The sequence below is a fragment of the Pseudomonas sp. FA117 genome, from assembly GCF_057370475.1.
In genome coordinates this window covers 450,161-677,295 of the sequence record NZ_CM170675.1, presented here as the reverse complement: position 1 = coordinate 677,295, position 227,135 = coordinate 450,161, and the positions used below count along the sequence as shown (strand labels likewise).

The window sequence follows — 227,135 nt, the reverse complement described above, 5'->3', positions numbered from 1 at the left end:
TCTCTCTGCGCAGCGCTGGGCGCAACTGCTGCAGGATGCCCAACGCATCGATGCGCAGATCAAGGGCCAGGCCGAAGGCTCGCCGTGGACCAGCCTGGCGCGCCTGGCGCTGCTGATGGCCGGGCAGCGTCTGGCGCTTCCTTCGCAATAAGCGGCGGTTCGGCGCTCCCACACGGATCTCATCGGCCATTGACACAATCAATTGGCCCCACCCTCCCCTCGGCCCTACAGTGCGTCCCGACCCCACCCCCACGGGAACTCACCATGAGCAAGAAACCGAAAAAGCACGGCCCCAACAAGGCCAAGTCCATCGTCGCCCAACCCCTGTTCCGCTGCCGCCAGGAACGACCGGAAAAGGGCAAGGGCAGCTACCGCCGCGAAGCCTTCCAATCGAGAGATTGGGAGGCTTCTTGCTTTCTGGCCGCCTGAAAAAGCCGCAGTCATGGTATGGTCGGCACCTGAACTGCAAAACTGGATCTGTGCATGTCCTTCAGTCTTTCCCAGCGCTGGCACCCACGCCAGCTGATCGCGGCCTCCAGCTTCATCCTGCTCGTCGCCTGCGCGGAAAAACCCACCGCCGCCGACGCCCTGCCGCTGGCCCCTGCCCAGCCCACGCCCAATGTCACCCTGCCCGGCACCAACACTGATGCCAACGGCGAAATTCAGCCCCTGCAGACCTTCGCCCAATGGCAGGCAGGTTTCCGCCAGCAGGCCCTGCAGGCCGGTATCAGCCCCACGACCTTCGACCGTGCCTTCCTCGGGGTGACCCCGGACATGGACGTGATCAAGGCCGACCGCAGCCAGCCCGAATTCAGTCGCCCGGTGTGGGAGTACCTCGACGGCGCGCTGTCGCCGCTGCGCGTGCGCAACGGCAAGAAACTGCTGGAGCAGAACGCCGAACTGCTCACCCGCATCGAACAGCGCTATGGCGTCGACCGCCAGGTGCTGGTTGCCGTGTGGGGCATGGAGAGCAACTTCGGACAGTTCCAGGGCAACAAGTCGGTGATCCGCTCACTGGCTACGCTGGCCTACGAAGGCCGCCGCCCCACCTTCGCCCAGGACCAGCTGATTGCAGCGCTGCAGATCCTGCAGAACGGTGACATCCAGCCCGACGCGATGCGTGGTTCGTGGGCAGGCGCCATGGGCCAGACCCAGTTCATTCCCACCACCTACAACACCCATGCCGTGGACTTCGACGGCGACGGCCGCCGCGACATCTGGAACAGCACGCCGGATGCGCTGGCGTCCACCGCGCACTATCTGCAGAGCTCGGGCTGGAAGCGCGGTCAACCCTGGGGGTTCGAGGTTCAGGTGCCGGCAGGCTTCGACTACTGGCTGGCCGACGGTGCTCAACGCAAGCCCGTCAGCGAATGGCTGGGCCTGGGCGTGAAGCTGCCGACCGGTACCCAACTGCCCAGCGGCAGCAACCAGCTCAGCGCCTCGCTGCTGCTGCCGGCAGGTGCACGTGGCCCGGCCTTCCTGGTACTGGACAACTTCCGGGCGATCCTGAAGTACAACAACTCGTCATCCTACGCCCTGGCGGTGAGCCTGTTGGGCGATCGTTTCTCGGGCTGGGGCTTCATTGCCGGCGCCTGGCCCAAGGACGACCTGCCGCTGAGCCGCAGCGAGCGCATGGAGTTGCAGAACCTGCTCAACACCAGCGGACATGACGCCGGCAATGCCGACGGCATCATCGGTGCAAACACCCGCAAGGCCATCCGCAATGCCCAGCAGGCGCTGGGCTGGCCGGCGGACGGGTATCCGACGCACAAACTGCTGGACAGCCTGCGCCGGTAGTGAGTAGCGGGGGCGCCATGCGCCCCCTGCCTCAAGCCCTGAACAACGCCTGCTCCAGGCACAATGTCCGGGCATCGCTGTTCAAGCGTACCTGTGCCCCCAACGGCAGACAAAGATTCGGATCGCAGTGCCCACTGCGCCATCCGGCCAGCACCGGCACCTGCAGCGGCGCGAAGATGTCCCGCAGCAGCGGTTCCAGCGCCTTCACCGTAATCCCCGTGAAGTCACCCACCAGCACGCCCCTGACGCCGTCCAGCTTGCCGGTCAGGCGCATCTGGGTCAGCAACCGGTCCACGCGGTACAGCGGCTCGTTGACGTCCTCGATGAACAGGATGCTGTCCTGCAGGTCGATCTGCGCCAGGGTGCCCTGGGTTGCACCAAGCATCGACAGGTTTCCGCCGACCAGCCGGCCCTCGGCCACGCCACCGAGCACAGTGGTCAATTCGAACGCTGGTGGATGCTCGATCAGGTTGCCACGCCCGACCCGACCTTGAAGTTGATCCAGCAACGAACCGACCGTGGGTTCGAGCTTGCCGCCCAGCAGATCGGCATTGAGCATTGCACCATGGAAGGTGACCAGGCCAACGTGACGCTGGATGGCCGTGTGCAGCGCCGTGATGTCGCTGTAGCCGATCAAGGGCTTGGGATGACGGCGGATCAGCTCGAAGTCCAGGCGATCGAGCAGGCGCATGCTGCCGTAGCCGCCGCGCATGCACAGGATGGCGTCGACCTGGGGGTCGGCAAAGGCATCGTGCAGGTCGCGCAGGCGCTGCTCGTCGCTACCGGCCAGGTAGCCTTCGGACTGCAACGCGCCCGGATAGATCCGGCATCGATAACCGCGCGACTCGAACCATTGGCGCGCCTTGTCCACATCCAGCCGTGCAGGACCAGCAGGGGCGACAATCGCGAAGCAGGCGTTGTCGGGCAAGGCCTTGGGTAGAGCGACGGCCGGTGTTTCAGAATGGTTCATCGAGCGATTCCTTGCATGCGAGGCCAGCCACTCTAACGGGTGTCACGCCTGACGCGCACCGGGAGAGTTGCCCCGAAAAAACGAAAATGCCGATGCCACCTCCCGGTGCGCATCGGCATGTCCGACTCAAGCCCGGATCAGAGCTTGATCTTGGCTTCGTGAGCCTGCTGGTCGGCATGGTACGAAGAACGCACCAGGGGACCGGAGGCAACGTTCTTGAAGCCCATCTTGTAGCCTTCCTCGGCGAACCAGGCGAAGGTGTCCGGATGAACGAAACGCTGCACCGGCAAGTGGCTGCGCGATGGCTGCAGGTACTGGCCGAGGGTCAGCATGTCGATGTCATGCTCGCGCATGCGGTGCATCACCTCGATCACTTCCTCGTCGGTCTCGCCCAGGCCGAGCATCAGGCCCGACTTGGTAGGGACGTGCGGCACCAGTTGCTTGAACTTCTGCAGCAAGTCCAGCGACCAGTCGTAGTCCGACCCCGGACGCGCAGCCTTGTACAGGCGCGGGACGGTCTCGAGGTTGTGGTTGAACACATCCGGCGGGGTCTGGGCGGTGATTTCCAGCGCCACATCCATGCGCCCGCGGTAGTCCGGCACCAGGGTCTCCAGTTGCACACCCGGCGACAGCGCGCGGATCTCGCGGATGCAGTCGGCAAAGTGCTGGGCACCACCGTCACGCAGGTCGTCGCGGTCCACCGAAGTGATCACCACGTACTTCAGGCGCAGGTCGGCAATGGCGATGGCCAGGTTCTTCGGCTCGTCCAGGTCCAGCGGCTTTGGCCGACCGTGGCCAACGTCGCAGAACGGGCAGCGACGGGTGCAGATGTCGCCCATGATCATGAAGGTCGCGGTACCGCCGGAGAAGCATTCGCCCAGGTTCGGGCACGACGCCTCCTCGCAGACGCTGTGCAGCTTGTGCTTGCGCAGCAGTTGCTTGATACGGTCGACTTCCGGCGAAACCGGGATGCGCACGCGAATCCAGTCGGGCTTCTTCGGCAGCTCGTCGGTGGGGATGATCTTCACCGGGATGCGCGCGACCTTCTCGGCGCCACGCAGCTTGACCCCGGCTTCCACTTTCCTGGGGGCCGGGCGTGGGGTGACGTCTTGCGTCGCGATCAGGTTCGGCACGGCTTCTTGCACAGTTGTCATATTCAGTCGATTCCGCCCGTGAGGGTCGTCTGCTCAGCATAGTCGAGGTGCCTGACCAGCTGTCCGCGCAGCCTTGTCCTGACCTCGTCGAGTTCGATCGGGCCTGCCAGGTCGCGCAGCTGGGTCATGGCCAGCCCCGCATACCCGCAGGGGTTGATTCGGCGGAATGGCGCAAGGTCCATGTCCACATTCAGAGCAAGGCCGTGAAACGAACGGCCGTTGCGGATTCGAAGGCCAAGTGACGCGATCTTCGCGCCATCGACATAGACGCCGGGGGCGTCGGGCTTGGCCAGCGCCTTCACACCGTAGCTGGCGAGCAGCTCGATGAGCGTGGCCTCGATGCGGCTGACCAGCTCGCGCACGCCAAAGCCCAGGCGACGGACATCCAGCAGCAGGTAGGCGACCAACTGGCCGGGGCCGTGGTAGGTGACCTGCCCGCCGCGGTCGGTCTGCACCACCGGGATATCACCCGGTATCAGCAGGTGCTCGGCCTTGCCGGCCTGGCCCTGGGTGAAGACTGCGGGATGCTCGACCAGCCAGACTTCGTCCTGGCTGTCCGGGCTGCGTTGCTCGGTAAAACGCCGCATGGCTTGCAGCACCGGTTCATAGGGCTGCAGGCCAAGATCGCGAAAACCGAGGGACGCGGGCATCACAGTACCATTTTCACGATGCCGGTGGCACGCAGGGCACTGTTGATGTCGTGCAGCTGGTTCTCGCTCTCGGCGACGATGTGCAGCTGCACCGTGGTGTACTTGCCTTCCTTGCTCTGGCGCTCGGCCAGGGTGGAAAGATCGACCTTGGCGTGCTTGCTCAGGATTTCGATGACCGTGTCCTTGAAGCCGACAACGGTATCGCCGATGACCTTGATCGGGTAATCGGCGCAGGGGAACTCGATTTTGTGCGACTTGACGTCAGCTTCGCTCATGGCGCATACGCCCTCGTAAGGCGTGGCAACGACAATGCCCCCGCGCGCTGGCACGGGGGCATAGCCGGTCACGTATCAGTTGAACAGACCGTAGAAGAACAGGCGGATGCTATCCCACATACGGCGGAAGAAACCACCTTCCTCGACGCCATCCAGGGCGATCAGGTCGGCGCTGTGCACCACTTTCTCGTCCAGTTTGACTTCCACTTTGCCGATCACGTCACCTTTGGCGATCGGAGCGGTCAGTTGCGGGTTCATGGTCATCGAAGCCTGCAGGCGTTTCAATTGGCCTTTAGGCATGGTCATGGTCAGATCGTTGGCCAGACCTGCCTTGACCTGACCGGTGGCGCCCTTCCACACCGGAGCCTGGGTCAGCTCGGTGCCCTTCTGGTAGAAGGTCTGGGTTTCGAAGAAGCGGAAACCGTAGGTCAGCAGCTTCTGGGTCTCGGCGGCACGGGCCTGCTCGCTGTTGGTGCCGAACACCACGGCGATCAGGCGCTGGCCGTCGCGCACGGCCGACGCCACCATGCAGTAGCCGGCTTCCTCGGTGTGGCCGGTCTTCAAGCCGTCGACGGTCTTGTCGCGCCACAGCAGCAGGTTGCGGTTAGGCTGCTTGATGTTGTTCCAGTAGAACTCTTTCTGCGAGTAGATCGCGTAGTGGGCCGGATCTTCGTTGATGATCGCGCGCGCCAGCAGGGCCATGTCGTGAGCCGAGGAGTAGTGCTCCGGGTTCGGCAGGCCGGTCGGGTTCATGAAGTGCGAGTTCGACATGCCCAGATCGCCGGCAGTCTTGTTCATCATGTCGGCGAAGGCGTCTTCGCTGCCGGCGATGTGCTCGGACAGGGCTACCGAGGCGTCGTTGCCCGACTGGATGATGATGCCGTGCAGCAGGTCGCTGACGGTGACCTGGCTGCCGACCTTGATGAACATCCGCGAACCGCCGGTACGCCAGGCGTTCTCGCTGACGGTCACCGGATCGTTCTCGCCGATCTGGCCGCGACGGATGTCGAGGGTGGCGATGTAGGCGGTCATCAGCTTGGTCAGGCTGGCTGGCGGCAGGCGCTCGTCACCGTTGTTCTCGACCAGCACGTTGCCGCTGGACGCATCCATGAGTACATAGGACTTGGCTGCCAGCTGCGGAGGTGCCGGCATCATCTGCTCGGCTGCAAAGGCAGCAGGCACGATCATCAGCAGTACGGGCAGGCAAAGTCGTTTGGCAAGGTTGGTGATGTTCATCCGTCTCTCGTAAATCGCTAATGGTCTGATGTTCCGCGGGGATACCACGGCGTTTCAGTCTGCATGCGGGCTGGCGCTCAGCCCTTGCCCCAAGGGGCAAAACCGCCATTGTACATGGCCGGACCTGGCAATTCATGAACAAACCGACAGGTCGGCGCCGTCTTTTTCGCGGGCAAACCCGCGCTCACCGCGAACTGCAGGGTCAGTCTGCTGTGACCAGCTTGGCCTGCCCAAGGTTCGCCAGGCGAATGCTGTCCTGCGCCTGCTGGATCTCGCCCTGGCTGTTGATCGGCCCGAGGCGTACGCGGTGCAGGGTCTGCTGGTTACGCACGATGGAACTGATGAACACCGGCGCGCTGACCATGGTGCTGAGCTTCGAGCGCAGCAGTTCGGCGGCGTCCGGGTTGGCGAAGGCGCCCACCTGGAGGAAGCTGCCGCCGCTGTTGCCCGGCACGTTGTTGCCCCCAACCTGCACCGGCACCACCGGGGCCGCGTGCTGCTGCGGCGGCGGTGTCCACTGCTCGACGCGTCCGGTGCTGGCCGGGATCGGCTGGGCCTGGGCGACCTGCGGCTCCTTGAGCATCAACGGTGGCTGCTGGCCCTTCTGCGCCCACCACTGCTGCGGATCGATACCCTCGACGCGCACATGCGCCGTGCCGATCTCGGCGTAGCCGAGCTTCTTCGCCGCGGCGTACGACAGGTCGATGATGCGGTCGGAATAGAACGGGCCACGGTCGTTGACGCGCAGGATCACGCTGCGGCCGTTGGCGAGGTTGGTCACCCGCACGTAGGCCGGCAGCGGCAGGGTCTTGTGCGCCGCGCTCATGCCGTAGAGGTCGTAGAGCTCGCCGTTGGCGGTGTTCTGCCCGTGGAACTTGGTGCCGTACCACGACGCGGTGCCCTCGGCGCGGTAGTTGCGCGAGTCCTGCATCGGGTAATACGTCTTGCCCAGCACGGTATAGGGGTTGGCCTTGTAGTTGCCGGTGTGCATGGTCGGGGTGGCGTCGGGGATCTTGTTGACATCCACATCCCACCAGGGGGCACCGTCCTTGTGGGCACGGTTGATGTCAAGGCCGGGCTGCGAGCGCACGGTATTGCCGCCGCCCTGCGAGGTCGGGCGGCTGGAAGAGCAGCTGACCAGCAGCACGCCGATGGCGGCGCAGGTCAGCAGCTTGAAGGTATTGGCTTTGAACAATTCACGCATTACTTGGCGCCCCGTGCCTGGACCAGCTGTTGCGAAAGCTGATGCACCGCCATGGCATACATCACGCTGCGGTTGTAACGCGTGATCGCGTAGAAGTTCTTCAGGCCCATCCAGTATTCCGGGCCGTTGTCGCCTTCGAGCCGGAACGCCGTAACCGGCAGATCATCGCGCAGCGCATCATGACTCGACCAGCCCAGCGCCCGCAACTCCCCGACCGTGCGCACAGGCTCGATACCGGTGGTCAGGCCCTGGTCGACCCGCTCGCCGCTCACCTGGGCGCGGCTGACCACAGGCTGCCCGGCGACCCAGCCGTGACGCTTGAAGTAGCTGGCCACACTGCCGATGGCATCGTCCGGGTTGGTCCAGATATTGATGTGACCGTCGCCGTCGAAGTCGACGGCGTAGTTGCGAAAACTGCTCGGCATGAACTGCGGCAGGCCCATGGCACCGGCATAGGAGCCCTTGAGCGTCAGCGGATCGAGCTGTTCCTCGCGCGCCAGCAGGAGGAATTCGCGCAGTTCCTTGCGGAAGAATTCGGCACGCGGCGGATAGTCGAAGCCCAGCGTCGACAAGGCATCTATGACCCGATAGTTGCCGGTGTTGCGGCCGAAGAAGGTTTCCACGCCGATGATCGCGACGATGTACTGGGCCGGCACGCCATATTCCTGCTCGGCGCGGGCCAGTACCGCCTCGTGCTGGCGCCAGAAGTCCACACCGCGGGCGATGCGCGCGTCGGTGATGAACATCGGGCGGTATTCCTTCCACGGCTTGACCCGCTCGGCCGGGCGCGAAATCGCGTCGAGAATCGCCTGCTTGCGCTGGACCTCGCTGAATACGCTCATCAGTTGCTCGCCGGCGAAACCGTAGTCGCGGGTCATTTCGCCGACGAACTCGGCCACCTTGGGCGAGCCGTCATAATCGCCGGCATGGGCCTGCTGGACAGCGCCGAGCAACCCCATCGCGCCGATCCACGGCATACAACGGGCGGCCCAGCCACGCACTGCTTGCATGAAATTCTTCACCTTTTTCAAACCTGCGCGATCCATTTGCGGTGCGTGTGGATCGACATCAAAACGCCAAACGCTGACAGCAGCGTCACCAACGAAGTTCCGCCATAGCTGATAAAGGGCAGCGGCACGCCCACCACGGGCAGCAGGCCACTTACCATACCGATATTGACGAACACGTAAACGAAGAAGGTCATCGTCAGGCTACCGGCCAGCAGCTTGCCGAACAGGGTCTGCGCCTGCGCGGTGATGACCAGGCCGCGGCCGATCAGCAACAGATAGATGATCAGCAGCAGGCAGATACCCACCAGGCCGAACTCCTCACCCAGCACGGCAATGATGAAGTCGGTGTGGCTTTCGGGCAGGAAGTCCAGGTGCGACTGGGTGCCCAACAGCCAGCCCTTGCCGAACACGCCGCCGGAGCCGATCGCGGCCTTGGACTGGATGATGTTCCAGCCGGTGCCCAGCGGATCGCTCTCCGGGTCGAGGAAGGTCAGGACCCGTTGCTTCTGGTAGTCGTGCATCACGAAGAACCACATCGCCACCGCCACCGGTACCGCTGCCGTCACCACGCTGATGATCCAGCGCCAGCGCAGGCCGCCCATGAACAGCACGAAGGCACCGGAGGCCAGGATCAGCAATGCCGTACCCAGGTCAGGTTGTCGGACGATAAGGATGAACGGCACGCCGATCAACACCAGGCTGATTGCGACGTGTTTCAGATGCGGTGGCAGGGTGCGCTTGGACAGGTACCAGGCGATGGTCGCCGGCATGATGATCTTCATGAACTCCGAGGGCTGGAAGCGGATCACCCCGGGGATGTTGATCCAGCGCGTGGCCCCCATCGCGTTGTGGCCCATGACATCCACCACCACCAGCAACAGCACCCCGGCCACATAGGCCAAGGGTACCCAGCGCGCCATGAAGCGTGGCTCGAGCTGGGCGATGATGAACATCGAGACCAGGCCGATGCCGAAGGAGCTGGCCTGCTTCATCAGCAGGTCCCAGTTCTTGCCGCTGGCCGAATAGAGCACGAACAGGCTGCCGGCGGCGAGCGTCAGCAGGATGAGCAGCAGTGGGCCGTCGACGTGGATGCGCTGCAGGAAGCTGGCGCGCCTGCGCATCACGTCCTCGCTGGAGAGCATGCGATCGAAATTGTTCTTCACGGGGCCGTTTCCTGGGCGACAGTGACAGTGGCGGGGCCAAATTCAGGTTTGAGCCGGCCGTTTTCGTCGAGCAGCCAGGCGTCCATGACCTGCCGCACCACGGGGGCTGCGACGCCGGAGCCGGACTCGCCGTTCTCGACCATCACCGAGACCACGATCTTCGGGTCTTCGGCGGGGGCGAAGGCGACGAACAGCGCGTGGTCGCGATGACGCTCCTGGAGTTTGTTGCGGTCGTACTTCTCGCCCTGCTTGATCGCCACCACCTGCGCGGTACCACTCTTGCCGGCGATGCGGTAGGGCGAACCGAGCGCAGCCTTGCGGGCGGTGCCGCGGGCGCCGTGCATCACCTGTTCCATGCCATGGGTGACACGTGCCCAGTCGTTCTTGTCGCGCAGGACGATATCGTCCATCGGGTTCTCGTCCACCGGCTGCTTGCCTTCGATGGTCTTGGCCAGGTGCGGACGGTTCCACTTGCCCTTGTTGGCGATCAGCGCAGTGGCCTGGGCCAGTTGCAGCGGGGTGGCCTGCATGTAGCCCTGGCCAATGCCCAGGATCAGCGTCTCGCCGGGGAACCAGGCCTGGCGGCGGGTGGCGCGCTTCCACTCACGTGACGGCATTAGCCCAGGCGACTCCTCGAACATGTCGAGCGAGACCTTCTGGCCGACACCGAACTTGTTCATGTAGGCAGACAACCGATCAATGCCCATCTTGTGCGCAAGATCGTAGAAGTACGTATCGTTTGACCGCATGATCGCCACATCCAGGTCGACCCAGCCATCGCCGGTGCGGTTCCAGTTGCGGTACTTGTGGTCATAATTGGGCAGTTGGTAGTAGCCCGGGTCGAACACTCGGCTGCTGGCGGTGACCACACCGCTGTCCAGACCGGCGATGGCCACCGCCGGCTTGATGGTCGAGCCCGGCGGGTACAGGCCACGCAGCACGCGGTTGAACAGCGGCCGGTCGATCGAGTCGCGCAGTTCGGCGTAGGCCTTGAAACTGATACCTGTGACGAACAGGTTGGGGTCGAAGCTCGGCTGGCTGACCATCGCCAGCACCTCGCCCGTGCGCGGATCGAGGGCCACGATGGCGCCGCGACGCCCGGCCAGCGCCGCTTCGGCAGCCTCCTGCAGCTTGATGTCCAGGCTCAGGACAATATCCTTGCCGGGAATCGGGTCGGTGCGCTTGAGCACGCGCAGCACGCGACCGCGGGCGTTGGTCTCGACCTCCTCGTAGCCGACCTGGCCGTGCAGGTCGTCCTCGTAGAAGCGTTCGATACCGGTCTTGCCGATATGGTGGGTGCCGCTGTAGTTCACCGGATCGAGGGACTTGAGCTCTTTTTCGTTGATCCGGCCGACATAACCCACCGAATGAGCGAAATGCGCACCCTGCGGATAGTGACGCACCAGCTGCGCCGCCACCTCCACGCCCGGTAGCCGGAACTGGTTCACCGCCACCCGTGCGATCTGGTCTTCGCTGAGCTCGAACAGGATCGGCACCGGCTCGAACGGCCGGCGCCCCTGCTTCATGCGTTTTTCGAACAGGGCCCGGTCATCGTCGGTCAGCTCCAGTACTTCGATGATGGTATCGAGCACTTCCTGCCACTTGCCCGCGCGCTCGCGGGTCATGGTCAGGCTGAAGCTGGGCCGGTTGTCGGCGACGATCACCCCGTTGCGGTCGAAGACCAGCCCACGGGTCGGCGGAATCGGCTGCACATGCACCCGGTTGTTTTCCGACAGCGTGGAGTGATAGTCGTACTGGATGATCTGCAGGTAGTACAGGCGCGCGATCAGCACGGACACGAGCAGCACGATCGCCACCGCGCCGACCACGACGCGGTTGCGCACCAGGCGGGCGTCTTTCTCGTGGTCCTTGAGGCGGATCTGCTGCGGCATCGGACGGCTTACGAAGTCATTTGTGGTAAGGGTGCCCGGACAACACGGTCCAGGCGCGATAGATCTGCTCGCCGATCAGGATCCGCACCAGCGGGTGCGGCAAGGTCAGCGGCGACAGCGACCAGCGCTGCTCGGCACGGGCGCAGACTTCCGGCGCCAGCCCTTCCGGGCCGCCCACCATCAGGTTGACCGTACGCGCATCCAGGCGCCAGCGGTCCAGTTCGCCCGCCAGCTGCTCGGTGCTCCATGGCTTGCCATGGACTTCGAGCGTGACGATGCGCTCCCCGGGCTGGACCTTGGCCAGCATCGCCTCGCCCTCCTGACGAATCAGGCGGGCCACGTCGGCGTTCTTGCCACGGGTGTTCAGCGAGATTTCCACCAGCTCCAGCGACAGCTCGGCGGGGAGGCGCTTGGCGTACTCGTGCCAGCCTTCCTCGACCCACTTCGGCATGCGCGAGCCGACCGCGATCAGACGCAGACGCACGGCGATTCCTTATTCACGGTCCTTGAGCTTGTCGGTGAAGTAGTCGCTGGCGTTCTCCGGGCTGTGGTGCTTGGCATCGGCAGCACGGCTCTGCTCGGCGCCCAGCCACAGGCGCTCCAGATCGTAGAACTGACGGGCAGCGGCGGTCATCATGTGGACGATGACGTCGTTCAGGTCCAGCAACACCCAGTCGCTGTCGCCCTTGCCTTCTTCGCCCAGCGGCTGCGCGCCCTTGGCCTTGACCGCCTCACGGACCTTTTCCAGCATCGCGTTGATCTGGCGGTTGGAGGTACCGGTGGCAATGATCATGTAGTCGGTGAGGCTGTGCTTGTCGCGCACGTCGATGACCTGGATATCCTGGGCCTTGACGTCTTCCAGCGCGGCCTTGGTCAGTTCGACCAGTTCTTCGCCATTGATTTTCTGCTTGGTCATATAAAACTCGTTCAACTCGTTGAATGAGGCGCCCTGCGGCGCCCTCAGTTGGACGCACGGTACAGACCGTGCGCCTCGATGTAGGCCAGTACTGCGTCCGGCACCAGGAACCGAACCGACTTGCCGCTGGCCAGCAGCTGCCGGATCTGTGTGGCGGACACCGCAAGCGGCGTCTGCCAGACGAACGAAATGTTCCCCGCCGGGCCGGACATGGCGGTGGGATCGCTCTGCGAGCGCGCAGCCAGAAGGTTGCGCAGCTCGTCGGGGGGTTCGACATCGGCATCCGGGCGCTGCAGCACCAGGATGTGACAGTGTTGCAGCAGCTCTTCCCAGCGATGCCAGCCCGGGAGGCCACAGAAGGCGTCCCAGCCCAGCACCAGGTAGAGCTGGTCGTGCGTGTTCAGTTCGCTGCGGATCGACTCCAGGGTGTCGATGGTGTACGACGGCTTGTCGCGCTCCAGCTCCCGGGCATCCACGTTCAAGCCCTCGACCCCATGCACCGCGCTGCGGACCATGGCCAGCCGATCGTCGGCTGCAACCTGCGGCGTGTCACGGTGCGGCGGCCGGGCGTTGGGCAACAGGCGAAGCTCGTCCAACCCCATGAACTCGGCCACTTCCAGCGCGCTGCGCAGGTGACCGATGTGCACCGGGTCGAAGGTGCCGCCGAGGATGCCGATACGCCGGACTGCCGGGGCCTTGCTCAACTCAGCAGGACCCGCGCAGCTGACCGTCGCCGATCACCACGTATTTTTCGCAGGTCAGCCCTTCCAGGCCGACCGGGCCGCGGGCATGCAGCTTGTCGGTGGAAATACCGATCTCCGCACCCAGGCCATATTCGAAGCCATCGGCAAAGCAGGTCGGGGTGTTGAGCATGACCGACGCCGAATCGACCTCGGCCATGAAACGCCGGGCGTTGCCCTGGTGCTCGGTGGCGATCGAGTCGGTATGGTGCGAGCCGTAGTGGTTGATGTGCTCGATGGCCTGGTCCAGGCCATCGACGACACGAATCGACAGGATCGCGTCAAGGTATTCGGTGTGCCAGTCGTCTTCGCTGGCCGGCTTGGCGCCGATGATCGCCCGGGTGCGCTCGCACCCGCGCAGCTCCACGCCTTTTTCCTCGAAGCGACGGGCCATTTCCGGCAGGAACGCCTGGGCCACGCTGGCATCGACCAGCAGCGTCTCCATGGCGCCACAGATACCGTAGCGGTAGGTCTTGGCATTGAAGGCAATGCGCATGGCCTTTTCCAGGTCGGCATGGGCATCGACGAAGAGGTGGCAGATGCCGTCCAGGTGCTTGATCACCGGGACCCGCGCATCGCGGCTGATGCGCTCGATCAGGCCACGACCGCCGCGCGGGACGATGACGTCGACGAACTCGGGCATGCTGATCAGCGCGCCGACGGCCTCGCGATCGGTGGTCTCGACCACCTGCACAACGGCGGCAGGCAGGCCGGCCTCGGCCAGGCCACGCTGGATGCAGGTGGCAATGGCACGGTTGGAGTGAATGGCTTCGGAGCCGCCACGCAGGATGGTGGCGTTACCGGACTTCAGGCACAGGCTGGCGGCATCGATGGTCACGTTCGGACGCGACTCGTAGATGATGCCGATCACCCCGAGCGGCACGCGCATCTTGCCGACCTGAATGCCCGACGGACGGTAGCTCATGTCGCGGATCGCGCCGACCGGATCGGGCAGCGCCGCCACCTGGCGCAGGCCGGTGATCATGCCGTCGATGCGCGCCGGGGTGAGCGCCAGGCGATCCAGCAGTGCTGGCTCCAGGCCATTGGCGCGGCCGGCGGCGAGGTCCTGTTCATTGGCTGCGGTCAGCTCGCCGCGTGCCGCGTCGAGGGCGTCGGCAGCGGCCTGCAGGGCGCGATTCTTCTGCGCGGTGCTGGCACGGCCGATCACCCGCGAGGCCTCTCGGGCGGCGCGACCCAGGCGGGTCATGTAGTCAAGAACGGACTCGGTCATGGGCTCGGTGTCTTGGCAAAGGGGAAATCGGCTGATTATAACTGGCGCGCTCGGGTACGCCCAGCGGCGGGTGGCGGATGGTAGAAGATGGCAGGGAAAATATGTAGGAAAGATGTAACCACCAGTATCGGGATTGACCAGGCAAGGCACCGACCCTTTTGCGGGCAAGCCCGTTGTCACGGGTAGCGGCGTGAATGGACGAGCGCCGGCGACATCCCGGGAAGATCAACCCGGTTACAACCTGGTTCAGCCTCGATTAAGCCTTTCATTGCTATCATCCCCGCCCTCACCACCACGAACCGCCAACATGCCCGTCCCCTGCCCGGCCCGCGCCCTGCCCGACAGCTTCTTCGACCGCGACGCCCAGACCCTCGCCCGCGCATTGCTGGGCAAGGTCATCCGCCATCGCCACGGCGACCTGTGGCTGGCCGCGCGCATCATCGAGACCGAGGCCTACTACCTCACCGACAAGGGCAGCCATGCCTCGCTCGGCTACACCGAGAAGCGCAAGGCGCTGTTTCTCGACGGTGGTCATATCTACATGTACTACGCCCGCGGCGGCGATTCGCTGAACTTCACCGCCCAGGGGCCGGGCAACGCCGTGCTGATCAAGTCGGCCTACCCCTGGGTCGATGCACTTTCCGATGCCAACAGCCTGGCGCAGATGCAGCTCAACAACCCCGACGCCAGCGGCGGCCTGCGCCCGGCGCAGCGCCTGTGCGCCGGCCAGACCCTGCTGTGCCGCGCCCTGGGTCTGAAGGTGCCCGACTGGGACGCGCGCCGCTTCGATCCCGAGGGGCTGTACGTCGAGGATTGCGCCGTCCGTGTGCCGCGCGTGATCCAGACCACCCGCCTGGGCATCCCCCAGGGCCGCGACGAGCACCTGCCGTACCGCTTCGTCGACGCCGAGTTCGCCCGTTTCTGCACCCGGAACCCGCTGCGCCGGGGCCAGGTCGAAGGACGGGATTTCTTCATCCTGGAACAAGGAAACTGACACCATGAGCCAATGGCTCGACAGCCTCACCGGCTGGCTTGGCGCGAACCCGCAGTGGCTTGGCCTGGCCATCTTCCTGATCGCCTGCATCGAATGCCTGGCCATCGCCGGCATCATCGTGCCGGGCACCGTGCTGCTGTTCGCCGTGGCCGTGCTGGCCGGCAGCGGCGCCTTCAGCCTGGGCGAAACGCTGCTGCTGGGCTTTCTCGGCGGCATACTGGGCGATGCGCTGTCGTACACCATCGGCAAGTATTTCCACCAGAACATCCGCCGCCTGCCGCTGCTGCGCCATCATCCGGAATGGATCGGAAGCGCCGAGACCTACTTCCAGCGTTATGGCATCGCCAGCCTGCTGGTGGGCCGATTCATTGGTCCGCTGCGGCCAATGCTGCCGATGGTCGCCGGCATGTTCGACATGCCGCTGCCGCGCTTCATCGCCGTGAGCCTGGTGGCCGGTGCCGGCTGGTCGGTAGCCTACCTGCTGCCCGGCTGGGCCACGGGCGCGGCGATGCGCCTGCCGCTGCCCGAGGGCTTCTGGCTGGACGCCGGGATCATCGCCGGTGGCCTGGCGGTACTGGTGGGCCTGAGTTTCAACAGCAGCATCCGCGACCAGCGCCACGGCACCCGCCTGATCGCAGGCCTGAGCCTGCTGGCGCTGGCAGGCGTGTTCCTCGGCTGGCCCTACCTGCACGAGTTCGACCAGGGGGTCATGACCCTGGTCCAGGAACACCGCAGCAAGGCCCTCGACGGCGCCGTGGTCATCGTCACGCGCCTGGGCGACTTCAAGACCCAGCTCTTCCTCGGCGGCCTGCTGACCGGCCTGTTGCTGCTGGCACGGCAATGGCGCCATGCGCTGTTCGCTGGCGGCGCGCTGATCGGCACGGCCCTGTGCAACGGCTCGCTGAAATGGCTGTTCGCCCGGGCGCGCCCGGAGGTGCTGGCCGATCCGCTGACCAGCTACAGCATGCCCAGTGGGCACAGTTCGGCGTCCTTTGCCTTCTTCCTGGTGCTGGCGGTACTGGCCGGTCGCGGCCAGCCGCCGCGCATGCGCCTGACCTGGGTGTTGCTGGGCGTGCTGCCGGCACTGTCGATCGCCCTGTCGAGGGTGTACCTGGGCGCGCACTGGCCCACCGACATTCTGGCCGGAGCCCTGCTGGCGTGCTGCGTGTGTGCGGTCAGCCTGACCCTGGTGCAGTACCGCGAACCGCTGGTGGCGCTGCCGCAGAAGGTGTGGTGGCTGATCCTGCCGGCGTGCATCGCGCTGCTGGCGTTCTTTGCCATGCACTCGCTGCCCAAGGCGTTGCTGCGCTATCAGTATTGAAGTGAAGGGCCGGATTTACCGGCCCTGTCGCGTGCGCCGCGAAAGCTCAGGCAAACAACTCCCCCTGGATCCGCTCCAGCAGTAACTGGATGGCCTCCAGTCGCTTTGCGGGCGAGTCGATCGCCAGCAGGTCGATCTTGTCCTCGTCCATGAACGGCAGCAGGTACGCCAGCTGGTTGGCCAGCGACTGGCGCCCGTCGACTTCGCGCGGCATGTCCAGGGCCTCGACCATCGGGTGCTCACCCAGCGCGACCAGCAGCGCCAGCAGGTCATCATCCTGCTCGACCAGCGGGCTGTCGCCCGGTTCGGCCAGCCACTGCACCTCGCCGACCATCAACTGGTCCTTGAGCACATCGGTCTGCTCCACACGAAAGCGCCGCACGCCCTCGACACGGATGCCCAGCAGACCGTTGTCCTGCTGCACGAAGTCGCGGATCAGCGCCTCGCAACCGAACGACGCAATGCCCGCCGGTGCGTGGCCGACCTGCTCGCCCTCGAGGATGCACACCACGCCGAAGCCTTCGCCCTGTTTCATGCAGCGGCCGATCATGTCCAGGTAGCGCGCCTCGAAGATCTGCAGGTCGAGCAGACAGCCGGGGAACAGCACGGTATTGAGGGGGAACAGCGGTAACGTCATCTCGACTCCTCAAGCCACCAGACTGACGGCCAGCGGCAGGAACACCGCCGTGGCCACGCCCATCAGGCTCATCGCCAGCGCGGCGAAGGCGCCGCATTCATCACTTTCCTGCAAGGCCACCGAGGTGCCCACCGCATGCGCCGTGATCCCCAGCGACATGCCCCGCGCCTCGGGGCTGAGCACGCCGCAGCGGGTGAGCAGGGCCGGGCCGAAGATCGCACCGATCACCCCGGTGAGCAGCACGAACACCGCCGCCAGCGCCGCCACGCCGCCGATCTGCTCGGCCACCAGCATGGCGATGGGCGAAGTCACCGACTTCGGCGCCATGGTCATCAGGATCATGTGCTCGGCGCCAAACCACCAGCCCAGCGCCAGGCAGGCCAGGGTGGCGAACAGGCCTCCGATTACCAGCGTAGTAAAGATCGGCCAGAACAGTTGGCGGATGCGCCGCAGGTTGAGGTAGAGCGGCACCGCCAGGGCCACGGTGGCCGGTCCGAGCAGGATGTTGAGGATCTCGGTGCTGCGCTTGTATTCGCTGTAGTCGATGCCGCACGCCAGCAGCACGCCGATCACCACCAGCATCGACACCAGCACCGGCTGCAGGAAGATCCAGCGGGTACGCTCGTAGCCTGCCAGCACCAGTTGATAGGCGCCGAGGGTGATGCCGATGCCGAACAGCGGATGGTGGATGACCGCCTCGAGGGCACCCTGCCAGTCGAGGCTCATGGCTGCTCCTCATGCTTGCCCTGGCGGTGGATGAGCTTCTGCATCAGCACACCGACGAACGCCAGGGTCAGCACGCAGGAGATCACCAACGCCCCGACGATGGCCCAGAAATCCGCCGCGATGTCGCGAGCGTAGACCATCACCCCCACCGCAGGCGGGACCAGCAACAGCGGCAGGTAGCGCAGCAGACTGCCAGCCGCTTCGTTGAGTGGCTTGCCGACCTCGCCACGGATCATCAGGAAGCCCAGCAACAGCAGCAGGCCGATGATCGGCCCGGGAAGCATGTGCAGGACCAGGTGATTGAGCGCCGTGCCCACCAGTTGGAACAGCACCAGCCAGGTCAAACCACGCAACAGCATAAGCATCTCCTCGGGGCAACGGGCGTCATTATAAGCACGCGTTTGGCCTGTATAAGGCGATATTCGCCGAAAAGGTAACGACTTGACCGCAACGGTCGGCCGTGTTGATCTTGCACTTTCGTACCAAATGACAACCTGGAGAGTCGCGATGCCCTATGTACCTGTTGCAGAGCTTTCGCAGTACGTTGGAAAGGAACTGGGACGTTCCGAATGGCTGAAGATCGATCAGCAGCGCATCAACCTGTTCGCCGAGGCCACCGGCGATTTCCAGTTCATTCATGTGGACCCGGAAAAAGCCGCCAGGACACCTTTCGGCTCGACCATCGCCCACGGTTTTCTCAGCCTGTCGCTGATTCCCAAGCTGATGGAGGACATCCTCGTCCTGCCTGAAGGCCTGAAGATGGTGGTCAACTACGGCCTGGACAGCGTGCGCTTCATCCAGCCGGTGAAGGTCGACAGCCGCGTACGCCTGAAGGTCGATCTGACCGAAGTGACCGAGAAGAAGCCTGGCCAGTGGCTGCTAAAGGCCACCGCCACCCTGGAGATCGAAGGCCAGGACAAGCCGGCCTACATCGCCGAGCCTCTGTCGCTCTGCTTCGTCTGAGGCAGCGCCGGGGCCGCTCGACGGCCCCGGCCACGACTGTCTCACGCCCCGATTCTGCGGCATACTCGGCGCACCTTTGTGCCCGGATTACGCCATGCGCTCGCTGCTGCCCCTGACCCTGATCCTGCTGCTCGCCGCCTGCGGCGAAGGCGAACCGCTGTCGCCGCCGGACGCGCGCCTGCCCGACGGCGGGCGCTACCGGGGCGAGGTGGTCAATGGCCTGCTGCAGGGCGAAGGCCGCATCGACTACCCCAACGGCAGCTGGTATGCCGGCACGTTCAAGGACGGCCAGTGGCATGGCCAGGGTGAGTGGCATGGCAGCAACGGCGAAGTCTATCGCGGCCAGTTCGCCGCCGGGCTGTTCGAAGGCCTCGGTGAGCTGAGCACCCCGGGCAGCCACTACGCCGGCACGTTCAGGCATGGCCGACGCGACGGCGAAGGTACGCTCAAGCAGCACGACCAGACCTACCGTGGCCAGTTCAAGGACGACCAGTACGAAGGGGCCGGGCAACTCGAACTGGCCGACGGCAGCCGCTACCAGGGGCTGTTCGCCAAGGGCAAGCCCAATGGCGCAGGCGTGCGCAGCGATGCCAGCGGCAACCAGTTCAGCGGTCATTTCATCGACGGCCAGATCGAAGGCCCCGGCACCTACGACAGCGTCGAAGGTGAGCAATACATCGGCGACTTCAAGCAGAACCGCCTCGAAGGCCGCGGCCGATACGAGAACGCCGACGGCGATGTGTGGATCGGCGATTTCAAGGATGGCGCGCTCAGTGGCCAGGGCGAACTGCTGGGCAGTGACGGCAGCCGCTACAAGGGCGGTTTCCAGGACTGGCGCTTTTCCGGCCAGGGCCACCTGCACCTGGCCGACGGCAGCCAGTACATCGGCGCCTTCGAAAACGACGCCTACCAGGGCCATGGCCGACTGATCCAGGCCGACGGTCGCGTCGAGGCCGGCCAATGGATCAACGGCGTACGCGTGCGTGACGACAAGGGCGCGCTGCTGCCCGACCCCTTGGACCTGGCCCTGCTCAACCAGGGCAGGCTGCTCGACGAGACATTGGCCAAGGTGCCGCGCTCGGCCCCACCGATCCAGCTGTACAGCCTGGTAATGGCCGGCGATGGCCAGCAGAGCGTGTTCCTGCGCGAAGCCGACTACGTCAGCGACATGCTCAAGGTGCGCTTCGGTGCCCGCGGCCAGGTGACCCTGGTCAACCACCGCGACCACCTGGCCGACCGGCCGATGGCCACCCGCGAGAACCTCACCCGCGCCGCCCGCACCCTGGCCGAACGCAGCGGCGCAGAGGACATCGTGTTCATCTACCTGACCAGCCACGGCAGCCATGACCACCAACTGGTGCTCGACCAACCGCGCCTGCAGCTCGCCGACCTGTCTGCCGACGAGCTGGCCAGTGCCCTTGCGCCGTTGAAAGACCGCGACAAGGTCATTGTCATCTCCGCCTGCTATTCAGGAGGCTACATTGCTCCGCTCAAGGATGACCGCACCCTGATCATGACCGCCGCACGCCCCGACCGGGTCTCGTTCGGCTGTTCGGAGGAAGCCGATTTCACCTATTTCGGTGACGCCTTGTTCGCCCAGGCGCTGAACCAGACCGACGATCTGAAACAAGCGTTTGAACTGGCGCGCGCCAGCGTTGCCGAACGGGAACGAAGGGAAGGTTTCGAGGCGTCCGAGCCGCAGATCTGGGCACCGCCGCAGGTGCTTGCGCACTGGCAGCGTCTGCGCCGGCAACAGGCCGAGGAAGCCCTGCGAAACAAGGCCCAGCCAGCCGAGCCGGCACAGGCAAAAAAGCCTGGAACCCGCTAAGCTGAGCTGTAACAAGGGAGAGACATCATGTACTTGACGCCTCAGCATGTCCTGCTTGCCGGTGCCACGGGCCTGACGGGTGAACACCTGCTCGATCGCCTGCTCAACGAACCCACCATCAGCCGCGTGCTGGCGCCTACCCGCAGGCCGCTGGCCGAACATCCCCACCTGGAAAACCCGGTGGGTGATCCGGCGGTTTTTCTCCCGCAACTGGCCGGGCGCGTCGATATCGCCTTCTGCTGCCTGGGCACCACGCTCAAGCAGGCAGGCTCCGAAACCGCTTTCCGTGCGGTCGACCTGGACATGGTCGTGGCCTTCAGCAAGCGCGCCCGGGAGATGGGCGCGCGCCATCTGCTGGTGATCAGCGCGCTCGGGGCCGACCCGAAGTCGTCGATCTTCTACAACCGGGTCAAGGGCGAGATGGAACAAGCGCTCAGGGCGCAGGACTGGCCACAGCTGACCATCGTGCGCCCGTCGCTGCTGCTCGGTGAAAGGCTCGAACCGCGCCTGGCCGAGCAGTTGGCCGGGCCATTCGCACGGCTGATTCCGGGCAAGTACCGCGGCATCGAGGCCTGCACCCTGGCTCGGGCACTGTGGCGACTGGCGCTGGAGGAAGAGGACGGAATTCGCGTGGTCGAGTCTGACGAGTTGCGCAAGCTGGGCAAGTAATAGCGATACCTTCAAAGGCCTCTTCGCGGGTAAACCCGCTCTCACAAGGCCCGCACAGGATTCAAAGACGGTGCGGTCCCTGTGGGAGCGGGTTTACCCGCGAAAGGGCCGTTACAGGCCGCCGCGGGCGTTGAACCCCACCCCGGCCGCCGTCAGCAACGACAGCGGCAACAGTACGGTATCCAGCAACATGCTGCCCGGCAGATCCAACCGTGGATATGCCGGCGCATCCGCGCCGAAATGATACCGCGGGCAGCACCCGCCATTGATCACATACAGGTCCAGCCGCGTGCCGGCATACACCACCGGCGCCCCCGGCTGGTTGGCGTCCAGCGTTCGTACTGTCGCGCAGCCACTCAGGCAGCCCAGCAGCAACAAGCCTGCCAGCGCGCGCTTCAATCATCGGCCCCGTAGTGATGTTCACCCCAGCGCGGCAGCATGTCCTGGGGAATGTTCAGCAGATTGAGCACCCGCGCAACGACGAAGTCCACCAGGTCATCGATGGTCTGCGGCTGGTGATAGAAGCCTGGCGCCGCAGGCAGGATCACCGCGCCCATCTGCGACAGCTTGAGCATGTTCTCCAGATGGATGGTGGAGAACGGTGCCTCACGCGGCACCAGGATCAGTTGCCGACGCTCCTTGAGAGTCACGTCCGCAGCGCGCTCGATGAGGTTGTTGCAGGCGCCCGTGGCGATCGCCGACAAGGTACCGGTCGAGCACGGCACCACCACCATCGCAGCAGGCGCACCGGAGCCCGAGGCTACCGGCGACATCCAGTCTTCCTTGCCGTACACGCGGATCTGCCCGGCGGCAGCGCCGGTGTATTCGGTCAGAAACGCCTGCATGGCCTGCGGCTTGGGTGGCAGCACCACGTCGGTTTCGGTGGACATCACCAGCTGTGCGGCCTTGGAAATGAGGAAATGCACCTCCCGATCCTCACGCACCAGGCAATCGAGCAGGCGCAAGCCGTACTGCGCCCCGGAGGCGCCGGTCATCGCCAGGGTGATGCGTTCCGGGCCGCTCACTTCAGCGCCTCGGCCAGCTTGCCGTGCAGCCCGCCGAAGCCGCCGTTGCTCATGATCACCACGTGGGTGCCGGGACGCGCCTGGCCCTTGACCCGCTCGATGATCGCCTCGAGGCTGTCGGCGACCACGCTCGGCACGGTGCACTGCTCGGCCGTGGCCGCCAGGTCCCAGCCGAGGTTGGCTGGCGCGTACCAGATCACCTGGTCGGCGTCGTTGACGCTGTCCGGCAGGCCGTCACGGTGGGCACCGAGCTTCATGGAATTGGAGCGCGGCTCGATCACCGCGATCACCGGCGCCTCGCCGACACGCTTGCGCAGGCCGTCGAGGGTGGTGGCGATGGCGGTCGGGTGGTGGGCGAAGTCGTCGTAGATGGTCACGCCCTGCACCTCGGCGACCTTCTCCATGCGCCGCTTGACGCTCTTGAAGGCACTCAGGCCTTCGATGCCCATGGCCGGCACAACGCCGACATGGCGCGCGGCCGCCAGCGTGGCCAGGGCGTTGGCGACGTTGTGCTGGCCGGTCAGGGCCCAGTCCACCACGCCTTGCGCCTCGCCCTCGAACAGCACCTCGAAGCGCGAGCCATCCGGGCTGAGCAGGCGGGCCTGCCACTGGCCACCTTCGCCGGTGGTTTGCACCGGGGTCCAGCAGCCCATGCCGATGACCCGTTCCAACGCCTGCTCGGTGGTCGGGTGAATGACCAGGCCCTCGCTGGGGATGGTCCGCACGAGGTGGTGGAACTGCCGCTCGATGGATGCCAGATCCGGGAAGATATCCGCGTGATCGAACTCGAGGTTGTTGAGAATCGCAGTGCGTGGGTGGTAGTGCACGAACTTCGAGCGTTTGTCGAAGAAGGCGCTGTCGTATTCGTCGGCCTCGACCACGAAGAACGGCGTGCCGCCCAGGCGCGCCGAAACGGAGAAGTTCTGCGGTACGCCGCCGATCAGGAAGCCCGGGCTCATGCCCGCATGCTCCAGCACCCAGGCCAGCATGCTGCTGGTGGTGGTCTTGCCGTGGGTGCCGGCCACGGCCAGTACCCAGCGCCCCTGCAGCACGTGGTCGGCCAGCCACTGCGGGCCGGAGACATAGGGCAGGCCCTTGTTCAGCACGTATTCCACGGCAGGGTTGCCGCGCGACATGGCGTTGCCGATCACCACCAGGTCGGGAGCCGGTTCCAGCTGGGCCGGATCGTAGCCCTGGGTGAGCTCGATACCCTGAGCCTGGAGCTGGGTGCTCATCGGGGGATAGACGTTGGCGTCGGAGCCGGTGACGCGATGGCCGAGCTCCTTGGCGAGCACCGCCAGCGAGCCCATGAAAGTGCCGCAGATACCGAGAATATGAATGTGCATGATCGACCTCGCAAAACGTCGAGGCAGGGTAGCCCAGGCCGAGGGAAATCGCACCCGCTGTTTCGCTCAGCCGGCCCTGGAGATGCCGTGTTTGCGCAGTTTTCGATACAAGGTATTGCGGCTGATGCCCAGGTGCTCGGCGACGCGGGTCAGGTGCCAGCGGTTTGCCTGCAGCACCCTCAGCAGCGCATCGCGCTCGGCACTTTCCAACGGTGCCGGATCACTTGCCTGTGAGCGGGCTGGCCCCGCGATGGTGTCAGCACACACGACATCGCTGGCCCCGCCTGCGCCATCACGGGACAAGTCGGACCGCCGAACCGCCGCGTCCACAACGGTCTTGGGGAGGTCCGACAGCTCGATACGCGAGCCGTCGCACAACGCCACCAAAGTGCGCAGCACGTTGCGCATCTGCCGCACGTTCCCTGGCCAGGCAAATTCCAGCAACGCCTCGCGCGCCTGGGGTGCAAGCTCGATGGGCTGGCCCTCGGCCTCCTGACTCAGCAGGAAGTCGAGCAACTGCGCCTTGTCGCTGCGTTCGCGCACCGCCGGCAGCGCAACCTCCAGTCCGTTGAGCCGGTAATAGAGGTCTTCGCGGAACGTCCCCTGCTCCACCCGCTCCAGCAAGTCGCGGTGAGTGGCACTGACGATACGCAGGTCCACCGCCTGCGGCTCACCGCCGATCGGCACCACCTGGCGCTCCTCCAGCACCCGCAGCAAGCGGGTCTGCAAGGCCAGCGGCATGTCACCGATCTCATCCAGCAGCAAGGTGCCACCATCGGCCTGCAGCAGCTTGCCGCGCATGCCCTCCTTGCGCGCTCCGGTGAAACTGCCGCCGCGGTAGCCGAACAGTTCGCTCTCGATCAGGCTTTCCGGAATCGACGCACAGTTGATCGCCACGAACGGTTTGCCCCGCCGCTCGCTGGCCTGGTGGACGGCCTGGGCGAAGGCTTCCTTGCCGCAACCGGTCTCACCGCTCAGCAGCACCGGCACGTCGCGCTGGTAGACCCGCAAGGCGCGACGAAAATCCTGTTGCAGCGCCGGGTCGAGCAGGCAGATGCCAGGTTCGGCACGCGTCGCAGCCGAGGGCATCGGCGCGGGCACCGACCACACCGGCTTGTGCGCCTGCCCGCGCAGGCTGGCGAACAGCTGGCGTCCGTCGTGGGTGCGCAGTGGCCAGGCCGCGCTGCCCTGCGCCGTGGCACGGCTGAACAGTTCGTCATGGCTGCAGGCGAAGAAACGCTCCACCGGCTTGCCGAGCACACCGCCACGGATGCTGCCCAGCAGATTGAGGGCACTCTGGTTGACCGCACAGATCCGCCCGTCGCCATCGAAAGCCAGCAGCCCTTCGCTGAACAAGCCGACCGACTCGGCCTGCAGATGAAAGCGCAGCAGCCAGTGCTGCTCGAAATGGCGCAGGAAGTAGCAGCTCTCGATCATCTTGGCCGAGAGGTTGACCAGCGCCATGGTGTGGAACTGGCTCTGGCGTGACACGTCCGGACGCGCCGAGGACACATCGAGCACGGCCAGCAGTTCGCCATGCGGGTCGAACACCGGGCTGGCCGAGCAGGTCAGGCCGGTGTGGCGGCCACGGAAATGTTCATCCTGGTGGATGGTCAGGGCCTGACGCTCGACCAGGCAGGTGCCGATGCCGTTGGTGCCTTCGCGGGCCTCGCTCCAGTCGGCGCCGAGCCACAGCCCGGCGCGCTCGAAGATCCGTCGCTCACTGGGCGCGGTGACACAGTTGAGGATGACCCCGCGGGCATCGGTAAGCAGCACCGCGTGGCCTGAGCCGGACAACTGCTGGTGCAGGCTGTTCATCTCGCCCTCGGCGATCTGCAGCACCTGCTGCAGGCGCTCGCGGCTCTCCAGCAAGTGTCCGTGCTCGAGCACCACCGGAGCCTGGGCCAGCGCAGGATCGAGGTGATAGTCCTCCAGGCAGCGCAGCCAGGAACGCGCGATGGACGGGTCGCTGCCCGGCCCGCTGGTCTGCCCGCGAGCGACCGTGAGCACCTGTTGGGCATGGCGGCTGAAAGCGTTGCTCTGCATTTTTGTTGTTCTCCGCAGATAGAGCGTCCCGTCAGCATCCTCCTCCCGGGAACGCTTTGCAATGCAGGCCGGACCGGCGCGCCAGGACCGTATCGAATACGGCACAAAGTGTCACCTCGCCCGTATCGCCACCGGTACAAGCGCGCATACCCACTGCCTTCAAGGTAATCCAAGCCCTTGATTGCAAAGGGCTGCAAAGCACTGGCCCGACCTTTGCTCTACGCTTTCCAACTCCCCGACAAACACAATAGCCAGGAGACACACCATGCGTTACGCACATCCCGGTACCGAAGGCGCCAAGGTCTCGTTCAAGAGCCGCTACGGCAACTACATCGGCGGCGAGTTCGTAGCTCCGGTCAAAGGGCAATACTTCGAGAACACCTCGCCGGTGAATGGCAAGCTGATCGCCGAATTCCCCCGCTCCACCGCCGAAGACATCGACAAGGCCCTGGATGCCGCCCACGCCGCCGCCGACGCCTGGGGCCGCACCAGCGTGCAGGACCGCTCCAACGTGCTGCTGCGCATCGCCGACCGCATCGAGCAGAACCTCGAAGTGCTGGCCATCACCGAAACCTGGGACAACGGCAAGCCGATCCGCGAGACGCTCAACGCCGACATCCCGCTGGCGGTCGACCATTTCCGCTATTTCGCCGGCTGCATCCGCGCCCAGGAAGGCGGCGCCGCCGAGATCAACGAGAGCACGGTCGCTTATCACATCCACGAACCGTTGGGCGTGGTCGGGCAGATCATCCCGTGGAACTTCCCGCTGCTGATGGCCGCCTGGAAACTGGCCCCGGCGCTGGCCGCCGGCAACTGCGTGGTGCTCAAGCCGGCCGAGCAGACGCCGCTGGGCATCACCGTACTGATGGAACTGATCGGCGACCTGCTACCCAAGGGCGTGCTCAACGTGGTCCAGGGCTACGGGCGTGAAGCCGGCGAAGCGCTGGCCACCAGCAAGCGCATCGCCAAGATCGCCTTCACCGGCTCCACCCCGGTGGGCTCGCACATCATGAAGTGCGCAGCAGAGAACATCATCCCGTCCACCGTGGAGCTGGGCGGCAAGTCGCCGAACGTCTACTTCGAAGACATCATGCAGGCCGAGCCGACCTTCATCGACAAGGCCGCCGAAGGCATGGTCCTGGCCTTCTTCAACCAGGGCGAGGTGTGCACCTGCCCGTCGCGCGCCCTGGTGCAGGAGTCGATCTACCCGCAGTTCATGGAAGTGGTGATGAAGAAGGTGCTGCAGATCAAGCGTGGCGACCCGCTGGACACCGACACCATGGTCGGCGCCCAGGCCTCGCAGCAGCAGTTCGACAAGATCCAGTCCTACCTCAAGATTGCCCAGGAAGAAGGCGCAGAGCTGCTCACCGGCGGCAAGGTGGAGCAACTCGAAGGCGCGCTGGCCACCGGTTACTACATCCAGCCGACCCTGCTCAAGGGCAACAACAAGATGCGCGTGTTCCAGGAGGAAATCTTCGGACCGGTGGTCAGCGTCACCACCTTCAAGGACGAAGCCGAAGCGCTGGCGATCGCCAACGATACCGAGTTTGGCCTGGGTGCCGGCGTCTGGACCCGCGACATCAACCGCGCCTATCGCATGGGCCGCGGCATCAAGGCCGGTCGCGTGTGGACCAACTGCTACCACCTGTACCCGGCGCACGCCGCGTTCGGTGGCTACAAGAAGTCTGGCGTCGGCCGCGAAACCCACAAGATGATGCTCGACCATTACCAGCAGACCAAGAACCTGCTGGTGAGCTACGACATCAATCCGCTGGGCTTCTTCTAAACCGAGGCGCGCACTTCGCAGGCAAGTCGCAGCGGCGAACCGTCGCTGCGACTTGCCTGCGAAGGGTCAAGCCTGCTGCCACAAATTCCAGAGCAACAACCGCTCTGGCCCGCTTTCTGCAGTCCCGATCACCATCGGCCCGGAACCCCTCCCGGCCACCAAAAAGAACAACAGGTGAATCCATGCCAAGCGATCATTCCGCCGGCACGCCGGCAAGTTCCTCCGTAGATTTCGAGAAAGTCGGCTCCGACTATTTCCAGCAACGTGAACTGAAAAAAGGCGCCGCAGGCTGGGTCCTGCTGGTGGGCCTGGGCGTGGCCTACGTGATTTCCGGCGACTACGCCGGCTGGAACTTCGGCCTCGCTCAAGGCGGCTGGGGCGGGATGTTCCTGGCCACCCTGCTGATGGCCACCATGTACCTGTGCATGTGCTTCTCGCTGGCCGAGCTGTCGTCGATGATCCCCACCGCCGGCGGCGGCTATGGCTTCGCCCGCAGCGCGTTCGGGCCTTGGGGCGGTTTTCTCACCGGCACGGCGATCCTCATCGAGTACGCCATCGCCCCCGCCGCCATTGCCGTGTTCATCGGCGCCTACTGCCAGTCGCTGTTCGGCATCGGCGGCTGGATGATCTACCTGGCGTTCTACATCGTCTTCATCGGCATCCACATCTTCGGCGTCGGCGAGGCGCTGAAGCTGATGTTCATCATCACCGCCGTCGCCGCGATTGCACTGGCAGTGTTCCTGATCGGCATGGTGCCCCATTTCGATGCAGCCAACCTGTTCGACATCGCCAAGACCGACGCCGTCGGCGCCAGCAGCTTCCTGCCATTCGGCTATGTCGGCATCTGGGCGGCAATCCCCTATGCGATCTGGTTCTTCCTTGCCGTCGAGGGCGTGCCGCTGGCCGCCGAAGAAACCAAGAACCCCAAGCGCGACCTGCCCCGCGGCCTGATCGGCGCGATGCTGGTGCTGCTGGCCTTCGCCCTGCTGATTCTGGTGGTCGGCCCTGGCGGTGCCGGTTCCGAAGCACTCAAGGCTTCGGGCAATCCACTGGTGGAGGCGCTGTCCAAGGCCTACGGCGGCTCGACCTGGATGGGCGGCTTCGTCAACCTGGTGGGGCTGGCCGGGCTGATCGCCAGTTTCTTCTCGATCATCTACGCCTATTCGCGGCAGATCTTCGCCCTTTCGCGCGCGGGCTACCTGCCACGCAAGCTCTCGCAGACCAACAAGAGCAAGGCACCGGTGCTGGCCCTGGTGATCCCCGGCATCATCGGTTTCGCCCTGTCGCTGACCGGCCAGGGCGACCTGCTGATCCTGGTCGCGGTGTTCGGTGCAACCCTGTCCTACGTGCTGATGATGGCCGCGCACATCACCCTGCGCATCCGCCGGCCGAAGATGGAGCGCCCGTACCGCACCCCCGGCGGCATCTTCACCTCGGGTGTGGCCCTGGTGCTGGCGTGCATCGCCGTGGTCGCCGGGTTCCTGGTCGATCCGCGCGTGGTGATTGGCGCTGCCGTGATCTATGCGGTATTAATTGCCTACTTTGCTTTCTACAGCCGCCACCACCTGGTGGCCGGGACACCGGAAGAGGAATTCGCCGCGATCCAGAAGGCCGAAGAGGCCTTGCACTGATCGCCGACTTACGCCGCAGGCCAGCCCTGCGGCGCTCTGGAGATTCTGTATGGCAAGTTTCGTACACACGGTAGGCAACCTGGTCTACCGCTTCGACAGCCTCAAGGAAGTCATGGCCAAGGCCAGCCCGGCACGTTCGGGCGACTTCCTGGCCGGTGTCGCCGCCGCCAACGACGGCGAACGGGTCGCCGCGCAGATGGCCCTGGCCAACATCCCGCTCAGCCACTTTCTCAGCGAAGCGCTGATCCCCTACGAACAGGACGAGATCACCCGGCTGATCATCGACAGCCACGACGCCGCCGCCTTCGCCCCGGTCAGCCACCTCACCGTCGGTGGCCTGCGCGACTGGCTGCTCAGCGAAGTGGCCGACGAGTCCAGCCTGCGCGCCCTGGCCCCCGGCCTGACGCCGGAAATGGCCGCCGCCGTGTCGAAGATCATGCGCGTCCAGGACCTGGTGCTGGTGGCGCAGAAGATTCGCGTGGTCACCGCGTTTCGCGGCACCATGGGCCTGCGCGGGCGGCTGTCGACCCGCTTGCAGCCCAACCACCCTACCGACGAGCCGGCCGGCATCGCCGCCAGCATCCTCGACGGCCTGCTATACGGCAACGGCGACGCCATGATCGGCATCAACCCGGCCACCGACAGCATCGCCTCGATCTGCGCCCTGCTGGAAATGCTCGACGCGATCATCCAGCGCTACGACATCCCCACCCAGGCCTGCGTGCTGACCCACGTCACCACCTCGATCGAGGCGATCAACCGGGGCGTGCCGCTGGACCTGGTGTTCCAGTCCATCGCCGGCACCGAGGCTGCCAATGCCGGCTTCGGCATCAACCTCAACGTGTTGCAGGAAGGCTACGAGGCCGGGCTGTCGCTCAAGCGCGGCACCCTGGGGCAGAACCTCATGTACTTCGAGACCGGCCAGGGCAGCGCGCTGTCGGCCAACGCCCACCACGGCGTCGACCAGCAGACCTGCGAGACCCGCGCCTACGCCGTGGCCCGGCATTTCAAGCCATTTCTGGTCAACACCGTGGTCGGTTTCATCGGCCCGGAATACCTCTACAACGGCAAGCAGATCATCCGCGCCGGGCTCGAGGACCACTTCTGCGGCAAGCTGCTCGGAGTGCCGATGGGCTGCGACATCTGCTACACCAACCACGCCGAAGCCGACCAGGACGACATGGACACCCTGTTGACCCTGCTCGGCGTGGCCGGGATCAACTTCATCATGGGCATCCCCGGCTCCGACGACATCATGCTCAACTACCAGACGACCTCGTTCCACGACGCGCTCTACGCCCGCCAGACCCTGGGCCTGAAACCCGGGCCGGAATTCGAAGCCTGGCTCGAGCGCACCGGCATCTTCACCCAGGCCGACGGTCGGGTACGCTTCGGCGACAATCTGCCTGCGGCCTTCCGCCACGCGCTGGCGCAGCTTGCATAGGGATGACCATGGACCGACATACACCCACCCACGACAACCCCTGGCTGGCCCTGCGCAACCTGACGCCCGCGCGCATCGCCCTGGGCCGCACCGGAACCAGCCTGCCGACCGGCGCGCAACTGGACTTCCAGTTCGCCCACGCCCAGGCCCGCGATGCGGTGCACCTGCCCTTCGACCATGCCGGGCTGCGCCAGCAACTGAGCGACCGCGGCCGCGACAGCCTGCTGCTGCACAGTGCCGCCGCCGACCGTCACCAGTACCTGCAGCGTCCCGACCTGGGCCGTCGCCTCAGCGACGACTCGGCGCAGACCCTGCGCGAGCACGCCCAGGCCAACCCGGGCGGCGTCGACCTGGCCATCGTGGTGGCCGACGGCCTCTCGGCCCTGGCCGTGCATCGCCACACCTTGCCGCTGCTGAGTCGCTTCGAGGAGCAGGCAGCCGCCGATGGCTGGAGCAGCGCCCCGGTGATCCTGGTGGAACAGGGCCGGGTCGCGGTGGCCGACGAGGTCGGCGAGCTGCTCGGTGCGCGCATGACGGTGATGCTGATCGGCGAACGCCCCGGCCTCAGCTCGCCCGACAGCCTGGGCCTGTACTTCACCTATGCGCCCAAGGTCGGCCTGACCGATGCCTACCGCAACTGCATCTCCAACGTCCGCCTGGAAGGCCTGAGCTACGGCATGGCCGCGCATCGCCTGCTGTACCTGATGCGCGAGGCCTGTCGCCGGCAGCTGTCGGGGGTGAACCTGAAGGACGAGGCCGAGGTCCACAGCATCGACAGCGAAAACTCCTCCACTAAATGCGGAAATTTCCTGCTCGGTAAAGGGTAAGAAACATGTAACCCAGGGCGGATTGCGCTTCTAGGCTGCATTGGGGCAGCATGCCGGTACGAGGCAGCTTGCACATCCCCGTTCCCAAATGGACTCTGAGGCCTGCTCATGCGCATCATCAAGGCAACCCTGGAACACCTCGACCTGCTCACCCCGCTGTTCGTCACCTATCGCGAGTTCTACGGGCAACTGCCCTACCCGGACACCTCGCGGACCTTCCTCGAGAAGCGTCTGAAACGGGGTGAATCGGTGATCTACCTGGCCCTGCCGGATGACGACAACAGCAAGCTGCTGGGGTTCTGCCAGCTCTACCCGAGCTTCTCGTCGCTGTCGCTCAAGCGCGTGTGGATCCTCAACGACATCTTTGTTGCCGAGGATTCGCGGCGCATGCTCGTGGCCGACCACCTGATGCGTGAAGCGAAGAAGATGGCCAAGGAAACCAACGCCATCCGCATGCGTGTGTCGACCAGCAGCGACAACGACGCAGCAAGGAAGACCTACGAGTCCATCGGCTTTCGCAAGGATACCGAGTTCGAGAACTACGTCCTGCCGATCAGCCAGGATTGAGGCCAGGCCCCTGACCCGGTCACTACTGCAGGCGCGGGCTTGCCCGCGCCCGGTAACCCGCCGCTACAAACTCTCCGGGCATATTCGCGACTTCGCCGTATAATGCCCCATTCGTCATGTGTGAAACGTCACTCCTCCACCGGTGAACATGCCCACGCAAAATGACGCCGTCCGTCATCGCGCGCCCGTGGAAGCGGGTCAAGACAACAGGTGCTGTACATGGAATTCAACCCGCTGGACCTCATCCTGCATCTCGATGCCTACCTCGACCTGCTGGTGACCAACTATGGTCCCTGGATCTACGCCATCCTGTTCGCAGTGATCTTCTGCGAGACCGGCCTGGTGGTCATGCCCTTCCTGCCGGGCGATTCGCTGCTGTTCATCGCCGGCGCCGTGGCCGCAGGCGGTGGCATGGACCCGGTACTGCTCGCCGGCCTGCTGATGATCGCGGCGATCCTGGGCGACAGCACCAACTACGTGATCGGACGAACGGCCGGGGAACGCCTGTTCCGCAACCCGAACTCGAAGATCTTCCGCCGCGACTACCTCCAGCGCACCCACGAATTCTACGAGCGCCACGGCGGCAAGACGGTCACCCTGGCGCGCTTCCTGCCGATCCTGCGCACCTTCGCCCCGTTCGTCGCCGGCATCGCCCACATGCACTACCCGCGCTTCCTCGGTTTCAGCGTCGCCGGCACCCTGCTGTGGGTCGGTGGCCTGGTCACCCTCGGCTACTTCTTCGGCAACGTGCCGTTCATCAAGCAGCACCTGTCGCTGATGGTCGTGGCCATCATCGTCCTGTCGCTGGTGCCGATGATCCTCGGCCTGCTGCGTGGCCGCCTGAGCCGTACCGCCAAGGCCCACTGACCGTCCATGTGGTCGTTCAGCGCCTGGCGGCGCAAGCGCACCCTGGCGCGCTACCAGGTCGAGCCACAGTTGTGGCAGGCGGTTCGTGAACGCCTGCCGCTGCTCGACGGCATCAGCGACGAGGAAGACCGCTGGCTGCGCGAGGCCAGCGTGCTGTTCCTGTACCACAAGCACCTGACCACCCTGCCCGGCGTCGAGCTCGATGACGCCCAGCGCCTGTTCCTCGCCGCCCAGGCCCAGTTGCCGCTGCTGCACCTGGGCGAGCTGAATTGGTACCAGGGCTTTCACGAAATCATCCTCTACCCCGACGACTTCAAGAGCCCGCAGCGTCACCGCGATGCCAGCGGCGTGGAGCACGTGTGGGATGCCGAGCACAGCGGCGAAGCCTGGCAACAGGGCCCGGTGATCATGGCCTGGGCCGGCGTGGAAGCCAGCGGTGGCTGGGAAGCCTACAACCTGGTGATCCACGAACTGGCGCACAAGCTCGACATGCTCAACGGCGACGCCAACGGCCTGCCGCCGCTGCACCCCGGCATGGACGTCAGCGCCTGGGCCCTGGCCATGCAGCAGGCCTACGACGACCTCAACCGCCAGCTCGACGCCAACCCCGACCTGGAAACGGCCATCGATCCCTACGCTGCGGAAAATCCGGCCGAGTTCTTCGCCGTGACCAGCGAGTACTTCTTCAGCGCCCCGGACCTGCTGCACGACAGTTATCCACAGGTGTACCGACAACTGTCGCTGTTCTACCGCCAGGACCCGCTCGCCCGCCTGATCCGCCTGCAGGCCGAGCACCCGCAGTACCGCGACAGCCCCGCCTGATCTGCCCGCACATCAGGCCGACCGTGGCATGCAGTGGCGGAATGTGCCTATAATCGCCGCCACTTTTTTGGTCAATCACGGGGGCAACGCCCAATGAGCTACAGCAAGATTCCTGCGGGCAAAGACCTGCCGAACGACATCTACGTCGCCATCGAGATCCCGGCCAACCACGCGCCGATCAAATACGAGATCGACAAGGACAGCGACACCCTGTTCGTCGACCGTTTCATGGCCACCCCGATGTTCTACCCGGCCAACTACGGCTTCATCCCCAACACCCTGGCCGACGACGGTGATCCGCTCGACGTGCTGGTCGTGACCCCTTACCCGGTCGCGCCAGGCTCGGTGATCCGTGCCCGCCCGGTCGGCGTGCTGAACATGACCGACGATGGCGGCGGCGACGCCAAGGTCATCGCCGTACCGCACGACAAGCTGTCGCAGCTGTACGTCGACGTGAAAGAGTACACCGACCTGCCGGCCCTGCTGATCCAGCAGATCGAGCACTTCTTCGCCAACTACAAGGATCTGGAGAAGGGCAAGTGGGTCAAGATCGAAGGCTGGGAAGGCGCTGACGCCGCCCGCGCCGCGATCACCAAGTCGGTTGCCGCCTACAAGGGCTGATCACCGGTTCGTGACGAAGAAGCCTGGCCGCGTGCCGGGCTTTTTTGTGCCTGATGACGCGAACACTCCCTTTCCTGCAAGAGCTTCATTTGACTCACCGGCAAAAAACGAAGATTCCCACATCAGCTCACAAACCAAGCCTACGAGAACACGCGATCCCCACCTACGTCATAAACACACTGTTTATTTCTAAGGATCACGCCACCCTCTAGACTCGCCGCCATGAACAACTCCGGCGACCGTCTCAAGACCCTTCTGCAGGAATGCGGCTTGTCCCCTTCGGACTTCGCTGCCCAACGCAATGTCACCCCGCAGCATGTGAACAACTGGTTCAAGCGCGGGATTCCCCTTGCCCGTCTGGATGAAATCGCCGACCTGTTCTGTGTCCATCGCCGCTGGCTGCGCCATGGCGAAGGCTCCAAGCACCCGAACCCGATCCTGCGCCCCGGCGTGCCACAGCCCGAACCCTCTTCGCCCAGCCACGGCGGCAGGCAGATCTGCATCGATTTCCACCGCCTGGTCGACGGCCAACTCGTGCCCGACCCGGAGCGCCACCTGCTGGTCTCCGCCCAGGCCATGGAGACCTTGCGCATCCGCCCGCAAGACGCGCTCTGCCTGGACATGCCGTCATCCAACATGGCCCCGCTGATTCCCATCGGCGCTGCCCTGGCCATCGACAGCAGCCTGACCCGAGTGGTCGACGGCCAGACCTACGCCCTGCTGCACGAGGGACGGTTGCGGGTGCACAGCCTCAGCCTCGGACAGAACGACACGCTGTGCCTGCACAGCCACGACCGGCGCAACTACGCCGTCGAACGCTATACCCCGGCGCAACGTCATGCCCAGGGCATGCAGGTGCTCGGCTGGGTGTTCTGGTGGTCGTGGTTCAGCCGCCAGCGTCCTGCCTGACACACCCGGTGCCATTTTTCGCTGGGCATCCCCGGCGAGCCCGAGTATGCTACGCGGCACGTTTTGCTCACGGTCGGCACGAGCCGCATTCCAGAGCACCTGACGACGCCCCACACGGCCGTTTGTCATCTTTTTCAGGCCTTGATGGCCAACCTGTTAAGGCGGTTGCGGCTTACCAAAAATTAGCCAAGACCGTCCCCGAGAGCCGGCCACAAGCCGGCTTTTTAATGCCCGTGATTTCCTCTATCGAGTCCCTGTCAACGCCGTGCACCGCTGGGCATGACTGCGCCAGCCTCGCTGTCGTTGCAGACTCGAGGCCAGCCATGAAATGTTCAGCCTAGAAGCGCGTCACCATCCCCACGCGCCATGTGCGTCCAGGTGCAGGCATGAAGCTCTGGGCCAGAGGGTCGAGGTAATAGCGGTCAGTCAGGTTCTGCACCGACAGGTTCAGTTCGGTGTGCTCGAGCAGCTTGTAGCGGGCGAACAGGTCGAACAACGCCACCGAGCGGTAGTCGATCTGCGGGGTGGTGGCGCCGGTCTGCCAGGGTTTGTCGACCTGTGCGGTCGGGCCGGAGGTGTAGGTCATGCGCCCACCCACGGTCAACGCCTCGTCGAAGAAGCGCAAGCCGCTGACCAGGTTGGCCGAGAAGCGCGGCGGGTTCTGCGTGTTGGTGTACGAGCCCATGTAGCTGCCCGAGGTGCAGTCCGGGGTGTCCTGGGTGCGCTGGTAGGTATTGGCGGTGTTGCGCAGCGTGCTGGCGAACGCCGCGTCGCAGGTTTCGGTCTTCAGATAGTAGGTGGCCGAAAGGTCGGCGAACACCCGCCCGGCGTCGTAGTGTGACTGCAACTCCAACCCTCGGGTGCTGAAACTGTCGGTATTGCTGAAGGTCATCTGCCCCCACAGGCCTGGGCTGGGGTCGTAGTAGCGGGTGATGTAGTGCTTTATCTGGTTGTCGAAGTACGCCAGCTTGATCGACGCCTCGTCACCCTCGCGCAACAGGTTGTCGCGCAGGGCGCTGACACCGAACTCCCAACTGCGTGAACGCTCGGGCTTGAGGTGCTTGCCTGGGGTCACCTGCTGGGTGCCCTGGCTGGTCTCGAACAGTGACGGCAGGCGCAGCCCCTGGGTGTAGGACGCGTAAACGAAGGTGTCAGGCAGAAACTCGAAGTTGATGCCGAACGCCGGCGAGAAACCACCGCCGCGGCTTTTTCCCTGGGGGGTGTAGTCGTAACCTGTGACCACATCGCTGGTGCTTTCCGGGTGCACCGTCACCTTGGTCGCGCCAGCCTCGTTGAAGGGTACGCCGTTGAACGGCTCGTTGCTGTCGGCGAAGACGATGCCGTTGTTCAGGCGCGGATCGGTAGCGTCGGTGTATTGCCCGTTCTGGTCCGGGAACCAGGTCATGTTGCCCCAGTTGCCCGGGCTGCTGGCGTTGATCCAGCGCAGCTTGCGCTCTTCGCGCCGGGCCTCGGCGAGCACCGTGTGGTCCTTGGTCTGGTAGTGCGCATAGCGCCCACCGCCCCACAGCGTCAGTTGCTCGATGGGGCGGTACTCCAGTTTGCCGTTGAAACTGAACTCCTGACGCGAGGCATCCCGCAGCATGCGGTTGGCGTCAATGTCGTGCTGGGTGGTCAGCACACCTTTCTGGGGTTGCAGGTCTTCGAGCTGGAAGGCGCCCCCCAGGTCAAGCTTGAGGTCGCCATAGGCCGTGGTGAAATGCGACACGTTGTTCAGGTCACCACCGATGCGCCGGTTGTCCTGGCGGCTCCAGGCGCGGTCGGTGCGAAACAGCTGCGACTTGGGCGCCATCCAGGCAGCGGTCAGGGTGCTGGTTTCGCTGTCGGTCAGCCACAGGCTGCTGGTCAGGTCCACCAGCGGATTGTCTTCGGGCCGGTAGTGATAGCGGGCGGTGTAGGCGTCGAGCCGCACGTCGCTTGTGGGGTACTGGTAGATACCGGCAGTACCGTAGCGGAAGATATCCGACGGCATGATCTCGCCCATGTGCCCATCGAAGCGGCGATAGCCCAGGTCCAGGGTGTGCGCGTCGGCCAGGCGCCAGGTGGTCTTGAACAGGTAGGAGTCGGTTTGCGACGAGGAGTTGAGCACCTCTTCACCGGCGTTGTAGGTACTGGCCACGCTGCGTTGCTCTCGACCCCGGAGGTCGTACGAGCGATAGCGCTCCTGACCCTTCTTGCCGGAGAAATAGTTGCCCTGGTTGCGGTGCGCATAGGCGGCCACCAGGTCGAATCGTTCGTTGCTGTAGGCGAAGGCTGCGCTACCAGACTCGGCCTGCGAGCCGAACAGCCCCGCGCGGCTGTCGCCGGGCACCGTACTCAGGTCCTGATCCTTGGAATGACGGCTGCGATGGGCCGGTTCGACACCGTTGTTCCACAGGTTGCCGGTCAGGCGCACACCCACGCTGTTGCCATCCACCAGGATGTCGTCGACGCCCAGGGTCTTCATCTCCACCGAGCCGCCGATCGCCCCGCTGCGGGTGCTGGGGCCCTTGTTCACGGTCACGCTGCCGAGCAGGTCGGGGTCGATGTAGCTGCGCTGCTGGGTACCGCCATAGCCACGGTAGACGTCCACCGCCTGCTCGGAGCCGTCGACCCGCACGGCGACCCGGCTCTGACCCTGGATACCACGGATGTTCACGTCCAGCGCCCCGCCGTTGCGGCTGTCACCGACCTGGACCCCGGCCACACCCTTGAGCATGTCACCTACCGAGACCGTGGCGAAGCGGTCGAGATCCGCGCGGGTCAGGTGCACGGTGGAGCGTGGCGCTCGATAAGTGTCACGCTGCGGATCGTCCAGCGCGGCGGCATCGACCACCGTGGCCGACAGTTCGGTCGCGCTGGAAACCTTGCCCTGCGGAGCAAGGATGTAGGCGCCGCGCGTGCTCGGCAACAACTGCAGCCCAGTGTTCGCCAGGAGCCGGCGTGCTGCCTCGAGTACCGTGTAGCGCCCTTTGAGCGCGGGCACGCTGCGCCCACGGGTCAACTCGGAATCGTAGGATAGCAGCAGCCCGGATTGATGGGCGAACAGCCCCAGCGAGGTGCCCAGCCCGCCCTTGGCGATGTCGTAATCGCGCAGCGTGGCGTCATCCAGCCGGGTGACCGCAGCCGGCGCCGCACTGGCCGCCTGGGCCGGGTCGACGACACTGGCCAGCAGGCAGCCGAGCAGCGTGCAACGCACGGCCAGGTACAAAGGCGACAAATGCGGCAAGGGGCGCAAAACTGAGGAAAACCGATGGGCTGCGGACATGCTTCTCTCGCTCGTAGGGTTGGCGCCCGCCGCTCACGGCAGGCTGTCATTGCCTCTGTCGCTCGAGATCGAAAAAGGTATATGCAATCGATTCGTATTTTCACATCAACTTGTGCTCCGCGCAAAACCAGTGATAATGGTTTGCATTTGCAGCCTTGCATTGCCGACCCACCTCCCATGACCATCCTTGACACACCCCAACACTGCGCCGTGACCACGTTGTACATCGAGAACCACACCTGGCTGCGCAACTGGCTGGCCTATCGCCTGCGCTCGTGGGGGCACGGCGTGGCCGACGACTTGGCCCATGACATCTTCCTGCGTGTGCTGGTCAACCGCGAAACCATTCAGCCCGAGACCATCCGCCAACCTCGGGCGTACCTCACGCGCATCGCCAATTGCGTGCTGGTCAGCTGGCGCCGTCGTCATTCACTGGAGCGGGCCTGGCTCGAAGGGTTGGCAACGCTTCCGGTCGCCGCCCACCCGTCACCGGAACTGCACAGCGTCATCCTCGAAACCCTGCACGAGATCGACGCCGTGCTCGACACCCTGCGCCCTCGGGTGCGCCAGGCATTTCTGATGGCGTCCCTGGACGGCATGAAGCAGAAAGACATCGCCCAGGCCCTGAACATTGCTCTGCCCACGGTGAAGAAATACATCCAGCAGGGTTACATCGCCTGCCTGAGCCAGATGCCCGATGAGTGACCAACCCATTACCCAGGCGGTGCTGGCCCAGGCTGCCGCGTGGTTGTTGGTGCTGCAGGAAGGCCCACTGACTCCGGCCCAACAGGCCGAGCTCGAGCGCTGGCGCCGCAGCGACCCACAGCACGAGCGCGCCTGGAAACGCGCGCAGCGTCTGCTGGTACGCCTTGGCAGCCTGCCACCCACCCTCGCCAGACAAACCCTGCAGCGCCCGGCTGGCAAAAGCCGCCGCGCGGTGCTGCGTGGCCTGGCGCTGTTGCTCACGGCTGCGCCATTGGGCTGGTGGCTGTCGCGGCGCGGCACATACCAAGCCGCCTACCAGACCGCCGTGGGTGAGCGTCACGACGTGGTGCTGGCCGATGGCAGCCAGATTTCGCTCAACAGCGCCACCCGGCTGGTACTGCGTTTCGATGCCGGGCAACGCCTCTTGCATCTGGAACAGGGCGAGGTCTACATCGTCACCGCGTCAGACCCACGCCCCTTCAGGGTTCGCACCGAACAGGGACTCATGCAGGCGTTGGGCACCCGCTTCAGTGTGCGCCAACTGCCGCAGGAAACCCTGCTGGCAGTCTACGAAGGCGCCGTGCAGGTGCACGATGCGTCATCGACCATCGTTCATGCCAGGCAGCAAGTCCGCTTCAGCCAGACATCGACCAGCCCGCAGGAGCCGGTCAGCGATGGCCAGTTGGCCTGGCGCGATGGACTGCTGCTGGCCCGGGACATGCCGCTGTGGCAATGGATTCAGGAAATGCGGCGCTACACCGAGCAGGCCCTGGCTTGCGATCCATCGTTGGCCGCCTTGCCGGTTTCCGGCACCTATCCGCTGGATGACCTGGAGCTGGCATTGGCGATGCTGACGCAGACCTACGGGGTGCAGGTGCGCCGCGAAGGCAACCAGGTGTTCATCAGGCCCTGAACGGCGCACGGCACCAGGCTTGCCCGAAAAAAGAACACCGCGCACCAGACTACTGGGCCAGCACGTGGGCAATCCGCTCCAACCCCCAATCCAGTTCTTCCCGGGTGATGCACAGCGGCGGCGCTATACGCAGCACGGTCTCGTGGGTTTCCTTGGCCAGCACGCCCAGCGCCATCAGCGCCTCGCAGTACGACCGCGCCGGGCGATCCAGCTCGATCCCTACCCACAGCCCACGGCCACGGATATCCCGTACGAATGGCACCGCCATTTCGCGCAGGCGCTGTTGCAGGTAGGCGCCAAGCTCGGCACTGTTCTGCGCCAGCTGTTCGTCCTGCAGCACGCGCAGCGCCTCCAGGCCCACCGCCGCCGCCAGCGGGTTGCCGCCGAAGGTCGAGCCATGGCTGCCGGCATCGAACAGGTCCATCAGCGCGTGGTCGGCGATGAACGCCGAGACCGGCAGGATCCCGCCGCCCAGTGCCTTGCCGACGATCAGGCCATCCGGGCGGATGCCCTCGTGCTCGAAGGCGAAGGTCTTGCCGGTACGCCCCAGCCCGGACTGGATCTCGTCGAGAATCAGCAGGGTGTTGCTGGCGTCGCACAGCTCGCGCAACTGACGCAGGAAGCCCTGGGGTGGTACGCGAATGCCCGCCTCGCCCTGGATCGGCTCGATCAGCACGGCGCAGGTATCCGGGCCGATCGCTGCACGGAAGCTGTCGATATCGCCGAAGGTCGCGGTGTCGAAACCGTCGCTGAACGGGCCGAAGCCATCCTTGTACTGCGCCTCGGTGGAGAAGCCGACGATGGTGCTGGTGCGGCCATGGAAGTTGTCGGTGGCGGTGACGATACGTGCCTTGTCGCGGGCGATGCCCTTGACCCGATAACCCCAGCGGCGCGCGGCCTTGATCGCGGTCTCCACCGCCTCGGCGCCACTGTTCATCGGTAGCGCCGCCTCGAAGCCGGCGATCTCGCACAGGGCTTCGAGGAAGTGGCCAAGGGTTTCAGAGTGGAAGGCCCGCGATACCACGCTGACCTTCTGCAACTGGGCGATGGCGGCGGCGACGATGCGCGGATGGGCATGGCCATGGCTGACCGCCGAGTAGGCCGACATCATGTCCAGGTAGCGCTTGCCGTCGCAGTCCTCGACCCAGACACCCCGGGCACGGCTGATGGCCACCGGCAGCGGCGAGTAGTTGTTGGCGCCGTAGCGCTGTTCACGGTCGATGATACGGGTGATGTTCATGAAAACTCCTGATCAGGCGCTGAGCAGCTTGCCGGTGCGAATGGGGGTGGTGCCGGTGACGCGCCCCAGCGGATCGCCAGGACGCACGAAGCGCACGTCGCGGCGCATGTACAACACGCCGGCGGTGGCGCTGCGGACCGTGGTCACCTCGCCACTGAGCGGATCGACCAGGTCGAACATCGGCTCGCCCGGCTGCACCTGTGCGCCCAGCGCAACGCGGTGCACCAGCACGCCACCGACCGGGGCGATGAACTGTTCGCTGCCGGCCAGCGGGGTGCCCGGCCACCGCAGTTCCGGCAGCGCTGCAGGCTCGCCGCTGATGAAGCCGGCATGGCCAAGGTAGTCGATGATCGCGCCGGCATCCTGCTGCGCCAGGGCGCTGTCGACATCGCGCTGACCACGGTGCTCGACGGTCACGCAGGCATTGCCCAGCGGTATCGGGTAGGCGCCTTGCAGGCGCTCGCGCAGACGCCACCAGATCAGGCTCAGCGCCTCGTCGAACGACAGCGCCTGGGAGTCCACCGACAGCAGCGAAGCCTGCGAACCGATGTAGCGCGCCAGCGGCTCGACCTGCTCCCAGCTCCACTCGGAGGTGTACAGGTGCATCACCGCTTCACGCGAGCAGTGCAGGTCCAGGACCAGGTCGGCATCGTGTGCCAGCAGCATCAGCCGACGCTGCAGCGAAGCCATCTCATCGCGTGGGGCGATCGCCTCCAGGCTTTGCTGCCAGGCGGTGCGCACGGCCTTGAGGTTGTGCTGGGAATCGTCGGTGAGTTCCCCCTCCACCCGCTGCAGGATCGCCTCGAGCGGGAAGGGAAAATCACGGTTGTAGTTGCGCCCGCTGGCCAGTTCGAAACGTCCGCTCGGCGCGCCCATGACGAACTGGGCGAGCCCTGCCGGGTTGGCCACCGGCACCAGGACGATCTGTGCCGTCAGCCGGCCAGCTGCCTCCAGCGCCAGCAGGCGCTGGCGCAGGTCGGTGGCGACCAGCATCGCCGGGGTTTCGTCGGCGTGCAGGCAGGCCTGGATGTACACCTTGCGTGTGTAGAGGTCCGGCCCATAGTGCTCGCTGACGATCTCGCGTTGGGTGCCGTGCGTGGCAGTGAGCAGTGGATGTGCGATTCGTTTCATACAGTATTCCATGGCCGCGGGCGGCGTCGTTCATGAAGCAGAAGGCAGGCCACCTCCCGCGGGAAACCCGGCGCTACCAGAGCGCCCAGGTGTAGCCCACGATGAAGCGGTTCTCGTTGATGTCGTTGGCATAGCTGGAGTTGAGCTGGGCGTTGCGCCAGCGAAAGGACAAGCCCTTGACCAGGCCGGACTGCACCACGTAGCCGATGTCCAGGTCGCGCTCCCACTCACGGCCCTGTTCGCCGACCAGCTTGGTGGTCTCGATACCCCAGCCCTGGGCGTAGCGCATGCCGAAGGTCAGGCCCGGCACGCCGAGGGCGGCGAAGTCGTACTCGTAGCGGGCATGCCAGGCACGCTCGTTGGTCTGCGAGAAGTTGACCAGTTGGTACTCGGTGAACAGGTAGGTGTTGGCACCGTCGACATACGGGAACGGGGTGTCGCCGTACTGCTTCTGGTAGCCCACGCCGAAGTTGTGGCCGGCCCATTCGTAGCTGAAGCGGGTGCTCAGGGCGCGGTTGTCGACCTTGCCGGCCAGGCCTGCGCCGTCCTTGTCGGCATCCCAGTAGCGCAGTTCGCTGCGCACGGTGCCGGGGCCGAACCTGAATGCATGCTTGAGGCCGAAGAAGTGCTGCTGGTAAAGGCGCTCGAGCTCGCCGTAGTAGTAGCTCAGCTGCAGGTCCGGCAGCAGGTTGTAGTCACCGCCTGCGTAGCGGAACTGGTTGCTGGTGGCCGCCTTGTAGGCGCCGTTCTGCGCGGTCATGCTCATGGTTTCGCGGTCGGTCGACTCGCGGTCGCGCATGCGGTCGAACTGGCCCAGGCCCAGGGTCAGGTTGGAGATGTCCTTGGAGCTGACGGTCGCGCCCTGGAAGGTCTGCGGGAACAGGCGGCTGGTGTTGGGCTGCAGTACCGGCAGCTTGGGTACCTGCTCGCCGACACGCAGCTCGGTCTTGCTGATGCGCACCTTGCCGGCCACACCCAGCTTGGAGTACTCGTCGGCGGCGCGCCCGTCGCTGCCCTTGGGCAGCAGGCCGGTGCCGGAACGGTCGGGGCTGGAGTCGAGCTTCACGCCCAGCATGCCGGTGACATCCAGGCCGAAGCCGACGGTGCCCGGGGTGTAGCCGGAAATGAAGTTGAAGGTGAAGCCCTGCGCCCATTCATCACGCTTGGACTGCTTGGCCGCTTCGCGGTAGTCGCGGTTGAAGTAGTAGTTCTTGGTATCCAGGCTGGCGCTGGAGTCCTTGAAGAAGTCGGCCATGGCCGCCCCCGGAAGGACCGTGACGACGCTCGCGCCCATCAGGATTTTCTTGAAATCTCGGTTCATGTCTGTGCTCCCCACCTTCTAGCTTTTTTTCGTTGTTGGATGTTTTGAAGGCATGACTTCCCCCTGGGCGCTCAACCAGGGGTTGGCGCCATTCGAGGAAGGTGAATCAAGGTCTGTGGATCAGCTCGTCGCGGGCGTCTGGCGCAGCCTGAAACCGCCGCCTTCGAGCTTCTCCAACGGGCACGACGCTGCCAGCAATTGCCGGGTGTAGGCATGCTGAGGGCGATCGAAGATCTCGTCGCGCGGCCCGATTTCCACCACATCGCCCTGGCACATCACCGCGACCCGGTGAGCGATGCGCTCCACCGCTGCCAGGTCGTGGGAGATGAACAGGCAGGCGAATCCGTACTGCTTCTGCAGGCGCTCGAACAGCTCGAGGATCTGCTTCTGCACGGTCATGTCCAACGCCGAGATCGGCTCGTCGGCCACTACCAGGCTGGGCCTGCGCACCAGCGCCCGGCCGATCGCCACGCGCTGGCGCTGGCCGCCGGACAGCTCGTGCGGCAAGCGGTCGATCAGGCGCTCCGGCAGGTTGATGTCGTTCAGCGTCGCCAGCACCCGTGCGCGGCGCTGGGCGGCGCTCATGTCCGGCACGTGGCGCAGCGGCTCGGCGAGAATCTGGCCGATGCTCATGCGCGGGTTCAGCGAGGAGAACGGGTCCTGGAAGATCATCTGGCATTGCAGACGATGGCTGCGGTTCGCCGCCTGGGCGATATCGTGGCCCTGGAAACGAATCTCGCCAGCGCTGGGCTTGACCAGCCCGACGATAGCCCGGCCCAGAGTCGTCTTGCCCGAGCCACTGCCGCCCACCAGCGCCAGGGTCTCGCCCGGTGCGATGTGCAGGTTGGCGCCATGCACCACGCGCCGCGCCTCGCTCTTGCGCCACATCCGACGCGGACCGGGATAGGCGATCTGCACGCCATCGATCTGCAGCAGCGGCGCGTTGGCCTGCGGCAGCGGCGGCAGCTCGCCACGGCTGGGCAACGCTTCGAGCAACTGGCGGGTGTACTCGGCGCGGGGGTTGAGCAGCACCTGGTCGATAGGCCCCTGCTCCACCTCCTTGCCGTTGCGCATCACCACCACCTTGTGCGCATAACGCGCCACCAGCGACAGGTCGTGGCTGATGAACAGCACGGCGGTGCCCTGCTTGGCGGTGAGTTCGAGCATCAGCTTGAGCACGTCCAGCTGGGCCAGGCAGTCGAGCGCCGTGGTCGGCTCGTCGGCAATCAGCAGCGCCGGGCGCAGCAGCATGACCGAGGCCAGCATGATGCGCTGGCGCATGCCGCCAGAGAACTCGTGCGGGTAGGCCTGCAGGCAGCGCTCGGCATCGCGGATGCCGATGTCGCCGAGCATCTGCAGACACTTCTGGCGGATGGTCTGCTCGTCGAACTCGGTGTGCAGGCGCATGCCTTCGGCCATCTGCTCACCGATGCGCAGTGCCGGGTTGAGCGACACCATGGGCTCCTGGAACACCATGCCGATCTTCGCCCCGCGAATCTCGCGCAACGCTTCCGGGCTCAGGCTGCCCAGGTCCTGGCCCTGGAAGCGGATGCTGCCACCGCACACACGCATCGGCGGCGGCAACAGGCCGATGGCGGCACGCGCGGCCATGGTCTTGCCGCTGCCCGACTCGCCCACCAGCGCCACGATCTGGCCCGGCGCGATGTCGAACGCAAGATCATCGACCACCACCGGGCCATCGACACCGGCGCGGATCTTCAGGCCCTCGACGGCCAGCAAGGGTTGGGTCAGGCTCATTGCAGCGTCCTCATGCGCGGATCGAGGCGGTCGCGCAGGGCGTCGCCGGCAAGGTTGAAGGCCAACAGCGAAAGGGCGATGCACATGCCGGGGAACAACCCCAGCCAGCCCGCGGAGGCGATGAACGGACGGCTGGCGGCGAGCATGTTGCCCCAGGTCGCAGCAGGTGGCGGCACGCCCAGGCCGAGGAAGCTCAGCGAGCTTTCGGCGAGGATGGTCCAGCCGAACATGCTGGTGGCGATCACGCACACCGGGGCCACGCAGTTGGGTGCGACATGGCGCAGCATGGTGTACAGCTCGGAGTTGCCGATCACCCGCGAGGCCTCGACGAACTCACGTTCGCGCAGCGACAGCACGCTGCTGCGCACCACCCGCACCACCGAGGGCGTGTAGGCGATGCTCAGGGCCAGGATGATGCCGTACTGGCTCGGGCCGATGATCGCCATCAGCGCCAGCGCCATGAGGATCCCCGGGAAGGCCAGCAGGGTGTCGTTGATCATCATCAGCACCCGGTCGACGTTGCCGCGCAGGTAGCCGGCGAGCAAACCGAGAATGGTGCCGCAGGTCACCGCGACGATCACCGTCAGCAGGCTCACCCACAGGCTGGTGTGCGCGCCGACCATCAAGCGGCTGAGCACATCGCGGCCGTATTCGTCGGTGCCCAGCCAGTGCGCGGCCGACGGCGGCTGCAGGCGTGTCAGCAGGTCGAGGCGCACCGGGTCGTGGGGCGTCCACACCAGGCCGAGCAAGGCCACCAGGGTCAGGATCGCCAGCAGGGTCAGGCCGACCAGCGCATTCAGTTGCAGTGGCCGACGGCGACGGATGCGCGGTGCCGGCAGCGAGGACATGTCCACGGGGGACAGGGTCGGAGTCTGAGGCTTGCTCATAGCTTCACCCTTGGATCGAACAGTGGGTACAGCAGGTCAACCAGCAGGTTGACCAGTACGAAGATGAAAGTGACCAGCAACAGGCAGCCCTGCAGCACCGGGTAGTCGCGACCGAAGATCGCATCGACCATCAGGCGCCCGATGCCAGGCAAGGTGAACACTGTTTCCAGCACCGCGATACCGCCCAGCAGGTTGCCCAGGATCAGCCCGATCAGGGTCATGGTCGGGGCGAAGGCGTTGCGCAGGGCGTGCTTCCACAGCACGGCGCTTTCCGACAGGCCCTTGGCCCGCGCATGGGTGATGTACTCCAGGCGCAGCACTTCGATGGCGTTGGCCCGGGCCATCCGGGTGATCGCACCGATCTCCACCAGGGTCAGGGTCGCCACCGGCAGGATCATGTAGCGCATCGACTGCCAGGCGTCCTGGTCGAAACTCACGTAGCCCACGATCGGCAACCAGCCCAGCTTGATACCGAAGCCATAGAGCAGCAGCAGGCCCAGCCAGAACGACGGGATCGACAGCAGCAGCGTGGCCACCGCCACCACCGACAGGTCGAGCGAGCCGTTCTGTTTCCAGGCCGCCAGCATGCCGGCAGGCACCGCGATCAGGCTGGCCAGCAACACCGCGATCAGCACGATGCTGGAGCTGACGCCGAAGCGTTCGAGCATCATCGGCAGCACCGCTTCGCGGGTGGTGATGGAGTGGCCAAGGTCGCCGCTGAGCACCGCCTTGAACCAGATCACGAATTGCACGGCCATCGGCTGGTCGAGCCCCAGGGCCTGGCGTGTGCTCGCCAGGCTCTGTTCGTCGGCCATGTCACCGAGCATCAGCAGCGCCGGGTCGCCCGGGATCAGCCGAATGATGGTGAACACCGCCACCGCGATCAGCAGCAGGGTCGGGATCGCCATGCCCAGCCGCTGAAGGATGTACCGGAACATGTCAGCTCTTCCCCTGTTTATCGAGGCTGATCATCCACAGGCGCGGCTTGGACACCGGCCATGGGCGCTGGCCCTGGACGTACTCGCGGGTCACGGTGATGGCATTGCCGTTGTACAGCGGGATCAGCGGCAGGTCGCGGAGCATGTCCTGGTGCAGCTCATCGAACAGCGCCTGGCGCTTGGCCGGCTCGCCTTCGCGGCGGGCTTCAGCGATCAGCTCACGGGCCTTGGCATCATCCCAGACCTTGCGCGGCTCCTTGCTCTTGTCGCCGGTGGCCGCGTCGTAGTTCAGCGCCGGGTCCAGGCGCTCGGAATAGGTGGAAACCATCACTTGGTAGTTACCGCTCTGGTAGCGCTCGAGCTGGGTGCCCCATTCCATGGTCTGCAGCTGGATGTTCAGGCCGACCTGGCTGGCCATGGCCTGCACATAGACGGCGATGTCGAACATGTTCGGGTAGCGCTTGTTGGTAATCAGCTGGATCGGCTGGCCTTTGTAGCCGGCCTCCTTGAGCAGCCGTTTGCTTTCTTCGGGCGAGTAGCCCCAGCTCTTGTCCTGGGCAGCGGTGTGGTAACGGCTGCCCAATGCGACCATCGACGGATTGGGCTTGGAACGGCCTTCGGTCAGCGCGGTGACGATGGTGCTTGTGTCCAGGGCATGGGCCAGGGCCTGGCGCATGCGCACGTCGGAGAACAGCGGGTCCTTGGTCTGGAACAGCACGGCACTGGTCGACATGGTGGTACTCGCCGAGATGCGCACGCCAGGCAGCGCTTCGAGCTCCTTGGCCTCCAGGGCGCTGACGTCGTTGAGCATGTCGACATTGCGCGACAGCAGCGCAGCCTTGGCGGCGGCCGGATCCGGGATGATGGTCATGTGCACGCGGTCGAGGGTGGTCGACTTGTTGCCGGTATAGCCATCGGCGGCCTCGTCACGCGCCTTGTAGTCGGCGAAGCGGTCCAGGTCGACGTATTGACCCGGCTTCCAGGTCGCCAGCTTGAACGGGCCAGTGCCGATCGGCGTTGTCCATTCACCATTGACCACCGAATCCGGGTGCATGATGCCGCTGCCACCGCATTCGGGCAGCGCCATGCTGGCCAGGAACAGGGCATTGGGCTGGTCGAGGGTGAAGACCACGGTCTGCGCGTCCGGGGCCTTGATATCGACGATCTTCGCGCCGCTGTGGCCGTCGAACGACGCGGTGCAGCGCCACTGGGTGGCCGGGTCCATGTAGCGCTGCCAGGTCCACAGCACTTCCTTGGAGGTCAGCGGCTTGCCGTTGTGGAAGGTGACGCCGTCGCGGAGCTTGAAGGTGTAGGTAAGGCCGTCATCGGAAGTGACGACTTCCTTGGCCAGCAGCGGGCCGACGCTGGCGTCTTCGCGGAAGGCAACCAGGCCTTCGAACAGGTGCAACACCACCGCATCAGAGTTGGTGTCGCGGTTGACGCCTGGCTGGGTGCTGCGGATGTCGGCGTTGAGCGCGACGTTCAAGGTACTCTGTGCCTGGGCGTTGGCACAGATCGAGGCCATCAGGCCCGTCATCAGAATCAGAGTCTTGTTCAAGTTATTCCCCTCGGGCTCGAGATCCAATGCAGTCGGCGGCAGAGTCGTGAAAGGTTGCGCCCCGATCCGGGAACTCGTTGTTGTTGTTATGACCGAGGCCTGTGGCGACGTACGCCAGAGGCCCGGTAGCGATGCCTGGCCCATCCTGTCTCAGGCAGCGCCGCTGCGTAAGCACACAAATTCCGATCATGAGCGGCATAGCCAATCACGCTGATTGCAGGCTTGGCCTACGCCCCTGCCAAAATCCTTCGATAAAGGCCATGCTGTGCTGGTCGTAATGGGCTATAGGGCCACACAGACATGATCCAATAAAGCTATCGGGATCAGCAAAAGCGCACTGACGGCAGATTCGATCGCTCTCTAACATGGCCGCATCAGATACGGCCCCACGCACCTTGGCGGAGTTCGAACAACAATGACCCTGACCCACCTGCGCGCCTTCTGCTCCGTGGTCGACATGGGCAGCTTCCGGGCTGCGGCCCGCGCCCTGAACATCGCGCAAAGCACCCTCACCCAGTCGGTCCAGGCGCTTGAGCGCGAACTCGGCGGCCCGTTGCTGCACCGCACCAACCAGGGCATCAGGCTCAGCGACTCCGGCCAGCGCTTCATCGCCCACGCCCGCGCCATCCTGATGGACTGTGACCGCGCCGTGGCCGATGTCCGGGCGTTGGTCGAACCCCAGGGCCATGTAGCCCTGGGCGTCACCTCCGAACCGCTGGCCGAACTGCTGGTGCCGGTGTTCGAAAGCTTCACCTCGCAGCACCCGCAGACCCGCCTCGAAGTGACCAGCGGCTCGACCAAGATCCTGATCGAGAAACTGCGCGAAGGCCGCCTGGACTTCGCCCTCTGCGCCCTGCCCGCGCATGTCGATGAAATCGACCTGTCCATCCAGCGCCTGCACGCGTCCCGCGCCGGGGTGATCGCACGCAAGGATCACCCGCTGCGTGATGCCCGCTCGGTGCGCGAACTGACCCAATGCAAGTGGATCAGCGTGCGTCGCGACGGCCTGGTCGGCGGCACCGAAGGCCGCCTGATCGAGCTGTTCCGCGCTCACGGGCTGGGCATGCCGAAGATCGGCATCACCACCGAATCGCTGCTCGAGACCCTGCACATCGTCGCCGAGACCGACTACCTGACCATCGAGCCGGCGATCATCCCGTCGCTGAAACTGTTCTCCTCTTCACTGGTGAGAATTCCCATCGAGGAGCGCCTGAGCCACCGCGACGTCGCCCTGATCACCCGCAAGAACGCGACGCTGACCAGCGTGGCCCAGGTCTTCATCGGCATGCTGGTGTCGTACAGCCGATTGGTCCACCCGCGCACCGCCGACTGAACAACGCCCCGCATCATGAGGAATCACCATGCCCCAGCCAATCACCGCCGATCAGCTTGCCGCCCATGACCTGCCCCGTGGGCTGCCCTCCAGCGTCGGCATCGACGGCTTCGAGGTCGCCGCCTTTCTCGAGGCGGTGCAGCAGGCCGGGCTCGAACTGCACGGGGTGATGCTCGAGCGTGACGGTGTGCTGGTGGTGGATGCCTGGCGCTGGCCCTACGACTCGCTGACTCCACGGGTGACCCACTCGATCACCAAGAGCTTCACCGCCTGCGCCATCGGCCTGGCCATCGACGAGCGGCTGCTGCGCCTGGACGACCCCTTGGCGAAGTTCTTCCCGCAGGCGGCAGGTGCCACCGACCCGCGCGCGGCGCAGATCACCGTCGAGCACCTGCTGACCATGCGCACCGGCCACGGCGGCAACACCTCCGGCTCGATCTGGCGTGGTATCGACGGCAGTTGGGTCGAGGAGTTCTTCCGCATCCCGCTGACCAGCGCCCCGGGCACCGACTTCGTCTACACCAGCGCCGCCAGCTACATGCTCTCGGCGGTGCTGACCCAGGTCGCTGGCATCACCCTGCATGACTACCTCAAGCCGCGCCTGCTCGAGCCACTGGGTTTCGAGGCGCAGCACTGGGACATCAGCCCTGAAGGTATCAGCCCTGGCGGCAACGGCCTGACGGCACGCCCTGTGGATGTCCTCAAGCTGGCCATGCTGCACCGCGACGGCGGGCGCTGGAACGGCGAACAGGTTCTGCCACAGGCTTGGGTGGAGGCCGCAACGCGCGCCCAAGGTGGCGAGGGTAGCCGCTACGGCTATCACTGGTGGACCGACCGTCCGGCGAACGGCTACAGCGCCGTGGGCGTGTTTGCACAGATGGCCGCTGTGATCCCCGGCGAGCGCGCCACACTGGCAGTGTTCGGCGCGATGGAGAAGTCGGCGCAGGTGACGCCTTTCATCGACCGTCACCTGGGCGCAGCGCTGCGCGGCGAGAAGGCTGGGGCGGCGGGTGACGAACGGCTACGCGAGGTGCTCCAGCGTTTCGCCCAGGAGCAGCCGCTGCGCTCGCTCGCACGTCCGACCCAGCCATTGCCTGCGCGGATGAGCTTTGCCCTCGAGGCCAACCCGTATGGCATCGAAACGCTGAATCTGTTGCAGGCGGGCGAGCGGTTGGTCATGGAGTGGGTAGACGCGACGGGCAGCGAGCGCATCGAAGCCGGGATCGATCATTGGGTGGCAGGCACCAGCTCGTTGCCGGGCGCGCAACTGCATCACGGTTACGCCTTGCGTGATGCGCCGGTGGTGGCGACGGCGCACTGGGTGGCGGCGGATCGGTTAGAACTGGAATGGGTGTACCCGCGCTCGGCCTTCCGCGATCGGGTGTGTTTGAGCTTTGCAGGCGAACGGGTTTGCCTGGAACGCAGCGTGAACATCAACAGCGGCATCCGCGCCTGGGAGCCGCTGCATGGAATGAGCACCCACAACCCGACCCGACACGCGTAGCAGCAACTGTCTTGCTCAAAATCTAAAGACCAGCCCAATCCCTGTAGGAGCGGGCTTGCCCGCGAACACGGGCGGAGCCCGTGCCAGGCAGCGCGGTGTCTTTTTCGCGGGTACCCTCCCCCTGCAGATGCTGCACAAGCCTCGAAATCACAGACTCAACCGTACTGCGCCTGAAATCGCCCGACCGTCTCCAGCAGACAGCCATCCAGCACTCCCGTATCACTGCGCTCACCACGCGCCACCTCGACCGCGTCGGCCCGCGCCAGCTCGGCCTCGATGAACCGGTGTAGCACGTCGTCCCGCGGCCCGTGCTGCGCCTCGCCCGCCCTGCGCTTGCGCGCAAGCAACTGATCGATCGCCTGGCGCACCTGCGCCTCATCGACGGTACGCTCGAGCAGTGCCGTGAACGCAGTCGCAGGCATACCAAGGCCCTGGTCGATCCAGCGCACCGCCAGCAACGGGCGGATCACATAGAGGTATTTCTTCAGCCGCACCGTGTCACCCAGCAAATAGCCGCGCAGGTTCTTGCGGGCCATCGACAGGTAGTGATGGCGCACTGCACGCGGCGAATAGAACGCATGAGCCAGCGCGCCCAGTCGCTCACGGGCCTGCTCGTCGGCCCGGTACACCAACGGCGAGCCCAGCCACTCGAGCAGGCTCGGATTGGCACCTCGCAGCAACCGCAACGCCTTGCGCAACTCCCAGCCACTGACGTCCAGCTCATCGCTCAGGGGCCGCTCGATCACATCGCGTGGTTCTTCCACGCGCAGGTACCACTCGGCACGCTGCACATAGACGAAACGCACGTCGTAGTCGCTGTCCGGCGACGCGAAGCCCCAGGCGCGGCTGCCGGACTCGCAGGCGTACAACACCGTCACGTCATGCTCGCGCTCGATGCGCTGCAGTTCTTCGAGCACCCGCACGCGCATGGCGTCGGGCAGTGGATGTGGGTCGTCCTGGTACATATCTTCACTCCTTCTCAGGGCGCCCCTGGCGCCTGCTTCAACCTTTCACACACACCACCTGGCGCAGGGTGTGCACAACCTCGACCAACTCGCGCTGGGCATGCATGACCGCATCGATATCCTTGTAGGCCATCGGAATCTCGTCGATCACACTCTTGTCCTTGCGACACTCCACATGGGCCGTGGCGCGCTGCTGGTCTTCGACGGTGAACAGGTTCTTGGCCTTGGTTTGCGTCATGCCTGGGGCCTGGAGGCCGAGAACGAGCCGGTGCTGGCCGGACGCGAGCTGGACCTGTTCGACCGGGTGCAGTTGCAGGCCGTGATCGACGTTTGCCGCTGCACGGCGAGCCTGTCCGAGGCTGGGCGCCAATTGTTCGCTGTGTCGCGCCAGGAAAAGGCCAACCCCAACGACGCCGATCGCCTGCGCAAGTACCTGGCGCGGTTCGGGCTGGATTGGCAGCAGGTGAAGGGTCAGGGGTGACCGTTGAGCTGATCGAGTACGAGGTTCAAGCGTGCACGGAACGCATCGAAGCTGGGCATCGTGATACGCAGGGGGTCGATATCGCCATTCTCAATGGCTTCGACCAATTCCTGAGCGCTGCTCCTGCCATTACGTGCCGCATCCAGCATCGGCTTGAGCGGCGCAGGCGCGTCATCGTTTCCAGGGGCGCTCTCCAACTGTGCGCAATGCTCGTACTGAGGGTCCCTGCACGCGCAGAGCAGCCACGCTTCGGACTTTGGCTGCGGAATCATCGGCACCCCCAGCGATGAGCCACCGGACTCGAACCCATTCAGCATTGACTGCCATTTGGCGCGCCACGCCCTCATCGATACGGTGTCGCTGTCTCGGAAGAGGACCGGAATCACCGCCCTATCCTCCTGCGCCTGACGCTCGGCAGATAGGATGGCTAGACGCTGCGCATTCTCGTAAAAGAAATTCGTTTCCTGCTCTTTGCGCTTTCCAGGCGCCCGGAACTTGCGACCTGAGTGTTTTTCCTTCGCGGCCACGAGCGCTTGCTCAGAAATGAACTCGATCATTTCATACAGCAGTGCGGAGTAGTCAAATCGGTGTTCGAACAGGCGGTCTATGACATGCGTCATCGGCCCCGGCCTGAATACCCAACCCTGCTCGCCTGGCACGTCCACACCAATATCCGAAGGCCCCTCTCCACTGACGAGCAGTAGCATCATTGCTCTCCCTGAGCCAGCGCCTTGGTCAATGCAACAAGATTGGTATCGACGAATACCTCGCCCGGCCCCATGACCCTCAATTTATCGGACATCGCCGGTATGCCGAAGAATGCAATAGCCCGGGTCCGCCCATCCTGCATCTTGTAGATCAGTTGCACCCCTTCACGTGCAACTTCATCCTCGAGGTAGTTCAATACCATCGGGCTGTGCGTCGTCACCATCACCTGCTGAGGGGTGTTCACAAGATGATCGAGCAAAAATTCGATCACTTCAGGGTTGATGCCATTTTCAACTTCATCAAACAGCATGAACTGGTGATCGGACAAGGTTTCAGCAAGGATCGCCATCAGGCGCAACATGCCATCGTTCATATGCCGGGCTTCGGTACTGAAACGATGATCGGCATAGCGCTCCTGGATGCTTAGCGACTTCCAGCCTGCGCGCAAGGCCGACAGGTCGATGGCCTGGATCTGCGGATAAGGGCCACTCAACAGCTCACGCAATTGACGCCGACGGCTCTCCGGTAAAGCATGAAGGAACGATGAGAGCTTTTCACCGGCAAAGCCCAATCCGCCATCAGCCTCACGGGATTTACGACGCAGATGCTGGGGCGACAAGGCATCCAGCGAAGTTATCGTTGCAATAAAACGCTTGAATGCGACCAATCGTTTGCTGACGCTTTCTTCCTTGAGCTGGGAAAGCAGCGAACCTTGATACTCGAAAGCGATGTCACCCGACAGCCACTCCCCACCACCATCACGCTCCACCATGATCCGACCATCATCGACCTTCATCATGATGTTGCCGTCGACCTCTATGCTCTCCTGAGTACAGCGCAACAATGTGCGGTTGAAACTACAACGCCATACCAACGTCTGGTTCTGTAGTATGCATTCCAGTTCAAACGTGATGTTACTCGCCTTGCTGAGCTTGGACTTCAGGTCCGTCGCTTTCCACTCTCGGCTCTTCAACCAGCCCGTGAGATCGCCGCGCATCTGTTGCGACAAAAAATCCATCGCCTGAAGGATTGTCGACTTGCCGGCACCGTTCAACCCGATCAGACAGGTGAACTTGGTCAGTGACATCGAAAAACCGACCAGCGACTTGAAGTTGTCGATGGACATGCGCTTGAGTTGAATCACTCCTGCACTTGTTGTTTTCAACGGGTCACGCTCAGTCATGTCTAGTGTCTTCCCAGGCCCTGCAAATTCGCATGCCAAACGATAAACCTTTTTGGCTCAGGCGTCCCGCCTTCACTGGCTTTGGCTGCTTAACCGCGCGCCCAAGCTGTAGGACATTTCCCAATTTGAATCCAAATGCTTCGAGGCAAGCAGGCTTGGGAAGTATCCTACGCGCCTTGCCGAAGCTTCTCTGTTGTCGGGAAATCACCTCAGGAATAACGTCCCTGGGTCGCAATGTTTGCGGCCGGGTGTGAGAACCCGTTGATGAGTAAAAGAGCATGTCTTTATGGCAGCCGCGCGCGGGCAGACTTCGGTCTGGCCGAGTTTTCTTTGCTCCCTCGGTTTCTCACCCCGCGCGCGGCCGCCACCCAAAATCCTTGAGAAAGATGTGGCGGCTCCCTTGCACCAAGGAGTAAAGCCATGAAAAAGATCGTCCCCGACCCACCTCTCCTGACTGCCGGCCTGGAAACTTTCAATGAATCCGGCAACCCGCCTGTGGACATGTTCCGTATCCTGCCCGGTATCCCCGCCGAACACGCCTACAACGAAGTGATGAACCTGCTCGCCTGCATCCGCCACCTGCTGCACGAAGGGCTGATGGAGCAGGACGCCCGACTGCTGACCGCCGCCGACTACCTGAGCGCCTTTGCCAAAGCGCTGATGACGGATGTCGAGCGCGGCAGGCTGCACTGATCTGTAGGGGCGGCGGTTCGGCGCTCCGACTTGCTCGCGAAAAAGACACCGCGCTGTCTGGCACGGACTATGCCCGTGTTCGCGGGCAAGCCCGCTCCTACAAGGCTTGCCAGCGAATGGTCGGTTTGCGGTATGCTCCCCCGGTCTTCAGGGCGGGGTGAAAGTCCCCACCGGCGGTAAATCGAAAGATGAGCCCGCGAGCGCCCCGGCCATGCCGGGGGTCAGCAGATCTGGTGAGACTCCAGAGCCGACGGTCATAGTCCGGATGAAAGAAGGCGCAAGCGCGGGGCCATCGGGCGCCCTTGCGCGCGCATTTGTTCGCCCCGAGACGTTCATCGATCATTCACGAGGAGCGTTTCATGTCCACCTTGCACCACTCGAAATTCCCCAACGTCACCGCCGCCATCGCCGCCTTCCAGGCCGGGCGCCCCGTGCTGCTGCTCGACGACGACGACCGCGAGGACGAAGCCGATATCGTCGCCGCCGCCGAAAACCTGTCGCTGCAGACCATGGCCATGATGATTCGCGATTGCAGCGGCATCGTCTGCCTGTGCCTGGACGAAGCCACGGTCGACGCCCTGCAGCTCGCACCCATGGTGCAGAACAACCAGGCCCGCCATGGCACCGGCTTCACCGTCACCATCGAGGCGGCCGAGGGCGTGAGCACCGGTGTGTCGGCCCAGGACCGGATCACCACCATCGAGGCCGCACTGCGCTCGACCGCCGAGCAGCGTCATATCGTCAGCCCTGGTCATGTGTTCCCGTTGCGTGCGCGTGATGGCGGCGTACTGACCCGTCGCGGCCATACCGAAGGCTCGGTGGACCTGGCTCGCCTGGCCGGGCTGCGGCCAGCCGCGGTGCTGTGCGAGCTGATGAACCCCGACGGCAGCATGGCCCGAGGCGAACAGGTGGCGGTGTATGCGCGCCAATACAACCTGCCGGTGGTGACCATCGAGGAACTGGCGCGCTATCGCGAAGCGATGCTGGAGCTTGAAGCACAACCCGCCTGACCTGCAGCGCCGCTCCTTGCAGGCGCGGCGCTGTATCTGCAGGGGCTGCGCTCAGCGCAGCCCCAACTGCCCCTTCAGATAGGCGTACAACATCGCCGCACTCTTGCGATAGCCGTCGGCCGTCAGGTGCACCAGGTCCGGTCGCCCCAGGCCGCTGGCCTGCCAGGCAGCAATCGAGCACGGACCGCCCATTGCTCCCTGCCAATCCCAGAACAGCGCCTTGTGCTTCTGCGCCACCTCGCGCTGGATACGGATCACGCTCGCCAGCGGCTGGGGCTGGCGCGCTGCGCAACTGGCAGCCTTGCGCTGCTTGATCGAGTCGGGTGGCCCGACCAGCAGGATCGCCGCCTTGGGCATGTCCTGACGCAGTCGGGTCAAGGTGGCGTCCAACTGCGACTGGTACAGGGCCAGGTCGAGCTTGTCATCGAAGGCTTCGTTGGTGCCGTAGGCCAGGATCACCAGGTCCGGCCGCAACGCCTTGAGCGTGCCTTGCCAGCCCGCCTGCCACTTGTCGACCACCTCCAACCGCGCGCCGTTGATACCCAGCGATGAATAGGTGACCCCGGCGTTTTTCTGGCCCTGGATATACCAACCGCCCAGCGCCACGCCCTGGGCGCCTTCGACGCTCAGTTGCAACGGCAGGCCGAGATTGATGAAGGCCGGGCTGAAGCGCCATTCACCATTGCTGGCCGGTAGCATGCGGCGCTGGCTGCCGTTGGCCACCAGCGTGCTGCTGCGCGCTGCCTGGTACAGGGCCGAGATCCGGTAGCGTTGTTCGTCAGGGTCGCGGGCCTGGATCTTCACGCCTGGGCGATCGACCACCGGCAGCGACAGGTAGCCGCCCAACGGAAACTGGCTGCTCTGCTGGTTGCGCGCCGACACCAGCTCCCACTGACGGCGCTCGCTGCTGACGATCACCCGGTCGTTGCGGATCCCCGGCACGGGCGAAGCCGGCACCAGGCCAATGCCACCGTCGCCATAGCGGGCTTGCAGCAGCTTGCGCAGCTCACCGCTGAACAGGTCGGCAGCGGTGTGCGAATCACCCAGCTGGACGATGGAAACGGGCGCACGGCCGGCGTTGCGGAACTTGCCGGCGAGCAGCGCCAGGTTGCCATCGTCACGCACACTGGCGACAGCGGCGGGCTTGGCGGCAGGCTGGGGTGGCGCGCTGGCGCCGGTGCTGCACGCGGGCAAGGCGCTGACCAGCAGCGCCACGCCCAGCAGGTGATGCCATAGGCGCATCTCAGTGTCCTGTTGCAGTCAGGACCGGAAAGCTGATCAGTGACAGTACCTGCGCGGCGATCATCTTCTGGCCCGTGATGGTGAAATGAATGCCGTCGTCGACCCGGACCTTGACCCGCTTGCCCTCCGGCGTCTGCACCGTATACGAGAACTGCTCGTCGGGATAGCCGAGAATCGGGTTGGCCGAGACGTAATGCTGGCCGAACTGCGTGGTGCGCTCCTGGTAAAGGCCGCTGAGGTAATTCATGGCAGTCGACAGGCGCGACTTCTCCATGTTCGGCGGACCGACCCAGATCACCTGGACATTGTGCTCACGCGCCTGCTCGAGGATCGCGTCGATGCGCTCGCGATAGGCCACCTCCCACTCCGGCGACTTGAAGCGCAGGAATGGCTTGCCCTTGCCCTGGGGCATGTCCCACGGGTCGTTGGGGCCGAGAAACACCACCATCAGGCGGATCTTCGGCTCGCTGGCAAGCGTGTCGGCCACGGTCTTCGGCCAGTTGAAGAAGCCCGGATAGGCAAGCCCGGTGCTCTGCCGGCTGAGGTTGATGGTGTGGATCTGGTAGCGCTTGCGCAGGCTGTTGGCCAGGTGCGGGGCAACGCCCTGCATCAGCGAGTCGCCGACCAGGAACACTTCATCACCTGCGGCCAGCGACGCCAGCCCCTCCGGCGCCGTGATGGGCGCGACCGGCTGTTCTGCGGCAACCGGCACCACTGTCGGAGCCATTGCTGGCACATGCTGCGGCGCAGCCGTGTGGGTTGCAGCTGCGCTTATCGGTGCCGGTCTGACCGAGTGCGCCTGCAGATCGATACTCACCACCGGCATGGGCGGCGGCAGCTCGACCACCGGCGGTGCATCGACCACCGCGACCGGCCTGCTCAGGCTGTCGAGAAAACTGTCGCGGCCCTGTTCCAGCGCGGTGGTCAAGCCCGCCCCCAGGCGCCAGGCCGGCAACTGCCCCAGTACCGGCAACTCGCAGCTGCGATGGTATTTCTGCTGGCAATACAGGCTGATCGAGTCCTGGTTCAGCCAGAACAACAGGCCCATGGCTACCAGCATGGCGTACAGCGTGCGCGCCGCGCCCATCTGCACCTGGAACAGCTGGCGGATATCAGAAGCTGGCATAGATGAACCCCGGCACACCTGATTGCGACGCGAAGATCACCAGCGACACGAAGACCGCCAGTGGCAGCGGATACACCTGCCACGGCAGGCGCTGGCTGGCGGCGAAGCCCTGGCGCAGGCTCGCCAGCCACTGTGGATACGTGGCGACGTACAGCACGCAGCCCAGTAGCAATACACCAGTGGCCGAGTCGAGACCGGCCAGGCTGACCTGGGCGATACCGCCAAGCATTTCCCAGGCGCTGTCCAGGGTCGGGCTGCGGAAGAAGATCCAGGCGAAGGCCACGTAATGGAAGGTCAGCAGGCGGGCCAGCAGGTCCGCACCCGGCAGGCGCGCAAAGCCCGGGCACAGTTGCTCGAACAGCTTGTACAGGGCCAGCCCCACACCGTGCAGCGCGCCCCAGATGATGAAGTTGAGGCTAGCGCCGTGCCACAGGCCCGAGATCAACATGGCCAGCAGCATGTTCAGGTTGCCGCGCCACACGCCTTTGCGGTTACCGCCCAGGGGGATGTAGATGTAGTCACGGATGAAGCGCGACAGGCTGATGTGCCAGCGCCCCCAGAACTCCTTGAGGTTGCGCGAAGCGTAGGGGGCGTTGAAGTTGTCCGGCAGGCGGAAACCCAGCAGCAGGGCGATGCCGGTGACCAGGTTGGTGTAGCCGCTGAAGTTGAAGTAGATCAGGAAGCTGTAGCCATAGACGCTCAGCAGCACCTGCTCGGGCGTGAAACTGCCAGGGGTGTCGAACACAGGATCCACCCACTCGCTGCCCAGCCAGCCGCTGAGCAGGAACAGCTTGACCACCGCCAGGGCGATCAGCCCCAGTGCCCGCTGCGGCTCCAGCACCTCGCGCATGGCCTGCACACGGATCTGCGGCAGCAGGTGCGCGGCGCGATTGACCGGCCCGGCGATCAGGCTGGGGAAGAATGCCAGGTAAAGCGCGAGGTCCAGTGGCGCAGCAGAGTCCATCTCGCCGCGGTTGATCGACACCAGGTAGCTCACCGAGTGGAAGGCGTAGAACGACAGGCCGATCGGCACCAGCAGCTCGAGCACCGGCAACGATACGTCGAGCCCGGCAGCGGCGAAGGCGCCCTGCACACCGCCTGCGAAGAACTCCTGGTACTTGAACAGGTAGAAGCAGCCCAGCACCAACGCCAGTGACAGCACGGCGTTGAACCATCGCCCGGGCTGGCGCGCGGCCAGAAGCCCGAGCAGGTAGACCATCGCGCTGTAGCCGAGCAGGACGTACAGCGACGCGAGGCCGAAACTCGCCACCAGCCCGTAACTGGCCGCCAGCAGCAGCAGGTTCTGCAGGCGTACGCTCCAGCACAAGCTCCAGTACACCAGGAACAAGAGCGTGAAGCACAGGCCGAATTCGATCGAAAGGAAGCTCACAACGTAGTCCGTTACGTGACGTCGAGGGGGGTAGCGCCCGAAGCCTTGCAGACGCGCAAGCCAGAGCGGGCGGGATTATGGCAGAGGCTAAATGGGGTCACAATCGGACTACGTCTCAGATTGCAATAAGAACCTTCCTACGCAAATGCAACAAGATGCGACAGAAACAGATCCCGGGCGCGGGCGGCCCATTTGCTCACCCCGCCCCGCTCTGCTAGTGTCGCGCCGTTAAAATCGCCACCGAGACAGTCGCCATGGCCCGCAAGAAAACCTCCATCGATTTCGAACAATCCCTCGCCGACCTGCAAGCCCTGGTCGAGCGCCTGGAGACCGGCGAGCTGTCGCTGGAAGAGTCGCTGGCAGCGTTCGAGCAGGGCATCGCCCTGACCCGCGACTGCCAGGGCGCCCTGGCCCAGGCCGAACAGAAGGTGCAGATCCTGCTGGAGCGCGACGGCGAACTGGCCGCCGAGCCCTTCGACGCGGAACCGCAGGAATGATCGCCACCTACCAGGCCGCTTGCCAGGCGCGTGTCGACGCCGCCCTCGAACCGCTGTTCGTGGCCCCCTCCAGGGAGCTCGAACGTCTCTACGCGGCGATGCGCTACAGCGTGATGAACGGCGGCAAACGCGTGCGCCCCCTGCTCGCCTACGCCGCCTGCGAAGCCTTCGGCGTTGCGCCCGAGCAGGCCAACGGTGCGGCTTGCGCGGTGGAGCTGATCCACGCCTACTCGCTGGTGCATGACGACCTGCCGGCCATGGACGACGACGATCTGCGCCGCGGCCAGCCGACCACTCACAAGGCGTTCGACGAAGCCTGCGCGATTCTGGCCGGCGACGGCCTGCAGAGCCTGGCTTTCAGCGCCCTGCTCGATGCCCGCCTGAGCCCGCAGCCCGACGCCATCCGCCTGGCCATGGTCCAGGCCCTGGCCAAGGCTGCAGGCCCGGCCGGCATGGTTGGCGGCCAGGCCATCGACCTTGGCTCGGTCGGGGTCAAGCTCGACCAGCAGGCCCTGGAGTACATGCACCGGCACAAGACCGGCGCACTGATCGAGGCCAGCGTGCGCCTCGGCGCCCTGGCCAGCGGCCAGGCCAGCCCCACTCGACTGGATGCGTTGCAGACCTATGCACAGGCCGTCGGCCTGGCGTTCCAGGTGCAGGACGACATCCTCGACGTCGAAAGCGATACCGCCACCCTGGGCAAGCGCCAGGGTGCAGACATCGCCCGTGACAAACCCACCTACCCCGCCCTGCTCGGCCTGGATGCCGCCAAGGCCTACGCGATCGAACTGCGCGACCAGGCGCTGGTCGCATTGGAAGGGTTCGGTGAAAACGCCGAGCCGCTGCGCACCCTGGCGCGCTATATCGTCGAGCGCCGCCATTAAGCGTTGATGCCAATCCCCTGTGGGAGCGGGTTTACCCGCGAATGCGATGCCGGGCCTGCCGCCGTCTTCGCGGGTAAACCCGCTCCCACAGGGTCCGCGTAACCCGTGGTCCAATGTGCACTTGTCCCACAATGGGGTAAACTGCCGCGTCTTCAAACCTATAACGACTCGCCTGATGCCCACGACGTTTCAAGAGATCCCCCGCGAACGCCCGGTCACGCCTCTGCTGGACCGCGCCGACACGCCTGCCGGCCTGCGCCGGCTGGCCGAAGCCGACCTGGAGAGCCTGGCCGACGAACTGCGCCAGGAGCTGCTCTACACCGTGGGCCAGACTGGCGGGCATTTCGGTGCGGGCCTGGGCGTCATCGAGCTGACGATCGCCCTGCACTACGTCTTCGACACCCCCGATGACCGCCTGGTCTGGGACGTCGGCCACCAGGCCTACCCGCACAAGATCCTCACCGGTCGTCGCCAGCGCATGCTCAGCCTGCGCCAGAAAGACGGCATCGCCGCCTTCCCGCGCCGCAGCGAGAGCGAGTACGACACCTTCGGCGTCGGCCACTCCAGCACCTCGATCAGTGCCGCCCTGGGCATGGCCATCGCCGCCCGGCTGCAGAACGACCCGCGCAAGTCCATCGCCGTGATCGGCGATGGCGCACTGACTGCCGGCATGGCCTTCGAGGCGCTGAACCACGCCCAGGAAGTCGATGCCGACATGCTGGTCATCCTCAACGACAACGACATGTCGATTTCGCGCAACGTCGGCGGGCTGTCCAACTACCTGGCCAAGATCCTCTCCAGCCGCACCTACGCGAGCATGCGCGAAGGCAGCAAGAAAGTGCTGTCGCGCCTGCCCGGCGCCTGGGAAATCGCCCGCCGCACCGAAGAGTACGCCAAGGGCATGCTGGTGCCCGGCACCCTGTTCGAAGAGCTGGGCTGGAACTACATCGGCCCGATCGACGGCCACGACCTGCCCACCATGATCGCCACCCTGCGCAACATGCGCGATCTCAAGGGCCCGCAGTTCCTGCACGTGGTGACCAAGAAAGGCAAGGGCTTCGCCCCCGCCGAGGTGGACCCGATCGGCTACCACGCCATCACCAAGCTCGAACCCGCCGACAAGCCCGCCGCGCCGAAAAAGCCCAGCGGCCCGAAGTACTCCGCGGTGTTCGGCCAGTGGCTGTGCGACATGGCCGCTGCCGACAACCGCCTGGTGGGCATCACCCCGGCGATGAAGGAAGGCTCCGACCTGGTGGCCTTCAGCGAACGCTTCCCGGAGCGCTACTTCGACGTGGCGATCGCCGAGCAGCACGCCGTCACCTTCGCCGCCGGCATGGCCTGCGAAGGTGCCAAGCCGGTGGTGGCGATCTATTCGACCTTCCTGCAGCGCGCCTACGACCAGCTGATCCACGACGTGGCGGTGCAGGACCTGGACGTGCTGTTCGCCATCGACCGCGCCGGCCTGGTCGGTGAAGACGGCCCGACCCACGCGGGCAGCTTCGACCTGTCGTACCTGCGCTGCATCCCCGGCATGCTGGTGATGACCCCGAGCGACGAGAACGAGCTGCGCAAGATGCTCAGCACCGGGCACCTGTACAAAGGCCCGGCCGCCGTACGCTACCCGCGCGGTACCGGCCCCAACGCGCCGATCGATGGCGACCTGGAGCCGCTGGAAATCGGCAAGGGCGTGATTCGTCGCCAGGGTTCGAAAGTGGCGCTGCTGGTGTTTGGCGTGCAGCTCGCCGAAGCGCTGCAGGTGGCCGAGCAGATCGATGCCACCGTGGTCGACATGCGCTTCGTCAAGCCACTGGATGAAGCCCTGGTACTGGAACTGGCCGGCAGCCACGAGCTGCTGGTGACTGTCGAAGAGAACGCCATCATGGGCGGTGCCGGTGCTGCGGTCAGCGAATTCCTGGCGCGCGAGGCAGTGGTCAAGCCACTGCTGCACCTGGGCTTGCCGGATCTCTACGTCGAGCACGCCAAGCCTGCTCAGATGCTGGCCGAGTGCGGACTGGACGCTGCCGGCATCGAAGCTTCGGTCAGGGCTCGAATGGCCAAGCTCGGCCTCTAGCGCCCTTTCGCGGGCACGTCGGCGCGACAGTTCGGCGCCCCGACTTGCCCGCGAATGCTATGGTAATGCCGATGAGAATCCTGACCTTCGCACCACTGCTCTGCCTCCCCCTCCCGCTGCTGGCCGCCGAACGCGACGACGCCCTCAAGCTCGCCGACACCCTGATCAGCGCCAACCGCCAGGTCGAATCACGCACGGCCACCAGCGCCGCCAACACCGTGTTCACCCGCGCCGACATCGACCGCCTGCAACCGAGCAGCGTCACCGACCTGCTGAGCCGCGTACCCGGCGTGCAGGTCGCGCCGACCGGCGGCCGTGGCAGCCTGCCGGGCATCTTCATCCGAGGCACCAAGACCGCCCAGAGCCTGGTGCTGGTGGACGGCGTGCGCACCGCCAACGCCACCTCCGGCGACAGTGGCCTGCAGTTTCTCGACGTCGACCAGATCGAGCGCGTCGAAGTGCTTCGCGGCTCGCGCTCGGCGGTGTACGGCAGCGACGCCATCGGCGGGGTGATCCAGGTCTTCACCCGTCGTGCCAGTGGTCCCGGCCTGCAACCACGCCTGCGTCTGGCCGCCGGCAGCAACCAGACCTTCCAGCGCAGCCTCGGCCTGTCCGGTGGCGACGGGCAGACCCGCTTCAACCTCGGTGGCAGCCTCGACGAAACCGCAGGTATCGACTCGACCGGGCCGTCCTTCGAAAGCGATGGCGATCACGACGCCTACCGCAACAAGTCCTTCAACCTGAGCCTGAGCCACACCTTCGGCGAGCGCTTCGAGGCCGGGGTGAACCTGCTCGACAGCCGTGGTCGCAGCGAGTACGACAACCCCTTCGGTCGATTCGACCCGGTCAGCTTCGAGAGTTTCGGCCAGAAGCCCTATACCGACTTCACCGTCAGCAGCCTCGGCACTTACCTGGATGCCCAGCTCAGCGAGCGCTGGCATTCGCGCCTGGAGCTCGGCCACAGCGAGAACCGCGACCGTAAACGCGACAAACTCAGCGACGATGGAAGCGTTTTCAACACCTATCGCGACCAAGTGACCTGGCAGAACGACCTCGCCCTCGATGCGGCCAACAGTCTGTTGCTGGGCGCCGACTGGTACCAGGACCGGGTTCATGGCAGCACCGATTTCAGCGAGGACAGCCGCTACAACCGTGCGGCCTTCATCCAGCATCGCTACAGCGGCGAACGCTTCTCCACCGAACTGGGCATGCGCCGCGACCAGAACCAGCAGTTCGGCGGCCAGACCACCTGGAGCGCCAGCCTGACCCTGCCGCTGAACACCGACAACGACCTGCTGCTGTCATACAGCGAAGGCTTCCGCGCGCCGACCTTCAACGACCTGTACTACCCGCAATACAGCAATCCCGACCTCGATCCTGAGCGCTCCAGGAGCTACGAGCTGCAATGGCGCAGCCAGCTGAGCAGCAGCAGCCGTCTGGAAACCTCGCTGTACCGTACCGACCTGCGCGACGCGATCATCTTCGGCGAAGGTTCGATTCCACGAAATGTCGCCTCGGCACGGATCAACGGCATGGAAATGTCGCTGACCCAGGACTGGGGGCCATGGCGCAGCCAACTCGGTCTCGCACTGATCGATCCGCGCGACCGCGACAGTGGCCACACTCTGGCTCGCCGCGCTCGTCACACCCTGAGCCTGGACCTGGACCGGCAGTTCGACCGTTTCAGCGTGGGCGCCAGCTGGCAGGCGGTGAGCAGCAGCTTCGACGACGAGGCCAATCGCAACAGGCTTGGCGGCCACGCACTGTTGGGCCTGCGCGGCAGTTGGGCAGCCAGCGCGGCGCTGAAGCTCGAGGCCAGGCTGGATAACCTGCTGGACAAGGGTTACAGCCGGGCACTCTACAGCTACGAGGGCAACGACCACGGCTACCGCGAGGAAGGTCGCACCTGGCTGCTGAGCCTTACCTGGACGCCGGAGCTTTAGCCTCAAGCAGGGCACACAGGCGCGCCGTAGCCTCGATCATCTGTCCGCTGGGGCGTTCCAGGCCCTTGTCGGGGACCACCAGCAGACGCCCGCCTGCGACAGCGCTAAGCTTTGGCCAGGCCCTCCAGCTGCCCAACTGCGCAGCGTCCCCGGCCAGTATCACCTCGGGATCGCGCGCCAGCACCGACTCGACGCTCACCTGTGGCGCGGGCTGCACCAGGTCGGCAAAGACATTGCGCGCACCGCAGGCAGCCAGCGCGTCGCTCACCACCTGACGGCCACCCAAGGTATAGAGCGGCTGATCCCACACCTGATAGAACACCTTGAGCGGCTGATCGCGGTGATAACGCTCGCGCAGGTGCGCCAGGCGCCTGCGCAAGCCGTCTGCGTAGCGCTGCCCCTGCTCGGCGCGCCCCAGGCGCACGGCGATGGCCTGGATCTGCTCGATCAACTGGTCAAGGTCGTGGGGTTCGCTGCTGAAGGTGGCGATGCCCAGTTGCCGCAGCTGATCGCGCTGGGCTGGGGGAACGCTGCCGGGCCAGAGCAGCAACAGGTCGGGCTTGAGCGCCAGCAGGCGCTCCATGTCCAGTTGCCCATAGCGCCCGACCGATGGCAGGTGCTCGAGACGCTGCGGGCGCTCGCCGCTCTCGAGCAGGCCCACCAGCAGGTCTTCAGCCTCAAGCTCCAGGACGATCTCGGTCATCGAAGGCCCGAGGCTGACCACACGCGGGCCGGCCTCGGCCAGCGTGGCAACCATCAGCAACAGGCCCAGCCACAAGGCACGGCTCAAGGCATACGCCTCACCGGGCCTGACGTCATGCCTGCGGGACTTCGCCCTGGTGGCGGTTGCCCATCATGTGACCGAGCTTGTCGGCCTTGGTCGCCAGATACAGGCGGTTGTGCGGGTTGTGGCCGGTATGCAGCGGCACGCGCTCGGCAACCACGATATTCATGTCGGTCAGCGCCTTGACCTTGCGCGGGTTGTTGGTCATCAGGCGCAGCGACTTGACGCCCAGGTGCTCGAGCATCGGCAGGCACATGGCGTAGTCCCGCTGGTCGGCGGCAAAGCCCAGGCGCTCGTTGGCCTCGACGGTATCGGCACCGCCGTCCTGCAGTTCATAGGCGCGGATCTTGTTCAACAGGCCGATGCCACGACCCTCCTGGCGCAGGTACAGCAGCACGCCACGGCCTTCGCGAGCGATGGCCTGCAGCGCGGCCTCCAGTTGCGAGCCGCAGTCGCAACGCTGGCTGAACAGCGCATCGCCGGTCAGGCATTCGGAGTGCAGACGCCCCAGCACCGGCTCGCCATCGGCAATATCACCCAGGCTGAGCACCACATGCTCGCGGCCGGTGGCTTCGTCGAGAAAGCCATGCATGGTGAATGTCGCAAAAGGCGTGGGGAGTTTGGAGGCGGCAACAAAGACGACGGGCACGTTGTGCTCCTGATAAGTAGGAAATTTCAATGGGCTAGATTGTATCAGCAGCCCGACAGCCATGGGCACGCGGAATATCGAGGCTTAAGATCGAAAGGTTCGATGCTTAGGCCCGCCAGATGCCCCTGCAGGAGCACGATATGTCGGCGATCAATGCGGCTGGCTGTCGGAAGCGAACGGGTACGGCTGCTTCCAGTGCTCGAAGATCGCCCTCAGCTCGCCACTGCGCACCAGCTTTGCCATGCGCTGGTCGAACAGGTCGCGCAGCGCCTTGCCCTGCTCACTGCGGGTGAAGGCCAGGTACAGCGGCAGTTCGGCGATGTGGGTACGGCGGAAATCCTGCGGCTTGCTGGCCTGGTGCAGCACGTAGTCCACTTCCGTTTCGGCATCGATGTAGAAATCCACCCGATCATGCTCGAGCATCGGCAGGATGCCCTCGCGGCGCTGGATCTCGCGGTACTCACGCACGTTGGGCAGGTAACCGTCGTAGCCATAGCCACGCACCCAGGCCAGGCGATACTCGCCGACGCTGTTCAGCGTTGGCACCGGTTTGCTCGCCAGGCCCAGGGCGTAGATATGATCCAGATCGAAGTGCCAGCGCGGGTAGAGGTTGTCGTCGTTCTCGTTCTTGTAAGAACCGACCCAGGCATCGGCCTCGCCCCGCTTGACCAGCCCGACCGCCCGGCTGTAGGGCGCGCTCTGCGTCACCACCTTCACGCCGGCCGGCTCGAACACCTTGCGCAGCACATCCCAGGCGACCCCGGTGCCGTCGGCGTTGGTGTAGTCGATCCACTCTTCACTGACCAGCCGCACCTGCCTGGGCAGGTCGGTGGCCCCGGCACCCCAGGGCAGGAAAGTCAGCATCAGCGCCAGCAGCGCAGTCCGTATGGCCATCGACCCGCTCCCTGTATCAGGCAAACGCCCAAACCAGCACTTGCATGCCCAGCCAGGCAAACACGCCTGCCAGGATATCGTCGAGCATGATGCCGACACCGCCATGCACGTGGCGATCGATCCAGCGGATCGGCCAGGGCTTGAGGATGTCGAAGAAGCGGAACATCAGGAACCCTGCCAGCAGCCACTGCCAACCTTCGGGCACCAGCCAGAGGGTGATCCACATGCCGACCATCTCGTCCCAGACGATGCCTTCATGATCGTGCACGCGCAAGTCGTTCGCCACCTTGCCGCACAGCCAGAAGCCAAACAGCATGGTGATGCCCAGCAGCAGCCAGTAGCCCCAGTCCGGCAGCATCTGCCACAGCGGAATGAACGGCAGCGCCACCAGCGAGCCCCAGGTGCCCGGGGCCTTGGGCAGGGTGCCGGAGCCGAAGCCGAAGGCGATGAAGTGCCACGGATTGCGCCAGACCGAAGGCGGAACGAACTCCGCAGGCACCTGATTGGGGTGGTCGGTCACGGTGTCTCCCTGAAATGTTGATAGCCCCGTTGCGTCGGGGTGATGTCATGGCCCTGGCGGTCCCGCAGGATGACGCCCTGTCCGTCGAGGACGCGGCCGATGACATGGACATGAATGAAGCCCGGCAGCTGCAATGCCTCAAGCTGCGCGGACGGAATCGTGAAGGCCAGCACGTAGTCGTCGCCGCCGGTCAGCGCCGCATGCTCGGCGGCGTCGCGCCCGAGAAAAGCCTCCAGCTCGGTAGATACCGGAACCTGGTGCCGGTTCACTTCGAGGGCGACACCCGAGGCCCGGGCGATATGGCCGCAGTCGGCAAGCAGGCCATCGGAGATGTCCAGCGCCGCCGTGGCCCGACCGCGCAGCAACTGGCCCAGTGTCAGTTGCGGCATCGGCGACCAGTAATGGGCGAGCAGCGCCTGGGCCTGCTCGACCGGCGCCTGGCGCTCGCCCAGCACCAGCGGCAGAGCGCCCGCCGCGTTGCCCAGGTTGCCACCGACACACAGCAGGTCGCCCGGCCTGGCACCATCGCGACGCAGGGCCTGCCCGGCCGGAACCCGGCCAAACACGGTGACGGTGATGCTCAGAGGGCCACGGGTGGTGTCGCCGCCGATCAGGCTCATGCGGCAACGGTGCGCCATGCGCCCGAGGCCTTCGGCATAGGCTTGCAGCCAGTCGGCGCTGAACTCGGGCAAGGTCAGCGCCAGGGTGAAGCCGATGGCGCTCGCGCCCATGGCGGCCAGGTCGCTCGCGGCCACGGCCAGCGAGCGCTGGCCGAGCAGCCCGGGATCGCAATCCAGCGGGAAGTGTACGCCAGCGACCAGCGTATCGGTGGACACCGCCAACTGCTCGCCAGCCGGCAGCGCCAGCAGGGCGCAATCGTCGCCGATCCCCAGGGCCACACCCTCGCCACCCTGCGCACAGGGCGCGGCGGCAAAGAAGTGGCGGATCAGCTCGAACTCACCCATGACTGGTCAGCGCCGCGATCAGCGCTTGTTGGCCTTGACTTCGGCTTCGCGCAGGGCGGGCGCGAGCTTGTCGAGCACACCGTTGACGAACTTGTGGCCATCAGTGGCGCCGAAGACCTTGGCCAGTTCCACGCCTTCGTTGATCACCACGCGGTACGGAACGTCGACGCGCTTGATGAACTCCCAGGTGGACAGGCGCAGCACGGCCAGCTCGACCGGATCGAGTTCGTCCAGGGCCAGGTCCATGCAAGGCTTGAGCGCGCCGTCGATTTCGCCCTTGATCGCCGGAACGCCATGGAGGATTTCGCGGAAATAGGCACCGTCGACATCGGAGAAATCGTTATCGACCCGGAATTGAGCCTCGATCTCGTTCAGCGAATGCTGCGCCATGTGCCACTGGTAGAGCGCTTGCGTGGCGAGCTTGCGGGCTTCGCGGCGCTTGGCGCTCTTGGAGGGCTTGCCGGCATCCGCAGGTTTTGGATCGCGCGGGTTGAAACGATCGCTGTCGTCGCTAATCACTTGGCCTCCAACTGCGCCAGCAGGCTGACCATTTCCAAGGCGGACAGGGCAGCTTCGGCACCTTTGTTACCGGCCTTGGTGCCGGAACGCTCGATGGCTTGCTCGATGGAGTCGACGGTCAGCACGCCGAACGATACCGGAACGCCGAACTCCATGGACACCTGGGCCAGGCCCTTGGTGCATTCACCCGCGACGTATTCGAAGTGCGGGGTACCGCCACGAATCACTGCACCCAGGGCGATGATTGCGCTGTAGGCGCCTTGCTGGGCGACTTTCTGCGCGACCAGCGGGATCTCGAAGGCACCCGGGGCACGGATGATGGTGATGTCGCTTTCGCTGACGCCATGGCGAACCAGGGCATCGACTGCACCGCTCACCAGGCTTTCGACGACGAAGCTGTTGAAGCGGCCAACCACCAAAGCATAGCGACCTTTGGGGGCGATGAAGGTACCTTCGATGGTCTTCAGGGTCATTCCGGTATTCTCATATTAAAGAGCGAGGCCGCACCGGGCGGCCTTCGGGAGGGTTCGGACACGAGCGCCAGGACAATGCTGGCGCACCTGTGTCACTCGGAGGGCACGTATTCTACAACTTCCAGATCGAATCCGGATATCGCGTTGAACTTCATCGGCGAGCTCATCAGGCGCATCTTGCGCACACCGAGGTCGCGCAGGATCTGCGAACCGGCACCGACGGTGCTGTAGGTGCTCGGCACCTTGGCCTGCACATCGCCCGCGCTTTCGCGGATGTGCGCCAGCAGCACGTCGCCGTCCAGCGGGTGGCCCAGCAGCAGCACCACGCCGCTGCCGGCCTCGGCCACCGCGTTCATGGCCGCGCGCAGGCTCCAGCGGCCCGGCTGCTTGACCATCAGCAGGTCGCGCAGCGGGTCCATGTTGTGCACCCGCACGAGCGTCGGCTCTTCGGCGCAGATCTTGCCCAGCGTCAGCGCCATATGCACGTCGCCTTCCACCGAATCGCGGTAGGTGACCAGGTTGAACTGGCCCAGCTCGCTGTCCAGCGGCTGCTCGGAGACGCGCTGCACGGTGCGCTCGTGGATCATGCGGTAGTGGATCAGGTCGGCGATGGTGCCGATCTTGAGATTGTGCTCGGCAGCGAACACTTCCAGCTCGGCGCGGCGCGACATGGTGCCGTCGTCGTTCATCACTTCGCAGATGACCCCGCTCGGCTCGAAACCGGCCATGCGCGCCAGGTCGCAGGCGGCTTCGGTGTGGCCGGCACGGGCCAGGGTGCCGCCTGGCTGGGCCATCAGCGGGAAGATGTGGCCAGGGCTGACGATGTCTTCGGCCTTGGCGTCCTTCGCTGCGGCAGCCTGCACGGTGCGGGCGCGGTCGGCGGCGGAGATGCCGGTGGTGACGCCTTCGGCGGCCTCGATCGACACCGTGAACTTGGTGCCGAAGCCCGAACCGTTGCGCGGCGCCATCAGCGGCAGCTTGAGCGTTTCGCAGCGCTCGCGGGTCATCGGCATGCAGATCAGGCCACGGGCATGCTTGGCCATGAAGTTGATGTGCTCGGGCAGGCAGCACTCGGCTGCCATGATGATATCGCCTTCGTTCTCGCGGTCTTCGTCATCCATGAGGATGACCATTTTGCCCTGGCGGATGTCTTCGACCAGTTCTTCGATGCTGTTGAGCGCCACGCGGCACCCCCTTCTCAATCAGGATTTCAAGAAGCCGTTGGCGGCCAGGAAGCTTTCGGTGATGCCACTGCCTTTGCTCGGCTCGGCGGCCTTGTCGCCCAGCAGCAGACGCTCCAGGTAACGGGCCAGCAGGTCGACCTCAAGGTTGACCCGACGACCTGCACGGTAGTCGGCCATGATGGTTTCGGACAGGGTGTGCGGGACGATGGTCAGCTCGAATTCGGCGCCATCGACCTCGTTGACCGTCAGGCTGGTGCCGTCGACGGTGATCGAGCCCTTGTGGGCGATGTACTTGGCCAGCTCTTTCGGGGCGCGCACGCGGAACTGGATGGCGCGGGCGTTATCGCTGCGCGAGACGATCTCGCCGACGCCGTCGACGTGGCCGCTGACCAGGTGACCACCCAGGCGGGTGGTGGGGGTCAGGGCCTTTTCCAGGTTGACCCGACTGCCGCTCTTGAGCTCGACCATGGCGGTGCGCTTGAGGGTCTCGACGCTGACGTCGGCCCAGAAACCGTCGCCGGGGAGCTCCACGGCGGTCAGGCACACGCCGTTGACCGCGATGCTGTCGCCGAGCTTGACGTCGCCCAGGTCGAGCTTGCCGGTCTCGACGTAGACGCGCACGTCACCGCCCTTGGGGGTCATGCTGCGGATGGTGCCGATGGATTCGATGATGCCGGTGAACATGCTGTTCTCCTCAGGTACGGGCTGCGCGAGGCTAGCCCGGCATTATACGCCGGGCGCGGGCAAGGGGATGGCAGTGACTCGCCAGTCATCGCCCACGGCGCGCATTTCGATGATCTTCAGTCGTGGCGCCTGGTCCATGGTCTCCAGCGGCCAGTCCAGCAACGGACGGGCCCGGGAGCCGAGGAAGGTACCGGCGACGAACAGCTGGTACTCGTCGATCAGGCCCTGGCGTGCGAGCGCACCGACCAGCCCGGCGCCGGCTTCGACCAGCACTTCGCTGGCACCGCGCTCGGCCAGCAGGCGCAGCAGCGCGGGCAAGTCCACCTGGCCATCGCTGCCGGGCAGCACCAGCAGTTCGTGGCCGGCGGCGGCGTAGCGCGGGTCTGGCGCGGCGGCGGTGACCACCAGCGCCGGGCCGGCCTGGAAGAACGGCGCGTCCAGCGGCAGGCGCAGGCGGCCATCGACCAGCACGCGCAGCGGCGAGCGCGACAGGGCCAGAGCGGTGGTCTGCTCGTCCAGGCCAAGCTCGGCGGCGCGCACGGTCATGCGGGCGTTGTCGGCCAGCACGCTCTGCGCGCTGGTCAGGATCACGCTGGAACGGGCACGCAGGCGTTGAACCGCCGAGCGTGCGGCAGGGCCGGTGATCCACTGGCTCTCGCCGCTGGCCATGGCGGTGCGGCCGTCCAGGCTCATCGCCAGCTTGGCGCGAACGAACGGCAGCCCATGTTCCATGCGCTTGAGAAAGCCCGGATTGAGCGCACGGCCTTCGGCTTCGAGGACACCACTGGTGACCTCGATGCCCGCCTCGGCCAGCCTGCGCAGGCCACGCCCGGCCACTTGCGGGTTGGGGTCCTGCACTGCCACCACGACCCGCGCCACGCCAGCCTTGACCAGCGCCTCGGCGCACGGCGGCGTGCGGCCATGATGGCTGCACGGCTCGAGGGTGACATAGGCGCAGGCGCCGCGAGCGCGTTCACCGGCCTCGCGCAGGGCGTGCACTTCGGCATGCGGCTCGCCGGCACGCACGTGCCAGCCCTCGCCGACCACTTCGCCGTCGCGAACGATCACGCAGCCTACGCGTGGGTTGGGGTGGGTGCTGTACAGGCCGTTGCGGGCCAGTTGCAGGGCCCGGGCCATGTAGTGGGCGTCAAGGATCGCGGTCTGGCTGGACATGCTTACTCTTTGGCTGGCTCGCGGGCCAGGCGGTCGATTTCTTCACGGAATTCGTCGAGGTCCTGGAAGCGCCGGTACACCGAGGCGAAACGGATGTAGGCCACTTCGTCGAGCTTGCGCAGCTCGGACATCACCAGCTCACCGACCACCAGCGACTTCACTTCGCGCTCGCCGGTGGCGCGCAGGCGGCTCTTGATATGCGCCAGCGCCGCTTCCAGGCGCTCGACGCTGACCGGACGCTTCTCCAGCGCCCGCTGCATGCCGGCGCGCAGTTTGTCTTCGTCGAAGGGCTGGCGCGTGCCGTCCTGCTTGATCAGCCGGGGCAGGACCAGTTCGGCGGTCTCGAAGGTGGTGAAACGCTCGCCGCAGGCAACGCATTCGCGGCGGCGGCGGACCTGTTCGCCCTCGGCGACCAGTCGCGAATCGATGACCTTGGTGTCGTTGGCACCGCAAAAGGGACAGTGCATGGTGGCAGGCAACAAAAAAAGGGAGGGCCATGGTAGCGCATCCCACTGGCAAGACAAGCCAAAGGGGTTACCATCCAGAGAAATCTGCCCGTGAAGGATTACCCCACATGCACCACAGAGCCCTCGTCGTCCTGTGCCTGGCCGGCCTGCTCGCCGCCTGCGGCAGTGACCGGCCGAAGACCGAACAGCCCGCGCCAGCCCCGGCGCCCAAGGTGGTCAGGAAGATCGACGAGCCAGGCCCGCTGCCGGCCTACCAGCGCGAACTGAGCGGCACCCTGCTGGAAATCCCCGCTGGCGCCGAGGTCGAGCTGGCCCTGCTGGTGATCGACGAACGTGGCCGCCCGCAGCGCCTGCTGGCCAGCAGCGACCTGACCGGTACCGGCCAGGCCCTGCCCTACCACCTGCGCTTCAACCCCGAGGCCTTCCCGGCCGGCGCGCGCGTAGAGCTGCGTGGCCGTGCCAGCCGCTCCGGCCAGCTGATCATGCACCTGCCGCCGCAGCGCATCGTCCAGGCCCAGACCCAGGCCACCGGCCCGCTGCGTTTCGAGAAGGCGCCATAACGTGACCCCGCTGCACCTGCAACAGGCCCTCAGCGGCCTGATCGGCGAAGCGCGGCTGGTCGTCAGCGAACTACCGGGCTGCGACCTCACACTGTGGCTGATCGACGCCGGGAACATGGACCGCGCCTTCAGCCCCGACGAGACCCGACGCATCCTCGACGAGCCACCCTACTGGAGCTTCTGCTGGGCCAGCGGGCTGGCCATGGCCCGCTACCTGGCCCAGCACCCCGAGTGGGTACGCGGCAAGCGCGTGCTGGACTTCGGCGCCGGCTCCGGGATAGCCGGCATCGCCGCAGCCCGTGCCGGTGCACGCGAGGTGGTCGCCTGCGACCTCGATCCGCTGGCCCTGGAGGCCTGCCGCGCCAACGCTGCGCTCAACGGCGTGACGCTGGGCTACAGCGAGGATTTTTTCGCCGAAGCCGACCGCTTCGACCTGATCCTGGTCGCCGACGTGCTGTACGACCGCGCCAACCTGCCGCTGCTCGACGCCTTCCTGAGTCGTGGCCGCCAGGCACTGGTCGCCGACTCGCGGGTGCGCGACTTCAGCCACCCGCTCTATCGCCCGCTCGGCGTACTCGACGCCCTGACCCTGCCAGACCTGGCCGAGCCGCACGAATTCCGCCGGGTCAGCCTGTACCACGCCAGCCGCGAGCCTTTATAGTGGTGTCATTCCGAATTTGCGAAAGCTGCGAGAGTTGCGATGAGCCAAGCTTCCTCTAACACCGCCACGCCCTACATCTTCGATGCCACCGATGCGAATTTTCAGCAACTGGTGATCGAGAACTCCTTCCACAAGCCCGTGCTGGTGGACTTCTGGGCCGAATGGTGCGCGCCCTGCAAGGCGCTGATGCCCCTGCTGGCCAAGATCGCCGAGGGCTACCAGGGCGAACTGCTGCTGGCCAAGATCAACTGCGATGTCGAGCAACAGGTGGTGGCCCAGTTCGGCATCCGCAGCCTGCCGACCGTAGTGCTGTTCAAGGATGGCCAGCCGGTCGACGGCTTTGCCGGTGCCCAGCCGGAGTCGGCCATCCGCGCCATGCTCGAGCCTCACGTGCAGATGCCTGCGGCACCGACCGCCTCGCCGCTGGAGCAAGCCAAGGCGCTGTTCGCCGAGAGCCGTTTCAGCGAAGCCGAAGCCCAGCTGCAGGCGCTGCTCGGTGAAGACAACAGCAATGCCGAGGCACTGATCTACTACGGCCGCTGCCTGGCCGAACGCGGCGACCTCGATGGCGCGCAGCAGGTACTGGACGCGGTCAAGAGCGACGAGCACAAGGCGGCGCTGGCCGGCGCCAAGGCCCAGCTGACCTTCCTGCGCCAGGCCGCCAGCCTGCCGGAAGCCGCCGAGCTCAAGAGCCGCCTGGCGCAGAACCCGCAGGATGACGAATCTGCCTACCAGCTGTGCATCCAGCAACTGGCGCGCCAGCAGTACGAAGCCGCGCTGGACGGGCTGCTGAAGCTGTTCCAGCGCAACCGTGCCTACGACAACGGCTTGCCGCAGAAGGCCATGCTGCAGGTGTTCGACCTGCTCGGCGGCGACCATCCGCTGGTGGGCGTGTACCGCCGTCGGTTGTCTTCGGCGATGTTCTAGGCCCCAGGCTGCCGCCACCTCCTACAGGAGGTGGCATCCAGCCATACACCGACTTCGGCAACTACCCTACCCAGCGATACACCGGTGCATCCGCCCCGCTTTCCACCTTCACTTCACTGCTGTGGCGCAACCGCACCAGCAGCCGCTTGCCTGCCGCGACACTGCCGGCCAATCCTTCCAGGCGCTCCAGCAATTCCGGCCCGCTGAGCTGTCCGGCCTGACGCAACACCTCGCGCGCTGCCGACCACTGGCCATCGTCCTGCCGCGCAGGCGCTGGCGCACTCGCCTGCTCGACCACAGCCGGCGCCTCTTCGAGCCTGCGCCCGAGCTGGGCCCACTCCGCCGGCTCCAGCTCGATGGTCAGGTCCACCGGCCAATCGCCGATCTGTCCTCGGATTCTCACGCTGCCTTCCTTCAATCGCGAATCAATAGCCTTCATGCTCCCACGACATGAAACCTGCGCCAAGCGTCTGGCATCCACGAGAAAAGTTGTTATAACATTACCAAATCTTTCCCGCCCGCCTTCGGAGTCGTCCATGCGCCGCCTGCTCCTCGCCCTGCCCTTCGCCCTGCTGCCCCTGGCTGTCGCCCAGGCCCATGATGACCATGACCATGCCCACGGCACCCTGCCTGCCCATGAGCACGGCGTCGCGCGCCTGAACGTCGGCCTGGACGGCAACACCCTGGAGCTGGCCCTGGAAAGCCCGGCCATGAACCTGGTCGGCTTCGAGCACATGCCCGGCAGCGATGCCGACAAGGCCAAGGTCGAGGCGGTGCGCAAGCAGCTGGAACAACCGCTCAAGCTGTTCGGCCTGGCCAGCGCGGCTGGCTGCAAGGAAGACCAGCAGGATCTGGAAAGCCCGCTGTTCGGCGACGATCCCGCCGCCAAGGATGACGATGGCGACGACGACCATGACCACAAGGGGCATGAACACCAGCACAGCGAAATCCACGCGCACTACCAGCTGACCTGCGCGACCCCGGCCAAGCTGACCCAGATCGACCTGTCGCCGCTGTACAAGGCTTACCCGCAAACCCAGAAGATCAACGTGCAACTGGTCGGCCCGAACGGCCAGAAGGGCTTCGAAAGCACTCCGGCCAAGGCCGTGGTCGCATTCTGAATGAGCCAGCCGCTGATCGAGCTGCATGACCTGGTGTTTGCCTGGCCGGGTCAGCCGCCATTGCTGAACATCCCGCAGTTACGCCTCGAGGCCGGTGAGGCGCTGTTCCTCAAAGGCCCAAGCGGCAGCGGCAAGACCACCCTGCTCGGCCTGCTGGGCGGGGTCAACCTGCCCGGCCAGGGCCAGGTGCGCCTGCTCGGGCAGAACCTGGCCGAGCTCGGCCAGGGTGCCCGCGACCGCTTCCGTGTCGACCACACCGGGTACATCTTCCAGCAGTTCAACCTGCTGCCGTTTCTCTCGGTGCAGGAGAACGTCGAGTTGCCCTGCCGCTTCTCGCGCAGCCGCGCCGAGCGCGCCGCGCAGCGTCACGGCAGCATCCACCAGGCCGCCGCGCAGTTGCTCACCCACCTGGGCCTGGGCGATTCCGAACTGTTGGCCCGGCGCGCCGATACCCTGTCGATCGGCCAGCAGCAACGGGTCGCCGCGGCACGCGCGCTGATCGGCCAGCCCGAACTGGTGATCGCCGACGAGCCGACCTCCGCGCTCGATGCCGACACCCGCGAAGTGTTCATCCGCCTGCTGTTCGACGAATGCCGCGCCGCAGGCTCCAGCCTGCTGTTCGTCAGCCATGACCAGAGCCTGGCGCCCCTGTTCGACCGCGACCTGTCGCTGGCCGAACTCAACCGCGCCGCCAAGCCCCGGGAGGCCTGATGTACCTGCTCCGTCTAGCCCTGGCCAGCCTGGCCAACCGCCGTTTCACCGCGTTTCTCACCGCCTTCGCCATCGCCCTGTCGGTGTGCCTGCTGCTGGCCGTGGAACGCGTGCGCACCGAAGCCCGCGCCAGCTTCGCCAACACCATCAGCGGTACCGACCTGATCGTCGGGGCGCGCTCGGGTTCGGTGAACCTGCTGCTGTACTCGGTGTTTCGTATCGGCAACGCCACCAACAACATCCGCTGGGACAGCTTCGAGCACTACGCCAAGGACCCGCGGGTCAAGTGGGCGATCCCGATCTCACTGGGCGACTCGCACCGCGGCTACCGGGTGATGGGCACCAACAGCGACTATTTCACCCATTACCAGTACGGCCGCCAGCAGCACCTGCAACTGAGCCAGGGCCGTCAGTTCGCCAGCGATCCGTTCGAGGTGGTGCTCGGCGCCGAGGTGGCCGAGGCGCTGCACTACAAGCTCGGCGACACCCTGGTGCTGGCCCACGGCATCGCCACCATCAGCCTGGTCAAGCACGACGACAAACCCTTCACCGTGGTCGGCATCCTGCAGCGCACCGGCACCCCGGTGGACCGCACCCTGCACATCAGCCTGGCAGGAATGGAGGCCATCCATGTCGACTGGCAGAACGGCGTGCCGGCCCGCGGCGCCGGGCGCATCAGCGCCGACCAGGCGCGCACCATGGACCTGCGCCCGACAGCCATCACCGCGTTCATGCTGGGCCTGAACAGCAAGATCGCCACCTTCAGCGTGCAGCGCGAGATCAACGAGTTCCGCAGCGAGCCGCTGCTGGCGATCCTGCCGGGCGTGGCCCTGCAAGAGCTGTGGGGGATGATGGGGATCGCCGAGCAGGCGTTGTTCGTGGTGTCGCTGTTCGTGGTGCTGACCGGTCTGATCGGCATGCTCACGGCGATTCTCACCAGCCTCAACGAACGGCGACGCGAGATGGCTATCCTGCGCTCGGTGGGCGCACGACCCTGGCATATCGCCGGGCTGCTGGTGCTCGAGGCGCTGGCCCTGGCGCTCAGCGGTATAGTTGCCGGGCTGGGATTGCTCTACGGGGGGATCGCTCTGGCCCAGGACGCGGTACAGTCCAGCTATGGGCTGTTCCTGCCCCTGGCCTGGCCAAGCCCGCACGAATGGACCCTGCTGGCGATCATCCTCGGCGCAGCCCTGCTGATGGGCAGCGTGCCGGCCTGGCGTGCCTACCGGCAGTCGTTGGCCGATGGCCTGTCGATTCACCTCTGAGAGCTTGTCATGTCGATCCCTGTGGGAGCGGGCTTGCCCGCGAAGAAAGCACTGCAGATCCTCCTGCTGTTGCTGCTGGTGCTGATCATTCCCGCCTGGGCGGACGAGCCGCGCGAGCTGGACTGGCCGGCACTGATCCCCGAGGGCGCTCCGGTCATCCCGCCACAGCTCACGCCGCTGCACGATCTGTCGCAGATGGGCAGTTCCCTGGGTGACGCGCTGGCGGCCGAGTCGGCCCCGGCTGCTCGCCAGCAGGCACCCGATGCGCCGGTGGTCAAGGCGCTGGACGGTCAGCAGGTCAAGCTGCCCGGCTATATCGTGCCGCTGGAGGTCAGCGAGGAAGGTCGCACCACCGAGTTTCTCCTGGTGCCCTACTACGGCGCCTGCATCCACGTGCCGCCACCGCCGTCCAACCAGATCGTGCACATCTTCAGCGAGATGGGCGTGCGCGTCGAAGACCTCTACCAGCCCTACTGGATCGAAGGGCGGATGCAGGTCAAGAACACCAGCAGCGAGCTGGCCGATGCCGGTTACCAGATGGAAGCCGAGAAAATCTACGCGTATGAGCTGAAATGAGCACTGTGTCACCCGCGTGAAGCCCGCTTCGTTGAGCTGAGTCAAACAATGCGTTTGGACGGCTCCTTACCATTGGACTACTCGATTACTCACGTCCTTTGGGAGCTTCCATGAACAAGACATTGCTCGGTGCCTCGCTCGTCGCGATGGCGCTCGCTGCCCCCGTTGCCCACGCCCACCAGGCAGGCGATTTCATCATGCGTGCCGGCGCCATCACCACCGCCCCGAACGAGCGCAGCGGCGACCTCAAGCTCGACGGTGCCAAGGTTTCCGGGACCAAGGCCACCCTCGACAGCGACACCCAGCTGGGCCTGACCTTCGCCTACATGCTCACCGACCACATCGGCATCGAGCTGCTCGCCGCCACCCCGTTCAAGCACACCGTGGGCGTCAAGGGCCTGGGCGGAGGCCTGGACGGCAAGCTGGCCGACATCAAGCAACTGCCACCGACCCTGTCGCTGCAGTACTACCCGATGGAAGCGTCGTCGAAGTTCCAGCCCTATGCCGGTATCGGCATCAACTACACGCTGTTCTTCGATGAAGACCTCAGCAGCGCCCGCAAGCAGCAGGGCTTCAGCAACATGAAGGTGCAGGACTCCATCGGCCTGGCCGGGCAGTTGGGCATGGACTACATGCTGACCGACAACCTGCTGGTCAATGCCGCGGTCTGGTACGTCGATATCGACACCAAGGCCACCATCGACGGCCCGAGCGCGCTGGGCGTGGGCAAGACCAAGGTCAACCTCGAAGTCGACCCATGGGTCTACATGGTGGGCATCGGCTACAAGTTCTGACACGTCTCTCCCTCAGGCACCGCCGCACCCACAAGTGCGGCAGGTCTGTGGCAGTGGGTCAGTCCTGTTGCTGCAGCCACCACCAATACCCCCACGCCAACGCGCTGACTCCAGCCCCCAACCCACACACCGCACCCCACCCCCATTCGCCGTAGACCCAGCTCGCCGTCACCGCCCCCGCCCCACTACCCACCGAATAGCAGCACATGTACGCGCCAATCAGACGACTGGCCATCTCTGCTCGCCCCGCCAGCAGCAGGCTCTGGTTAGTCACATGCACCGCCTGCACGGCCAGGTCCAGCATCACCACACCGGCCACCAGCGCCAGCAGCGACTGCCCGACGAACAGGCTCGGCAACCACGAGAGTGTCAGCAGCCCCAGCGCCAGCCCCGTGGTGCGCTGCCCCAGGCCGCGATCGGCCAGGCGCCCGGCACGCGATGCGGCAAGGGCTCCGGCGACACCGGCCAGGCCGAACAGGCCAATCTGGGTGTGGGTCAACTGCAGCTCACTCAACGGCAGTACCATGCTGCTCCACAGCACGCTGAACGCGGCAAAGATCAGCAACGCGAACACACCCCGCTGGCGCAACAGCCGGTCATCACGCAGCAGCAGCGCCATCGAGCGCAGCAACGCCAGGTAACGTTGACGCTGCCCTAAGGGCCGTGCAGCGGGCATACGCCAGCCGAGCAGCACAACCATCAGCAGCGCCAACCCGGCAGCAGCGAAATAAACCCCTCGCCAGCCCGCCAGATCAGCCACGACCCCCGCCACCAGCCGCGCCAGCAAAATGCCCAGCACGATGCCGCTGGTAACCGTCCCCACTACCTGGCCCTGCTGCACCGGTGTCGCCAGGGTGGCCGCCTGGGCGACCATCAACTGCACCACCACGGCCATCAGCCCGACCATGCCCATGGCCACCAACAGCGCCGCCCAATGCTGGGCCAGGCCGACCGCGACCAGCGCCAATGCCGATAGCAGCAACTGCGTGAGGATCAAGCGCTTGCGGTCGAGCAGGTCGCCCAACGGCACGATCAGCAGCAATCCCAGTGCATAGCCTGCCTGGGTTGCGCCGACCACCCAGCCGACCTGACGATCCGGCACGCCCATGCTCCGGGCCATGGACTCCAGCAGCGGCTGGGCGCAGTACACCGTGGCCACCGCCAGTGCGCAGGCTGTGGCCAGCAGCAGGGTCAGGCCGCGGGTGAGCTGGAACGACGATACATCGTGGGCAGATGACATGCAGGCTCCTGACAATCTGGTTTCAAAATAAAACCACAGTCTGGATTTCTAGCAAATCTGGTTTTAATCTGCAACCAAACTGACTCACCCGGAATGATCGATGCTCGACGAAAACAACCGCCAATGCCCCGTGGCACGGGCACTCGAAGTGCTCGGCGACCGCTGGGCGCTGATGATCCTGCGCGATGCATTCGATGGGCTACGTCGTTTCAGCGAGTTCCAGAAGAACCTCGGGCTGGCGAAGAACATCCTCGCCACGCGACTGAAGCTGCTGGTGGAAACAGGGCTCATGGCGCTGCAGCCGGCGTCGGATGGCAGTGCGTACAAGGAGTATGTGCTGACAGAGAAGGGCCGCTCGGTGTTTCCGATCGTGGTGGGCCTGCGCCAATGGGGGGAGCGGTTTCAGTTCGCGGCGGGCGAGCCGCGTTCGGTGCTGCTGGACAACGCCAAGGGCGAGCCTGTGGCGAAACTGGAAGTGCGGGCGCGGGACGGGCGGTTGCTGGGGCCGGAGGATTGTCGGCGGGTTTGAAGGCTTCTTTGCCTGCCAGGGCTCTTTCGCGGGTACGCCACTGCCTTTGACGTCAGTGGCGTACCCGTGGGGCCTGCGCGCTCGTCAGCCTTTACCCAACAACCGCGCCAAACCCTCAGCCATCGGCGTCGCCTGAGGAAACGCAAAACGCGCCATCAGCCGCTGGTTGTCCGCCCGTGAGTGACGGATGTCACCCGAGCGCGCCGGTCCGTAGCTGATCGCCGGCAGGCTGCCGACCACCTGCTTCAATGCCCCGAGCAACTGATTCAACGATGTGGCCTGGTTCAGGCCGATGTTCACCGCGCCCTCTTCCACCTGCGGCTGCTCCAGCGCCTGCACCATCACTTGCACCAGATCGCCGACATAAAGGAAGTCGCGGGTCTGTTCGCCATCGCCGAACACGGTGATCGGCAGGCCTTTGGTCGCGCGTTCGCAGAAGATGCTGATCACCCCCGAGTACGGCGAGGAAGGATCCTGGCGCGGCCCGAAGATGTTGAAGAAACGGAACACCACCGGCTCCAGGCCATGCTGGCGGCGGTAGAAGTCCAGGTACTGCTCGCCGGCCAGTTTGTCCACGGCGTAGGGCGTCAAGGGCGCCTTGGGCGTGTCTTCGGTGATCGACTGACCCTCGCCGTTGTTGCCGTACACCGCCGCGCTCGAGGCGAACAGCACCCGGCGTATGCCGTTGACGCGCATCGCCTCGCAGACGTTCAGGGTGCCGATGAAGTTGCTCTGGTGGGTCTTTACCGGATCGTCCACCGAGGCCTGCACCGACGCCACCGCTGCCAGGTGCACCACTGCGGCGCAGCCTTCGGCGGCGCGACTGACCAGCGCGGCATCGGCGACATCGCCTTCGATCAGTTGCAGGCGCGGGTGGTCGACCTGCAGGTTGCTGCGCTTGCCGGTGGACAGGTCATCGAGAATGCGCACCGCATAGCCCTGGGCCAGCAGTGCATCGCACAGGTGCGAGCCGATGAAACCAGCGCCGCCGGTAATAAGGATGGGGGCATCAGCCATGACGATAGAACCGGTCCAGTAGGGGTGGCAAGCCCGCGCGCCAGGCGCGGGGCTTGATACCGAAAGTGTGAAGGATCTTCTTGCAGGCCAGCACCGCGTGCTGCGGTTCCTCGCTGGCATCCGGCCGGGCGGCATGGGCCTGCGCGGTCGGGGCCTGCACGGCCAGCTTGTGCCATTGCGCCGCCTCGGCAAGGATAGCCTGCCCAAGCGCCAGCGGCGTGGTCGCCTCGTTGCCGGCGTAGTGGTAGGTGCCCCACAGTGGCGCCTCGCAGTCCAGCTGCTTGAGCACCGAAAGGATTACCCTGGCGGCATCGTCCACCGGCGTCGGATTGCCACGCCGGTCATCGGCCAGCAGCAGCTCCTGGGGTTGCTCGGCGCGGGTCAGGAAGCGCCCGAGCGCGCCATCGGGGCTTTCATCCAGCACCCAGCCGAAGCGCAGCAGCACATGCTGCGGGCAAGCCGCCCGCACGCTCTGCTCGATACGCCAGAGTGCCTGGCCTCGCAGCCCCAGGGGCACCGGTTCGTCCTTCTCGCTGTAGGACGTGGCCCGGGAGCCATCGAACACCCGGTAGCTCGATGGCTGGACCAAGGTGATCTCGTGGTGCTGACACAATTCGGCCAGGCGCTCGACGGCGCGCTCCTGCAGGGCCAGGCGCTGTTCGCTGACCGACTCGGCCTGGAACCAGTCGAAGTAGTAGGCCAGGTTGACCAGGGCATCGGGGCGGTGATCGTCGAGCAGCTGGGTGAGGCTGGCCGGATCCCAGCCATCTTCCGGCGGGCGCGGAGCCAGGAACGCGATGTCTTCCTCGGCCCCCAGACGAATCAGCGCTTGCCCGAGGGCATTGCCACCACCCAACAGCATCAGGCGCATACGCATAGAGTCAGCAGGTCCGCTCAGATCGATTAAGGAAAGAAGCCATTTTGCGGTTTCCGCCTGGGGAAGTCCAACCCTTGGGGCTTCACCGACTTTGTGTAAGAAATTTCCAATAGGCATGGAAGATTTCTCTGTCACTCACATAACACCGGTCCGGCACCACGACAGACGAAAAACCTGAACTAATAGCAGGGGCCGGGGCGTGGCAGCCCCGTGTAAGCGCCGATCACCAGGGGAACCACCATGGCGCAACTGCCTCGATCTTCACAATGCTTCACGGCTGTGAAATTTTCCGCCCCCTCTTTTGCGCCCCTGGAAACTGCCCGATACTGCGCGGCAGTTGGCCACTACGGACTGTATTCACCGCAGTCAGGCCAACCCATTCCAGCTGTCGGCCGGCACGGAACGCCAACACAACAATAACAAGGAAGGTTTCCCATGCAGGATTCCGAAGTCGCGTACCTGGAATTTACCCAGGGCCAGGCCCTGGCGCTGTGCACCGCCAGCCAATCACTCGCCGAACTGGGCGGCCCGGAGGTCTTCGGGGCCGCTGGCAAGGCACGGTCGAGCGCCCAGGCGCTGGCCGAGTCGCTCGATAGCGCGCAACAGGCAACAGTGCGCCGATTCGCCGAAGGCAGCCTGTCGGCGCTGATGTATCGCGGCATGACCTGCCCCGACGACGACCCTGTCCCCGAATACCTGCCGGACCTGCAAGGCCTGGAGCAGGATGCCCGCTGCCTCTACCTGGCGTCGCGCAACCAGATCCTGCTGGAGCTGGTGCGCTACCGTGCGTTCGCTTTCGACATCGACAACGAAGGCAAGCAGGTGCGACTGGTCGGCAACTTCAAGGGCGGCGGCAGCCAGATGCGCCCGGAGGAAACCCGCGACACCCGGGTGGAGCTCAGCTCGCACGCCGGCCTGCGCCTGGGCCCGCATACCGAGGCGCCCTACAATTGCTCGGTGATCGCCCGCGACGACCACTCCCCGGCCCCATCGGCGCTGGTGCTCAGCGCGCGCTGGAACCCGGCGAACGAGCCGACCCACGTCATTCCCATGCGCGAGGTCATCGAAGGCCTGGGCAGCCTGCATGCCCTGGCGCTGACCTCTGCCTCGTTCGACTTCACCCGCAGCGACTGCTTCGTCGCTGGCAGTGGCGAACCGGAACAGGCCACCGCCATGCTGCAGTTCGATGCCAACGGCGGCTTCTCCCTGCGCTACAACTCTTACCGCTTCTCCCTCAACGACCAGGCCAGCGACCTGGCGGCGCAGGCGTTCGACGCCTTCCAGCAGCGTGTCGCCCAGGTGCAGCCGCTGCCCTTCGTGCTGCAGCCGGACACCGCCCTGGTGATCAACAACAACCGCGCCCTGCACGGCCGCGACATCGTGCGCGACAACCGCCGCCTGCTGGTGCGGCTGTTCGGCTACTCGCCTTTCGCCCAGCCGCGGGTGATCACCCAGGATCCGCTGCTGGTACGCGGCTGACTAAAAGGAACGTGCTGCAATGATGGAAATCGATGTCTCCCTGCTGCTGACCCTGGCGTCGGTAGCGCTGATGGCCGGCTTTTTCGACGCCATCGCCGGTGGCGGCGGGCTGATCACCCTGCCGGTGCTGTTCGTCGCCGGCATCGATCCGTTGGCGGCGATCGCCACCAACAAGTTCCAGGCGGCTTCGGCGACGGTGTCGGCCACCGTTGCCTTCGCCCGCAAGGGCATGATCGACTGGCGGCGTGGCTTGCCCATGGCCGCCATGGCCTTCACCGGCGGCGCCCTCGGTGCGTTGTCGGTGAGCCTGGTGCCCAAGGCGTTTCTGCAGGCCTGCGTCCCGGTGCTGCTGATCCTGGTGGCGGCGTACTTCGCCTTCAGCCCCAAGCCCGACGAGCACGAGCGCAAGGCAAAGATCTCCAATGCCGTGTTCTGCCTGACTGCCGCTCCGCTGATCGGTTTCTATGACGGCGTGTTCGGCCCCGGCGTGGGCTCGTTCTTCATGCTCGCCTGCGTGATCCTGCTCGGCCAGCACCTGCTGCGCGCAGTGTGCAACAGCAAGCTGCTCAACGCCGCGTGCAACCTGGGCGCCCTCTCGGTATTCTCGCTGAGCGGGGCGATCATCTGGCCCCTGGCCCTGGCGATGGCCTGTGCCGCGTTCATCGGTGCGCAACTTGGCGCGCGCTGCGCGGTACGCTTCGGACCCAGGCTGATCAAGCCGTTGCTGGTCTGCGTGTGCTGCATCATGGCCCTCAAGCTGCTGCTTGGCGCAGGCAACCCGCTCGGTGAATGGTTGCAACATCAGTTCCTCTAGGAGCGCCATGGATTTCGCGAGCACCTCCGAGCAACGCGGCAGCTGGCAATACAACGAACCCGCGCCGGGCACCGAAGGCTTCATCGTTGAAGCCTTCGACGGTTATCAACAGCAGGCACGCCTGCTGTTGCCCGACAGCGAGCAGGCACCGCCACTGTTCGTGGTTGGCGGTGCGCGCTCGGACTTCACCCGCCTCAATCCGTTGCTCTATCGCCTGCAACGCCAGGGCATCGGCTCGTTGACCGGCAACCTGTCCGGCCACAGCAAGGCGAGCGAGCCCGGCGCCAGCGCACCGACACTGGCGATCAACCTACAGGAAGCCCAGCGCTTCCACCAGCATATTGCCGATCGCTGCCGTACCCTGGTCGGCCACAGTCTGGGCGGCGCCATCGCGTTGAAGCTGGCCGCACGGCTGCCCGCCATCGACAAGCTGGTGCTGATCTGCCCGGCGGTCTACCCCGATGCCGCGCATGAGGCGCCGTTCGGCCCCGCCTTCACTGCAGCGATCCGCAAGCCCTATGCCTTTCTCGATTGCGACAGCTACGCCTTCCTGCGCCAGTTCCAGGGCCGAGTGCTGCTGATGATCGGCGAATACGACGGGCTCAACTCGCAGGTTCATGGGCAAGGCCCCGGTACCTCGGCCGGCACCCGACTGTTGCGCGGCGTGCAGCGCTACAGCCCGATTCCCGAGGAAGTCACCCACGCCCTGCTGCGCTCGGTACCGGCGCCGCACGTGGAGTGCCTTCTGCTGACCGACTGCGACCATGGCATCGCCGCGCACCTGCGAGATGCACCGCAGATTGCCGACCAGGTGGCTGATACGGTGGCGGCGTTCATTCTCGACCAGGGGTGACAGGTTCGAAATCGCGGCGTGCCTTTCGCGGGCAAGTTGCAGCGCTGCAGAGCCGAAATCCCTACTCGATCTCGAACAGGCCGTTGCTGATCGCCCCGGCGCCGAGCCGGTCGCGGATGTCGTCGTCGATGCGCGGGTCGTCCGGGCGATAGAGCTTCACCTGGCGATAGGCATTGATGCGGTTGATCTCCTCGCCGAGGAATTCCCACACTACCCGGGTGCACGCAGGGTTACGCCGGTCGCCGCTGGAAACCCCGGTCTTGAGACCGTTGAGCCGGGTGATGCGGCTCTTGAAGCTGGGGATGAGCACGGTCTGGCTCATCTCGTTGAGGGTCAGCGACTCGTAGTCGATCAGGAATACCCGATCCTGCAGCTGGAAGGCTGCCCCCAGGTAACGACAACGCACCTCGGCATGCTGGCTGCCGGCGCTGCTGCGTTCCTGGCGCTCCTGGCGCTCGAACAGGAAGCTGCCGCGTTCCTCCCACAGGTGCACCAGCGACACCAGGATGGCGCCGGGCACCGACATGCAGTTGGAATACTCGAAGTAGTAGCCGCAATAGCGCGACAGATTGCCGGCGTGGGCGTGCAACGGCTTGAACAGCTCGCTGACCGGATCGCTCTGCGCTCCCGGCTGCTCCGACGGATTGCGTGCGCCGATCAGGCGGGCGAACTGCTCCGGCGGCAGGTTCAACTCGTAATCTTCCACGCCGAAGAAGTCGCCGATGCGCTTGAGGTTGTAGGTCGTCGGCTGGCTCTGGCCGCTCAGGTATTTGTTGAATTGCGCACGATTGATCGACAGCTGTCGGCAAACCTCCGAAATAGAGCGGTAGTGGCTGCAGGCAAGCTTGAGGTTGGCGGCTAGAAAATCGGCCATGAACGGTGTTCCAGATGATGCGAGTGCCGCAATTCTAGCATCAAGTCGCACCAAAACAGAGCAACCCGCGAAATTGTAACCACAGGTGTCATGACCAACCATGCGCGCCAACGATAGCGCGCGTCCGTCGCAGCGCTGGTCACTCCACACGAAGAATAAGAATCGAGGTCATTTTCCAATGCTCGAAGCACTTAACGATTTCCTTTCAGGAAAACTGCTCATCGTCCTGATCGTCGGGCTCGGTAGCTACTTCACCATTCGGTCGCGGTTCGTCCAGTTCCGTCACTTCGCCCACATGTTCGGCGTGTTCAAGGAGTCCCTGCGCGGCCAGGCTGGCCAGCTGAGCTCGTTCCAGGCCCTGATGCTGAGCCTCGCCGGCCGCGTCGGCGCAGGTAACATCGCCGGTGTCGGCATCGCCGTGACCCTGGGCGGCCCGGGCGCGGTGTTCTGGATGTGGGTCACCGCACTGGTGGGCATGTCCAGCAGCTTCTTCGAATGTACCCTCGCCCAGGTGTACAAGCGCGCCGACGGCGACGGCCTGTACCGCGGCGGCCCGGCCTACTACATCCTGCACGGCCTGAAGCTCAGGAGCATGGCCATCGTGTTCTCGGTCCTGCTGCTGGTCACCTACGGCTTCGCCTTCATCGGCCTGCAGTCGTACACCGTGACCCACTCGCTGCAGAACGCCTTCGCCTTCGATCCGCGCCAGACCGGCATCGTCCTGGCCGTGCTGCTGGCCATAACCTTCATCGGCGGCATCAAGCGCATCGCCGCGGTGTCGGACCTGCTGGTTCCGATCAAGACCCTGGCCTACATCGGCGTGACCCTGTACGTGATCGGCACCCAGATCGAACACGTGCCCGCCATGCTGGAAACCATCTTCAAGAGCGCCTTCGGCCTCGACCCGGCCTTCGGCGGCCTGCTCGGCAGCGCCATCGTCATGGGCGTGAAGCGTGGCGTGTTCGCCAACGAAGCGGGCCTGGGCAGTGCGCCGAACGTCGCGGCCGTGGCTGCGGTGAAACACCCGGGCGCCCAAGGCGTGGTCCAGGCCTTCAGCGTGTTCCTCGACACCTTCGTGATCTGCACCTGCACCGCGCTGCTGATCCTGCTGTCGGGCTTCTACACCCCAGGCTTCGAAGGCGACGGCATCGTCCTGACGCAGAACTCGCTGGCCGCCGTGGTCGGTGACTGGGGCCGTATCTTCGTCAGCGTCGCGCTGTCGCTGTTCGTCTTCACCTGCATCCTCTACAACTACTACCTGGGCGAGAACAGCCTGCAGTTCCTGAGCCGCAACCGTGCCGTGCTGATGGCCTTCCGTGGCCTGGTGCTGGCGCTGGTGGTGTGGGGTTCGATGCAGGACCTGTCGACCGTGTTCGCCTTCGCCGACATCACCATGACCTGCCTGGCCTTCGTCAACCTGGTGGCCCTGGCCCTGCTGTTCAAGGTCGGCCTGCGGGTGATGCGCGACTACGACGCCCAGCGCCGTGCCGGCATCAAGCAGCCGGTATTCGACTCCAGCAAGTTCACCGACCTGGACCTGGATCGCGCCGCCTGGCCAGCCAATCCTCAGGCTGAAACAGCCGCTGACAAAGCTGCCGGCGAACTTCAGCACCAGCGCTGATACCCTGCCCTGTCCAGCCGCCCCGTTCGCGGGCGGCTGGCTTTCCTTCGCTACTCGCTTCGGAATCCTTCCATGGGTGCAGTCAAGAATCTCCTCGTTCTCTACACAGGTGGCACCATCGGCATGCTGCAGACCCCTGCCGGTCTGGCACCGGCCGGCGGCTTCGATGCACGCATGCGTGAACACCTGGCCCAGCGCAGCGATGCGCCGCAACTGCAATGGACCCTGCGCGAACTCAACCCGCTGATCGACAGCGCCAACATGCAGCAGGCCAACTGGCTGGCGATGCGCGATGCCATCGTCGAGGCGGTCGAACATGACGGCCACGATGGCGTGCTGGTGCTGCATGGCACCGACACCCTGGCCTACAGCGCCGCCACCTTGTCGTTCCTGCTGCTGGGCCTGCAGGTTCCGGTCCTGCTGACCGGCTCGATGCTGCCGGCCGGCGCACCGGACAGCGACGCCTGGGACAACCTGATCGGCGCCCTGCGCCATTTCGAGACAGGCCTGGGCAACGGCGTGCAACTGTACTTCCACGGCCAGTTGCTGCACGGCTGCCGCGCCTCGAAGCTGCGCAGCGAAGCCTTCGATGCCTTCACCGTGATGGAACGCCACCGCGAAGGCGAACACGCTGCGCAGATCCCGGCCAACCTGGATTACCGCCAGGTGCGCCAACCGGTGAAGCTGGCGGTGCTGCCGGTGTTCCCGGGGCTGTGCGCCGACTACCTGAGCGGGCTGCTCGACGCCGGCGTCCAGGGGTTGTTGCTGGAGTGCTACGGCAGTGGCACCGGCCCGTCCGACGACCAGGCGCTGCTCGATGCGCTGCACGCTGCGCGTCAGCGCGGGGTGATGATCGTCGCGATCAGCCAGTGCCCAGAAGGTGCGGTGGTATTCGACACCTACGCCGCTGGCAGCAAGCTGCGCGATACCGGGCTGGTCAGTGGCGGCGGCATGACCCGTGAAGCGGCGCTGGGCAAGATGTTCGCGCTGCTGGGGGCTGGGTTGGATGTGGAGGCCGCAGAGCGGTGGTTCGCATTGGACCTGTGTGGGGAGCGGGCTTAGGTTTCAGCCTGTCATGGCCTCTTCGCGGGCAAGCCCGCGAATGGGCCTGGCGAAAATGGCGGAAGGCAGCGGGAGTCGAACCTGCCCGGGAACGGCTGCCGTCCCCAACCGGGTTTGAAGCCCGGCCGCGCCACCGGGCGCGATTGCCTTCCTTGAACTCAGGGCCTGGCCTGCTGCCGGGCCAGCGCGCTGTCGGCGCGGATGTGACGTTGTTCGGCAACCCTGCGGGTGAGGCCGAGCCGATCGAAGTACTCGAGGATCTGCACGCTGCGCTTGCGACCGATGCCCAACATATCGCGAAACGCTGCCACCTGCACTACTGGCGTGTCCTGTGCCTGGCCCAGCAGCAGTTCGGCCATGCGCACAATCGTCTCCTGCGGATAGAACAAGTCCCGCACCACCTGGTGCAACACCCCCAGTCTTGCCAGCTTGCGCATCAACAGGCGAACCTGCGCTTCCTCCACCTGCTCGGCTGCGGCCAGGGTCCTGACCCAGGGCGGATCGAAAGCGCCCTTCAGCAGATGCGGTTGCAGGCGCGCCCAGAGCGCGGTGTCGGCCTCGCTCAGCTGCACCTTGTGATCCGGCAGATGCAACCACGGGCCGCTGCTGGCGATGGCGCCGTCGCCCAGCAGCTCGTCCAGCAGGCTGACGAACGCCGGGCGCTCAAGCGGCAAGGCACAGAAGCGGCGCAGGCGGTCGCGGTCAGGGCCGAGCTGGTCGGGCTCCTGCTCATGGAAACGCGCCAGTTGCTCGAGCACGTCCTGCCTGAGCGCCTGCCATTGCTCACGGTCGAACAGCAACGGCCCCTGGCGAGTAGCGATCACCTGCACCGCATCGGGCAGCTGCCAGCTGTCGCGCAGGCGGTTGAACTGCCGCTCCAGGCGCTGCGGATCGAGACCGCTGGTTGCCGTGGCCAGCAAGGCCGGCAGCGCCTGTTCCAGATCATCGGCATCGCGCAGCACCTGCAACTGGCGCAGACGCGCCTCGCTGCGGCGCTGTCTGCTGGGCGCGAAGGGGTCGAGTACCCGGCCACCGCCCAGGGTGCGCTGGGCGCGTTGGTCGCGCAGCACCAGGCGATCGCCATGCACGGCCTGCAACGGTGCGTTGAGCAGCAACTGGGCGAACATGCGCTGGCCTGGTTTCAACGACTCGCCTTCCAGCAAAGCCACGCGCGCCGTCACGTCCTGGGTGCCGAGATGTACATGCACCGCGCTGAAATGCTCGAAGGTGCGCGTTTCGCCCGGCAACAACGACAACTCGATATCGACGCGCGAACTGGGCGCATGCAGCCACTCGGGCACCAACCAGTCGCCACGGTGCACCAGCTCCACGGCCAGGCGCTCGGCGCTGATGTTCAGCGCCACCCGCTGCCCGGCCTCGGCCACCAGTGCAGCCTGGTTCTGCGCATGCAGGCCGCGCACCCGCACCGGTTTGCCAGCCTTGCCCAGCAACAAGGTGTCGCCCGCGCTCACCTGCCCGGCCAGCGCCGTGCCCGTCACCACCACGCCGGCACCGGAAACCGCGAAGGCGCGATCGATGGCCAGGCGAAAGCCGCCCTGGCTCGTGCGCCGCTGTACCTGCGTGCGGGCCTCGACCAACGCCTGGCGCAGTGCCTCGACGCCTTCCCCGGTCACGCTGGACAGCGCAAACTGCCGGGCGCCTGCATAGCGCCCTGGCGCCAGCAGCGCATCGACCTCACGCTGGACCTCCAGCCTGCGCGCCATCTCGACCCGGTCGCACTTGCTGATCGCCACCAGCGCCTGGGGAATGCCCAGCAGTTCGATGATCGCCAGGTGCTCGCGGGTCTGCGGCATTACCCCGTCGTCAGCGGCCACCACCAGCAGCACCAGGTCGATGCCATGGGCGCCAGCGAGCATGTTGTGGATAAAACGCTCGTGACCGGGCACGTCGATGAAACCGGTCAGCGGCTCGCCTTCTGCCAGCGCCGCATAGCGATAGCCGAGGTCGATGGTCATGCCGCGGGCGCGCTCTTCCTGGCGCTGGTCGCCGGCCTGGCCGGTGAGGGCCAGGAGCAGCGCGGTCTTGCCGTGATCGATATGCCCGGCGGTGCCGACGATCACTGCACCGGCCCCAGCTGCAGGGCCGGCAATTGCGCCAGCCACTGGGTTTCATCGTCCAGCTGGCGCAGGTCGAGCCACAGGGCGTCGTCGTCGATGCGCCCGAGCACCGGCACCGGCAGTTCGCGCAGCGCGCGCTCCAGCACTCTCAGACTGCGACCACGCAGCTTCTTCGACACCTGTGGCCGCAGGCACAGCGCCGCACTGGGCAGTCGCGCAACCGGCTGGCTGCCGCTGCCGATCATGCCCAATGCGGGCTCGACCGTGACCCTCCACTGCTCGCCCAGTCGCGCAGCCAGTTCCGGCGCCAGGCGCTGCGCCTGGGCGGCGATCTCGTCCTGCGGTCGGGTCAGCAGGCGCAGGCTGGGCAGGCGCTCGGCCAGGCGATCGGGGTCGCGGTACAGTGCCAGCACCGCCTCGAGCGCGGCCAGGGTGATCTTGTCGACCCGCAACGCACGCTTGAGCGGATTCTTCTTGATCCTGGCGATCAGCTCCTTGCGCCCGACGATGATCCCCGCCTGCGGGCCGCCGAGCAGCTTGTCGCCACTGAAGGTGACGATATCGGCGCCGTCGGCCAGCGCCTGGCGTACCGTGGGTTCGGCGGGCAGGCCCCAGCGCGTCAGGTCGAGCAGGCTGCCGCTGCCCAGGTCTTCGAGCAGCGGCAGATCATGCTGGTGGGCGATGCGCGCAAGCTCGGCGGTCGGCACCTGGGTGGTAAAACCCTGGATGCTGTAGTTGCTGCAATGCACGCGCATCAACAGGCCGGTGCGCGGGTTGATCGCCGCCTCGTAGTCGCGGGCATGGGTGCGGTTGGTGGTGCCGATCTCGTGCAGCCGCACGCCGGCGCGGGCCATGATGTCGGGGATGCGGAAGGCGCCGCCGATCTCGATCAGCTCGCCCCGGGAAATGATGCCTTCCTTGCGCGCGCCCAGGCTGTTGAGCGCCAGCAGCACCGCGGCGGCATTGTTGTTGACCACGGTGACCGCCTCGGCGCCGGTCAGCTCGCGGATCAGGCCTTCGATCAGGTCATCGCGGTCGCCGCGCTTGCCGGTGGCCAGGTCGAATTCGAGGTTGAGCGGGTAGCGTGCGGCGGTCTGCATCGCCTGCACCGCCTCTTCCGGCAGCAGGGCGCGGCCGAGGTTGGTGTGCAGCACCGTGCCAGTGAGGTTGAACACCCTTCGTACCTGGCTGCGCTGCTGGATCGCCAGGCGCTCGCCGGCGCGACCAAGCAGGATTTCAGCAGCCAGCTCGACCGCGCTCAGCTGGCCGAGACGGGCCGGTTCGCGCAGATCGTCGAGCAGCTGGCGCAGGCTGGCCAGGGTGGCGTCGCGACCATGCCGGTCGAGCAAGGGCTGGCAGGCGGGATGGCGCAGCAGGGTGTCGATGGAGGGCAGGCGTGGAGCTTGATTGGCGAGGCTTGACGACATGCGGTACTACCTTGGTTGATCCGGTGTCTGTAATGGCCCCTTCGCGGGCAAGCCCGCTCCTACAAGGACCGCGCCGCCTTTACAGGCGATGGGCAACCTGTAGGTGCGGCGGTTCGCCGCTGCGACCTGCCCGCGAAAAGGGCGACTCGGTCCGAGAGTGTAGACCCTCACCCGCCCCCCGGCGCCAGCATCAGGTTCGGCGCCAGCCGATGAAAGCCCTCCTCGTCCAACCGGATATCCAGTGCCAGGCTGGCCAGGTCATCGGCCAGCGCCTCGCCCATCGCGTCATTTTCCAGGTAGCAGTGCTTGAGATAGGTGTTGCAACCAGGGCAGCACTCCGCCCGCAGCGGCGCCTTGCCCGGTGCATGGCGATCATCTTCCAGGCTGGTGTAGCGCAAGTCCCTGCTCGACTCGCAGTACACGCACTTGACCCGCACCACATGCCACTCGCAGGCGCACAGCGAGCAGGCCAGGTAACGCAGCCCGTTGTGCTTGCCACGGTTGCGCACCAGGCCCGCCATCGCCGGCGAGCCGCAGCACGGGCACTGTGCAAGGCTGCTGCCGGGCTTGAGCTCGTCGCTGGGCAAGGCCCGGCGCCAGCTGGCCCAGGCGGCCTGCAAGGCGGCGCCGATGAAAGGCACCAACGCGGCGGGCACGGCATCGTACTGGCCGCTAAGCAGGGCGATGCCCCAGCCTTTGCGCTGGGTCTCGTCACTGCCGCGCAACACGCGCAGTGCCTCTGCCAGCGCGCCCTCGTTCTCCCCTCCGACGCGCTCCAGCAGCGCCTGCAGCCACACCAGCCAAGGCCCTTCGCGGACCAGGCTGTCGGCCGCCAGCGGCGGCAGGCCATGGCTGATGCACAGGCGTTGGCGCTGCTCGGCGACCGGTACCTCTGAGGGGGGGTTGTCGAGCAGGTGCTGCTGCACCCGGCACAGGCGCGCGATCAGCCTCAGGTAGTCGCCAAGGGCGTGGCCCTGGGCAAGCTGCTCCAGTCGCGCCGCGCGCAGTTCGAACAGGTTGGCGGCGGGCAAATGGAGAAACGGCGGCATCACGGCCGACGCTTCGATCTGCCCGGGTTCGAGAATCGTGCTCAAGCGCTCATCCTTCTTTGCGTCCAGGGTTGTGTGGCGTCTTGTCGCCGGTCACCTCGCGATACCACAGCTCATGATGCTTGCGTGCCCAGGCGCGGCTGACCCAGCCATGCAGCATGGCGCCGACCGAGCCTTTGATCCAGATCCCGGCGTAGATGTGCACGATGATGCTCAGCACCAGCACGAACGCCGCCAGGGCGTGCAACAAGGTGGCCAGGCGGATCGCACCGATGTCGAAATACTGGCTGAACCAGGCGCGCCAGATCACCACGCCACTGACCAGCAGGATCAGCATGCATACGAGCAAGGTCCAGAACAACAGCTTCTGCCCGGCGTTGTACTTGCCGATCGGCGGTACGCCCTCCTCCTCGTTGCGCATCACCCGGTCGACACGCCGCAGCCACAGGCGGTCATTGGCGGTGATGAAGTTGGCGCGCCAGAAGCGGATCACCAGCCCCAGGAAGAACACGAACATCGCCACCCCGAGGAAGGGGTGCAGGATGCGTGTCCAGGGCCCGCCGCCGAACAGGTGGCTGAGCCAGAACAGCGCCGGATGGAACAGCGCCAGCCCCGACAGCCCGGCCATGAAGAACAGGATCGCGACAATCCAGTGGTTGGTCCGCTCGTTGGCGTTGTAGCGCAGGATAGGCTTTTTGTCGTTCATGGCCGCTGCTCCCCTTGCCCGCCGGGCTTGCCCGGGTCATAGACATGCACAGCCGGATCCACCTGGTGCACGCTGCTGTCTGCCGGGGCGGGATGCTCGTCTTCCTCGACCCGCTGCGGCCCGACCCGCACGTAGTGGAAGAACCCGGCCAGTACCGCTGCGCCCATGGCCAGCAGCGCCAGCGGTTTGCTGATGCCTTTCCACAGCCCGACCAACGGGCTGATCACCGGCTGGTCCGGCAGGCCTGCATAGAGCCTGGGCGTGTCGGCATGGTGCAGCACGTACATCACGTGGGTGCCACCCACGCCGTCCGGGTCGTACAGGCCAGCGTTCTCGTAGCCGCGCGACTTGAGGTCGACGATGCGCTCGTCGGCATGCACCTTCATCTCGTCCTTGCTGCCGAAGACGATCGCCCCGGTCGGGCAGGTCTTCACGCAGGCCGGCTCCAGGCCCACGGCCACGCGGTCGGAACACAGGCTGCACTTGTAGGCCTTGTGGTCCTTCTGCGAGATCCGCGGGATGTTGAACGGGCAGCCGGTGATGCAGTAGCCGCAGCCGATGCAGTGGTCCTGGTTGAAGTCGACGATGCCGTTGGCATGCTTGATGATCGCACCAGGGCTGGGGCAGGCCTTGAGGCAGCCAGGGTCGGCGCAATGCATGCAGCCGTCCTTGCGGATCAGCCACTCCAGGTTGCCGTCGTCGCGCTCGTGCTCGGTGAAGCGCATCAGGGTCCAGGTTTCGGCGGTGAGGTCCTGCGGGTTGTCGTAGGTGCCGTGATTGTGGCCGACCTCGTCACGCAGTTCGTTCCACTCCGAGCACGCCACCTGGCAGGCCTTGCAGCCGATGCACTTGGTCGTGTCGATCAGCTTGGCGACCTGCTCCTGCTGGCGTACCGAAGGCGGTACGGTCGTGGTGGCCGAGCGGGCGATGATATCTTGCTGGGCCATCAGATTTTCTCCACGTTGACGAGGAACGACTTGGACTCCGGCGTCTGGGTGTTGCCATCACCGAGGAACGGCACCAGGGTGTTGGTCAGGTAGCCATGCCGGGTCGAACCGGTGAAGCCCCAGTGCAGCGGGATGCCGATCTGGTGCACGGTCTGGTTGTTGACCTGCAGCGGACGGATCCGCTTGGTCACCACCGCCACCGCCTCGATGTGCCCGCGCTTGCTCGACACCCGCACCCGGTCCCCCGCCTTGATGCCCTTCTCGCCGGCCAGCACTTCGCCGATCTCGACGAACTGCTCGGGCTGGATGATCGCGTTCAGGCGGCAGTGCTTGCTCCAGAAGTGGAAGTGCTCGGTCAGCCGGTAGGTGGTCGCCGCGTAGGGGAATTCCTCGTGCTTGCCGAGGGTGTCCCACACCGAATCGAAGATCCGGCCAGCCGGGTTGCTGGTGGCCTTCTTGTTGTTCGGGTGCAGCGGGTTGATGCCGATGGGCGTCTCGAACGGCTCGTAGTGCTCGGGGAACGGGCCTTCGGCCATCTTGTCGATGGCGAAGAAGCGCGCCACGCCCTCGGGGTTCATGATGAACGGGTTCATCCCCGCTTCCGGCGGCGAATCGACCTTGAAGTCCGGCACGTCGGTGCCGGCCCAGGCCTTGCCGTTCCACCACACCAGGCGTTTCTTGTGCGGATCCCACGGGTTGCCCTGCGGGTCGCTGGAGGCGCGGTTGTAGAGGATGCGGCGGTTGGCCGGCCAGGCCCAGGCCCAGTTCTGCACCTGATGCATGCCGTAGGGGTCGCTGTTGTCGCGCCGGGCCATCTGGTTGCCCTGCTCGGTCCAGCAACCGGCGAAGATCCAGCAGCCGGACGCGGTGCTGCCGTCGTCCTTGAGCTGGCCGAAGCCCGACAGTTGCTGGCCACCCTTGAGCGCCATGCCCGTCGCGTCGGTCATGTCGCTCACCGCCCAGCCGTTCATCTCCTTGGCGAGCTCTTCAGGAGAAGGCTCATCCGGAATCCTGTACGGCCAGCTGATGTTGAGCATCGGATCGGGGTAGGCGCCACCTTCGGCCTGGTAGCGCTGGCGCAGGCGCAGGAACAGCTCGCTCATGATCTGCACGTCGGTACGCGTCTCGCCCGGGCCGTCGGCCCCCTTCCAGTGCCACTGCAGCCAACGGCTGCTGTTGACCAGCGAGCCGTCTTCCTCGGCAAAGCAGGTGGTGGGCAGGCGGATCACTTCGGTCTGGATACTGGCCGTATCCACATCGTTGTACGGGCCGGCATTGCGCCAGAACTCGGATGTCTCGGTGGCCAGCGGGTCCATGATCACCAGCCACTTGAGCTTGCCCAACGCCGCAGTGACGCGGTTCTTGTCCGGCAGCGCGGCGATCGGGTTGAAACCCTGGCACATGTAGCCGTTGACCTTGCCCTGCCCCATCATCTCGAACATGCGCAGCACGTCGTAGGCGCCCACATCGAGCTTGGGCAGCCAGTCGTAGCCCCAGTTGTTCTCGGCGGTGGCGTTGGCGCCGTACCAGGCCTTCATCAGGCTGACGTGGAACTTGCCGTAGTTCTGCCAGTAGGAGAGCTGGCCCGGGCGCAGCGGCTTGGAGGCCCGCTTGTCGATGAACGTGGCGTAGTCCTGCTCGGCGTCACCGGCCAGCGTCAGATAGCCGGGCAGCGAATTGGACAGCAGCCCCAGGTCGGTCAGGCCCTGGATGTTGGAGTGCCCGCGCAGGGCGTTGACCCCGCCACCAGGCATGCCGACGTTGCCCAGCAGCAGCTGGACCATGGCCGCACTGCGGATGATCTGCGCACCGATCGAATGCTGGGTCCAGCCCAGGGCGTAGAGGATCGTCATGGTCTTGCCCGGGACCGAGCAGGTGGCGATCTCTTTCCAGACCTTCATCATCTGGTCCTGGGGCATGCCGCAGGTCATGCTGGCGATTTCCGGCGTGTAGCGGCTGTAGTGCTGCTTCATCAGCTGGAATACGCAGCGCGGGTGCTGCAGCGTCGGGTCGACCTTGGCGAAGCCGTCCTCGCCCAGCTCGTAGCCCCAGCCGGACTTGTCGGCATAGATCCGCTTGGCCGCGTCGTAGCCACTGAACAGGCCGTCTTCGAAGCCGTAGTTCTCTTTGACGATGAACGACACGTCGGTGTAGTTGCGCACGTATTCGTGCTGGATCTGGTCGGTGCTCAGCAGGTAGTTGATCAGCCCGCCCATGAAGGCGATGTCGCTGCCGGTACGGATCGGTGCGTAGTAGTCGGCCACCGAGGCGGTCCGGGTGAAGCGCGGATCGACCACGATCAGGCGTGCCTTGTTGTGCGCCTTGGCCTCGGTCACCCATTTGAATCCGCAGGGGTGGGCCTCGGCTGCGTTGCCGCCCATGACCAGCACCAGGTTTGCGTTGGCGATGTCAGACCAGTGATTGGTCATCGCGCCACGGCCGTACGTCGGGGCAAGACTTGCCACCGTCGGGCCGTGTCAGACACGCGCCTGGTTGTCGAACCCCAGCATGCCGAGTGAACGGATGACTTTATGCGTCAGGTAGCCCGCTTCGCTGGACGCTGCCGACGCTGCGAGGAAACCCGTGGTCAGCCAGCGGTTGACCGTCTGGCCCTGGGCGTTCTTCTCGATGAAGTTGGCATCGCGGTCCTGCTTCATCAGCGTGGCGACACGGTCGAGCGCTTCGTCCCAGCTGACCCGCACCCACTCCTGGCTGCCCGGCTTGCGCACCTCGGGGTACTGCAGGCGGCTGGGGCTGTGGATGAAGTCGAGCAACCCGGCGCCCTTGGGGCACAGGGTGCCGCGGTTGACCGGGTGATCGGCGTCGCCTTCGATGTGGATGATGCTCTGCTTGACGTTCTTGCCCGCATCGCCCTGGCTGTACAGGATCAGGCCGCAGCCGACCGAGCAGTAGGGGCAGGTGTTGCGGGTTTCCTTGGTGTGCGCCAGCTTGAAGTGGCGCACCTGCTCGGCGAACGCGGCGGTCGGGGCCATGCCCAACGCCGCGAGGCTCGAGCCTCCAAGGCCGACGGCGGCGACCTTGAAGAATTGCCGACGGTTCAGGTCCATCGTGCACTCCTGATCAGGTTTGGACGCACGGGACGTTGCCGGCGTCTCTCGGATATCACGGGGGCGACGAACAGAGGTCGCCAGCCTTAAGACTAGCCAAGAATCCTGAAAGTGCGATGACAAGGGTCAATGGATGCCGCCAAGGCACCTCGGCCTCCTGTGAGTGCGGGGCGGCAGGCGTGGGGTTGATGCGGCCTTCAGGCCACCGCCGAGGTCGCCACGAAATGCCCCGGTGACACCTCCCGGTACTCCATCCCCCTGGCCTGGTAGCCCACCTCATGAATCCGGCTGGGTACCGCCTCGTTCATCAGGGTGAACGGCTGGCGCTGCACATTCATGTCTGCCGACGGCACCGCACTGAGCAAACGCTGGGTGTAGGCATGCGCGGGGTTCTCGAACACGCTGCGCCTTGGGCCGATCTCGACGATGCGGCCGTGATACATCACCCCCACCCGATGACTGACCCGCTCGACCACGGCCATGTCGTGGGAGATGAACAGGAAGGCGATACCGCGCTCTCTCTGCAAGTCCTGCAACAGGTTGATGACCTGCGCCTGGATCGACACGTCCAGCGCCGACACTGCCTCGTCGGCGATGATCAGCCTGGGCGACAGGGTCAGGGCACGGGCGATGCAGATACGCTGGCGCTGGCCGCCGGAAAACTCGTGGGGGTAGCGCTGCGCATGCGCAGCGTCCAGCCCTACCCGCTCGAGCAGTTCGGCGACCTGGCGGCGTGCGGCCTCACCGCGGGCGATGCCATGCACCAGCAGCGGCTCCATCAGGCTCTGCTCGATGGTCAGGCGCGGATTGAGCGAGGCGTACGGGTCCTGGAAGACCATCTGGACATCCCGGCGCAACGCCTTCAGTTCAGCCTTGGGCAAGCGCGCCACGTCGCGCCCCTCGAACAGGATGTTGCCACCCTGGATCGGCATCAACCCGGCCACGGCGCGGGCACTGGTGGACTTGCCACAGCCCGACTCACCCACCAGCGCCAGGGTCTCGCCGGGGTAGATCCGGAAGTCGATCGATTCCACCGCATGCACCCGCCGCTGCACCTTGCCGAAGATGCCGCCACGCAGGTCGTAGCGGATCGACAGCGCCTCGACGCTGAGGAGCGGCGCGCCCTGGTAGTCCGGGGCGTGCGGGGTTTCGGCAGCAGCTGACGGCGGCGCATCGTCGATCAGGTCGAACCGGGCCGGCAGGTCGCGGCCGCGCATCGAGCCGATCTTCGGCACCGCCGCCAGCAACGCCTGCGTGTAGGGTTCGCGTGGCGCCAGCAACAGCTCCCGGGCAGCGCCATGCTCGACGGTTTCGCCGCGCTTCATGACCATCACCTCGTCGGCCACCTCGGCCACCACGCCCATGTCGTGGGTGATGAAGATCACGCCCATGCGCAGGCTGTCCTGCAGCTCCTTGATGATCCGCAGGATCTGCGCCTGCACCGTGACGTCCAGCGCGGTGGTGGGTTCGTCGGCGATCAGCAGGGTCGGCTCGCACACCAGCGACATGGCGATCATGATCCGCTGACGCATGCCGCCCGACAGCTCGTGGGGGAAGCGCCCCAGCACCTGGCGGGCGTCGGGGATGCGCACCAGATCGAGCATGCGCAGCGCCTGGGCCTCGGCCGTGGCGCGGTTGCAGCGCTTGTGCAGGGTGATGGCCTCGACCAGTTGCGCACCGACCTTGAACACTGGGTTCAACGAGGTCATCGGCTCCTGGAAGATCATCGACATCGCCGAACCGCGCAGGCGACGCAGTTGCGCCTCGGGCGCCGCGACCAGGTCGATCACCGCCCCATCCCCCGTGCGCAGGTGCATCGAGCCGGACACCACGCGCCCACCGGTGCGGCCGATCAGGCCCATCATCGCCATCGAGGTCACCGACTTGCCGGAGCCCGACTCGCCGACGATGGCCAGGGTATGCCCGCGACCGACCTCGAAAGACACGTCGCGCACCACCGGCGCCTCGCCGTCGCTGCCGAAGGCCACGCTCAGGTTCTGTACCCGAGCGACCAGGTTTTCGTTCATCAGGATGCTCTCCTTCAATCGACGATCCGCGCGACGGCGGCGTCCAGCTCGGCGCGGGCGCCGGCCACCTTGCCCAGGTGGGTCGCGACCCACTGGCGGTCCTGCTCCAGCTCCGCTTGGGCGACTGCCAGCAGGCGGCGCACTTCGAGCGGGCCGACGCCGCCGACCGAGATACGTGTCTCGACGAAGGTGCGCGGGTTCAGGGCATCCCGCACCTGGGCATCGGTATAGCCCAGGGGCGCGCCGATGGTTTCCTCGGCGGCCTGGTCCAGTGCCGCGCCCGTGACCTGCTGCGGTATCACCCCCGCTGCCAGGCAGTTGCGCACCAGGCGCGCCACCACATGGTGGACCTGGCGGAAGCTGATGCCACGCTCGCGGACGATGACATCGGCCAGGTTGCTCGCGGTGCACCAGCTGCCGGACAGCAATTCGCTCATGCGCGCCTCGTGCACCTTCAAGGTCTCGAGGATGCCGGCAAACAGGTCGAGCATGCCTTCGGTGACCTCCAGTGCCCGATGGATCAGCGGCAGGTCACGCATGGCCTGGTCGCCCGTGCCTTCGGCACGGAAGGTCGCCAGCGCCGTGCTCAGCCAGGTCACCGATTCGCCCGCGGCCTTCTTGATGGTTTCCAGGCCCGAGGGGTTCTTCTTCTGCGGGAAGATGCTGCTGGTGCCGCAGTAGCTGTCATCGCTCTCGACCGTGGCGAACTCGACGCTCGACCAGATGTGCAGGTCGGTGGCCAGGTCGTTGAGGTCGGCCATGATGAACGACAGCGCGCCGATGGCTTCGGCTGCATACCAGGCTTCGCGGCCGAGCTTGGAGTTTTCCACCAGGCTGTCGAAGCCCAGCAACTCGGTAGTGCGGTTGCGGTCCAGCGGCCACGAGGTGCCCGCCAGGCCGACGGCCCCCAGCGGGTTGCGGTTGACCCGGGCGTAGGCCTGGGCCAGGCGGCTGAAGCTGTCGTGCAGGCGGGTGCTGAAGCTCAGCAGGTAGTGGCCGAACACCCAGGGCTGGGCGTGCTGCATGTGGGTGTAGCCGGGCATGATGGTGTCGGCATGATGCGAGGCCTGCTCGATCAGCGCGGCCTGGAAGTCGTTGATCCGCCCGAGCACCGCCAGGATGCGCTTGCGGTCGTACAGCCTGCGGACCGTGGCGCCCTGGTCGATGCGACTGCGACCGGTGTGCATCTGTCCGGCGTTGTCTTCGCCGATGCGGGCGAACAGGTAGGACTCGACCTGCAGCAGGAAGCTGCCTTTCTTCACGTCGAAGGGGAAATCGGACGCCGACAGTGCGCGGATCCTGCGCAGCTCGGCGAGGATCGACTGCCCGACCGGTCGCTCGAGAATCTGCTGCTCGATCAGCATGACGGTGTGCGCCAGGTCCACTTCGATGAACTCGTGGAACTGCCGGATCTCGGTATCCAGGGCCGGGATGTCATGGTATTTCACCATGCGCTCGGCGGCCGGGGCGCTGAGGCGGGCATCGGTCAGCAGGGTTTCGTGTGCTTGTGCTTTGGACATGGTCGTATCACCGCTCAATTCAGTTGTGCTTGCTTGAAATCGATGGTCCCTTCGTAATCCACGGCGAGACCGGTCATGCCTTTGCGCAGCCCGATGATCTGCTTCTGGTCGAACAGCGGCAGGCTGTTGGGGTCCTTCTCCCAGAGGATCTGCTGGATCTGCCCGTAGAAGGCCATGCGCTTGTGTTCATCCAGCTCGCGGGCAGCGAGCTGCAGCAGGTGGTCGACCTCAGGGTTGCTGTAGCCCGTGAGGTTCTGCGCGTCGCCCGTCACCAGCTTGCGGCGCAGGCGGATGTCGGCATCGGACAGGCCGGTACCGAGCAGCCACATGTTGGCGTCGTTGGAGCCCTTGCCAGTGCCCTTGCCCGGGTCGGGGCGGTAGAGGTTCTTCTGGTAGGTCGCCCACTCCCAGACCTTGAATTCGGTCTTCAGGCCCACGGCGTTGAGGTAGCCCTGCACCACTTCGGCGACCTGGCGGTCCTTGGTATAGCGGCCGGCCGGTGTCCACATCACCACCGTGCCGGGATAGCCACCGGGGTAGACCTGCTCGATCAGCTTGCGCGCCGCCACCGGGTCATGCTCGACCGGCTGGAACACACGCCGTGCCTGGGTTCCCTCGGGAAAAGGGCTGTCCGGCACCTTGCCGTAGCCCAGCAGCACCTTGTTCACCAGCGCATTGCGGTCGATCGCCAGGCTCACGGCCTTGCGCATGCGCACGTCGTCGAACGGCGGCCGGGTGAGGTTCAGCTCGAAGAACACCTGGAAGGTGCTGGGCACCAGCAGCAGGTCGGAGGTATTCAGTGCCTTGAGTTCGATGGCCGCTTCCGGTGACAGGTCGGCGGCGACATCGGTGTTGCGCGTGCGCAGCTCGATCACCCGCGAGGAGTCCTCGCGCACCGGGCGAAACAGGATTTTCGCGGGCTTGGCGGCAACACCGAAGAACTCGGGGTTGCGCACGATCAGCGTGTGGTCGTTGGGGTACCAGCGCTCGAAACGGTAAGGGCCGGTGCCGACAGGATGGTGGCCGTAGGCACGCCCATACTTGCGCACCGCCGCCGGGCTGCTGATCATCGACGACGGCTTGGCCAGCAGCTCGAGCATGGTCGGTGACGGGTTGGCCGTGGTGATGCGCACCTGGTCCGGCGCCAGCACATCGACAGCAACGATGTCGGTGTAGTACGAGCGGTGCGGCGAGCCGAGCTGGCCGTCGCGGATGCGGTCGAGGTTGAACTTCACGGCCTCGGCGTCGAAGGCGCTACCGTCGTGGAACTTCACCCCCTTGCGCAGGGTGAAGGTCCATTGGCGGCCGTCGTCGGAACGGGTCCAGGACTCGGCCAGGTCGGCCACCACCTGTTCGCGGTCATTGCCCTGCCAGGCCACCAGGCCGTTGAACAGGTGGTCGAGCACGTTGTAGGACGGCACGCTGCGCGAGACCGCCGGGTCCAGGGTGTCGATGTCCGAGCCCTGGACGAAGGTCAGGGTATCGAAGTCCTTGGCACCAGCCGTCAGCGGCGCGAGCACCGCGCACCCGAGGATGCCCAGCAGCAGGCTGCGGACGAGCTGTGACTTGAAGCGTGTGCGCTCCATGATCGTTCTCGCTTGATGAGGTTGGGAAAACCCGGTGCAGCCCTGCCGCACCGGCCACTGTCAGGCTTTGCGTGACTTCGGATCGATGTAGTCGCGCAGGGCATCGCCCACGATGTTGAAACTCAGGATGGTCAGCACCAGCGCACAGCCCGGGGCGATCAGCACGTAGGGGTGGGTGGTGAGCAACGGCCGCGACTCGGCGATCATCGCGCCCCACTCCGGGATCGGCGGGGGTGGCCCGAGCCCCAGGAAGCTGAGACCGGAACCGATCAGGATCGCCTCTGCCAGCGACACGGTGGCCTGGATGATCACCAGCGAGCCGATGTTGGGCAGGATGTGCACCCGCAGCAGCCTCAGGTCGCCAACCCCGATGGACTTCGATGCCAGCACGAACTCGCGCCGGGCCAGCGCCATCACCGGCCCGGCGAAGAAGCGCACGTAGATCGGGATGCTGGAGATGGCGATGGCCAGGGTCAGGCTGAGGATGCTGTTGCCTGCCACGGTGATCACCAGGATCGCCACCAGGGTGCGCGGAAAGGCGATCATCGAGTCCATCACCCGCATCACCAACCCGGACAACGGGCCGTTGTAGTAGCCGCAGGCAGCGCCCACCGCGACGCCCACCAGCATGGCAATGCCGACGCTGGCCACGGCAACGATCAGGGTGATCCGAGCGCCCCAGAGCACACGACCGAGCAGGTCGCGCCCCAACTGGTCGGTACCCAGCCAGAACTCGCTGCCCGGGGCGACCAGCGAGTGACCGAGGTTGATGCGGGTGACCGCATCCCAGTCGAACAGCCAGGGGGCGCAGACCGCCGCGGCCACCATCAGCACGATGACAGCGGTCGCGCCCAGTGCGAACCAGCGCTTGCGGGCGACGAGAAAACCGATGAAACCGATGCGCCGAAGTTTGCCAGGCATGGGGCGCACCTCAGTTGTAGGTGATGCGAGGGTCGAGGAAGCCATAAGCAAGATCCACAATCAGGTTGACGGCAACGACCAGCACGGCGAATACCAGGACGGTTCCTTGAACCACATAGATATCGCGGGCCATGATCGCATCGATGAGGAAGCGCCCCATGCCGGGCCAGGCAAATACAGTTTCGACAATTACTGCACCACCGAGCAAACGCCCGAAGTCCATGCCAAAGACAGTCACCAATGGAATGGCGGCATTGGAAAGTGCATGTTTGAGCACAACTTTATAATGCGCCACACCTTTGGCGTAGGCGGTTCTTATATAGTCTTCCTTCAATACATCCATCATCGTCGAGCGCGCCAACCGGGAGAACGTCGCCACATAAGGCAAGCCCAGTGTGATGGCCGGTAGAATCAGATGCTGCAAGCCGCCACGCCCGGTGGGTGGCAACCAGCCGAGGCTGGCGGAAAACACCGACATCAGGATCAGCCCGAGCAGGAAGCCCGGCATCGAGATGCCCAGCACCGCCAGCGTGGTCAACGAGCTGTCGAGCACGCCTCGCGGGCGCAGCGCCGCGATGATGCCCAGCGGCACACCGATGATGACCGCCAGCAGCATCCCGGCGGCGGTCAGTTCGAGGGTCGCGGGCAAGGTCCTGGCGATGCCTTCGAGCACCGGCGTGAAGGTCTGGAAGGATTCGCCCAGATCGCCCGTGGCCACTTTCCTTATATAGATCAGGTATTGCGAAACCAGCGGTTTGTCCAAACCATGGATCTGGCGGATCTGTGCGACGTCCGCTTCGGTTGCATCCGGTCCTGCCGCCAGCCTGGCGGGATCGCCAGGAATGAAGTGCAAGACAAGAAAGACAACTATGGACACACCCAATAACATGGGCAGCAGGAACAATACCCTGCGGATTGCATAGTTGAGCACGATCAGCCCCTATTGTTTTAATTAACGGCAATCATCTTCAGGTGTTGTCGCAGTGTTAAGCTGCGAACACTTGGATAAATAATCGCATGTCATGAAAACATCGCAATACGGCAACGGGTTGGACGCACATAAGGAAATGTTATGCTGCCCGCCAACGCCTGCGAGCAGCCCCTTGCCGAGACCGAAGATGAAGCTCAATCCGCGCCAGCTCGAAGCCTTTCGTACCGTCATGCTCACCGGCAGCATGACCATCGCCGCCGAAAGCCTGCGGGTCTCGCAGCCGGCAGTCAGCCGGCTGATCCGCGACCTGGAGATCGCCCTGTCGCTGCGCCTGTTCCGCCGCGAGGGCAACCGCCTGATCGCCAGCGCCGAAGCACAGTTCCTGTATGCCGAGGTCGACAAGTTCTATCAGGGTATCGAGCGCATCGAGCGCGTCGCCGAAGACCTGATGACCCTGCGCGCCGGCACCCTGCGCATCGGTTCGATGAGTGCCCTGGGGCTGACCGTGGTGGCCGAAGGCGCCCGCCGCTTCGTGCAAGACCGCCCCGGTGTGCGCACCTCGCTGGATGTGCGCAACTCCATGAGCGTGCTCGAGCTGACCTCGGCCAACCAGCTGGACATCGGCTTCGTGCAGGTGCCGGCAGGCGACTACCCGGGCCTGCAGCTGATCCACATGCCCAAGGTCGATGCCGTCTGCGTGATGCGCAGCGACGATCCGCTGGCACAGCAGCAGGTCATCAGCCTCGACGACTTGCAGGGGCGGCGGCTGATCTCCCTCAACCCCAACAATCCGCTGCAGCGACGCCTGGACGCGGCACTGGAATCACGCGGCGTGACCGGTATGAGTTCGGTGGACACCACCTCGGCGCATTTTGCCTGCAACATGGTCTCGGGGGGCTTCGGCGTGACAGTGTGCGACCCGTTCACCGCCTCGTATTCGAAGTATCCGGGGATCACCTACCGCAAGATCGAACAGTCGATCCCCTTCGAGGTATCGATGGTGTTTCCGGGGCACCAGCAGCGTTCGAAGCTGGCCTCGGATTTCATGGCCATCATGGAGAAGATCTTCAAGGCGCCGGTATGACGCAGGAAACCGGCTGACGAAAAAGCCCCGGGTTTTCCGTAATGCTGTTCACTTAAGCGGAACAGCCTTACGGTCCACCGGATACCGGGTTTTGGAAATCTTCACCGTCCTTGGCCGCCCTGGCCTTGGGCGGTGATCCAGAAACATCCCCGCGACACCTCCCCGCATCTCAGCCAACCTTCTACCTGTAGCCGATACCGGATTGGCCGCAGCCATGACGATCAACTGCACGGCGATGTACTGGCAGGCCGGCTTGAAACGTATGTCAGAAGGCGTTCGGCCAAAGGCTACAGCCGCTTGGCTAGCCTCCCGACGGATGATGTTGTAAGCCAGCAAGAGTCCCCAGACCTCCTGATAGATCAGCTCGATTTTCTTGCTGCGCAGCGTCACGGCATTCTGTTGCATGGAGCTTTTGATGTCCCGGAAACCTAGCTCGATCTCCCAGCGCTCCAGGTACAGCTCGGCTACCGCGTCTGCGCTGTAACGGTCGGCAGGCAATGAGGTGAGCAGCGATCTGACGTGCCCCTGGCTTTCATAAGTGACTTCACGCACTTCCCAGTGCGTGGGCAAATCCGGGTTTCGTTTGCGAGCCTGGGGGGAGACCTTCATGCGAACACGCCGGTCGTGCTCGCCATAACGCTCAACTTCTTCCATGACCAGATTCTTGCGAGCCGGCGTCAACCAGTGACGATTTATACCCCCTTCAGCGACGCTCAATAGCAGGTCGGCACCCCAAAAGCCCTTATCGAATAACGTGATCGAGTCATCTGGAATCTGCCCGAGGAAGCTTTCGGCCAGGCGCATTTCGCTGCCCCGGTAAGGACTGAGCTGGGCGTCGAGGATCACATGGGAGCGCACATTCATCAGCGCAACGAGGCGCAGCATCGGGAACGGTGTCTGGCGCTCGGTGCCGGTGTTGCCTGAGCCAAAATGCTCTCGCAACTCAGGTGAGTCAGGCGTTCGCATCAATGCGCCGTCCACCGCGAACACTTGTAGGCCACCCCAGTCATCACCTTCGTATCGCTCGCAGCCCCACTGCTTGGCAGTCTGGCGGAACAGCGACTCGACTGGGTCGGCACCCAGCCGTTTACGCGCCTCAGTCACGCCGCTGCGCGCTAACAACTGATCAGAAGCCAATCCTTGGGCACAGATATTCAGGCGTCTGGCCACCTCGTGCACAGGTTCATCACGGAACAAGGCCATGCCCAGCACCAACCAAAGCACCTGATCGCTCGGCAAGCGGCGCCTCCGGATGGTGGCTTGTGTCGAAAGATTAAGCGCACTGGCAACCCACTCAACAGGGATGTTCTGGGTAAAAGTGCTGAGGTCAGAGAAGTTGAAGAGATCGCCGAGGTCGAGCAACTGCTGCTGAATGGGCATAAAAAATCCGATACCAGAGGGCTGGTATCGGATTTTCTAGAAACCCCGGCTTGGACTCAAATGCTTAAGTGAACAGCATTACGGGTTTTCCGGGGCTTTTTCGTCAGCGGCGTGCCTCACCCACGCATGACCCGCCAGGCCGGCACGTCATCGCTGGGCTTGTAGGTCAGCTCGCTCTTGTCGGTCTTCTCCACGCCGATCGCCTTGAGCCAGGTGTCCAGGTCACCGGTGCTTATCTTGCCGTCACGCCGGTCGTTCTTGGCCAGGTTGTCGAGCTGGTCGAAGAAGCCCTGGTTGTCGAGCAGGAAACGCGCAGCCTGCTTCTCGGCGTCGCTGCCATCGCCGTCGGCGATCTTCTCCAGGTCCTTGCGGCTGACGATATCGTCCTTGCCGTTCCAGTCATCCCAGCGCTCACGGATAGTGTCGATGATGTCCTTGTGCTCATCGAAGAAGCCACGGCCATAGCCATCTTCGTGGGCGCCGACGATCTTCAGCCAGGTGTTGAGGTCGTCGGTGCTGACCTTGCCGTCCTGCCCGCCCTTGCCCCACTGGGTATCGAGCTGGTCGAAGAAGCCCTCGTTGTCCAGCAGGAAGCGCGCCGCGGCTTTTTCCTGCTCGCTGCCGCCGCCCTCGGCGATCTTCTTCAGATCCTTCCTGCTGACGATATCGTCCTTGCCGTTCCAGGCATCCCAGTACTCGCGGATGTCGTGGATCACCTCGCGGTTGTCCTGGTAGAACGCCTTGTCGTAGGTGTTCAGGTGCTTGTCGTCATCCAGGCGGTTGACCGACGACCCGCCCTCCTGCGGGGTTTCGCGGAAGTGATCCCACTCGTCCTTCTGGTAATCGAAGATACTCTGCCCGTCCGGCGCATCACGGCCGTCGTACTCGTAGAAGCTGTAACGGGCATATTCGAGCTTGTCGCCCCAGTCGTCCTGGGTCAGGCCGATATCGGCGAGGTCCTTGAACCACTGGCCTTCCTTGTCGGTTGCCTTCTGGCGCTTCTCATGATCGACGAAGATACCGATGATGCCGGTGATCAGGCCAAGCCCCGCCGTCACCAGGAACAGCGGCCCGGTCACCCCTGCCAGGGCACCGATGTTGGCGACCAGGCCGACCGTGCCGATCACCCCCGCGCCGAACCCTGCGGCGCCGCTGACCACCTGCAGCGCGCCGTTGGCCTTGCCCAGGGCGCTGCCGCTCTTGATCGCGTCCTTGATCGCCAGGCCGCCGACGACAATGTCGGCGATGCTCAGCAGGTCCGGGGCCACACCCAGCACCTTGGTCAGCGAGCCGCCGATCTTCGCCGCCACGCCCGGCTTGACCGGCGGCTTGTCTGGCGTGGTGAGCGCATCCTGGACAGTACGGGTATCGATCACGCTGGCCGTCGACGGGCTGTTGCGGATGGACTCGTTGATCGGATCGAGCGCTTCATCGATGACATCGGCCGGTGGCGGCGTGCGGTTGTCCAGCTCGTACATCTCGTTGATGGCCTCGCGATCCAGCTCGAAGGTATCCGGATCCGGCAGCTCCCCGCTGCCGACCGAGGCGCCGCTGCCACGGTAGTTCTCGGGGTCGTTCCAGATCTGGTCGAAGGACTGGCGGCTCGGCGGCGTGAGGTTGCGCGCCTCGAAATGCTCGACGATCCCCTCGTAGACAGAGCTGGCGATGTCCGAAGAGCTGATCGACGGCGTACGATGAGCCGAATCCTGGACGCGCTCGGTGAACTCGAACACCGAGTCGTCATCCGGGAGATCGCCCAGCCCATTGGCTGCGCGTCGCTCGCTGATGCTGTCCCTGATGATCTCGTCGGTCAGTTCCAGCCCCTGGTCCTGCGCCAGCTGCGACAGGGTCTGGTAGCGCGAGTAATCCGACGGCGGCGTTCCGCCTGCACGGGTGACGATGTCATCGAGCAACTCGCGGCTGCCGTTCTCCTCCAGCGAGCCCAGCCCCGAGCCTTCCCCGGACAGCCGGATCTCGTCCAGCACGTCGCCACCGCCGCTGTTGTGCAGCGAGCCCAGTTCGATAAGGCTGCCGACCCTGTCCGCGGCAGGCTCCGGCACTCCGGAAATACCTTTGTCGTGCAGGGCTTTCTCGATTTTCTTGCCGAGCGCGCTTTCCTTGCCCCAGATTTCCGGCAGGGTCTTGGTCAGCCCCAGCAACTTGGCAGTGTCGGTGCCGGTCATCAGGTCGAAGACCTTGGTCTTCTCGAACTGCGCGCCGGCCCCGAGGAAGCCGATGAAGTCGCGGGCGATGGCCAGACGCTCCAGCGGCTCGTCTGCCAGCTGGCCGTTCTTCGCCGACAGCGCATAGATGGCGCCGCCCAATGAGCCGAACGCCGAAACGCTGCCCAACACGCCGTACTTGTTGAGCGTGCCCACCGCCTTGGTGAAATCGTTGCTGCTGACATCCAGTGGCTTGTACTTGCCGGTGAGCTCCTCGTTGAACGCTTCCTGGGTGATCTCCCCACTGTTCAGGCGCTCGGTGAGCTTGTTGAAGTCCTCGAGCTTGGTCTTGTCGTTGAGCAGTTCATTGTAGAACTTCTCGATACTGTCTGCGACCCGACGCGGAATGTCGGCCGACTTGAGGATCGTCTTGACCAGCGCGCCGAAGTCCTTGTAGGCCAGCTCCTTGTATTCATCGGGAATCGCTCCCGGATCACCGAGCAAGGTGTCGATCTCGGCGACGATGCTGTTCTGCTGCAACTGGGCCTCGGCCTTGCGTGCCCGCTCGGGGTCGAGCATTTCGAGACTGGAGCTGAGGCCGGCGACTTCCGCCTTGGCTTCGGACTCCATGCCGTTCTGCTTCAGTTCGGCCAGGTACTTGACGTATTCCGGGCTGGTCAGAGTGTCGTAGAGCTGATCGGCGAGTTTCTCCTTGTCTTCGCCGCCGACCTTCTTGATCGCCTCATCGAGCTCGGCCTGGTACTCCTTGCCGATCTTGTCTTTCTCGCCGTCGCCATGGGTGAACAGCTCGTTGAGCAGCTTGTCCACCGAGTTGCCGTCGAGGATGTCCTGCATGTCTTCCTTGCTCAACGTCTCGCCGTCGCCGAACCTGCGCCAGGTGGCGCCTCCTTGCGGCTCTTCGATGTAAGGGGTGACACTGTGGCCACCCTCCATGGTCGCCTTGGCCTCGATCGCCTTGACCAGCTTGTAGACATCGCTGTCCTTGTCCACCTTGCCGTCATCGACCAGCTTCTTGTACTTGTCGAGCAGGTTCTTGGTGGCCAGCTCGACCACCGACATCGACTCTTTGTCGTCCTTGTCGGCCTTTTCGCCGGTCTTCTTGTTCAACAGGTCAAGGCTGTCCAGATCGGGCAGATCGTATTTGTCGCGAATCTCCTGAATCGAGCCCTGGCTCTTGTTGTAGTCGCTGCGCTTGGACGCCACGCGATCGTACATTTCCTTGTTCTCGAATTCGGACACCACGTACTTCTTGCCGTCCTTGGTCTCGAACTGGATCACCCCGTTGTCGAACTCGTCCGGCCAGCCGAAGGTGGAAATGTCGTGGTCGGCGACGTAGGTATCGGCGCCAGCGACCTCGCGGCCGGCGTCGACCCGCGCCTCGAGGGTGTAGCGCGACAGCGCCATCTGTTGCAGCGAGCTGAACAACTCCGGGGTCAGGGCCTTGGAAACCGTCACGGTTTCGCCATCCTGGATGGTGTAGGTGACCACCTCGGCCTTTTCCAGATCGCCTTTCCAGGCGAACTGCTTGTAATCGCCCCACTTCTTCAGCTCGGTATTGCGATCGGCGATGGCGTGATCGTCCTTCATCGCCTCGGCCACCTGGGCCTTCTGCCCAGGCGATTTGTTCAGGTTGTAGAGGTTGACCAGAAACTTGTACAACTCTGGATTGACCGAGCGCTCGACCACCACCCCCTTGCCATCCAGCTCATAACGGATCTTGCCGTCCAGGGCCGGCTCGACCTCGGTCCTGTCGACCGGAGGCCACTGCTCGTTGTCGGTGGCGGTGCGGTCTTCGCTGGATTTCGCATTCACCTTGGCATTGAGTACCACGCCATCGAAGCGCTTGCCGTCGGTTTCGGATCTTTCGCTGGTGCTGGGATTCAGTGGTTTCACGTTCACGGTGCGGTCCTCGCGTGGCGGTAGCGTTTGGCCAACCCCTTCGCAGATGCCATGACAGTGCGCATGCCTGATCGGGGCTACCCATGGTTCGCCCATGCCGCGTGAAATGCTGTGAAACGCTGGGAATCGATGTGAACGGTTGGGAAACTGAAGCATTTCCCGTCTAGCATGACCGGCGCCGCAGACCATGCCCCTGCTGTCCTACCGCTCCTGTCGAACCCCAATGAAAAGACCCGACGAGCCAGAGACTCATCGGGTTTTGCCGACACCTTGCCGGGTCGAATCAGAACGGTTTGGTAGGCAGGTACTTGCCATCCAGGGTGATCACCGCGCGGTGGCCACCTTCCGGGTCTTCGACTTTCTTGATGTCCAGCTTGAAGTTGATGGCGCTGATGATGCCATCCCCGAACTTCTCGTGGACCAGGGCCTTGAGGGTGGTGCCGTAGACCGACATCATTTCGTAGAAGCGGTAGATGGTCGGGTCGCTGGGGATGCCTTCGAAGAAGCTGCCGCGGATCGGCATCGATTGCAGCAGTGCAACCTGATCAGCGTCGAGGTCGAGCTTCTCGCCCACCACTTTCGCGGCGCTGGCCGGCAGTGGATGCTGGCCGAGCAGGGCCGCGGTGACGAAGGCTTCGGACAGGCCGGTGCCGTCGACGATTTCGGCGAAGGACAGATCCTTGCGGGCCTTGGCCAGAATGATGGTTTCGGTCAGTTCCTGGCGAGCGGTACGGGTGGCTTGGGTCTGGATCATGGTCAAACTCCTCGGTAGGTAAGGTGCAGGTGTCAGGCAACGTGCCTGGCCTGGTGGGAAACGGCGTGGACTTGCGGGTTTTCGGCGAGCGACACAAAGCGCCCGGCACTGCCGTCAAAGGCGTCGATCCTTCCGCTTGCGATGTCATAGACCCAGCCGTGCAGGGTCACGCGCCCCTCCTCCAGCGCCAGGCGAACGGAGGGGTGGGTCTGGATGTTGGCCAGTTGCGCGATGACGTTTTCGCGCACCATGGAAGCGACCTTGCTCGGCTGGTCGAGGTGCTGACGGGCTTCGTTGACCACCTTGGCCGAGTCGGCGTAGCGCAACCAGCCGGCGACCGCTGGCATGTGATCGAGGCACTTGCAGGTCGCGATGGCAGTCATCGCGCCGCAGTCCGAGTGGCCACAGATCACGATGTCTGCAACCTTGAGCCCGGCCACCGCATATTCGACGGAGGCCGAAACACCGCCCGGCTCCGGGCCGTACGACGGCACGATGTTGCCGGCGTTGCGGATGACGAACAGGTCGCCCGGCTCGCGCTGGGTCACCAACTCCGGCACCAACCGGCTGTCGGAGCAGGAGATGAACAGTGCCTTCGGGCTCTGCTGGCTGGCCAGGTCCTTGAACAGTTCGACCCGCTCGGGAAAGGCGCTTTGCTGGAACTTCAGAAAACCGTCGATGATCGCTTTCATGGCTGCTGTCTCAATGGCGCTGGGTGTGAGACAGAGATTAGGAAATACACAACATAAGGTAAAAGTCTGATTTATTATGTAGTGGATCAGATAATCTTATGGATTGAATCATGCTCGCTCGGCACATCCAGTATTTCCTTGCGGTCGCGCAACATCTGAGCTTCACCAAGGCCGCCGCGGCGCTGCACGTCTCCCAGCCAGCCCTTTCCCAGCAGGTAAGGCAGCTGGAGGAAAGCCTGGGGGTGCAGTTGTTCGATCGCTCAGGACGCTCAACACGTTTGACGGACGCAGGAGAGGTCTACCTGCTCCATGCACGACGTGCCGATCAGCAATTGCGGGACGCCAGACGCGCCATTCACGACGTAGGCGATCTCAGCCGCGGCTCACTGCGCATAGCGGTGACGCCGACCTTCACGACCTACCTGGTAGGGCCGCTGATCGAGGCATTCCACAGCCGCTATCCAGGCATCACCTTCAACCTGAAGGAGATCTCCCAGGAGCGCATAGAGGCGTTGCTGTTGGCAGGAGAGTTGGACGTGGGGATCGCGTTCGATGAAACAGGCTCCCCCGACATCGAGGTCGTCCCGTTGCTGAACGAAACCCTGGCCTTGGTGGTGAACCGCCGACACCGGCTGGCCGAGGCGCGGTCCATCGCATCGCAGGACCTGAGTCGCGAGTCTCTGGTCCTGCTCAGCACCGAGTTTGCCACCCGCGAGCAGATAGACCGCTACTGCCGCAGGCTGGGCATTCGACCTCAGGTGCAGATGGAAGCCAATGCCCTCGGCGCAGTGATCGAAATCGTTCGCCGGACAACCCTGTCGACCTTGCTGCCCGCCAAGATTGCATTGGCCCATGACGATCTGCTGGCACTCACCCTGGAGCCTGAACGCCTGCAGCGAACCGCCGTGCTCATGCGACGAAAGGACGCTTACTCGAGCGCAGCGGTGCAAGCGTTCATCGAACTGGCGAAAGAGATATCCACAGGGCTTGAAGCCTGAAGCGGCACACGACGCAGTGCTGCATGCCCACGACGTGATGCCCGCCAATGGCGGGCATATTCCGTTCATCGAAGCGGAACCTGAGCCAACTGGAAACCTGATCCTTCGTGCTCAAAGGATCAGGTCGAGTTTGGCTTACAGGCCCAGCTCAGTCAGGCCTGGGTGATCATCCGGGCGGCGACCCAGTGGCCAGTGGAACTTGCGCTCGCTTTCCTTGATGGGCATGTCGTTGATGCAGGCAAAGCGGCGCTGCATCAGGCCATCGGCTTCGAACTCCCAGTTTTCATTACCGTAGGAACGGAACCAGTTACCCGAATCGTCGTGCCACTCGTAGGCATAACGCACGGCAATGCGGTTGTCGGTAAAGGCCCAGAGTTCTTTGATCAGACGATAGTCCAGCTCTTTCTTCCATTTGCGGGTGAGAAAGTCCTGGGCTTCCTGGCGATTGGTCGCGAACTCGGCGCGGTTACGCCATTGGGTGTTCAGTGTATAAGCGAGTGCAATCTTTTCAGGCTCGCGGGTGTTCCAGCCATCTTCGGCGAGTCGAACTTTTTCAATCGCCGATTCGCGAGTGAACGGAGGAAGTGGCGGGCGAACTTGTGCGTTGGACATGGGGGTGCCTCCAATCTGTTGGATAACTCGGTTGAGTGAGTGTTTCTACAACGTCAAGCGTTTACGCGGTGCACGTTTTCAAGCAGTAAGCGAGCCACGGCCTTGGCGCTGTCCAGGGCTGAGTGATCACCCATGACACGGGCCACGGTAATCGTGCCCTCGATCAAGACGAACACCTGCCTGGCCAAGGTCGACGGGTCTTCGATATCCAGCTGACGGGTCAACTCCAGGGTGTAGTCGAGCAGCTTTTGCTTGTGCAGCTTTGCGATCTGCCGAACAGGATCTTCGGCATCGCCCACTTCGCCTGCAGTATTGATGAAGGCGCATCCCCGAAAGCCGTCGGACTCGAACCAGACTTTGAGAACATCGAAAATGCCGACAATACAGTCTTGTGGAGAACCCGCCTTGTTACATTCACTTTTGAACCACGCCATCCAGCGAACATCACGTGCGTTCAATACTGCGGCGGTAACATCATCCTTGTTCGCAAAGTAGCGATAAATACTCTTGCGGGCGACGCCAGAAGTCTTTACCAACAGGTCCATGCCGGTGGCATGGATACCGTTTTCGTAAATGAGCTTTTCGGCAGTCGCGAGGATTTTTTCGCGTGTATCGGTCATTGGCTTTTCCATGTAGGCAGAGTAGAACGATCGTTCTCCCCGGTCAAGCTGACTTTGCTTTTTTTATTTGCCGAGTGATCGGTGGTTGCCAGCACACGGCGTACGGGCCTGTCTCGAGCCCAGGCAAAGTCCATAAAAAAACCCGACGAGTCGAAGACTCATCGGGTTTTTTACTTGCCGCTCGAGCGGATGCGATCAGAACGGAATATCGTCATCGAAGCTGTCGAAATCGGCAGCCGGCTGCGGGGCCTGCTGCTGTGGCGCCGGACGTTGTTGCGCCTGCTGTGGGCGCGGTGCCTGCTGGCGAGGCGCCTGGTTGTACTGCTGCTGACCGCCGCCCTGGTTGCCACCCTGGTTGTAGTTGCCGCCACCCTGGTTGTACTGATCACCGCCCTGGTTCTGCGGACGGCCGCCCAGCAGCTGCATGGTGCCCTGCATGTCGACGATGATCTCGGTGGTGTAGCGCTTGATGCCGTCCTTTTCCCACTCGCGGGTCTGCAGCTTGCCCTCGATGTAGCACTGCGAACCCTTGCGCAGGTATTCGCCGGCGATCTCGGCGACCTTGCCGAACAGCGAGACACGGTGCCACTCGGTGCGCTCGACCTTCTGCCCCGACTGCTTGTCGGTCCACTGCTCGCTGGTGGCCAGGCTCAGGTTGGTCACGGCGTTACCGTTGGGCAGGTAGCGGACTTCGGGATCCTGGCCGCAAGTACCAACCAGAATGACTTTGTTAACCCCACGGGCCATAACGTTCTCCTAGGCTTCGCACGCCGACGGGGCTGGGTTCACCAGACGCTCGAGGGTCGCGCGGTCCAAAATTTTCGTATCCAGTTTGATATAGATGGCGGCTTCTTCTGCCACCACCACGGCGTCGGTCACACCCGGCACAGCCAACAGGCGCTCGGTCAATCCGGCTTCCCGAACCGCCTCCGGTGTCAGCGGCATGCGCAGGCTGGTGACGTACGGCGGTTCGTTCATGCCCAGGGCAGATACCAGCCAGATACCACACAGTACAGCACATCCCAGGAACACCATGCCCAGGCCACCGTGCTGGTACAACCAGCCACCGATGATTCCTCCCAGCGCGGCACCCAGGAACTGGCTCGTGGAGTAGACCCCCATGGCCGTTCCCTTGCCGCCAGCGGGCGACACCTTGCTCACCAGCGAAGGCAGGGATGCCTCCAGCAGGTTGAAGGCAGTAAAGAATATCACGGTGCCGGTCACCAGTCCGCGCAAGTTGTCAGCCCATTGCCAGAAGAACACCTCGATCAGCAGCAGCACAGTGACCGCACCAACCAACACGCGTTTCATCTTGCGCTTCTTTTCGCCGTAGATGATGAACGGCACCATTGCAAAAAATGAGACGAGCAGCGCGGTCAGGTAGACCCACCAGTGCTCCTCCTTCGGCAAGCCGCCCCGCTCGACGAAGGCCAGCGGCAAGGCCACGAAGCTGGCCATGAGGATCGCATGGAGGATGAAGATGCTCAGGTCCAGGCGCAGGAGGTCCGGATTGCGCAGGGTCGGGCCGAGCGCCTGGCGTGCGACACCGGACTCGCGGTGCTGCAGGGCACTGTGCGCGCTGGGCACGACGAACGCGATGAGGCCGATGCCGACCACGGCAAGTCCTGCGGTGGCGAGGAACAATCCTGACAAACCAAAGGCGCTTGTCAGCAGCGGCCCTATGACCATGGCCACCGCGAACGACAGGCCGATGCTCATGCCGATCATGGCCATGGCCTTGGTCCGGTGCTGCTCGCGAGTGAGGTCGGAGAGCAAGGCCATGACCGCTGCGGAAATCGCCCCGGCGCCCTGCAGGATACGTCCTGCGATCACGCCCCAGATCGAGTCGGCCTGGGCGGCCAGCAGGCTGCCCAGGGCGAAGATCACCAGGCCCAGGTAGATCACCGGCCGGCGACCGATGCGATCGGAGATCACCCCGAACGGGATCTGCAGCACCGCCTGCGTCAGGCCGTAGGCACCGATGGCCAGGCCGATCAGCGCGGGCGTGGCCCCTGCCAGGTCCATGCCATAGGTGGCCAGCACGGGCAGGACCATGAACATGCCCAGCATACGAAAGGCAAAGACCAGGGCAAGGCCGCCAGCGGCGCGGGTTTCGCTGCCACTCATGCGCTCGTTGTGGGTGTCGTGCATGGATAAACCTCGTGTGAACCGGCGGCGATTCTATCAGTCCGACGGCTAGACGGCATATACGCGACGCTTTGCCGCGTGGTGGCAGCGCGCCGTATACTTCCTTGTTTATGCCCGCCAAGCGAGGCCGTAGTGGACAAGATCCTGATCCGTGGGGCACGTACCCACAACCTGAAGAACATCGACCTGACCCTGCCCCGGGACAAACTGATCGTGATCACCGGTCTGTCCGGTTCCGGCAAGTCGTCCCTGGCCTTCGACACCCTGTACGCCGAAGGTCAGCGTCGCTACGTCGAGTCGCTGTCGGCCTATGCCCGGCAGTTCCTGTCGATGATGGAAAAACCTGACGTCGACACCATCGAAGGCCTGTCGCCGGCCATCTCCATCGAGCAAAAATCGACTTCGCACAACCCGCGCTCGACGGTTGGCACCATCACCGAGATCTACGACTACCTGCGCCTGCTCTACGCTCGCGTCGGCACCCCGCGCTGCCCGGACCACGACATTCCGCTGGAGGCGCAGACGGTCAGCCAGATGGTCGACCTGGTGCTCGAGCAGCCCGAGGGCAGCAAGCTCATGCTGCTGGCACCGGTGGTACGCGAGCGCAAGGGCGAGCACCTGGCGGTGTTCGACGAACTGCGCGCCCAGGGCTTCGTCCGCGCACGCGTCAACGGCAAGCTGTACGAGCTCGACGAGCTGCCCAAGCTCGACAAGCAGAAGAAGCACAGCATCGACGTGGTGGTCGACCGCTTCAAGGTGCGCAACGACCTGCAGCAGCGTCTGGCCGAGTCCTTCGAGACCGCCCTCAAGCTGGCCGACGGTATCGCCCTGGTGGCACAGATGGACGACGAAAGCGCCGAGGACATGATCTTCTCCGCCCGTTTCGCCTGCCCGATCTGCGGCCACGCGATCAGTGAGCTGGAACCGAAGCTGTTCTCCTTCAACAACCCGGCCGGGGCCTGCCCGACCTGCGATGGCCTGGGAGTGAAGCAGTTCTTCGACACCAAGCGCCTGGTCAACAACGAGCTGACCCTGGCCGAGGGCGCGATCCGCGGCTGGGACCGGCGCAACGTCTATTACTTCCAGATGCTCGGCTCACTGGCCGCGCACTACGGCTTCAGCCTGGACGAGCCGTTCGGGCAGCTCTCGGCGGAGCACCAGAAGGTGGTCCTGCAGGGCAGCGGCAAGCAGAGCGTCGACTTCAAGTACCTCAACGACCGTGGTGACATCGTCAAGCGTTCGCACCCCTTCGAGGGGATCGTGCCGAACCTGGAGCGTCGCTACCGCGAGACCGAGTCGGCGACCGTGCGCGAAGAGCTGGCCAAGTTCCTCGGCACCCAGCCGTGCCCGGACTGCCGCGGCACCCGCCTGCGTCGCGAGGCGCGCCATGTATGGGTCGGCGAGAAGACTCTGCCGGCGGTCACCAACCTGCCGATCGGCGATGCCAGCGAATACTTCGCGGCCCTCACCCTGACCGGCCGGCGCGGCGAGATCGCGGCAAAGATCCTCAAGGAGATCTGCGAGCGCCTGCAGTTCCTGGTCAACGTCGGCCTGGACTACCTCACCCTCGACCGCAGTGCCGAGACCCTGTCGGGCGGCGAAGCGCAGCGCATCCGCCTGGCCAGCCAGATCGGCGCCGGCCTGGTCGGGGTCATGTACATCCTCGACGAACCCTCGATCGGCCTGCACCAGCGCGACAACGACCGCCTGCTGGCCACCCTCAACCACCTGCGCGACCTGGGCAACACGGTGATCGTGGTCGAGCACGACGAGGACGCCATTCGCCTGGCCGACTATGTCGTCGACATCGGTCCGGGTGCCGGTGTGCATGGCGGGCAGATCGTGGCCGAGGGCTCGCCCCAGGAAGTCATGGCCCATCCCGATTCGGTGACCGGCATGTACCTGTCCGGGCGCAAGAAGATCGTCGTGCCGGCCAAGCGTACGCCTCGCAACAAGAAGCTCTCGCTCAAGCTCAAGGGCGCACGCGGCAACAACCTGCAGAACGTCGACCTGGAAGTGCCGATCGGCCTGCTGACCTGCGTCACCGGTGTCTCCGGCTCGGGCAAGTCGACGCTGATCAACAACACCCTGTTCCCCCTCGCCGCCACCGCACTCAACGGCGCCAGCAGCCTGGAAGCGGCAGCGCACACCAGCATGGACGGCCTGCAGCACCTGGACAAGGTGGTCGATATCGACCAGAGCCCGATCGGCCGTACACCGCGCTCCAACCCGGCCACCTACACCGGGATCTTCACGCCGATTCGCGAACTGTTCGCTGGCGTGCCGGAGTCGCGCTCGCGCGGCTATGGCCCGGGGCGGTTCTCGTTCAACGTCAAGGGCGGGCGCTGCGAAGCGTGCCAGGGCGATGGCCTGATCAAGGTGGAAATGCACTTCCTGCCGGATATCTACGTGCCGTGCGATGTGTGCAAGAGCAAGCGCTACAACCGCGAGACGCTGGAGATCAAGTACAAGGGCAAGAACATCCACGAGGTCCTGGAAATGACCATCGAGGACGCCCGTGAGTTCTTCGATGCCGTGCCGGCGCTGGCGCGCAAGCTGCAGACGCTGATGGATGTGGGGCTTTCCTACATCAAGCTGGGGCAGTCGGCGACCACGCTGTCCGGCGGTGAAGCGCAGCGGGTGAAGCTGTCGCGCGAGCTGTCCAAGCGCGATACCGGCAAGACCCTGTACATCCTCGATGAGCCGACCACCGGCCTGCACTTCGCGGATATCCAGCAATTGCTCGACGTGCTGCATCGCCTGCGCGACCACGGCAACACCGTGGTGGTGATCGAGCACAACCTGGATGTGATCAAGACCGCCGACTGGCTGGTGGACCTGGGGCCGGAAGGTGGCTCCAAGGGCGGCCAGATCATTGCCAGCGGCACGCCGGAGGAACTGGCCAAGATGAAGCAGTCGTACACCGGGCATTACCTGAAACCGCTGCTGGAGCGGGATCGGGCGTAAAAACGATGGGGGCGCAAAAAGCGCCCCCATTTTTTTACATCTGCGACTGCAGGTAGTTCTCCAGGCCGATGGCCTTGATCAACCCTTGCTGCTTCTCCAGCCAGTAGGTGTGATCCTCTTCGGTGTCGGCCAGCTGGGCACGCAGGATGTCACGGCTGATGTAATCCTTGTGCTGCTCGCACAGCTCGATGCCTTTGCACAAGGCCGCACGAACCTTGTACTCGAGCTTGAGATCGGCCTCGATCATTTCCGGCACGGTGCTGCCGACTTCCAGATCGTCGGCTCGCATGTCAGGGGTGCCTTCGAGCATCAGGATGCGGCGCATCAGCGCATCGGCGTGCTGGGTCTCTTCTTCCATCTCGTGGTTGATGCGTTCGTAGAGCTTGGACAGGCCCCAGTCTTCGTACATACGCGAGTGGATGAAATACTGGTCGCGCGCGGCCAGTTCGCCCTTCAGCAACGTGACGAGATAATTGATTACGTCCGGGTGACCTTGCATCGCCCTGATTCTCCCTGAGTGAAAGCTTGATAGGGAGATAGTGTGAACCATGATTTCTTCACGGTCACTGAAAAATGCGCAATTTATGGGAAAAAAGCGGGTAAACCGTAGTGATTTTCATTGAAAAACCGCCCAAATGCGGGCGGTTCTTCTTATCACTTCGACTTAGGCGAGATTGATGCCCAAGGCCTTGGCAATCCCCTCACCGTAAGCGGGATCAGCCTTGAAGAAGTGCTGCAACTGACGCTGCACCACATCGTCGCTGACGCCTTTCAGGGTGCCGGCAATGTTGTTGATCAACAGGGCCTGCTGGTCGGCGTTCATCAGGCGGAACAGCGCACCGGCGTGGCTGTAGTAGTCGTTGTCCTCGCGGTGGTCGTAACGATCCGCGACACCCTCGAGTGCCAGTGCAGGCTCGGCGTGACGAGGCGACTGCTTGGGCGCATCGGCATAGCTGTTCGGTTCGTAGTTTGGTGCACTGCCGTAGCTGCCCATGGTCATTGCACCGTCGCGCTGGTAGCTGTGTACCGGGCTGCGTGGCGCGTTCACCGGCAGGTGCTGGTGGTTGGTACCGATACGGTAGCGGTGAGCATCGGCGTAGGCGAACACACGCCCCTGCAGCATGCGATCCGGCGACAGACCGACACCCGGCACCATGTTGCTTGGCCCGAACGCTGCCTGCTCGACCTCAGCGAAGTAGTTGAGCGGGTTGCGGTTCAGTTCCAGCACGCCAACTTCGATCAGCGGGTAGTCCTTCTGCGACCAGGTCTTGGTGACGTCGAAGGGGTTCTCGGCACGGTTGGCCGCTTCTTCTTCGCTCATCACCTGGATGCAGACCGTCCAGCGTGGGTAATCGCCGCGCTCGATGGCTTCGAACAGGTCACGCTGGGCGTAGTCCGGATCGGTACCGGCGATACGCGCTGCATCGGCCGGAGCCAGGTTCTTGATGCCTTGCTGGGTCTTGAAGTGCCACTTGACCCAGGTGCGTTTGCCATCAGCACTAAGCAGGCTGTAGGTATGGCTGCCGAAGCCGTGCATGTGGCGGTAGCCGTCCGGAATGCCACGGTCGGAGAACAGGATGGTGACCTGGTGCAGCGCCTCGGGCGAGTGCGACCAGAAATCCCACATCATCTGGGCGTTCTTCAGGTTGCTCTGCGGATGACGCTTCTGGGTATGGATGAAATCCGGGAATTTCAGCGGGTCGCGAATGAAGAACACCGGCGTGTTGTTGCCGACGATGTCCCAGTTGCCTTCCTCGGTGTAGAACTTCACGGCGAAACCGCGCGGGTCACGCTCGGTGTCGGCCGAACCACGCTCACCACCCACAGTGGAGAAACGCAGGAAGGTTTCAGTCTGCTTGCCGATGGTTTCGAACAGGCGGGCACTGGTGTACTGGGTGATGTCATGGGTGACGGTGAAGGTACCGTAGGCACCCGAACCCTTGGCGTGAACGCGACGCTCCGGGATGTTTTCGCGATTGAAGTGGGCCAGCTTCTCGAGGAGGTGGAAGTCGTCGAGCAACAGCGGGCCGCGCGGGCCTGCCGAACGCGAGTTCTGGTTGTCGGCTACGGGTGCTCCGCTGGCGGTGGTGAGAATCTTGCTCATGGGCTCTCCTTATCGGTCTCGAAATGCCGGCTAATCGGCTTGAGAGCAAGTATGGCTGCACAACATGACAAGATCTAATTTATAGATATGCTTATAACGATAGATTTATTCAATTCATACGAGCACAAAAAACCGGGCACTAGGCCCGGTCTTCTGTAGCAGACAGAACGTCTTACTCGGCAGCTTCTACAGCACCACCGACCGGACGATCAACCAGCTCGACGTACGCCATAGGCGCGTTGTCGCCAGCGCGGAAACCGCACTTCAGGATGCGCAGGTAGCCGCCCTGACGAGTGGCGTAACGCTTGCCCAGGTCGTTGAACAGTTTGCCAACTGCGGACTTCGAACGGGTACGGTCGAAGGCCAGACGACGGTTGGCAACGCTGTCTTCCTTGGCCAGGGTGATCAGCGGCTCGGCAACGCGGCGCAGTTCCTTGGCTTTCGGCAGGGTGGTTTTGATCAGCTCGTGCTCGATCAGCGACACTGCCATGTTCTGGAACATGGCCTTGCGGTGAGAGCTGGTACGGCTCAGGTGACGTCCACTTTTACGATGACGCATGATTCATTCCTTACCAAACACTACGTTCGGTGATTACGACGATCAGGCAGTCGCCTTGTCGTCTTTCTTAAGACTTGCAGGCGGCCAGTTGTCGAGGCGCATGCCGAGAGACAGACCACGGGAGGCCAGGACGTCCTTGATTTCAGTCAGGGACTTCTTGCCCAGGTTAGGAGTCTTCAACAGCTCTACTTCGGTACGCTGAATCAGGTCGCCGATGTAGTAGATGTTCTCCGCCTTGAGGCAGTTGGCCGAACGTACAGTCAGTTCCAGGTCGTCAACCGGGCGCAGCAGGATCGGATCGATCTCGTCTTCCTGCTCGACCACGACCGGCTCGCTGTCACCTTTGAGGTCGACGAACGCGGCCAGCTGCTGTTGCAGGATGGTCGCGGCCCGACGGATAGCCTCTTCAGCGTCCAGGGTGCCGTTGGTTTCCAGATCGATGACCAGCTTGTCCAGGTTGGTACGCTGCTCAACACGGGCGTTCTCGACCACATAGGCGATACGACGCACCGGGCTGAACGAAGCGTCCAGCTGAAGACGGCCAATGCTGCGGCTTTCGTCCTCGTCGGTCTGACGGGAGTCGGCCGGCTCGTAACCGCGACCACGAGCTACGGTGAGCTTCATGTTCAGGGCGCCGTTGGACGCCAGGTTCGCGATTACGTGATCGGGGTTGACGATCTCGACATCGTGATCCAGCTGAATATCGGCAGCGGTGACCACCCCCGAACCCTTTTTCGACAAGGTCAGCGTAACTTCGTCACGACCGTGCAGCTTGATCGCCAGGCCTTTGAGGTTCAACAGGATTTCAATGACGTCTTCCTGTACACCTTCGATCGCGGAGTACTCATGGAGTACGCCATCGATCTCGGCCTCGACTACTGCACAGCCAGGCATGGAGGACAACAGGATGCGGCGCAGCGCGTTGCCCAGGGTATGGCCGAAACCACGCTCGAGAGGCTCGAGAGTGATCTTGGCGCGGGTTGGACTGACTACCTGCACGTCGATGTGACGGGGAGTCAGGAACTCATTTACCGAAATCTGCATGGATGCACCTATTTTCTAGCCCTTACTTGGAGTAGAGCTCGACAATCAGGTTTTCGTTGATGTCGGCGGACAGATCGCTGCGAGCAGGAACGTTCTTGAAAACGCCCGACTTTTTAGCGGAATCAACGTCTACCCACTCAACGCGGCCACGCTGGGCGCACAGTTCAAGGGCTTGAACAATGCGCAGCTGGTTCAGCGACTTCTCACGAACCGCGACCACGTCACCCGGACGAACTTGGTAGGATGGAATGTTTACGGTCTTGCCGTTGACGCTGATCGCTTTGTGCGAAACCAGCTGACGGGACTCGGAACGAGTCGAACCGAAGCCCATACGGTAAACGACGTTGTCCAGGCGGCATTCCAGCAGTTGCAGCAGGTTCTCACCAGTAGCGCCTTTTTTCGAGGCTGCGACTTGGTAGTAACCGCGGAACTGGCGCTCCAGGACACCGTAGATACGGCGGACTTTCTGTTTCTCGCGCAGCTGGGTACCGTAGTCGGACTGACGGCCACGGCGCTGGCCGTGGATACCTGGGGCTGCTTCGATGTTGCACTTCGATTCCAGAGCGCGAACGCCGCTCTTCAGGAACAGGTCAGTGCCTTCACGGCGAGACAGTTTGCATTTTGGACCAATGTAACGTGCCATTTATCTGTCTCCTGATTACACGCGACGCTTCTTCGGCGGACGGCACCCGTTATGCGGGATTGGCGTCACGTCGGTGATGCTGGCGATCTTGTAGCCGCAGCTGTTCAGTGCACGAACGGCGGACTCACGACCTGGACCTGGACCCTTGACGTTGACGTCGAGGTTCTTCAGACCGTATTCCAGCGCAGCTTGACCAGCACGCTCAGCAGCGATCTGGGCTGCGAACGGGGTGGATTTGCGCGAACCACGGAAACCCGAACCACCGGAGGTCGCCCAGGACAAAGCGTTGCCCTGACGGTCGGTGATGGTCACGATGGTGTTGTTGAAAGACGCATGGATGTGGGCGATGCCATCAACCACTGTCTTTTTGACTTTTTTACGAGGACGAGCAGCAGGTTTTGCCATGTCTATATTCCTGGGCGATTACTTGCGGATCGGCTTACGCGGGCCCTTACGGGTGCGTGCGTTGGTCTTGGTGCGCTGACCGCGAACCGGCAGACCTTTACGATGACGCAGGCCGCGGTAGCAACCCAGGTCCATCAAGCGCTTGATCTTCATGTTGATGTCACGACGCAGGTCACCTTCGGTGGTGAACTTCGCAACTTCGCCACGCAGGGTTTCGATTTGCTCGTCGCTCAGATCCTTGATCTTAGCGGCTGGATTTACACCAGCGTCTGCACAGATTTTCTGTGCAGTTGTGCGACCGACACCATAGATGTAGGTCAGCGAGATAACAGTATGCTTGTTATCTGGAATGTTGACGCCTGCAATACGGGCCATTCAGTGGGACTCCAATTGACAGCTACCTACGCCCCGGAAGCCAAGAAATAGGGCGCGAGATAATATCGCTGTAGAAACGAATAATCAACCCAGCAGCACACTAGCTGCTGGGTTTGAAGCGCAGATCACACTCAGCCTTGGCGCTGCTTGTGACGCGGTTCCGCGCTGCAGATCACGCGCACGATACCTTCGCGACGAATGATCTTGCAGTTGCGGCACAGCTTTTTCACCGATGCACGAACTTTCATTACCGACTCCTCGAACCTTAGGGGTCTATCAGCGCAGCAGACCGCTGCCACCGTAGCCTTTCAGGTTGGCTTTCTTCATCAGGGATTCGTACTGGTGCGAAACGAGGTGCGATTGTACTTGGGACATGAAGTCCATCACAACCACTACCACAATCAGCAACGAGGTCCCGCCAAGGTAGAACGGCACGTTTGCTGCCACCACCAGGAACTGGGGCAGAAGGCAGACGGCCATCATGTAAAGAGCACCGAACATGGTCAAACGGGTCAGAACGCCATCAATGTAGCGCGCCGACTGCTCACCAGGACGGATACCCGGAATAAAGGCACCGGACTTCTTCAGGTTTTCCGCTACGTCTTTCGGGTTGAACATCAACGCTGTGTAGAAGAAGCAGAAGAAGATGATCCCTGCACTAAACAGCAGAATGTTCAACGGCTGACCAGGAGCGATCGACTGCGAGATGTCCTGCAGCCAGCCCATACCTTCGGACTGACCGAACCAGGCACCCAGCGAAGCCGGGAACAGCAAGATGCTGCTCGCGAAAATGGCAGGAATGACGCCCGCCATGTTCACTTTCAGCGGCAGGTGGCTGGTCTGCGCAGCGAAGACCTTGCGGCCCTGCTGACGCTTGGCGTAGTGAACGGCGATACGACGCTGACCACGCTCGATGAACACCACGAAGCCGATAATCGCTACTGCAAGCAAACCGATAGCGACCAGGGCGAAGATGTTGATATCGCCTGTGCGCGCAGACTCGAAAGACTGCCCGATTGCTCTCGGAAGACCGGCAACGATACCTGCGAAGATCAACATCGAGATACCGTTGCCCACACCGCGCTCGGTGATCTGCTCGCCGAGCCACATCATGAACATTGCGCCGGCCACGAAGGTGGAGACGGCAACGACATGGAAGCCCAGACCTGCAGAAAACGCCACGCCCTGGTTGGCCAGGCCAATGGACATGCCAATGGCTTGAACCAGCGCCAGGATAACGGTGCCGTAGCGGGTGTACTGGCTGATCTTGCGACGGCCAGATTCACCTTCCTTCTTCAACTGCTCCAGCTGTGGGCTGACCGCGGTCATGAGCTGCATGATGATCGATGCCGAGATGTACGGCATGATCCCCAGTGCAAAGATGCTCATGCGCTCCAGCGCACCGCCGGAAAACATGTTGAACAAGCTAAGAATGGTCCCCTCATTCTGCCGGAACAGATCCGCGAGACGGTCCGGGTTAATGCCTGGTACCGGGATGTGCGCGCCAATCCGATAGACGATGATCGCCATGAACAGAAAGCGCAGACGAGCCCAGAGTTCCGACATCCCGCCCTTACCGAGCGAAGAGAGAGCACCTTGCTTAGCCATTTATTCCTCGAACTTGCCGCCAGCTGCTTCGATAGCCGCACGTGCACCTTTGGTGACGGCGATACCCTTGAGGGTGACTGCGCGAGTGACTTCGCCCGACAGCATGATTTTCACGCGCTGTACGTGCTGGCCGACCACGTTGGCGTCCTTGAGGGACTGAACGGTGATCAGATCGCCTTCCACCTTGGCCAGCTCGGACAGACGCACTTCTGCGCGGTCCATGGCTTTCAGGGAAACGAAGCCGAATTTCGGCAGACGACGATGCAGCGGCTGTTGACCGCCTTCGAAGCCCGGAGCGATGGTGCCACCGGAACGGGAGGTCTGACCTTTGTGGCCGCGGCCACCGGTCTTGCCCAAACCGCTACCGATACCACGACCCGGACGATGCTTCTCGCGACGGGAACCCGGCGCTGGACTCAGATCATTGAGTTTCATCGATTAACCCTCGACGCGCAGCATGTAGTAAGCCTTGTTGATCATCCCGCGATTCTCGGGAGTATCCTGGACTTCTACGGTGTGACCGATGCGACGCAGACCCAGGCCTTTAACGCACAGCTTGTGGTTAGGCAGGCGGCCGGCGGTGCTCTTGATCAGCGTTACTTTTACGGTTGCCATGATCAGAAGATCTCCTCAACGCTCTTGCCGCGCTTGGCAGCAATGGACTCAGGAGATTGCATGGCTTTCAGACCCTTGAAGGTGGCGTAGACCACGTTCACTGGGTTGGTCGAACCGTAGCACTTGGCCAGAACGTTCTGGACACCAGCAACTTCCAGGACAGCACGCATTGCGCCGCCGGCGATGATACCGGTACCTTCCGAAGCAGGCTGCATGTAAACCTTCGAGGCGCCGTGGGCAGCCTTGGTGGCGTACTGCAGGGTGGTGCCCTTCAGGTCAACCTGGATCATGTTGCGACGGGCAGCTTCCATGGCTTTCTGGATCGCGGCAGGTACTTCGCGCGATTTGCCACGGCCGAAGCCGACGCGACCTTTGCCATCACCTACCACGGTCAGCGCGGTGAAGGTGAAGATACGGCCGCCTTTAACGGTTTTAGCAACGCGGTTAACTTGAACCAGCTTCTCGATGTAGCCTTCGTCGCGCTTTTGATCGTTATTTGCCATAACTTAGAACTCCAGTCCGCCTTCACGAGCAGCATCGGCCAGCGCCTTGACGCGACCATGGTACTTGAAGCCGGAACGGTCAAAGGCAACTTGAGATACACCGGCGGCTTTCGCGCGCTCAGCTACCAGCTTGCCAACCTTAGTGGCCGCGTCGATGTTGCCGGTGGCGCCATCACGCAGTTCTTTGTCCAAGGTCGAGGCGCTTGCCAGAACCTTGCTGCCGTCGGCCGAAATGACCTGGGCATAGATGTGCTGCGAGGAGCGGAACACGCACAGACGCACGGCTTCGAGCTCGTGCATTTTCAGGCGTGCTTTGCGAGCGCGACGCAGTCGAATAACTTTTTTGTCGGTCATTTGCTAGGCCCTACTTCTTCTTGGCTTCTTTACGACGGACTACTTCGTCCGCGTAACGCACACCCTTGCCTTTGTAAGGCTCTGGCGGACGGAAATCGCGGATTTCAGCGGCCACCTGACCCACCAGCTGCTTGTCGATACCCTTGATCAGGATGTCGGTCTGGCTTGGGGTTTCAGCGGTGATACCGGCTGGCAGTTCGTAGTCCACTGGGTGCGAGAAGCCCAGAGCCAGGTTCAGGACGGTGCCCTTGGCCTGTGCCTTGTAACCAACACCGACCAGCTGGAGCTTGCGCTCGAAGCCTTGGCTTACGCCCTGGACCATGTTGTTCACCAGAGCACGGGTGGTACCGGCCATGGCGCGAGCTTGCTGGTCACCGTTGCGAGCGACGAAGCGCAGCTCGCCGGACTCTTCGGTAACTTCAACAGACGAGTGAACGTTCAGTTCGAGAGTGCCCTTGGCACCCTTCACCGAAAGCTGCTGGCCGGCGAATTTGACTTCGACACCGGATGGCAGCTTAACGGGGTTCTTAGCGACGCGAGACATGCCTATCTCCCCTTAGAACACTGTGCACAGAACTTCGCCACCGACACCGGCAGCGCGCGCAGCGCGATCAGTCATCACACCTTTGTTGGTGGAGACGATAGACACGCCCAGACCGCCACGTACTTTCGGCAGATCGGAGACGGACTTGTACTGGCGCAGGCCTGGACGGCTGGAGCGCTTCAGTTCCTCGATGACCGGACGGCCTTCGAAGTACTTCAGTTCGATCGACAGGGAAGGCTTGGCTTCGCCACTGACCTGGTAGCCAGCGATGTAACCTTCGTCCTTCAGAACTTTGGCAACCGCGACCTTCAGCGTGGAGGAAGGCATGCTTACGACGGACTTTTCAGCCATCTGGGCATTACGGATGCGAGTTAGCATGTCCGCTAACGGGTCCTGCATACTCATGGGCTAGATGCTCCTGATACAAGAATTATTAGCCTTGCGGCTATCACAACCACCCGATCGCACAGGGCAAAAACCCAGGCTCAGGTGAGCCGGTCATTCTAGACATAAGACAGAAACGAAACAAGCCCCACGAGGGGGCTTGTTTCGTTGCAATGTCACCGGCGGTCGGAAGATCTCTCCCCTCCCGCCGGTGTCACGCCAACAGCGATTACCAGCTGGCCTTGACCAGACCTGGTACGTCGCCGCGCATTGCAGCCTGGCGCAGCATGTTACGGCCCAGGCCGAACTTACGGTATACACCGTGAGGACGACCGGTCAGGCGGCAACGGTTGCGCAGACGTGCAGCGCTGGCATCGCGAGGCTGCTTCTGCAGTGCGACAACGGCAGCGAAACGCTCTTCAGGAGAGGCGTTCAGGTTGACGATGGTCGCTTTCAGCTCGGCACGCTTTTTGGCGTACTTGGCTACCGTGAGCTGACGCTTCAGCTCGCGGTTTTTCATGCTCTTCTTGGCCATTTTCCTACTCCAATCAGTTGCGGAACGGGAACTTGAATGCACGCAGCAGAGCGCGGCCTTCGTCGTCCGAACGAGCAGTGGTGGTCAGGGTGATGTCCAAACCGCGCAGAGCATCGATCTTGTCGTAGTCGATTTCCGGGAAGATGATCTGCTCTTTCACGCCCATGCTGTAGTTGCCACGGCCATCGAAGGACTTGGCATTCAGGCCGCGGAAGTCGCGAACCCGAGGCAGGGAGATCGCCAGCAGGCGGTCCAGGAATTCGTACATCTTGTCGCTACGCAGGGTCACCTTGACGCCGATCGGCCAGCCCTCACGGACTTTGAAGCCCGCGATGGATTTACGAGCGAAAGTCACGACCGGCTTTTGACCGGTGATCTTTTCCAGGTCGGCAACTGCGTGCTCGATGACTTTCTTGTCGCCGATCGCTTCGCCCAGACCCATGTTCAGGGTGATCTTGGTAACGCGCGGAACTTCCATCACGTTCGACAGCTTAAGTTCTTCCTTAAGCTTGGGAGCGATTTCGTTCCGGTAAATCTCTTTCAGTCGTGCCATGGTCTTCTACCTAGCAGTGTTCAAGCATCAACCGCTTTTTGGGTCGACTTGAAGACACGAATTTTCTTACCGTCTTCTACTTTGAAACCAACGCGGTCAGCCTTGTTGGTTTCGCCATTGAAGATGGCAACGTTGGAAGCGTGCAGAGGCGCTTCTTTCTCGACGATACCGCCCTGAACGCCTGCCATCGGGTTCGGCTTGGTATGACGCTTGACCAGGTTCACACCACCGATGACCAGACGGTCGTCAGCGAGAACCTTCAGCACCTTACCGCGCTTGCCCTTGTCTTTGCCGGCGATCACGATGATCTCGTCGTCACGACGAATCTTTTGCATGTCGGATCTCCTTACAGCACTTCAGGGGCGAGCGAGACGATCTTCATGAACTTCTCGTTACGAAGCTCACGGGTCACTGGCCCGAAGATGCGGGTACCGATCGGCTCTTGCTTGTTGTTCAGCAGAACAGCAGCGTTGCCGTCGAAACGAATGATGGAACCGTCGGCGCGACGTACACCGTGACGGGTACGGACGACTACAGCGGTCATCACCTGGCCTTTCTTGACCTTACCGCGAGGAATTGCTTCCTTGACGGTAACTTTGATGATGTCACCGATGCCGGCGTAACGGCGGTGGGAACCGCCGAGCACCTTGATGCACATGACGCGACGAGCGCCGCTGTTATCGGCCACATCGAGCATGGATTGAGTCTGAATCATAAAATTTCTCCGACCCCTAGCCCTTAGACTTCAACAGCGCGTTCGAGGACTTCAACCAGTGCCCAGGACTTGGTCTTGGCCAGCGGACGAGTTTCGGTGATCGAAACCTTGTCGCCGATCTTGCACTGGTTGGTTTCGTCGTGCGCGTGCAGCTTAGTCGAACGCTTAACGTATTTACCGTAGATCGGGTGCTTTACGCGACGCTCGATCAGAACGGTGATGGTCTTGTCCATTTTGTCGCTGACGACACGGCCAGTCAGCGTACGGACGGTTTTTTCAGCTTCAGCCATGATCACTTACCTGCCTGCTGGTTGAGCACAGTTTTCACGCGAGCGATGTCACGCTTAACTTGCGAGAGCAGGTGCGACTGCCCCAACTGGCCAGTTGCTTTCTGCATACGCAGATTGAACTGGTCGCGCAGCAAGCCGAGCAGTTGCTCATTCAGTTGCTGTGCCGATTTTTCACGAAGTTCATTCGCTTTCATCACATCACCGTCCGCTTAACAAAGGAGGTGGCGAGAGGCAGCTTCGCAGCGGCCAGGGCGAAAGCTTCGCGCGCCAGCTCTTCAGAAACACCCTCGATCTCGTACAGGACTTTGCCTGGCTGGATCTGGGCAACCCAGTACTCCACGGAACCCTTACCTTTACCCATACGAACCTCGAGAGGCTTCTTGGTAACCGGCTTGTCCGGGAATACACGGATCCAGATCTTGCCGCCACGTTTTACGTGACGGGTCAGGGCACGACGTGCCGACTCGATCTGGCGGGCGGTGAGACGACCGCGAGCGACAGCTTTCAGAGCGAACTCGCCGAAGCTGACCTTGCTACCGCGCAGTGCCAGACCACGGTTGTGGCCGGTCATCTGCTTGCGGAATTTTGTACGCTTTGGTTGCAACATTTGGCGTACCCCTTACTTAGCAGCTTTTTTACGAGGCGCTGGTGCTTGCGGCTTCAGCTCTTCCTGGCGACCACCAATCACTTCGCCTTTGAAGATCCAAACCTTGACACCGATCACACCATAGGTGGTGTGAGCTTCGTAGGTGTTGTAGTCGATATCGGCACGCAGGGTGTGCAGAGGCACACGACCTTCGCGATACCACTCGGTACGGGCGATCTCGGCACCGCCGAGACGACCGCTCACCTGGATCTTGATGCCCTTGGCACCAATACGCATGGCGTTCTGTACGGCGCGCTTCATGGCGCGACGGAACATAACGCGGCGCTCCAGCTGCTGGGCAACGCTTTGCGCAACCAGCATGGCGTCGAGTTCCGGCTTGCGGATCTCTTCGATGTTGATGTGCACAGGCACACCCATCTGCTTGGTCAGGTCCTGACGCAGCTTCTCTACATCCTCACCCTTCTTGCCGATAACGATACCGGGACGAGCGGTGTGGATGGTGATGCGTGCAGTTTGAGCCGGACGATGAATATCGATACGGCTTACGGACGCGCTTTTTAGTTTGTCTTGGAGGTACTCACGCGTTTTCAGATCCTTCAACAGGTAATCTGCGTAAGTAGCACCGTCTGCGTACCAGACGGAGGTGTGCTCCTTGACGATTCCCAGGCGAATGCCAGTGGGATGTACTTTCTGACCCATCTGATCGACTCCGTTACTTGTCCGCAACCTTGACAGTGATATGGCAAGACCGCTTGACGATGCGATCAGCGCGGCCTTTGGCACGCGGCATGATGCGCTTCAGCGAACGCCCTTCGTTGACGAAAACGGTGGAGACCTTCAGGTCATCAACGTCTGCGCCTTCGTTGTGTTCGGCGTTGGCAACGGCCGACTCGAGGACTTTCTTCATGATTTCAGCGGCTTTTTTGCTGCTGAAGGCCAACAGGTTGAGCGCTTCGCCCACCTTCTTCCCGCGGATCTGGTCGGCGACCAAGCGGGCTTTCTGGGCGGAGATTCGAGCGCCCGACAACTTAGCGGCTACTTCCATTTCCTTACCCCTTAACGCTTGGCTTTCTTGTCAGCCACGTGCCCGCGATAGGTGCGGGTACCGGCGAACTCGCCCAGTTTGTGGCCGACCATGTCTTCGTTCACGAGAACTGGGACGTGTTGGCGACCGTTGTGTACCGCGATGGTCAGACCGACCATTTGTGGCAGGATCATCGAACGGCGCGACCAGGTTTTCACCGGCTTGCGATCGTTCTTCTCCACCGCCACTTCGATCTTCTTCAGCAGGTGAAGATCGATAAAAGGACCTTTTTTCAGAGAACGTGGCACTGTCGTATCCCTCTAGTTACTTGCGACGACGGACGATCATGTTGTCGGTACGCTTATTACCGCGGGTCTTCGCACCCTTGGTCGGGAAGCCCCATGGCGATACCGGATGACGACCACCGGAGGTACGACCTTCACCACCACCATGCGGGTGGTCAACCGGGTTCATGGCAACACCACGAACGGTTGGGCGAACGCCGCGCCAGCGTTTGGCACCAGCTTTACCCAGCGAACGCAGGCTGTGCTCGGAGTTCGAGACTTCACCCAGGGTCGCACGGCATTCAGCCAGTACTTTGCGCATCTCACCGGAGCGCAGACGCAGAGTCACGTAGGCACCTTCACGAGCGATCAGCTGAGCCGAAGCACCAGCGGAACGAGCGATCTGTGCACCTTTACCCGGCTTCAGTTCGATGCCGTGTACGGTGCTACCTACCGGGATGTTGCGCAGTTGCAGGGAGTTACCGGCCTTGATTGGGGCCAGGGCACCTGCGATCAGCTGGTCGCCAGCGCTCACGCCTTTAGGGGCGATGATGTAGCGACGCTCGCCGTCTGCGTAGCACAGCAGCGCGATGTGAGCAGTACGGTTCGGGTCGTATTCGACGCGTTCGACAGTGGCTGGGATGCCATCTTTGTCGTTGCGACGGAAGTCGACCAGACGGTAGTGCTGCTTATGACCACCACCCACGTGACGCGTGGTGATGCGGCCATTGTTGTTACGACCACCAGACTTCGATTTCTTCTCGAGCAGCGGTGCGTGAGGAGCGCCTTTGTGCAGCTCCTTGTTGACCACCTTGACCACGAAACGGCGGCCAGGGGAAGTCGGTTTGCATTTAACGATTGCCATGATGCACCCCTTCCTTACTCAGCACTGCTGCTGAAATCGAGATCTTGGCCTGGCTGAAGGGAGACGATCGCCTTCTTCCAGTCATTGCGCTTGCCCAGACCACGTGCGGTACGCTTGGTTTTACCCAGAACGTTGACAGTCGACACGTTTTCAACTTTTACGTTGAACAGGCCTTCGACAGCTTTCTTGATTTCCAGCTTGGTTGCATCGGTAGCAACCTTGAATACGAACTGGCCTTTCTTCTCAGCCAGAACGGTAGCCTTCTCGGAAACGTGCGGGCCAAGGAGGACTTTGAATACGCGTTCCTGGTTCATCCCAGCAGCTCCTCGAATTTCTTCACGGCCGAGACAGTGATCAACACTTTCTCGTATGCGATCAGACTGACCGGGTCGGAACCTTGTACGTCACGCACGTCAACGTGCGGCAGGTTACGAGCAGCCAGGTACAGGTTCTGATCAACAGCGTCGGAAACGATCAATACGTCGCTCAGACCCATGCCGTTCAGCTTGTTCAGCAGATCTTTGGTTTTCGGTGCTTCGACAGCGAAGTCCTGAACCACGACCAGACGGTCGCTACGCACCAGCTCGGCGAGGATGGAGCGCAGGGCTGCGCGGTACATCTTCTTGTTGAGCTTCTGCGAGTGATCTTGAGGGCGAGCTGCGAAGGTTACACCACCGCCACGCCAGATCGGACCACGAGTGGTACCAGCACGAGCACGGCCAGTACCCTTCTGACGCCATGGGCGCTTACCGCCACCGGCTACGTCAGAGCGGGTCTTCTGCTGCTTGGTGCCCTGACGGCCGCCGGCCATGTAGGCCACGACTGCTTGGTGAACCAGCGTCTCGTTGAATTCGCCACCGAAAGTCAGTTCGGAAACTTCGATCGCCTGAGCGTCATTTACATTAAGTTGCATGTCAGTTTCCCCTTAACCGCGAGCCTTGACAGCCGGACGTACAACCACGTCGCCGCCAGTAGCGCCAGGTACGGCACCCTTGATCAGCAGCAGGTTGCGTTCAGCGTCTACGCGAACTACTTCCAGGGACTGAACAGTCACGCGCTCGGCGCCCATGTGACCGGACATCTTCTTGCCCTTGAACACACGACCAGGAGTCTGGCACTGGCCGATGGAACCAGGAACACGGTGCGACACGGAGTTACCGTGGGTGTTGTCCTGACCACGGAAGTTCCAGCGCTTGATGGTACCGGCGAAGCCTTTACCTTTGGACTGACCAGTAACGTCAACCAGCTGGCCTGCAGTGAAGAGTTCAGCTTTGATCAGATCGCCAGCCTGGAAATCGCCTTCTTCAAGACGGAACTCCCAGACACCGCGACCAGCGGCAACGTTGGCCTTGGCGAAGTGGCCTGCCTGAGCGGCAGTCACACGCGAAGCACGACGCTCGCCGACAGTGACTTGCACTGCACGGTAGCCATCGGTTTCTTCAGTTTTGAACTGGGTGACGCGATTCGGCTCGATCTCGATGACCGTGACCGGAATGGAGACACCTTCTTCGGTGAAAATGCGGGTCATACCGCACTTGCGACCGATTACACCAATAGTCATGTTGTAAACCTCATGAGTGTACGGGGCTTTCACCCGCTATGGCCGCCCATTTCAGAGCGTTACACGACTCAGACCGAAGTCTTAGCCGAGGCTGATCTGCACTTCCACACCTGCCGCGAGATCAAGCTTCATCAGCGCATCAACGGTTTTATCCGTTGGCTGGACGATGTCCAGAACGCGCTTATGAGTGCGAATCTCGTACTGGTCACGCGCGTCTTTGTTGACATGCGGGGAGACCAGAACGGTGAAACGCTCTTTGCGGGTAGGCAGTGGAATTGGACCACGCACTTGTGCACCAGTACGTTTCGCGGTTTCCACGATTTCCTGGGTGGATTGGTCGATCAGGCGATGGTCGAAAGCCTTCAACCTGATACGGATTTGCTGATTTTGCATTGGATTTCAGACTCCAGGCTGTTCCCAACGGACGCACTACGCCCGCTAAAAGGAGGCGTGATTCTATAGACGCCCCCATTTAGTGTCAACCCAATAAAAAAAACCCCCGCTAAGCGGGGGTTTTTTCAATCGGTCGAGTGATTACTCGATGATTTTGGCTACGACGCCGGCGCCGACGGTACGACCGCCTTCACGGATGGCGAAGCGCAGACCGTCTTCCATTGCGATGGTCTTGATCAGGGTGACAGTCATCTGAATGTTGTCACCTGGCATTACCATCTCAACGCCTTCCGGCAGTTCGCAGTTACCGGTCACGTCAGTGGTACGGAAGTAGAACTGAGGACGGTAGCCCTTGAAGAACGGAGTGTGACGACCGCCTTCTTCCTTCGACAGAACGTAGACTTCTGCGGTGAACTTGGTGTGCGGCTTGACCGAACCTGGCTTGACCAGAACCTGGCCACGCTCAACGTCGTCACGCTTGGTACCACGCAGCAGAACGCCGCAGTTCTCACCAGCACGACCTTCGTCCAGCAGCTTGCGGAACATCTCGACGCCGGTGCAGGTGGTGGTGGTGGTGTCACGCAGACCAACGATTTCCAGCGGATCCTGAACGCGGACGATGCCACGCTCGATACGGCCGGTCACAACGGTACCACGACCCGAGATCGAGAATACGTCTTCGATCGGCATCAGGAACGGCTGGTCGATCGCACGAACTGGCTCAGGGATGTAGGCATCCAGAGTCTCTACCAGCTTCTTGACAGCGGTAGTGCCCATTTCGTTGTCGTCTTTGCCTTCCAGCGCCATACGAGCCGAACCGATGATGATCGGGGTGTCGTCGCCTGGGAAGTCGTAGGTGGACAGCAGGTCGCGAACTTCCATCTCGACCAGTTCCAGCAGCTCAGCGTCGTCTACCAGGTCAGCCTTGTTCAGGAAGACCACGATGTACGGAACGCCTACCTGACGGGACAGCAGGATGTGCTCACGGGTTTGTGGCATCGGACCATCGGCGGCCGAGCAAACCAGGATCGCGCCGTCCATCTGGGCAGCACCGGTGATCATGTTCTTCACGTAGTCAGCGTGACCTGGGCAGTCGACGTGAGCGTAGTGACGAATGTTCGAGTTGTACTCGACGTGAGCGGTGTTGATGGTGATACCGCGCGCTTTTTCTTCCGGAGCCGAGTCGATCTTGTCGAACTCAACGACTGCCGAACCGAATACTTCGGAGCAGACGCGAGTCAGAGCTGCGGTCAGAGTGGTCTTACCGTGGTCAACGTGGCCGATGGTGCCGACGTTAACGTGGGGAAGGGAACGATCAAATTTTTCTTTAGCCACGACAGTGAACCTCTTGCCTAAAGGGGATTAGCCTTGTTTTTTAACGAGTGCTTCGACGATGTTCGACGGAGCTTCGGCGTATTTGGAGAATTCCATGGAGTAGCTTGCGCGACCCTGAGACATGGAACGAACGTCGGTCGCGTAACCGAACATCTCTCCGAGCGGTACCTCAGCAGTGATTACCTTGCCGGACACCGAGTCTTCATTACCCTGGATCATCCCGCGACGACGGCTCAGGTCACCCATCACGTCACCCAGGTAGTCTTCCGGGGTTACAACTTCGACCTTCATGATCGGCTCAAGGACCACGCCACCGCCCTTCTGGGCCAGCTGCTTGGTCGCCATCGAAGCGGCGATCTTGAACGCCATTTCGTTGGAGTCGACGTCGTGGTACGAACCGTCGAATACCGTAGCCTTCAGGCCGAGCAGCGGATAGCCGGCAACAACGCCGTTTTTCATCTGCTCTTCGATACCCTTCTGGATCGGGGCGATGAATTCCTTAGGAATCACACCACCAACGACTTCGTTGGTGAACACCAGACCTTCGGTGATGTTGCCTTTCTCGTCCACGTCCGGCTCCGAGAAACGGATCCAGCAGTGACCGAACTGACCACGACCACCCGACTGACGAACGAACTTGCCTTCGATCTCGACGTTGGATTTGGTGATCTTCTCGCGGTACGAAACCTGCGGCTTGCCGACGTTGCACTCGACGTTGAACTCGCGCTTCATGCGGTCAACGAGGATGTCCAGGTGCAGCTCACCCATACCGGAGATGATGGTCTGGCCGGTTTCTTCGTCGGTCTTGACGCGGAACGACGGGTCTTCCTGGGCCAGCTTGCCCAGAGCGATACCCATCTTCTCCTGGTCAGCCTTGGTTTTCGGCTCTACGGAGAGCGAAATTACCGGCTCAGGGAAGTCCATACGCTCGAGGATGATCGGCTTGTCGGCGTTGCACAGGGTGTCACCGGTGGTGACGTCCTTCATGCCGATCAGAGCAGCGATGTCGCCAGCGCGTACTTCTTTGATCTCTTCACGCTGGTTGGCGTGCATCTGCACCATACGACCAACGCGCTCTTTCTTGCCCTTGACCGAGTTGATGACGGAGTCACCGGAGGTCAGGAAGCCCGAGTAGACGCGGACGAAGGTCAGAGTACCCACGAACGGGTCGGTGGCAATCTTGAACGCCAGGGCCGAGAACGGCTCGTTGTCGTCAGCAGGACGCTCGTCGTATTGCTCTGGAGTGACTTCGTCCTTCGGCACGTCGATCAGATCAGGGTGGATACCCTTGATCGCAGGGATCTCGGTTGGTGCAGGCAGGAAGTCAATAACGGCGTCGAGAACCAGGGGAACGCCCTTGTTCTTGAACGAGGAACCGCAGACAGCAGGAACGATCTCGCTCGCCAGGGTACGGGCGCGCAGACCAGCCTTGATGTCTTCGACGGACAGGTCACCTTCTTCAAGGTACTTGTTCATCAGCTCTTCGTTGGCCTCGGCAGCAGCCTCGACCATGTTGCTGCGCCATTCGTTGGCCAGGTCCACCAGCTCAGCAGGAATCTCTTCCTCGCGATAGGTGGTGCCTTTGTCGTCATCGTTCCAGTAGATGGCCTTCATCTTGATCAGGTCAACCTGACCCTGGAAGTCATCTTCAGCACCGATGGCCAGCTGGACCGGAACCGGGGTGTGACCCAGGCGATTCTTGATCTGGCCGACAACGCGCAGGAAGTTGGCACCAGCACGGTCCATCTTGTTCACGTAGACAACACGTGGAACGCCGTACTTGTTGGCCTGACGCCATACGGTTTCGGACTGAGGCTCAACGCCGGAGGTACCGCAGAACACGACGACCGCGCCGTCGAGTACACGCAGCGAACGCTCTACTTCAATGGTGAAGTCAACGTGGCCGGGGGTATCGATGACGTTTACGCGGTAGTTGTCGTACTGACCACGGGAGCCTTTCCAGAAGGTGGTAACGGCAGCGGAGGTAATGGTGATACCGCGCTCCTGCTCCTGCACCATCCAGTCGGTGGTCGCGGCGCCATCATGCACCTCGCCCATCTTGTGGCTCAGACCTGTGTAGAACAGGATCCGCTCGGTAGTGGTGGTCTTGCCCGCGTCAACGTGGGCACAGATACCAATGTTACGGTAGCGGTTAATTGCTGTAGTACGAGCCATAAAGCCCTCGCAAAATGATTGATGCTTGAATTAGAAGCGGTAGTGCGAGAACGCTTTGTTGGCTTCGGCCATACGGTGCACGTCTTCACGCTTCTTGACTGCAGCACCCTTGCCTTCGGCAGCATCCAGCAGTTCGCCGGCCAGACGCAGGGCCATCGACTTCTCGCCGCGCTTGCGGGCGTAGTCTACGAGCCAGCGCATTGCCAGAGCGTTACGACGGGATGGACGAACTTCAACCGGAACCTGGTAAGTGGCACCGCCGACACGACGGGACTTTACTTCGACCAGCGGAGCGATGGCGTCGAGAGCTTTCTCGAAGATTTCCAGGGGGTCGCTGTTCTTGCGTGCTTTGACGGTATCCAGGGCACCGTAAACGATGCGCTCGGCTACGGCCTTCTTGCCGCTTTCCATCACGTGGTTCATGAACTTGGCGAGGATCTGCGATCCGTACTTCGGATCGTCAAGGATCTCACGTTTTGCTGCTACACGACGTCTTGGCATGATAAGCCCTCAAACGGTCTTCAGGTTAGCCCGGGACGCGGGTCTTCGACCCCTGCCCGACCTTACTCTTATCGACTCAAATAAATGGATGTCTGCAAACGGCCGATTACTTCGGACGCTTGGTACCGTACTTCGAACGACCCTGGTTACGGCCTTTGACGCCCGAAGTATCCAGAGAGCCGCGAACGGTGTGGTAACGAACACCTGGCAAGTCTTTTACACGGCCGCCACGGATCAGGACGACGCTGTGCTCTTGCAGGTTGTGGCCTTCACCACCGATGTACGAGGAAACCTCGAAACCGTTGGTCAGACGCACACGGCATACTTTACGCAGTGCCGAGTTAGGTTTTTTCGGCGTGGTGGTGTACACACGGGTGCACACGCCACGACGCTGCGGGCAGTTCTGCAGCGCAGGAACGTCGGACTTTTCGACCGAACGCTTGCGCGGCTGACGTACCAGCTGGTTGATAGTTGCCATCTACTAGCTCCACTGATTGTCTTGCGACTCTATTGTCTTGCAAGAAAGCCAAAAATTGGCGAGACGGAGCCTCACCAAATTTAAGGGTACAAAAGTCTAAAGAGGATCTTGCACCCAGTCAAGACAAGGCCCCGACCCTTCCTGCCCGGTCATCGGCAACAAATCATGTCACCGAGGCTCGGGAGGAAGGGGCCGGGGCCCCGCCTCGTCTTAGTTGCCGCTGGAGTTCAGCGCTTCGGTCAGTGCGGCTTCCACCTCACTGGCGCTCACACGCAGCGGCTTGTCGGCATCACGGCGACGCTTGCGCTCGCTGTGGTAGGCCAGACCGGTACCGGCCGGGATCAGACGACCCACGACCACGTTCTCTTTCAGGCCGCGCAGGTAATCGCGCTTGCCGGTTACCGCCGCTTCGGTCAGTACGCGGGTGGTTTCCTGGAAGGAAGCCGCGGAGATGAACGACTCGGTCGACAGCGAGGCCTTGGTGATACCCAGCAGGACACGGGTGAACTTGGAGATGAACTTGTCTTCGCCAGCCAGACGCTCGTTCTCTACCAGTACCTGGGTCAGTTCCATCTGGTCGCCCTTGATGAAGCTGGAATCGCCCGACTCGCTGATCTCGACCTTGCGCAGCATCTGACGCAGGATGGTCTCGATGTGCTTGTCGTTGATCTTCACGCCCTGCAGACGGTAAACGTCCTGGATCTCGTTGACGATGTACTTCGCCAGCGCGCTCACACCCAGCAGACGCAGGATGTCGTGCGGATCGCTCGGGCCGTCGGAGATGACTTCGCCGCGGTTGACCTGTTCGCCTTCGAAGACGTTCAGGTGGCGCCACTTCGGAATCAGCTCTTCGTACGGATCGCTGCCGTCGGTTGGAGTGATGACCAGACGACGCTTGCCCTTGGTCTCCTTGCCGAACGCGATGGTGCCGCTGACTTCCGCCAGGATCGACGCTTCCTTCGGACGACGTGCTTCGAACAGGTCGGCAACGCGTGGCAGACCACCGGTGATGTCACGGGTCTTCGACGTTTCTTGCGGGATACGCGCGATAACGTCACCGACGCCGATCTGGGCACCGTCAGCCACACCGACGAGGGCGTTGGCCGGCAGGAAGTACTGTGCCGGTACGTCGGTACCTGGCAGGTACAGGTCCTTGCCGTTGGCATCGACCATCTTGATGGCCGGACGGATTTCCTTGCCAGCGGCAGGGCGATCCTTGACGTCCAGGACTTCAATGTTGGTCAGACCGGTCAGTTCGTCGGTCTGGCGCTTGATGGTGATGTTTTCTTCCATGCCCACGAAGGTCACGGTACCTTTCAGCTCGGTCACGATCGGGTGGGTGTGCGGGTCCCACTTGGCGACGATGGCGCCAGCTTCGACCTTGTCACCTTCCTTGACCGAAATCACCGCACCGTAAGGCAGCTTGTAGCGCTCGCGCTCACGACCGAATTCGTCGGCAATGGCCAGCTCGCCGGAACGCGATACCGCGACCAGGTTGCCATCGGCACGCTCGACCTGCTTCAGGTTGTGCAGACGCACCATGCCGCCATTCTTCACCTGGACGCTGTCGGCAGCCGAGGTACGGCTTGCAGCACCACCGATGTGGAAGGTACGCATGGTCAGCTGGGTACCCGGCTCACCGATCGACTGTGCAGCGATAACGCCGACAGCTTCACCGATGTTCACCTGGTGACCGCGAGCCAGGTCACGACCGTAGCACTTGGCGCAGATGCCGTAGCGGGTTTCGCAGCTGATCGGCGAACGCACGACCACTTCGTCGATGCTGTTCAGCTCGATGAACTCGACCCACTTCTCGTCGACCAGGGTGCCGGCCGGAACGATGACGTCCTCGGTGCCTGGCTTGAACACGTCACGGGCGATGACACGACCCAGTACACGCTCACCCAGCGGCTCTACAACGTCGCCGCCTTCGATGTGCGGGGTCATCAGCAGGCCCTGGTCGGTGCCGCAGTCGATCTCGGTCACGACCAGATCCTGCGCCACGTCTACCAGACGACGGGTCAGGTAACCGGAGTTCGCGGTCTTCAGTGCGGTATCCGCCAGACCTTTACGAGCACCGTGGGTCGAGATGAAGTACTGCAGTACGCTCAGACCTTCACGGAAGTTCGCGGTGATCGGCGTCTCGATGATCGAGCCGTCCGGCTTGGCCATCAGGCCACGCATACCGGCCAGCTGACGGATCTGGGCTGCGGAACCACGCGCACCGGAGTCAGCCATCATGTACATCGAGTTGAAGGACTCTTGCTCGACTTCCTTGCCCTCGCGGTCGATGACCTTCTCTTTCGAGAGGTTGGCCATCATCGCCTTGGACACTTCGTCGTTCGCCTTCGACCACAAGTCGATGACCTTGTTGTACTTCTCGCCCTGGGTAACCAGGCCGGAGGCGTACTGGCTCTCGATTTCCTTCACTTCGTCGGTAGCGGTACCGATGATGCGGGCTTTTTCGTCCGGGATGACGAAGTCGTTCACACCGATCGACACACCGGAAATGGTCGAGTAGGCGAAACCGGTGTACATCAGCTGGTCAGCGAAGATCACGGTCTCTTTCAGACCCACCACGCGATAGCACTGGTTGATCAGCTTGGAGATCGCCTTCTTCTTCATCGGCTGGTTGACCACGTCGTACGGCAGGCCTGCCGGAACAACCTGGAACAGCAGCGCGCGGCCGACGGTGGTGTCGACGATACGGGTGTTCTTGGTGACGCTGCCATCACGGTCTTTCACGGTCTCGTTGATACGGACCTTGATTTTCGCGTGCAAGGCAGCTTCGCCGGCGCGGAATACGCGGTCGACTTCCTGCAGGTCGGCGAATACGCGACCTTCGCCCTTGGCGTTGATGGCTTCGCGGGTCATGTAGTACAGACCCAGTACAACGTCCTGCGAAGGAACGATGATCGGCTCACCGTTGGCTGGCGACAGGATGTTGTTGGTCGACATCATCAGTGCACGTGCTTCGAGCTGGGCTTCCAGGGTCAGCGGCACGTGAACGGCCATCTGGTCACCGTCGAAGTCGGCGTTGTACGCGGCACAGACCAGCGGGTGCAGCTGGATCGCCTTGCCTTCGATCAGCACTGGCTCGAACGCCTGGATACCCAGACGGTGCAGGGTCGGTGCACGGTTCAGCAGCACGGGGTGTTCGCGGATGACTTCGGCGAGAACGTCCCAGACCTCTGGCAGCTCGCGCTCGACCATCTTCTTGGCGGCCTTGATGGTGGTCGCCAGACCACGCATTTCCAGCTTGCCGAAAATGAACGGCTTGAACAGCTCGAGGGCCATCTTCTTCGGCAGACCGCACTGGTGCAGGCGCAGGGTCGGACCTACGGTAATTACCGAACGGCCGGAGTAGTCCACGCGCTTGCCGAGCAAGTTCTGACGGAAACGACCTTGCTTACCTTTGATCATGTCGGCCAGCGACTTCAGCGGACGCTTGTTCGAGCCCGTGATGGCGCGACCGCGACGGCCGTTGTCGAGCAGGGCGTCGACCGCTTCCTGCAGCATGCGCTTTTCGTTGCGCACGATGATGTCCGGCGCCGACAGATCGAGCAGGCGCTTGAGACGGTTGTTACGGTTGATCACCCGACGATAGAGGTCGTTCAGGTCGGAGGTCGCGAAGCGGCCGCCATCCAGCGGAACCAGCGGACGCAGGTCCGGCGGCAGCACTGGCAGGACGGTCAGGACCATCCACTCAGGCAGGTTGCCCGAGCCCTGGAAAGCTTCCATCAGCTTCAGGCGCTTGGACAGCTTCTTGATCTTGGTTTCCGAGTTGGTCTGCGGAATCTCTTCGCGCAGGCGACCGATCTCGTGCTCCAGGTCGATAGCGTGCAGCAGCTCGCGGACAGCCTCGGCACCCATGCGGGCGTCGAAGTCGTCACCGAACTCTTCCAGCGCTTCGAAGTACTGCTCGTCGTTGAGCAGCTGCCCCTTCTCGAGGGTGGTCATGCCCGGATCGATCACCACGTAGCTCTCGAAGTAGAGCACGCGCTCGATGTCACGCAGGGTCATGTCCATCAGCAGGCCGATACGGGACGGCAGCGACTTCAGGAACCAGATGTGGGCAACCGGCGAGGCCAGTTCGATGTGCGCCATGCGCTCACGACGAACCTTGGCCAGGGCAACTTCAACGCCGCACTTCTCGCAGATCACGCCGCGGTGCTTGAGGCGCTTGTACTTGCCGCACAGGCACTCGTAGTCCTTGACTGGGCCAAAGATCTTGGCGCAGAACAGGCCGTCACGCTCAGGCTTGAACGTACGGTAGTTGATGGTTTCCGGTTTCTTGACTTCACCGAACGACCACGAACGGATCATTTCAGGCGACGCCAGACCGATGCGGATGGCGTCGAACTCTTCGACTTGACCCTGGTTTTTCAGCAAATTCAGTAGGTCTTTCAAGGCCTTTCCTCCTGGCGGAGCAGGGAGCGGGCATTACCTGCCCCACTCCCCTTCGCGTCACGTGTTATTCGGTTTCCAGATCGATATCGATACCGAGCGAACGGATCTCTTTGATCAACACGTTGAAGGACTCGGGCATGCCCGGCTCCATACGGTGATCGCCATCCACGATGTTCTTGTACATCTTGGTACGGCCGTTCACGTCGTCCGACTTCACTGTGAGCATTTCTTGCAGGGTGTATGCCGCGCCGTATGCTTCCAGCGCCCACACTTCCATCTCCCCGAAACGCTGACCACCGAACTGCGCCTTACCACCCAGCGGCTGCTGGGTAACCAGGCTGTAGGAACCAGTGGAACGCGCGTGCATCTTGTCGTCCACCAAGTGGTTCAGCTTGAGCATGTACATGTAGCCAACGGTCACAGGACGCTCGAACTTGTTGCCGGTACGGCCATCGAACAGCACCATCTGGCCGCTCTCAGGCAGGTCGGCCAGCTTCAGCATGGCCTTGATCTCGCGCTCCTTGGCACCGTCGAAGACCGGAGTAGCCATCGGCACGCCTTTCTTCAGGTTGTGGGCCAGGGCGAGGATCTCTGCATCGGAGAACTCGTCGAGGTTTTCCTGACGACCACCGATCTCGTTGTAGATCTCGGTCAGGAAGGTACGCAGCTCGGCAGCCTTGCGCTGTTCTTCGATCATGCGGTCGATCTTCTCGCCCAGACCCTTGGCCGCGAGGCCCAGGTGGGTTTCGAGGATCTGACCGACGTTCATACGCGAAGGTACGCCCAGCGGGTTCAGTACGACGTCGACCGGAGTACCGTTGGCGTCGTGCGGCATGTCTTCGACCGGCATGATCACCGAGACGACACCCTTGTTACCGTGACGACCGGCCATCTTGTCACCCGGCTGGATGCGACGGCGGATTGCCAGGTAGACCTTGACGATCTTCAGTACGCCTGGAGCCAGGTCATCGCCCTGCTGCAGCTTGCGCTTCTTGTCTTCGAACTTGTCGTCCAGCAGGCGACGGCGATCGACGATGTACTGCTGAGCCTTTTCCAGCTGCTCGTTCAGTGCATCTTCTGCCATGCGCAGCTTGAACCACTGGCCGTGCTCCAGACCGTTCAGCACGTCGTCAGTGATCACGGTGCCTTTCTTCAGGCCCGCACCACCATCGACCACCTGGCCGTTCAGAGCCGAACGCAGACGCTCGAAGGTCGCGCCTTCGACGATGCGGAACTCTTCGTTCAGGTCCTTGCGGATTTCGTCCAGCTGCATCTTCTCGATGGCCAGGGCGCGGCTGTCGCGCTCGACGCCATCACGGGTGAAGACCTGTACGTCGATGACGGTACCCTTGGTGCCGGTCGGCACGCGCAGGGAGGTGTCTTTGACGTCGCTGGCCTTCTCACCGAAGATCGCACGCAGCAGTTTTTCTTCCGGCGTCAGCTGGGTCTCGCCTTTCGGAGTGACCTTGCCGACCAGGATGTCGCCAGCGCCAACTTCGGCACCCACGTAGACGATACCGGCTTCGTCCAGCTTGTTCAGCGCAGCTTCACCCACGTTCGGGATGTCCGCGGTGATTTCCTCTGGGCCAAGCTTGGTGTCACGAGCCACGCAGGTCAGTTCCTGGATGTGGATCGTGGTGAAGCGATCTTCCTGGACCACGCGCTCGGACAGGCAGATGGAGTCTTCGAAGTTGAAGCCGTTCCACGCCATGAACGCGATGCGCATGTTCTGACCCAGCGCCAGTTCACCCATGTCGGTGGACGGGCCGTCGGCCATGATGTCGCCACGCGCGACCACATCACCCTTGCTCACCAGCGGACGCTGGTTGATGCAGGTGTTCTGGTTCGAACGGGTGTATTTGGTCAGGTTGTAGATATCCACACCTGCTTCACCGGTCTCGACTTCGTCGTCGGCTACACGCACGACGATACGGCTGGCGTCGACCGAGTCGATCACACCACCGCGGCGAGCCACGACGCAGACACCGGAGTCACGGGCGACGTTGCGCTCCATGCCGGTACCTACCAGCGGCTTGTCGGCACGCAGGGTCGGTACAGCCTGACGCTGCATGTTCGAACCCATCAACGCACGGTTGGCGTCGTCGTGCTCGAGGAACGGAATCAGCGAGGCAGCAACGGAAACAACCTGCTTCGGCGAGACATCCATCAGGGTGACGTCTTCCGGCGCCTTGACGGTGAACTCGTTCAGGTGACGGACCGCTACCAGTTCGTCGATCAGGTGTTTCTGCGCGTTCATCGCAGCCGAAGCCTGGGCGATGACGTGATCAGCCTCTTCGATCGCCGACAGGAACACGATGTCGTCGGTAACCACACCCTCTTTCACCACACGGTACGGGCTTTCCAGGAAGCCGTACTGGTTGGTGCGGGCGTAGGCCGCCAGGGAGTTGATCAGACCGATGTTCGGACCTTCCGGCGTTTCGATCGGGCACACGCGGCCGTAGTGGGTCGGGTGTACGTCACGGACTTCGAAGCCTGCGCGCTCACGGGTCAGACCGCCCGGGCCGAGTGCGGAGACACGACGCTTGTGGGTGATCTCGGAGAGCGGGTTGTTCTGGTCCATGAACTGCGAGAGCTGGCTGGAACCGAAGAACTCCTTCACCGCCGCCGCAACCGGCTTGGCGTTGATCAGGTCCTGCGGCATCAGGCCTTCGCTTTCGGCCATCGACAGACGCTCTTTGACCGCACGCTCGACGCGCACCAGGCCAACGCGGAACTGGTTCTCGGCCATCTCGCCGACGCAACGCACCCGACGGTTACCCAGGTGGTCGATGTCGTCGACGATGCCTTTGCCGTTACGGATGTCGACCAGGGTCTTCAGGACATCGACGATGTCTTCCTTGCTCAGCACGCCCGAACCTTCGATCTCGGTACGACCGATACGACGGTTGAACTTCATGCGGCCGACTGCGGACAGGTCGTAGCGCTCGGCACTGAAGAACAGGTTGTTGAACAGGGTCTCGGCGGCATCCTTGGTTGGCGGCTCGCCTGGACGCATCATGCGGTAGATCTCGACCAACGCTTCCAGCTGGTTGCTGGTGGTATCGATCTTCAGCGTGTCGGCGATGAACGGACCGCAGTCGATATCGTTGGTGTACAAGGTCTCGATGCGAACGACCTGGGCCTTGGCGATCTTGACCAGCAGATCGGTGGTCAGCTCGGTGTTGCACTCGGCCAGGATTTCACCGGTTGCCGGGTGCACGATGGCCTTGGCAGTGGTACGGCCAATCATGTACTCGAGCGGAACGTCCAGCTGCTTGACGCCAGCCTTCTCGATCTGGTTGATGTGGCGCGCAGTGATACGGCGGCCTTGCTCGACGATGACCTTGCCGGTCTCGTCGGTGATGTCCATCACGGCAACTTCGCCGCGCAGACGCTGGGCAACCAGTTCCAGGCTCAGCTTCTCACCGGAAACGTGGAACACGTTGGTGGTGTAGAAGGTGTCCAGGATCTCTTCGGTGCTGTAGCCCAAAGCGCGCAGCAGTACCGAGGCCGGCAGCTTGCGGCGACGGTCGATACGGACGAACACGCAGTCCTTCGGATCGAACTCGAAGTCGAGCCAGGAACCGCGGTAAGGGATGATGCGAGCGGAGTACAGCAGCTTGCCGGAGCTGTGGGTCTTGCCACGGTCGTGGTCGAAGAACACACCAGGCGAACGGTGCAGCTGGGAAACGATCACACGCTCGGTACCGTTGATAACGAAGGTACCGTTCTCAGTCATCAGGGGAATTTCACCCATGTAGACTTCTTGCTCTTTGATGTCCTTGATCGCTTTGTTCGACGATTCCTTGTCGAAGATGATCAGGCGCACCTTGACCCGCAGTGGGACCGCGAAGGTCACGCCACGCAGGACACATTCCTTCACATCGAAGGCAGGCTCGCCCAGGCGATAGCCTACGTACTCCAGGGCAGCATTGCCGGAGTAGCTGATGATCGGGAATACCGATTTGAAGGCCGCATGCAGACCGACGTCGCGGAACTGATCCTTGGATGCTCCCGCCTGCAGGAATTCGCGATACGAATCCAGCTGGATGGCCAGGAGGTACGGCACATCCATGACGTCCGGCAACTTGCTAAAGTCCTTGCGGATACGTTTTTTCTCAGTGTATGAGTAAGCCATCAGCGTTCCCCAGCTTGGTCACCTGCTTGTTTGGCTTCTCCCGGCGGGAGCAGCCAGAAAATCGTGCAAACCCCATGGTTTGCGCCACCCACATGGGTGTCTTGCAGCTCGTTATCGGGGCCGACCTGATCGGCCACCAATAACGGAAAAAGGCCGGTGGCACAGGCCACCAGCCATCAGCCCTACGCTTGACGCTCAGGCTGCAGTCGCAAAGTCGAAATTACTTCAGCTCGACTTTAGCGCCAGCTTCTTCCAGCTTCTTCTTGGCGTCTTCAGCGGCTTCTTTCGAAACGCCTTCAGCTACAACCTGAGGAGCGCCATCGACTTTCTCTTTGGCTTCTTTCAGGCCCAGACCGGTCAGTTCGCGAACGGCTTTGATGACGTTCACTTTCTTGTCGCCGGCTTCAACCAGGACAACGTTGAACTCGGTCTGCTCTTCAACAACGGCAGCAGCAGCAGCTGGGCCAGCGGCAACAGCGGCAGCAGCGGTAACGCCGAAGGTTTCTTCCATTGCTTTGATCAGTTCAACAATTTCCAGAACGGTTTTCTGGCCGATTGCTTCGATGATTTGCTCGTTAGTCAGAGACATGACTATGAATTCCTGTATTGGGGGACAGCCTTACACGGCCATCAAATTAAACGTTTGATTTCGAGAGAAGCTACGCCGCCTTAGGCAGCAGCGGCTTCTTTCTGGTCGCGCAGAGCTGCCAGGGTACGAGCCAGCTTGCTGGTTGCACCTTGGATTACGCTCATCAGCTGTGCGATAGCCTCGTCGCGAGTTGGCAGGGTTGCCAGCACGTCGATCTGGTTAGCGGCAAGGAACTTGCCGTCGAACGCAGCTGCCTTGATCTCGAACTTGTCCTGACCCTTGGCGAATTCCTTGAACAGGCGGGCAGCAGCGCCCGGGTGTTCGTTGGAGAACGCGATCAGGGTCGGGCCGGTGAAGGCGTCGTTGAGGACACTGAATTCAGTGTCAGCAACAGCGCGCTTGAGCAGGGTGTTACGTACGACACGTACGTATACGCCAGCTTCACGAGCCTCTTTACGGAGTCCGGTCATTGCGCCTACAGTCACACCACGGGCATCGGCCACGACAGCGGACAGAGCGACTTTGGCAGCCTCGTTGACTTCAGCGACGATGGCCTTCTTGTCTTCGAGTTTAATTGCCACGGGTTTACTCCTGGTTTCTACCGTTTCATCTGGCCGAAGCCGGATGTCGTTTTGGTGTCTGATTCGACGAGCGAATCGGGAGCACCATCTGCGTAGGCTTGTGTTTTAAGACTTGCGTCGCCTACGGTCTTGGATAGCCCCCGCCAGGCAGGGACCCCAATCTTGTTGCAGCCGGTGCGCTCGAAAGACCGCACCGGCTCTGTGTTACACGTTCAGCGAGCTCTGATCGATGATCAGACCTGGGCCCATGGTGGTGCTCAGGGTAACGCGCTTGACGTAGATACCTTTCGAGGAAGCTGGCTTGATACGCTTCAGATCGGCGATCAGGGCTTCAACGTTTTCCTTCAGCTTGTCGGCTTCGAAGCCGATCTTGCCAACGGAGGTGTGGATGATACCGTTCTTGTCGGTACGGTAGCGAACCTGACCAGCCTTGGCGTTCTTCACGGCAGTGGCTACGTCTGGGGTCACGGTACCGACTTTCGGGTTAGGCATCAGGCCGCGAGGACCCAGAACCTGACCCAGCTGACCGACAACGCGCATGGCATCCGGGGATGCGATGACGACGTCATAGTTCAGGTCGCCGCCTTTCATTTCGGCAGCCAGATCGTCCATGCCTACGCGGTCAGCGCCGGCAGCCAGAGCGGCTTCGGCAGCCGGGCCCTGGGTGAAGACGGCAACGCGTACGGTCTTGCCAGTGCCGTGTGGCAGCACGGTAGCGCTACGTACGACCTGGTCGGATTTACGCGGGTCAACACCGAGGTTGACGGCGATGTCGTAGGACTCGACGAACTTGGCAGCAGGCAGCGAGGCCAGCAGGGTTGCCGCTTCTTCGAAGTTGTAGGCCTTGCCTGCTTCGATTTTCTCGGCGATTGCCTTTTGGCGTTTGGTCAGCTTAGCCATTACACACCCTCCACGTTCAGGCCCATGCTGCGGGCAGAGCCAGCGATGGTGCGTACAGCAGCGTCCAGGTCAGCGGCAGTCAGGTCAGCCTGTTTGGCTTTCGCGATGTCTTCCAGCTGAGCACGGGTCACGGTACCGACTTTAACGGTGTTCGGGCGAGCCGAACCGCTGGTCAGGCCAGCAGCTTTCTTCAGCAGAACCGAGGCAGGGGTGCTCTTGGTTTCGAAGGTGAAGCTACGGTCACTGTAGACAGTGATGATCACTGGAGTCGGCAGGCCGGCTTCCTGACCCTGGGTACGGGCGTTGAAGGCCTTGCAGAATTCCATGATGTTCACACCGTGTTGACCCAGTGCTGGACCAACGGGTGGGCTTGGGTTGGCCTGGCCGGCCTTTACTTGCAGCTTGATGTAAGCCTGAATCTTCTTAGCCATGAGCTACTCCAAAATCGGGTTCGAACGCCTGGTGGCTCCCCGGATGACTTGCGTTTTATCCCAGTGACGACAAAACCCCGCAGCACATAGGGCTGCGGGGTATGGGATACGTCGCTCAGTTAGACCTTCTCGACCTGACTGAACTCGAGCTCTACCGGAGTAGAGCGACCGAAAATGAGCACTGCAACCTGCAGACGGCTCTTTTCGTAGTTAACCTCTTCGACACTACCGTTGAAGTCGGCGAATGGACCGTCAATGACGCGAACCACTTCACCCGGCTCGAACAGCGTCTTCGGCTTGGGCTTGTCACTGCCGTCGGCGACGCGACGCAGGATGGCCTCAGCCTCTTTATCGGTGATCGGCGCGGGCTTGTCCGCGGTACCACCAATGAAACCCATGACGCGAGGGGTGTCCTTGACCAAGTGCCAAGTCCCTTCGTTCATTTCCATCTGCACCAGGACATAGCCCGGGAAGAATTTACGCTCACTCTTGCGCTTCTGGCCGTTGCGCATTTCGACGACTTCTTCGGTCGGGACGAGAATCTCGCCAAACCCGTCTTCCATGCCTGCCAGCTTTACGCGCTCGATGAGGGAGCGCATGACATGCTTCTCGTAACCCGAGTAAGCATGCACAACATACCAACGCTTAGCCACGAGACACCCTTAGCCAACAATCAAGGAAACCAACCAGCCGAGCAGGGAATCGATACCCCACAGCAGCAACGACATCACGAGCACCACGGCGACTACGATCAAGGTAGTCTGGGTGGTCTCCTGACGGGTTGGCCACACGACTTTACGGATCTCGGTACGAGCTTCCTTCGCCAGCGCAAAGAACGACTTACCCTTCGCAGTCTGCAGGGCTACGAAGCCTGCGACAGCTGCCAGGGCGAGCAGTGCGAGAACGCGGTACAGGATGGGAGCAGCGGAGTAATACTGGTTACCCACAACGCCCACGACAACCAATGCAACTACAGCCAGCCACTTGAACAGATCAAAACGCGATTCTTGGGCTTCAGTTTTGGGAGTCATCGGGGAGGATCCTGTAAGAAGAAAGCCAATCACACCGAGGTGAATGGCAGGTCAGGAGGGAATCGAACCCCCAACCTACGGTTTTGGAGACCGTCGCTCTGCCAATTGAGCTACTGACCTTTAACGCTGTATCAGGCCGGCCATTATGCCGACCTGATCGAGATAAATCAACTACTTATTCAATAATTTTCGCTACGACGCCGGCGCCGACGGTACGACCGCCTTCACGGATGGCGAAGCGCAGACCGTCTTCCATTGCGATGGTCTTGATCAGGGTGACAGTCATCTGAATGTTGTCACCTGGCATTACCATCTCAACGCCTTCCGGCAGTTCGCAGTTACCGGTCACGTCAGTGGTACGGAAGTAGAACTGAGGACGGTAGCCCTTGAAGAACGGAGTGTGACGACCGCCTTCTTCCTTCGACAGAACGTAGACTTCTGCGGTGAACTTGGTGTGCGGCTTGACCGAACCTGGCTTGACCAGAACCTGGCCACGCTCAACGTCGTCACGCTTGGTACCACGCAGCAGAACGCCGCAGTTCTCACCAGCACGACCTTCGTCCAGCAGCTTGCGGAACATCTCGACGCCGGTGCAGGTGGTGGTGGTGGTGTCACGCAGACCAACGATTTCCAGCGGATCCTGAACGCGGACGATGCCACGCTCGATACGGCCGGTCACAACGGTACCACGACCCGAGATCGAGAATACGTCTTCGATCGGCATCAGGAACGGCTGGTCGATCGCACGAACTGGCTCAGGGATGTAGGCATCCAGAGTCTCTACCAGCTTCTTGACAGCGGTAGTGCCCATTTCGTTGTCGTCTTTGCCTTCCAGCGCCATACGAGCCGAACCGATGATGATCGGGGTGTCGTCGCCTGGGAAGTCGTAGGTGGACAGCAGGTCGCGAACTTCCATCTCGACCAGCTCCAGCAGCTCAGCGTCGTCTACCAGGTCAGCCTTGTTCAGGAAGACCACGATGTACGGAACGCCTACCTGACGGGACAGCAGGATGTGCTCACGGGTTTGCGGCATCGGACCATCGGCGGCCGAGCAAACCAGGATCGCGCCGTCCATCTGGGCAGCACCGGTGATCATGTTCTTCACGTAGTCAGCGTGACCTGGGCAGTCGACGTGAGCGTAGTGACGAATGTTCGAGTTGTACTCGACGTGAGCGGTGTTGATGGTGATACCGCGCGCTTTTTCTTCCGGAGCCGAGTCGATCTTGTCGAACTCAACGACTGCCGAACCGAATACTTCGGAGCAGACGCGAGTCAGAGCTGCGGTCAGAGTGGTCTTACCGTGGTCAACGTGGCCGATAGTGCCGACGTTAACGTGGGGAAGGGAACGATCAAACTTTTCCTTAGCCATCGATACAGTCCTCCGCAGAAGAAATAGTTACTACGCTGATAAAACAAAGGCAGATATTTTCATATCTGCCTTGTCTATATGGAGCTCTTGAGCGGACTTGAACCGCTGACCTCACCCTTACCAAGGGTGTGCTCTACCAACTGAGCTACAAGAGCGAAACTCTTTGTGCAACAACAGCAAACTTGGAGCGGGTAGCGGGAATCGAACCCGCATCATCAGCTTGGAAGGCTGAGGTTCTACCACTAAACTATACCCGCGGAGCTTGCGGCTCTCGCTAAAACTGGTGGAGGGAGAAGGATTCGAACCTTCGAAGCTCTCGCAACGGATTTACAGTCCGTCCCCTTTGGCCGCTCGGGAATCCCTCCGGATGTGGCGGGCATTCTATTTATCTGCCGGCCTGTAGTCAAGCATTTTTTTCAATTAAATCTGAAAGTTAGCTGCTTTGACCCCGCTTCCGGTCCTGCCACCTGAGTGGTGTTCCCTGCGAAGCGGGCGCCATTCTATCAAGCTATTCGCCAGTTGCAATACCCTGGCAGAAAATAATTTTATGTTTTAAGTCTTTGAAATCGTTGGAAAGAGTGGAGAGCACAGACTCATCCAACAAACGCTCGCCATCCGGGCTGACCTTGAGCCAGAGGCCATCGGCGCCAGGCAGCTGCCCCTGTACCGGCTGGGTGGCGATATCGAGACTCAGCAGCCGTTGACGCAACGCAGCGACCTCGTCTTCGCCCGACAGCCCTCCGATGACCAGGCATTCATCACGACGCCTGGCCGGGGTCGTCGCTCCGGTCTCGCGAAGCAGCCGGATCTCCTGCTGGCTTCCCTTGTACAGCGAGAGAGGGGCAACCTCCTTCACCCGCACCGGTGCTTCCTGCTGGTGCCACACGTAATAGACGACATTGAGCACCAGCAACAGCAGAAACAACCAACGCATAGGCACCTCAACTCAATGGGCAGGCCATGGCCAGACCGACGAAGACCAGATCCGGCACAACCCGGGCACCGGGCGCGGCCACCTGGACCAGCGGCGCGTCACCTCCGGTGAGGAACACGCTGAACTCATCACCCCACAGGGCACGCGCCTGATCGATCTGCGTACGGGCAAAGCCCTGCAGCATCAGCACACAGCCACGCTCGACCGCCTCGACCGTCGAGCGCCCGGGCTCGAGACTGCTCAACGCACGCTCCGCCGAGGCATCGTCATAGCGGATACGGCGGGTATGGGTGCGCAGCTGGCTGCGCATCAACGGCATCCCCGGGCATATATAACCGCCCAGATGTTCACCATCTGCCGCCACGAAATCGGCCTTGGCGGCCGTACCGAAATCCATGACAAGGCACGCCCCTCCAGCCAGATGAAATGCACCAAGGGCTGCCAGCCAGCGATCCATGCCAAGGCGCTCATGATCGTCATAGCCATTGCGCACGCCCGCCATTTCAAGGACCGGCCGCGCCACCTGGACATCAACGCAGAACCTCAGCCTTATTGCCTCGCACAGTGCGTCGGTTTCCTCTTCACTGCGCACGCTGACCATCCGCGCACCAGCGAGACGCGCCGCAGCCAGACCACCGATGGCCGAAAGCAGGGCCTGGTCGGAGTCGACGATGCCGCCCCCCACGATGGTGGCGTCCGCGGCATGGATCACCCGCCACTTGATAAAGCTGTTACCGCAATCGAGCTCAAGAATCATCGCGCAACCTCAATCCGAGCTCTCCACCACTGAAGCTCTTCTCCACCCCTTCGACATCCATGCGCAGACCACCCTGCCCGTCCACACCCAGCACAATGCCATCGACTGTCTGAGTGCCGGCAATCAATGAAACCTTACGCCCCTGCCAAAGGTGCGCCTGCTCCCACTCCTCCTGGAACGCTGCGAAGCCGTAGCGACGATGACGCGAAAGCTCATGCTGCAGTTGCTCGTTCAGCTTCGCGACCAGGCGGTTGCGGTCGATCAGAGCACCGGTCTCGCGACGCATCGATGTCCACGCCTGATCGACCTGGTCGTTGCTCTGCATGTTCACATTGATGCCGACACCCAGCACAACGTGGCAGACATCCGCAGGATCGCCGACCAGCTCGAGGAGGATGCCGACAATCTTCTTGTTTCCAGCAAGGACATCATTCGGCCATTTCAGCCCCGCCCCCGTCACACCGAAAGCGTGCAACGTGCGCATCACAGCCAGCCCCACGACCAGGCTCAGCCCTTCGAGCTGGCGCATACCACCCTCCACCCTGAGTACCAGGCTGTAGTAGAGGTTTTCAGCGAAGGGACTGACCCAGTGTCGACCACGGCGGCCACGCCCGGCAGTCTGGCGTTCGGCAAGCACGAGGAAAGGAGCTGCCTGCCCCTGCGCAATCAAGCGCAGGGCTTCGGCATTGGTCGAATCCAGGGTGTCGTGCACCAGCACCGGCCACTGCTCACCCTGGGTGAGCGCCGAAATGGCCGACGTCTCGAGCAGGCTCAGTGGCGTGGCCAGCTGATAGCCACGACCACGCACCTTGTGAATGGCGAGGTTCAACTCGCTTTCCAGGTGCTGCAGCTGCTTCCATACGGCGCTACGGCTTACCCCGAGGGCTTCCCCCAGATCCTGGCCGGAATGAAACCGGCCATCCTTGAGGAGATTCAACAACTTCAGCATGCCAGTCTCGACTTGGAATAAGGCTGGCATGATAGCCACGGGCTGCCGGATTGCATAGGAAAAGGGCAGGCTGGGCCTTGCCTGGTGCATCATGAAGCACGCTTTGCAGCTGTTGCGCGCCCTGCTTGATGTAGGAGTGTGCTGCCTGCGCGATCGGAAAGCAGAAAAGACAAAACCCCTACCTGCTCGCGCAGATAGGGGTTTTGCGAAATGAATCTTGACGATGACCTACTCTCACATGGGGAAACCCCACACTACCATCGGCGATGCATCGTTTCACTGCTGAGTTCGGGATGGGATCAGGTGGTTCCAATGCTCTATGGTCGTCAAGAAATTCGGTTGCCAGTGCGTCCTTTCAGACACGCCAGCCAATTCGGATATGTGATCTTTGTGGGTCGCTTCGAACTTTCGGTTCGTTTCGTCTTCACCACCACAATCTGCAAGGCAGATTGCTTGGGTGTTATATGGTCAAGCCTCACGGGCAATTAGTATTGGTTAGCTCAACGCCTCACAGCGCTTACACACCCAACCTATCAACGTCGTAGTCTTCGACGGCCCTTCAGGGGATTCTAGATCCCAGTGAGATCTCATCTTGAGGCAAGTTTCCCGCTTAGATGCTTTCAGCGGTTATCTCTTCCGAACATAGCTACCCGGCAATGCCACTGGCGTGACAACCGGAACACCAGAGGTTCGTCCACTCCGGTCCTCTCGTACTAGGAGCAGCCCCTCTCAAATCTCAAACGTCCACGGCAGATAGGGACCGAACTGTCTCACGACGTTCTAAACCCAGCTCGCGTACCACTTTAAATGGCGAACAGCCATACCCTTGGGACCGGCTTCAGCCCCAGGATGTGATGAGCCGACATCGAGGTGCCAAACACCGCCGTCGATATGAACTCTTGGGCGGTATCAGCCTGTTATCCCCGGAGTACCTTTTATCCGTTGAGCGATGGCCCTTCCATACAGAACCACCGGATCACTAAGACCTACTTTCGTACCTGCTCGACGTGTCTGTCTCGCAGTCAAGCGCGCTTTTGCCTTTATACTCTACGACCGATTTCCGACCGGTCTGAGCGCACCTTCGTACTCCTCCGTTACTCTTTGGGAGGAGACCGCCCCAGTCAAACTACCCACCATACACTGTCCTCGATCCGGATCACGGACCTGAGTTAGAACCTCAAGGTTGCCAGGGTGGTATTTCAAGGATGGCTCCATGAGAACTGGCGTCCCCACTTCAAAGCCTCCCACCTATCCTACACAAGCAAGCTCAAAGTCCAGTGCAAAGCTATAGTAAAGGTTCACGGGGTCTTTCCGTCTAGCCGCGGATACACTGCATCTTCACAGCGATTTCAATTTCACTGAGTCTCGGGTGGAGACAGCGCCGCCATCGTTACGCCATTCGTGCAGGTCGGAACTTACCCGACAAGGAATTTCGCTACCTTAGGACCGTTATAGTTACGGCCGCCGTTTACCGGGGCTTCGATCAAGAGCTTCGCTTGCGCTAACCCCATCAATTAACCTTCCGGCACCGGGCAGGCGTCACACCCTATACGTCCACTTTCGTGTTTGCAGAGTGCTGTGTTTTTAATAAACAGTCGCAGCGGCCTGGTATCTTCGACCGGCATGAGCTTACGGAGCAAGTCCTTCACCCTCGCCGGCGCACCTTCTCCCGAAGTTACGGTGCCATTTTGCCTAGTTCCTTCACCCGAGTTCTCTCAAGCGCCTTGGTATTCTCTACCTAACCACCTGTGTCGGTTTGGGGTACGGTTCCCAGTTATCTGAAGCTTAGGAGCTTTTCTTGGAAGCATGGTATCAACCACTTCGCGCTCTAAAGAGCACTCGTCATCAGCTCTCGGCCTTGAAATCCCGGATTTGCCTAAGATTTCAGCCTACCACCTTAAACCTGGACAACCAACGCCAGGCTGGCCTAACCTTCTCCGTCCCTCCATCGCAATAACTGGAAGTACAGGAATATTAACCTGTTTTCCATCGACTACGCTTTTCAGCCTCGCCTTAGGGACCGACTAACCCTGCGTCGATTAACGTTGCGCAGGAAACCTTGGTCTTTCGGCGTGCGAGTTTTTCACTCGCATTGTCGTTACTCATGTCAGCATTCGCACTTCTGATACCTCCAGCAAGCTTCTCAACTCACCTTCACAGGCTTACAGAACGCTCCTCTACCGCATCACCAGAGGTGATACCCGTAGCTTCGGTGCATGGTTTGAGCCCCGTTACATCTTCCGCGCAGGCCGACTCGACTAGTGAGCTATTACGCTTTCTTTAAAGGGTGGCTGCTTCTAAGCCAACCTCCTAGCTGTCTAAGCCTTCCCACATCGTTTCCCACTTAACCATGACTTTGGGACCTTAGCTGACGGTCTGGGTTGTTTCCCTTTTCACGACGGACGTTAGCACCCGCCGTGTGTCTCCCATGCTCGGCACTTGCTAGTATTCGGAGTTTGCATCGGTTTGGTAAGTCGGGATGACCCCCTAGCCGAAACAGTGCTCTACCCCCAGCAGTGATACATGAGGCGCTACCTAAATAGCTTTCGAGGAGAACCAGCTATCTCCGAGCTTGATTAGCCTTTCACTCCGATCCACAGGTCATCCGCTAACTTTTCAACGGTAGTCGGTTCGGTCCTCCAGTCAGTGTTACCTAACCTTCAACCTGCCCATGGATAGATCGCCCGGTTTCGGGTCTATACCCAGCGACTAAAGCGCCCTATTAAGACTCGCTTTCGCTACGCCTCCCCTATTCGGTTAAGCTCGCCACTGAATATAAGTCGCTGACCCATTATACAAAAGGTACGCAGTCACCTAACAAAGTAGGCTCCCACTGCTTGTACGCATACGGTTTCAGGTTCTATTTCACTCCCCTCTCCGGGGTTCTTTTCGCCTTTCCCTCACGGTACTGGTTCACTATCGGTCAGTCAGTAGTATTTAGCCTTGGAGGATGGTCCCCCCATGTTCAGACAAAGTTTCTCGTGCTCCGTCCTACTCGATTTCACTGGCAAGAGACTTTCGTGTACGGGGCTATCACCCACTATGGCCGCACTTTCCAGAGCGTTCCACTAATCTCAAACCAGCTTAAGGGCTGGTCCCCGTTCGCTCGCCACTACTAAGGGAATCTCGGTTGATTTCTTTTCCTCAGGGTACTTAGATGTTTCAGTTCCCCTGGTTCGCCTCTTGCACCTATGTATTCAGTACAAGATACTCAGCTTGTGCTGAGTGGGTTCCCCCATTCAGAGATCTCTGGATCACAGTCTGTTTGCCGACTCCCCAAAGCTTATCGCAGGCTACCACGTCTTTCATCGCCTCTGACTGCCAAGGCATCCACCGTATGCGCTTCTTCACTTGACCATATAACCCCAAGCAATCTGGTTATACTGTGAAGACGACATTCGCCGAAAATTCGTGAGAACTCACAAATTTTACCTTAGCCTGAATTCCAGCAGTGAAACTGGTCTTCAGTCTATTTCTATCACATATCCGAATTTTTAAAGAACGATCTGACAAAAGTCAGAAATCAACATTCATGTCCGAATGTTCATTTCTAAGTTCTGAACAGTGCTGCATCTTGAAAGAGTGGTGGAGCCAAGCGGGATCGAACCGCTGACCTCCTGCGTGCAAGGCAGGCGCTCTCCCAGCTGAGCTATGGCCCCGTTTTGTCCTAGGCCGCACCATGTAATGGTAGGTCTGGGCAGATTTGAACTGCCGACCTCACCCTTATCAGGGGTGCGCTCTAACCAACTGAGCTACAGACCTATAACAGGGTCGCGTTACAGCATCGTCTTTTACAATGAATCAAGCAATTCGTGTGGGAGCTCATCAGCAGGCTGATGTCTTCGATTAAGGAGGTGATCCAGCCGCAGGTTCCCCTACGGCTACCTTGTTACGACTTCACCCCAGTCATGAATCACACCGTGGTAACCGTCCTCCCGAAGGTTAGACTAGCTACTTCTGGTGCAACCCACTCCCATGGTGTGACGGGCGGTGTGTACAAGGCCCGGGAACGTATTCACCGCGACATTCTGATTCGCGATTACTAGCGATTCCGACTTCACGCAGTCGAGTTGCAGACTGCGATCCGGACTACGATCGGTTTTGTGAGATTAGCTCCACCTCGCGGCTTGGCAACCCTCTGTACCGACCATTGTAGCACGTGTGTAGCCCAGGCCGTAAGGGCCATGATGACTTGACGTCATCCCCACCTTCCTCCGGTTTGTCACCGGCAGTCTCCTTAGAGTGCCCACCATAACGTGCTGGTAACTAAGGACAAGGGTTGCGCTCGTTACGGGACTTAACCCAACATCTCACGACACGAGCTGACGACAGCCATGCAGCACCTGTGTCAGAGTTCCCGAAGGCACCAATCCATCTCTGGAAAGTTCTCTGCATGTCAAGGCCTGGTAAGGTTCTTCGCGTTGCTTCGAATTAAACCACATGCTCCACCGCTTGTGCGGGCCCCCGTCAATTCATTTGAGTTTTAACCTTGCGGCCGTACTCCCCAGGCGGTCAACTTAATGCGTTAGCTGCGCCACTAAAATCTCAAGGATTCCAACGGCTAGTTGACATCGTTTACGGCGTGGACTACCAGGGTATCTAATCCTGTTTGCTCCCCACGCTTTCGCACCTCAGTGTCAGTATCAGTCCAGGTGGTCGCCTTCGCCACTGGTGTTCCTTCCTATATCTACGCATTTCACCGCTACACAGGAAATTCCACCACCCTCTACCATACTCTAGCTCGCCAGTTTTGGATGCAGTTCCCAGGTTGAGCCCGGGGCTTTCACATCCAACTTAACGAACCACCTACGCGCGCTTTACGCCCAGTAATTCCGATTAACGCTTGCACCCTCTGTATTACCGCGGCTGCTGGCACAGAGTTAGCCGGTGCTTATTCTGTCGGTAACGTCAAAATTGCACGGTATTAACGTACAACCCTTCCTCCCAACTTAAAGTGCTTTACAATCCGAAGACCTTCTTCACACACGCGGCATGGCTGGATCAGGCTTTCGCCCATTGTCCAATATTCCCCACTGCTGCCTCCCGTAGGAGTCTGGACCGTGTCTCAGTTCCAGTGTGACTGATCATCCTCTCAGACCAGTTACGGATCGTCGCCTTGGTGAGCCATTACCTCACCAACTAGCTAATCCGACCTAGGCTCATCTGATAGCGCAAGGCCCGAAGGTCCCCTGCTTTCTCCCGTAGGACGTATGCGGTATTAGCGTTCCTTTCGAAACGTTGTCCCCCACTACCAGGCAGATTCCTAGGCATTACTCACCCGTCCGCCGCTGAATCAAGGAGCAAGCTCCCGTCATCCGCTCGACTTGCATGTGTTAGGCCTGCCGCCAGCGTTCAATCTGAGCCATGATCAAACTCTTCAGTTCAATACTGCTTGGGTTTTTAAGAAACCCTAAACTTGGCTCAGCAATCTCAAATGACTATGTGATTTCTCGCATGGCCACTTGTGATGCTGATAATCTTGGCGACTATCAGTCCGTACTCACAAGCACCCACACGAATTGCTTGATTCGATTTGTTAAAGAGCGTTTGGTCAAGAGCTTTTCGTCTCAACCGAGGCGCGCATTCTACGCTTTCCTCATTCGGTGTCAAGCATTTATTTTGAAGTTTTTCGCGAGAAACTCGTTTAGCTTCAAACACTTGACTCGCTGCGATCTCTCGTAGCGGGAGGCGAATCATACAGCACCAAACGATGCTGTCAACTGCCTTTTTCACCGCTGCCGATCACCAGATCGAAGCCCTTCGCGCTACACCGAACTCGCTTAACTCGTTGATTAACAAGGAGTTTCGCGTTCCGTTTGCTGCGGAAGTGGGGCGCATTATAAGGGGATCCGAGAGGGCGTCAACCTTTTATTTCAAATAATTGAAACATTCCAGGCACAGACCTTATATAGGCCACCAAGTGGCTGCCTCAAACCTTTCTGCGCTCGATCTCAAGAGCGCAGAAAACATCAAGGCAGACACCTGGCAACCCTACCACCAAACCCAACCAGTCCCTTCTCTGCCCCCACAAAGCAAAGCGGGGAGGCCTTCCGGCCTCCCCGCTTCTATATATAGCTACACCCGCAACCAATCACTCGGCCTTCAGCGTAACCCGCCCAAACGACTTCTTCCCTGCCTGGCACACATGGGTAGCACCCAGGGCAAACACGAAGTCCTTGTCGACCACCGCACCATCTACCTTGACCGCACCACTGCCGAGCAGATCCCGCGCCTGCGCCGAGTTCTTCACCAGGCCCGCACGGTTCAGCACCGCAGCGATCGGCAGGTCTTCAGCTGCAGCGACTTCGATCTCCGGCAGATCCTCAGGCAGCTCGCCTTCCTTCATGCGGTTGCCCGCAGCACGGTGGGCATTGGCCGCAGCCTCCTCACCATGGAAGCGGGCAACGATCTCTTCGGCCAGCTTGATCTTGATGTCACGCGGGTTGGCACCCTGCTCGACATCGGCACGGAACTGATCGATCTCATCCATCGAACGGAAGCTCAGCAGCTCGAAGTAACGCCACATCAAGGTGTCAGGAATCGACACCAGCTTGCTGTACATCACCCCGGGCGCTTCCTGGATGCCGACATAATTGCCCAGCGACTTGGACATCTTCTTCACGCCATCGAGACCTTCCAGCAGCGGCATGGTCACGATGTTCTGCGCTTCCTGGCCATAGGCGCGCTGCAGCTCACGCCCCATCAGCAGGTTGAACTTCTGGTCGGTGCCGCCAAGCTCGACGTCCGCCTTGAGCGCGACCGAGTCGTAGCCCTGCACCAGCGGGTAGAGGAACTCGTGAATGGCGATCGGCTGCTGGCTGGTGTAGCGCTTGTCGAAGTCGTCACGCTCGAGCATGCGCGCGACGGTGTACTGGGAGGCCAGGCGAATGAAGTCGGCCGGGCTCAGCTTGTCCATCCAGGTGGAGTTGAACGCGACTTCGGTCTTGGCCGGGTCGAGGATCTTGAACACCTGCTGCTTGTAGGTTTCGGCATTGTCCAGCACCTGCTCGCGGGTCAGCGGCGGACGCGTGGTGCTCTTGCCGCTCGGGTCGCCGATCATGCCGGTGAAGTCGCCGATCAGGAAGATCACCTGGTGACCCAGCTCCTGGAACTGACGCAGCTTGTTGATCAGCACGGTATGGCCCAGGTGCAGGTCGGGAGCCGTCGGGTCGAAGCCGGCCTTGATCCGCAGCGGTTGGCCGCGCTTGAGCTTCTCCACCAGTTCCGACTCGACCAACACCTCTTCCGCACCGCGCTTGATAAGCGCCAGCTGCTCTTCAACCGACTTCATAGACAGACCCGCAAGGCTCAGATTCAAAGGGGACCAACCATACAAGATCGGCCGTCAAATACAAGTTTCGCAACGGAATGTGACCCGGAAGGCGCCTTGCGGCGTCTACGCGCCCTTGCGCGAAACTGGATTTGGTTATATTTTATACAGTTATTTCATCTTCATCATGTCATTCATCTTTTCCACCTTGTTTTTCAGCGTATTCATTCACTTTTTTCATTCACCTTTTCAAAGTCACCTCACCTATGACCAACGACACGCCTAAAGCGCCGCCGCTTTATCCGAAAAGCCATCTGTTGGCCGCCAGCGGCATCGCCGCCCTGCTCAGCCTGGCCCTGCTGGTATTTCCCTCCAGCGATGTAGAAGCGAAGAAGACCACCCTCAGCCTCGAGCTCGACACCCCGGCCGAGCAACTCAAAGACGAATCCCGGGCCGCACCGCTGGTGCAGTCCGACGACAGCAACGGCTCGCCCTTCGCCCAGATCGAAGGGGAGCAGGCAGACACCGAGCAGGCCGCCGAGCAGCAACAGCCCGTCGCCCAGGAAAAACCGCAGGAGAACCACCGCGAGGTGGTGGTTGCCCGCGGCGATACCCTCTCCACCCTGTTCGCCAAGGTCGGGCTGCCCGCCAACGTGGTGCATGACGTACTGGCCAGCGACAAGCAGGCCAAGCAGTTCAGCCAGTTGAAGCACGGCCAGGTGCTGCAGTTCGAACTGGACAAGGACGGCCAACTGGCCAGCCTGCACAGCCAGGTCAGCAACCTGGAAAGCATCCGCCTGAACAAGACCGCCAAGGGCTACGCGTTCGAACGCGAGATCAGCAAGCCCGTGGTGCGCACCGCCTACGCCCATGGCGTGATCAAGAGCTCGCTGTCGGCCTCGGCGCAGCGTGCCGGCCTCTCCCACAGCATGACCATGGATATGGCCCGCGTACTGGGCTACGACATCGACTTCGCCCAGGACATCCGCCCAGGCGATGAATTCGACGTGGTCTACGAGCAGAAGATCATGGACGGCAAGGTGATCGGCACCGGCAACATCCTGTCCGCGCGCTTCACCAACCGCGGCAAGACCTACACCGCCGTGCGCTACACCAACAAGCAGGGCAACACCAGCTACTACACTGCCGACGGCAACAGCCTGCGCAAGGCGTTCATCCGCACGCCGGTCGACTTCGCCCGTATCAGCTCGCGCTTCTCAGCCGGGCGCAAGCACCCGATCCTCAACAAGATCCGCGCCCACAAGGGTGTCGATTACGCGGCCCCGCGCGGTACGCCGATCAAGGCCGCCGGCGATGGTCGCATCGAGCTGGCCGGCCGTCGCGGCGGCTACGGCAACACCGTGATCATCGCCCACGGCAACAGCTACAAGACGCTCTACGGTCACATGCAAGGCTTCGCCAAGGGCATCAAGACCGGCAGCAACGTCAAGCAAGGCCAGATCATCGGTTACATCGGCACCACCGGCCTGTCGACCGGCCCGCACCTGCACTACGAGTTCCAGGTCAACGGTGTGCACGTCGACCCGCTGAGCCAGAAAGTGCCGATGGCCGATCCGATCGCCAAGGCCGAGCGCCAGCGCTTCATGCAGCAGAGCCAGCCCCTGATCGCCCGCATGGATCAGGAAAAAGCTACCCTGCTCGCCGCAAACAAGCGCTGAAATGGCGCTCTACCTGGGGGTGATGTCGGGTACCAGCCTGGATGGCCTGGACATCGCCCTGATCGAACAGCACGAGCAGCCCCGGCTGCTCGCGACCCGCTACCTGCCGATGCCGGGCGAGCTTCGCCAGGAACTGCTGAGCCTCTGCGCCAGCGGCCCCGACGAAATCGCGCGGGCGGCGGTGGCCGAGAATCGCTGGGCCAGCCTCGCCGCAGAAGGCATCCAGCAATTGCTGGCCGAGCAGAAACTCGAGCCTGGCGCCATCCGCGCCATCGGTAGCCATGGCCAGACCATCCGTCATGAACCGGCACGTGGCTTCACCGTACAGATCGGCAACCCGGCGCTGCTCGCCGAGCTGACAGGCATCTGCGTGGTCGGCGACTTCCGTCGTCGCGACGTGGCCGCAGGCGGTCAGGGCGCACCGCTGGTCCCGGCATTTCACGAGGCCTTGTTCGGCCATCTGGGCAAACGCCTGGCGGTGCTCAATGTTGGCGGCTTCAGCAACCTCAGCCTGATTGCCGACGACACGCCTGTGCACGGTTTCGACTGTGGCCCGGGCAACGTGCTGCTGGATGCCTGGATCGAACGCAAGCGCGGCCAGACCTTCGACGCAGACGGTAGCTGGGCCGCCAGCGGCACGGTCCAGGACGACCTGCTGAAGGCACTGCTCGGCGACCCGTTCTTTGCCGGCAGCGGCCCCAAGAGCACCGGCCGCGAGGTGTTCAACCTGGCCTGGCTGGACGCCCACCTGGCCCGGCTGCCGCACTACCGCGACGAAGACGTCCAGGCCACACTGCTGGAACTGACCGCGCGCAGCGTCATCGATGCGCTGCGCAACGCCCAACGCGGTACCGAAGCCCTGATGGTCTGTGGCGGCGGTGCACGCAATGGCGCATTGATGAAGCGCCTCGCCGACTTGTTGCCCGGCGCGACAGTGACCAGCACCCGTGATCCGGACTGGATCGAGGCCATGGCCTTCGCCTGGCTGGCCCACTGCTGCCTCGAAGGCATCCCGGCGAACCGCCCGAGCGTCACTGCGGCCAGAGGGTTGCGAGTGCTGGGCGCCATCTACCCCGCCTGATCGACGGAAACGAAAACGCCGCGCAATTGCGCGGCGTTTTCATTGCATTGCAGCCCGAATCAGATCGAGAACGACGAACCGCACCCGCAGGTGGTGGCAGCGTTGGGGTTCTTGATCACGAAGCGCGAGCCTTCCAGGCCTTCCTGGTAGTCCACCTCGGCACCGGCCAGGTACTGGAAGCTCATCGGGTCGACCACCAGCGACACGCCTTCGCGCTCGACGATGGTGTCGTCCTCGGCCACGTCCTCATCGAAGGTGAAGCCGTACTGGAAACCCGAGCAGCCGCCGCCGGTGACGAACACGCGCAGCTTGAGGCGATCATTGCCTTCCTCGGACACCAGGGTCTTCACCTTGTGCGCAGCCCCTTGGGTAAATTCCAAAGCGGTGGGGGTGAAGGTTTCGACGCTCATGTTGTTTCTCCCGGCGTTAGCCGCCATAAAACTCGATGACGCGCATTATCCGCTTCTCCGAGAAAATTGGTCAACAATTGTGCGGCTTTGGTCGAGACAAACGAAAAGGCCCGCACAGCGCGGGCCTTCTTCAAGCGCGGCGATCAGGGCAACAGGCCCGCGTGGGACAGGCCCATGCGCTCGTCCAGGCCGAACAGGATGTTCAGGTTCTGCACAGCCTGGCCGGATGCGCCCTTGACCAGGTTGTCGATTACCGACAGCACGACCACCAGGTCGCCGCCCTGCGGGCGATGAACAGCAATACGGCAGACGTTTGCACCGCGCACGCTGCGGGTCTCGGGGTGGCTGCCGGCTGGCATCACGTCGACGAACGGTTCATCGGCATAGCGCTTCTCGAACAGCGCCTGCAGGTCGACCGAAGTGTCCACCACGTTGGCGTAGAGGGTGGCGTGAATGCCGCGAATCATCGGCGTCAGGTGCGGCACGAAGGTCAGGCCGATATCCTTGCCGGCGGCCAGGCGCAGGCCTTGGCTGATTTCCGGGAGGTGGCGGTGGCCCTTGACCGCATAGGCCTTCATGCTTTCGCCAGCCTCGCAGAACAGCGAACCCACCGCGGCACCACGGCCAGCGCCGCTGACACCTGACTTGCAGTCGGCGATCAGCCGCGACGGATCGGCAAGGCCCGCCTCGAGCAGCGGCAGGAAACCAAGCTGGGTGGCGGTCGGATAGCAGCCCGGCACCGCGATCAGGCGCGCCTGGCGGATCTTCTCGCGATTGACTTCCGGCAGCCCATAGACCGCATCCTCGAGCAGCTCTGGCGCGCCATGCGGCTGACCGTACCATTTGCCCCATTCGGCGGCATCCTGCAGGCGGAAGTCGGCAGACAGGTCGATGACCTTGGCCCCGGCGGCCAGCAATTCACCCGCCAGGGCATGGGCAACACCATGCGGGGTGGCGAAGAACACCACGTCGCAGGCTCCGAGGGTCTTGCTGTCGGGGACGCTGAACTGCAGGCCGTCATAGTGGCCGCGCAGGTTCGGGTACATGTCGGCCACCGCGACACCCGCTTCGGAGCGCGATGTGATGACCGCCACTTCGGCCTGTGGGTGCTGTGCCAGCAGGCGCAACAGTTCGACACCGGTGTAACCCGTGCCGCCGACGATACCGACCTTGATCATGACGCTTGCCCCTTATCAACGAGACCACTGGAAAGCGCACGATAATAGGGTTACGTGACGCCTGTAACAACTCTTGGGTACCCCTTTGCGGTACCGGACCTCTACTATCTGACGACCGTGAAAATCTGAAGGAAGTCCCCCATGCTCTATCTCTGGATCAAGGCGCTGCATATCGTCAGCGTGGTCTGCTGGTTCGCCGGCCTGTTCTACCTGCCGCGACTGTTCGTCTACCACGCCCAGAGCCAGGACAGCATCAGCCAGGACCGCTTCGTCACCATGGAGCGCAAGCTGTACCGCGGCATCATGAACCCGGCGATGATCGCCACCTACGTGTTCGGCATCTGGATGCTCTACCTCACCCCCGGCTGGCTGAGCCAGGGCTGGCTGCACGCCAAGCTGACCCTGGTGATCCTGCTGACCGGCTACCATCACATCTGCGGCGCGCAACGCAAACGCTTCGCCGCCGGTCAGAACACCCGCAGCCATATGTACTACCGCTGGTTCAACGAAGTCCCTGTATTGATCCTGCTGGCCATCGTCATTCTGGTCGTGGTCAAACCGTTCTGATCCTTCCTGAGCAAAGGAGTCTTGCCATGTCACTGCCTGCCACCCTCGAACGACGCCTGCGACTGCCCGTGGTCGCTGCCCCGATGTTCCTGATTTCCAACCCGCAACTGGTCCTGGCCTGCTGCGGCCAGGGTGTAGTGGGCAGTTTCCCGGCACTGAACCAACGCGACAGCGCTGGCTTCGAGGCCTGGCTGGAGGAGATCGAGGCAGGTCTGGCGCAACTGCAGGCGCCGGCGCCTTATGCCGTGAACCTGATCGTGCACCCGAGCAACCCGCGCCTGCAGGCAGACCTCGCCCTGTGCGTGAAACATCGGGTGCCCATCGTCATCACCAGCCTGGGCGCGGTGAAGGAAGTGGTGGATGCGGTACACAGCTACGGTGGCCTGGTGTTCCACGATGTCACCACCCGGCGTCACGCGGAAAAGGCTGCCGAGGCGGGCGTCGACGGCCTGATCGCCGTAGCGGCGGGCGCAGGCGGTCACGCCGGGACCTGGAGCCCGTTCGCCCTGGTCGCGGAAATCCGCCAGTTCTTCGACAAGACCCTGCTGCTGGCCGGCTGCATCAACCATGGCCACGAAATCCTCGCCGCCCGCCTTATGGGTGCCGACCTCGCCTACATGGGGACGCGCTTCATCGCCACGCACGAGAGCCACGCCCAGGAGGCCTACAAGCAGATGCTGCTCGATGCCCGGGCCGCCGATATCGTCCACACCCCGGCGGTGTCCGGTGTCCCGGCCAGCTTCCTGCGCCAGAGCCTGGAGCAGGCCGGTTACGACATGAGCGCGCTCAAGCACAATCCGGGCGAGACCAAGCTCAAGCCACTGGATGAAGAGGCCAAGGCCTGGAAGACCGTATGGTCTGCCGGCCAGGGCGCGGGCGGTATCCATGACCTGCCGCAGACGGCCGAGCTGATCGAACGACTGCACAAGGAATACCAGGCCGCCCTGGATCGCAGCCGTGAACTGGCGCTCTGAAGCCCCTGCAAAAGACCACAACAGCCCCGGCCAAGCTGTACACTAGGCGCCCTCTTTCGTCCCCAGGAGCCTTGCATGACCCGTTACGCCATGATCACCGGAGCTTCCAGCGGCCTGGGCCTGGCCCTGGCGGAGGCCCTGGCGCGGCGCGGGCGCAACCTGATCCTGGTGGCACGTCACCGTGAAACCCTGGAACCGATCGCCATCGAGTTGACCCAGCGCTTCGGCGTCGAGGTGCTGCTGCGCGCCTGCGACCTCAGCCAGCCCCTTCGCCTGTCCGGCTTCGTGCTGGAACTCGAAGAAGGCGAGCGGCGCATCGATCTGCTGGTCAACTGTGCGGGGCAACGCACCTATGGGCCGTTCCTGGCCCACGAATGGGCCGATGAGCAGGACCTGCTGGAGGTCAACATTCTCGCCCTGACCCGCCTGTGCCACGCCATCGGCAACCTGATGGCGGTGCACGGCGGCGGTCAGATCCTCAACGTCGCCTCGCTGGCCAGCGCTGCACCGGGGCCGTGGATGGCCTGCTACAGCGCCAGCAAGGCCTACGTGCTGAATTTCTCCGAGGCTCTGCGCGAAGAGCTGCGCCGTACCGGGATCAAGGTTTCGGTGCTGTGCCCGGGGCCGGTCCGCTCGGCACAGCGGCGCATACCGCGGCTGGAAGGCGGTTCGCGCTGCCTGAGCGCCGAGGAAGTGGCGCTCTACACCGTGCGCGCACTGGACCGCAACCGCGCGCTGATCATGCCCGGCCGCCGCAACCGCTGGCTGGCCTTCGTCCCGCGCCTGTTGCCGCGCTGGTTGAGCCGCAAGCTGGCCGGTGTGATCCATCGCCGCTATTGCCCCGTCGGCGCCGAATGACCCCTGTCCGAGCGACGCTTCGCTGAGTACACTGCGCTTCGACCCTCACCAAGGAGCAAGTGAAGTGGACGATCTATTCCTCAAGATCATCAACCGGGAAATCCCGGCGGATATCATCTACGAAGACGACCAGATCCTGGCCTTCAAGGATATCGCCCCTGCGGCACCGGTACATTTTCTGGTCATCCCGAAAAAGCACATCCCGACCCTCAACCACCTGACCGAAGAAGACAAGGCCCTGGCTGGCCACATCCTCTTCACCGCCCAGCGCCTGGCCGTGGAGCAGGGCTGCGAGGAAGGTTTCCGCGTAGTCATGAACTGCAACCCCAAGGGCGGCCAGACGGTCTATCACATCCACATGCATGTGCTCGGCCAGCGCCAGATGAACTGGCCACCGGGCTGACCCAAGGCAAGCCCATCGAGCGTGATTGGGTTAAACTGTCGGGCATCACTTTCGCGGAGGTGCCCGATGGCTACCGAACGTCACTATTCGCCGCTCGACCGCTTGCTGCTGCAGGCCGACACCGCCATGCGCACCTTGCTGCCCTTCAGCGGCCAACCTTCCCGCCCCTCGCCCGCCATCATCCAGCCCGATGTCGAGCTCGACGAATCGCAGACCCGCCACATCGCCGGCCTGATGCGCATCAACCACACCGGTGAAGTCTGCGCCCAGGCGCTCTACCAGGGCCAGGCCCTGACCGCCAAGCTGCCCCAGGTGCGCAAGGCCATGGAGCATGCCGCCGAGGAAGAGATCGACCACCTGGCCTGGTGCGAACAGCGCATCCGCCAGCTGGGCAGCCACCCGAGCGTGCTCAACCCGCTGTTCTACGGCATGTCGTTCGGCATCGGCGCGGTCGCCGGCCTGGTCAGCGACAAGGTCAGCCTCGGTTTCGTCGCGGCGACCGAGCATCAGGTGTGCAAGCACCTGGACGAACACCTCGAGCAGATCCCCGAGCAGGACGAAAAGTCCCGCGCCATTCTCGAGCAGATGCGCGTCGATGAAGCGCAGCACGCCGAGTCTGCCCTGGAAGCAGGCGGCTATCGCTTCCCTGCCCCGGTGCGTTTCGGCATGAGTTTGCTGGCCAAGGTGATGACCAAGAGTACCTACCGTATCTAGGACCAACCGATGACCGAGCGCTTCGATGCCAAGGACCTGGCCAGCGCGGTAAGCGCCGGCATCCTCCAGCCAGGACAGGACCGGGCGCTGCTCGAGTTCCTGCGCCAGCAACCGCAGCAGCAGGGCCGGTTCCAGCTGGCCCATGTCGCCTTCTACTTCGGCGCGCTGCTGATCATGGCCGCCATGGGCTGGCTGCTCACCGAAGCCTGGATGCGCATCGGTGACACAGCCCTGCTGGCCGTCGCCCTTCTCTATATCAGCGCGCTCACCCTGTTCGCCCTGTCACTGCAGCGCCGTGGCCAGGCCATCCCGGCCGGTGTCCTGGCCGCAGTGGCGGTGAGCATCGTGCCCCTGGCCGTGTTCGCCATCGAGCGCCTGCTCGGCTGGTGGCCGCTGGATGACGTGCAGTTCGACTACCACCAGTACTACACCTACGTGCAGGGTGGCTGGCTGCTGATGGAAGCGGCAACCGTGCTGGCCGGATTGCTGATGCTGCGCCTGGTGCCCTTCCCCTTCATCGTCATGCCGATTGCCGTGGCCCTGTGGTTCATGTCCATGGACCTGAGCGAATGGTTCTACGGCGAAGTGTTCAGCTGGGAACAGCGAGAGAAGGTGTCGGTGTGGTTCGGCCTGGCGCTGCTGGCCGTGTTCCTGGTCATCGACGGGCGCACCCGCCGCGACTATGCCTATTGGGGTTATCTGGCGGGGCTTGCGGCGTTCTGGGGCGGGTTGACCTCGATGAACAGCGACAGCGAGGTGGGCAAGGCGCTCTACTGCCTGATCAACCTCGGCCTGATGGGCTGTGCAGTGCTGCTGCGCCGTCCGATGTTCATGGTTTTCGGCGCCCTGGGCGTGGCGGCGTACCTGGGGTACCTGTCGTATGACGTATTCGCCGAGTCGTTGCTGTTCCCGGTGGTGGTGACCCTGATCGGGCTGGCGGTGATCGGCCTCGGTCTGGCCTATCAGAAACGTCGCGAACAACTGAGCCAGTCGCTGCGCGCCAGGCTACCGCAATGGCTGCTGAACGCGCTACCCGCCCTGCGCGACTGAGAATCGGGGCCGGCTGGCGGCCCCCCGGCAGTCTCAGCCCAGCTCTACGATTTCGTAGCCATGGGTGATTTCCACGCCCGCACGGTCGAGCATGATCGAGGCCGAGCAGTATTTCTCCGCCGACAGCTCTACCGCACGCTTGACCTGCGCCTCCTTCAGCCCACGGCCCTTGACCACGAAATTCAGGTGAATCCTGGTGAACACTTTCGGGTCTTCGCTGGCGCGCTCGGCTTCGAGGAAGGCTTCGCAGCTTTCCACCGCCTGTCGGGATTTCTTCAGGATGCTGACCACATCGAAGCTGCTGCAGCCGCCCAGGCCGAGCAGCAGCATTTCCATGGGGCGCACGCCCAGGTTGCGACCGCCAGCCTCGGGAGGACCGTCCATGACCACGACATGCCCACTCCCCGACTCACCGAGGAACATGGCCTCACCGGCCCACTGGATGCGTGCCTTCATCTATCCGGACTCCTGATTTCGTAAAAGGCCGTCAGCTTAGACCTTGTAGCGCTGTCGGAAAAGCTCAAGACGTTAGGGTTTCATGCCGATAAATCCGAAGTGTCTGATAAGCTGACGCCAATTCACTGGCGCTTACTGTCAGTTACACCCTACAAAAATATCTCTGCGTCGCTCGAACAGGATTTTCGTGATGGTTGCCTCAGCACTTGCTGCCAAGATCAAGAATATCGACAAGCTGCTGGTACATTGCCAGCGCCGCCGTTATGCCGCCAAGAGCAACATCATCTGCGCCGGCGACCGGGCAGAGACGCTGTCGTTCATCGTCAAGGGTTCGGTGACCATTCTCATCGAGGACGACGAAGGTCACGAGATGATCATCGCCTACCTCAACAACGGCGATTTCTTCGGAGAGCTCGGGCTGTTCGAGCCGGCGGGTCCAGAGCAGCAGCGCAGTGCCTGGGTGCGTGCCAAGACCGAATGCGAAGTGGCCGAGATCAGCTACGACAAATTCCGCGAGCTGGCCCGGCATGACCCGGACATTCTCTACGCCCTCGGCAGCCAGATGGCGCAACGCCTGCGCAACACCACGCGCAAGGTCGGCGACCTGGCCTTCTTCGACGTCACTGGCCGTGTCGCCCGTTGCCTGCTCGACCTGTGCAAGCAGCCGGATGCGATGACCCACCCCGACGGCATGCAGATCAAGATCACTCGTCAGGAGATCGGCCGGATCGTCGGTTGCTCGCGCGAGATGGTCGGCCGCGTACTCAAGGATCTCGAGGAGCGCAGCCTGGTGCAAGTCAAGGGCAAGACCATGGTGGTCTACGGCACCCGCTAGTCCTTGGGCAGTGCCGCGATCACCCCAGCGTAGGCCTGGGACAGGCGCTCGAACCAGGGCGCAGCCGGCGCCACTTCATGCAAAGCGATATGACTGTCGGCGCGGCAGCGCTGCTCCAACCCGCAACATTCATTGAAGCGGTTGACCGCCGCCACCATCGACTCGCGCTCGTTGTCCAGCAACAGCGCGCCATGCACCAGCACCACCGGGCGCTTGCCGCCCAGCCCCTGGCGCCAGCGCTGGGCGGTGCCGACCAGCTTGCGACCATCGAGGTTGACGTTGTAGCGCCCATCGCAGAACGCGCCATCGATCTCACCAACCGAAGCCACGCCGCCCCATTCGCGTAGCACATCGCACAACGGCAGGCACAACCGCTCGTATGCGTTCTCGATACGTCCGTGATCGCCTTCGCTGCGCGGAGCCACGTACACCAGCGCGACGTTCACCGTTGCATGGGATTGCGGCACCGGCTCACCACCGGTTTCACGCAGCAACACCGGCCAGCCGGCAATGGCAAGCTCGGCGCAGGCGGCTTCGAAGTTGTCGAGTCGGCTCATGCGCCGCGGCATGACCAGGGCATGGTCGGTCGGGCGCCAGAAGAGCACGCCGGATTCCCGCTCACCACGGCAGACGGCGGCGAGCAGTTCCTGTTCGGCGTGCAGGCCCTGCTCGACAGTGAGGGCCAGGGGTTGATCGGTCATTGATCCACCTTGCTAGTCAGGCTCACCGGCCACTTCGCGGGCTTGCCTGCGAAGTGGCCGGAACAGTCATACAAAAAAGCCGGCATCAAGCCGGCTTCATGTTTTCGATCAGTCCAGAGGCTGAACAGTCTTCTTCACCTGATCGGGGAAGAACAACCGCTGCAGCTCGAGCCCCGGCTGTTCGGCGCGCATGAAAGCCTCGCCGACCAGGAACGAGTACACCTCGTTGATTTCCATCAGCTCCACATCGGCGCGGTTGAGGATGCCGCTCTCGGTGATCGCCAGACGGTCGCGCGGGATGCGCGGCAGCAGGTCGAGGGTGGTGTCCAGGCTGACTTCGAAGGTGTGCAGGTTACGGTTGTTGACCCCCACCAGCGGTGTGTCGAGGGTTTTCAGCGCACGCTCGAGCTCATCGCCATCGTGCACCTCGACCAGCACGTCGAGGCCGACGTCCTTGGCGGTGGCTGCCAGCTCAGCCATCTTCACGTCGTCCAGTGCCGAGACGATCAGCAGAACGCAGTCGGCACCCAGGGCACGGGCTTCGACGATCTGATAGGGATCGACCATGAAGTCCTTGCGGATCACCGGCAACGACACAGCGGCGCGGGCCTGTTGCAGGTATTCGTCAGCGCCCTGGAAGTAATCCACGTCGGTGAGCACCGACAGGCAGGTGGCGCCACCCTTCTCGTAGCTGACCGCAATTTCCGCAGGCACGAAGTGCTCGCGAATCACGCCCTTGCTCGGCGACGCCTTCTTGATTTCAGCGATGACCGCCGGCTGCTTGCGCCTGGCCTGCTCGATCAGGGCGTTGGCAAAGCCACGCGGGGCATCGGCCGCCTTGGCCAGACGCTCGAGTTCGCCAAGGTTCACGCGCGCACTGCGCTCGGCCACTTCCTGGAACTTGCGGGCGATGATTCTTTCCAGCACCGTCGGTACGCTCATGCTCCGTTCTCCTGCTTGAATACCGCGGTAAAGGCGCCCAGTTCCTGGAGCTTCTCCCAGGCAAGGCCGGTGTGCAATACGTCGTGGGCGAGTTCGACGCCCGATTTCAGGCTCATCGCGTGGTCGGCGGCATACAGCGCTGCGCCTGCGTTGAGCACGATCATTTCGGCAGCCTTCTGACCGTTCTCGGTCTTGCGCCGGCCCAGCGCATCACGGATCAGCGCCAGCGAAGCCTGTGGATCATCCACCGCCAGGCCATGCAGGCTCTGGCTTTTCATGCCGAGGTCTTCGGGCTCGACCCAATACTCGCTGATCTCACCTTTCTTCAGCTCCGCGACGAAGGTCGGCGCAGCCAGGCTGAACTCGTCCAGGCCATCCTTGGAATGCACCACCAGCACATGCTTGCTGCCCAGGCGCTGCAGCACTTCAGCCAGCGGGCGGCACAGGGCCTGGGTGAACACGCCGACCACCTGGTGCTTCACTCCGGCCGGATTCGTAAGCGGGCCGAGCATGTTGAACAGGGTGCGCAGGCCCAGGTCACGACGGGGACCTGCGGCGTGCTTCATTGCGCTGTGGTGGGTCTGGGCGAACATGAAGCCGATGCCCAGGCTGTCGATGCAGCGGGCCACCTGAACCGGCGTCAGGTTCAGGTAGATGCCGGCCGCTTCCAGCAGGTCGGCGCTGCCGCTCTTGCCGGACACCGCACGGTTACCGTGCTTGGCCACCGGGCAACCGGCGGCGGCCAGGACGAAGGCCGAGGCCGTGGAAACGTTGAAGATGTTGGCACCGTCACCGCCCGTGCCGACGATATCGACCACACCGTCGAGGCTTGGCAGTTCGACCTTGTCGGCCAGCTCGCGCATCACCGAGACGGCGCCGACGATCTCGTCGATGCTTTCGCTCTTCATGCGCATGCCCATGAGGAAGGCGCCGATCTGCGCTTCACTGCACTGCCCGGTCATGATCTGGCGCATGACATCGCGCATTTCTTCGGTAGACAGGTCCAGGTGGCCGACGATGCGGCTCAGCGCGCTCTTGATATCCATGATCGATCCTTAACGGCGGCCGCCGGTCTGCTTGAGGAAGTTGGCGAACAGCTCGTGGCCCTGCTCGGTGAGGATGGACTCGGGGTGGAACTGCACCCCTTCGATGTTCAGGGTCTTGTGGCGCAGGCCCATGATCTCGTCGACCGAACCGTCTTCGTGGGCGGTCCAGGCGGTGACTTCCAGGCAGTCCGGCAGGGTTTCGCGCTTGACCACCAGCGAATGGTAGCGGGTGACGGTCAGCGGGTTGTTCAGGCCGGCGAACACGCCCAGGTCACGGTGGAACACCGGGCTGGTCTTGCCGTGCATCACCTGGCGCGCACGCACCACGTCGCCGCCGTAGGCCTGGCCGATGGACTGGTGGCCCAGGCACACGCCGAGGATCGGCAGCTTGCCGGCAAAATGCAGGATGGCCTCGATGGAGACACCGGCTTCGCTCGGCGTGCATGGGCCGGGCGAGACGACGATGCGCTCGGGGTTCAACGCTTCGATCTGGGCGATGGTCATTTCATCGTTGCGAATGACCTTGACCTCGGCACCCAACTCGCCGAGGTACTGGACGACGTTGTAGGTGAAGGAGTCGTAGTTGTCGATCATCAGTAACATCTGGGGCAACCTCTTGAATCTACTGACTTTGCTTTCGAGCCTTCCTGCGCCGGCCGTGAGCGCGCAGATGCCGCGACGGCGATGATGGAACGACAGGAGGGCAAACGGGGGCGGGCCGGACAGGACCGGCAGGAGAAAGAGTCAGGCGCGCCAACGCCAACGGGCGTGAGCCTTGATAACGCGCATCAGGAGTTTGCTGACGATCAACACGGGGTAGTTCTCGCTCATACGTCCCGGCACAGTAGCCTACCGCAGCGACAGGCGCAATACGCCGTAATTACCGGCAAACGAACGGACTTGGAACCCGTTCCCGCTTTTTTGCTAAGGTCTTCTAGCTCGTCCTCATAAAAACAACGAAACGGAACTTCAGACATGCGACAGCCACCCTTCCTGCGCACCACCCTGTGCCTGCTCACCCTCGCCTGCAGCCAGGCGATGGCGGCGCCTTCGCCCTACTCTTCGCTGATCGTGTTCGGCGACAGCCTCAGCGATGCCGGACAGTTTCCCGACCTGACCGGCGGTACAGAGGGTCGGCGCTTCACCAACCGCGATGCCAATGGCAATTTCGCCCCGGTGTCACCGATGATTCTCGGCGGCCGGCTCGGCATCGACCCGGACCAGCTCAACCCATCGACCTCCCTGGGAACTCGTCCGGACGGCAACAACTGGGCAGTCGGCGGCTACCGCACCGACCAGATCCTGAACTCCATCACCGACACTTCCGAGCTGGTCGTACCACCGGGCAACCCGGGAGCCGGAGCAGTACTGCGCGAACGCCCGGGCTACCTGGCCAATGGCATGCGGGCCGACCCGAATGCCCTCTACTACATCACCGGCGGCGGCAACGACTTCCTTCAGGGCCGAGTCAACAGCGCCGCTGATGCCGCCGCCGCAGGCGCGCGCCTCGCCGCCAGTGCCCAGGCCCTGCAACAGGGCGGCGCGCGCTACATCATGGTATGGCTGCTGCCCGACCTGGGGCAGACCCCGAACTTCAGCGGCACCCCGCAGCAAGGCCCGCTGTCGCAGCTCTCGGGGGTGTTCAACCAGTCGCTGCTCAACCAACTGCGCCAGATCGACGCTGAAATCATCCCGCTGAACATCCCCACCCTGCTCGGCGAGGCCCTGCGCAGCCCGGCGGAATTCGGCCTGGCCGCCGACCAGAACCTGGTCGGTACCTGCTACAGCGGCGACGGCTGCGTGCAGAACCCGGTCTACGGCGCCAACGGCAGCAACCCTGACCCGACCCGCCTGCTGTTCAACGACTCGGTGCACCCGACCATTGCCGGCCAGCAACTGATCGCCGACTACGCCTACTCCATCCTCGCCGCGCCCTGGGAGCTGACCTTGCTCCCGGAAATGGCCCACGCCAGCCTGCGCGCCCATCAGGATGAGCTGCGCAACCAGTGGCAGACGCCCTGGCAAGCGGTGGGCCAGTGGCAGGCCTTCGTCGCCACCGGCGCCCAGGACCTGGACTTCGGCAGCCAGCGCAGTTCGGCCAGTGGCGACGGCCGCGGCTACAACCTGACCCTGGGTGGCAGCTACCGGCTCGATGACGCCTGGCGCGTCGGTTTGGCGGCAGGTGTCTACCGGCAGAAACTGGAAGCAGGCCAGCAAGACTCCGACTACAAGCTCGACAGCTACCTGGCCAGCGCCTTCGCCCAGTTCCGCCAGAACCGCTGGTGGGCCGACGCAGCGCTGACCGCTGGTCACCTGGACTACAGCGACCTCAAGCGAAGCTTTGCCCTTGGCGCCAGCGAACGCACCGAGAAGGGCGACACCGACGGCGAGGCCTGGGCGATCAGCGGGCGACTGGGCTACAACCTGGCTGCCGACGAAAGCGCCTGGCAACTGGCACCGTTCATCAGCGCCGACTATGCGCGGGTCAAGATCGATGGCTATGACGAGAAGAGCGGACGCTCGACGGCGCTGGCCTTCGACGATCAGGAGCGCAAGTCGCGGCGCCTGGGCGCGGGCCTGCTGGGCAGTGTGCAGGTGCTGCCGGGCACGCGGTTGTTCGCCGAGGTGGCGCGCGAGCACGAGTTCGAGGACGACCGCCAGGACCTGACCATGCACCTGACCACCCTGCCGGGCAACGACTTCACCCTGGCCGGCTACACGCCGCACAGCAACCTGACCCGAGCGAGCCTGGGCCTCAGTCATGAACTGGTGCCGGGGGTGAACCTGCGAGGGAACTACAACTGGCGCAAGAGCGATGAGTTGACGCAGCAGGGGGTGAGCCTGGCCTTGAGCCTGGACTTCTAGAGGAAATCGCGATGAATCTGTAGGAGCGGGCTTGCCCCGTGATGGGCTGCGCAGCAGCCCCTCACATGCATCCACCAAAAACGGCGCTCACCAGAGCGCCGTTTCTTCTTCCGTCAGCCGCGTGGCGTCTGCTCGGCCAGCGCCACCGCGCGGAACATCGCCCGGCGCTTGTTGATGGTCTCTTCCCACTCCAGTGCCGGCACCGAGTCGGCAACGATGCCGCCACCGGCCTGGACATGCAGTTCGCCGTCCTTGATCACTGCGGTACGGATGGCGATGGCGGTGTCCATGTTGCCGTTCCAGGCAAAGTACCCCACCGCACCACCGTAGACGCCACGCTTGACCGGCTCCAGCTCGTCGATGATCTCCATGGCCCGGATCTTCGGCGCACCCGACAAGGTACCGGCCGGCAGGATCGCGCGCAGGGCGTCCATCGCCGTCAGCCCCTCGGCCAGCTCGCCGGTGACGTTGGAGACGATGTGCATCACGTTCGAATAACGCTCGATCACCATCTTCTCGGTCAGGCGCACGCTGCCGGTGGACGACACGCGCCCCACATCGTTGCGCCCCAGGTCGATCAGCATCAGGTGCTCGGCGATTTCCTTGTCGTCCGACAGCAGGTCGTCTTCCAGCGCCCGGTCGGCTTCCTCGTTGGCGCCGCGCGGGCGGGTACCGGCGATCGGACGCACCGTGACCAGGTTGTCCTCGACCCGCACCAGCACTTCCGGCGAACTGCCGACGACGTGGAAGTCGCCGAAGTTGAAGAAGTACATGTAGGGCGTCGGGTTGAAGCAGCGCAGCGCACGATACAGGTCGATGGGCGCAGCCTTGAAGTCGATGGACATGCGCTGCGACGGCACCACCTGCATGCAGTCGCCAGCGAGGATGTACTCCTTGATCCGGCCGACCGCATTCTCGTAGTCGTCCCGGGTGTAGCTGGAGCGGAATTCGGGCTCGGCGGCCATCGGCCCGCTGAGGTCCAGGCCGCGGCGCGGCGTGATCGGCTGGCGCAGTTTCTCCAGCAAGCCGTCCAGGCGCGCCTTGCCCTGCTCGAAGGCCTGCTCCTCGGACGGGTCGACCAGCACGATCGCATGCATCTTGCCGGCCAGGTTGTCGAACACCACCACTGCGTCGGAGACCATCAGCAGGATATCCGGTACGCCCAGCGGATCCGGATTCGGGCTGGCGCCCAGGCGCTTCTCGACATAACGCACGCAGTCGTAGCCGAAGTACCCGACCAGGCCACCGTTGAAACGCGGCAGGCCAGGAATGTCGGCGACTTTGTAGCGGTCCTTGAACGACTCGACGAAGGCCAGCGGATCCTCGACCTCGTGGCTTTCCACCTCGACGTCATCCTGCAGGATGCTCACCTGATAGCCATGCACACGCATCACCGTGCGCGACGGCAGGCCGATCATCGAGTAGCGCCCCCACTTCTCCCCGCCCTGGACGGACTCGAGCAGATAGGAGTTGGCCTGGTCGGCAAGCTTCAGGTAGATCGACAGCGGCGTGTCGAAGTCGGCCAGGGTTTCGCAGGCCAGGGGAATGCGGTTGTAGCCGGCAGCGGCCAGGCGCAGGAATTCTTCGCGGGTCATGGGTAGCCTCGTGGCAAGCAGCAATGGGGTCGGGCAAGCGGACGGGCCGGCGGGCGCCGGCGAGCGGGAGTCAGGCGCGCCAGCGCCAACGGGCCAGGGCCTTGATGACTTTCATCCAGAATTTGCCGGTAACACTCACAGTGGAGTCTCTGTCTTGGGAGGCTTGAAGGTCCGCCCACGTTATCCCAGTGTCGGTGACTAAGCAACCGGGCAGCAGCAGGCGTAGATCGTCGAGTACCAGGCTGGGCGACTCCTCGTCGATCGGCCGCCCGTGGTTGTAGCCGTAGGTCAGGCCGACGCTCTTGACGCCGGCCGCCCTGGCCGCCTGTACGTCACTGCGCGAGTCGCCGACGAACAGCGATTGCTCGGGCGAAATGCCGGCCATCTTCATGACGAACAGCAGCGCTGCGGGATCGGGCTTTTTCTGTGGCAGAGTGTCGCCGCCGATGATCCAGCGGAAGTAACGGCCGATCTTCATCTGGTCCAGCAGCGGGCCGACGAAGCGCTCGGGCTTGTTGGTGATCAGCGCCATCTCCACGCCCTGCTTGCGCAGCCAACGCAGGGTGTCGCGCACCCCGGGGTAGACCACGGTCAGCTCATGGCTTTGGGCATAGGCTTCCATGAACAGTGCCAGCGCACGCTCGGCCAGTTGCGCATCGACGGCGTCGTGCTCGATGCCGCTGGCCAGGGCGCGGCGCACCAGCACCTCGGCGCCGTTGCCCACCCACTGGCGCACAGCGTCCAGCCCGGCGGGCGGGCGGCCGAGTTCGAGCAGCATGCGGTCCACGGCGGCGGCCAGGTCAGGTACCGAATCGATCAAGGTGCCGTCCAGATCGAACATCACCAGCCTGGGCAGCGTCCCTGGAAACAGCTGCTCGAAGCCACTCATCGGCGGGCCAGGGCCAGTTCGGCGCGCATCTTGGCAATCACTTCCTGGTAGTCCGGGGCGTTGAAGATCGCCGAGCCTGCCACGAAGGTGTCGGCGCCAGCGGCGGCGATTTCGCGGATGTTGCCGACGTTGACGCCGCCATCGATCTCCAGGCGGATATCACGCCCACTGGCATCGATCAGCGCACGGGCCTCGCGCAGCTTGTCGAGGGTACCGGGGATGAACTTCTGCCCGCCGAAGCCCGGGTTGACGCTCATCAGCAGGACCATGTCGACCTTGTCCATCACGTATTTCAGCGCGTCCAGGCTGGTCGCCGGGTTGAACACCAGGCCGGCCTTGCAGCCACCGTCCTTGATCAGTTGCAGCGAACGGTCGATGTGTTGCGAGGCTTCCGGGTGGAAGGTGATGTAGGTGGCGCCGGCCTCGATGAAGTCGCCGATGATGCGGTCGACCGGGCTGACCATCAGGTGCACGTCGATCGGCGCGGTCACGCCGTACTTGCGCAGTGCCGTGCAGACCATCGGGCCGATGGTCAGGTTGGGCACGTAGTGGTTGTCCATGACATCGAAGTGAACGATGTCGGCCCCGGCGGCCAGAACCTTGTCGACGTCCTCGCCCAGGCGGGCGAAATCGGCGGAAAGAATGGAGGGGGCAATAGCGTAGGGCTGCATGGCGCACCTATGTGGTGGAAATCACGGTGGCGCGCATTGTAACCCAGGGAAGTGGATGGGGGCTGATCGGTATCAATCGGTGTCGAACGGTGCACGGAACCAGGGTTGCCTGTACCGCCCTCATCGCGGGGCAAGCCTGCTCCCACAGGTGCCCCGCCGTTCACGAGAGCAGCGTTGTACCTGCAGGATCAGGCCGGCTGCTGGGTCCGCATCTTCTCGCTGCGCCCGCGCAACCATTCCAGGGTCAGCAGCAGGATCACCGAGAAGGCGATCAGCAGCGTGGCCGCCGCCGCGATGGTCGGGCTCAGGTTCTCGCGAATGCCGCTGAACATCTGGCGCGGCAGGGTCGCCTGCTCGGGGCCGGCGAGGAACAGCGTCACCACCACTTCATCGAACGAGGTGGCAAAGGCGAACAGTGCCCCGGAGATCACCCCCGGCGCAATCAGCGGCAGGGTTACCCGACGGAAGGCCAACAGTGGCGAGGCACCGAGGCTGGCCGCAGCGCGCACCAGGTTGTAGTTGAAGCCCTGCAGGGTCGCCGACACGGTGATGATCACGAACGGCACCCCCAGCACCGCATGCACCAGGATCAGCGAAATGAAACTGTTGCCCATGCCCAGCGGCGCAAAGAACAGGTAGCTGGCCACACCGATGATCACCACCGGCACCACCATCGGCGAAATCACCAGCGCCATCACCAGCGACTTGCCGGGGAAGTCGCCGCGGGTCAGGCCGATCGCCGCCAGGGTGCCGAACACCATGGCCAGCACCGTCGCCGCCGGGGCGACGATGATGCTGTTCTTCAGCGCGCGCATCCACTCGGCGGAGCCGAAGAAGTCCTGGTACCACTGCAGCGAAAAGCCCTGCAACGGGTACACCAGGAAGCTGCCGCTGTTGAACGACAGCGGAATGATCACCAGCACTGGCAGCACCAGGAACAGCAGGATCAGGCCGCAGAGAATGCGCAGGCTGTAGAACCAGACCCGCTCCACGGGCGACATGTAAGGGCTCGGCATGACAAGGTTCCTCAGCTCAGGCGCAGGCGGCTGGCACCGACCAGCCAGCTATAGATCAGGTACAGCAGCACGGTCGCCAGCAGCAGCAACCCGCCCAGGGCGGTGGCCATGCCCCAGTTGATGCTGGTGTTGGTGTAGAAGGCGACGAAGTAGCTGACCATCTGGTCGTTCGGGCTGCCGAGCAGCGCCGGGGTGATGTAGTAGCCGATGGCGAGGATGAACACCAGCAGGCAGCCGGCACCGACACCGGCGTAGGTCTGCGGGAAGTACACCCGCCAGAAGCTGGCGAACGGATGGCAGCCCAGCGAGATCGCCGCACGCATGTAGCTCGGCGAGATGCCCTTCATCACGCTGTACAGCGGCAGGATCATGAACGGCAGCAGGATGTGCACCATGGAGATGTAGACACCGGTGCGGTTGAACACCAGCTCCAACGGCTGATCGATGATGCCCGTGGCCATCAGCGCGCTGTTGATCAGCCCGCCCGACTGCAGCAGCACGATCCACGCCGCCACCCGCACCAGGATCGAGGTCCAGAACGGCAGCAGCACCAGGATCATCAGCAGGTTGCTCTGCCGCGTCGGCAGGTTGGCCAGCAGGTAGGCCAGTGGATAGGCCAGCACCAGGCAGATCACGGTGATCACCACACCCATCCACAGGGTACGGGCGAAGATGTCCAGGTAGATGGCCTGGTCGGGAGTGGTCCTGGCGATCTCGCCAAGGTCGTCGATGCGGTGGTCCACCGACGCCAGCAGGTAGAACGAGGTGACGCTGCTGGTGTTGCGCCGGATCGCCTGCCAGTAGGCCGGGTCGCCCCAGCGCTCGTCGAGTTGCTGCAGCGCGTCCTTGTAGGAGGCCGGCTCGTTCTTGAACGGCAAGGCGCGCGCGGTCTTGGCAAGCAGGCTGCGGTAGCCGGCCAGCTCCATGTTCAGGCGCTTGGAGGTATCGCCCAGGGTCTGGTTGCGACGCGACTCGGCCAGGTCTTCGCTCAGGGCCTTGTAGACGTTCTCGCCCGGCAGGCTCTTGCCATCCCACTGGCCGATCATCTCGACGGTACGCGGCAGGCCACCGACCACTTCCGGGTTGCCGACGCTCTTGTACAGCAACGCTGCGATCGGCACCAGGAACACCAGCAGAAGAAACAGCGCCAGCGGCGCGATCAGCGCCTGGGCCTTCCAGCGGTTGACCCGCTCGGCACGCTTGAGGCGCTGCTTGAGACTTGGACCGGCGCCTTCGTTGAGGGGCACTGCAATGGCCATGGCGAACTCCGAAAACCAGGAAAACGGGAAGCGCCGCCGCCCGGGGCGGCGCTCCGACAGCGCGGGTTACTTCTTCGCCGCCCAGGCGTTGAAGCGTTGTTCCAGCTGCTCGCTGTTGTCAGCCCAGAAGGCCACGTCGATCTGCACCTGGTTGGCGATGTTCTCGGGCGTGGTCGGCATATCTTTCTTCACCGCGTCCGACAGCAGGCTCACCGCCTTGGTATTGGCCGGGCCGTAGGCGATGTTCTCGGAGTAGGTCTTCTGCTGTTCGGGCTGCACGCTGTAGGCGATGAATTTCTTCGCCTCTTCCGCGTCCTTGGCGCCTTTCGGGATGGCCCAGGCGTCGAAGTCGTAGATGCCGCCGTTCCACACGACCTTGAGGTTGCTCTCTTTTTGCACTGCAGCAATGCGGCCGTTGTAGGCCGAGCTCATGACCACGTCACCCGAGGCCAGGTACTGCGGCGGCTGGGCGCCGGCCTCCCACCACTGGATGCTCGGCTTGAGCTCGTCGAGTTTCTTGAAGGCGCGGTCCACGCCTTCCTTGGTGCCCAGCACCTGGTACACATCCTTGGGTGCGACACCGTCGGCCATCAGGGCAAACTCGAGGGTGTACTTGGCGCCTTTGCGCAGGCCGCGCTTGCCGGGGAATTTCCTGGTGTCCCAGAAATCGGCCCAGCTGGTGGGGGCGGTCTTGAGCTTGTCGGCGTTGTACGCCAGCACCGTCGACCAGACGAAGAAACCCACGCCGCACGGCTGGATGGCGCCCTTCACGTAGTCCGACTCGTTGCCGAACAGCGCCGGGTCGAGTTCTTCGAACATGCCTTCGTCGCAACCACGGGCCAGTTCCGGCGATTCCACTTCCACCAGGTTCCACGACACGCTGTTGGTGTCGACCATGGCTTTGACCTTGGCCATCTCGCCGTTGTACTCCCCGGCGACGATCTTGCCCTTGCCGGCCTTCTCCCATGGCTCGTAGAACGCCTTGACCTGCGCCGCCTTGTTGGCACCGCCGAAGGACACCACGGTCAGGTCCGCCGCCAGGGCCTGGCCTGCGGTGAACAGCCCCAGGGCCAGGGCGGTCAGTTTCAGCTGCTTGTGCATTATTATTCTCTCCACAGTACAGGGTTGGTGAAGCAGTCCATCAATGGGCCAGGGCAATCGGATCGAGCGCGCGGGCGTGCTCGACCTCCCAGCCAAGCGGTACCACATCGCCCACGGCCAGGGCCGGGTCGAGTTCGGCGATCGGCTGCTTCACGAAGAAGTCGGCCTTGCCGCAGACTTCCAGGCGCACCCGCACGTGGTCGCCCAGGTAGATGAACTCGGCCACGCGGCCGGAGAAGCGGTTGACGCAATGCTCGCTGCGGCCATTGAGGCGCACGCGTTCGGGGCGGATCGACAGGGTCACCGGCTCGCCGGCCTGGCCGACGTTCACCGCCAGCGCCTGGACCTTCTCACCCCGCGCCAGCTGCACCTGGCAGCGCTCGCCGTCGCGCGCCAGCAGGGTGCCGTTGATGCGGTTGTTCTCGCCGATGAAGTTGGCGACGAAGGTGTTGGCGGGTTCTTCGTAGAGGGTGCGCGGGTCGGCGATCTGCTGGATCTCGCCCTGATGGAACACCGCCACGCGGTCGGACATGGTCAGCGCCTCGCCCTGGTCGTGGGTCACGTAGACCACGGTCACGCCCAGACGCTGGTGGATGTGCTTGATCTCCATCTGCATGTGCTCGCGCAGTTGCTTGTCCAGCGCGCCGAGCGGCTCGTCCATCAGCACCAGCTGCGGCTCGAACACCAGTGCCCGCGCCAGCGCCACGCGCTGCTGCTGGCCACCCGAGAGCTGGCCGGGATAGCGCTTGGCGAAGCTGTCGAGCTGGACCATGTTGAGCACGCGCTTGACCCGTTCGCTGATGTCGGTCTTGCTCAGGTTGCGCACGCTCAGGGGAAAGGCCAGGTTCTCGGCCACGGTCATGTGCGGGAACAGCGCGTAATTCTGGAACACCATGCCGATGTCACGCTTGTGCGGCGGCACGTTGTTGATCGAGCGTCCGGCCAGCTGGATCTCGCCGGCGGTGGGCGTCTCGAAGCCGGCCAGCATCATCAGGCTGGTGGTCTTGCCCGAACCGGAAGGACCGAGCAGGGTGAGGAACTCGCCTTTGCGGATGTCGAGGTTGAGGTCCTTGACGATCAGCGATTCGCCGTCGTAGCTCTTCTGCACACCACGGAAGCTGACCAGCGTCTCGTTCGAATTCGCCTCGCTCATGCCCTGCACCTTCTTGTTGGAATGACTGCGTAGGCAACAGGCTAGAAGAACGGCAAAGCTCCGGAAATCGGGGGCGCTGAGAGAATGTCATCATCCGGATGGAAGAGTTGTTGTAGGGATTGCCCTACAAAGATGACGCGATTGGAATACTCCTCACCCCGACACCTCCAACCCTGTGGGAGCGGGCTTGCCCGCGAAGAGGTCCACACAGACACAGTGATCGACAGGCAGGGATCTTTCGCGGGCAAGCCCGCCCTCACAGATGCATGTCGCAATCAGACCAGCTTGTGCTCCATCGCATACTTCACCAGCTCCGCCAGCGAGTTGACCTTGAGCTTCTGCATCAACCGCGCCTTGTGGGTGCTGATGGTCTTGCTCGACAGCGCCAGTTGCTGGGCGATGTCGTTGACGTTGGCACCCTGGGCCAGGCGCTCGAACACCGAAAACTCACGTTCCGACAGCAGCGTGTGCAGCGGCCGGGTCTCGGTCAGGCCCACCTCGAAGACCATACGGTCGGCCAGCGCTGGGTCGATGTAGCGCCCGCCACCGGCGACGCGGCGGATCGCGGTCAGCAGCAGCGCCGGGTCGCTATCCTTGGTCGCATAGCCCGCCGCCCCCGCCTTGAGCGCGCGTGCCGCCATCTGCGCTTCGTCGTGCATCGACAGCACCAGGATGGCCGGCGGGCTGCTCAATGCGCGAATCCGCGGAATCGCTTCCAGGCCGTTGACGCCCGGCATCGAGATATCCAGCAGCACCACCTCGCAGGGCGTATGGCGCAGGGTTTCCAGCAACTGCTCACCGTTGCCGGCCTCGCCTGCTACCTGCATGTCCCTGGCCAGACCAATCAGCTGCTTGATGCCTTCACGGACGATAGTGTGGTCTTCGGCCACCAGCACTCGAATCACGGTGTTTCTCCTAATCCAGGGGGATCGCCACGCTCAGGCTGGTGCCCTCGCCCGGCTCGCTTTCCAGGCTCACGCTGCCGCCCAGCATCAATACGCGCTCACGCATGCCCACCAGACCGAACGAACTGGGTCGTGCCTGTTCAGGGCTGAAACCGGCGCCGTCATCGATCACCGTCATGCGCAGGTGGTCGCCTTCGAGCCTGAGCTCGATCTGCACCGTATGCGCCCGGGCATGCCGCATGACGTTGGTCAGCGCCTCCTGCAGGATACGAAACAGGCCGGTGGCCTTGGCATCGCTCAATGCTGGCAGATGATCCGGCACCTGCACCAGGCAGGGAATCTGCGTACGCGCTTCGAAGCGGCGGGCCTGCCACTCGATCGCCGAGGCGATCCCGGCATCGAGGATCGGCGGGCGCAGCGCAGTCGCCACGTCGCGGACCAGCTGGAACAACTGGGCGATCAGGCGCTTCATGCTGGCGAGCCGCTCGTCCAGCCCGGGGTCGAGCGCGGCATAGGCCAACTCGCACATCGACACCTCCAGCTTGAGTACGGTGAGCATCTGCCCAAGCTCGTCGTGCACTTCGCGGGCGATACGCGCCTTCTCTTCCTCGCGCACGCTCTCCAGGTGCGCCGACAGCTCGCGCAGTTGCTCCTGGGAACGCGCCAGCGCCAGCTCGACCCGCTTGCTCTGGGTGATGTCCCAGACGACACCGTCCCACACCACGCGGCCATCGGCCTGGCGCCGGGCGCTGGCCTTGATGTCGGCCCAGCGCTGCTCGCCCTCGCGAGTGAGGATGCGCCCTTGCCACGACCAGTCCCGGTCGTTGGCCAGGGCCAGGTCCTGGACCCGGTGATAATCGGCGCGGTCGTCGGGATGGACCAGGTTGCGCAGGCCCATGTCGGCATGCTGGATCTCGGCCGGCGCGTAACCGACCAGCGCCTCGCTGCCCTCGCTGACATAGGGGAACTCCGGCTCGCCCTCCGCCGGATCGCGCTCCAGGCGAAACACCAGCCCCGGCACGTTGCCGGCAATACCCTTGAGCCGCGCCTCGCTCTCGCGCAGGGCGGCGAGGGCGCGGCGGCGCTCGGTGACGTCGGTGATGAACACAACCAGGTATTCGGCATCGCGAAAACGCAGGAAGCTCAGCGACAGTTCCACCGGCAGCAGGCTGCCATCGACCCGCCGGCACTGGGTCTCGAATGCCTGTATCTCGCTGTCACCCGCTCGCGCGCGCTTCCACAGCTGCAACCAGCGGTCCATATGCAGGTTGGGTTCGATATCGATCAGTGGCCGCTCGAGCAGTCGGCCTTCGGCAAACCCGAGCATGCGTTCGGCGGCATGGTTGGCGTAGCGCACATGGCTGTCCCAGTGCACCCAGAGGATACCGACGGTGCTCTGGTCGATGGAGAACTGGCTCAGGCGTAGCGCCTCCTCGCGAGCCTGACGCTCCACCAGGCTCTCACGCGCCGCCAGCAAGCCCCGCTCCAGACGGCGCTGTTGACGGCGCTGCATCACCAGCGTGGCCAGGGCACAGAGCAGCAGAAGGCCGAACAGCAGAGCCAGGTTCTGCCAGAAGCCCGCCGACTCGCCCAGGCGCGAATAACGGGGCTGCAACCAGCGCTGGTGGAGCTGTTCCAGCTCCTTGGCCGGCATTGCCTGCAGGCCACGTTCCAGGACATCGGCCAGCAGCGGCCAGTCGCGCCGCGAGCCGATACGCAGCAACTGTGGCAGGCCGATATCCCCCACCACCACCATGTCGCCGAATTCGCTTTCGCGCGACAGACGGCTGAGCTGCGCCTCGTCCAGCACGGCATAGCTCACCTGACCACCCAGCACCCATTGCAACGCCTCGCGTTCGTTGGGCACGCCCTGCAGGTTGAGGTTGGAGTAGTTGCCGCGCAGGTAGTCGGCGAGCATCCCCGGCATGCGCACCGCCACCCGGTCGGCGGCGCCGAGTTGCTCCAGGTCCACCGCTCGCGCTGCGCTGCGCAAGCCCACCACCAGCTGCGGTACGCGCATGTACGGGTCGCTGAACAGCCACAGCCGCAGGCTGGCCGGGGTCTGGGTCAGGCCGGGTGCAAAGTCGATCTCGCCGGCCTGCAGCGCGTGCTCCAGGGCAGCCTGATCCGGGAAGTTGCGCCAGGTCAGGTCCAGGTCGAGCGCGCGTCCCAGCCAGCTCACCAGGTCGACGTTGGCCCCGTACAATTGCTGCAGGCGGCGGTCGAACTGAGCGTAGGGCGCCTGCAGCACCAGCCCGACGCGCAGGCTGCGGTGGCCGTCCAGCCATTGCTGCTGGGCAGGCTCCAGCACCACCGGCGCAACCTGGGCCTGGCCCAGGGCAATCAAGGGCAGCCACAACCAGCCGATAACCCACAGGCAACGCATTCGCTTCATCGATACGCTCGTCTTGGCAATGACGGTCACCTGCGTGGCCGTCGCGGGCAAATACTATTAGGCTGCCGGTATCATTCTGGCCTTGGGTTGATCCATGTTCATACTTTATCGCACGACGCTGGCCATGTTCTGCCTGGCCTCGGCACTACCGCTCGCGGCCCACGCCGCCGACCCCGACAAACCTGCCACGGCGGCCGAAACCGCTGCCGTTCGTGCACCGCTGAACGAGCGCAGCCAGGAAGACGCACAGGCCCTCGAACGCCTGGTACCCAAGGCCGAACAGAAGACCTTGCAGGCCGATGGCGAAAACTTCCTCGCCCTGTGGAAGCCGGCCAACGACAGCAACCCCAAGGGTGCCGTCATCATCGTGCCTGGTGCCGGCGAAACCGCTGACTGGCCCAACGCCGTCGGCCCACTGCGCAGCAAGTTCCCCGATGTCGGCTGGCACAGCCTGAGCATCAGCCTGCCCGACCTGCTCGCCGATGCTCCCCAGGCGCGCGCCGCCGACGCCCCGGCAGCGCAGCCCGCCAAGGACCAGGGCAAGGGCGCCAGCGCTCCGGCCAAGGATACGCCGGACGACGCCAACGCCAACGTCGCCCAGGCCACCGCTGCCGATGCCGACACCGCGCAGGGCACCGATGCGGTACAGGCCGACGAACAGAACGACGAGGCCGACGCCACGCGCATCAATGCCCGCCTCGATGCCGCCGTGGCCTTCGCCCAACAGCAGAACGCCCACAGCATCGTGCTGATCGGGCACGGTAGCGGCGCGTATTGGGCGGCACGCTACGTGAGCGAGAAGCAGCCACCGCAGGTTCAGAAACTGGTGCTGGTCTCGGCGCAGACACCGGCACGCGTCGAGCATGACCTGCAAGCGCTGGTGCCGACACTCAAGGTGTCGACCGCCGACATTTACTTCGTCACCCGCACCCGCGACCAGAACGCAGCCAAGCTGCGCCTGCAGGCCAGCAAGCGTGAGAAGGACAGCCAGTACCGCCAGCTGTCGCTGATTGCCATGCCAGGGGACAAGGCAGCGGAGCAGGAACAGCTGTTCCGCCGGGTCCGCGGATGGTTGATGCCGCAGGAAGCGGAGTAACGGGCAAGTGCGGCAGTGGGTTCTTCGCGGGCAAGCCCGCTCCCACGGCCCACGAACACTCCAGCACCGTACTCAGCCCTGAAACTCAGATCCCACGACGCTTGCGAATCAACGCATAGGCCTGGTGCAGCTCGCGAGTCCGCTCGGTCGCCTCGCGCACCCGGGCCTCGCTCGCACCACTGCCGACCAGCTTGTCAGGGTGATGCCGGCTGACCAGGCGTCGATACGCCTGCTTGATCCGATCGGCCTCGGTGTCAGCCTCGACCCCCAGCAGCCGCAGGGCCGCCGCATAGGTCATCACTCCACCCTCGACCGCCGAGCGGCTCGGCTCGTACTCCAGCGACAGGGCCTGCACCTGCTTGCGACTCATGCCCAGTTGCAGGCCCCAGTCCAGCAGCAGTTCCCGCTCGTGGCGCCCCGCCTTGCCATCGGCCCAGACCATGCGCCAGCACGCCCGCAGCGTACCCTCGGCGCCATGGGGCTGCTGGCCGATGCGGCGCAGGTGCTGCCCCAGACGATCCTTGCCCGCCTTGCCGCGATTGAACGCGGCAATCGCCCGCAGTCGCGCAGGTTCGGCAAGGTCGAGCCGGGTCATTTCCTGGCGCGCCTGTTGAATGTGCCCCTCGGCCACCCGCCCATCGCTCTTGGCCAGACGCCCCAGCAGGACGAACAGCAACTCTTCGTCACGCAACGCCGGACGGCCACCCAGGCGCTCGCGCACATCCTCCCAACCCTGCAGGCGCAGGCGCCGATCCATGGCCTGGCCCAGCAACGCCCCCAGCAAGGCGCCGGGAATGCTGGCCACGGCAAAACCGGCTCCGGCACCGATCACTGTGCTCGGCCACCACATCTCAGGCACTCTCGCCGATCAGGCGCTCGACTTCGGCCAGGCGCTCGAGCGTGCCGACGTCGACCCACTGGCCGCGATAATGCTCGCCACTGACCTGCCCGGCAGCCATCGCCTGTCGCAACAGAGGGGCGAGCTTGAAGGCACCAGGCTGGCAACCCTCGAACAGTTTCGGGTCGAGCACCGACAGGCCGCTGAAGGTCAGGGTGCCCGGGGCATCGTCACCATCGACCACATGCTCGCCATCGAGGCGGAAGTCGCCACGTCCGTGATGGCCGGGATTGTCCACCAGCACCAGGTGGGCGAGCCCCGACAGCGGCTGGCACAGGCGGCTGAGGTCATAATCGGTCCAGACATCGCCGTTGACCAGCAGGAACGGCTTATCGCCCAGCAATGGCAAGGCCTTGAAGATTCCGCCGCCGGTTTCCAGCGGTTCGCCCTCGGGCGAATAGCGGATGCTCAGGCCGAAGCGGCTGCCGTCACCCAGGTGCTCTTCGATCTGCTGGCCGAGCCAGGCGTGATTGATCACCACTTCGGTGACACCTGCCTTCGCCAGGGCCTGCAGGTGATACTCGATCAGCGGCTTGCCCGCCGCCGGCACCAGGGGTTTGGGCGTGTGCAGGGTCAGGGGGCGCATGCGCTCGCCCTTGCCCGCCGCCAGGATCATCGCCTTCATGGTTGCGCTCCGGCCTTGAGCTCGGCGATCAGCTCGGCAAGTTCGGCGAGTTCCGGACGACGACCGATCACTTCATCTATATAGGCGAAGAAGCGCGGCACATCGCCGAGATAACGCGGCTTGCCATCGCGATGACAGATGCGGGCGAAGATCCCGATCACCTTCAGGTGACGCTGTACGCCCATCAGGTCGCTGGCGCGCTGGAAGTCCTCGAACTCAGGCTGCACGGGGATACCTGCGGCGCGCGCCTTGTCCCAGTAGCTGCGCAGCCAGGCGTCGACACGCGACTGCGGCCAGCTGAGGAAGGCATCCTTGAACAGGCAGGTGATGTCGTAGGTGACCGGACCGTAGACCGCATCCTGGAAATCCAGCACGCCCGGGTTTGGGGCACTGTGCATGAGGTTGCGCGGCATGTAGTCGCGGTGCACCAGCACCTTGGGCTGGGCCAGCGCGCTGTCGATCAGCAACTGGCTGATGCGCTGCCAGCGCGCCTGCTGTGCATCGTCGAAGGTCAGTTTCAGCTCACGCCCGACATACCATTCAGGGAACAGCTCCAGCTCGCGGCGCAACAGGGCGACATCGTAGCTGGGCAGCCCGGCATCCATCGGCAGGTGCTGGAACGCCAGCAGCGCAGCGATCGCATCGGCGAACAATGCGTCGGCGTTCTCGCCATCAATGATGTCCAGATATGTCTTGCGACCCAGATCGCTCAGCAACAGGAAGCCGCGCTCAAGGTCCTGGGCGTGGATCACCGGCACATTGACCCCGGCACCGGCCAGCAACTGGTCGATGGCGACGAAAGGCGCGCAGTTCTCCTGCGGCGGTGGTGCGTCCATGATCACGAAGCTGTGCCCGGCGCCCTCCCAGCGGAAGTAGCGGCGAAAGCTCGCATCGCTGCTGGCGGCGGTCAGGCTGCCGGCGGGCACCTCGCCCCAGGCGTTGTCGCGGAAAAGAATCTGAAGCTGTTGTTCGAGCCAGACAGTCAGTTGTTGCAGGCGTACATCGTGGTCGGGCATTACAAGGGTCTCCGACGGCCCTAGCCGTCAAGCGGGTCATGCTTTATTATCCAGCATCTTTTTCAGACCATCGAGAGGCGTGCGGCCCCACACGCGGGCAGATGGCACGCAGGAAGCCCGGACTAATAAGATGGCATTGAAATCCCCCGCGTTTCGTAGAAAGTTTCCGTTGCTGGTCACTGGCGGTCTGCTGGCCCTGCAACCTCTGGCCACATCGTACGTGGTGGCTGCCGAGCAGTTCGACTGCCAAGTGTCCGCCTCCGGTGGTTGGGACTGCAAGCCCAAGACCGCTGCCAGCAGCCTGCCGCCGCGCCCTGTGCACGATGGCGCCGCGCTCAGTGGCGGCACCGAGGCCCAGACCGCCGAGGCGACTGGCAGTGCCGAACCCAAGCCGGTGCTGGTCACCGAGAGCAAGGGCCGTGCGCTGAAATCGCGCAGCGAAGACTACAGCCATCTGGACTGGGTGCCCCGCGAGAAGCTCACCGCCGCGCAACTGGCCGAGACCGGCCCGTATTGCGGCGGCGCGTACATCGAGCCGACCCGCCCGGGCATGAACGACTCCACGCCCAAGGACGAGTCGCCGACCTACCTCAACGCCAAGGTCTCCAAGTACCAGCAGGAGCAGCAGGTCGCGACCCTCGCCGGTAACGTGGTCATGCGCCAGGGCAGCATGCAGGCCGAGGCCGACGAGGCCAACCTCTACCAGACCGAGAACCGTGGCGAGCTCAAGGGCAACGTCAAGATCCGCGACAACGGTACGCTGGTGGTCGGCGACCAGGCCGAGATCCAACTCGACACCGGCGAATCCCGGGTCGACAACGCCGAATACGTGATGCACAAGTCGCATATCCGCGGCTCGGCCCTGTACGCCAAGCGTGCAGAGAACGCCATCATCCGCCTCAAGGACGGTACCTATACCACCTGTGAGCCGGGCAGCAACGCATGGCAGCTCAAGGGCAACAACATCACCCTGAACCCGGCCACCGGCTTCGGTACCGGCACCAACGTCACCCTGCGGGTCAAGGATATTCCGGTGTTCTACACACCGTACATCTACTTCCCGATCGACGACCGTCGCCAGTCCGGCTTCCTGCCGCCTTCGTTCAGCACCAGCAGCGACACCGGCTTCATGCTGGTCACGCCGTACTACTTCAACCTGGCGCCGAACTACGACGCCACCTTGTATCCGCGCTACATGGCCAAGCGCGGCCTGTTGATGGAAGGCGAATTCCGCTACCTCACCAAGTCCAGCGAAGGCCAGTTCGGCGGCGCGTACCTCAACGACGAGGACGACGACCGCAAACTGCAGACGGACTACAAGAAAGAACGCTGGATGGTCAACTGGCAGCACAAGGGCGGCCTGGACGACCGCCTGATGACCGAGGTGGACTACACCGACATCAGCGACCCGTTCTACTTCCAGGACCTGGAATCCGACCAGATCGGCGTGCAGAAGCGTGACTTCATCAACCAGCAGGGTGCGCTGACCTATCGCGGCGACTCCTACACTGCGCGACTGAACGTGCATGCCTTCGAAATGGCGACCATTTCGCAGATCACGCCGTATGATCGCCTGCCGCAGATTACGCTCAGCGGAGTACTGCCATATCATCCTGCCGGCGTTGACTTCTCGTACGAAACCGAGGCTGTGCGCTTTGATCGTGATCTGAAGAATGACTTTGTACGAAACAAAGACGGGTTCCCGGACGACAGCACCGGATTCGCTGGACGTCGCCTGGACGAAAGCGTTACCGGCATCGCTCGTGCCAATGGTACGCGCCTGAATATCGCACCAGCAATGAGCCTGCCGATGGAAGCCAGCTACGGCTACATCACCCCCAAGCTCAAGTATGCCTACACCAGCTATGACCTTGACCTGGACAGCCAGGGCAAGGCCCAGGCAATCGACCAGTCGGCCAACCCGGCCTATGGCAGCTATCACAGCTCCCTGAACCGCGACATCCCGATCTTCAGTGTCGACAGCGGCCTGTATTTCGACCGCAACACTTCGTTGTTCGGAACGAACTACCGCCAGACGCTTGAGCCTCGTTTGTTCTACCTGTACGTCCCGAACAAGGACCAGAAAGACATACCGCTGTTCGACTCCGGCGAAACACTGTTCAGCTACGACTCGCTGTTCCGCGACAACCGCTTCAGCGGTATCGACCGCATCGGCGACGAGAACAAGCTGTCGCTCGGTGTCACCACCCGCTGGATCGAGGAAAACGGCTTCGAGCGCCAACGTTTCAGCATCGGCCAGGCCTACTACTTCGAAGACCGCAAGGTGCAACTGCCGGGTATCGACTACCGTACCCGCGACGACTCAAAGTCGAACGTCTCGCCATACGCCCTGGTGTACCAGTATGCCTTCAACCGCGACTGGCGCTTCAACTCGGACTTCAACTGGGATCCGGACAGCCACAGCACCCGGTCGGGCAGTGCGATGTTCCACTACCAGCCTGAAGACAATCCGAACAAGGTGGTCAACCTCGGTTATCGCTACCGCAACGACACCATCGCTTACGATTCGCTTACCGGCACCTGGAAAGTGGGCGGCGGCGACTACGGCGCACCTGGTTCGCCAAACTTCATCAAGGACTACTACAAGATCCAGCAGCACGACTTCTCGGTCATCTGGCCGCTGGTGCCGCAATGGAGCGTCATCGCTCGCTGGCAGCATGACTACAACCGCAACCGCACCCTCGAAGCGATGGGTGGTTTCGAATACGACAGCTGCTGCTGGAAAGTGCGTCTGATCAACCGCTACTGGCTCGACATCGACGACTTCAGCCAGGCGTTGCCGCAGAACGAAAAAGGCGACCACGGCGTATTCCTGCAGATCGTCCTCAAAGGCCTCGGCGGCGTCGTTGGCAACAAGGTCGAATCGTTCCTGGACCAAGGCATTCAAGGTTACCGTACCCGTGAAGAGCAAGCTTATTGATCGTCTGCGCCCGCTGATGCTGGGCGCTGTAATGCTGAGCGGTGCGGTGCATGCCGCGCCGCAGCCGCTGGACCGCGTGGTGGCCATCGTCGACAACGACGTGGTCATGCAGAGCCAGCTGGACCAACGCGTACACGAAGTGCAGCAGACCATCGCCAAGCGCGGCGGTGGCGTGCCGCCTGCTGGCGCACTGGAGCAGCAGGTACTGGAGCGCCTGATCGTCGAGAACCTGCAACTGCAGATCGGCGAGCGCTCGGGCATCCGCATCACCGACGAAGAACTCAACCAGGCCATCGGCACCATCGCCCAGCGCAATGGCATGTCGCTGGATCAGTTCCGTGCAGCCCTCGCTCACGACGGTCTGTCGTTCGACGACGCTCGTGATCAGGTCAAGCGCGAGATGATCATCAGCCGTGTGCGCCAGCGTCGCGTGGCCGAGCGCATCCAGGTGTCCGAGCAGGAAGTGAAGAACTTCCTCAACTCCGATCTGGGCAAGATGCAGATGTCGGAAGAGTACCGCCTGGCCAACATCCTGATCCCGACCCCGGAAAGCGCCAATTCGGACGCCATCCAGGCTGCGGCACGTCAGGCTGGCGAGGTCTACCAGCAACTGCGCCAGGGCGCCGACTTCGGCCAGCTGGCCATCGCCCGCTCGGCCAGCGAGAACGCCCTGGAAGGCGGCGAGATGGGCTGGCGTAAAGCCGGCCAGCTGCCCCCTGATTTTGCCAAGATGCTCAGCAGCATGGCCATCGGCGACATCACCCAACCGATTCGCATCCCCAACGGCTTCATCATCCTCAAGCTCGAGGAGAAGCGCGGTGGCAGCGAGAGCGTGCTGCGTGACGAAGTCCATGTGCGGCACATCCTGATCAAGCCCAGCGAGATCCGCAGCGACGCGGCCACCGAGCAACTGGCCGAACGCCTGTACGATCGCATCAAGAACGGCGAAGACTTCGCCCAGCTGGCAAAAAGCTTCTCGGAAGACCCGGGCTCGGCACTCAACGGCGGCGACCTGAACTGGGTCGACCCGAACAGCCTGGTCCCCGAGTTCCGCGAGCAGATGGCCAACGCCCAGCAAGGCGAAGTGACCAAGCCATTCAAGACCCAGTACGGCTGGCATGTGCTGGAAGTCCTTGGCCGTCGGGCCACCGACAGCACCGAGCAGGCGCGCGAGCAGCAGGCATTGAACGTGCTGCGCAACCGCAAATACGACGAAGAGCTGCAGACCTGGCTGCGCCAGATCCGCGACGAAGCCTACGTTGAGATCAAGCTGCCTGGCGCCGACCAGGCGACCCAGTGAAGCCCCTGCGCTTCGCCGTCACACCCGGCGAGCCGGCCGGCATAGGTCCCGACCTGTGCCTGCTGCTCGCCGCAGAGCCCCAGCCGCACCCCCTGATCGCCATCACCAGCCGTGACCTGCTCGCCGAGCGGGCCGCGCAGCTGGGGCTGGCGATCAATTTGCTGGTGGTTTCGCCAGATGCGTGGCCGGACCGACCGGCGCCGGCAGGCAGCCTGTACGTGTGGGATACACCGCTGGCGGCGCCTGTAGCCCCTGGCCAGCTCGATGCGCGCAATGCCGCTTTTGTGCTGCAGACCCTGACGCGCGCAGGGCAAGGCTGCCTTGACGGTGACTTCGCCGGCATGATCACCGCCCCGGTGCACAAGGGCGTGATCAACGAGAGCGGTATCGCCTTCTCCGGGCACACCGAGTTCCTCGCCGACCTCACCCGCACTGCCCAGGTGGTGATGATGCTCGCCACCCACGGCCTGCGGGTGGCGCTGGTCACCACCCACCTGCCGCTGCGCGATATCGCCGACGCCATCACCGCCGAGCGCCTGGAACGCGTCACGCGCATCCTGCACAGCGATCTGCGTGACAAGTTCGGCATCGCCCAGCCACGCATCCTGGTCTGCGGCCTCAACCCGCATGCCGGCGAAGGCGGCCATCTTGGCCGCGAAGAAATCGACATCATCGAGCCCGCGCTCGAGCGCCTGCGCGCCGAGGGCATGGACCTGCGCGGTCCGTTGCCGGCCGATACCCTGTTTACCCCCAAATATCTGGAGCACTGCGATGCGGTGCTGGCGATGTACCACGACCAGGGCCTGCCCGTACTCAAGTACAAGGGCTTCGGCGCTGCAGTCAACGTGACGCTGGGCCTGCCGATCATCCGCACCTCGGTCGACCACGGCACTGCCCTGGACCTGGCCGGCAGCGGCAAGGTCGACACCGGCAGCCTGCGCGTCGCCCTGGAAACCGCCTACCAGATGGCCGAGAACCGACCATGAACGAGCACTACCAACACCGGGCGCGCAAGCGCTTCGGCCAGAACTTCCTGCACGACGCCGACATCATCGACCGCATCCTGCGGGCGATCCATGCCAAGGCGGGCGAGCACCTGCTGGAAATCGGCCCGGGCCAGGGCGCCCTGACCGAAGGCCTGCTGGGCAGCGGCGCGCAACTCGACGTGGTCGAGCTGGACAAGGACCTGGTGCCGATCCTCCAGCACAAGTTCGCCGGGCGCGACAACTTCCGCCTGCACCAGGGCGATGCCCTGAAGTTCGACTTCAACACCCTCGGCGTGCCACCGCGCAGCCTCAAGGTGGTCGGCAACCTGCCGTACAACATCTCCACCCCGCTGATCTTCCACCTGCTGGCCCACGCTGGGCTTATTCGCGACATGCACTTCATGCTGCAGAAGGAAGTGGTCGAGCGCATGGCCGCCGGCCCCGGCGGCGGCGACTGGGGGCGGTTGTCGATCATGGTGCAGTACCACTGCCGCGTGGAACACCTGTTCAATGTCGGCCCTGGCGCGTTCAATCCGCCACCGAAAGTGGACTCGGCCATCGTCCGCCTGGTCCCGCACGAGGTCCTGCCACATCCAGCCAAGGACCCGGCCCTGCTCGAGCGCGTGGTCCGCGAAGCCTTCAATCAGCGCCGCAAGACCCTGCGCAACACCCTCAAAGGCCTGCTCGACAGCCAGGCCATCGAAGCCGCCGGCGTCGATGGCAGCCTGCGCCCGGAGCAGCTGGACCTGGCAGCCTTCGTGCGCCTGGCCGACCAGCTGGCGCTGCAGCAAGGCTGATCGCCCCTCGCTAGCAACCCGCGCCCTTGTGGACGCGGGTTTGCCGCGAAGCATCCCACACCGCCGAAAGCTCCCACCGCTGGCCCTCCCCCCCGCCAATGGCCTAGACTGCGACAATCGCGTTAATGCTCCTGTTCGCCCAAGGCCCTCGCATGTCCGACCCCCGCTACCACATCGACGTCAGCGTCGTGACCCGCTTTCTCAAAGAGCAATCCGACCCCGAGAACGATCGCTTCGCCTTCGCCTACACCATCACCGTGGCGAACCACGGCACGCTCAAGGCCAGGTTGATGGCCCGTCACTGGCTGATCACCAACGGCGACGGCGCCGTAGAGGAAGTGCGCGGCGATGGTGTCATCGGCCAGCAGCCGGTCATCAACCCGGGCCAGAGCCACACCTACAGCAGTGGTGCGGTGATCAGCACGCGGGTCGGTACCATGCAGGGCAGCTACCAGATGTTCGCCGAAGACGGCACACGCTTCGACGCCCCGATCGCACCGTTCCGCCTGGCCGTCCCCGGAGCCCTGCACTGATGGCCACCTACGCCGTCGGCGACCTGCAAGGTTGCCTGCAACCGCTCAGATGCCTGCTCGACAAGGTGCGCTTCGACCCTGCGACCGATCGCCTGTGGCTGGTCGGCGACCTGGTCAACCGCGGCCCCGAATCGCTGGAAACCCTGCGTTACCTGTATTCGATCCGCGATTCGCTGGTCTGCGTGCTCGGCAACCACGACCTGCACCTGCTCGCGGCATGGCACAACATCGAGCGCCTGAAGAAGAACGACACCCTGCGCGAAATCGTCGAGGCGCCGGACGCGGACCAGTTGCTCGACTGGCTGCGCCGCCAGAAGCTGCTGCATTACGACGAAGCCCGGGGCATCGCCATGGCCCATGCCGGGATCCCGCCGCAGTGGACACTGGGCAAGGCCCTGGAGCTCGCGGCCGAGGTGGAAGAGGTGCTGCGCGACGACAGCCGCCTGCAACTCTACCTCGATGGCATGTACGGCAACGAACCGAACAAGTGGAGCAAGCACCTGACCGGCGTCGAACGCCTGCGGGTGATCACCAACTACTTCACGCGCATGCGCTTCTGCACCGCCCAGGGCAAGCTCGACCTCAAGAGCAAGGAAGGCCTGGACAGCGCACCCAAGGGCTACAAGCCCTGGTACGCCTACAAGGAGCGCCGCGCGCGCCACGTGAAGATCATCTTCGGTCACTGGGCCGCCCTTGAAGGCAAGGTCGACGAGCCCGGCATCATCGCCCTCGACACCGGCTGCGTGTGGGGCGGCGCCATGACCTTGTACAACCTCGACAGCGGCGAATACCACCGCTGCGAATGCTCCGACGAAGGCACCGTACGCCAGGCGTCGTAGCCGACTAGACTCAACGATCGAATCTGAAGGAAAGCCTACCCATGAGCGAATTCAAGCGCATCCCCCCGGAACAGGCCCTGGCCCTGCGCGCACAAGGTGCGGTGGTGGTCGACATTCGCGACCCTCAGGCCTATGCCGCCGGCCACATCACCGGTGCCCGTCACCTGGACAACCATTCGGTGGCCGATTTCATCCGCAACGCCGACCTCGACGCCCCGACGCTGGTGGTCTGCTATCACGGCAACTCCAGCCAGAGCGCCGCCGCCTACCTGGTCGGCCAGGGCTTCTCGGACGTCTACAGCGTCGATGGCGGCTTCGAACTGTGGCGCGCCACCTACCCGGCCGAAACCGCCCAGGGCAGCGCCGAATAATTTTTTTCATTTATCTTCCAGCCCGCGCAACCTGCGGGCTTGCGCCCCACCTGACGAACGGTCGAAAGCAACTTCTCGACCCTGCGCCCTTGACCTTGCGTATTACCAACTATCCTTAAGCGCAGGCCATCCAAAAAAGGGGAGAGCCGGTACACCGGCGTGCGGGTCATCGGTAGCGTTCCAAGGTGTTCTGGGGGGTAAACAGCAATCGGCGCAAGCCGCTTGCATGCCAGCATCAGCTGACTGATCCGGCGTCGTCTCCACGTATCGAGCGAGGTGACGTCATGAGCATTTTTAGCCACTTCCAACAACGTTTCGAGTCCACCCGCCAGGAAGAACTCACGCTGCAGGAGTACCTCGAGCTGTGCAAAGAGGATCGCAGTGCCTACGCTTCGGCGGCTGAACGGCTGTTGCTGGCCATCGGCGAACCGGAGCTGATCGACACCTCCAACAACTCCAGGCTGTCGCGGATCTTCTCCAACAAGGTGATCCGCCGCTATCCGGCCTTTGCCGACTTCCATGGCATGGAAGAGTGCATCGACCAGATCGTCTCCTACTTCCGCCACGCCGCCCAAGGCCTGGAAGAGAAGAAACAGATCCTCTACCTGCTCGGCCCTGTCGGTGGCGGCAAGTCGTCGCTGGCCGAAAAACTCAAGCAGTTGATGGAAAAGGTGCCCTTCTACGCCATCAAGGGCTCGCCGGTGTTCGAATCGCCCCTGGGGCTGTTCAACGCCGCTGAGGATGGCGCCATTCTCGAAGAAGAATTCGGCATCTCGCGACGCTACCTGAACACCATCATGTCGCCCTGGGCCACCAAGCGCCTGCAGGAGTTCGGCGGCGACATCAGCAAGTTCAAGGTGGTGAAGCTGTACCCCTCGATCCTCACCCAGACCGCCATCGCCAAGACCGAACCGGGCGACGAGAACAACCAGGACATCTCGGCGCTGGTGGGCAAGGTCGATATCCGCAAGCTCGAGGAGTTCCCGCAGAACGACGCCGACGCCTACAGCTACTCGGGCGCGCTGTGCCGGGCCAACCAGGGCCTGATGGAATTCGTCGAGATGTTCAAGGCGCCGATCAAGGTCCTGCACCCCTTGCTTACCGCCACCCAGGAAGGCAACTACAACAGCACCGAAGGCCTGGGGGCGATCCCCTACTCCGGCATCCTGCTGGCCCACTCCAACGAATCGGAATGGCACACCTTCCGCAACAACAAGAACAACGAGGCGTTCATCGACCGGATCTACATCGTCAAGGTGCCGTACTGCCTGCGTGTCAGTGACGAGATCAAGATCTACGACAAGCTGCTGGTCAACAGCTCGCTGTCCAAGGCGCACTGCGCACCGGACACACTGAAGATGCTGGCCCAGTTCACCGTGCTGTCGCGCCTGAAAGAGCCGGAAAACTCGAACATCTACTCCAAAATGCGGGTATACGACGGCGAAAACCTCAAGGATACCGACCCCAAGGCCAAGTCGATCCAGGAATACCGCGACGCCGCGGGTGTCGACGAGGGCATGAACGGCCTGTCGACCCGCTTCGCCTTCAAGATCCTGTCCAAGGTGTTCAACTTCGACCCGCACGAAGTGGCGGCCAACCCGGTGCACCTGCTGTATGTACTTGAACAGCAGATCGAGCAGGAGCAATTCCCGGCCGAGGTGCGCGAGCGCTACCTGCGCTACCTCAAGGAATACCTGGCGCCTCGCTACATCGAGTTCATCGGCAAGGAAATCCAGACCGCCTACCTGGAGTCCTACAGCGAATACGGGCAGAACATCTTCGACCGCTACGTGCTGTACGCCGACTTCTGGATCCAGGACCAGGAATACCGCGATCCGGAAACCGGCGAGATCCTCAACCGCATCGCCCTCAACGAGGAGCTGGAGAAGATCGAGAAACCGGCCGGCATCAGCAATCCGAAGGATTTCCGCAACGAGATCGTCAACTTCGTGCTGCGCGCCCGAGCCAACAACAATGGCAAGAACCCGAGCTGGCTGAGCTACGAGAAACTGCGGGTGGTGATCGAGAAGAAAATGTTCTCCAACACCGAGGATCTGCTGCCAGTCATCAGCTTCAATGCCAAGGCAAGCAAGGAAGACCAGAAGAAGCACAACGACTTCGTCACCCGGATGGTGGAACGTGGCTACACCGACAAACAGGTACGCCTGCTGTCGGAATGGTACCTGCGGGTCAGGAAATCGCAATAAAGCGACAAGTTGTCAGCCGCAGGCTGCAAGCCGTCCGGCGCGACCATCAAGGTTCGCGCCCCGGTTTGCGGCGGCGGTGGCTGCTTTGTCTCGCAGCTTGACGCTTGAAGCTTGCAGCTGCTCTTAGCGGAGGCCCCATGAGCTACGTAATCGACCGACGCCTGAACGGCAAGAACAAGAGCACGGTCAACCGCCAGCGCTTTCTGCGCCGGTACCGTGAGCACATCAAGAAGGCCGTCGAGGAGGCGGTGAGTCGCCGCTCCATCATGGACATGGAGCACGGCGAGCAGATCAGCATCCCGGGCCGCGACATCGACGAACCGGTGCTGCACCATGGCCGTGGCGGCAAGCAGACCATCGTCCACCCGGGCAACAAGGAATTCACCGCCGGCGAACACATCGCCCGCCCCCAGGGTGGAGGGGGCGGCGGCGGTCGCGGCAAGGCCGGCAACTCCGGCGAGGGCATGGATGAATTCGTCTTCCAGATCACCCAGGAAGAATTCCTCGAATTCATGTTCGAAGACCTCGAACTGCCCAACCTGGTCAAACGTCACCTGACCGGTGCCGATACCTTCAAGACCGTGCGGGCGGGCATCGCCAACGAAGGTAACCCCTCGCGCATCAACATCGTGCGCACCCTGCGCTCGGCCCATGCCCGGCGTATCGCCCTGACCGGCAGCAGCCGGGCGCTGCTGCGCGAGGCGCAGAAGGAGCTGGAACGGCTCAAGGTCGAAGAGCCAGCCAATTTCACCGACATCCAGGAGATCGAGGCCGAGATCGACCGGCTCAAGGCGCGCATCAACCGCCTGCCCTTCCTCGACACCTTCGACCTGAAGTACAACCTGCTGGTCAAGCAACCCAACCCCAGCTCCAAGGCCGTGATGTTCTGCCTCATGGACGTTTCCGGATCGATGACCCAGGCTACCAAGGATATCGCCAAGCGCTTCTTCATCCTTCTGTACCTGTTCCTCAAGCGCAACTACGAGCGCATCGAGGTGGTATTCATCCGCCATCACACCAGCGCACGGGAAGTCGACGAGGAAGAGTTCTTCTATTCGCGGGAAACCGGCGGCACCATCGTTTCCAGCGCCCTGAAGATGATGCAGGAGATCATGGCCGAGCGTTACCCGGCCAGCGACTGGAACATCTATGCGGCCCAGGCGTCGGATGGCGACAACTGGAACGACGACTCGCCCATCTGCCGCGATATCCTGACCAAGCAGATCATGCCGCACGTGCAGTACTACACTTACGTCGAGATCACCCCCCGCGAGCACCAGGCGCTGTGGTACGAGTACGAGCGGATCGGCGAGGCATTCCCCGACACCTTCGCCCAGCAGCAGTTGGTCTCGGCCGGTGACATCTACCCGGTCTTCCGTGAACTCTTCCAGCGCAGGTTAGCCACATGACCGCCAGAGCACAGAGACGCCAGCCCATTTCCACCGGCTCGGAGTGGACGTTCGAGCTGATCCAGACCTACGACCGGGAGATCAGTCGCCTGGCCGAGCGCTATGCGCTGGACACCTATCCCAACCAGATCGAAGTGATCACCGCCGAGCAGATGATGGACGCCTACGCCTCGGTGGGCATGCCGCTGGGCTATCACCATTGGTCCTACGGCAAGCAGTTCCTCAGCACCGAGAAGTCCTACAGTCGCGGCCAGATGGGCCTGGCCTACGAGATCGTCATCAACTCCGACCCCTGCATCGCCTACCTGATGGAGGAAAACACCATCTGCATGCAGGCGCTGGTCATCGCCCATGCCTGTTATGGCCATAACAGCTTCTTCAAGGGCAACTACCTGTTCCGTACCTGGACCGACGCCAGCTCGATCATCGACTACCTGGTGTTCGCCAAGCAGTACATCGCCCAATGCGAGGAGCGCCACGGCATCGACGCGGTGGAGGACCTGATCGACTCCTGCCACGCCCTGATGAACTACGGCGTCGACCGCTACAAACGCCCCTACCCCATTTCCGCCGAGGAAGAACGTCGGCGCCAGAAGGAGCGCGAGGAACACTTGCAACGGCAGATCAACGACCTGTGGCGGACCATCCCCAAGGGCGCCGAAAAAGGCGGTGACAAGGACGATGCGCGCTTCCCCGCCGAACCCCAGGAAAACATCCTGTACTTCATCGAAAAGCACGCCCCGTTGCTTGAGCCCTGGCAACGCGAAGTGGTGCGGATCGTGCGCAAGATCGCGCAGTATTTCTATCCACAACGCCAGACCCAGGTGATGAACGAAGGCTGGGCGACCTTCTGGCACTACACCCTGATGAACGACCTCTACGACGAGGGTCTGGTCACCGACGGCTTCATGATGGAGTTCCTGCAGTCGCATACCAGCGTGGTCTACCAGCCCGGCTTCGACAGCCCGTATTACAGCGGTATCAACCCCTACGCCCTGGGTTTTGCCATGTACACGGACATCCGCCGGATGTGCGAGCACCCGACGGAAGAAGACCGCCGCTGGTTCCCGGAAATCGCCGGCAGCGACTGGCTGTCGACCATCAAGTTCGCCATGAGCAGCTTCAAGGACGAAAGCTTCATCCTGCAGTACCTTTCGCCCAAGGTGATCCGCGACCTCAAGCTGTTCAGCATCCTCGACGACGACCAGCGCGACGACCTGCTGGTGCCGGCCATCCACGACGAAGCGGGCTACCGCGTCATCCGCGAACAGCTGGCAGCCCAGTACAACCTCGGCAACCGTGAACCCAACGTGCAGATCTGGAGCATCGACCGGCGCGGCGACCGCTCGCTGACCCTGCGCCATCAGCAGCACAACCGCAAGCCATTGGGCGACTCGACCGAGGAAGTGCTCAAGCACCTGCACCGCCTGTGGGGCTTCGACATCCACCTGGAGACCGTACAGGGCGACCAGGTGATGAAAACCCACCACATGCCGCCGCGCGGCGAACATGGCGAGCCCGGCGACTACGGGCGCATGGACCTCGCTGTCATCCACCACCTCTGACACCTCGTGACCGCCGACAGGGTATGCTGTCGGCAGTCACGGAGGTTGTACATGCACATCTACAAAGTCGGCGGCGCGGTACGCGATCGCCTGCTCGGACGTCCGGTCAGTGATGTCGACTGGTTGGTCGTCGGCGCCACGGTCGAAGAAATGCAAGCCCAGGGCTATCGCCCGGTGGGTGCTGACTTCCCGGTATTCATCCACCCGAAAACCGGCGAGGAATACGCCTTGGCACGGACCGAACGCAAGAGCGGTCGCGGTTACGGCGGATTCACCTTTCACGCCAGCCCCGAGGTCACCCTCGAGGAAGATCTGATTCGCCGCGACCTGACCATCAACGCGATGGCCGAGGATGAAGCCGGCACGGTCTACGACCCCTATGAGGGCCAGAAGGATCTGGATCAACGCATTTTGCGTCATGTTTCCCCGGCATTCGCCGAAGATCCCTTGCGTGTACTGCGCGTCGCACGCTTCGCTGCGCGCTACGCACCGCTGGGCTTTCGCGTCGCCGACGAAACCCTCGCACTCATGCGGCAGATCAGCGCCAGCGGCGAACTGCAGGCGCTGACCGCCGAGCGTAGCTGGAAGGAAATCGAACGCGCGCTGATGGAAGCGCAACCACAGGTATTCATCGAAGTGCTGCGCGACTGCGGTGCTCTGGCGCAACTGATGCCGGAAATCGACGGCAGCCCGGCGATGCTCGCCCCGCTGCAACAGGCTGCAGAGCATCGGCAACCACTGCATGTGCGTTGGGCCTGCCTGCTGCAAGGCGTTCGGGACACCACGCAACTGAAGGCTGTAAACCAGCGCTTCAAGGCGCCGCGTGAATGCCAGGAACTGGCTCTGCTGGTCGGCGAGTGCCTGCCCCTGGCGGACCGTGCGCTGGAACTGGAGCCTTCGCAGTTGCTGGAGTTGCTGCAGAAGTTCGATGTGTATCGCAGGCCGCAGCGCTTCGAGGACTTCATTGCCGCCTGCAACATGGTCGCCCTGGCCCGGCAGGCGCTCGCCTATCCACAGGCCGACTACCTGCGCGGCGCGGCAGCGGCAGCCCGCGGCGTGGATGTGAAGCCACTGGTTGCAAAAGGCCTGGCCGGACAGGCATTGGGGGAGGCGCTGAAGGCCGAGCGCTTGCGGGCGCTGGCAGCCTACCCAGGCTGACCGTTCCCGGTCAGCTGCAACCCGCGCCACTCGAACGGCACGGGCGCCAGCTCCTGCTGGATATTCGCCTGCTGCCACAGCTCGGCCATGGATTTACCCACCCCCGGATGCATCAGCCCGGGAGCCAATAACGACAACGGCCACAGCACGAAGGCATTCTTGAGGATCTCGGCGCGCGGCAGCACCAGGCCATCGAAGGTGCCGTGCAGGTCATCGAACATCAGCACATCGATATCCAGCGGCAGGCCTTTGCGATCAGGGGCATAGCGGCCATTGTCGGCCTCGATGAACTTGAGCCGGCGATCCAGTTCCAGCAGCGGCAGATCGGTCTGCCCGCTCACCACCAGGTTGAAGAACGGACCGCTCTTGATCCCCACGGCCTGGCTTTCGAACACCGCCGAGCAGCGCATCTCCCGGAGAATGCCGGCCAGGGCATCGAGACCGGCGCACAGGTGAAGCTCCCGGTCGATATTGCTGCCAAGGCCCAGGTAAACCGTGCTCAGAGACATCCGCGCTCGATCTCCACGCCCACGCCACCCCGGGCCGCAGGAACGGCACCGGGCTTGGTCAGCTTCAGCCGCATCCACGGAATATCGAATTCGGCCATCAGGGTGGCCGCCAGGCGCTCGGCGAAGGTTTCCACCAGTTCGAAGCGCGACTGCTCGGCAAAGGCCTGGATACGGGCCGAGACACTGGCGTAATCCAACGCCAGGCTGAGGTCGTCACCGGCCGCCGCCGGGCGGTTGTCCCAGGCGAAGCTCAGGTCCAGGCGCAGGCACTGGCGAATATCCCGCTCCCAGTCATAGGCACCGATGACGGTATCGACTTCCAGTCCCTCGATGAACACTCTGTCCAAGCACTTCTCTCCACAGCACGACAAGGGCGACTGGCGCCGTTAGAATCAGGGCGTACCCGCCCGGAATAGTTAGCATGTCTTGGTTATTGGCGATGCTCGCCTACCTGCTCGGCTCGCTGTCCTTCGCCATTGTCCTGAGCCGCCTCAGTGGCAACCCTGACCCGCGCTCCAGCGGTTCAGGCAACGCCGGTGCGACCAACATGCTGCGCCTGGCAGGGCGCAAGCTGGCCATCCTCACCCTGCTCGGCGACCTGTGCAAGGGTTTGCTGCCGGTGTTGCTGGCCAGCCTGGCCGGCCTGAGCCTGCAGGCCCAGGCCTGGATCGGCCTGTGCGCGGTGATCGGCCACCTGTTCCCACTGTACTTTCGCTTCAAGGGCGGCAAAGGCGTGGCCACTGCCGCAGGCATGCTGATGGGGCTGTACTTTCCGGCCGCACTGCTGGCCATGGCGGCCTGGCTGCTGACCTTCTACCTCACCCGCACCAGCTCGCTGGCCGCACTGATCGCCACGCCCCTGACCCTGCCGCTGCTGGCCTGGCGCGAACCGGCCGCACTGCTGCCCATGACGGTGCTGACAGTACTTATAGTCTGGCGACACCGCAGCAATCTGCGCGACCTGTTTGCCGGCCGCGAACGACATTTCTGAATCATTCGCGGGAACAGCCCAGGCTCACACCGGCGGCAATTGCTCCATCGGCCAGCGCGCCTGGACACTGATCGCCAGGTCCTGCTGCTGTCCGGCCAGCAGCCGCTGGCAACCTGCATAGGCGATCATCGCGCCGTTGTCGGTGCAAAACTTCGGACGCGCGTAGTAGACATTGCCCTTGATGCTGGCGAGCATGCCCTCGAGCGAGGCGCGCAGCGCCTTGTTGGCGCTCACGCCACCGGCGATGACCAGGCGCTTGAGACCGGTCTGCTTGAGGGCGCGCTTGCACTTGATGGTCAGAGTCTCGACCACCGCCTGCTGGAACGCCAGCGACAGGTCGCAACGGGTTTGCTCGCTGTCGTCTCCGGCATTGCGGCACTGCTGCCAGGTATTCAGGGCGAAGGTCTTCAGGCCGCTGAAGCTGAACTCCAGGCCCGGGCGGTCGGTCATCGGCCGCGGGAACACGAAACGCCCCGGCGTGCCCTGCTCGGCCAGGCGCGCAATTTCCGGCCCCCCCGGGTAATTAAGGCCGATCAGCTTGGCGGTCTTGTCGAAAGCCTCGCCTGCGGCATCGTCCAGGCTTTCGCCAAGCAGCTCGTAGCGGCCGATGCCGTCGACGCGCACCAGCTGGGTATGGCCACCGGAAACCAGCAAGGCGACGAACGGGAACTGCGGCGGCTGCTCCTCGAGCATCGGCGCCAGCAGGTGCCCTTCCATGTGGTGCACGCCGATCGCCGGGATATCCCAGGCAAATGCCAGCGCCTGGGCGCAGGACGCGCCGACCAGCAGCGCTCCGACCAGGCCGGGCCCGGCGGTATAGGCAATGGCGTCGATATCGCCGGCCACGCGGCCGGCCTCCTCCAGCACTTCGCGGATCAGCGGCAGCATGCGCTTGACGTGATCACGCGAGGCAAGCTCGGGCACCACGCCGCCGTAGACGCGGTGCAGGTCGATCTGGCTGAACAGCGCGTCGGCCAGCAGGCCGCGTTCGCTGTCGTATAATGCGACGCCAGTTTCGTCGCAGGATGTTTCCAATCCCAGTACTAGCATGGGTCCGTGCCTTGTAGAGGCTGAATTCGAAGCCGCGCATTCTAGTCCCCGTGCAGAGTGCCGACCAGCGGTTTTCGATCAGAGGCTTTGCATTCCTCCACGCTAAGGGTTAACATCCGCAACCCTTGAAAACCGACGTTCTCCAGCACACCTTTGTTTTGCCAGGAGCACGTCTACCCCGGTAATGAATTAAGGTAGCCCTGGATGCCAGCCGTCAAAGTTAAAGAGAACGAACCCTTCGACGTAGCTCTGCGTCGTTTCAAGCGCTCCTGCGAAAAAGCCGGTGTACTGGCTGAAGTTCGTAGCCGCGAGTTTTACGAAAAGCCGACCGCTGAGCGCAAGCGCAAAGCCGCTGCCGCTGTAAAGCGTCACGCCAAGAAAGTACAGCGCGAACAGCGCCGCGCCGTTCGTCTGTACTGATACAGACGTTCTACGCAAGGCTTCTGCCCAGCCCGGCCTCGTGCCGGGCTAATGGCAGTTGTCGTTTCACTCCCCCGGCAACACGCCGTGGGCGCCCAGGCACACGCCAACGGGCACGTTTTCGACGCCTCACCACGATGCCCGATGCGGCAGGTGACCAGCAGACACGCATCTCCCCTGCTGTATTCTTGCGATTAGACTTGCCATTAGCCAGATAACGAGACTGCCATGGCCGGGCTGATTCCCCAGAGTTTCATCGACGACCTCCTCAACCGCACCGACATCGTCGACGTGGTGAGTTCGCGCATCCAGCTGAAGAAGACCGGCAAGAACCATTCGGCCTGCTGTCCGTTCCACAAGGAAAAGACCCCGTCCTTCACCGTCAGCCCCGACAAGCAGTTCTACTACTGCTTCGGCTGCGGCGCCGGGGGCAACGCCCTGGGCTTCATCATGGACCACGACAACCTGGATTTCCCCCAGGCAGTCGAGGAACTGGCCCGCGCCGCCGGCATGGAAGTGCCCCGGGAAGAAGGTCGACGCGGACAGAAACCCCGCCAGCCCACCGATTCTCCGCTGTACCCGCTGCTCGAGGCGGCGGCCGAGTTCTATCGCCAGGCATTGCGCAACCACCCGACACGCAAGGCAGCAGTCGAATACCTCAAGGGCCGCGGCCTGTCAGGCGAAATTGCCCGCGACTTCGGCCTGGGTTTCGCGCCACCGGGCTGGGACAACCTGTTCAAGCACCTGGGCGCCGACACCCTGCAGCAAAAAGTGATGATCGACGCCGGGCTGCTGATCGAGAACGCCGAATCCGGCAAGCGCTACGACCGCTTCCGTGACCGGGTGATGTTCCCCATCCGCGACAGCCGTGGCCGGGTGATCGCCTTCGGTGGCCGGGTACTCGGCGACGACAAGCCCAAGTACCTGAACTCTCCGGAAACCCCGGTGTTCCACAAGGGCCAGGAGCTCTACGGGCTGTTCGAGGCGCGCAAGCACAACCGCAACCTCGACGAGATCATCGTGGTCGAGGGCTACATGGACGTCATCGCCCTGGCCCAGCAGGGCCTGCGCAATGCCGTGGCGACCCTCGGTACCGCGACCAGCGAGGAACACCTCAAGCGCCTGTTCCGCGTGGTGCCCAACGTGCTGTTCTGCTTCGACGGCGACCAGGCCGGACGCAAGGCCGCCTGGCGCGCACTGGAAGCCACCCTGTCCAACCTGCAGGATGGCCGGCGCGCACGCTTTCTGTTCCTGCCCGAGGGCGAAGACCCGGATACCCTGGTTCGCGCCGAAGGCACCGACGCCTTCCAGGCCCGCATCCACCAGCACGCACAACCGCTCGCCGACTATTTCTTCGAGCAGTTGGGCAATGAAGCCGACCCGCGCTCGCTGGAAGGCAAGGCACATATGGCGACCCTGGCCGCACCGTTGATCGAAAAGATTCCGGGCGCCAATCTGCGTCAGTTGATGCGCAATCGCCTGAAGGAAATTACCGGGCTCGACGTCCAGCAAATGGAACAGCTGGCGCAGCATGCACCAGCACCCGGCGTGCCGGACTACGACCCCGGCTATGACTACGATGCCATGGCCAGCTACACGCCGGACTTCAGCGAGCAGCACTACGACCCTGCTCCCGCGCAGCACGAGCAGCGGCCATGGACGCCCAACAAGGGCGGCGGCAAGAAGCCCTGGGATGGCAACGGCAAGCCCTGGGACAAGAACCGCGAAGGCGGCAAGGGCTGGCAGCGTGACGAAGCGCCACCGCGCACCCCGGCACCGGTCGAGCCCCCGGCGCTCGCGGCCTTGCGCACCCTTTTGCATCACCCGTTGCTGGCCGGCAAGGTCGAGGACGCCAGCCATTTCGCCGACGAAGAACACCTCTACAGCCAGCTGCTGGTGGCGCTGATCGAGGCGGTACAGAAGAATCCTGGGCTAAGCTCAATGCAGTTGATCGCACGCTGGCACGGCACCGAGCAGGGCCGTTTGCTGCGGGCCCTGGCGGAGAAGGAGTGGCTGATCGATGCCGATAACCTTGAACAACAGTTTTTCGACACTATAACTAGCTTGTCAGCTCGCCAGCGCGAGCGAAGCCTGGAACATCTGCTCAGGAAAGCACGTCAAAGTGAACTGAGCACCGAGGAAAAATCCCAGCTGCTCGCCTTGCTGAGCAGGAATGTTCCCGCACAAACCCCGACCTCATCTGGCGCGTGAGGTCCATGCTCGGGTATAATCCTCGGCTTGTTTTTTGCCCGCCAAGACCTTCAGTGGATAGGGTGTTATGTCCGGAAAAGCGCAACAGCAATCTCGTATCAAAGAGTTGATCACCCGCGGTCGTGAGCAGGGCTACCTGACTTACGCGGAGGTCAACGACCACCTGCCTGAGGATATTTCAGATCCGGAACAGGTGGAAGACATCATCCGCATGATCAACGACATGGGGATCAACGTATTCGAGAGTGCTCCGGATGCGGATGCCCTGCTGTTGGCGGAAGCCGACACCGACGAAGCCGCAGCCGAAGAAGCCGCCGCAGCGTTGGCCGCAGTCGAGACCGATATCGGCCGCACGACCGACCCGGTGCGCATGTACATGCGTGAAATGGGTACCGTCGAGCTGCTGACCCGCGAAGGCGAGATCGAAATCGCCAAGCGCATCGAGGAAGGCATCCGTGAAGTCATGGGCGCGATCGCCCACTTCCCGGGGACCGTCGATCACATTCTCGGCGAATACGACCGTGTAACCACCGAAGGCGGCCGCCTGTCGGATGTTCTCAGTGGTTACATCGACCCTGACGACAACATCGCAGCGCCCACCGAGGAAGTGCCGATTCCAGGCGCCAAGACGGCCGCAGCGAAAGAAGAGTCCGACGAAGAAGAAGACAGCGAAGAAAACAGCGACGACAGCGAGGAAGAGGGTGAAAGCGGCCCTGATCCGGAAGTTGCCCGTCAGCGCTTCGGCGCCGTCTCCGACCAGCTCCAGGCCACCAACAAGGTCGTGAAGAAGCACGGTCGCAGCGGCAAGGAAAGTGTTGCCGCGCTGCAGGCCCTGGCCGACCTGTTCATGCCGATCAAGCTGGTGCCCAAGCAGTTCGACGCCCTCGTCGAGCGCGTGCGTGGTGCCCTTGACCGCCTGCGTCAGCAGGAACGCGCCATCATGCAGCTGTGCGTACGTGATGCGCGCATGCCGCGTGCCGACTTCCTGCGCCTGTTCCCGAGCAACGAGACCGACCAGACCTGGTCCGGTGATCTCGCCAAGCGCAGCACCAAGTGGGCTGCCGCCCTGGGTGAGAAGGACGCCGCGATCGTCGCGTGCCAGCAGAAGCTGATCGACCTCGAGACCGAGACCGGCCTGACCGTCGCCGAGATCAAGGAAATCAACCGTCGCATGTCCATCGGCGAGGCGAAAGCCCGTCGCGCCAAGAAGGAAATGGTCGAGGCGAACCTGCGTCTGGTGATCTCCATCGCCAAGAAGTACACCAACCGCGGCCTGCAGTTCCTCGACCTGATCCAGGAAGGCAACATCGGCCTGATGAAGGCGGTGGACAAGTTCGAATACCGTCGTGGCTACAAGTTCTCGACCTATGCCACCTGGTGGATCCGCCAGGCGATCACCCGTTCGATCGCCGACCAGGCGCGCACCATCCGTATCCCGGTGCACATGATCGAGACGATCAACAAGCTCAACCGCATTTCCCGGCAGATGCTGCAGGAAATGGGTCGTGAACCGACCCCGGAAGAGCTGGGCGAGCGCATGGAAATGCCTGAGGACAAGATCCGCAAGGTATTGAAGATCGCCAAAGAGCCGATCTCCATGGAAACCCCGATCGGCGACGACGAAGATTCGCACCTGGGCGACTTCATCGAGGACTCCACCATGCAGTCCCCGATCGATGTGGCCACAGTCGAAAGCCTCAAGGAAGCGACCCGCGACGTGCTCTCGGGCCTGACCGCACGCGAAGCCAAAGTGCTGCGCATGCGTTTCGGTATCGACATGAACACCGACCACACCCTTGAAGAAGTCGGCAAGCAGTTCGACGTGACCCGCGAGCGGATCCGTCAGATCGAAGCCAAGGCGTTGCGCAAGCTGCGCCACCCGACGCGAAGCGAGCACCTGCGCTCCTTCCTCGACGAGTGATGACGAACCCCGGCCCAGGCCGGGGTTTTTCTTGGGCGACAAAAGGCTGCAGGCAATTTGCCGCATTCGCAGGCGCTGTTCGGCCTGGCGCGTCTACACTCGAATCAGCCCCCCTGATCGAGAGGTCGTCATGCCCCTGATGCCGGCACTTCTGTTGCTGCTCCTGATGATCTGGAACACAACGGCCGGCGCCCTGACCCTGACGGACGAAGAACAAGCCTGGCTCAGCGCCCACCCGCAGCTGCGTCTTGGCGTGGATGCTTCATGGCCGCCATTCGAGTTCCGCGACCAGGAAGGTCGATACCAGGGATTGGCCGCCGACTACATCGCCCTGATCCAGCAGCGCCTGGGCGTGACGCTGCAACCGGTCGAGCCCAGCAGTTGGTCGCAGGTGCTGGAACAGGCCCGGCAGAATCGCATCGACCTGTTGCCGGGCATCATGTCGACCCCCGAACGCCAGGGTTACCTGGCCTTCACCCGACCCTATCTCGACTTCCCCATCGTCATCCTCGCCCACGAAGGCGGCCCGCAACCGCACACTCTCAAGGACCTCTACGGCCTGAAGATCGCCGTGGTGGAGAACTACGCCCCGCACGAACTGCTGCGCACCCACCATCCCGACCTCAATCTGGTGGCCCTGCCCAACGTCAGCTCCGCCCTGCAGGCCCTGGCCACCGATGAAGTGGATGCAGTGGTCGGCGACCTGGCCTCGAGCATCTGGAGCTTGCGCCAGCTGAAACTCGACGGCCTCTACGTCAGCGGCGAAACACCCTACCGCTATCAACTGGCGATGGCTGCGCCCCGCGATCAGAAGCTGCTGATCGGCATCCTCGACAAGGTCATGGCCGACCTGAGCAGCAGCGAAATCAGCGAAATCCAGCAGCGCTGGGTGGGCAACGTCATCGATCAGCGCAGCTTCTGGCGTGACATGCTGATCTACGGCCTGCCCACCCTGGGCCTGGTGCTGGTGATCCTCGCCGCAATGCTGCGGATCAATCGCCGCCTGAGTTCGGAGATCGCCCGGCGCATCGCCCTCGAACAGGAACTGCGCAGCAGCGAGTATCACTACCGCAGCCTGGTCGAAAGCCTGTCGGCGATCGCCTGGGAGGCTGACGCCAACGACTTCACCTACAGCTACGTCTCTCCCCACGCCGAGGACCTGCTCGGCTACCCGCTCAGGGAATGGCTCAAGCCCGGCTTCTGGCGCGGTATCCTCCACCCCGAGGACGCACTCTGGGCGCAAGCCTACTGCGACAGCGAAACCGCGGCAGGTCGCGATCACAGCCTCGACTACCGGGTGCTGCGCGCCGATGGGCATGTCCTCTGGGTGCGCAATATCGTCAGCATGATCGAGCACGGGCACAAACCGCTGATGCGCGGCCTGATGATCGACATCAGCGAAACCAAGCGCACCGAGGACGCCCTGCGCCTCTCGGAGCAGAAGTTCGCCTCGGTGTTCCAGCAGTGCCCCGACATCCTGCTGATAGCCCGCCACAGCGACGGATGCCTGCTGGAGGTCAACGAAGCGTTCGAGGAGCAGATCGGCCTGAGCCCGGCCGAGGTCATCGGCCGCACCGCCACCGAACTGGGCCTGTGGGGCATTGCCGGCACCGGCCCGACCATTCTCGAACGCCTGCACCGCGGCGGCATCCGCAACCTGGAGATGAGTTTCAGGCGCAGCAACGGCGAAATGTTCACCGGCCTCACCTCTGCCGAAAGCTTCGACCTCGACGGTACCCCGGCGCTGGTGGTGGCGGTGCGTGACATCAGCCAGCTCAAGCAGACCCAGCAACAGTTGCAGACCTCCGAAGAGAAGTTCGCCAAGGCCTTCCATGCCTCGCCCGACGGTCTTTTGCTGTCGCGCCAGAGCGATGGCCTGCTGCTGGAGGTCAACGAAGGCTTTTGCCGCCTGACCGGCTACGACATCGATCCGAACCACGACCAGAACAGCCTCGACCTGGGCATCTGGGTCGACCTGGGCGAACGCTCGCGGCTGGTAGAGATGCTCAGGCGCGACGGCTTCGTGCGCGATTTCAGTTGCCACATCCGCCGCAGCGACGGCCAGATCCGCCTGTGCGAGCTGTCCGCCCGGCCACTGCCGATCGGCGGCGTCGACTGCATGCTGACCATTGCCCGCGACATCACCGAGCGGCACCTGATGCAGGAAAAGCTGCAACTGGCCGCCACGGTCTTCGAGAACACCGCCGAGGGCGTGCTGATCACCGATACCGAGCAGCGCATCAGCGCGGTCAACCGCGCCTTCAGCGAGATCACCGGCTACAGCGAGCTCGAAGCGCTCGGCCAGACCCCGCGCCTGCTCGCCTCCGGCCAGCACGACAGCGCCTTCTATGCGGCCCTGTGGCACCAGCTCACGGCCGAAGGCCACTGGCAGGGCGAAATCTGCAACCGACGCAAGAACGGCGAGCTCTACCCCAGTTGGCTGACCATCAGCGCAGTGCGCAACAGCGAGCGCGAAATCAGCCATTTCGTCGCCGTCTTCGCCGACATTTCCAGCCTCAAGCACGCCCAGGCCAAGCTCGATTACCAGGCCCACCATGACCCGCTCACCGGCCTGCCCAACCGCACCCTGTTCGAGAACCGCCTGCAGGCCGTGCTCACCTGCGCCCAGGCCTCGAACCGCCAGGGCGCCGTGCTGTTCCTCGACCTGGACCGCTTCAAGCACATCAACGATAGCCTCGGTCACCCTGTCGGCGACCTGCTGCTCAAAAGCATCGCCCAACGCCTGAAGGAACAGGTCCGCGATGTCGACACCGTGGCCCGGCTCGGCGGCGACGAATTCATCATCCTGCTGCCCGGGCTGCACCGCCCCAGCGACGCCAGCGCCATCGCCAACAAGCTGCTGGCCTGCTTCCATGCCCCGGTGCAGGCCGGTGAACACGAGTTCTTCACCAGCGCCAGCATCGGCATCAGCCTGTATCCACAGGATGGCACCGACGTGGCCACGTTGATCCGCAATGCCGATGCGGCGATGTACCGTTCCAAGGCCAAGGGGCGCAACCGTGTCGAAAGCTACACCCTCGACCTTACCGTCCAGGCCAGCGAGCGGATCTTCCTCGAGCACGAACTGCGCCGCGCCATCGAACGCAACGAACTGAGCCTGTACTACCAGCCCAAGTTCAGCCTCAAGACCCAAGGCCTGGTCGGTGCCGAAGCATTGATCCGCTGGAACCACCCGACTTTCGGCGAGGTGCCGCCAGAGCAGTTCATCCACCTGGCCGAGGAGAACGGCAGCATCCTCCAGCTCGGCGACTGGGTGCTGGAACAGGCCTGCCGGCAGATGCACCACTGGAAGCGCACCTACCAGGCGTTCGGCCCGCTGTCGATCAACCTGGCCGGCGCACAGTTGCGCCAGCCCAGCCTGACCCGGCGCATCGAACACCTTCTCAGGACCTTCCACCTCAAGGCCGGCGACCTGCAGCTGGAAATCACCGAGAACTTCATCATGAGCCAGGCCGAGGAAGCCTTGGCCATCCTGCACCAGCTCAAGCGCCTGGGCGTGCAACTGGCCATCGACGATTTCGGCACCGGCTATTCGTCGCTGAGCTACCTCAAGCGCCTGCCGCTGGACATCCTCAAGATCGACCAGTCGTTCATCCGCGGCCTGCCCGACGACCCCCACGACGCCGCGATCGCCCGCGCCATCATCGCCCTGGGCCGCAGCATGCAGCTGACGATCATTGCCGAAGGGGTGGAGAACCAGGCCCAGCAACGTTTCCTCGCGGCCGAAGGCTGTGAACAGATCCAGGGCTACATCGTCAGCCTGCCCCTGCCCCCGGATGAATTCGCAGCGACCTTCCTTCGTATAGCACTATCGGATCTTTCAGATGGCACCCTTAGCAAACCCTCGTTATAATCCGGCCGACCTCTGGGGCCTATAGCTCAGTTGGTTAGAGCAGAGGACTCATAATCCTTTGGTCCACGGTTCGAGTCCGTGTGGGCCCACCAGATACGACAAAGCCGCGCATTTGCGCGGCTTTTGCATTTTCGCCATCCCCGCCAAGGGATCAGAAATTCAGGCGCAGCATCGTCCGCCAGAAGTTCTTCAACGGCGAACGCCAGTGCTTGCGCCAGTTACGCTCCCACCACTCGTCCTCGTTACGCACGACTGTTTCGAGATCGCTACCGGCCGTTGCCGCGGCATGCTGGCGGAACATCATCGGGAAGGCGCAATGCTGCCTGATGCGCTGCTTGAACATCACGTCGACCGGGGTGCCATCGTAAGGGGTCCGGGCCAGCACTTCGCAGCCCTTGCGGGACAGCACGTAGGCGTGCAGTGCGACAACGCGCCCGCGCGCGATGAACGGAAACCAGGTCAGCCAGGTACGGCCCATGCTGTAGCCCAGGTGCAGGGCTTCGAAACGGTGCGTGCGCATGAAGCGGTTGATCCAGCCGATTCGCGACGCCTTGAGGTCATATGCCCTGACGTCGTCCTCGAAAATCAGGATCCGCTCCAGGCCTTCATCAAGCGCACGCTGGGCCAGCTGCTGGTGCGATTCGTAGCAACCGCACTTGGGATCACTGTGTTTCTCGACGATGTGGAAAATCACCGGGTTGTCGAGCACCTTGCCAATGCCCTGACGAAAAAGCTCACGCCTGTCACTTCGCGCATCCAGCGAGATGCAATAAACGGCGTCGACATCGAAATGAATCCTGCTCACCCACCAATCCCTTAAACAATACGTTCCATCATGAAGGACACGAATGATAAAGGTTATCCATGGGTATGTCACAACGCCATCTGGCTGATGGGCAGACGCATCGCCGCCGAATCGATCAAAGCCCCTCGAGAGTCACGCCTACCAGTTCCTCCACATAGTTCGCCTCCAGCATCACGCCGGAGAACAGGATCCGGTACACCAACGGCGCCATCAGACGATCGACCACCCGATCAACACTCGGCACCGCTTCGCCGCGAAGGCTCGCACGCTCGAAAATTGCGGCGAACTGCGCCGTGGCGATTTCCAGGCAGCGACTGGAGCATCCGCCACCGGCGGCCAGCAGGTCGAGCACGACCGCGCGGCCCGGCACCGACGAGGTCTCTTCCATGTACTGGATGCCCCACGCCAGCAGGTCGCCACGCAGGCTGCCGGTGTCGGCGGGGCCGCTGTCTGGGCGGATGCGCTGCAGCGCCACGTCGCCCAGCAATTCATTGAGGTCGCCCCAGCGGCGGTAGATGGTCGAAGGCGTCACCCCCGCACGCGCCGCGATCAGCGGCACGGTCAGTTCGCCGCGCTCGCCTTCCTCGAGCAACTGGTTGACCGCGCTGTGGACAGAGGCCTGGACTCTTGCGCTACGCCCGCCCGGACGCACGCCTTGATTGATTGCCATAGACACCTTAACGCAAAGAATTTGCTTTTATATCGAAACAGGTTCATCGTCTGCAAAAGCTAACTCTTAGCCTTTGCGAGAGCAACCATGAACGATACCTTACCCAAAAGCGCGCACGCCCGCCGCAACGGCCTGTCGCCCTCGGCGGCCCTGTGGCTGCTGGGTGCGATCCTCATCGCCTTTTCCGCCGCTGCCAGCGCGCCGACGCCGCTGTATGCGCTGTATCGCGAGACCTGGGGTTTCTCGCCGGCCTTGTTGAGCGTGGTCTTCAGCATCTACGCGGGCGGGCTGTTGCTGACTCTGCTGGTGTTCGGCTCGCTGTCGGACCACATCGGCCGACGCCCGGTCATCGGCGCCGCATTGGCGCTGGAGATAGCGGCCATGGCGGTGTTCCTGCGTGCCGAGTCGGTCGAGGTGCTGATCGTCGCCCGGCTGCTGCAGGGCTGCGCCACGGGGCTTGCGACCAGCGTGCTGGGCGCGGCGCTGCTGGACTTCAACCGCGAGCGCGGACCGCTGCTCAACAGCGTGACCCCGATGCTCGGCCTGGCCCTTGGCGCCCTGGGCAGCAGCGCCTTGATGCAATATTCCGGTGAGCCGCTGCACCGGGTGTTCCTGGTCCTGCTGGGCATCTTCGCGCTGTTCGCCCTGCTGCTGCCGGGCCTGCCGGAAAGCATCAGCCGCCAGCCCGGTGCGCTGGCCTCGTTGCGGCCACGGGTCAGGATTCCGGCACAGGCCCGACGGGCGTTCTGGCGGATTGCGCCATTGAATGCGAGCCTCTGGGCGCTGGGTGGGTTCTACCTGTCGCTGGGGCCGACACTGGCCCGCCAGGTTACCGGCCTGCAAGCGCCGCTGGTGGGTGGGACGCTGGTGTTCCTGCTGACCAGTTGCGGCGCACTGGGCATCTTCAGCCTGCGCAACAGCGCGGCGCAGGCCATTCTGCGCCGTGGCGGCCTGGCGTTGGTCAGTGGCTTGCTGTTGACCCTGGTCGGCGTGGACTGCGGCCTGGCCTGGTTGTTCTTCGTCGGTACCGCCGTCGCCGGGCTGGGCTTTGGTGGCGGCTTCCTGGGCGCCTTGCGCTCGGTGGTGCCGCTGGCCCATGCGCACGAGCGCGGTGGGCTGATGGCCGGTTTCTATGTGCTGAGCTACACGGCTTTCAGCTTGCCGGCGATTGCTGCGGGCCTGGCAACCCAGCACATCGGCCTGGTCGCGACCACCAATGCCTATGCCTGCGTGCTGTTGCTGGCCGCAGGCGTGGTGCTGTTGTCTGGCGGACGCCGCGCTCCTGCCTCTGTCACGTCGACAGGCTGAACTTCAATCCAGCGCTCAGAAGCTCCAGCGCAGCAAGGTTTTCCAGAAGTATTTCAGCGGCGAGCGCAGGTGCCGATTCCAGTTCTGCTGCCATTGCGCCTCTTCGTGCCGGGCGACGGATTCGTCCTGCAAGGCCGCGACGCTGATGCGGCGAAACAGCATCGGATAGGCGCAGTGCTGTTTGATGCGCCGCTTGAACAGGCTCTCCAGCGTGCGGCCATCATAGGGGGCGGCCACCAGCACCCGGCAGCCTTCCTCGGAGAGAATGTAGGCATGTGGCGCCGCCACCCGACCACGGGCAATGAACGGAAACCAGGTCAGCCAGGTACGCCCCATGGCGTAGCCCAGGTGCAGGCTTTCGAACGGGCGCTGGGTGACGAAGCGGTTGATCCAGTGGATGGACGATGCTCGCCAGGCATAGGCCTTGGCATCGTCCTCGAAGATCAGGATACGCTGCCAGCCCTGCTCCAGCGCCATCAGCGCGAGGGCGCGGTGAGACTCGTAGTGGGCCCTGATCGGATTGACGTCCTTGTCGCGCAGGTGAAACTGCAGTGGATTGCTGATCCGGCTGCCGACCTCGCGCATGAAGCGTTCGCGGCTGTCCTGCCGGTCGCGCAAGGAAATGCAGAACGCCGCATCGACGTCGAACTTGTACAGGCTGGCCACGGGACACCTACAGCTAGGCAGAAAGGATTTCTGGCGCCAAGTCTTTAGCGAGAATGATTATCAAATACCGGTGACGCATAGTAATACGCGCCGGGTCATGGGCAGAAGTGAAATCGACTAAATCATTTTGCCATCATCATGCGAGCGGCTCACCTTGCCGCTCGACCCCTCGTCTGGCTAGGCTAGCGTACCTACTGCAGAGACTTGTCATGTCGGACTCCCGCACCATCGCCATCGACGAAATCGATCGCCAGCTCATCGCCCTGCTACAGATAAATGCCCGCGAAAGCGTGGCGACTCTGGCCCGCGAGCTGGGCATCGCCCGTACCACCGTCACCTCGCGCCTGGCGCGGCTGGAAAAGCACAAGGTGATCACCGGCTACGGCGTGCGCCTTGGCCAGCGCCTGGCCGGGGGTGGCCTGCAGGCGTATGTCGGGATCAAGGTGCAGCCGCGCTCCGGACGCGAGGTGGTGCGTCGGCTCTCGGGCATGGGGCAGGTCCAGCAGCTATGCGCAGTGAGCGGCGAATTCGATTACGTCGCCTGGCTGCTCAGCGACTCGCCCGAGCAACTGGACCAGTTGCTCGATCAGATCGGCAGCTTGGAAGGAGTGGAGAAGACCACCACCTCGATCATCCTCAGCAGCAAGGTGGACCGGGGACAACCGGTCTAGTCAGCGGTCGAAATGTATCTAATGCTCGTCATTTCGACAGACCTGAACTCATATCGACAACAGTCTTGCTCTTAATAACGGGCACCCCACTTCATAAAATGATCGCCAGGCATTTTCTATACTCAGGCTCCGTCTCCTGCGCAGCCGCTCTGGCAAGGTCATCAGATGAACAAGAACAACCGCCACCCCGCCGACGGTAAACCACCCATCACCATCTTCGGCCCTGACTTCCCCTTCGCCTTCGACGACTGGCTGGAGCACCCCGCCGGTCTTGGCAGCATCCCGGCCGATCGGCATGGCGAGGAGGTGGCGATCGTCGGAGCCGGCATCGCCGGGCTGGTGGCGGCCTACGAGCTGATGAAGATGGGCCTCAAGCCAGTGGTGTATGAGGCGTCGAAGCTGGGCGGACGCCTGCGCTCGCAAGCCTTCAACGGCACCGACGGCATCGTTGCCGAACTGGGCGGCATGCGCTTCCCGGTGTCCTCGACCGCCTTCTATCACTACGTCGACAAGCTCGGCCTGGAAACCCGGCCCTTCCCCAACCCGCTGACACCCGCCTCGGGCAGCACGGTGATCGACCTCGAAGGCCAGACCTACTACGCCGAGAAAGCCGCCGACCTGCCGCAACTGTTCCACGAGGTGGCCGACGCCTGGGCCGACGCACTGGAGGATGGTGCGCGTTTCGGCGAGATCCAGCAGGCCATCCGCGAGCGTGACGTACCCCGCCTCAAGGCACTGTGGAATACTCTGGTGCCGTTGTGGGACGACCGCACGTTCTACGACTTCGTCGCCAGCTCGAAGGCCTTCGCCAAGCTGAGCTTCCAGCACCGCGAGGTGTT

The 227,135-nt window shown here is 63.2% G+C and carries 216 protein-coding genes, 8 tRNA genes, 3 rRNA genes, 2 pseudogenes and 1 riboswitch (2 of these 230 running past the window's edge); of the genes and pseudogenes, 76 read left to right on the top strand and 153 right to left on the bottom strand.

All coding sequences use genetic code 11. From position 1 onward, the window contains the following. On the top strand, positions 1-151 hold the 3' portion of the coding sequence (gene holA / locus AC1TXO_RS03240; protein WP_486405013.1) for a DNA polymerase III subunit delta. 887 nt of this gene lie to the left of the window's left edge; the window shows 151 of its 1,038 coding nt (coding positions 888-1,038); its start codon lies off the left edge, out of view; it ends in the stop codon at positions 149-151. Between the two features lie 113 nt (positions 152-264). Continuing rightward, positions 265-429: an alternative ribosome rescue factor ArfA gene (gene arfA / locus AC1TXO_RS03235; RefSeq protein ID WP_275637465.1), complete on the top strand. Its 165-nt coding sequence runs from the start codon at positions 265-267 to the stop codon at positions 427-429. 11 nt (positions 430-440) lie between these two features. Here the strand turns inward: arfA and AC1TXO_RS03230 are convergent, their stop codons facing one another. Further along, positions 441-614 (bottom strand): hypothetical protein, encoded by a 174-nt coding sequence (locus tag AC1TXO_RS03230; protein ID WP_486405012.1) that lies wholly within the window; start codon positions 612-614, stop codon positions 441-443. On the opposite strand from AC1TXO_RS03230, the gene AC1TXO_RS03225 reads away from it, so the two are divergent. Beyond that, complete coding sequence (locus tag AC1TXO_RS03225) at positions 544-1,797, top strand: lytic murein transglycosylase (protein ID WP_486406781.1); 1,254 nt, start codon at positions 544-546, stop codon at positions 1,795-1,797. The two genes, AC1TXO_RS03230 and AC1TXO_RS03225, sit on opposite strands and share 71 nt — an antisense overlap. A gap of 31 nt (positions 1,798-1,828) precedes the next feature. On the opposite strand, the gene AC1TXO_RS03220 is transcribed toward AC1TXO_RS03225, so the two are convergent. The 13 genes from AC1TXO_RS03220 to AC1TXO_RS03160 all read right to left on the bottom strand — a co-directional run bounded on the left by AC1TXO_RS03220 (position 1,829) and on the right by AC1TXO_RS03160 (position 14,238). Beyond that, positions 1,829-2,767 carry a S66 peptidase family protein gene (locus AC1TXO_RS03220; protein WP_486405011.1) on the bottom strand — a complete coding sequence of 313 codons (939 nt, stop codon included), beginning with the start codon at positions 2,765-2,767 and terminating at the stop codon, positions 1,829-1,831. Between the two features lie 137 nt (positions 2,768-2,904). Further along, positions 2,905-3,921: a lipoyl synthase gene (lipA, locus tag AC1TXO_RS03215; RefSeq protein WP_486405010.1), complete on the bottom strand. Its 1,017-nt coding sequence runs from the start codon at positions 3,919-3,921 to the stop codon at positions 2,905-2,907. A 2-nt stretch (positions 3,922-3,923) separates the two neighbouring features. Continuing rightward, complete coding sequence (gene lipB / locus AC1TXO_RS03210; protein ID WP_486405009.1) at positions 3,924-4,571, bottom strand: lipoyl(octanoyl) transferase LipB; 648 nt, start codon at positions 4,569-4,571, stop codon at positions 3,924-3,926. Continuing rightward, the gene (locus tag AC1TXO_RS03205) at positions 4,571-4,846 is read right to left on the bottom strand and encodes a DUF493 domain-containing protein (RefSeq protein ID WP_486405008.1); all 276 of its coding nucleotides are present in this window, start codon (positions 4,844-4,846) and stop codon (positions 4,571-4,573) included. Before AC1TXO_RS03205 ends, lipB begins: the two co-directional genes overlap by 1 nt. Positions 4,847-4,921: 75 nt before the next feature. Beyond that, entirely contained in the window at positions 4,922-6,082 is a 1,161-nt protein-coding gene (locus tag AC1TXO_RS03200) for a D-alanyl-D-alanine carboxypeptidase family protein (RefSeq protein ID WP_186669260.1), read from the bottom strand. Between the two features lie 202 nt (positions 6,083-6,284). Beyond that, positions 6,285-7,286 (bottom strand): septal ring lytic transglycosylase RlpA family protein, encoded by a 1,002-nt coding sequence (locus AC1TXO_RS03195; protein WP_486405007.1) that lies wholly within the window; start codon positions 7,284-7,286, stop codon positions 6,285-6,287. Further along, a complete protein-coding gene (mltB, locus tag AC1TXO_RS03190; RefSeq protein ID WP_486405006.1) occupies positions 7,286-8,296 on the bottom strand; it encodes a lytic murein transglycosylase B in 1,011 nt (336 codons plus the stop codon). The genes AC1TXO_RS03195 and mltB overlap by 1 nt, the downstream gene beginning before the upstream one ends. Positions 8,297-8,313: 17 nt before the next feature. Further along, a complete protein-coding gene (gene rodA, locus AC1TXO_RS03185) occupies positions 8,314-9,417 on the bottom strand; it encodes a rod shape-determining protein RodA (RefSeq protein WP_054892858.1) in 1,104 nt (367 codons plus the stop codon). A 38-nt stretch (positions 9,418-9,455) separates the two neighbouring features. After that, positions 9,456-11,351 (bottom strand): penicillin-binding protein 2, encoded by a 1,896-nt coding sequence (mrdA, locus tag AC1TXO_RS03180; RefSeq protein ID WP_486405005.1) that lies wholly within the window; start codon positions 11,349-11,351, stop codon positions 9,456-9,458. A 16-nt stretch (positions 11,352-11,367) separates the two neighbouring features. Next, on the bottom strand, positions 11,368-11,835 hold the full coding sequence (gene rlmH / locus AC1TXO_RS03175; protein WP_486405004.1) for a 23S rRNA (pseudouridine(1915)-N(3))-methyltransferase RlmH: 468 nt from the start codon (positions 11,833-11,835) through the stop codon (positions 11,368-11,370). Between the two features lie 9 nt (positions 11,836-11,844). Next, complete coding sequence (gene rsfS, locus AC1TXO_RS03170) at positions 11,845-12,267, bottom strand: ribosome silencing factor (RefSeq protein WP_054892808.1); 423 nt, start codon at positions 12,265-12,267, stop codon at positions 11,845-11,847. Between the two features lie 44 nt (positions 12,268-12,311). Then, a complete protein-coding gene (gene nadD / locus AC1TXO_RS03165) occupies positions 12,312-12,971 on the bottom strand; it encodes a nicotinate-nucleotide adenylyltransferase (RefSeq protein ID WP_486405003.1) in 660 nt (219 codons plus the stop codon). Between the two features lies 1 nt (position 12,972). Next, a complete protein-coding gene (locus tag AC1TXO_RS03160) occupies positions 12,973-14,238 on the bottom strand; it encodes a glutamate-5-semialdehyde dehydrogenase (protein WP_486405002.1) in 1,266 nt (421 codons plus the stop codon). Positions 14,239-14,545: 307 nt separating this feature from the next. On the opposite strand from AC1TXO_RS03160, the gene AC1TXO_RS03155 reads away from it, so the two are divergent. Together AC1TXO_RS03155 and AC1TXO_RS03150 are read left to right on the top strand one after the other, a co-directional pair. Beyond that, the gene (locus AC1TXO_RS03155; RefSeq protein ID WP_486405001.1) at positions 14,546-15,232 is read left to right on the top strand and encodes a DNA-3-methyladenine glycosylase; all 687 of its coding nucleotides are present in this window, start codon (positions 14,546-14,548) and stop codon (positions 15,230-15,232) included. Positions 15,233-15,236: 4 nt separating this feature from the next. Further along, entirely contained in the window at positions 15,237-16,553 is a 1,317-nt protein-coding gene (locus AC1TXO_RS03150; RefSeq protein ID WP_486405000.1) for a bifunctional DedA family/phosphatase PAP2 family protein, read from the top strand. Positions 16,554-16,599: 46 nt separating this feature from the next. Here AC1TXO_RS03150 and AC1TXO_RS03145 read toward each other — a convergent pair whose 3' ends face one another. The 3 genes from AC1TXO_RS03145 to AC1TXO_RS03135 are packed head-to-tail and all read right to left on the bottom strand — an operon-like array spanning position 16,600 to position 18,275. Next, on the bottom strand, positions 16,600-17,190 hold the full coding sequence (locus AC1TXO_RS03145) for an LON peptidase substrate-binding domain-containing protein (protein ID WP_486404999.1): 591 nt from the start codon (positions 17,188-17,190) through the stop codon (positions 16,600-16,602). Positions 17,191-17,199: 9 nt separating this feature from the next. Further along, a complete protein-coding gene (locus tag AC1TXO_RS03140) occupies positions 17,200-17,916 on the bottom strand; it encodes an LrgB family protein (RefSeq protein ID WP_486404998.1) in 717 nt (238 codons plus the stop codon). Continuing rightward, positions 17,913-18,275 (bottom strand): CidA/LrgA family protein, encoded by a 363-nt coding sequence (locus AC1TXO_RS03135; RefSeq protein WP_486404997.1) that lies wholly within the window; start codon positions 18,273-18,275, stop codon positions 17,913-17,915. Before AC1TXO_RS03135 ends, AC1TXO_RS03140 begins: the two co-directional genes overlap by 4 nt. A 148-nt stretch (positions 18,276-18,423) precedes the next feature. On the opposite strand from AC1TXO_RS03135, the gene AC1TXO_RS03130 reads away from it, so the two are divergent. The 3 genes from AC1TXO_RS03130 to AC1TXO_RS03120 all read left to right on the top strand — a co-directional run bounded on the left by AC1TXO_RS03130 (position 18,424) and on the right by AC1TXO_RS03120 (position 21,376). Beyond that, positions 18,424-18,879 (top strand): MaoC family dehydratase, encoded by a 456-nt coding sequence (locus AC1TXO_RS03130; RefSeq protein WP_486404996.1) that lies wholly within the window; start codon positions 18,424-18,426, stop codon positions 18,877-18,879. 94 nt (positions 18,880-18,973) lie between these two features. Next, complete coding sequence (locus AC1TXO_RS03125) at positions 18,974-20,707, top strand: C13 family peptidase (protein WP_486404995.1); 1,734 nt, start codon at positions 18,974-18,976, stop codon at positions 20,705-20,707. 27 nt (positions 20,708-20,734) lie between these two features. Next, positions 20,735-21,376, top strand: coding sequence for an oxidoreductase (locus AC1TXO_RS03120; protein WP_486404994.1), 642 nt, complete (start codon positions 20,735-20,737; stop codon positions 21,374-21,376). Positions 21,377-21,487: 111 nt separating this feature from the next. Here AC1TXO_RS03120 and AC1TXO_RS03115 read toward each other — a convergent pair whose 3' ends face one another. The 4 genes from AC1TXO_RS03115 to AC1TXO_RS03100 all read right to left on the bottom strand — a co-directional run bounded on the left by AC1TXO_RS03115 (position 21,488) and on the right by AC1TXO_RS03100 (position 25,793). After that, entirely contained in the window at positions 21,488-21,775 is a 288-nt protein-coding gene (locus AC1TXO_RS03115) for a YceK/YidQ family lipoprotein (protein WP_486404993.1), read from the bottom strand. After that, on the bottom strand, positions 21,772-22,401 hold the full coding sequence (ubiX, locus tag AC1TXO_RS03110) for a flavin prenyltransferase UbiX (protein WP_486404992.1): 630 nt from the start codon (positions 22,399-22,401) through the stop codon (positions 21,772-21,774). The genes AC1TXO_RS03115 and ubiX overlap by 4 nt, the downstream gene beginning before the upstream one ends. Beyond that, positions 22,398-23,747, bottom strand: a complete 1,350-nt coding sequence (gene mpl / locus AC1TXO_RS03105; protein WP_486404991.1) for a UDP-N-acetylmuramate:L-alanyl-gamma-D-glutamyl-meso-diaminopimelate ligase — start codon at positions 23,745-23,747, stop codon at positions 22,398-22,400. The genes ubiX and mpl overlap by 4 nt, the downstream gene beginning before the upstream one ends. Positions 23,748-23,813: 66 nt before the next feature. Next, the gene (locus AC1TXO_RS03100) at positions 23,814-25,793 is read right to left on the bottom strand and encodes a sigma-54-dependent Fis family transcriptional regulator (RefSeq protein ID WP_486404990.1); all 1,980 of its coding nucleotides are present in this window, start codon (positions 25,791-25,793) and stop codon (positions 23,814-23,816) included. A gap of 265 nt (positions 25,794-26,058) precedes the next feature. Here AC1TXO_RS03100 and exaC point away from each other — a divergent pair, with 265 nt between their 5' ends. The 9 genes from exaC to AC1TXO_RS03055 all read left to right on the top strand — a co-directional run bounded on the left by exaC (position 26,059) and on the right by AC1TXO_RS03055 (position 35,267). Continuing rightward, on the top strand, positions 26,059-27,579 hold the full coding sequence (gene exaC, locus AC1TXO_RS03095) for an acetaldehyde dehydrogenase ExaC (protein ID WP_486404989.1): 1,521 nt from the start codon (positions 26,059-26,061) through the stop codon (positions 27,577-27,579). Between the two features lie 182 nt (positions 27,580-27,761). Beyond that, on the top strand, positions 27,762-29,210 hold the full coding sequence (gene eat / locus AC1TXO_RS03090) for an ethanolamine permease (RefSeq protein ID WP_486404988.1): 1,449 nt from the start codon (positions 27,762-27,764) through the stop codon (positions 29,208-29,210). A 49-nt stretch (positions 29,211-29,259) separates the two neighbouring features. Further along, on the top strand, positions 29,260-30,654 hold the full coding sequence (locus tag AC1TXO_RS03085; RefSeq protein ID WP_486404987.1) for an ethanolamine ammonia-lyase subunit EutB: 1,395 nt from the start codon (positions 29,260-29,262) through the stop codon (positions 30,652-30,654). An 8-nt stretch (positions 30,655-30,662) separates the two neighbouring features. Then, positions 30,663-31,481 carry an ethanolamine ammonia-lyase subunit EutC gene (gene eutC, locus AC1TXO_RS03080; protein ID WP_486404986.1) on the top strand — a complete coding sequence of 273 codons (819 nt, stop codon included), beginning with the start codon at positions 30,663-30,665 and terminating at the stop codon, positions 31,479-31,481. Between the two features lie 108 nt (positions 31,482-31,589). Next, the gene (locus tag AC1TXO_RS03075) at positions 31,590-32,048 is read left to right on the top strand and encodes a GNAT family N-acetyltransferase (RefSeq protein ID WP_486404985.1); all 459 of its coding nucleotides are present in this window, start codon (positions 31,590-31,592) and stop codon (positions 32,046-32,048) included. A gap of 219 nt (positions 32,049-32,267) precedes the next feature. Further along, on the top strand, positions 32,268-32,915 hold the full coding sequence (locus AC1TXO_RS03070; RefSeq protein WP_486404984.1) for a DedA family protein: 648 nt from the start codon (positions 32,268-32,270) through the stop codon (positions 32,913-32,915). A 6-nt stretch (positions 32,916-32,921) separates the two neighbouring features. Beyond that, positions 32,922-33,737, top strand: a complete 816-nt coding sequence (locus tag AC1TXO_RS03065) for a M90 family metallopeptidase (protein ID WP_486404983.1) — start codon at positions 32,922-32,924, stop codon at positions 33,735-33,737. A 93-nt stretch (positions 33,738-33,830) separates the two neighbouring features. Continuing rightward, positions 33,831-34,358, top strand: a complete 528-nt coding sequence (gene ppa, locus AC1TXO_RS03060; RefSeq protein WP_003255365.1) for an inorganic diphosphatase — start codon at positions 33,831-33,833, stop codon at positions 34,356-34,358. A 222-nt stretch (positions 34,359-34,580) separates the two neighbouring features. Continuing rightward, complete coding sequence (locus AC1TXO_RS03055; protein WP_486404982.1) at positions 34,581-35,267, top strand: S24 family peptidase; 687 nt, start codon at positions 34,581-34,583, stop codon at positions 35,265-35,267. A 337-nt stretch (positions 35,268-35,604) separates the two neighbouring features. On the opposite strand, the gene AC1TXO_RS03050 is transcribed toward AC1TXO_RS03055, so the two are convergent. After that, on the bottom strand, positions 35,605-38,532 hold the full coding sequence (locus tag AC1TXO_RS03050) for a TonB-dependent receptor (protein WP_486404981.1): 2,928 nt from the start codon (positions 38,530-38,532) through the stop codon (positions 35,605-35,607). Between the two features lie 177 nt (positions 38,533-38,709). On the opposite strand from AC1TXO_RS03050, the gene AC1TXO_RS03045 reads away from it, so the two are divergent. Continuing rightward, on the top strand, positions 38,710-39,237 hold the full coding sequence (locus AC1TXO_RS03045) for a sigma-70 family RNA polymerase sigma factor (RefSeq protein WP_486404980.1): 528 nt from the start codon (positions 38,710-38,712) through the stop codon (positions 39,235-39,237). Then, a complete protein-coding gene (locus tag AC1TXO_RS03040) occupies positions 39,230-40,150 on the top strand; it encodes a FecR family protein (RefSeq protein ID WP_486404979.1) in 921 nt (306 codons plus the stop codon). Before AC1TXO_RS03045 ends, AC1TXO_RS03040 begins: the two co-directional genes overlap by 8 nt. 49 nt (positions 40,151-40,199) lie before the next feature. On the opposite strand, the gene rocD is transcribed toward AC1TXO_RS03040, so the two are convergent. From rocD to AC1TXO_RS03005, 7 genes are all read right to left on the bottom strand, one after another. Beyond that, entirely contained in the window at positions 40,200-41,390 is a 1,191-nt protein-coding gene (gene rocD, locus AC1TXO_RS03035; RefSeq protein WP_486404978.1) for an ornithine--oxo-acid transaminase, read from the bottom strand. Positions 41,391-41,402: 12 nt separating this feature from the next. Then, complete coding sequence (locus AC1TXO_RS03030) at positions 41,403-42,521, bottom strand: succinylglutamate desuccinylase/aspartoacylase family protein (RefSeq protein WP_486404977.1); 1,119 nt, start codon at positions 42,519-42,521, stop codon at positions 41,403-41,405. Between the two features lie 73 nt (positions 42,522-42,594). Then, positions 42,595-43,842: an OprD family porin gene (locus AC1TXO_RS03025; protein WP_486404976.1), complete on the bottom strand. Its 1,248-nt coding sequence runs from the start codon at positions 43,840-43,842 to the stop codon at positions 42,595-42,597. Between the two features lie 120 nt (positions 43,843-43,962). Then, positions 43,963-45,600 (bottom strand): ABC transporter ATP-binding protein, encoded by a 1,638-nt coding sequence (locus tag AC1TXO_RS03020; protein WP_486404975.1) that lies wholly within the window; start codon positions 45,598-45,600, stop codon positions 43,963-43,965. Continuing rightward, the gene (locus tag AC1TXO_RS03015) at positions 45,597-46,448 is read right to left on the bottom strand and encodes an ABC transporter permease (protein ID WP_486406780.1); all 852 of its coding nucleotides are present in this window, start codon (positions 46,446-46,448) and stop codon (positions 45,597-45,599) included. Before AC1TXO_RS03015 ends, AC1TXO_RS03020 begins: the two co-directional genes overlap by 4 nt. A gap of 35 nt (positions 46,449-46,483) precedes the next feature. Beyond that, entirely contained in the window at positions 46,484-47,425 is a 942-nt protein-coding gene (locus AC1TXO_RS03010) for an ABC transporter permease (protein WP_063542551.1), read from the bottom strand. Position 47,426: 1 nt separating this feature from the next. After that, positions 47,427-48,983: an ABC transporter substrate-binding protein gene (locus AC1TXO_RS03005; protein WP_486404974.1), complete on the bottom strand. Its 1,557-nt coding sequence runs from the start codon at positions 48,981-48,983 to the stop codon at positions 47,427-47,429. Positions 48,984-49,398: 415 nt separating this feature from the next. Between AC1TXO_RS03005 and AC1TXO_RS03000 the strand changes: the two genes are divergently transcribed. Both AC1TXO_RS03000 and AC1TXO_RS02995 read left to right on the top strand, forming a co-directional pair. Further along, the gene (locus tag AC1TXO_RS03000; protein WP_486404973.1) at positions 49,399-50,316 is read left to right on the top strand and encodes a LysR family transcriptional regulator; all 918 of its coding nucleotides are present in this window, start codon (positions 49,399-49,401) and stop codon (positions 50,314-50,316) included. A 28-nt stretch (positions 50,317-50,344) separates the two neighbouring features. Then, positions 50,345-51,820, top strand: coding sequence for a serine hydrolase domain-containing protein (locus AC1TXO_RS02995; protein ID WP_486404972.1), 1,476 nt, complete (start codon positions 50,345-50,347; stop codon positions 51,818-51,820). Positions 51,821-51,975: 155 nt separating this feature from the next. Here AC1TXO_RS02995 and AC1TXO_RS02990 read toward each other — a convergent pair whose 3' ends face one another. Then, a complete protein-coding gene (locus tag AC1TXO_RS02990; RefSeq protein ID WP_486404971.1) occupies positions 51,976-52,785 on the bottom strand; it encodes a nucleotidyltransferase domain-containing protein in 810 nt (269 codons plus the stop codon). A gap of 37 nt (positions 52,786-52,822) precedes the next feature. Beyond that, positions 52,823-53,023 (bottom strand): annotated as a pseudogene (locus AC1TXO_RS02985) (RtcB family protein); the annotation flags it as partial. Here AC1TXO_RS02985 and AC1TXO_RS02980 point away from each other — a divergent pair. After that, positions 53,009-53,266, top strand: a pseudogene (locus AC1TXO_RS02980) (sigma 54-dependent transcriptional regulator); the annotation flags it as partial. The pseudogenes AC1TXO_RS02985 and AC1TXO_RS02980 overlap by 15 nt on opposite strands. Here AC1TXO_RS02980 and AC1TXO_RS02975 read toward each other — a convergent pair. Next, positions 53,257-53,976 carry a hypothetical protein gene (locus AC1TXO_RS02975; protein ID WP_486404970.1) on the bottom strand — a complete coding sequence of 240 codons (720 nt, stop codon included), beginning with the start codon at positions 53,974-53,976 and terminating at the stop codon, positions 53,257-53,259. The pseudogene AC1TXO_RS02980 and the gene AC1TXO_RS02975 sit on opposite strands and share 10 nt — an antisense overlap. Next, positions 53,973-55,157, bottom strand: coding sequence for an AAA family ATPase (locus AC1TXO_RS02970; RefSeq protein WP_486404969.1), 1,185 nt, complete (start codon positions 55,155-55,157; stop codon positions 53,973-53,975). The genes AC1TXO_RS02975 and AC1TXO_RS02970 overlap by 4 nt, the downstream gene beginning before the upstream one ends. A gap of 420 nt (positions 55,158-55,577) precedes the next feature. Here AC1TXO_RS02970 and AC1TXO_RS02965 point away from each other — a divergent pair, with 420 nt between their 5' ends. Both AC1TXO_RS02965 and ribB read left to right on the top strand, forming a co-directional pair. After that, the gene (locus AC1TXO_RS02965) at positions 55,578-55,850 is read left to right on the top strand and encodes a DUF3077 domain-containing protein (protein WP_486404968.1); all 273 of its coding nucleotides are present in this window, start codon (positions 55,578-55,580) and stop codon (positions 55,848-55,850) included. A gap of 139 nt (positions 55,851-55,989) precedes the next feature. Continuing rightward, a riboswitch (FMN riboswitch) is annotated at positions 55,990-56,131 on the top strand. A gap of 78 nt (positions 56,132-56,209) precedes the next feature. Further along, positions 56,210-56,860: a 3,4-dihydroxy-2-butanone-4-phosphate synthase gene (gene ribB / locus AC1TXO_RS02960; RefSeq protein WP_054892761.1), complete on the top strand. Its 651-nt coding sequence runs from the start codon at positions 56,210-56,212 to the stop codon at positions 56,858-56,860. A gap of 51 nt (positions 56,861-56,911) precedes the next feature. On the opposite strand, the gene AC1TXO_RS02955 is transcribed toward ribB, so the two are convergent. From AC1TXO_RS02955 to AC1TXO_RS02945, 3 genes are read right to left on the bottom strand one after another with little or no spacing between them, the layout of a single operon-like run. Continuing rightward, the gene (locus AC1TXO_RS02955; RefSeq protein ID WP_486404967.1) at positions 56,912-58,102 is read right to left on the bottom strand and encodes an SGNH/GDSL hydrolase family protein; all 1,191 of its coding nucleotides are present in this window, start codon (positions 58,100-58,102) and stop codon (positions 56,912-56,914) included. A 1-nt stretch (position 58,103) separates the two neighbouring features. Beyond that, the gene (locus tag AC1TXO_RS02950) at positions 58,104-59,228 is read right to left on the bottom strand and encodes an SGNH/GDSL hydrolase family protein (RefSeq protein ID WP_486404966.1); all 1,125 of its coding nucleotides are present in this window, start codon (positions 59,226-59,228) and stop codon (positions 58,104-58,106) included. Continuing rightward, positions 59,215-60,618: an MBOAT family O-acyltransferase gene (locus tag AC1TXO_RS02945; protein WP_486404965.1), complete on the bottom strand. Its 1,404-nt coding sequence runs from the start codon at positions 60,616-60,618 to the stop codon at positions 59,215-59,217. Before AC1TXO_RS02945 ends, AC1TXO_RS02950 begins: the two co-directional genes overlap by 14 nt. A 254-nt stretch (positions 60,619-60,872) precedes the next feature. On the opposite strand from AC1TXO_RS02945, the gene AC1TXO_RS02940 reads away from it, so the two are divergent. From AC1TXO_RS02940 to AC1TXO_RS02925, 4 genes are all read left to right on the top strand, one after another. Beyond that, the gene (locus AC1TXO_RS02940; protein WP_054892757.1) at positions 60,873-61,115 is read left to right on the top strand and encodes an exodeoxyribonuclease VII small subunit; all 243 of its coding nucleotides are present in this window, start codon (positions 60,873-60,875) and stop codon (positions 61,113-61,115) included. After that, the gene (gene ispA, locus AC1TXO_RS02935; RefSeq protein ID WP_486404964.1) at positions 61,112-61,999 is read left to right on the top strand and encodes a (2E,6E)-farnesyl diphosphate synthase; all 888 of its coding nucleotides are present in this window, start codon (positions 61,112-61,114) and stop codon (positions 61,997-61,999) included. Before AC1TXO_RS02940 ends, ispA begins: the two co-directional genes overlap by 4 nt. 175 nt (positions 62,000-62,174) lie before the next feature. Next, a complete protein-coding gene (gene dxs, locus AC1TXO_RS02930; RefSeq protein WP_486404963.1) occupies positions 62,175-64,070 on the top strand; it encodes a 1-deoxy-D-xylulose-5-phosphate synthase in 1,896 nt (631 codons plus the stop codon). 71 nt (positions 64,071-64,141) lie between these two features. Then, positions 64,142-66,013 (top strand): TonB-dependent receptor domain-containing protein, encoded by a 1,872-nt coding sequence (locus tag AC1TXO_RS02925; RefSeq protein WP_486404962.1) that lies wholly within the window; start codon positions 64,142-64,144, stop codon positions 66,011-66,013. Here AC1TXO_RS02925 and AC1TXO_RS02920 read toward each other — a convergent pair. The 11 genes from AC1TXO_RS02920 to nrdR form a co-directional block, all read right to left on the bottom strand. Next, entirely contained in the window at positions 65,991-66,770 is a 780-nt protein-coding gene (locus tag AC1TXO_RS02920; protein ID WP_486406779.1) for a cobalamin-binding protein, read from the bottom strand. The two genes, AC1TXO_RS02925 and AC1TXO_RS02920, sit on opposite strands and share 23 nt — an antisense overlap. A 58-nt stretch (positions 66,771-66,828) precedes the next feature. Further along, positions 66,829-67,446: a GTP cyclohydrolase II gene (gene ribA, locus AC1TXO_RS02915; RefSeq protein ID WP_486404961.1), complete on the bottom strand. Its 618-nt coding sequence runs from the start codon at positions 67,444-67,446 to the stop codon at positions 66,829-66,831. 150 nt (positions 67,447-67,596) lie between these two features. Then, positions 67,597-68,340 (bottom strand): substrate-binding periplasmic protein, encoded by a 744-nt coding sequence (locus AC1TXO_RS02910; protein ID WP_486404960.1) that lies wholly within the window; start codon positions 68,338-68,340, stop codon positions 67,597-67,599. Positions 68,341-68,356: 16 nt separating this feature from the next. Further along, positions 68,357-68,860, bottom strand: coding sequence for a phosphatidylglycerophosphatase A family protein (locus AC1TXO_RS02905; RefSeq protein WP_486404959.1), 504 nt, complete (start codon positions 68,858-68,860; stop codon positions 68,357-68,359). Then, positions 68,857-69,825, bottom strand: a complete 969-nt coding sequence (gene thiL, locus AC1TXO_RS02900) for a thiamine-phosphate kinase (RefSeq protein WP_486404958.1) — start codon at positions 69,823-69,825, stop codon at positions 68,857-68,859. The genes AC1TXO_RS02905 and thiL overlap by 4 nt, the downstream gene beginning before the upstream one ends. An 18-nt stretch (positions 69,826-69,843) precedes the next feature. Next, the gene (nusB, locus tag AC1TXO_RS02895) at positions 69,844-70,344 is read right to left on the bottom strand and encodes a transcription antitermination factor NusB (RefSeq protein WP_486404957.1); all 501 of its coding nucleotides are present in this window, start codon (positions 70,342-70,344) and stop codon (positions 69,844-69,846) included. Then, the gene (ribH, locus tag AC1TXO_RS02890; RefSeq protein WP_486404956.1) at positions 70,341-70,817 is read right to left on the bottom strand and encodes a 6,7-dimethyl-8-ribityllumazine synthase; all 477 of its coding nucleotides are present in this window, start codon (positions 70,815-70,817) and stop codon (positions 70,341-70,343) included. Before ribH ends, nusB begins: the two co-directional genes overlap by 4 nt. Positions 70,818-70,909: 92 nt before the next feature. Next, positions 70,910-72,001, bottom strand: coding sequence for a bifunctional 3,4-dihydroxy-2-butanone-4-phosphate synthase/GTP cyclohydrolase II (gene ribBA, locus AC1TXO_RS02885; RefSeq protein ID WP_486404955.1), 1,092 nt, complete (start codon positions 71,999-72,001; stop codon positions 70,910-70,912). Between the two features lie 18 nt (positions 72,002-72,019). Further along, positions 72,020-72,685, bottom strand: a complete 666-nt coding sequence (locus AC1TXO_RS02880; protein WP_054893597.1) for a riboflavin synthase — start codon at positions 72,683-72,685, stop codon at positions 72,020-72,022. A gap of 42 nt (positions 72,686-72,727) precedes the next feature. After that, on the bottom strand, positions 72,728-73,858 hold the full coding sequence (gene ribD / locus AC1TXO_RS02875; protein WP_486404954.1) for a bifunctional diaminohydroxyphosphoribosylaminopyrimidine deaminase/5-amino-6-(5-phosphoribosylamino)uracil reductase RibD: 1,131 nt from the start codon (positions 73,856-73,858) through the stop codon (positions 72,728-72,730). A 2-nt stretch (positions 73,859-73,860) separates the two neighbouring features. Then, positions 73,861-74,325, bottom strand: coding sequence for a transcriptional regulator NrdR (nrdR, locus tag AC1TXO_RS02870; protein ID WP_186669174.1), 465 nt, complete (start codon positions 74,323-74,325; stop codon positions 73,861-73,863). A 107-nt stretch (positions 74,326-74,432) separates the two neighbouring features. Between nrdR and AC1TXO_RS02865 the strand changes: the two genes are divergently transcribed. Genes AC1TXO_RS02865 through trxA form a run of 3 tightly spaced genes read left to right on the top strand, consistent with a single transcriptional unit; the run spans position 74,433 to position 76,473 of the window. Next, positions 74,433-74,885 carry a hypothetical protein gene (locus AC1TXO_RS02865; protein ID WP_486404953.1) on the top strand — a complete coding sequence of 151 codons (453 nt, stop codon included), beginning with the start codon at positions 74,433-74,435 and terminating at the stop codon, positions 74,883-74,885. A 1-nt stretch (position 74,886) separates the two neighbouring features. After that, entirely contained in the window at positions 74,887-75,546 is a 660-nt protein-coding gene (locus tag AC1TXO_RS02860; protein WP_486404952.1) for a class I SAM-dependent methyltransferase, read from the top strand. Between the two features lie 39 nt (positions 75,547-75,585). Further along, a complete protein-coding gene (trxA, locus tag AC1TXO_RS02855; RefSeq protein WP_486404951.1) occupies positions 75,586-76,473 on the top strand; it encodes a thioredoxin in 888 nt (295 codons plus the stop codon). Between the two features lie 61 nt (positions 76,474-76,534). On the opposite strand, the gene AC1TXO_RS02850 is transcribed toward trxA, so the two are convergent. Further along, the gene (locus AC1TXO_RS02850; protein WP_486404950.1) at positions 76,535-76,876 is read right to left on the bottom strand and encodes a hypothetical protein; all 342 of its coding nucleotides are present in this window, start codon (positions 76,874-76,876) and stop codon (positions 76,535-76,537) included. A gap of 133 nt (positions 76,877-77,009) precedes the next feature. Between AC1TXO_RS02850 and AC1TXO_RS02845 the strand changes: the two genes are divergently transcribed. The 5 genes from AC1TXO_RS02845 (at position 77,010) to AC1TXO_RS02825 (ending at position 80,940) form a co-directional block, all read left to right on the top strand. Further along, positions 77,010-77,594 carry a DUF2796 domain-containing protein gene (locus tag AC1TXO_RS02845; protein ID WP_486404949.1) on the top strand — a complete coding sequence of 195 codons (585 nt, stop codon included), beginning with the start codon at positions 77,010-77,012 and terminating at the stop codon, positions 77,592-77,594. Further along, the gene (locus AC1TXO_RS02840) at positions 77,595-78,305 is read left to right on the top strand and encodes an ATP-binding cassette domain-containing protein (protein ID WP_486404948.1); all 711 of its coding nucleotides are present in this window, start codon (positions 77,595-77,597) and stop codon (positions 78,303-78,305) included. Continuing rightward, a complete protein-coding gene (locus AC1TXO_RS02835; RefSeq protein ID WP_486404947.1) occupies positions 78,305-79,570 on the top strand; it encodes an ABC transporter permease in 1,266 nt (421 codons plus the stop codon). The genes AC1TXO_RS02840 and AC1TXO_RS02835 overlap by 1 nt, the downstream gene beginning before the upstream one ends. Before the next feature lie 51 nt (positions 79,571-79,621). After that, positions 79,622-80,146 (top strand): DUF3299 domain-containing protein, encoded by a 525-nt coding sequence (locus AC1TXO_RS02830; protein WP_486406778.1) that lies wholly within the window; start codon positions 79,622-79,624, stop codon positions 80,144-80,146. A 110-nt stretch (positions 80,147-80,256) separates the two neighbouring features. Beyond that, the gene (locus AC1TXO_RS02825; RefSeq protein WP_486404946.1) at positions 80,257-80,940 is read left to right on the top strand and encodes an OmpW/AlkL family protein; all 684 of its coding nucleotides are present in this window, start codon (positions 80,257-80,259) and stop codon (positions 80,938-80,940) included. Between the two features lie 58 nt (positions 80,941-80,998). On the opposite strand, the gene AC1TXO_RS02820 is transcribed toward AC1TXO_RS02825, so the two are convergent. After that, positions 80,999-82,180, bottom strand: a complete 1,182-nt coding sequence (locus AC1TXO_RS02820; protein ID WP_486404945.1) for an MFS transporter — start codon at positions 82,178-82,180, stop codon at positions 80,999-81,001. Positions 82,181-82,280: 100 nt separating this feature from the next. On the opposite strand from AC1TXO_RS02820, the gene AC1TXO_RS02815 reads away from it, so the two are divergent. Beyond that, the gene (locus AC1TXO_RS02815; protein WP_486404944.1) at positions 82,281-82,709 is read left to right on the top strand and encodes a winged helix-turn-helix transcriptional regulator; all 429 of its coding nucleotides are present in this window, start codon (positions 82,281-82,283) and stop codon (positions 82,707-82,709) included. Between the two features lie 84 nt (positions 82,710-82,793). On the opposite strand, the gene AC1TXO_RS02810 is transcribed toward AC1TXO_RS02815, so the two are convergent. Together AC1TXO_RS02810 and AC1TXO_RS02805 are read right to left on the bottom strand one after the other, a co-directional pair. Further along, positions 82,794-83,726: an NAD-dependent epimerase/dehydratase family protein gene (locus AC1TXO_RS02810; RefSeq protein WP_486404943.1), complete on the bottom strand. Its 933-nt coding sequence runs from the start codon at positions 83,724-83,726 to the stop codon at positions 82,794-82,796. Next, positions 83,719-84,603, bottom strand: a complete 885-nt coding sequence (locus tag AC1TXO_RS02805) for a sugar nucleotide-binding protein (protein ID WP_486404942.1) — start codon at positions 84,601-84,603, stop codon at positions 83,719-83,721. Before AC1TXO_RS02805 ends, AC1TXO_RS02810 begins: the two co-directional genes overlap by 8 nt. A gap of 435 nt (positions 84,604-85,038) precedes the next feature. Between AC1TXO_RS02805 and AC1TXO_RS02800 the strand changes: the two genes are divergently transcribed. From AC1TXO_RS02800 to AC1TXO_RS02790, 3 genes are read left to right on the top strand one after another with little or no spacing between them, the layout of a single operon-like run. Beyond that, on the top strand, positions 85,039-86,082 hold the full coding sequence (locus tag AC1TXO_RS02800) for a Fe(II)-2OG oxygenase family protein (protein WP_486404941.1): 1,044 nt from the start codon (positions 85,039-85,041) through the stop codon (positions 86,080-86,082). 19 nt (positions 86,083-86,101) lie between these two features. Next, positions 86,102-86,896, top strand: coding sequence for a TSUP family transporter (locus AC1TXO_RS02795; protein ID WP_486404940.1), 795 nt, complete (start codon positions 86,102-86,104; stop codon positions 86,894-86,896). A 7-nt stretch (positions 86,897-86,903) separates the two neighbouring features. Continuing rightward, positions 86,904-87,749: an alpha/beta hydrolase gene (locus AC1TXO_RS02790; protein WP_486404939.1), complete on the top strand. Its 846-nt coding sequence runs from the start codon at positions 86,904-86,906 to the stop codon at positions 87,747-87,749. Between the two features lie 61 nt (positions 87,750-87,810). Here AC1TXO_RS02790 and AC1TXO_RS02785 read toward each other — a convergent pair whose 3' ends face one another. After that, positions 87,811-88,623, bottom strand: a complete 813-nt coding sequence (locus AC1TXO_RS02785) for a helix-turn-helix domain-containing protein (RefSeq protein WP_486404938.1) — start codon at positions 88,621-88,623, stop codon at positions 87,811-87,813. 178 nt (positions 88,624-88,801) lie between these two features. Between AC1TXO_RS02785 and AC1TXO_RS02780 the strand changes: the two genes are divergently transcribed. Continuing rightward, positions 88,802-90,244 (top strand): alanine/glycine:cation symporter family protein, encoded by a 1,443-nt coding sequence (locus tag AC1TXO_RS02780; protein WP_486404937.1) that lies wholly within the window; start codon positions 88,802-88,804, stop codon positions 90,242-90,244. 72 nt (positions 90,245-90,316) lie between these two features. Then, positions 90,317-91,306 (top strand): asparaginase, encoded by a 990-nt coding sequence (locus AC1TXO_RS02775; protein ID WP_486404936.1) that lies wholly within the window; start codon positions 90,317-90,319, stop codon positions 91,304-91,306. Between the two features lie 56 nt (positions 91,307-91,362). On the opposite strand, the gene AC1TXO_RS02770 is transcribed toward AC1TXO_RS02775, so the two are convergent. From AC1TXO_RS02770 to AC1TXO_RS02715, 12 genes are all read right to left on the bottom strand, one after another. After that, positions 91,363-91,458: transfer RNA gene (locus AC1TXO_RS02770), tRNA-Sec, on the bottom strand. A gap of 6 nt (positions 91,459-91,464) precedes the next feature. Next, on the bottom strand, positions 91,465-93,387 hold the full coding sequence (gene selB / locus AC1TXO_RS02765; RefSeq protein ID WP_486406777.1) for a selenocysteine-specific translation elongation factor: 1,923 nt from the start codon (positions 93,385-93,387) through the stop codon (positions 91,465-91,467). Continuing rightward, the gene (selA, locus tag AC1TXO_RS02760) at positions 93,384-94,811 is read right to left on the bottom strand and encodes an L-seryl-tRNA(Sec) selenium transferase (protein WP_486404935.1); all 1,428 of its coding nucleotides are present in this window, start codon (positions 94,809-94,811) and stop codon (positions 93,384-93,386) included. Before selA ends, selB begins: the two co-directional genes overlap by 4 nt. Positions 94,812-94,978: 167 nt before the next feature. Next, a complete protein-coding gene (gene fdhE, locus AC1TXO_RS02755; protein ID WP_486404934.1) occupies positions 94,979-95,905 on the bottom strand; it encodes a formate dehydrogenase accessory protein FdhE in 927 nt (308 codons plus the stop codon). Positions 95,906-95,909: 4 nt separating this feature from the next. Beyond that, complete coding sequence (locus tag AC1TXO_RS02750) at positions 95,910-96,566, bottom strand: formate dehydrogenase subunit gamma (protein WP_486404933.1); 657 nt, start codon at positions 96,564-96,566, stop codon at positions 95,910-95,912. Continuing rightward, positions 96,563-97,513: a formate dehydrogenase subunit beta gene (gene fdxH, locus AC1TXO_RS02745; RefSeq protein WP_486404932.1), complete on the bottom strand. Its 951-nt coding sequence runs from the start codon at positions 97,511-97,513 to the stop codon at positions 96,563-96,565. The genes AC1TXO_RS02750 and fdxH overlap by 4 nt, the downstream gene beginning before the upstream one ends. Beyond that, positions 97,513-100,581, bottom strand: coding sequence for a formate dehydrogenase-N subunit alpha (fdnG, locus tag AC1TXO_RS02740; protein ID WP_486404931.1), 3,069 nt, complete (start codon positions 100,579-100,581; stop codon positions 97,513-97,515). Before fdnG ends, fdxH begins: the two co-directional genes overlap by 1 nt. Positions 100,582-100,778: 197 nt before the next feature. Further along, positions 100,779-102,608 carry an ABC transporter ATP-binding protein gene (locus AC1TXO_RS02735; protein WP_486404930.1) on the bottom strand — a complete coding sequence of 610 codons (1,830 nt, stop codon included), beginning with the start codon at positions 102,606-102,608 and terminating at the stop codon, positions 100,779-100,781. 14 nt (positions 102,609-102,622) lie between these two features. Further along, a complete protein-coding gene (gene argH / locus AC1TXO_RS02730; protein WP_486404929.1) occupies positions 102,623-104,128 on the bottom strand; it encodes an argininosuccinate lyase in 1,506 nt (501 codons plus the stop codon). Between the two features lie 14 nt (positions 104,129-104,142). Continuing rightward, positions 104,143-105,714 (bottom strand): ABC transporter substrate-binding protein, encoded by a 1,572-nt coding sequence (locus AC1TXO_RS02725; RefSeq protein WP_486404928.1) that lies wholly within the window; start codon positions 105,712-105,714, stop codon positions 104,143-104,145. A 60-nt stretch (positions 105,715-105,774) separates the two neighbouring features. Further along, complete coding sequence (locus AC1TXO_RS02720; protein ID WP_486404927.1) at positions 105,775-106,635, bottom strand: ABC transporter permease; 861 nt, start codon at positions 106,633-106,635, stop codon at positions 105,775-105,777. A gap of 10 nt (positions 106,636-106,645) precedes the next feature. After that, positions 106,646-107,566, bottom strand: a complete 921-nt coding sequence (locus AC1TXO_RS02715; RefSeq protein ID WP_486404926.1) for an ABC transporter permease — start codon at positions 107,564-107,566, stop codon at positions 106,646-106,648. Between the two features lie 187 nt (positions 107,567-107,753). Here AC1TXO_RS02715 and AC1TXO_RS02710 point away from each other — a divergent pair, with 187 nt between their 5' ends. Continuing rightward, complete coding sequence (locus AC1TXO_RS02710; protein ID WP_486404925.1) at positions 107,754-108,650, top strand: LysR substrate-binding domain-containing protein; 897 nt, start codon at positions 107,754-107,756, stop codon at positions 108,648-108,650. Positions 108,651-108,698: 48 nt separating this feature from the next. On the opposite strand, the gene AC1TXO_RS02705 is transcribed toward AC1TXO_RS02710, so the two are convergent. The 4 genes from AC1TXO_RS02705 to AC1TXO_RS02690 all read right to left on the bottom strand — a co-directional run bounded on the left by AC1TXO_RS02705 (position 108,699) and on the right by AC1TXO_RS02690 (position 115,558). Further along, positions 108,699-110,030, bottom strand: coding sequence for an IS4 family transposase (locus AC1TXO_RS02705; RefSeq protein WP_486403472.1), 1,332 nt, complete (start codon positions 110,028-110,030; stop codon positions 108,699-108,701). Positions 110,031-110,146: 116 nt separating this feature from the next. Further along, the gene (locus AC1TXO_RS02700) at positions 110,147-114,112 is read right to left on the bottom strand and encodes a hypothetical protein (RefSeq protein ID WP_486404924.1); all 3,966 of its coding nucleotides are present in this window, start codon (positions 114,110-114,112) and stop codon (positions 110,147-110,149) included. Positions 114,113-114,395: 283 nt separating this feature from the next. Then, a complete protein-coding gene (gene cynS / locus AC1TXO_RS02695) occupies positions 114,396-114,866 on the bottom strand; it encodes a cyanase (protein ID WP_486404923.1) in 471 nt (156 codons plus the stop codon). Between the two features lie 32 nt (positions 114,867-114,898). Continuing rightward, complete coding sequence (locus tag AC1TXO_RS02690; protein WP_486404922.1) at positions 114,899-115,558, bottom strand: carbonic anhydrase; 660 nt, start codon at positions 115,556-115,558, stop codon at positions 114,899-114,901. A 110-nt stretch (positions 115,559-115,668) separates the two neighbouring features. On the opposite strand from AC1TXO_RS02690, the gene cynR reads away from it, so the two are divergent. Then, positions 115,669-116,556, top strand: a complete 888-nt coding sequence (gene cynR / locus AC1TXO_RS02685; RefSeq protein ID WP_486404921.1) for a transcriptional regulator CynR — start codon at positions 115,669-115,671, stop codon at positions 116,554-116,556. 135 nt (positions 116,557-116,691) lie between these two features. Here the strand turns inward: cynR and AC1TXO_RS02680 are convergent, their stop codons facing one another. The 4 genes from AC1TXO_RS02680 to AC1TXO_RS02665 all read right to left on the bottom strand — a co-directional run bounded on the left by AC1TXO_RS02680 (position 116,692) and on the right by AC1TXO_RS02665 (position 119,939). Continuing rightward, entirely contained in the window at positions 116,692-117,168 is a 477-nt protein-coding gene (locus tag AC1TXO_RS02680) for a nuclear transport factor 2 family protein (protein WP_486404920.1), read from the bottom strand. Positions 117,169-117,221: 53 nt separating this feature from the next. Beyond that, positions 117,222-117,800 carry a TetR/AcrR family transcriptional regulator gene (locus AC1TXO_RS02675; RefSeq protein WP_486404919.1) on the bottom strand — a complete coding sequence of 193 codons (579 nt, stop codon included), beginning with the start codon at positions 117,798-117,800 and terminating at the stop codon, positions 117,222-117,224. A gap of 183 nt (positions 117,801-117,983) precedes the next feature. Continuing rightward, the gene (locus AC1TXO_RS02670; protein WP_486404918.1) at positions 117,984-118,535 is read right to left on the bottom strand and encodes a single-stranded DNA-binding protein; all 552 of its coding nucleotides are present in this window, start codon (positions 118,533-118,535) and stop codon (positions 117,984-117,986) included. A gap of 9 nt (positions 118,536-118,544) precedes the next feature. After that, positions 118,545-119,939: an MFS transporter gene (locus tag AC1TXO_RS02665; RefSeq protein WP_486404917.1), complete on the bottom strand. Its 1,395-nt coding sequence runs from the start codon at positions 119,937-119,939 to the stop codon at positions 118,545-118,547. A 129-nt stretch (positions 119,940-120,068) separates the two neighbouring features. Between AC1TXO_RS02665 and uvrA the strand changes: the two genes are divergently transcribed. Continuing rightward, positions 120,069-122,903 (top strand): excinuclease ABC subunit UvrA, encoded by a 2,835-nt coding sequence (gene uvrA / locus AC1TXO_RS02660; protein ID WP_486404916.1) that lies wholly within the window; start codon positions 120,069-120,071, stop codon positions 122,901-122,903. A gap of 34 nt (positions 122,904-122,937) precedes the next feature. Here the strand turns inward: uvrA and bfr are convergent, their stop codons facing one another. From bfr to tyrS, 56 genes are all read right to left on the bottom strand, one after another. Next, complete coding sequence (gene bfr, locus AC1TXO_RS02655) at positions 122,938-123,402, bottom strand: bacterioferritin (RefSeq protein WP_486404915.1); 465 nt, start codon at positions 123,400-123,402, stop codon at positions 122,938-122,940. A gap of 165 nt (positions 123,403-123,567) precedes the next feature. Continuing rightward, positions 123,568-125,007 carry a catalase gene (locus AC1TXO_RS02650; protein ID WP_486404914.1) on the bottom strand — a complete coding sequence of 480 codons (1,440 nt, stop codon included), beginning with the start codon at positions 125,005-125,007 and terminating at the stop codon, positions 123,568-123,570. Between the two features lie 172 nt (positions 125,008-125,179). Further along, a complete protein-coding gene (gene rplQ, locus AC1TXO_RS02645; protein WP_003255451.1) occupies positions 125,180-125,566 on the bottom strand; it encodes a 50S ribosomal protein L17 in 387 nt (128 codons plus the stop codon). A gap of 42 nt (positions 125,567-125,608) precedes the next feature. After that, a complete protein-coding gene (locus AC1TXO_RS02640) occupies positions 125,609-126,610 on the bottom strand; it encodes a DNA-directed RNA polymerase subunit alpha (protein ID WP_486404913.1) in 1,002 nt (333 codons plus the stop codon). Between the two features lie 22 nt (positions 126,611-126,632). Next, positions 126,633-127,253, bottom strand: coding sequence for a 30S ribosomal protein S4 (rpsD, locus tag AC1TXO_RS02635; RefSeq protein ID WP_054893564.1), 621 nt, complete (start codon positions 127,251-127,253; stop codon positions 126,633-126,635). Positions 127,254-127,268: 15 nt separating this feature from the next. Next, on the bottom strand, positions 127,269-127,658 hold the full coding sequence (gene rpsK / locus AC1TXO_RS02630; RefSeq protein ID WP_003255454.1) for a 30S ribosomal protein S11: 390 nt from the start codon (positions 127,656-127,658) through the stop codon (positions 127,269-127,271). 18 nt (positions 127,659-127,676) lie between these two features. Continuing rightward, positions 127,677-128,033, bottom strand: coding sequence for a 30S ribosomal protein S13 (gene rpsM, locus AC1TXO_RS02625; protein ID WP_003255457.1), 357 nt, complete (start codon positions 128,031-128,033; stop codon positions 127,677-127,679). A 131-nt stretch (positions 128,034-128,164) separates the two neighbouring features. Then, the gene (rpmJ, locus tag AC1TXO_RS02620; protein ID WP_011531897.1) at positions 128,165-128,281 is read right to left on the bottom strand and encodes a 50S ribosomal protein L36; all 117 of its coding nucleotides are present in this window, start codon (positions 128,279-128,281) and stop codon (positions 128,165-128,167) included. Positions 128,282-128,309: 28 nt separating this feature from the next. Next, positions 128,310-129,641, bottom strand: coding sequence for a preprotein translocase subunit SecY (gene secY, locus AC1TXO_RS02615; protein ID WP_486404912.1), 1,332 nt, complete (start codon positions 129,639-129,641; stop codon positions 128,310-128,312). After that, a complete protein-coding gene (rplO, locus tag AC1TXO_RS02610) occupies positions 129,642-130,076 on the bottom strand; it encodes a 50S ribosomal protein L15 (RefSeq protein WP_486404911.1) in 435 nt (144 codons plus the stop codon). A gap of 3 nt (positions 130,077-130,079) precedes the next feature. Further along, entirely contained in the window at positions 130,080-130,256 is a 177-nt protein-coding gene (gene rpmD / locus AC1TXO_RS02605; RefSeq protein ID WP_009397493.1) for a 50S ribosomal protein L30, read from the bottom strand. Positions 130,257-130,258: 2 nt separating this feature from the next. Next, the gene (gene rpsE / locus AC1TXO_RS02600) at positions 130,259-130,759 is read right to left on the bottom strand and encodes a 30S ribosomal protein S5 (RefSeq protein WP_003255465.1); all 501 of its coding nucleotides are present in this window, start codon (positions 130,757-130,759) and stop codon (positions 130,259-130,261) included. A 3-nt stretch (positions 130,760-130,762) separates the two neighbouring features. Next, positions 130,763-131,113, bottom strand: a complete 351-nt coding sequence (gene rplR, locus AC1TXO_RS02595; RefSeq protein ID WP_023629183.1) for a 50S ribosomal protein L18 — start codon at positions 131,111-131,113, stop codon at positions 130,763-130,765. Positions 131,114-131,123: 10 nt separating this feature from the next. Then, complete coding sequence (gene rplF, locus AC1TXO_RS02590) at positions 131,124-131,657, bottom strand: 50S ribosomal protein L6 (protein ID WP_003255469.1); 534 nt, start codon at positions 131,655-131,657, stop codon at positions 131,124-131,126. Between the two features lie 12 nt (positions 131,658-131,669). After that, positions 131,670-132,062, bottom strand: coding sequence for a 30S ribosomal protein S8 (gene rpsH, locus AC1TXO_RS02585; RefSeq protein ID WP_023382627.1), 393 nt, complete (start codon positions 132,060-132,062; stop codon positions 131,670-131,672). A gap of 208 nt (positions 132,063-132,270) precedes the next feature. Next, on the bottom strand, positions 132,271-132,576 hold the full coding sequence (gene rpsN, locus AC1TXO_RS02580) for a 30S ribosomal protein S14 (RefSeq protein ID WP_009397499.1): 306 nt from the start codon (positions 132,574-132,576) through the stop codon (positions 132,271-132,273). A gap of 13 nt (positions 132,577-132,589) precedes the next feature. Beyond that, the gene (gene rplE / locus AC1TXO_RS02575) at positions 132,590-133,129 is read right to left on the bottom strand and encodes a 50S ribosomal protein L5 (RefSeq protein ID WP_003255474.1); all 540 of its coding nucleotides are present in this window, start codon (positions 133,127-133,129) and stop codon (positions 132,590-132,592) included. A 20-nt stretch (positions 133,130-133,149) separates the two neighbouring features. Continuing rightward, positions 133,150-133,464, bottom strand: a complete 315-nt coding sequence (gene rplX / locus AC1TXO_RS02570; RefSeq protein WP_003255476.1) for a 50S ribosomal protein L24 — start codon at positions 133,462-133,464, stop codon at positions 133,150-133,152. An 11-nt stretch (positions 133,465-133,475) separates the two neighbouring features. Continuing rightward, a complete protein-coding gene (gene rplN, locus AC1TXO_RS02565; RefSeq protein WP_011063774.1) occupies positions 133,476-133,844 on the bottom strand; it encodes a 50S ribosomal protein L14 in 369 nt (122 codons plus the stop codon). 23 nt (positions 133,845-133,867) lie between these two features. Next, complete coding sequence (gene rpsQ, locus AC1TXO_RS02560) at positions 133,868-134,134, bottom strand: 30S ribosomal protein S17 (protein ID WP_023534981.1); 267 nt, start codon at positions 134,132-134,134, stop codon at positions 133,868-133,870. A 2-nt stretch (positions 134,135-134,136) separates the two neighbouring features. Continuing rightward, positions 134,137-134,328 (bottom strand): 50S ribosomal protein L29, encoded by a 192-nt coding sequence (rpmC, locus tag AC1TXO_RS02555; RefSeq protein WP_002555481.1) that lies wholly within the window; start codon positions 134,326-134,328, stop codon positions 134,137-134,139. After that, the gene (rplP, locus tag AC1TXO_RS02550; protein ID WP_009397508.1) at positions 134,328-134,741 is read right to left on the bottom strand and encodes a 50S ribosomal protein L16; all 414 of its coding nucleotides are present in this window, start codon (positions 134,739-134,741) and stop codon (positions 134,328-134,330) included. The genes rpmC and rplP overlap by 1 nt, the downstream gene beginning before the upstream one ends. Before the next feature lie 12 nt (positions 134,742-134,753). Then, complete coding sequence (gene rpsC, locus AC1TXO_RS02545; RefSeq protein ID WP_003255481.1) at positions 134,754-135,440, bottom strand: 30S ribosomal protein S3; 687 nt, start codon at positions 135,438-135,440, stop codon at positions 134,754-134,756. Between the two features lie 13 nt (positions 135,441-135,453). Further along, on the bottom strand, positions 135,454-135,786 hold the full coding sequence (gene rplV / locus AC1TXO_RS02540) for a 50S ribosomal protein L22 (protein WP_003103908.1): 333 nt from the start codon (positions 135,784-135,786) through the stop codon (positions 135,454-135,456). An 11-nt stretch (positions 135,787-135,797) separates the two neighbouring features. Continuing rightward, positions 135,798-136,073 carry a 30S ribosomal protein S19 gene (gene rpsS / locus AC1TXO_RS02535; RefSeq protein WP_010486981.1) on the bottom strand — a complete coding sequence of 92 codons (276 nt, stop codon included), beginning with the start codon at positions 136,071-136,073 and terminating at the stop codon, positions 135,798-135,800. Between the two features lie 16 nt (positions 136,074-136,089). Next, a complete protein-coding gene (gene rplB / locus AC1TXO_RS02530; protein WP_186670248.1) occupies positions 136,090-136,914 on the bottom strand; it encodes a 50S ribosomal protein L2 in 825 nt (274 codons plus the stop codon). A gap of 14 nt (positions 136,915-136,928) precedes the next feature. Beyond that, complete coding sequence (rplW, locus tag AC1TXO_RS02525) at positions 136,929-137,228, bottom strand: 50S ribosomal protein L23 (RefSeq protein ID WP_003255484.1); 300 nt, start codon at positions 137,226-137,228, stop codon at positions 136,929-136,931. Beyond that, positions 137,225-137,827 (bottom strand): 50S ribosomal protein L4, encoded by a 603-nt coding sequence (gene rplD, locus AC1TXO_RS02520; RefSeq protein WP_003255485.1) that lies wholly within the window; start codon positions 137,825-137,827, stop codon positions 137,225-137,227. Before rplD ends, rplW begins: the two co-directional genes overlap by 4 nt. A 12-nt stretch (positions 137,828-137,839) precedes the next feature. Further along, the gene (rplC, locus tag AC1TXO_RS02515; protein WP_003255486.1) at positions 137,840-138,475 is read right to left on the bottom strand and encodes a 50S ribosomal protein L3; all 636 of its coding nucleotides are present in this window, start codon (positions 138,473-138,475) and stop codon (positions 137,840-137,842) included. A gap of 81 nt (positions 138,476-138,556) precedes the next feature. Then, the gene (gene rpsJ, locus AC1TXO_RS02510) at positions 138,557-138,868 is read right to left on the bottom strand and encodes a 30S ribosomal protein S10 (RefSeq protein WP_003186070.1); all 312 of its coding nucleotides are present in this window, start codon (positions 138,866-138,868) and stop codon (positions 138,557-138,559) included. 141 nt (positions 138,869-139,009) lie between these two features. Further along, on the bottom strand, positions 139,010-140,203 hold the full coding sequence (gene tuf, locus AC1TXO_RS02505; RefSeq protein ID WP_010951775.1) for an elongation factor Tu: 1,194 nt from the start codon (positions 140,201-140,203) through the stop codon (positions 139,010-139,012). A gap of 27 nt (positions 140,204-140,230) precedes the next feature. Next, a complete protein-coding gene (gene fusA, locus AC1TXO_RS02500) occupies positions 140,231-142,378 on the bottom strand; it encodes an elongation factor G (protein ID WP_054893561.1) in 2,148 nt (715 codons plus the stop codon). Positions 142,379-142,408: 30 nt separating this feature from the next. Next, a complete protein-coding gene (rpsG, locus tag AC1TXO_RS02495; RefSeq protein ID WP_003246741.1) occupies positions 142,409-142,879 on the bottom strand; it encodes a 30S ribosomal protein S7 in 471 nt (156 codons plus the stop codon). 106 nt (positions 142,880-142,985) lie between these two features. Continuing rightward, a complete protein-coding gene (rpsL, locus tag AC1TXO_RS02490) occupies positions 142,986-143,357 on the bottom strand; it encodes a 30S ribosomal protein S12 (RefSeq protein ID WP_003255492.1) in 372 nt (123 codons plus the stop codon). 210 nt (positions 143,358-143,567) lie between these two features. Continuing rightward, positions 143,568-147,767 (bottom strand): DNA-directed RNA polymerase subunit beta', encoded by a 4,200-nt coding sequence (gene rpoC, locus AC1TXO_RS02485; RefSeq protein WP_486404910.1) that lies wholly within the window; start codon positions 147,765-147,767, stop codon positions 143,568-143,570. 64 nt (positions 147,768-147,831) lie between these two features. Next, positions 147,832-151,905: a DNA-directed RNA polymerase subunit beta gene (gene rpoB, locus AC1TXO_RS02480; protein ID WP_486404909.1), complete on the bottom strand. Its 4,074-nt coding sequence runs from the start codon at positions 151,903-151,905 to the stop codon at positions 147,832-147,834. Positions 151,906-152,125: 220 nt separating this feature from the next. Continuing rightward, positions 152,126-152,494: a 50S ribosomal protein L7/L12 gene (gene rplL, locus AC1TXO_RS02475; protein WP_054893558.1), complete on the bottom strand. Its 369-nt coding sequence runs from the start codon at positions 152,492-152,494 to the stop codon at positions 152,126-152,128. Positions 152,495-152,574: 80 nt separating this feature from the next. Then, on the bottom strand, positions 152,575-153,075 hold the full coding sequence (gene rplJ, locus AC1TXO_RS02470; protein ID WP_029614620.1) for a 50S ribosomal protein L10: 501 nt from the start codon (positions 153,073-153,075) through the stop codon (positions 152,575-152,577). Positions 153,076-153,279: 204 nt separating this feature from the next. Further along, positions 153,280-153,975 (bottom strand): 50S ribosomal protein L1, encoded by a 696-nt coding sequence (rplA, locus tag AC1TXO_RS02465; protein ID WP_054893557.1) that lies wholly within the window; start codon positions 153,973-153,975, stop codon positions 153,280-153,282. Beyond that, positions 153,975-154,406: a 50S ribosomal protein L11 gene (rplK, locus tag AC1TXO_RS02460; protein ID WP_003255500.1), complete on the bottom strand. Its 432-nt coding sequence runs from the start codon at positions 154,404-154,406 to the stop codon at positions 153,975-153,977. Before rplK ends, rplA begins: the two co-directional genes overlap by 1 nt. 119 nt (positions 154,407-154,525) lie before the next feature. Beyond that, positions 154,526-155,059: a transcription termination/antitermination protein NusG gene (gene nusG / locus AC1TXO_RS02455; RefSeq protein WP_003255501.1), complete on the bottom strand. Its 534-nt coding sequence runs from the start codon at positions 155,057-155,059 to the stop codon at positions 154,526-154,528. A 9-nt stretch (positions 155,060-155,068) separates the two neighbouring features. Then, on the bottom strand, positions 155,069-155,437 hold the full coding sequence (gene secE, locus AC1TXO_RS02450; protein WP_486404908.1) for a preprotein translocase subunit SecE: 369 nt from the start codon (positions 155,435-155,437) through the stop codon (positions 155,069-155,071). Positions 155,438-155,481: 44 nt separating this feature from the next. Further along, a tRNA-Trp gene (locus tag AC1TXO_RS02445) sits at positions 155,482-155,557 on the bottom strand. Positions 155,558-155,612: 55 nt separating this feature from the next. Next, positions 155,613-156,806 carry an elongation factor Tu gene (tuf, locus tag AC1TXO_RS02440; protein WP_010951775.1) on the bottom strand — a complete coding sequence of 398 codons (1,194 nt, stop codon included), beginning with the start codon at positions 156,804-156,806 and terminating at the stop codon, positions 155,613-155,615. A gap of 79 nt (positions 156,807-156,885) precedes the next feature. Next, a tRNA-Thr gene (locus AC1TXO_RS02435) sits at positions 156,886-156,961 on the bottom strand. Positions 156,962-156,989: 28 nt separating this feature from the next. After that, positions 156,990-157,063: transfer RNA gene (locus tag AC1TXO_RS02430), tRNA-Gly, on the bottom strand. Between the two features lie 24 nt (positions 157,064-157,087). Further along, positions 157,088-157,171, bottom strand: a tRNA-Tyr gene (locus AC1TXO_RS02425). 143 nt (positions 157,172-157,314) lie between these two features. Next, positions 157,315-157,740, bottom strand: coding sequence for a hypothetical protein (locus AC1TXO_RS02420; RefSeq protein ID WP_486404907.1), 426 nt, complete (start codon positions 157,738-157,740; stop codon positions 157,315-157,317). Between the two features lie 7 nt (positions 157,741-157,747). Continuing rightward, the gene (locus AC1TXO_RS02415; RefSeq protein WP_486404906.1) at positions 157,748-158,497 is read right to left on the bottom strand and encodes a pantothenate kinase; all 750 of its coding nucleotides are present in this window, start codon (positions 158,495-158,497) and stop codon (positions 157,748-157,750) included. Beyond that, positions 158,487-159,446, bottom strand: a complete 960-nt coding sequence (gene birA, locus AC1TXO_RS02410) for a bifunctional biotin--[acetyl-CoA-carboxylase] ligase/biotin operon repressor BirA (RefSeq protein ID WP_486404905.1) — start codon at positions 159,444-159,446, stop codon at positions 158,487-158,489. Before birA ends, AC1TXO_RS02415 begins: the two co-directional genes overlap by 11 nt. A gap of 215 nt (positions 159,447-159,661) precedes the next feature. Further along, positions 159,662-159,777 (bottom strand): 5S ribosomal RNA (gene rrf, locus AC1TXO_RS02405). A 133-nt stretch (positions 159,778-159,910) separates the two neighbouring features. Continuing rightward, a 23S ribosomal RNA gene (locus AC1TXO_RS02400) occupies positions 159,911-162,803 on the bottom strand. 226 nt (positions 162,804-163,029) lie between these two features. After that, positions 163,030-163,105, bottom strand: a tRNA-Ala gene (locus tag AC1TXO_RS02395). 26 nt (positions 163,106-163,131) lie between these two features. Beyond that, positions 163,132-163,208, bottom strand: a tRNA-Ile gene (locus AC1TXO_RS02390). 85 nt (positions 163,209-163,293) lie between these two features. After that, positions 163,294-164,830: ribosomal RNA gene (locus tag AC1TXO_RS02385) — 16S ribosomal RNA — on the bottom strand. The 16S, 23S and 5S rRNA genes sit together here with 2 tRNA genes alongside, the layout of an rRNA operon. A 707-nt stretch (positions 164,831-165,537) precedes the next feature. Next, positions 165,538-166,737: a tyrosine--tRNA ligase gene (gene tyrS / locus AC1TXO_RS02380; protein WP_486404904.1), complete on the bottom strand. Its 1,200-nt coding sequence runs from the start codon at positions 166,735-166,737 to the stop codon at positions 165,538-165,540. A gap of 245 nt (positions 166,738-166,982) precedes the next feature. Between tyrS and AC1TXO_RS02375 the strand changes: the two genes are divergently transcribed. Both AC1TXO_RS02375 and AC1TXO_RS02370 read left to right on the top strand, forming a co-directional pair. Next, the gene (locus tag AC1TXO_RS02375; RefSeq protein ID WP_486404903.1) at positions 166,983-168,395 is read left to right on the top strand and encodes a peptidoglycan DD-metalloendopeptidase family protein; all 1,413 of its coding nucleotides are present in this window, start codon (positions 166,983-166,985) and stop codon (positions 168,393-168,395) included. Position 168,396: 1 nt separating this feature from the next. After that, entirely contained in the window at positions 168,397-169,476 is a 1,080-nt protein-coding gene (locus tag AC1TXO_RS02370; RefSeq protein ID WP_486404902.1) for an anhydro-N-acetylmuramic acid kinase, read from the top strand. 59 nt (positions 169,477-169,535) lie between these two features. Here AC1TXO_RS02370 and erpA read toward each other — a convergent pair whose 3' ends face one another. Both erpA and argC read right to left on the bottom strand, forming a co-directional pair. Further along, on the bottom strand, positions 169,536-169,886 hold the full coding sequence (gene erpA, locus AC1TXO_RS02365) for an iron-sulfur cluster insertion protein ErpA (protein WP_029615063.1): 351 nt from the start codon (positions 169,884-169,886) through the stop codon (positions 169,536-169,538). 143 nt (positions 169,887-170,029) lie between these two features. Then, positions 170,030-171,064 (bottom strand): N-acetyl-gamma-glutamyl-phosphate reductase, encoded by a 1,035-nt coding sequence (gene argC / locus AC1TXO_RS02360; protein ID WP_486404901.1) that lies wholly within the window; start codon positions 171,062-171,064, stop codon positions 170,030-170,032. A 141-nt stretch (positions 171,065-171,205) separates the two neighbouring features. On the opposite strand from argC, the gene hemJ reads away from it, so the two are divergent. The 6 genes from hemJ (at position 171,206) to AC1TXO_RS02330 (ending at position 175,630) form a co-directional block, all read left to right on the top strand. Continuing rightward, positions 171,206-171,631, top strand: a complete 426-nt coding sequence (hemJ, locus tag AC1TXO_RS02355) for a protoporphyrinogen oxidase HemJ (protein WP_486404900.1) — start codon at positions 171,206-171,208, stop codon at positions 171,629-171,631. A gap of 26 nt (positions 171,632-171,657) precedes the next feature. Continuing rightward, a complete protein-coding gene (locus AC1TXO_RS02350) occupies positions 171,658-172,605 on the top strand; it encodes an NAD(P)H-dependent flavin oxidoreductase (RefSeq protein ID WP_486404899.1) in 948 nt (315 codons plus the stop codon). Between the two features lie 75 nt (positions 172,606-172,680). After that, on the top strand, positions 172,681-173,463 hold the full coding sequence (locus AC1TXO_RS02345) for an SDR family NAD(P)-dependent oxidoreductase (RefSeq protein ID WP_486404898.1): 783 nt from the start codon (positions 172,681-172,683) through the stop codon (positions 173,461-173,463). 64 nt (positions 173,464-173,527) lie between these two features. Continuing rightward, entirely contained in the window at positions 173,528-173,866 is a 339-nt protein-coding gene (locus tag AC1TXO_RS02340; protein ID WP_151925239.1) for a histidine triad nucleotide-binding protein, read from the top strand. A 66-nt stretch (positions 173,867-173,932) separates the two neighbouring features. Continuing rightward, a complete protein-coding gene (gene coq7, locus AC1TXO_RS02335; protein ID WP_486404897.1) occupies positions 173,933-174,580 on the top strand; it encodes a 2-polyprenyl-3-methyl-6-methoxy-1,4-benzoquinone monooxygenase in 648 nt (215 codons plus the stop codon). 9 nt (positions 174,581-174,589) lie between these two features. Further along, the gene (locus tag AC1TXO_RS02330; protein WP_486404896.1) at positions 174,590-175,630 is read left to right on the top strand and encodes a DUF2157 domain-containing protein; all 1,041 of its coding nucleotides are present in this window, start codon (positions 174,590-174,592) and stop codon (positions 175,628-175,630) included. Positions 175,631-175,663: 33 nt separating this feature from the next. On the opposite strand, the gene AC1TXO_RS02325 is transcribed toward AC1TXO_RS02330, so the two are convergent. Further along, on the bottom strand, positions 175,664-176,086 hold the full coding sequence (locus tag AC1TXO_RS02325) for an OsmC family protein (protein WP_486404895.1): 423 nt from the start codon (positions 176,084-176,086) through the stop codon (positions 175,664-175,666). A 190-nt stretch (positions 176,087-176,276) separates the two neighbouring features. Between AC1TXO_RS02325 and crp the strand changes: the two genes are divergently transcribed. Beyond that, positions 176,277-176,921 (top strand): cAMP-activated global transcriptional regulator CRP, encoded by a 645-nt coding sequence (gene crp / locus AC1TXO_RS02320; protein WP_486404894.1) that lies wholly within the window; start codon positions 176,277-176,279, stop codon positions 176,919-176,921. On the opposite strand, the gene AC1TXO_RS02315 is transcribed toward crp, so the two are convergent. The 4 genes from AC1TXO_RS02315 to AC1TXO_RS02300 form a co-directional block, all read right to left on the bottom strand. After that, positions 176,918-177,622, bottom strand: a complete 705-nt coding sequence (locus AC1TXO_RS02315; RefSeq protein WP_486404893.1) for a lipoate--protein ligase family protein — start codon at positions 177,620-177,622, stop codon at positions 176,918-176,920. The genes crp and AC1TXO_RS02315 overlap by 4 nt on opposite strands. 108 nt (positions 177,623-177,730) lie before the next feature. Next, positions 177,731-178,564, bottom strand: coding sequence for an indole-3-glycerol phosphate synthase TrpC (gene trpC, locus AC1TXO_RS02310; RefSeq protein WP_486404892.1), 834 nt, complete (start codon positions 178,562-178,564; stop codon positions 177,731-177,733). After that, positions 178,561-179,610: an anthranilate phosphoribosyltransferase gene (gene trpD, locus AC1TXO_RS02305; protein WP_486404891.1), complete on the bottom strand. Its 1,050-nt coding sequence runs from the start codon at positions 179,608-179,610 to the stop codon at positions 178,561-178,563. The genes trpC and trpD overlap by 4 nt, the downstream gene beginning before the upstream one ends. A 9-nt stretch (positions 179,611-179,619) precedes the next feature. Beyond that, entirely contained in the window at positions 179,620-180,213 is a 594-nt protein-coding gene (locus AC1TXO_RS02300; RefSeq protein WP_486404890.1) for an aminodeoxychorismate/anthranilate synthase component II, read from the bottom strand. Between the two features lie 372 nt (positions 180,214-180,585). On the opposite strand from AC1TXO_RS02300, the gene estP reads away from it, so the two are divergent. Continuing rightward, a complete protein-coding gene (gene estP / locus AC1TXO_RS02295) occupies positions 180,586-182,475 on the top strand; it encodes an esterase EstP (RefSeq protein WP_486404889.1) in 1,890 nt (629 codons plus the stop codon). Positions 182,476-182,588: 113 nt separating this feature from the next. Here the strand turns inward: estP and trpE are convergent, their stop codons facing one another. From trpE to AC1TXO_RS02250, 9 genes are all read right to left on the bottom strand, one after another. Further along, positions 182,589-184,070: an anthranilate synthase component I gene (gene trpE, locus AC1TXO_RS02290; RefSeq protein WP_486404888.1), complete on the bottom strand. Its 1,482-nt coding sequence runs from the start codon at positions 184,068-184,070 to the stop codon at positions 182,589-182,591. 70 nt (positions 184,071-184,140) lie between these two features. After that, positions 184,141-184,959: a phosphoglycolate phosphatase gene (locus AC1TXO_RS02285; RefSeq protein ID WP_486404887.1), complete on the bottom strand. Its 819-nt coding sequence runs from the start codon at positions 184,957-184,959 to the stop codon at positions 184,141-184,143. Continuing rightward, a complete protein-coding gene (gene rpe / locus AC1TXO_RS02280; RefSeq protein WP_486404886.1) occupies positions 184,956-185,630 on the bottom strand; it encodes a ribulose-phosphate 3-epimerase in 675 nt (224 codons plus the stop codon). Before rpe ends, AC1TXO_RS02285 begins: the two co-directional genes overlap by 4 nt. A 188-nt stretch (positions 185,631-185,818) precedes the next feature. Continuing rightward, positions 185,819-186,646: an ABC transporter permease gene (locus AC1TXO_RS02275; RefSeq protein WP_486404885.1), complete on the bottom strand. Its 828-nt coding sequence runs from the start codon at positions 186,644-186,646 to the stop codon at positions 185,819-185,821. A gap of 11 nt (positions 186,647-186,657) precedes the next feature. Next, positions 186,658-187,905 (bottom strand): ABC transporter permease, encoded by a 1,248-nt coding sequence (locus AC1TXO_RS02270; RefSeq protein ID WP_486404884.1) that lies wholly within the window; start codon positions 187,903-187,905, stop codon positions 186,658-186,660. Positions 187,906-187,971: 66 nt separating this feature from the next. Then, positions 187,972-189,006 carry an ABC transporter substrate-binding protein gene (locus AC1TXO_RS02265; RefSeq protein ID WP_486404883.1) on the bottom strand — a complete coding sequence of 345 codons (1,035 nt, stop codon included), beginning with the start codon at positions 189,004-189,006 and terminating at the stop codon, positions 187,972-187,974. A gap of 40 nt (positions 189,007-189,046) precedes the next feature. Continuing rightward, positions 189,047-190,159 (bottom strand): ABC transporter ATP-binding protein, encoded by a 1,113-nt coding sequence (locus tag AC1TXO_RS02260; protein ID WP_486404882.1) that lies wholly within the window; start codon positions 190,157-190,159, stop codon positions 189,047-189,049. Positions 190,160-190,434: 275 nt separating this feature from the next. Continuing rightward, positions 190,435-191,064, bottom strand: coding sequence for a response regulator (locus AC1TXO_RS02255; RefSeq protein WP_486404881.1), 630 nt, complete (start codon positions 191,062-191,064; stop codon positions 190,435-190,437). Between the two features lie 10 nt (positions 191,065-191,074). Further along, the gene (locus AC1TXO_RS02250) at positions 191,075-193,459 is read right to left on the bottom strand and encodes a PAS domain-containing sensor histidine kinase (protein WP_486404880.1); all 2,385 of its coding nucleotides are present in this window, start codon (positions 193,457-193,459) and stop codon (positions 191,075-191,077) included. A gap of 94 nt (positions 193,460-193,553) precedes the next feature. On the opposite strand from AC1TXO_RS02250, the gene AC1TXO_RS02245 reads away from it, so the two are divergent. Continuing rightward, the gene (locus tag AC1TXO_RS02245; RefSeq protein ID WP_486404879.1) at positions 193,554-194,555 is read left to right on the top strand and encodes an alpha/beta hydrolase family protein; all 1,002 of its coding nucleotides are present in this window, start codon (positions 193,554-193,556) and stop codon (positions 194,553-194,555) included. Positions 194,556-194,640: 85 nt separating this feature from the next. Here the strand turns inward: AC1TXO_RS02245 and AC1TXO_RS02240 are convergent, their stop codons facing one another. Genes AC1TXO_RS02240 through AC1TXO_RS02230 form a run of 3 tightly spaced genes read right to left on the bottom strand, consistent with a single transcriptional unit; the run spans position 194,641 to position 197,094 of the window. Continuing rightward, on the bottom strand, positions 194,641-195,405 hold the full coding sequence (locus AC1TXO_RS02240; RefSeq protein WP_486404878.1) for a TerB family tellurite resistance protein: 765 nt from the start codon (positions 195,403-195,405) through the stop codon (positions 194,641-194,643). 1 nt (position 195,406) lies between these two features. Beyond that, positions 195,407-196,078 (bottom strand): N-acetylmuramate alpha-1-phosphate uridylyltransferase MurU, encoded by a 672-nt coding sequence (gene murU, locus AC1TXO_RS02235; protein WP_486404877.1) that lies wholly within the window; start codon positions 196,076-196,078, stop codon positions 195,407-195,409. Beyond that, a complete protein-coding gene (locus AC1TXO_RS02230; protein WP_486404876.1) occupies positions 196,075-197,094 on the bottom strand; it encodes an aminoglycoside phosphotransferase family protein in 1,020 nt (339 codons plus the stop codon). The genes murU and AC1TXO_RS02230 overlap by 4 nt, the downstream gene beginning before the upstream one ends. Before the next feature lie 130 nt (positions 197,095-197,224). Between AC1TXO_RS02230 and AC1TXO_RS02225 the strand changes: the two genes are divergently transcribed. The 11 genes from AC1TXO_RS02225 (at position 197,225) to AC1TXO_RS02175 (ending at position 211,200) form a co-directional block, all read left to right on the top strand. After that, a complete protein-coding gene (locus AC1TXO_RS02225) occupies positions 197,225-200,035 on the top strand; it encodes an LPS-assembly protein LptD (protein WP_486404875.1) in 2,811 nt (936 codons plus the stop codon). Beyond that, positions 200,016-201,335 (top strand): peptidylprolyl isomerase SurA, encoded by a 1,320-nt coding sequence (gene surA, locus AC1TXO_RS02220; RefSeq protein ID WP_486404874.1) that lies wholly within the window; start codon positions 200,016-200,018, stop codon positions 201,333-201,335. The genes AC1TXO_RS02225 and surA overlap by 20 nt, the downstream gene beginning before the upstream one ends. Then, positions 201,332-202,321 (top strand): 4-hydroxythreonine-4-phosphate dehydrogenase PdxA, encoded by a 990-nt coding sequence (gene pdxA / locus AC1TXO_RS02215; protein WP_486404873.1) that lies wholly within the window; start codon positions 201,332-201,334, stop codon positions 202,319-202,321. Before surA ends, pdxA begins: the two co-directional genes overlap by 4 nt. Next, the gene (gene rsmA / locus AC1TXO_RS02210; RefSeq protein ID WP_486404872.1) at positions 202,318-203,118 is read left to right on the top strand and encodes a 16S rRNA (adenine(1518)-N(6)/adenine(1519)-N(6))-dimethyltransferase RsmA; all 801 of its coding nucleotides are present in this window, start codon (positions 202,318-202,320) and stop codon (positions 203,116-203,118) included. The genes pdxA and rsmA overlap by 4 nt, the downstream gene beginning before the upstream one ends. Positions 203,119-203,270: 152 nt before the next feature. Next, positions 203,271-203,651, top strand: coding sequence for a Co2+/Mg2+ efflux protein ApaG (apaG, locus tag AC1TXO_RS02205; RefSeq protein WP_486404871.1), 381 nt, complete (start codon positions 203,271-203,273; stop codon positions 203,649-203,651). Next, entirely contained in the window at positions 203,651-204,490 is an 840-nt protein-coding gene (locus AC1TXO_RS02200) for a symmetrical bis(5'-nucleosyl)-tetraphosphatase (protein ID WP_486404870.1), read from the top strand. Before apaG ends, AC1TXO_RS02200 begins: the two co-directional genes overlap by 1 nt. 41 nt (positions 204,491-204,531) lie before the next feature. Beyond that, the gene (glpE, locus tag AC1TXO_RS02195; RefSeq protein WP_486404869.1) at positions 204,532-204,861 is read left to right on the top strand and encodes a thiosulfate sulfurtransferase GlpE; all 330 of its coding nucleotides are present in this window, start codon (positions 204,532-204,534) and stop codon (positions 204,859-204,861) included. A gap of 284 nt (positions 204,862-205,145) precedes the next feature. Further along, positions 205,146-207,068, top strand: a complete 1,923-nt coding sequence (locus AC1TXO_RS02190; RefSeq protein WP_486404868.1) for a PrkA family serine protein kinase — start codon at positions 205,146-205,148, stop codon at positions 207,066-207,068. 137 nt (positions 207,069-207,205) lie between these two features. Continuing rightward, complete coding sequence (locus AC1TXO_RS02185) at positions 207,206-208,477, top strand: YeaH/YhbH family protein (protein ID WP_486404867.1); 1,272 nt, start codon at positions 207,206-207,208, stop codon at positions 208,475-208,477. Further along, positions 208,474-210,042: a SpoVR family protein gene (locus AC1TXO_RS02180; protein ID WP_486404866.1), complete on the top strand. Its 1,569-nt coding sequence runs from the start codon at positions 208,474-208,476 to the stop codon at positions 210,040-210,042. The genes AC1TXO_RS02185 and AC1TXO_RS02180 overlap by 4 nt, the downstream gene beginning before the upstream one ends. A 51-nt stretch (positions 210,043-210,093) precedes the next feature. After that, positions 210,094-211,200, top strand: a complete 1,107-nt coding sequence (locus tag AC1TXO_RS02175; protein WP_486404865.1) for a tRNA nucleotidyltransferase/poly(A) polymerase-related protein — start codon at positions 210,094-210,096, stop codon at positions 211,198-211,200. Here the strand turns inward: AC1TXO_RS02175 and folK are convergent. After that, on the bottom strand, positions 211,188-211,709 hold the full coding sequence (gene folK, locus AC1TXO_RS02170; protein WP_486404864.1) for a 2-amino-4-hydroxy-6-hydroxymethyldihydropteridine diphosphokinase: 522 nt from the start codon (positions 211,707-211,709) through the stop codon (positions 211,188-211,190). The two genes, AC1TXO_RS02175 and folK, sit on opposite strands and share 13 nt — an antisense overlap. Continuing rightward, positions 211,700-212,056, bottom strand: coding sequence for a dihydroneopterin aldolase (gene folB / locus AC1TXO_RS02165; RefSeq protein WP_295485189.1), 357 nt, complete (start codon positions 212,054-212,056; stop codon positions 211,700-211,702). Before folB ends, folK begins: the two co-directional genes overlap by 10 nt. Positions 212,057-212,130: 74 nt before the next feature. On the opposite strand from folB, the gene plsY reads away from it, so the two are divergent. Then, positions 212,131-212,700: a glycerol-3-phosphate 1-O-acyltransferase PlsY gene (gene plsY / locus AC1TXO_RS02160; RefSeq protein ID WP_486404863.1), complete on the top strand. Its 570-nt coding sequence runs from the start codon at positions 212,131-212,133 to the stop codon at positions 212,698-212,700. A gap of 24 nt (positions 212,701-212,724) precedes the next feature. Here the strand turns inward: plsY and tsaD are convergent, their stop codons facing one another. After that, positions 212,725-213,750: a tRNA (adenosine(37)-N6)-threonylcarbamoyltransferase complex transferase subunit TsaD gene (gene tsaD / locus AC1TXO_RS02155; RefSeq protein WP_486404862.1), complete on the bottom strand. Its 1,026-nt coding sequence runs from the start codon at positions 213,748-213,750 to the stop codon at positions 212,725-212,727. Between the two features lie 204 nt (positions 213,751-213,954). Between tsaD and rpsU the strand changes: the two genes are divergently transcribed. From rpsU to AC1TXO_RS02130, 5 genes are all read left to right on the top strand, one after another. After that, positions 213,955-214,170, top strand: a complete 216-nt coding sequence (rpsU, locus tag AC1TXO_RS02150) for a 30S ribosomal protein S21 (RefSeq protein WP_003255575.1) — start codon at positions 213,955-213,957, stop codon at positions 214,168-214,170. 228 nt (positions 214,171-214,398) lie between these two features. Then, complete coding sequence (gene dnaG, locus AC1TXO_RS02145) at positions 214,399-216,381, top strand: DNA primase (RefSeq protein ID WP_486404861.1); 1,983 nt, start codon at positions 214,399-214,401, stop codon at positions 216,379-216,381. Positions 216,382-216,448: 67 nt separating this feature from the next. Continuing rightward, positions 216,449-218,302, top strand: a complete 1,854-nt coding sequence (gene rpoD / locus AC1TXO_RS02140; protein WP_486404860.1) for an RNA polymerase sigma factor RpoD — start codon at positions 216,449-216,451, stop codon at positions 218,300-218,302. A gap of 130 nt (positions 218,303-218,432) precedes the next feature. Then, entirely contained in the window at positions 218,433-222,176 is a 3,744-nt protein-coding gene (locus tag AC1TXO_RS02135) for a bifunctional diguanylate cyclase/phosphodiesterase (RefSeq protein ID WP_486404859.1), read from the top strand. A 15-nt stretch (positions 222,177-222,191) separates the two neighbouring features. Then, positions 222,192-222,268: transfer RNA gene (locus AC1TXO_RS02130), tRNA-Ile, on the top strand. Positions 222,269-222,327: 59 nt separating this feature from the next. Here AC1TXO_RS02130 and AC1TXO_RS02125 read toward each other — a convergent pair. Then, positions 222,328-222,981, bottom strand: coding sequence for a glycosyltransferase family 25 protein (locus AC1TXO_RS02125; protein WP_486404858.1), 654 nt, complete (start codon positions 222,979-222,981; stop codon positions 222,328-222,330). Between the two features lie 115 nt (positions 222,982-223,096). Continuing rightward, on the bottom strand, positions 223,097-223,651 hold the full coding sequence (locus AC1TXO_RS02120) for a TetR/AcrR family transcriptional regulator (RefSeq protein WP_486404857.1): 555 nt from the start codon (positions 223,649-223,651) through the stop codon (positions 223,097-223,099). Positions 223,652-223,738: 87 nt separating this feature from the next. Here AC1TXO_RS02120 and AC1TXO_RS02115 point away from each other — a divergent pair, with 87 nt between their 5' ends. After that, the gene (locus AC1TXO_RS02115) at positions 223,739-224,959 is read left to right on the top strand and encodes an MFS transporter (protein ID WP_486404856.1); all 1,221 of its coding nucleotides are present in this window, start codon (positions 223,739-223,741) and stop codon (positions 224,957-224,959) included. Positions 224,960-224,974: 15 nt separating this feature from the next. On the opposite strand, the gene AC1TXO_RS02110 is transcribed toward AC1TXO_RS02115, so the two are convergent. Next, positions 224,975-225,625, bottom strand: coding sequence for a glycosyltransferase family 25 protein (locus AC1TXO_RS02110; RefSeq protein ID WP_486404855.1), 651 nt, complete (start codon positions 225,623-225,625; stop codon positions 224,975-224,977). 209 nt (positions 225,626-225,834) lie between these two features. Between AC1TXO_RS02110 and AC1TXO_RS02105 the strand changes: the two genes are divergently transcribed. After that, positions 225,835-226,296 carry an Lrp/AsnC family transcriptional regulator gene (locus AC1TXO_RS02105; RefSeq protein WP_486404854.1) on the top strand — a complete coding sequence of 154 codons (462 nt, stop codon included), beginning with the start codon at positions 225,835-225,837 and terminating at the stop codon, positions 226,294-226,296. 165 nt (positions 226,297-226,461) lie between these two features. Then, positions 226,462-227,135, top strand: the start of a protein-coding gene (locus AC1TXO_RS02100; protein ID WP_486404853.1) for a flavin monoamine oxidase family protein. 1,009 nt of this gene lie beyond the right edge of the window; only the first 674 of its 1,683 coding nucleotides appear in the window; its start codon is at positions 226,462-226,464; the stop codon falls past the right edge of the window.

Excerpts from the sequence above, each read along its gene's own strand:
- selA (WP_486404935.1), bottom strand. The coding sequence starts at position 94,811 with ATGTCGTCAAGCCTCGCCAATCAAGCTCCACGCCTGCCCTCCATCGAC.
- AC1TXO_RS02825 (WP_486404946.1), top strand. The coding sequence starts at position 80,257 with ATGAACAAGACATTGCTCGGTGCCTCGCTCGTCGCGATGGCGCTCGCT.
- rpoD (WP_486404860.1), top strand. The coding sequence starts at position 216,449 with ATGTCCGGAAAAGCGCAACAGCAATCTCGTATCAAAGAGTTGATCACC.
- birA (WP_486404905.1), bottom strand. The coding sequence starts at position 159,446 with ATGCTGAAGTTGTTGAATCTCCTCAAGGATGGCCGGTTTCATTCCGGC.
- AC1TXO_RS03000 (WP_486404973.1), top strand. The coding sequence starts at position 49,399 with ATGACCCTGACCCACCTGCGCGCCTTCTGCTCCGTGGTCGACATGGGC.
- estP (WP_486404889.1), top strand. The coding sequence starts at position 180,586 with ATGCGACAGCCACCCTTCCTGCGCACCACCCTGTGCCTGCTCACCCTC.
- AC1TXO_RS02315 (WP_486404893.1), bottom strand. The coding sequence starts at position 177,622 with ATGACCGATCAACCCCTGGCCCTCACTGTCGAGCAGGGCCTGCACGCC.
- AC1TXO_RS02180 (WP_486404866.1), top strand. The coding sequence starts at position 208,474 with ATGACCGCCAGAGCACAGAGACGCCAGCCCATTTCCACCGGCTCGGAG.
- AC1TXO_RS02725 (WP_486404928.1), bottom strand. The coding sequence starts at position 105,714 with ATGGAGCGCACACGCTTCAAGTCACAGCTCGTCCGCAGCCTGCTGCTG.
- mltB (WP_486405006.1), bottom strand. The coding sequence starts at position 8,296 with ATGCAAGCAGTGCGTGGCTGGGCCGCCCGTTGTATGCCGTGGATCGGC.
- ispA (WP_486404964.1), top strand. The coding sequence starts at position 61,112 with ATGATCGCCACCTACCAGGCCGCTTGCCAGGCGCGTGTCGACGCCGCC.
- AC1TXO_RS02285 (WP_486404887.1), bottom strand. The coding sequence starts at position 184,959 with ATGAGTGGCTTCGAGCAGCTGTTTCCAGGGACGCTGCCCAGGCTGGTG.
- AC1TXO_RS02805 (WP_486404942.1), bottom strand. The coding sequence starts at position 84,603 with ATGCGTATGCGCCTGATGCTGTTGGGTGGTGGCAATGCCCTCGGGCAA.
- tsaD (WP_486404862.1), bottom strand. The coding sequence starts at position 213,750 with ATGCTAGTACTGGGATTGGAAACATCCTGCGACGAAACTGGCGTCGCA.
- AC1TXO_RS02955 (WP_486404967.1), bottom strand. The coding sequence starts at position 58,102 with ATGCGCCTATGGCATCACCTGCTGGGCGTGGCGCTGCTGGTCAGCGCC.
- erpA (WP_029615063.1), bottom strand. The coding sequence starts at position 169,886 with ATGAGCGTCGAAACCTTCACCCCCACCGCTTTGGAATTTACCCAAGGG.
- rpsD (WP_054893564.1), bottom strand. The coding sequence starts at position 127,253 with ATGGCACGTTACATTGGTCCAAAATGCAAACTGTCTCGCCGTGAAGGC.
- ribH (WP_486404956.1), bottom strand. The coding sequence starts at position 70,817 with ATGACCCTGAAGACCATCGAAGGTACCTTCATCGCCCCCAAAGGTCGC.
- rpe (WP_486404886.1), bottom strand. The coding sequence starts at position 185,630 with ATGCAGCCCTACGCTATTGCCCCCTCCATTCTTTCCGCCGATTTCGCC.
- AC1TXO_RS02865 (WP_486404953.1), top strand. The coding sequence starts at position 74,433 with ATGCACCACAGAGCCCTCGTCGTCCTGTGCCTGGCCGGCCTGCTCGCC.
- AC1TXO_RS02710 (WP_486404925.1), top strand. The coding sequence starts at position 107,754 with ATGAAGCTCAATCCGCGCCAGCTCGAAGCCTTTCGTACCGTCATGCTC.
- AC1TXO_RS03015 (WP_486406780.1), bottom strand. The coding sequence starts at position 46,448 with ATGTCCTCGCTGCCGGCACCGCGCATCCGTCGCCGTCGGCCACTGCAA.
- AC1TXO_RS03200 (WP_186669260.1), bottom strand. The coding sequence starts at position 6,082 with ATGAACATCACCAACCTTGCCAAACGACTTTGCCTGCCCGTACTGCTG.
- AC1TXO_RS02640 (WP_486404913.1), bottom strand. The coding sequence starts at position 126,610 with ATGCAGATTTCGGTAAATGAGTTCCTGACTCCCCGTCACATCGACGTG.
- AC1TXO_RS02840 (WP_486404948.1), top strand. The coding sequence starts at position 77,595 with ATGAGCCAGCCGCTGATCGAGCTGCATGACCTGGTGTTTGCCTGGCCG.
- AC1TXO_RS02225 (WP_486404875.1), top strand. The coding sequence starts at position 197,225 with ATGGCATTGAAATCCCCCGCGTTTCGTAGAAAGTTTCCGTTGCTGGTC.
- AC1TXO_RS02175 (WP_486404865.1), top strand. The coding sequence starts at position 210,094 with ATGCACATCTACAAAGTCGGCGGCGCGGTACGCGATCGCCTGCTCGGA.
- AC1TXO_RS02190 (WP_486404868.1), top strand. The coding sequence starts at position 205,146 with ATGAGCATTTTTAGCCACTTCCAACAACGTTTCGAGTCCACCCGCCAG.
- AC1TXO_RS03140 (WP_486404998.1), bottom strand. The coding sequence starts at position 17,916 with ATGAGCCTCGACTGGCAGGGTGCCCTCGAGGCGGTCATCCACCATCCG.
- rocD (WP_486404978.1), bottom strand. The coding sequence starts at position 41,390 with ATGAACATCACCCGTATCATCGACCGTGAACAGCGCTACGGCGCCAAC.
- rpsQ (WP_023534981.1), bottom strand. The coding sequence starts at position 134,134 with ATGGCTGAAGCTGAAAAAACCGTCCGTACGCTGACTGGCCGTGTCGTC.
- argH (WP_486404929.1), bottom strand. The coding sequence starts at position 104,128 with ATGTCCAAAGCACAAGCACACGAAACCCTGCTGACCGATGCCCGCCTC.
- AC1TXO_RS02750 (WP_486404933.1), bottom strand. The coding sequence starts at position 96,566 with ATGAACGACAAAAAGCCTATCCTGCGCTACAACGCCAACGAGCGGACC.
- AC1TXO_RS02990 (WP_486404971.1), bottom strand. The coding sequence starts at position 52,785 with ATGTACCAGGACGACCCACATCCACTGCCCGACGCCATGCGCGTGCGG.
- AC1TXO_RS02950 (WP_486404966.1), bottom strand. The coding sequence starts at position 59,228 with ATGCCAGCTTCTGATATCCGCCAGCTGTTCCAGGTGCAGATGGGCGCG.
- crp (WP_486404894.1), top strand. The coding sequence starts at position 176,277 with ATGGTTGCCTCAGCACTTGCTGCCAAGATCAAGAATATCGACAAGCTG.
- AC1TXO_RS02420 (WP_486404907.1), bottom strand. The coding sequence starts at position 157,740 with ATGCGTTGGTTGTTTCTGCTGTTGCTGGTGCTCAATGTCGTCTATTAC.
- AC1TXO_RS03150 (WP_486405000.1), top strand. The coding sequence starts at position 15,237 with ATGAGCCAATGGCTCGACAGCCTCACCGGCTGGCTTGGCGCGAACCCG.
- exaC (WP_486404989.1), top strand. The coding sequence starts at position 26,059 with ATGCGTTACGCACATCCCGGTACCGAAGGCGCCAAGGTCTCGTTCAAG.
- AC1TXO_RS02690 (WP_486404922.1), bottom strand. The coding sequence starts at position 115,558 with ATGAAAGCGATCATCGACGGTTTTCTGAAGTTCCAGCAAAGCGCCTTT.
- rplA (WP_054893557.1), bottom strand. The coding sequence starts at position 153,975 with ATGGCTAAGCTGACCAAACGCCAAAAGGCAATCGCCGAGAAAATCGAA.
- ribD (WP_486404954.1), bottom strand. The coding sequence starts at position 73,858 with ATGTCCAGCCAGACCGCGATCCTTGACGCCCACTACATGGCCCGGGCC.
- rplL (WP_054893558.1), bottom strand. The coding sequence starts at position 152,494 with ATGTCTCTGACTAACGAGCAAATCATCGAAGCAATCGGCCAGAAAACC.
- AC1TXO_RS03050 (WP_486404981.1), bottom strand. The coding sequence starts at position 38,532 with ATGTCCGCAGCCCATCGGTTTTCCTCAGTTTTGCGCCCCTTGCCGCAT.
- cynS (WP_486404923.1), bottom strand. The coding sequence starts at position 114,866 with ATGATCCAGACCCAAGCCACCCGTACCGCTCGCCAGGAACTGACCGAA.
- AC1TXO_RS02780 (WP_486404937.1), top strand. The coding sequence starts at position 88,802 with ATGCTCGAAGCACTTAACGATTTCCTTTCAGGAAAACTGCTCATCGTC.
- AC1TXO_RS02200 (WP_486404870.1), top strand. The coding sequence starts at position 203,651 with ATGGCCACCTACGCCGTCGGCGACCTGCAAGGTTGCCTGCAACCGCTC.
- AC1TXO_RS02115 (WP_486404856.1), top strand. The coding sequence starts at position 223,739 with ATGAACGATACCTTACCCAAAAGCGCGCACGCCCGCCGCAACGGCCTG.
- rpsJ (WP_003186070.1), bottom strand. The coding sequence starts at position 138,868 with ATGCAAAATCAGCAAATCCGTATCAGGTTGAAGGCTTTCGACCATCGC.
- AC1TXO_RS02105 (WP_486404854.1), top strand. The coding sequence starts at position 225,835 with ATGTCGGACTCCCGCACCATCGCCATCGACGAAATCGATCGCCAGCTC.
- lipB (WP_486405009.1), bottom strand. The coding sequence starts at position 4,571 with ATGCCCGCGTCCCTCGGTTTTCGCGATCTTGGCCTGCAGCCCTATGAA.
- murU (WP_486404877.1), bottom strand. The coding sequence starts at position 196,078 with ATGAAGGCGATGATCCTGGCGGCGGGCAAGGGCGAGCGCATGCGCCCC.
- ribB (WP_054892761.1), top strand. The coding sequence starts at position 56,210 with ATGTCCACCTTGCACCACTCGAAATTCCCCAACGTCACCGCCGCCATC.
- glpE (WP_486404869.1), top strand. The coding sequence starts at position 204,532 with ATGAGCGAATTCAAGCGCATCCCCCCGGAACAGGCCCTGGCCCTGCGC.
- rpsM (WP_003255457.1), bottom strand. The coding sequence starts at position 128,033 with ATGGCCCGTATTGCAGGCGTCAACATTCCAGATAACAAGCATACTGTT.
- AC1TXO_RS02735 (WP_486404930.1), bottom strand. The coding sequence starts at position 102,608 with ATGAACGAAAACCTGGTCGCTCGGGTACAGAACCTGAGCGTGGCCTTC.
- AC1TXO_RS02245 (WP_486404879.1), top strand. The coding sequence starts at position 193,554 with ATGTTCATACTTTATCGCACGACGCTGGCCATGTTCTGCCTGGCCTCG.
- eutC (WP_486404986.1), top strand. The coding sequence starts at position 30,663 with ATGGACCGACATACACCCACCCACGACAACCCCTGGCTGGCCCTGCGC.
- AC1TXO_RS02230 (WP_486404876.1), bottom strand. The coding sequence starts at position 197,094 with ATGCCCGACCACGATGTACGCCTGCAACAACTGACTGTCTGGCTCGAA.
- AC1TXO_RS02775 (WP_486404936.1), top strand. The coding sequence starts at position 90,317 with ATGGGTGCAGTCAAGAATCTCCTCGTTCTCTACACAGGTGGCACCATC.
- trxA (WP_486404951.1), top strand. The coding sequence starts at position 75,586 with ATGAGCCAAGCTTCCTCTAACACCGCCACGCCCTACATCTTCGATGCC.
- AC1TXO_RS03120 (WP_486404994.1), top strand. The coding sequence starts at position 20,735 with ATGTACTTGACGCCTCAGCATGTCCTGCTTGCCGGTGCCACGGGCCTG.
- rplE (WP_003255474.1), bottom strand. The coding sequence starts at position 133,129 with ATGGCACGACTGAAAGAGATTTACCGGAACGAAATCGCTCCCAAGCTT.
- cynR (WP_486404921.1), top strand. The coding sequence starts at position 115,669 with ATGCTCGCTCGGCACATCCAGTATTTCCTTGCGGTCGCGCAACATCTG.
- AC1TXO_RS02835 (WP_486404947.1), top strand. The coding sequence starts at position 78,305 with ATGTACCTGCTCCGTCTAGCCCTGGCCAGCCTGGCCAACCGCCGTTTC.
- AC1TXO_RS03145 (WP_486404999.1), bottom strand. The coding sequence starts at position 17,190 with ATGACGTTACCGCTGTTCCCCCTCAATACCGTGCTGTTCCCCGGCTGT.
- folK (WP_486404864.1), bottom strand. The coding sequence starts at position 211,709 with ATGTCTCTGAGCACGGTTTACCTGGGCCTTGGCAGCAATATCGACCGG.
- AC1TXO_RS02800 (WP_486404941.1), top strand. The coding sequence starts at position 85,039 with ATGCAGGATTCCGAAGTCGCGTACCTGGAATTTACCCAGGGCCAGGCC.
- nrdR (WP_186669174.1), bottom strand. The coding sequence starts at position 74,325 with ATGCACTGTCCCTTTTGCGGTGCCAACGACACCAAGGTCATCGATTCG.
- bfr (WP_486404915.1), bottom strand. The coding sequence starts at position 123,402 with ATGCAAGGTCACCCGGACGTAATCAATTATCTCGTCACGTTGCTGAAG.
- AC1TXO_RS03100 (WP_486404990.1), bottom strand. The coding sequence starts at position 25,793 with ATGCAGAGCAACGCTTTCAGCCGCCATGCCCAACAGGTGCTCACGGTC.
- rplD (WP_003255485.1), bottom strand. The coding sequence starts at position 137,827 with ATGCAACTTAATGTAAATGACGCTCAGGCGATCGAAGTTTCCGAACTG.
- AC1TXO_RS03085 (WP_486404987.1), top strand. The coding sequence starts at position 29,260 with ATGGCAAGTTTCGTACACACGGTAGGCAACCTGGTCTACCGCTTCGAC.
- rpsN (WP_009397499.1), bottom strand. The coding sequence starts at position 132,576 with ATGGCCAAGAAGAGCATGAAAAACCGCGAGCTGAAGCGTCAGCTCACG.
- AC1TXO_RS03065 (WP_486404983.1), top strand. The coding sequence starts at position 32,922 with ATGTGGTCGTTCAGCGCCTGGCGGCGCAAGCGCACCCTGGCGCGCTAC.
- AC1TXO_RS02790 (WP_486404939.1), top strand. The coding sequence starts at position 86,904 with ATGGATTTCGCGAGCACCTCCGAGCAACGCGGCAGCTGGCAATACAAC.
- rodA (WP_054892858.1), bottom strand. The coding sequence starts at position 9,417 with ATGCGCAGGCGCGCCAGCTTCCTGCAGCGCATCCACGTCGACGGCCCA.
- rplX (WP_003255476.1), bottom strand. The coding sequence starts at position 133,464 with ATGCAAAAGATTCGTCGTGACGACGAGATCATCGTGATCGCCGGCAAA.
- rplW (WP_003255484.1), bottom strand. The coding sequence starts at position 137,228 with ATGAACCAGGAACGCGTATTCAAAGTCCTCCTTGGCCCGCACGTTTCC.
- AC1TXO_RS03045 (WP_486404980.1), top strand. The coding sequence starts at position 38,710 with ATGACCATCCTTGACACACCCCAACACTGCGCCGTGACCACGTTGTAC.
- plsY (WP_486404863.1), top strand. The coding sequence starts at position 212,131 with ATGTCTTGGTTATTGGCGATGCTCGCCTACCTGCTCGGCTCGCTGTCC.
- AC1TXO_RS03025 (WP_486404976.1), bottom strand. The coding sequence starts at position 43,842 with ATGAACCGAGATTTCAAGAAAATCCTGATGGGCGCGAGCGTCGTCACG.
- AC1TXO_RS02185 (WP_486404867.1), top strand. The coding sequence starts at position 207,206 with ATGAGCTACGTAATCGACCGACGCCTGAACGGCAAGAACAAGAGCACG.
- hemJ (WP_486404900.1), top strand. The coding sequence starts at position 171,206 with ATGCTCTATCTCTGGATCAAGGCGCTGCATATCGTCAGCGTGGTCTGC.
- AC1TXO_RS03040 (WP_486404979.1), top strand. The coding sequence starts at position 39,230 with ATGAGTGACCAACCCATTACCCAGGCGGTGCTGGCCCAGGCTGCCGCG.
- AC1TXO_RS03075 (WP_486404985.1), top strand. The coding sequence starts at position 31,590 with ATGCGCATCATCAAGGCAACCCTGGAACACCTCGACCTGCTCACCCCG.
- AC1TXO_RS03135 (WP_486404997.1), bottom strand. The coding sequence starts at position 18,275 with ATGCTGTTGCGTGGTTTGACCTGGCTGGTGCTGTTCCAACTGGTGGGC.
- AC1TXO_RS02975 (WP_486404970.1), bottom strand. The coding sequence starts at position 53,976 with ATGATGCTACTGCTCGTCAGTGGAGAGGGGCCTTCGGATATTGGTGTG.
- AC1TXO_RS03160 (WP_486405002.1), bottom strand. The coding sequence starts at position 14,238 with ATGACCGAGTCCGTTCTTGACTACATGACCCGCCTGGGTCGCGCCGCC.
- AC1TXO_RS02375 (WP_486404903.1), top strand. The coding sequence starts at position 166,983 with ATGACCAACGACACGCCTAAAGCGCCGCCGCTTTATCCGAAAAGCCAT.
- AC1TXO_RS02240 (WP_486404878.1), bottom strand. The coding sequence starts at position 195,405 with ATGTGGTGGCCGAGCACAGTGATCGGTGCCGGAGCCGGTTTTGCCGTG.
- AC1TXO_RS02670 (WP_486404918.1), bottom strand. The coding sequence starts at position 118,535 with ATGGCCCGTGGGGTTAACAAAGTCATTCTGGTTGGTACTTGCGGCCAG.
- AC1TXO_RS02675 (WP_486404919.1), bottom strand. The coding sequence starts at position 117,800 with ATGGAAAAGCCAATGACCGATACACGCGAAAAAATCCTCGCGACTGCC.
- rplB (WP_186670248.1), bottom strand. The coding sequence starts at position 136,914 with ATGGCAATCGTTAAATGCAAACCGACTTCCCCTGGCCGCCGTTTCGTG.
- argC (WP_486404901.1), bottom strand. The coding sequence starts at position 171,064 with ATGATCAAGGTCGGTATCGTCGGCGGCACGGGTTACACCGGTGTCGAA.
- arfA (WP_275637465.1), top strand. The coding sequence starts at position 265 with ATGAGCAAGAAACCGAAAAAGCACGGCCCCAACAAGGCCAAGTCCATC.
- AC1TXO_RS03055 (WP_486404982.1), top strand. The coding sequence starts at position 34,581 with ATGAACAACTCCGGCGACCGTCTCAAGACCCTTCTGCAGGAATGCGGC.
- AC1TXO_RS02120 (WP_486404857.1), bottom strand. The coding sequence starts at position 223,651 with ATGGCAATCAATCAAGGCGTGCGTCCGGGCGGGCGTAGCGCAAGAGTC.
- AC1TXO_RS02350 (WP_486404899.1), top strand. The coding sequence starts at position 171,658 with ATGTCACTGCCTGCCACCCTCGAACGACGCCTGCGACTGCCCGTGGTC.
- AC1TXO_RS02650 (WP_486404914.1), bottom strand. The coding sequence starts at position 125,007 with ATGAGCAAGATTCTCACCACCGCCAGCGGAGCACCCGTAGCCGACAAC.
- rpmJ (WP_011531897.1), bottom strand. The coding sequence starts at position 128,281 with ATGAAAGTTCGTGCATCGGTGAAAAAGCTGTGCCGCAACTGCAAGATC.
- AC1TXO_RS02795 (WP_486404940.1), top strand. The coding sequence starts at position 86,102 with ATGATGGAAATCGATGTCTCCCTGCTGCTGACCCTGGCGTCGGTAGCG.
- AC1TXO_RS02250 (WP_486404880.1), bottom strand. The coding sequence starts at position 193,459 with ATGAAGCGAATGCGTTGCCTGTGGGTTATCGGCTGGTTGTGGCTGCCC.
- trpC (WP_486404892.1), bottom strand. The coding sequence starts at position 178,564 with ATGAGCGTACCGACGGTGCTGGAAAGAATCATCGCCCGCAAGTTCCAG.
- AC1TXO_RS03205 (WP_486405008.1), bottom strand. The coding sequence starts at position 4,846 with ATGAGCGAAGCTGACGTCAAGTCGCACAAAATCGAGTTCCCCTGCGCC.
- dnaG (WP_486404861.1), top strand. The coding sequence starts at position 214,399 with ATGGCCGGGCTGATTCCCCAGAGTTTCATCGACGACCTCCTCAACCGC.
- AC1TXO_RS03125 (WP_486404995.1), top strand. The coding sequence starts at position 18,974 with ATGCGCTCGCTGCTGCCCCTGACCCTGATCCTGCTGCTCGCCGCCTGC.
- rpoB (WP_486404909.1), bottom strand. The coding sequence starts at position 151,905 with ATGGCTTACTCATACACTGAGAAAAAACGTATCCGCAAGGACTTTAGC.
- AC1TXO_RS02785 (WP_486404938.1), bottom strand. The coding sequence starts at position 88,623 with ATGGCCGATTTTCTAGCCGCCAACCTCAAGCTTGCCTGCAGCCACTAC.
- rpsC (WP_003255481.1), bottom strand. The coding sequence starts at position 135,440 with ATGGGTCAGAAAGTACATCCCACTGGCATTCGCCTGGGAATCGTCAAG.
- AC1TXO_RS02265 (WP_486404883.1), bottom strand. The coding sequence starts at position 189,006 with ATGCACAAGCAGCTGAAACTGACCGCCCTGGCCCTGGGGCTGTTCACC.
- AC1TXO_RS02260 (WP_486404882.1), bottom strand. The coding sequence starts at position 190,159 with ATGAGCGAGGCGAATTCGAACGAGACGCTGGTCAGCTTCCGTGGTGTG.
- AC1TXO_RS02705 (WP_486403472.1), bottom strand. The coding sequence starts at position 110,030 with ATGCCCATTCAGCAGCAGTTGCTCGACCTCGGCGATCTCTTCAACTTC.
- fdxH (WP_486404932.1), bottom strand. The coding sequence starts at position 97,513 with ATGGCCCAGCAAGATATCATCGCCCGCTCGGCCACCACGACCGTACCG.
- coq7 (WP_486404897.1), top strand. The coding sequence starts at position 173,933 with ATGGCTACCGAACGTCACTATTCGCCGCTCGACCGCTTGCTGCTGCAG.
- AC1TXO_RS02845 (WP_486404949.1), top strand. The coding sequence starts at position 77,010 with ATGCGCCGCCTGCTCCTCGCCCTGCCCTTCGCCCTGCTGCCCCTGGCT.
- secE (WP_486404908.1), bottom strand. The coding sequence starts at position 155,437 with ATGACTCCCAAAACTGAAGCCCAAGAATCGCGTTTTGATCTGTTCAAG.
- AC1TXO_RS02325 (WP_486404895.1), bottom strand. The coding sequence starts at position 176,086 with ATGAAGGCACGCATCCAGTGGGCCGGTGAGGCCATGTTCCTCGGTGAG.
- AC1TXO_RS02720 (WP_486404927.1), bottom strand. The coding sequence starts at position 106,635 with ATGCCTGGCAAACTTCGGCGCATCGGTTTCATCGGTTTTCTCGTCGCC.
- rplV (WP_003103908.1), bottom strand. The coding sequence starts at position 135,786 with ATGGAAGTAGCCGCTAAGTTGTCGGGCGCTCGAATCTCCGCCCAGAAA.
- AC1TXO_RS02270 (WP_486404884.1), bottom strand. The coding sequence starts at position 187,905 with ATGGCCATTGCAGTGCCCCTCAACGAAGGCGCCGGTCCAAGTCTCAAG.
- rsfS (WP_054892808.1), bottom strand. The coding sequence starts at position 12,267 with ATGACCAAGCAGAAAATCAATGGCGAAGAACTGGTCGAACTGACCAAG.
- rpsH (WP_023382627.1), bottom strand. The coding sequence starts at position 132,062 with ATGAGTATGCAGGACCCGTTAGCGGACATGCTAACTCGCATCCGTAAT.
- rpmD (WP_009397493.1), bottom strand. The coding sequence starts at position 130,256 with ATGGCAACCGTAAAAGTAACGCTGATCAAGAGCACCGCCGGCCGCCTG.
- rplN (WP_011063774.1), bottom strand. The coding sequence starts at position 133,844 with ATGATTCAGACTCAATCCATGCTCGATGTGGCCGATAACAGCGGCGCT.
- AC1TXO_RS03220 (WP_486405011.1), bottom strand. The coding sequence starts at position 2,767 with ATGAACCATTCTGAAACACCGGCCGTCGCTCTACCCAAGGCCTTGCCC.
- trpD (WP_486404891.1), bottom strand. The coding sequence starts at position 179,610 with ATGGATATCAAGAGCGCGCTGAGCCGCATCGTCGGCCACCTGGACCTG.
- AC1TXO_RS02970 (WP_486404969.1), bottom strand. The coding sequence starts at position 55,157 with ATGACTGAGCGTGACCCGTTGAAAACAACAAGTGCAGGAGTGATTCAA.
- fusA (WP_054893561.1), bottom strand. The coding sequence starts at position 142,378 with ATGGCTCGTACTACAGCAATTAACCGCTACCGTAACATTGGTATCTGT.
- eat (WP_486404988.1), top strand. The coding sequence starts at position 27,762 with ATGCCAAGCGATCATTCCGCCGGCACGCCGGCAAGTTCCTCCGTAGAT.
- tuf (WP_010951775.1), bottom strand. The coding sequence starts at position 156,806 with ATGGCTAAGGAAAAGTTTGATCGTTCCCTTCCCCACGTTAACGTCGGC.
- rplP (WP_009397508.1), bottom strand. The coding sequence starts at position 134,741 with ATGTTGCAACCAAAGCGTACAAAATTCCGCAAGCAGATGACCGGCCAC.
- rpsG (WP_003246741.1), bottom strand. The coding sequence starts at position 142,879 with ATGCCAAGACGTCGTGTAGCAGCAAAACGTGAGATCCTTGACGATCCG.
- apaG (WP_486404871.1), top strand. The coding sequence starts at position 203,271 with ATGTCCGACCCCCGCTACCACATCGACGTCAGCGTCGTGACCCGCTTT.
- AC1TXO_RS02810 (WP_486404943.1), bottom strand. The coding sequence starts at position 83,726 with ATGGCTGATGCCCCCATCCTTATTACCGGCGGCGCTGGTTTCATCGGC.
- AC1TXO_RS02275 (WP_486404885.1), bottom strand. The coding sequence starts at position 186,646 with ATGCCGAGCCCTTACATGTCGCCCGTGGAGCGGGTCTGGTTCTACAGC.
- rpsU (WP_003255575.1), top strand. The coding sequence starts at position 213,955 with ATGCCAGCCGTCAAAGTTAAAGAGAACGAACCCTTCGACGTAGCTCTG.
- ppa (WP_003255365.1), top strand. The coding sequence starts at position 33,831 with ATGAGCTACAGCAAGATTCCTGCGGGCAAAGACCTGCCGAACGACATC.
- rpsL (WP_003255492.1), bottom strand. The coding sequence starts at position 143,357 with ATGGCAACTATCAACCAGCTGGTACGTCAGCCGCGCAAGCGTTCGGTC.
- AC1TXO_RS02940 (WP_054892757.1), top strand. The coding sequence starts at position 60,873 with ATGGCCCGCAAGAAAACCTCCATCGATTTCGAACAATCCCTCGCCGAC.
- AC1TXO_RS02920 (WP_486406779.1), bottom strand. The coding sequence starts at position 66,770 with ATGGTTGCCACGCTGGCCGAGGCCGGCCCGCGTGTGGTCAGCCTCGGG.
- AC1TXO_RS03030 (WP_486404977.1), bottom strand. The coding sequence starts at position 42,521 with ATGAAACGAATCGCACATCCACTGCTCACTGCCACGCACGGCACCCAA.
- rplF (WP_003255469.1), bottom strand. The coding sequence starts at position 131,657 with ATGTCTCGCGTCGCTAAGAACCCCGTTAAGCTGCCATCCGGTGTCGAA.
- dxs (WP_486404963.1), top strand. The coding sequence starts at position 62,175 with ATGCCCACGACGTTTCAAGAGATCCCCCGCGAACGCCCGGTCACGCCT.
- AC1TXO_RS02135 (WP_486404859.1), top strand. The coding sequence starts at position 218,433 with ATGCCCCTGATGCCGGCACTTCTGTTGCTGCTCCTGATGATCTGGAAC.
- AC1TXO_RS02665 (WP_486404917.1), bottom strand. The coding sequence starts at position 119,939 with ATGCACGACACCCACAACGAGCGCATGAGTGGCAGCGAAACCCGCGCC.
- tyrS (WP_486404904.1), bottom strand. The coding sequence starts at position 166,737 with ATGAAGTCGGTTGAAGAGCAGCTGGCGCTTATCAAGCGCGGTGCGGAA.
- AC1TXO_RS02345 (WP_486404898.1), top strand. The coding sequence starts at position 172,681 with ATGACCCGTTACGCCATGATCACCGGAGCTTCCAGCGGCCTGGGCCTG.
- rplQ (WP_003255451.1), bottom strand. The coding sequence starts at position 125,566 with ATGCGTCATCGTAAAAGTGGACGTCACCTGAGCCGTACCAGCTCTCAC.
- AC1TXO_RS02995 (WP_486404972.1), top strand. The coding sequence starts at position 50,345 with ATGCCCCAGCCAATCACCGCCGATCAGCTTGCCGCCCATGACCTGCCC.
- lipA (WP_486405010.1), bottom strand. The coding sequence starts at position 3,921 with ATGACAACTGTGCAAGAAGCCGTGCCGAACCTGATCGCGACGCAAGAC.
- thiL (WP_486404958.1), bottom strand. The coding sequence starts at position 69,825 with ATGGGTGAGTTCGAGCTGATCCGCCACTTCTTTGCCGCCGCGCCCTGT.
- mrdA (WP_486405005.1), bottom strand. The coding sequence starts at position 11,351 with ATGCCGCAGCAGATCCGCCTCAAGGACCACGAGAAAGACGCCCGCCTG.
- secY (WP_486404912.1), bottom strand. The coding sequence starts at position 129,641 with ATGGCTAAGCAAGGTGCTCTCTCTTCGCTCGGTAAGGGCGGGATGTCG.
- AC1TXO_RS03195 (WP_486405007.1), bottom strand. The coding sequence starts at position 7,286 with ATGCGTGAATTGTTCAAAGCCAATACCTTCAAGCTGCTGACCTGCGCC.
- AC1TXO_RS02815 (WP_486404944.1), top strand. The coding sequence starts at position 82,281 with ATGCTCGACGAAAACAACCGCCAATGCCCCGTGGCACGGGCACTCGAA.
- rplO (WP_486404911.1), bottom strand. The coding sequence starts at position 130,076 with ATGAAACTCAATGATCTGAGTCCAGCGCCGGGTTCCCGTCGCGAGAAG.
- AC1TXO_RS02330 (WP_486404896.1), top strand. The coding sequence starts at position 174,590 with ATGACCGAGCGCTTCGATGCCAAGGACCTGGCCAGCGCGGTAAGCGCC.
- AC1TXO_RS02965 (WP_486404968.1), top strand. The coding sequence starts at position 55,578 with ATGAAAAAGATCGTCCCCGACCCACCTCTCCTGACTGCCGGCCTGGAA.
- AC1TXO_RS02820 (WP_486404945.1), bottom strand. The coding sequence starts at position 82,180 with ATGTCATCTGCCCACGATGTATCGTCGTTCCAGCTCACCCGCGGCCTG.
- AC1TXO_RS02925 (WP_486404962.1), top strand. The coding sequence starts at position 64,142 with ATGAGAATCCTGACCTTCGCACCACTGCTCTGCCTCCCCCTCCCGCTG.
- rsmA (WP_486404872.1), top strand. The coding sequence starts at position 202,318 with ATGAACGAGCACTACCAACACCGGGCGCGCAAGCGCTTCGGCCAGAAC.
- AC1TXO_RS03070 (WP_486404984.1), top strand. The coding sequence starts at position 32,268 with ATGGAATTCAACCCGCTGGACCTCATCCTGCATCTCGATGCCTACCTC.
- AC1TXO_RS02300 (WP_486404890.1), bottom strand. The coding sequence starts at position 180,213 with ATGTTACTGATGATCGACAACTACGACTCCTTCACCTACAACGTCGTC.
- AC1TXO_RS02880 (WP_054893597.1), bottom strand. The coding sequence starts at position 72,685 with ATGTTCACCGGCATCATCGAATCCATCGGCACCATCCGCAGCATGACC.
- rplK (WP_003255500.1), bottom strand. The coding sequence starts at position 154,406 with ATGGCTAAGAAGATTCAGGCTTACATCAAGCTGCAAGTAAAGGCCGGC.
- AC1TXO_RS03020 (WP_486404975.1), bottom strand. The coding sequence starts at position 45,600 with ATGAGCCTGACCCAACCCTTGCTGGCCGTCGAGGGCCTGAAGATCCGC.
- rplR (WP_023629183.1), bottom strand. The coding sequence starts at position 131,113 with ATGACCGACAAAAAAGTTATTCGACTGCGTCGCGCTCGCAAAGCACGC.
- AC1TXO_RS02910 (WP_486404960.1), bottom strand. The coding sequence starts at position 68,340 with ATGGCCATACGGACTGCGCTGCTGGCGCTGATGCTGACTTTCCTGCCC.
- rpsE (WP_003255465.1), bottom strand. The coding sequence starts at position 130,759 with ATGGCAAATAACGATCAAAAGCGCGACGAAGGCTACATCGAGAAGCTG.
- AC1TXO_RS03130 (WP_486404996.1), top strand. The coding sequence starts at position 18,424 with ATGCCCTATGTACCTGTTGCAGAGCTTTCGCAGTACGTTGGAAAGGAA.
- AC1TXO_RS03010 (WP_063542551.1), bottom strand. The coding sequence starts at position 47,425 with ATGTTCCGGTACATCCTTCAGCGGCTGGGCATGGCGATCCCGACCCTG.
- AC1TXO_RS02680 (WP_486404920.1), bottom strand. The coding sequence starts at position 117,168 with ATGTCCAACGCACAAGTTCGCCCGCCACTTCCTCCGTTCACTCGCGAA.
- rpmC (WP_002555481.1), bottom strand. The coding sequence starts at position 134,328 with ATGAAAGCGAATGAACTTCGTGAAAAATCGGCACAGCAACTGAATGAG.
- trpE (WP_486404888.1), bottom strand. The coding sequence starts at position 184,070 with ATGACCCGCGAAGAATTCCTGCGCCTGGCCGCTGCCGGCTACAACCGC.
- AC1TXO_RS03155 (WP_486405001.1), top strand. The coding sequence starts at position 14,546 with ATGCCCGTCCCCTGCCCGGCCCGCGCCCTGCCCGACAGCTTCTTCGAC.
- AC1TXO_RS02415 (WP_486404906.1), bottom strand. The coding sequence starts at position 158,497 with ATGATTCTTGAGCTCGATTGCGGTAACAGCTTTATCAAGTGGCGGGTG.
- rplC (WP_003255486.1), bottom strand. The coding sequence starts at position 138,475 with ATGACTATTGGTGTAATCGGTCGCAAGTGCGGTATGACCCGCATTTTC.
- mpl (WP_486404991.1), bottom strand. The coding sequence starts at position 23,747 with ATGCACATTCATATTCTCGGTATCTGCGGCACTTTCATGGGCTCGCTG.
- rpsK (WP_003255454.1), bottom strand. The coding sequence starts at position 127,658 with ATGGCAAAACCTGCTGCTCGTCCTCGTAAAAAAGTCAAAAAGACAGTG.
- AC1TXO_RS02370 (WP_486404902.1), top strand. The coding sequence starts at position 168,397 with ATGGCGCTCTACCTGGGGGTGATGTCGGGTACCAGCCTGGATGGCCTG.